General features: G+C 58.7%; 230 protein-coding genes, 3 tRNA genes and 1 riboswitch (1 of these 234 cut by a window edge). Of the genes, 120 read left to right on the top strand and 113 right to left on the bottom strand.

Annotated elements, in window-relative coordinates:
- The 8 genes in view from secF to ACFWW4_RS05260 are tightly spaced (at most 44 nt apart) and all read left to right on the top strand, a layout consistent with a single transcriptional unit that may run on beyond the window.
- Positions 1-347, top strand: the 3' portion of a protein-coding gene (gene secF, locus ACFWW4_RS05295; protein ID WP_411889895.1) for a protein translocase subunit SecF. Its footprint begins 622 nt before the window's first position; only the last 347 of its 969 coding nucleotides appear in the window; its start codon lies beyond the left edge, outside the window; its stop codon occupies positions 345-347.
- 12 nt (positions 348-359) lie between these two features.
- Positions 360-713: an Mth938-like domain-containing protein gene (locus ACFWW4_RS05290; protein ID WP_411889894.1), complete on the top strand. Its 354-nt coding sequence runs from the start codon at positions 360-362 to the stop codon at positions 711-713.
- Between the two features lies 1 nt (position 714).
- On the top strand, positions 715-1335 hold the full coding sequence (ccmA, locus tag ACFWW4_RS05285) for a heme ABC exporter ATP-binding protein CcmA (protein WP_411889893.1): 621 nt from the start codon (positions 715-717) through the stop codon (positions 1333-1335).
- Positions 1332-1988, top strand: a complete 657-nt coding sequence (ccmB, locus tag ACFWW4_RS05280; RefSeq protein WP_411889892.1) for a heme exporter protein CcmB — start codon at positions 1332-1334, stop codon at positions 1986-1988. Before ccmA ends, ccmB begins: the two co-directional genes overlap by 4 nt.
- 42 nt (positions 1989-2030) lie before the next feature.
- The gene (locus ACFWW4_RS05275; RefSeq protein ID WP_393926400.1) at positions 2031-2759 is read left to right on the top strand and encodes a heme ABC transporter permease; all 729 of its coding nucleotides are present in this window, start codon (positions 2031-2033) and stop codon (positions 2757-2759) included.
- Positions 2752-2895, top strand: coding sequence for a heme exporter protein CcmD (gene ccmD / locus ACFWW4_RS05270; protein WP_411889891.1), 144 nt, complete (start codon positions 2752-2754; stop codon positions 2893-2895). Before ACFWW4_RS05275 ends, ccmD begins: the two co-directional genes overlap by 8 nt.
- Positions 2888-3424, top strand: a complete 537-nt coding sequence (locus ACFWW4_RS05265; RefSeq protein ID WP_411889890.1) for a DsbE family thiol:disulfide interchange protein — start codon at positions 2888-2890, stop codon at positions 3422-3424. Before ccmD ends, ACFWW4_RS05265 begins: the two co-directional genes overlap by 8 nt.
- Positions 3425-3468: 44 nt before the next feature.
- Complete coding sequence (locus ACFWW4_RS05260) at positions 3469-4044, top strand: DsbE family thiol:disulfide interchange protein (protein WP_411889889.1); 576 nt, start codon at positions 3469-3471, stop codon at positions 4042-4044.
- A 56-nt stretch (positions 4045-4100) separates the two neighbouring features.
- On the opposite strand, the gene ACFWW4_RS05255 is transcribed toward ACFWW4_RS05260, so the two are convergent.
- Positions 4101-4670, bottom strand: a complete 570-nt coding sequence (locus tag ACFWW4_RS05255) for a DUF4274 domain-containing protein (protein ID WP_411889888.1) — start codon at positions 4668-4670, stop codon at positions 4101-4103.
- A gap of 82 nt (positions 4671-4752) precedes the next feature.
- A complete protein-coding gene (gene acnA / locus ACFWW4_RS05250) occupies positions 4753-7524 on the bottom strand; it encodes an aconitate hydratase AcnA (RefSeq protein ID WP_411889887.1) in 2772 nt (923 codons plus the stop codon).
- A 208-nt stretch (positions 7525-7732) separates the two neighbouring features.
- Between acnA and ACFWW4_RS05245 the strand changes: the two genes are divergently transcribed.
- Positions 7733-8422 carry a DUF1223 domain-containing protein gene (locus tag ACFWW4_RS05245; protein ID WP_411889886.1) on the top strand — a complete coding sequence of 230 codons (690 nt, stop codon included), beginning with the start codon at positions 7733-7735 and terminating at the stop codon, positions 8420-8422.
- On the opposite strand, the gene ACFWW4_RS05240 is transcribed toward ACFWW4_RS05245, so the two are convergent.
- From ACFWW4_RS05240 to ACFWW4_RS05215, 6 genes are all read right to left on the bottom strand, one after another.
- Positions 8419-9306: a lysophospholipid acyltransferase family protein gene (locus ACFWW4_RS05240; protein ID WP_411889885.1), complete on the bottom strand. Its 888-nt coding sequence runs from the start codon at positions 9304-9306 to the stop codon at positions 8419-8421. The two genes, ACFWW4_RS05245 and ACFWW4_RS05240, sit on opposite strands and share 4 nt — an antisense overlap.
- A gap of 20 nt (positions 9307-9326) precedes the next feature.
- Positions 9327-9974 (bottom strand): nitrile hydratase subunit alpha, encoded by a 648-nt coding sequence (gene nthA / locus ACFWW4_RS05235; protein WP_411889884.1) that lies wholly within the window; start codon positions 9972-9974, stop codon positions 9327-9329.
- Positions 9964-10266 (bottom strand): SH3-like domain-containing protein, encoded by a 303-nt coding sequence (locus ACFWW4_RS05230; protein WP_411889883.1) that lies wholly within the window; start codon positions 10264-10266, stop codon positions 9964-9966. The genes nthA and ACFWW4_RS05230 overlap by 11 nt, the downstream gene beginning before the upstream one ends.
- Positions 10244-10594: a ScnB-like protein gene (locus ACFWW4_RS05225; RefSeq protein WP_411889882.1), complete on the bottom strand. Its 351-nt coding sequence runs from the start codon at positions 10592-10594 to the stop codon at positions 10244-10246. The genes ACFWW4_RS05230 and ACFWW4_RS05225 overlap by 23 nt, the downstream gene beginning before the upstream one ends.
- A 67-nt stretch (positions 10595-10661) precedes the next feature.
- Positions 10662-11714: a FliG C-terminal domain-containing protein gene (locus ACFWW4_RS05220; RefSeq protein ID WP_411889881.1), complete on the bottom strand. Its 1053-nt coding sequence runs from the start codon at positions 11712-11714 to the stop codon at positions 10662-10664.
- Positions 11715-11765: 51 nt separating this feature from the next.
- Positions 11766-12164: an autoinducer binding domain-containing protein gene (locus tag ACFWW4_RS05215; protein WP_393926574.1), complete on the bottom strand. Its 399-nt coding sequence runs from the start codon at positions 12162-12164 to the stop codon at positions 11766-11768.
- A gap of 246 nt (positions 12165-12410) precedes the next feature.
- Between ACFWW4_RS05215 and ACFWW4_RS05210 the strand changes: the two genes are divergently transcribed.
- Together ACFWW4_RS05210 and ACFWW4_RS05205 are read left to right on the top strand one after the other, a co-directional pair.
- Complete coding sequence (locus ACFWW4_RS05210; RefSeq protein WP_393926380.1) at positions 12411-13019, top strand: helix-turn-helix transcriptional regulator; 609 nt, start codon at positions 12411-12413, stop codon at positions 13017-13019.
- A 167-nt stretch (positions 13020-13186) separates the two neighbouring features.
- Entirely contained in the window at positions 13187-13879 is a 693-nt protein-coding gene (locus tag ACFWW4_RS05205; RefSeq protein WP_393926378.1) for an acyl-homoserine-lactone synthase, read from the top strand.
- A gap of 45 nt (positions 13880-13924) precedes the next feature.
- Here the strand turns inward: ACFWW4_RS05205 and purB are convergent, their stop codons facing one another.
- Positions 13925-15238, bottom strand: a complete 1314-nt coding sequence (purB, locus tag ACFWW4_RS05200) for an adenylosuccinate lyase (protein WP_393926376.1) — start codon at positions 15236-15238, stop codon at positions 13925-13927.
- A gap of 135 nt (positions 15239-15373) precedes the next feature.
- On the opposite strand from purB, the gene ACFWW4_RS05195 reads away from it, so the two are divergent.
- Complete coding sequence (locus ACFWW4_RS05195; RefSeq protein WP_411889880.1) at positions 15374-15787, top strand: DUF6314 family protein; 414 nt, start codon at positions 15374-15376, stop codon at positions 15785-15787.
- Positions 15788-15900: 113 nt separating this feature from the next.
- On the top strand, positions 15901-16506 hold the full coding sequence (locus ACFWW4_RS05190) for a biotin transporter BioY (protein ID WP_411889879.1): 606 nt from the start codon (positions 15901-15903) through the stop codon (positions 16504-16506).
- A 73-nt stretch (positions 16507-16579) separates the two neighbouring features.
- On the opposite strand, the gene ACFWW4_RS05185 is transcribed toward ACFWW4_RS05190, so the two are convergent.
- A complete protein-coding gene (locus ACFWW4_RS05185) occupies positions 16580-16741 on the bottom strand; it encodes a DUF1328 domain-containing protein (RefSeq protein WP_393926371.1) in 162 nt (53 codons plus the stop codon).
- A 97-nt stretch (positions 16742-16838) separates the two neighbouring features.
- A complete protein-coding gene (locus ACFWW4_RS05180; protein WP_411889878.1) occupies positions 16839-18044 on the bottom strand; it encodes an alpha/beta fold hydrolase in 1206 nt (401 codons plus the stop codon).
- A 102-nt stretch (positions 18045-18146) separates the two neighbouring features.
- Between ACFWW4_RS05180 and ACFWW4_RS05175 the strand changes: the two genes are divergently transcribed.
- Complete coding sequence (locus ACFWW4_RS05175; RefSeq protein WP_411889877.1) at positions 18147-19007, top strand: endonuclease/exonuclease/phosphatase family protein; 861 nt, start codon at positions 18147-18149, stop codon at positions 19005-19007.
- Positions 19008-19026: 19 nt separating this feature from the next.
- Here the strand turns inward: ACFWW4_RS05175 and dddP are convergent, their stop codons facing one another.
- The gene (gene dddP / locus ACFWW4_RS05170) at positions 19027-20367 is read right to left on the bottom strand and encodes a dimethylsulfonioproprionate lyase DddP (RefSeq protein WP_411889876.1); all 1341 of its coding nucleotides are present in this window, start codon (positions 20365-20367) and stop codon (positions 19027-19029) included.
- Positions 20368-20550: 183 nt separating this feature from the next.
- Between dddP and ACFWW4_RS05165 the strand changes: the two genes are divergently transcribed.
- Positions 20551-21510, top strand: a complete 960-nt coding sequence (locus ACFWW4_RS05165) for a hypothetical protein (RefSeq protein WP_411889875.1) — start codon at positions 20551-20553, stop codon at positions 21508-21510.
- 52 nt (positions 21511-21562) lie between these two features.
- Here the strand turns inward: ACFWW4_RS05165 and ACFWW4_RS05160 are convergent, their stop codons facing one another.
- The 3 genes from ACFWW4_RS05160 to ACFWW4_RS05150 all read right to left on the bottom strand — a co-directional run bounded on the left by ACFWW4_RS05160 (position 21563) and on the right by ACFWW4_RS05150 (position 23866).
- On the bottom strand, positions 21563-21880 hold the full coding sequence (locus ACFWW4_RS05160) for a hypothetical protein (RefSeq protein WP_411889874.1): 318 nt from the start codon (positions 21878-21880) through the stop codon (positions 21563-21565).
- A gap of 207 nt (positions 21881-22087) precedes the next feature.
- Positions 22088-23494 carry a type I glutamate--ammonia ligase gene (gene glnA, locus ACFWW4_RS05155; RefSeq protein ID WP_393926359.1) on the bottom strand — a complete coding sequence of 469 codons (1407 nt, stop codon included), beginning with the start codon at positions 23492-23494 and terminating at the stop codon, positions 22088-22090.
- Positions 23495-23527: 33 nt separating this feature from the next.
- Positions 23528-23866: a P-II family nitrogen regulator gene (locus tag ACFWW4_RS05150; protein ID WP_393926357.1), complete on the bottom strand. Its 339-nt coding sequence runs from the start codon at positions 23864-23866 to the stop codon at positions 23528-23530.
- A gap of 173 nt (positions 23867-24039) precedes the next feature.
- Between ACFWW4_RS05150 and ACFWW4_RS05145 the strand changes: the two genes are divergently transcribed.
- The gene (locus tag ACFWW4_RS05145; protein ID WP_411889873.1) at positions 24040-25713 is read left to right on the top strand and encodes an NAD(P)H-hydrate dehydratase; all 1674 of its coding nucleotides are present in this window, start codon (positions 24040-24042) and stop codon (positions 25711-25713) included.
- 50 nt (positions 25714-25763) lie between these two features.
- On the opposite strand, the gene ACFWW4_RS05140 is transcribed toward ACFWW4_RS05145, so the two are convergent.
- Positions 25764-26231: a Hint domain-containing protein gene (locus ACFWW4_RS05140; RefSeq protein ID WP_393926353.1), complete on the bottom strand. Its 468-nt coding sequence runs from the start codon at positions 26229-26231 to the stop codon at positions 25764-25766.
- 169 nt (positions 26232-26400) lie between these two features.
- Between ACFWW4_RS05140 and ACFWW4_RS05135 the strand changes: the two genes are divergently transcribed.
- The 4 genes from ACFWW4_RS05135 (at position 26401) to ACFWW4_RS05120 (ending at position 29561) form a co-directional block, all read left to right on the top strand.
- Positions 26401-26485: transfer RNA gene (locus ACFWW4_RS05135), tRNA-Leu, on the top strand.
- 24 nt (positions 26486-26509) lie between these two features.
- Entirely contained in the window at positions 26510-27841 is a 1332-nt protein-coding gene (gene tig / locus ACFWW4_RS05130; RefSeq protein WP_393926351.1) for a trigger factor, read from the top strand.
- Between the two features lie 178 nt (positions 27842-28019).
- On the top strand, positions 28020-28997 hold the full coding sequence (locus tag ACFWW4_RS05125) for a hypothetical protein (protein ID WP_411889872.1): 978 nt from the start codon (positions 28020-28022) through the stop codon (positions 28995-28997).
- An 87-nt stretch (positions 28998-29084) separates the two neighbouring features.
- Positions 29085-29561, top strand: coding sequence for a hypothetical protein (locus ACFWW4_RS05120; RefSeq protein ID WP_393926347.1), 477 nt, complete (start codon positions 29085-29087; stop codon positions 29559-29561).
- On the opposite strand, the gene ACFWW4_RS05115 is transcribed toward ACFWW4_RS05120, so the two are convergent.
- The 3 genes from ACFWW4_RS05115 to ACFWW4_RS05105 form a co-directional block, all read right to left on the bottom strand.
- The gene (locus ACFWW4_RS05115; protein WP_411889871.1) at positions 29558-30217 is read right to left on the bottom strand and encodes a hypothetical protein; all 660 of its coding nucleotides are present in this window, start codon (positions 30215-30217) and stop codon (positions 29558-29560) included. The two genes, ACFWW4_RS05120 and ACFWW4_RS05115, sit on opposite strands and share 4 nt — an antisense overlap.
- 3 nt (positions 30218-30220) lie before the next feature.
- On the bottom strand, positions 30221-31621 hold the full coding sequence (locus ACFWW4_RS05110; RefSeq protein WP_411889870.1) for a selenium-binding protein SBP56-related protein: 1401 nt from the start codon (positions 31619-31621) through the stop codon (positions 30221-30223).
- 402 nt (positions 31622-32023) lie between these two features.
- Positions 32024-33979, bottom strand: coding sequence for a bifunctional 2',3'-cyclic-nucleotide 2'-phosphodiesterase/3'-nucleotidase (locus tag ACFWW4_RS05105; RefSeq protein WP_411889869.1), 1956 nt, complete (start codon positions 33977-33979; stop codon positions 32024-32026).
- Between the two features lie 243 nt (positions 33980-34222).
- Between ACFWW4_RS05105 and ACFWW4_RS05100 the strand changes: the two genes are divergently transcribed.
- Positions 34223-34606: a hypothetical protein gene (locus tag ACFWW4_RS05100; RefSeq protein WP_411889868.1), complete on the top strand. Its 384-nt coding sequence runs from the start codon at positions 34223-34225 to the stop codon at positions 34604-34606.
- A 33-nt stretch (positions 34607-34639) separates the two neighbouring features.
- Here the strand turns inward: ACFWW4_RS05100 and ACFWW4_RS05095 are convergent, their stop codons facing one another.
- The 4 genes from ACFWW4_RS05095 to rpsF form a co-directional block, all read right to left on the bottom strand.
- Positions 34640-35698 (bottom strand): transferrin-binding protein-like solute binding protein, encoded by a 1059-nt coding sequence (locus tag ACFWW4_RS05095; protein WP_411889867.1) that lies wholly within the window; start codon positions 35696-35698, stop codon positions 34640-34642.
- A gap of 286 nt (positions 35699-35984) precedes the next feature.
- Entirely contained in the window at positions 35985-36617 is a 633-nt protein-coding gene (gene rplI / locus ACFWW4_RS05090; protein ID WP_411889866.1) for a 50S ribosomal protein L9, read from the bottom strand.
- A gap of 10 nt (positions 36618-36627) precedes the next feature.
- Complete coding sequence (gene rpsR, locus ACFWW4_RS05085; protein ID WP_393926335.1) at positions 36628-36855, bottom strand: 30S ribosomal protein S18; 228 nt, start codon at positions 36853-36855, stop codon at positions 36628-36630.
- A gap of 20 nt (positions 36856-36875) precedes the next feature.
- Complete coding sequence (rpsF, locus tag ACFWW4_RS05080; protein ID WP_108387027.1) at positions 36876-37229, bottom strand: 30S ribosomal protein S6; 354 nt, start codon at positions 37227-37229, stop codon at positions 36876-36878.
- A gap of 259 nt (positions 37230-37488) precedes the next feature.
- Here rpsF and ACFWW4_RS05075 point away from each other — a divergent pair, with 259 nt between their 5' ends.
- Positions 37489-38079 carry a hypothetical protein gene (locus ACFWW4_RS05075; protein WP_411889865.1) on the top strand — a complete coding sequence of 197 codons (591 nt, stop codon included), beginning with the start codon at positions 37489-37491 and terminating at the stop codon, positions 38077-38079.
- Between the two features lie 99 nt (positions 38080-38178).
- Entirely contained in the window at positions 38179-38757 is a 579-nt protein-coding gene (locus ACFWW4_RS05070) for a YceI family protein (RefSeq protein WP_411889864.1), read from the top strand.
- A 55-nt stretch (positions 38758-38812) separates the two neighbouring features.
- Here the strand turns inward: ACFWW4_RS05070 and ACFWW4_RS05065 are convergent, their stop codons facing one another.
- The gene (locus ACFWW4_RS05065) at positions 38813-40009 is read right to left on the bottom strand and encodes a cytochrome b/b6 domain-containing protein (protein WP_411889863.1); all 1197 of its coding nucleotides are present in this window, start codon (positions 40007-40009) and stop codon (positions 38813-38815) included.
- 169 nt (positions 40010-40178) lie between these two features.
- Between ACFWW4_RS05065 and fabD the strand changes: the two genes are divergently transcribed.
- From fabD to ACFWW4_RS05050, 3 genes are all read left to right on the top strand, one after another.
- Positions 40179-41117: an ACP S-malonyltransferase gene (gene fabD, locus ACFWW4_RS05060; RefSeq protein WP_411889862.1), complete on the top strand. Its 939-nt coding sequence runs from the start codon at positions 40179-40181 to the stop codon at positions 41115-41117.
- A 14-nt stretch (positions 41118-41131) separates the two neighbouring features.
- Positions 41132-41869 (top strand): 3-oxoacyl-[acyl-carrier-protein] reductase, encoded by a 738-nt coding sequence (fabG, locus tag ACFWW4_RS05055; RefSeq protein WP_411889861.1) that lies wholly within the window; start codon positions 41132-41134, stop codon positions 41867-41869.
- Between the two features lie 190 nt (positions 41870-42059).
- Positions 42060-42293, top strand: a complete 234-nt coding sequence (locus ACFWW4_RS05050) for an acyl carrier protein (protein ID WP_393926324.1) — start codon at positions 42060-42062, stop codon at positions 42291-42293.
- A gap of 3 nt (positions 42294-42296) precedes the next feature.
- Here ACFWW4_RS05050 and ACFWW4_RS05045 read toward each other — a convergent pair whose 3' ends face one another.
- The gene (locus ACFWW4_RS05045) at positions 42297-43220 is read right to left on the bottom strand and encodes a hypothetical protein (protein WP_411889860.1); all 924 of its coding nucleotides are present in this window, start codon (positions 43218-43220) and stop codon (positions 42297-42299) included.
- A gap of 164 nt (positions 43221-43384) precedes the next feature.
- Between ACFWW4_RS05045 and fabF the strand changes: the two genes are divergently transcribed.
- The 19 genes from fabF (at position 43385) to cysE (ending at position 61015) form a co-directional block, all read left to right on the top strand.
- Positions 43385-44647, top strand: coding sequence for a beta-ketoacyl-ACP synthase II (fabF, locus tag ACFWW4_RS05040; protein ID WP_411889859.1), 1263 nt, complete (start codon positions 43385-43387; stop codon positions 44645-44647).
- On the top strand, positions 44647-45804 hold the full coding sequence (gene mltG, locus ACFWW4_RS05035; RefSeq protein ID WP_411889858.1) for an endolytic transglycosylase MltG: 1158 nt from the start codon (positions 44647-44649) through the stop codon (positions 45802-45804). Before fabF ends, mltG begins: the two co-directional genes overlap by 1 nt.
- 173 nt (positions 45805-45977) lie before the next feature.
- Entirely contained in the window at positions 45978-46328 is a 351-nt protein-coding gene (locus ACFWW4_RS05030) for a hypothetical protein (RefSeq protein WP_411889857.1), read from the top strand.
- A complete protein-coding gene (locus tag ACFWW4_RS05025; RefSeq protein ID WP_411890003.1) occupies positions 46225-47595 on the top strand; it encodes a DNA-packaging protein in 1371 nt (456 codons plus the stop codon). Before ACFWW4_RS05030 ends, ACFWW4_RS05025 begins: the two co-directional genes overlap by 104 nt.
- A gap of 126 nt (positions 47596-47721) precedes the next feature.
- On the top strand, positions 47722-48900 hold the full coding sequence (locus tag ACFWW4_RS05020) for a phage portal protein (RefSeq protein ID WP_411889856.1): 1179 nt from the start codon (positions 47722-47724) through the stop codon (positions 48898-48900).
- 201 nt (positions 48901-49101) lie between these two features.
- On the top strand, positions 49102-49632 hold the full coding sequence (locus ACFWW4_RS05015) for an HK97 family phage prohead protease (protein WP_393926310.1): 531 nt from the start codon (positions 49102-49104) through the stop codon (positions 49630-49632).
- Positions 49633-49663: 31 nt separating this feature from the next.
- A complete protein-coding gene (locus ACFWW4_RS05010; RefSeq protein WP_393926308.1) occupies positions 49664-50845 on the top strand; it encodes a phage major capsid protein in 1182 nt (393 codons plus the stop codon).
- Between the two features lie 157 nt (positions 50846-51002).
- Positions 51003-51602, top strand: coding sequence for a head-tail connector protein (locus ACFWW4_RS05005; protein ID WP_411889855.1), 600 nt, complete (start codon positions 51003-51005; stop codon positions 51600-51602).
- The gene (locus tag ACFWW4_RS05000) at positions 51599-51937 is read left to right on the top strand and encodes a phage head closure protein (protein WP_411889854.1); all 339 of its coding nucleotides are present in this window, start codon (positions 51599-51601) and stop codon (positions 51935-51937) included. The genes ACFWW4_RS05005 and ACFWW4_RS05000 overlap by 4 nt, the downstream gene beginning before the upstream one ends.
- On the top strand, positions 51934-52347 hold the full coding sequence (locus ACFWW4_RS04995) for a DUF3168 domain-containing protein (protein WP_411889853.1): 414 nt from the start codon (positions 51934-51936) through the stop codon (positions 52345-52347). The genes ACFWW4_RS05000 and ACFWW4_RS04995 overlap by 4 nt, the downstream gene beginning before the upstream one ends.
- Positions 52348-52373: 26 nt before the next feature.
- The gene (locus tag ACFWW4_RS04990) at positions 52374-52790 is read left to right on the top strand and encodes a phage major tail protein, TP901-1 family (protein ID WP_393926300.1); all 417 of its coding nucleotides are present in this window, start codon (positions 52374-52376) and stop codon (positions 52788-52790) included.
- Positions 52790-53104 carry a gene transfer agent family protein gene (locus ACFWW4_RS04985; RefSeq protein ID WP_411889852.1) on the top strand — a complete coding sequence of 105 codons (315 nt, stop codon included), beginning with the start codon at positions 52790-52792 and terminating at the stop codon, positions 53102-53104. The genes ACFWW4_RS04990 and ACFWW4_RS04985 overlap by 1 nt, the downstream gene beginning before the upstream one ends.
- A complete protein-coding gene (locus tag ACFWW4_RS04980) occupies positions 53101-53304 on the top strand; it encodes a rcc01693 family protein (protein WP_393926297.1) in 204 nt (67 codons plus the stop codon). The genes ACFWW4_RS04985 and ACFWW4_RS04980 overlap by 4 nt, the downstream gene beginning before the upstream one ends.
- Entirely contained in the window at positions 53297-53956 is a 660-nt protein-coding gene (locus ACFWW4_RS04975) for a phage tail tape measure protein (RefSeq protein ID WP_411889851.1), read from the top strand. Before ACFWW4_RS04980 ends, ACFWW4_RS04975 begins: the two co-directional genes overlap by 8 nt.
- An 11-nt stretch (positions 53957-53967) precedes the next feature.
- The gene (locus tag ACFWW4_RS04970) at positions 53968-54600 is read left to right on the top strand and encodes a TIGR02217 family protein (RefSeq protein ID WP_411889850.1); all 633 of its coding nucleotides are present in this window, start codon (positions 53968-53970) and stop codon (positions 54598-54600) included.
- On the top strand, positions 54597-55481 hold the full coding sequence (locus tag ACFWW4_RS04965; RefSeq protein ID WP_411889849.1) for a DUF2163 domain-containing protein: 885 nt from the start codon (positions 54597-54599) through the stop codon (positions 55479-55481). The genes ACFWW4_RS04970 and ACFWW4_RS04965 overlap by 4 nt, the downstream gene beginning before the upstream one ends.
- A complete protein-coding gene (locus ACFWW4_RS04960) occupies positions 55478-55906 on the top strand; it encodes an NlpC/P60 family protein (RefSeq protein ID WP_411889848.1) in 429 nt (142 codons plus the stop codon). The genes ACFWW4_RS04965 and ACFWW4_RS04960 overlap by 4 nt, the downstream gene beginning before the upstream one ends.
- A 5-nt stretch (positions 55907-55911) precedes the next feature.
- Positions 55912-59829 carry a glycoside hydrolase TIM-barrel-like domain-containing protein gene (locus tag ACFWW4_RS04955; RefSeq protein ID WP_411889847.1) on the top strand — a complete coding sequence of 1306 codons (3918 nt, stop codon included), beginning with the start codon at positions 55912-55914 and terminating at the stop codon, positions 59827-59829.
- 376 nt (positions 59830-60205) lie between these two features.
- A complete protein-coding gene (cysE, locus tag ACFWW4_RS04950) occupies positions 60206-61015 on the top strand; it encodes a serine O-acetyltransferase (RefSeq protein ID WP_393929399.1) in 810 nt (269 codons plus the stop codon).
- 53 nt (positions 61016-61068) lie between these two features.
- Here the strand turns inward: cysE and ACFWW4_RS04945 are convergent, their stop codons facing one another.
- The 8 genes from ACFWW4_RS04945 to ACFWW4_RS04910 form a co-directional block, all read right to left on the bottom strand.
- Positions 61069-62400 carry a pyruvate dehydrogenase complex dihydrolipoamide acetyltransferase gene (locus ACFWW4_RS04945; protein ID WP_411889846.1) on the bottom strand — a complete coding sequence of 444 codons (1332 nt, stop codon included), beginning with the start codon at positions 62398-62400 and terminating at the stop codon, positions 61069-61071.
- Positions 62400-62645, bottom strand: a complete 246-nt coding sequence (locus tag ACFWW4_RS04940; RefSeq protein ID WP_411889845.1) for a hypothetical protein — start codon at positions 62643-62645, stop codon at positions 62400-62402. Before ACFWW4_RS04940 ends, ACFWW4_RS04945 begins: the two co-directional genes overlap by 1 nt.
- 8 nt (positions 62646-62653) lie before the next feature.
- A complete protein-coding gene (locus tag ACFWW4_RS04935; RefSeq protein WP_411889844.1) occupies positions 62654-64033 on the bottom strand; it encodes a pyruvate dehydrogenase complex E1 component subunit beta in 1380 nt (459 codons plus the stop codon).
- Between the two features lie 3 nt (positions 64034-64036).
- Positions 64037-65050 carry a pyruvate dehydrogenase (acetyl-transferring) E1 component subunit alpha gene (gene pdhA, locus ACFWW4_RS04930; RefSeq protein ID WP_393929391.1) on the bottom strand — a complete coding sequence of 338 codons (1014 nt, stop codon included), beginning with the start codon at positions 65048-65050 and terminating at the stop codon, positions 64037-64039.
- 124 nt (positions 65051-65174) lie between these two features.
- A complete protein-coding gene (locus ACFWW4_RS04925; RefSeq protein ID WP_393929389.1) occupies positions 65175-65474 on the bottom strand; it encodes an FtsB family cell division protein in 300 nt (99 codons plus the stop codon).
- A 118-nt stretch (positions 65475-65592) separates the two neighbouring features.
- Positions 65593-66486 carry a fructose bisphosphate aldolase gene (locus ACFWW4_RS04920; protein WP_411889843.1) on the bottom strand — a complete coding sequence of 298 codons (894 nt, stop codon included), beginning with the start codon at positions 66484-66486 and terminating at the stop codon, positions 65593-65595.
- A gap of 313 nt (positions 66487-66799) precedes the next feature.
- Positions 66800-68407: a hypothetical protein gene (locus tag ACFWW4_RS04915; protein ID WP_411889842.1), complete on the bottom strand. Its 1608-nt coding sequence runs from the start codon at positions 68405-68407 to the stop codon at positions 66800-66802.
- Between the two features lie 85 nt (positions 68408-68492).
- Complete coding sequence (locus ACFWW4_RS04910) at positions 68493-69668, bottom strand: phosphoglycerate kinase (RefSeq protein ID WP_411889841.1); 1176 nt, start codon at positions 69666-69668, stop codon at positions 68493-68495.
- Positions 69669-69799: 131 nt separating this feature from the next.
- On the opposite strand from ACFWW4_RS04910, the gene ACFWW4_RS04905 reads away from it, so the two are divergent.
- The 4 genes from ACFWW4_RS04905 to ACFWW4_RS04890 all read left to right on the top strand — a co-directional run bounded on the left by ACFWW4_RS04905 (position 69800) and on the right by ACFWW4_RS04890 (position 72843).
- Positions 69800-70306: a peptidylprolyl isomerase gene (locus tag ACFWW4_RS04905; RefSeq protein ID WP_411889840.1), complete on the top strand. Its 507-nt coding sequence runs from the start codon at positions 69800-69802 to the stop codon at positions 70304-70306.
- Positions 70299-70844 (top strand): peptidylprolyl isomerase, encoded by a 546-nt coding sequence (locus ACFWW4_RS04900; protein ID WP_411889839.1) that lies wholly within the window; start codon positions 70299-70301, stop codon positions 70842-70844. Before ACFWW4_RS04905 ends, ACFWW4_RS04900 begins: the two co-directional genes overlap by 8 nt.
- Before the next feature lie 91 nt (positions 70845-70935).
- The gene (locus ACFWW4_RS04895; protein WP_411889838.1) at positions 70936-71901 is read left to right on the top strand and encodes a DUF3179 domain-containing protein; all 966 of its coding nucleotides are present in this window, start codon (positions 70936-70938) and stop codon (positions 71899-71901) included.
- A gap of 42 nt (positions 71902-71943) precedes the next feature.
- Entirely contained in the window at positions 71944-72843 is a 900-nt protein-coding gene (locus ACFWW4_RS04890; RefSeq protein ID WP_411889837.1) for a DMT family transporter, read from the top strand.
- On the opposite strand, the gene ACFWW4_RS04885 is transcribed toward ACFWW4_RS04890, so the two are convergent.
- The 3 genes from ACFWW4_RS04885 to ACFWW4_RS04875 form a co-directional block, all read right to left on the bottom strand.
- Positions 72818-74224, bottom strand: coding sequence for a protein adenylyltransferase SelO (locus ACFWW4_RS04885; protein ID WP_411890002.1), 1407 nt, complete (start codon positions 74222-74224; stop codon positions 72818-72820). The two genes, ACFWW4_RS04890 and ACFWW4_RS04885, sit on opposite strands and share 26 nt — an antisense overlap.
- Positions 74225-74254: 30 nt before the next feature.
- Entirely contained in the window at positions 74255-75655 is a 1401-nt protein-coding gene (locus tag ACFWW4_RS04880; protein WP_411889836.1) for a hypothetical protein, read from the bottom strand.
- Between the two features lie 339 nt (positions 75656-75994).
- On the bottom strand, positions 75995-76936 hold the full coding sequence (locus ACFWW4_RS04875; protein WP_411889835.1) for a nucleoside hydrolase: 942 nt from the start codon (positions 76934-76936) through the stop codon (positions 75995-75997).
- Between the two features lie 335 nt (positions 76937-77271).
- Between ACFWW4_RS04875 and ACFWW4_RS04870 the strand changes: the two genes are divergently transcribed.
- Entirely contained in the window at positions 77272-77514 is a 243-nt protein-coding gene (locus ACFWW4_RS04870; protein ID WP_411889834.1) for a hypothetical protein, read from the top strand.
- Positions 77515-77640: 126 nt separating this feature from the next.
- Here the strand turns inward: ACFWW4_RS04870 and ilvN are convergent, their stop codons facing one another.
- From ilvN to yghU, 6 genes are all read right to left on the bottom strand, one after another.
- Positions 77641-78207 (bottom strand): acetolactate synthase small subunit, encoded by a 567-nt coding sequence (ilvN, locus tag ACFWW4_RS04865; protein WP_393929363.1) that lies wholly within the window; start codon positions 78205-78207, stop codon positions 77641-77643.
- An 85-nt stretch (positions 78208-78292) separates the two neighbouring features.
- Entirely contained in the window at positions 78293-78712 is a 420-nt protein-coding gene (locus ACFWW4_RS04860; protein ID WP_411889833.1) for a hypothetical protein, read from the bottom strand.
- Between the two features lie 75 nt (positions 78713-78787).
- Complete coding sequence (locus ACFWW4_RS04855; protein WP_411889832.1) at positions 78788-80542, bottom strand: acetolactate synthase 3 large subunit; 1755 nt, start codon at positions 80540-80542, stop codon at positions 78788-78790.
- Between the two features lie 253 nt (positions 80543-80795).
- Entirely contained in the window at positions 80796-81431 is a 636-nt protein-coding gene (locus tag ACFWW4_RS04850; RefSeq protein ID WP_411889831.1) for a hypothetical protein, read from the bottom strand.
- A 169-nt stretch (positions 81432-81600) separates the two neighbouring features.
- Positions 81601-82500 carry a fatty acid desaturase gene (locus ACFWW4_RS04845; RefSeq protein WP_411889830.1) on the bottom strand — a complete coding sequence of 300 codons (900 nt, stop codon included), beginning with the start codon at positions 82498-82500 and terminating at the stop codon, positions 81601-81603.
- Between the two features lie 106 nt (positions 82501-82606).
- Positions 82607-83470 (bottom strand): glutathione-dependent disulfide-bond oxidoreductase, encoded by an 864-nt coding sequence (gene yghU / locus ACFWW4_RS04840; RefSeq protein ID WP_411889829.1) that lies wholly within the window; start codon positions 83468-83470, stop codon positions 82607-82609.
- Between the two features lie 310 nt (positions 83471-83780).
- Between yghU and ACFWW4_RS04835 the strand changes: the two genes are divergently transcribed.
- The gene (locus ACFWW4_RS04835) at positions 83781-84797 is read left to right on the top strand and encodes a LysM peptidoglycan-binding domain-containing protein (RefSeq protein ID WP_411889828.1); all 1017 of its coding nucleotides are present in this window, start codon (positions 83781-83783) and stop codon (positions 84795-84797) included.
- A gap of 51 nt (positions 84798-84848) precedes the next feature.
- On the opposite strand, the gene ACFWW4_RS04830 is transcribed toward ACFWW4_RS04835, so the two are convergent.
- The 3 genes from ACFWW4_RS04830 to ACFWW4_RS04820 all read right to left on the bottom strand — a co-directional run bounded on the left by ACFWW4_RS04830 (position 84849) and on the right by ACFWW4_RS04820 (position 88805).
- A complete protein-coding gene (locus ACFWW4_RS04830) occupies positions 84849-86600 on the bottom strand; it encodes a substrate-binding domain-containing protein (protein WP_411889827.1) in 1752 nt (583 codons plus the stop codon).
- A 151-nt stretch (positions 86601-86751) separates the two neighbouring features.
- On the bottom strand, positions 86752-87384 hold the full coding sequence (locus ACFWW4_RS04825; RefSeq protein WP_393929347.1) for a response regulator transcription factor: 633 nt from the start codon (positions 87382-87384) through the stop codon (positions 86752-86754).
- On the bottom strand, positions 87381-88805 hold the full coding sequence (locus ACFWW4_RS04820) for a cache domain-containing protein (protein WP_411889826.1): 1425 nt from the start codon (positions 88803-88805) through the stop codon (positions 87381-87383). Before ACFWW4_RS04820 ends, ACFWW4_RS04825 begins: the two co-directional genes overlap by 4 nt.
- A 248-nt stretch (positions 88806-89053) precedes the next feature.
- Here ACFWW4_RS04820 and ACFWW4_RS04815 point away from each other — a divergent pair, with 248 nt between their 5' ends.
- From ACFWW4_RS04815 to ACFWW4_RS04790, 6 genes are all read left to right on the top strand, one after another.
- A complete protein-coding gene (locus ACFWW4_RS04815) occupies positions 89054-90136 on the top strand; it encodes a TRAP transporter substrate-binding protein (RefSeq protein WP_393929343.1) in 1083 nt (360 codons plus the stop codon).
- Positions 90137-90253: 117 nt separating this feature from the next.
- Complete coding sequence (locus ACFWW4_RS04810) at positions 90254-91264, top strand: TRAP transporter small permease subunit (RefSeq protein WP_393929341.1); 1011 nt, start codon at positions 90254-90256, stop codon at positions 91262-91264.
- Positions 91265-91282: 18 nt separating this feature from the next.
- Positions 91283-93637 carry a TRAP transporter large permease gene (locus ACFWW4_RS04805; protein WP_411889825.1) on the top strand — a complete coding sequence of 785 codons (2355 nt, stop codon included), beginning with the start codon at positions 91283-91285 and terminating at the stop codon, positions 93635-93637.
- 138 nt (positions 93638-93775) lie between these two features.
- The gene (locus ACFWW4_RS04800; protein ID WP_411889824.1) at positions 93776-94468 is read left to right on the top strand and encodes a phosphatidylserine decarboxylase; all 693 of its coding nucleotides are present in this window, start codon (positions 93776-93778) and stop codon (positions 94466-94468) included.
- A gap of 4 nt (positions 94469-94472) precedes the next feature.
- A complete protein-coding gene (locus ACFWW4_RS04795; protein ID WP_393929335.1) occupies positions 94473-95210 on the top strand; it encodes a CDP-alcohol phosphatidyltransferase family protein in 738 nt (245 codons plus the stop codon).
- Positions 95211-95212: 2 nt separating this feature from the next.
- Complete coding sequence (locus ACFWW4_RS04790) at positions 95213-95833, top strand: class I SAM-dependent methyltransferase (RefSeq protein WP_411889823.1); 621 nt, start codon at positions 95213-95215, stop codon at positions 95831-95833.
- A gap of 109 nt (positions 95834-95942) precedes the next feature.
- Here the strand turns inward: ACFWW4_RS04790 and ACFWW4_RS04785 are convergent, their stop codons facing one another.
- From ACFWW4_RS04785 to ACFWW4_RS04770, 4 genes are all read right to left on the bottom strand, one after another.
- A complete protein-coding gene (locus ACFWW4_RS04785; protein ID WP_393929329.1) occupies positions 95943-96749 on the bottom strand; it encodes an arginyltransferase in 807 nt (268 codons plus the stop codon).
- Positions 96750-96857: 108 nt separating this feature from the next.
- On the bottom strand, positions 96858-97322 hold the full coding sequence (locus tag ACFWW4_RS04780) for a DUF2852 domain-containing protein (RefSeq protein ID WP_411889822.1): 465 nt from the start codon (positions 97320-97322) through the stop codon (positions 96858-96860).
- Between the two features lie 55 nt (positions 97323-97377).
- Positions 97378-97821 (bottom strand): DUF2852 domain-containing protein, encoded by a 444-nt coding sequence (locus ACFWW4_RS04775; RefSeq protein WP_393929325.1) that lies wholly within the window; start codon positions 97819-97821, stop codon positions 97378-97380.
- Between the two features lie 112 nt (positions 97822-97933).
- Entirely contained in the window at positions 97934-98407 is a 474-nt protein-coding gene (locus tag ACFWW4_RS04770) for a YbaK/EbsC family protein (protein WP_411889821.1), read from the bottom strand.
- A 78-nt stretch (positions 98408-98485) separates the two neighbouring features.
- Between ACFWW4_RS04770 and ACFWW4_RS04765 the strand changes: the two genes are divergently transcribed.
- Together ACFWW4_RS04765 and ACFWW4_RS04760 are read left to right on the top strand one after the other, a co-directional pair.
- Positions 98486-101263: a glutamine-synthetase adenylyltransferase gene (locus ACFWW4_RS04765; protein WP_411889820.1), complete on the top strand. Its 2778-nt coding sequence runs from the start codon at positions 98486-98488 to the stop codon at positions 101261-101263.
- Positions 101244-101522, top strand: a complete 279-nt coding sequence (locus tag ACFWW4_RS04760; protein ID WP_411889819.1) for a hypothetical protein — start codon at positions 101244-101246, stop codon at positions 101520-101522. The genes ACFWW4_RS04765 and ACFWW4_RS04760 overlap by 20 nt, the downstream gene beginning before the upstream one ends.
- Positions 101523-101537: 15 nt before the next feature.
- On the opposite strand, the gene eda is transcribed toward ACFWW4_RS04760, so the two are convergent.
- Both eda and edd read right to left on the bottom strand, forming a co-directional pair.
- Positions 101538-102179: a bifunctional 4-hydroxy-2-oxoglutarate aldolase/2-dehydro-3-deoxy-phosphogluconate aldolase gene (gene eda, locus ACFWW4_RS04755; protein WP_411889818.1), complete on the bottom strand. Its 642-nt coding sequence runs from the start codon at positions 102177-102179 to the stop codon at positions 101538-101540.
- 51 nt (positions 102180-102230) lie between these two features.
- On the bottom strand, positions 102231-104036 hold the full coding sequence (gene edd, locus ACFWW4_RS04750; protein ID WP_411889817.1) for a phosphogluconate dehydratase: 1806 nt from the start codon (positions 104034-104036) through the stop codon (positions 102231-102233).
- Positions 104037-104209: 173 nt separating this feature from the next.
- Between edd and ACFWW4_RS04745 the strand changes: the two genes are divergently transcribed.
- From ACFWW4_RS04745 to ACFWW4_RS04735, 3 genes are read left to right on the top strand one after another with little or no spacing between them, the layout of a single operon-like run.
- On the top strand, positions 104210-104764 hold the full coding sequence (locus ACFWW4_RS04745) for a DUF6778 family protein (protein WP_411889816.1): 555 nt from the start codon (positions 104210-104212) through the stop codon (positions 104762-104764).
- Between the two features lie 43 nt (positions 104765-104807).
- A complete protein-coding gene (locus ACFWW4_RS04740; protein ID WP_411889815.1) occupies positions 104808-106007 on the top strand; it encodes an RSP_2647 family RNA methyltransferase in 1200 nt (399 codons plus the stop codon).
- Positions 106004-106546, top strand: a complete 543-nt coding sequence (locus ACFWW4_RS04735; RefSeq protein WP_411889814.1) for an RSP_2648 family PIN domain-containing protein — start codon at positions 106004-106006, stop codon at positions 106544-106546. The genes ACFWW4_RS04740 and ACFWW4_RS04735 overlap by 4 nt, the downstream gene beginning before the upstream one ends.
- 5 nt (positions 106547-106551) lie before the next feature.
- On the opposite strand, the gene ACFWW4_RS04730 is transcribed toward ACFWW4_RS04735, so the two are convergent.
- Positions 106552-107238 carry a M48 family metallopeptidase gene (locus ACFWW4_RS04730; protein WP_411889813.1) on the bottom strand — a complete coding sequence of 229 codons (687 nt, stop codon included), beginning with the start codon at positions 107236-107238 and terminating at the stop codon, positions 106552-106554.
- A 103-nt stretch (positions 107239-107341) separates the two neighbouring features.
- Between ACFWW4_RS04730 and ACFWW4_RS04725 the strand changes: the two genes are divergently transcribed.
- Positions 107342-107584 carry a hypothetical protein gene (locus ACFWW4_RS04725; RefSeq protein ID WP_411889812.1) on the top strand — a complete coding sequence of 81 codons (243 nt, stop codon included), beginning with the start codon at positions 107342-107344 and terminating at the stop codon, positions 107582-107584.
- On the opposite strand, the gene ACFWW4_RS04720 is transcribed toward ACFWW4_RS04725, so the two are convergent.
- Genes ACFWW4_RS04720 through ACFWW4_RS04705 form a run of 4 tightly spaced genes read right to left on the bottom strand, consistent with a single transcriptional unit; the run spans position 107581 to position 110759 of the window.
- A complete protein-coding gene (locus ACFWW4_RS04720; RefSeq protein WP_411889811.1) occupies positions 107581-108768 on the bottom strand; it encodes a vWA domain-containing protein in 1188 nt (395 codons plus the stop codon). The two genes, ACFWW4_RS04725 and ACFWW4_RS04720, sit on opposite strands and share 4 nt — an antisense overlap.
- A 5-nt stretch (positions 108769-108773) precedes the next feature.
- Complete coding sequence (locus ACFWW4_RS04715; RefSeq protein ID WP_393929301.1) at positions 108774-108944, bottom strand: hypothetical protein; 171 nt, start codon at positions 108942-108944, stop codon at positions 108774-108776.
- Between the two features lie 13 nt (positions 108945-108957).
- Complete coding sequence (locus ACFWW4_RS04710) at positions 108958-110304, bottom strand: DUF2927 domain-containing protein (RefSeq protein WP_411889810.1); 1347 nt, start codon at positions 110302-110304, stop codon at positions 108958-108960.
- Complete coding sequence (locus tag ACFWW4_RS04705) at positions 110301-110759, bottom strand: N-acetyltransferase family protein (protein WP_411889809.1); 459 nt, start codon at positions 110757-110759, stop codon at positions 110301-110303. The genes ACFWW4_RS04710 and ACFWW4_RS04705 overlap by 4 nt, the downstream gene beginning before the upstream one ends.
- Positions 110760-110856: 97 nt before the next feature.
- Here ACFWW4_RS04705 and ACFWW4_RS04700 point away from each other — a divergent pair, with 97 nt between their 5' ends.
- Positions 110857-111183 carry a hypothetical protein gene (locus ACFWW4_RS04700; RefSeq protein ID WP_411889808.1) on the top strand — a complete coding sequence of 109 codons (327 nt, stop codon included), beginning with the start codon at positions 110857-110859 and terminating at the stop codon, positions 111181-111183.
- On the opposite strand, the gene ACFWW4_RS04695 is transcribed toward ACFWW4_RS04700, so the two are convergent.
- Positions 111180-112019: an AAA family ATPase gene (locus ACFWW4_RS04695; protein ID WP_411889807.1), complete on the bottom strand. Its 840-nt coding sequence runs from the start codon at positions 112017-112019 to the stop codon at positions 111180-111182. The genes ACFWW4_RS04700 and ACFWW4_RS04695 overlap by 4 nt on opposite strands.
- A 180-nt stretch (positions 112020-112199) precedes the next feature.
- Between ACFWW4_RS04695 and dksA the strand changes: the two genes are divergently transcribed.
- The 3 genes from dksA to ACFWW4_RS04680 all read left to right on the top strand — a co-directional run bounded on the left by dksA (position 112200) and on the right by ACFWW4_RS04680 (position 114028).
- The gene (dksA, locus tag ACFWW4_RS04690) at positions 112200-112622 is read left to right on the top strand and encodes an RNA polymerase-binding protein DksA (RefSeq protein WP_393929292.1); all 423 of its coding nucleotides are present in this window, start codon (positions 112200-112202) and stop codon (positions 112620-112622) included.
- A complete protein-coding gene (locus ACFWW4_RS04685; protein ID WP_411889806.1) occupies positions 112588-113772 on the top strand; it encodes an FAD-dependent monooxygenase in 1185 nt (394 codons plus the stop codon). Before dksA ends, ACFWW4_RS04685 begins: the two co-directional genes overlap by 35 nt.
- A gap of 91 nt (positions 113773-113863) precedes the next feature.
- Positions 113864-114028 (top strand): hypothetical protein, encoded by a 165-nt coding sequence (locus tag ACFWW4_RS04680; protein ID WP_411889805.1) that lies wholly within the window; start codon positions 113864-113866, stop codon positions 114026-114028.
- Between the two features lie 12 nt (positions 114029-114040).
- On the opposite strand, the gene ACFWW4_RS04675 is transcribed toward ACFWW4_RS04680, so the two are convergent.
- From ACFWW4_RS04675 to ACFWW4_RS04655, 5 genes are all read right to left on the bottom strand, one after another.
- Positions 114041-114361: a hypothetical protein gene (locus ACFWW4_RS04675; RefSeq protein WP_411889804.1), complete on the bottom strand. Its 321-nt coding sequence runs from the start codon at positions 114359-114361 to the stop codon at positions 114041-114043.
- Between the two features lie 65 nt (positions 114362-114426).
- A complete protein-coding gene (gene xth, locus ACFWW4_RS04670) occupies positions 114427-115227 on the bottom strand; it encodes an exodeoxyribonuclease III (protein WP_411889803.1) in 801 nt (266 codons plus the stop codon).
- 61 nt (positions 115228-115288) lie between these two features.
- The gene (locus ACFWW4_RS04665; protein ID WP_411889802.1) at positions 115289-115477 is read right to left on the bottom strand and encodes a hypothetical protein; all 189 of its coding nucleotides are present in this window, start codon (positions 115475-115477) and stop codon (positions 115289-115291) included.
- A 62-nt stretch (positions 115478-115539) separates the two neighbouring features.
- A complete protein-coding gene (locus ACFWW4_RS04660) occupies positions 115540-116043 on the bottom strand; it encodes a hypothetical protein (protein ID WP_411889801.1) in 504 nt (167 codons plus the stop codon).
- On the bottom strand, positions 116043-116369 hold the full coding sequence (locus ACFWW4_RS04655; RefSeq protein ID WP_411889800.1) for a HesB/IscA family protein: 327 nt from the start codon (positions 116367-116369) through the stop codon (positions 116043-116045). Before ACFWW4_RS04655 ends, ACFWW4_RS04660 begins: the two co-directional genes overlap by 1 nt.
- Positions 116370-116444: 75 nt before the next feature.
- On the opposite strand from ACFWW4_RS04655, the gene ACFWW4_RS04650 reads away from it, so the two are divergent.
- Together ACFWW4_RS04650 and ACFWW4_RS04645 are read left to right on the top strand one after the other, a co-directional pair.
- The gene (locus ACFWW4_RS04650; protein ID WP_411889799.1) at positions 116445-117617 is read left to right on the top strand and encodes a deoxyguanosinetriphosphate triphosphohydrolase; all 1173 of its coding nucleotides are present in this window, start codon (positions 116445-116447) and stop codon (positions 117615-117617) included.
- Complete coding sequence (locus tag ACFWW4_RS04645; protein WP_411889798.1) at positions 117607-119457, top strand: cation:proton antiporter; 1851 nt, start codon at positions 117607-117609, stop codon at positions 119455-119457. Before ACFWW4_RS04650 ends, ACFWW4_RS04645 begins: the two co-directional genes overlap by 11 nt.
- Here ACFWW4_RS04645 and ACFWW4_RS04640 read toward each other — a convergent pair.
- Positions 119454-120005, bottom strand: coding sequence for a ClbS/DfsB family four-helix bundle protein (locus tag ACFWW4_RS04640; RefSeq protein WP_411889797.1), 552 nt, complete (start codon positions 120003-120005; stop codon positions 119454-119456). The two genes, ACFWW4_RS04645 and ACFWW4_RS04640, sit on opposite strands and share 4 nt — an antisense overlap.
- An 81-nt stretch (positions 120006-120086) precedes the next feature.
- On the opposite strand from ACFWW4_RS04640, the gene argS reads away from it, so the two are divergent.
- The 5 genes from argS (at position 120087) to scpB (ending at position 125246) form a co-directional block, all read left to right on the top strand.
- Complete coding sequence (gene argS / locus ACFWW4_RS04635; RefSeq protein ID WP_411889796.1) at positions 120087-121826, top strand: arginine--tRNA ligase; 1740 nt, start codon at positions 120087-120089, stop codon at positions 121824-121826.
- A 74-nt stretch (positions 121827-121900) separates the two neighbouring features.
- A complete protein-coding gene (locus tag ACFWW4_RS04630) occupies positions 121901-122821 on the top strand; it encodes an SPOR domain-containing protein (protein ID WP_411889795.1) in 921 nt (306 codons plus the stop codon).
- The gene (locus ACFWW4_RS04625) at positions 122822-123811 is read left to right on the top strand and encodes a glycoside hydrolase family 3 N-terminal domain-containing protein (protein ID WP_411889794.1); all 990 of its coding nucleotides are present in this window, start codon (positions 122822-122824) and stop codon (positions 123809-123811) included.
- 6 nt (positions 123812-123817) lie between these two features.
- Positions 123818-124612 carry a segregation and condensation protein A gene (locus tag ACFWW4_RS04620; RefSeq protein WP_411889793.1) on the top strand — a complete coding sequence of 265 codons (795 nt, stop codon included), beginning with the start codon at positions 123818-123820 and terminating at the stop codon, positions 124610-124612.
- Complete coding sequence (scpB, locus tag ACFWW4_RS04615; RefSeq protein ID WP_411889792.1) at positions 124605-125246, top strand: SMC-Scp complex subunit ScpB; 642 nt, start codon at positions 124605-124607, stop codon at positions 125244-125246. The genes ACFWW4_RS04620 and scpB overlap by 8 nt, the downstream gene beginning before the upstream one ends.
- A gap of 40 nt (positions 125247-125286) precedes the next feature.
- Here scpB and ACFWW4_RS04610 read toward each other — a convergent pair whose 3' ends face one another.
- The gene (locus tag ACFWW4_RS04610; protein WP_411889791.1) at positions 125287-126186 is read right to left on the bottom strand and encodes a hypothetical protein; all 900 of its coding nucleotides are present in this window, start codon (positions 126184-126186) and stop codon (positions 125287-125289) included.
- Positions 126187-126481: 295 nt separating this feature from the next.
- On the opposite strand from ACFWW4_RS04610, the gene ACFWW4_RS04605 reads away from it, so the two are divergent.
- Entirely contained in the window at positions 126482-127876 is a 1395-nt protein-coding gene (locus tag ACFWW4_RS04605) for a GGDEF domain-containing protein (RefSeq protein WP_411889790.1), read from the top strand.
- Between the two features lie 119 nt (positions 127877-127995).
- The gene (locus ACFWW4_RS04600; protein ID WP_393929263.1) at positions 127996-128163 is read left to right on the top strand and encodes a hypothetical protein; all 168 of its coding nucleotides are present in this window, start codon (positions 127996-127998) and stop codon (positions 128161-128163) included.
- A 25-nt stretch (positions 128164-128188) separates the two neighbouring features.
- Here ACFWW4_RS04600 and ACFWW4_RS04595 read toward each other — a convergent pair whose 3' ends face one another.
- From ACFWW4_RS04595 to ACFWW4_RS04560, 8 genes are all read right to left on the bottom strand, one after another.
- Positions 128189-129268, bottom strand: a complete 1080-nt coding sequence (locus tag ACFWW4_RS04595) for a 2'-deoxycytidine 5'-triphosphate deaminase (RefSeq protein WP_411889789.1) — start codon at positions 129266-129268, stop codon at positions 128189-128191.
- A 62-nt stretch (positions 129269-129330) separates the two neighbouring features.
- Positions 129331-129407, bottom strand: a tRNA-Pro gene (locus ACFWW4_RS04590).
- 51 nt (positions 129408-129458) lie between these two features.
- Positions 129459-130109, bottom strand: coding sequence for a MerR family transcriptional regulator (locus tag ACFWW4_RS04585; protein WP_411889788.1), 651 nt, complete (start codon positions 130107-130109; stop codon positions 129459-129461).
- 3 nt (positions 130110-130112) lie between these two features.
- On the bottom strand, positions 130113-130415 hold the full coding sequence (gene ihfA / locus ACFWW4_RS04580; protein ID WP_393929257.1) for an integration host factor subunit alpha: 303 nt from the start codon (positions 130413-130415) through the stop codon (positions 130113-130115).
- Between the two features lie 96 nt (positions 130416-130511).
- Positions 130512-131483 (bottom strand): beta-ketoacyl-ACP synthase III, encoded by a 972-nt coding sequence (locus ACFWW4_RS04575; RefSeq protein ID WP_393929255.1) that lies wholly within the window; start codon positions 131481-131483, stop codon positions 130512-130514.
- Positions 131480-132610, bottom strand: a complete 1131-nt coding sequence (gene plsX / locus ACFWW4_RS04570; protein ID WP_411889787.1) for a phosphate acyltransferase PlsX — start codon at positions 132608-132610, stop codon at positions 131480-131482. Before plsX ends, ACFWW4_RS04575 begins: the two co-directional genes overlap by 4 nt.
- 23 nt (positions 132611-132633) lie before the next feature.
- On the bottom strand, positions 132634-132840 hold the full coding sequence (gene rpmF, locus ACFWW4_RS04565) for a 50S ribosomal protein L32 (protein ID WP_411889786.1): 207 nt from the start codon (positions 132838-132840) through the stop codon (positions 132634-132636).
- A gap of 164 nt (positions 132841-133004) precedes the next feature.
- Positions 133005-133550: a YceD family protein gene (locus tag ACFWW4_RS04560; RefSeq protein WP_411889785.1), complete on the bottom strand. Its 546-nt coding sequence runs from the start codon at positions 133548-133550 to the stop codon at positions 133005-133007.
- A gap of 82 nt (positions 133551-133632) precedes the next feature.
- On the opposite strand from ACFWW4_RS04560, the gene ACFWW4_RS04555 reads away from it, so the two are divergent.
- The gene (locus tag ACFWW4_RS04555) at positions 133633-134118 is read left to right on the top strand and encodes an outer membrane protein assembly factor BamE (protein WP_393929247.1); all 486 of its coding nucleotides are present in this window, start codon (positions 133633-133635) and stop codon (positions 134116-134118) included.
- A gap of 219 nt (positions 134119-134337) precedes the next feature.
- Here ACFWW4_RS04555 and ACFWW4_RS04550 read toward each other — a convergent pair whose 3' ends face one another.
- The 3 genes from ACFWW4_RS04550 to ACFWW4_RS04540 all read right to left on the bottom strand — a co-directional run bounded on the left by ACFWW4_RS04550 (position 134338) and on the right by ACFWW4_RS04540 (position 136734).
- Positions 134338-135510, bottom strand: a complete 1173-nt coding sequence (locus ACFWW4_RS04550) for a Hint domain-containing protein (RefSeq protein WP_411889784.1) — start codon at positions 135508-135510, stop codon at positions 134338-134340.
- Between the two features lie 244 nt (positions 135511-135754).
- Positions 135755-136210 carry a carboxymuconolactone decarboxylase family protein gene (locus ACFWW4_RS04545; protein WP_411889783.1) on the bottom strand — a complete coding sequence of 152 codons (456 nt, stop codon included), beginning with the start codon at positions 136208-136210 and terminating at the stop codon, positions 135755-135757.
- Between the two features lie 17 nt (positions 136211-136227).
- Positions 136228-136734, bottom strand: coding sequence for an Rrf2 family transcriptional regulator (locus ACFWW4_RS04540; RefSeq protein ID WP_411889782.1), 507 nt, complete (start codon positions 136732-136734; stop codon positions 136228-136230).
- A 129-nt stretch (positions 136735-136863) separates the two neighbouring features.
- A riboswitch (FMN riboswitch) is annotated at positions 136864-137009 on the top strand.
- Between the two features lie 73 nt (positions 137010-137082).
- Between ACFWW4_RS04540 and ACFWW4_RS04535 the strand changes: the two genes are divergently transcribed.
- Entirely contained in the window at positions 137083-137940 is an 858-nt protein-coding gene (locus ACFWW4_RS04535; protein WP_411889781.1) for a DMT family transporter, read from the top strand.
- A 71-nt stretch (positions 137941-138011) separates the two neighbouring features.
- On the top strand, positions 138012-138875 hold the full coding sequence (locus ACFWW4_RS04530; RefSeq protein WP_411889780.1) for a hypothetical protein: 864 nt from the start codon (positions 138012-138014) through the stop codon (positions 138873-138875).
- Positions 138876-138882: 7 nt separating this feature from the next.
- Here the strand turns inward: ACFWW4_RS04530 and msrB are convergent, their stop codons facing one another.
- Positions 138883-139281, bottom strand: a complete 399-nt coding sequence (msrB, locus tag ACFWW4_RS04525) for a peptide-methionine (R)-S-oxide reductase MsrB (protein ID WP_411889779.1) — start codon at positions 139279-139281, stop codon at positions 138883-138885.
- Positions 139282-139355: 74 nt separating this feature from the next.
- Between msrB and ACFWW4_RS04520 the strand changes: the two genes are divergently transcribed.
- The 3 genes from ACFWW4_RS04520 (at position 139356) to ACFWW4_RS04510 (ending at position 142954) form a co-directional block, all read left to right on the top strand.
- Positions 139356-140060, top strand: coding sequence for a GNAT family N-acetyltransferase (locus ACFWW4_RS04520; protein WP_411889778.1), 705 nt, complete (start codon positions 139356-139358; stop codon positions 140058-140060).
- Positions 140061-140069: 9 nt separating this feature from the next.
- Complete coding sequence (locus ACFWW4_RS04515; protein WP_411889777.1) at positions 140070-141878, top strand: ABC-F family ATP-binding cassette domain-containing protein; 1809 nt, start codon at positions 140070-140072, stop codon at positions 141876-141878.
- Positions 141879-142096: 218 nt separating this feature from the next.
- On the top strand, positions 142097-142954 hold the full coding sequence (locus ACFWW4_RS04510; RefSeq protein WP_411889776.1) for an aminoglycoside phosphotransferase family protein: 858 nt from the start codon (positions 142097-142099) through the stop codon (positions 142952-142954).
- A 158-nt stretch (positions 142955-143112) separates the two neighbouring features.
- On the opposite strand, the gene ACFWW4_RS04505 is transcribed toward ACFWW4_RS04510, so the two are convergent.
- From ACFWW4_RS04505 to mazG, 6 genes are all read right to left on the bottom strand, one after another.
- Entirely contained in the window at positions 143113-143841 is a 729-nt protein-coding gene (locus tag ACFWW4_RS04505) for an SDR family NAD(P)-dependent oxidoreductase (protein WP_411889775.1), read from the bottom strand.
- 58 nt (positions 143842-143899) lie between these two features.
- Complete coding sequence (locus ACFWW4_RS04500; protein WP_411889774.1) at positions 143900-144814, bottom strand: transferrin-binding protein-like solute binding protein; 915 nt, start codon at positions 144812-144814, stop codon at positions 143900-143902.
- A gap of 103 nt (positions 144815-144917) precedes the next feature.
- Positions 144918-145907, bottom strand: coding sequence for an autotransporter domain-containing protein (locus tag ACFWW4_RS04495; RefSeq protein ID WP_411889773.1), 990 nt, complete (start codon positions 145905-145907; stop codon positions 144918-144920).
- 155 nt (positions 145908-146062) lie between these two features.
- Complete coding sequence (locus ACFWW4_RS04490) at positions 146063-147055, bottom strand: autotransporter outer membrane beta-barrel domain-containing protein (RefSeq protein ID WP_411889772.1); 993 nt, start codon at positions 147053-147055, stop codon at positions 146063-146065.
- A 107-nt stretch (positions 147056-147162) separates the two neighbouring features.
- Positions 147163-148167 (bottom strand): Fe(3+) ABC transporter substrate-binding protein, encoded by a 1005-nt coding sequence (locus tag ACFWW4_RS04485; protein WP_411889771.1) that lies wholly within the window; start codon positions 148165-148167, stop codon positions 147163-147165.
- 80 nt (positions 148168-148247) lie between these two features.
- Positions 148248-149069, bottom strand: a complete 822-nt coding sequence (mazG, locus tag ACFWW4_RS04480; protein WP_411889770.1) for a nucleoside triphosphate pyrophosphohydrolase — start codon at positions 149067-149069, stop codon at positions 148248-148250.
- Positions 149070-149311: 242 nt separating this feature from the next.
- Here mazG and ACFWW4_RS04475 point away from each other — a divergent pair, with 242 nt between their 5' ends.
- From ACFWW4_RS04475 to ACFWW4_RS04460, 4 genes are all read left to right on the top strand, one after another.
- Positions 149312-150469 (top strand): M20 aminoacylase family protein, encoded by a 1158-nt coding sequence (locus tag ACFWW4_RS04475; protein ID WP_411889769.1) that lies wholly within the window; start codon positions 149312-149314, stop codon positions 150467-150469.
- A 62-nt stretch (positions 150470-150531) separates the two neighbouring features.
- Complete coding sequence (speB, locus tag ACFWW4_RS04470) at positions 150532-151500, top strand: agmatinase (RefSeq protein ID WP_411889768.1); 969 nt, start codon at positions 150532-150534, stop codon at positions 151498-151500.
- Positions 151500-152441: an agmatinase gene (gene speB / locus ACFWW4_RS04465; RefSeq protein ID WP_411889767.1), complete on the top strand. Its 942-nt coding sequence runs from the start codon at positions 151500-151502 to the stop codon at positions 152439-152441. Before speB (ACFWW4_RS04470) ends, speB (ACFWW4_RS04465) begins: the two co-directional genes overlap by 1 nt.
- Before the next feature lie 69 nt (positions 152442-152510).
- Positions 152511-153329, top strand: coding sequence for a DUF2189 domain-containing protein (locus ACFWW4_RS04460; protein ID WP_411889766.1), 819 nt, complete (start codon positions 152511-152513; stop codon positions 153327-153329).
- Positions 153330-153356: 27 nt separating this feature from the next.
- Here the strand turns inward: ACFWW4_RS04460 and ACFWW4_RS04455 are convergent, their stop codons facing one another.
- Positions 153357-153641 carry an SH3 domain-containing protein gene (locus ACFWW4_RS04455; RefSeq protein ID WP_411889765.1) on the bottom strand — a complete coding sequence of 95 codons (285 nt, stop codon included), beginning with the start codon at positions 153639-153641 and terminating at the stop codon, positions 153357-153359.
- 158 nt (positions 153642-153799) lie between these two features.
- Between ACFWW4_RS04455 and ACFWW4_RS04450 the strand changes: the two genes are divergently transcribed.
- The 5 genes from ACFWW4_RS04450 (at position 153800) to ACFWW4_RS04430 (ending at position 157459) form a co-directional block, all read left to right on the top strand.
- Positions 153800-154231, top strand: coding sequence for a DUF1499 domain-containing protein (locus ACFWW4_RS04450; RefSeq protein ID WP_411889764.1), 432 nt, complete (start codon positions 153800-153802; stop codon positions 154229-154231).
- Between the two features lie 18 nt (positions 154232-154249).
- The gene (gene prfA / locus ACFWW4_RS04445) at positions 154250-155305 is read left to right on the top strand and encodes a peptide chain release factor 1 (RefSeq protein ID WP_411889763.1); all 1056 of its coding nucleotides are present in this window, start codon (positions 154250-154252) and stop codon (positions 155303-155305) included.
- Complete coding sequence (gene prmC, locus ACFWW4_RS04440) at positions 155302-156168, top strand: peptide chain release factor N(5)-glutamine methyltransferase (protein WP_411889762.1); 867 nt, start codon at positions 155302-155304, stop codon at positions 156166-156168. The genes prfA and prmC overlap by 4 nt, the downstream gene beginning before the upstream one ends.
- 203 nt (positions 156169-156371) lie before the next feature.
- A complete protein-coding gene (locus ACFWW4_RS04435) occupies positions 156372-156911 on the top strand; it encodes a DUF4167 domain-containing protein (RefSeq protein ID WP_411889761.1) in 540 nt (179 codons plus the stop codon).
- A gap of 140 nt (positions 156912-157051) precedes the next feature.
- Positions 157052-157459, top strand: coding sequence for a hypothetical protein (locus tag ACFWW4_RS04430; RefSeq protein ID WP_411889760.1), 408 nt, complete (start codon positions 157052-157054; stop codon positions 157457-157459).
- A 32-nt stretch (positions 157460-157491) separates the two neighbouring features.
- Here ACFWW4_RS04430 and rsmA read toward each other — a convergent pair whose 3' ends face one another.
- From rsmA to lptF, 6 genes are read right to left on the bottom strand one after another with little or no spacing between them, the layout of a single operon-like run.
- Complete coding sequence (gene rsmA / locus ACFWW4_RS04425) at positions 157492-158328, bottom strand: 16S rRNA (adenine(1518)-N(6)/adenine(1519)-N(6))-dimethyltransferase RsmA (RefSeq protein WP_411889759.1); 837 nt, start codon at positions 158326-158328, stop codon at positions 157492-157494.
- Positions 158325-159290: a 4-hydroxythreonine-4-phosphate dehydrogenase PdxA gene (gene pdxA / locus ACFWW4_RS04420; protein ID WP_411889758.1), complete on the bottom strand. Its 966-nt coding sequence runs from the start codon at positions 159288-159290 to the stop codon at positions 158325-158327. Before pdxA ends, rsmA begins: the two co-directional genes overlap by 4 nt.
- Positions 159287-160522, bottom strand: coding sequence for a peptidylprolyl isomerase (locus tag ACFWW4_RS04415; protein WP_393929190.1), 1236 nt, complete (start codon positions 160520-160522; stop codon positions 159287-159289). The genes pdxA and ACFWW4_RS04415 overlap by 4 nt, the downstream gene beginning before the upstream one ends.
- 9 nt (positions 160523-160531) lie before the next feature.
- A complete protein-coding gene (locus ACFWW4_RS04410; protein ID WP_411889757.1) occupies positions 160532-162628 on the bottom strand; it encodes an LPS-assembly protein LptD in 2097 nt (698 codons plus the stop codon).
- Complete coding sequence (lptG, locus tag ACFWW4_RS04405) at positions 162628-163719, bottom strand: LPS export ABC transporter permease LptG (protein ID WP_411889756.1); 1092 nt, start codon at positions 163717-163719, stop codon at positions 162628-162630. Before lptG ends, ACFWW4_RS04410 begins: the two co-directional genes overlap by 1 nt.
- On the bottom strand, positions 163716-164825 hold the full coding sequence (gene lptF, locus ACFWW4_RS04400) for an LPS export ABC transporter permease LptF (protein ID WP_411890001.1): 1110 nt from the start codon (positions 164823-164825) through the stop codon (positions 163716-163718). Before lptF ends, lptG begins: the two co-directional genes overlap by 4 nt.
- 157 nt (positions 164826-164982) lie before the next feature.
- On the opposite strand from lptF, the gene ACFWW4_RS04395 reads away from it, so the two are divergent.
- From ACFWW4_RS04395 to ACFWW4_RS04385, 3 genes are all read left to right on the top strand, one after another.
- Positions 164983-166446: a leucyl aminopeptidase gene (locus ACFWW4_RS04395; RefSeq protein ID WP_411889755.1), complete on the top strand. Its 1464-nt coding sequence runs from the start codon at positions 164983-164985 to the stop codon at positions 166444-166446.
- A complete protein-coding gene (locus tag ACFWW4_RS04390) occupies positions 166447-166905 on the top strand; it encodes a DNA polymerase III subunit chi (protein WP_411889754.1) in 459 nt (152 codons plus the stop codon).
- 216 nt (positions 166906-167121) lie between these two features.
- Positions 167122-168372, top strand: a complete 1251-nt coding sequence (locus ACFWW4_RS04385; protein ID WP_411889753.1) for a PQQ-dependent sugar dehydrogenase — start codon at positions 167122-167124, stop codon at positions 168370-168372.
- Positions 168373-168408: 36 nt separating this feature from the next.
- Here ACFWW4_RS04385 and ACFWW4_RS04380 read toward each other — a convergent pair whose 3' ends face one another.
- Complete coding sequence (locus tag ACFWW4_RS04380; protein ID WP_411889752.1) at positions 168409-168960, bottom strand: TetR/AcrR family transcriptional regulator; 552 nt, start codon at positions 168958-168960, stop codon at positions 168409-168411.
- A 75-nt stretch (positions 168961-169035) separates the two neighbouring features.
- On the opposite strand from ACFWW4_RS04380, the gene ACFWW4_RS04375 reads away from it, so the two are divergent.
- Positions 169036-169893, top strand: a complete 858-nt coding sequence (locus tag ACFWW4_RS04375) for an alpha/beta fold hydrolase (protein ID WP_411889751.1) — start codon at positions 169036-169038, stop codon at positions 169891-169893.
- On the opposite strand, the gene ACFWW4_RS04370 is transcribed toward ACFWW4_RS04375, so the two are convergent.
- The 4 genes from ACFWW4_RS04370 to ACFWW4_RS04355 form a co-directional block, all read right to left on the bottom strand.
- A complete protein-coding gene (locus ACFWW4_RS04370) occupies positions 169890-170006 on the bottom strand; it encodes a DNA polymerase III subunit chi (protein ID WP_411889750.1) in 117 nt (38 codons plus the stop codon). The genes ACFWW4_RS04375 and ACFWW4_RS04370 overlap by 4 nt on opposite strands.
- Positions 170003-170581, bottom strand: a complete 579-nt coding sequence (locus ACFWW4_RS04365; RefSeq protein ID WP_411889749.1) for a TIGR02281 family clan AA aspartic protease — start codon at positions 170579-170581, stop codon at positions 170003-170005. Before ACFWW4_RS04365 ends, ACFWW4_RS04370 begins: the two co-directional genes overlap by 4 nt.
- Before the next feature lie 16 nt (positions 170582-170597).
- A complete protein-coding gene (locus ACFWW4_RS04360; RefSeq protein ID WP_393929168.1) occupies positions 170598-171227 on the bottom strand; it encodes a MarC family protein in 630 nt (209 codons plus the stop codon).
- A gap of 87 nt (positions 171228-171314) precedes the next feature.
- On the bottom strand, positions 171315-173168 hold the full coding sequence (locus ACFWW4_RS04355; RefSeq protein ID WP_411889748.1) for an ABC-F family ATP-binding cassette domain-containing protein: 1854 nt from the start codon (positions 173166-173168) through the stop codon (positions 171315-171317).
- 120 nt (positions 173169-173288) lie between these two features.
- Between ACFWW4_RS04355 and ACFWW4_RS04350 the strand changes: the two genes are divergently transcribed.
- A complete protein-coding gene (locus tag ACFWW4_RS04350; protein ID WP_411889747.1) occupies positions 173289-173639 on the top strand; it encodes a DUF6614 family protein in 351 nt (116 codons plus the stop codon).
- A 118-nt stretch (positions 173640-173757) separates the two neighbouring features.
- On the opposite strand, the gene ACFWW4_RS04345 is transcribed toward ACFWW4_RS04350, so the two are convergent.
- Positions 173758-175068: an MFS transporter gene (locus ACFWW4_RS04345; RefSeq protein ID WP_411889746.1), complete on the bottom strand. Its 1311-nt coding sequence runs from the start codon at positions 175066-175068 to the stop codon at positions 173758-173760.
- Between the two features lie 130 nt (positions 175069-175198).
- On the opposite strand from ACFWW4_RS04345, the gene ndk reads away from it, so the two are divergent.
- Positions 175199-175621: a nucleoside-diphosphate kinase gene (ndk, locus tag ACFWW4_RS04340; RefSeq protein ID WP_393929161.1), complete on the top strand. Its 423-nt coding sequence runs from the start codon at positions 175199-175201 to the stop codon at positions 175619-175621.
- A gap of 14 nt (positions 175622-175635) precedes the next feature.
- On the opposite strand, the gene ACFWW4_RS04335 is transcribed toward ndk, so the two are convergent.
- The 3 genes from ACFWW4_RS04335 to ACFWW4_RS04325 all read right to left on the bottom strand — a co-directional run bounded on the left by ACFWW4_RS04335 (position 175636) and on the right by ACFWW4_RS04325 (position 176641).
- Entirely contained in the window at positions 175636-176007 is a 372-nt protein-coding gene (locus tag ACFWW4_RS04335; protein ID WP_411889745.1) for a DUF4112 domain-containing protein, read from the bottom strand.
- The gene (locus ACFWW4_RS04330) at positions 176000-176173 is read right to left on the bottom strand and encodes a YqaE/Pmp3 family membrane protein (protein WP_411889744.1); all 174 of its coding nucleotides are present in this window, start codon (positions 176171-176173) and stop codon (positions 176000-176002) included. The genes ACFWW4_RS04335 and ACFWW4_RS04330 overlap by 8 nt, the downstream gene beginning before the upstream one ends.
- A 63-nt stretch (positions 176174-176236) precedes the next feature.
- Positions 176237-176641 carry a DUF4112 domain-containing protein gene (locus tag ACFWW4_RS04325; protein WP_411889743.1) on the bottom strand — a complete coding sequence of 135 codons (405 nt, stop codon included), beginning with the start codon at positions 176639-176641 and terminating at the stop codon, positions 176237-176239.
- Between the two features lie 128 nt (positions 176642-176769).
- Between ACFWW4_RS04325 and ACFWW4_RS04320 the strand changes: the two genes are divergently transcribed.
- A complete protein-coding gene (locus ACFWW4_RS04320; protein ID WP_411889742.1) occupies positions 176770-177192 on the top strand; it encodes a hypothetical protein in 423 nt (140 codons plus the stop codon).
- A 10-nt stretch (positions 177193-177202) separates the two neighbouring features.
- On the opposite strand, the gene ACFWW4_RS04315 is transcribed toward ACFWW4_RS04320, so the two are convergent.
- The 6 genes from ACFWW4_RS04315 to ACFWW4_RS04290 form a co-directional block, all read right to left on the bottom strand.
- Positions 177203-177529 (bottom strand): TfoX/Sxy family protein, encoded by a 327-nt coding sequence (locus ACFWW4_RS04315; RefSeq protein ID WP_411889741.1) that lies wholly within the window; start codon positions 177527-177529, stop codon positions 177203-177205.
- Positions 177530-177912: 383 nt separating this feature from the next.
- Positions 177913-179931: a DEAD/DEAH box helicase gene (locus tag ACFWW4_RS04310; protein ID WP_411889740.1), complete on the bottom strand. Its 2019-nt coding sequence runs from the start codon at positions 179929-179931 to the stop codon at positions 177913-177915.
- 314 nt (positions 179932-180245) lie between these two features.
- On the bottom strand, positions 180246-180683 hold the full coding sequence (locus tag ACFWW4_RS04305) for a hypothetical protein (protein ID WP_411889739.1): 438 nt from the start codon (positions 180681-180683) through the stop codon (positions 180246-180248).
- Positions 180684-180790: 107 nt separating this feature from the next.
- Complete coding sequence (locus ACFWW4_RS04300) at positions 180791-181372, bottom strand: HD domain-containing protein (RefSeq protein WP_411890000.1); 582 nt, start codon at positions 181370-181372, stop codon at positions 180791-180793.
- A gap of 584 nt (positions 181373-181956) precedes the next feature.
- On the bottom strand, positions 181957-182625 hold the full coding sequence (locus ACFWW4_RS04295; protein ID WP_411889738.1) for a hypothetical protein: 669 nt from the start codon (positions 182623-182625) through the stop codon (positions 181957-181959).
- Positions 182626-182627: 2 nt separating this feature from the next.
- Positions 182628-183281: an alpha/beta hydrolase gene (locus tag ACFWW4_RS04290; protein ID WP_393929141.1), complete on the bottom strand. Its 654-nt coding sequence runs from the start codon at positions 183279-183281 to the stop codon at positions 182628-182630.
- 167 nt (positions 183282-183448) lie between these two features.
- Between ACFWW4_RS04290 and ACFWW4_RS04285 the strand changes: the two genes are divergently transcribed.
- The 9 genes from ACFWW4_RS04285 to ACFWW4_RS04245 all read left to right on the top strand — a co-directional run bounded on the left by ACFWW4_RS04285 (position 183449) and on the right by ACFWW4_RS04245 (position 191634).
- Complete coding sequence (locus ACFWW4_RS04285) at positions 183449-183910, top strand: Rrf2 family transcriptional regulator (RefSeq protein ID WP_393929139.1); 462 nt, start codon at positions 183449-183451, stop codon at positions 183908-183910.
- Positions 183911-183991: 81 nt separating this feature from the next.
- A complete protein-coding gene (locus tag ACFWW4_RS04280; protein WP_411889737.1) occupies positions 183992-185023 on the top strand; it encodes a cysteine desulfurase family protein in 1032 nt (343 codons plus the stop codon).
- 11 nt (positions 185024-185034) lie between these two features.
- Entirely contained in the window at positions 185035-186558 is a 1524-nt protein-coding gene (gene sufB / locus ACFWW4_RS04275; protein ID WP_411889999.1) for a Fe-S cluster assembly protein SufB, read from the top strand.
- Between the two features lie 112 nt (positions 186559-186670).
- Positions 186671-187183, top strand: coding sequence for a hypothetical protein (locus ACFWW4_RS04270; RefSeq protein WP_411889736.1), 513 nt, complete (start codon positions 186671-186673; stop codon positions 187181-187183).
- A gap of 93 nt (positions 187184-187276) precedes the next feature.
- The gene (sufC, locus tag ACFWW4_RS04265) at positions 187277-188032 is read left to right on the top strand and encodes a Fe-S cluster assembly ATPase SufC (RefSeq protein WP_411889735.1); all 756 of its coding nucleotides are present in this window, start codon (positions 187277-187279) and stop codon (positions 188030-188032) included.
- Positions 188032-189318, top strand: coding sequence for a SufB/SufD family protein (locus tag ACFWW4_RS04260; protein WP_411889734.1), 1287 nt, complete (start codon positions 188032-188034; stop codon positions 189316-189318). The genes sufC and ACFWW4_RS04260 overlap by 1 nt, the downstream gene beginning before the upstream one ends.
- Entirely contained in the window at positions 189318-189821 is a 504-nt protein-coding gene (locus tag ACFWW4_RS04255; protein WP_411889733.1) for a YIP1 family protein, read from the top strand. Before ACFWW4_RS04260 ends, ACFWW4_RS04255 begins: the two co-directional genes overlap by 1 nt.
- Complete coding sequence (locus ACFWW4_RS04250; RefSeq protein WP_411889732.1) at positions 189818-190414, top strand: YIP1 family protein; 597 nt, start codon at positions 189818-189820, stop codon at positions 190412-190414. The genes ACFWW4_RS04255 and ACFWW4_RS04250 overlap by 4 nt, the downstream gene beginning before the upstream one ends.
- Positions 190411-191634, top strand: coding sequence for a cysteine desulfurase (locus ACFWW4_RS04245; RefSeq protein WP_411889731.1), 1224 nt, complete (start codon positions 190411-190413; stop codon positions 191632-191634). Before ACFWW4_RS04250 ends, ACFWW4_RS04245 begins: the two co-directional genes overlap by 4 nt.
- An 8-nt stretch (positions 191635-191642) precedes the next feature.
- Here ACFWW4_RS04245 and ACFWW4_RS04240 read toward each other — a convergent pair whose 3' ends face one another.
- Together ACFWW4_RS04240 and ACFWW4_RS04235 are read right to left on the bottom strand one after the other, a co-directional pair.
- Positions 191643-192059 (bottom strand): VOC family protein, encoded by a 417-nt coding sequence (locus tag ACFWW4_RS04240; protein ID WP_411889730.1) that lies wholly within the window; start codon positions 192057-192059, stop codon positions 191643-191645.
- A gap of 208 nt (positions 192060-192267) precedes the next feature.
- A complete protein-coding gene (locus ACFWW4_RS04235) occupies positions 192268-193752 on the bottom strand; it encodes a peroxidase family protein (protein WP_411889729.1) in 1485 nt (494 codons plus the stop codon).
- Between the two features lie 166 nt (positions 193753-193918).
- On the opposite strand from ACFWW4_RS04235, the gene ACFWW4_RS04230 reads away from it, so the two are divergent.
- A tRNA-Arg gene (locus ACFWW4_RS04230) sits at positions 193919-193995 on the top strand.
- Positions 193996-194296: 301 nt separating this feature from the next.
- Here ACFWW4_RS04230 and ACFWW4_RS04225 read toward each other — a convergent pair.
- Complete coding sequence (locus tag ACFWW4_RS04225; RefSeq protein WP_411889728.1) at positions 194297-195508, bottom strand: ROK family transcriptional regulator; 1212 nt, start codon at positions 195506-195508, stop codon at positions 194297-194299.
- A 169-nt stretch (positions 195509-195677) separates the two neighbouring features.
- Between ACFWW4_RS04225 and ACFWW4_RS04220 the strand changes: the two genes are divergently transcribed.
- The 3 genes from ACFWW4_RS04220 (at position 195678) to ACFWW4_RS04210 (ending at position 198711) form a co-directional block, all read left to right on the top strand.
- Positions 195678-196697 (top strand): sugar ABC transporter substrate-binding protein, encoded by a 1020-nt coding sequence (locus tag ACFWW4_RS04220; RefSeq protein ID WP_411889727.1) that lies wholly within the window; start codon positions 195678-195680, stop codon positions 196695-196697.
- A gap of 95 nt (positions 196698-196792) precedes the next feature.
- Positions 196793-197947, top strand: a complete 1155-nt coding sequence (locus tag ACFWW4_RS04215; protein WP_411889726.1) for an ABC transporter permease — start codon at positions 196793-196795, stop codon at positions 197945-197947.
- Positions 197947-198711, top strand: a complete 765-nt coding sequence (locus tag ACFWW4_RS04210) for an ATP-binding cassette domain-containing protein (protein ID WP_411889725.1) — start codon at positions 197947-197949, stop codon at positions 198709-198711. Before ACFWW4_RS04215 ends, ACFWW4_RS04210 begins: the two co-directional genes overlap by 1 nt.
- A 93-nt stretch (positions 198712-198804) precedes the next feature.
- Here the strand turns inward: ACFWW4_RS04210 and ACFWW4_RS04205 are convergent, their stop codons facing one another.
- Positions 198805-199221 (bottom strand): hypothetical protein, encoded by a 417-nt coding sequence (locus ACFWW4_RS04205; protein ID WP_411889724.1) that lies wholly within the window; start codon positions 199219-199221, stop codon positions 198805-198807.
- Positions 199222-199223: 2 nt separating this feature from the next.
- Here ACFWW4_RS04205 and ACFWW4_RS04200 point away from each other — a divergent pair, with 2 nt between their 5' ends.
- Positions 199224-199781 carry an STAS domain-containing protein gene (locus ACFWW4_RS04200; RefSeq protein WP_411889723.1) on the top strand — a complete coding sequence of 186 codons (558 nt, stop codon included), beginning with the start codon at positions 199224-199226 and terminating at the stop codon, positions 199779-199781.
- A 100-nt stretch (positions 199782-199881) separates the two neighbouring features.
- Positions 199882-200610, top strand: a complete 729-nt coding sequence (locus ACFWW4_RS04195) for a DUF5765 domain-containing protein (RefSeq protein ID WP_411889722.1) — start codon at positions 199882-199884, stop codon at positions 200608-200610.
- Here ACFWW4_RS04195 and ACFWW4_RS04190 read toward each other — a convergent pair.
- Entirely contained in the window at positions 200575-200925 is a 351-nt protein-coding gene (locus ACFWW4_RS04190) for a hypothetical protein (protein ID WP_411889721.1), read from the bottom strand. The genes ACFWW4_RS04195 and ACFWW4_RS04190 overlap by 36 nt on opposite strands.
- 62 nt (positions 200926-200987) lie before the next feature.
- On the opposite strand from ACFWW4_RS04190, the gene ACFWW4_RS04185 reads away from it, so the two are divergent.
- Positions 200988-201233, top strand: coding sequence for a hypothetical protein (locus ACFWW4_RS04185; protein ID WP_411889720.1), 246 nt, complete (start codon positions 200988-200990; stop codon positions 201231-201233).
- A gap of 18 nt (positions 201234-201251) precedes the next feature.
- Here the strand turns inward: ACFWW4_RS04185 and ACFWW4_RS04180 are convergent, their stop codons facing one another.
- Complete coding sequence (locus ACFWW4_RS04180; RefSeq protein WP_411889719.1) at positions 201252-201521, bottom strand: helix-hairpin-helix domain-containing protein; 270 nt, start codon at positions 201519-201521, stop codon at positions 201252-201254.
- A gap of 184 nt (positions 201522-201705) precedes the next feature.
- Between ACFWW4_RS04180 and ftsH the strand changes: the two genes are divergently transcribed.
- On the top strand, positions 201706-203604 hold the full coding sequence (gene ftsH, locus ACFWW4_RS04175) for an ATP-dependent zinc metalloprotease FtsH (protein ID WP_411889718.1): 1899 nt from the start codon (positions 201706-201708) through the stop codon (positions 203602-203604).
- On the top strand, positions 203567-204145 hold the full coding sequence (locus ACFWW4_RS04170; protein WP_393931423.1) for an HPF/RaiA family ribosome-associated protein: 579 nt from the start codon (positions 203567-203569) through the stop codon (positions 204143-204145). The genes ftsH and ACFWW4_RS04170 overlap by 38 nt, the downstream gene beginning before the upstream one ends.
- Positions 204146-204209: 64 nt before the next feature.
- On the opposite strand, the gene ACFWW4_RS04165 is transcribed toward ACFWW4_RS04170, so the two are convergent.
- Positions 204210-205046, bottom strand: coding sequence for a class II glutamine amidotransferase (locus ACFWW4_RS04165; RefSeq protein WP_411889717.1), 837 nt, complete (start codon positions 205044-205046; stop codon positions 204210-204212).
- Positions 205047-205147: 101 nt separating this feature from the next.
- Here ACFWW4_RS04165 and ACFWW4_RS04160 point away from each other — a divergent pair, with 101 nt between their 5' ends.
- The 3 genes from ACFWW4_RS04160 (at position 205148) to ACFWW4_RS04150 (ending at position 208368) form a co-directional block, all read left to right on the top strand.
- The gene (locus tag ACFWW4_RS04160; protein WP_411889716.1) at positions 205148-206560 is read left to right on the top strand and encodes a hypothetical protein; all 1413 of its coding nucleotides are present in this window, start codon (positions 205148-205150) and stop codon (positions 206558-206560) included.
- 80 nt (positions 206561-206640) lie between these two features.
- Complete coding sequence (locus ACFWW4_RS04155; RefSeq protein ID WP_411889715.1) at positions 206641-207033, top strand: phosphoribosyltransferase family protein; 393 nt, start codon at positions 206641-206643, stop codon at positions 207031-207033.
- 438 nt (positions 207034-207471) lie between these two features.
- Complete coding sequence (locus ACFWW4_RS04150; RefSeq protein ID WP_411889714.1) at positions 207472-208368, top strand: UTP--glucose-1-phosphate uridylyltransferase; 897 nt, start codon at positions 207472-207474, stop codon at positions 208366-208368.
- 18 nt (positions 208369-208386) lie between these two features.
- Here the strand turns inward: ACFWW4_RS04150 and ACFWW4_RS04145 are convergent, their stop codons facing one another.
- Positions 208387-216822 carry a GH36-type glycosyl hydrolase domain-containing protein gene (locus ACFWW4_RS04145; protein WP_411889713.1) on the bottom strand — a complete coding sequence of 2812 codons (8436 nt, stop codon included), beginning with the start codon at positions 216820-216822 and terminating at the stop codon, positions 208387-208389.
- The gene (locus tag ACFWW4_RS04140; protein ID WP_411889712.1) at positions 216819-217847 is read right to left on the bottom strand and encodes a universal stress protein; all 1029 of its coding nucleotides are present in this window, start codon (positions 217845-217847) and stop codon (positions 216819-216821) included. Before ACFWW4_RS04140 ends, ACFWW4_RS04145 begins: the two co-directional genes overlap by 4 nt.
- A gap of 854 nt (positions 217848-218701) precedes the next feature.
- On the opposite strand from ACFWW4_RS04140, the gene ACFWW4_RS04135 reads away from it, so the two are divergent.
- A complete protein-coding gene (locus tag ACFWW4_RS04135; RefSeq protein ID WP_411889711.1) occupies positions 218702-221326 on the top strand; it encodes a PAS domain S-box protein in 2625 nt (874 codons plus the stop codon).
- The last annotated feature ends 99 nt before the right edge of the window (positions 221327-221425 follow it).

Genomic DNA, 221425 nt, shown 5'->3' with positions numbered 1-221425 from the left:
TCGGCTATTCAATCAACGATACGGTGATCGTGTTTGACCGCGTCCGCGAGAACCTGCGCAAATACAAGAAAAAGGACCTCAAGGAAGTTCTGAACCTGTCGATCAACGAAACCCTGTCGCGGACGATCATGACCTCTGTCACCACGCTGCTGGCGCTGATTTCGTTGTTCGTGCTGGGTGGCGACGTGATCCGCGGCTTCGTCTTTGCCATGATCTGGGGTGTGCTGATCGGGACTTATTCTTCGATCTTTGTCGCTTCCGCCTTGCTATTGGTGCTGGGGGTCAAGCGTGACTGGTCCAAGAAAGACCCTGCCGCAGGGACACGTTACGGCCATATCGACACGTAAAAGGGGCAGGGCATGCGCCTGAACGAGATCGACTATAACGACAGCGTTCCGATTGACGGCTACGGCCCCGGGTTTTTCCGGATCGGGGGTAAGGTTGTCGAAGGCGCGGTTGTTGTGTCACCGGCAGGGGTCGCCAGCTGGGGCCAGTTTGACGACACCGAAACGCTGGTCAAACTGGCCGAGGTCATCGACGTGATCTTTGTCGGCACCGGTGCCGAAATCGCCCATCCGCCCGCCGCCTTTCGCAAGGTGCTTGAGGATGCCGGGATCGGGGTTGAACCGATGGCATCCCCCGCCGCCTGCCGCACCTATAATGTGCTTTTGTCCGAAGGGCGCCGCGTGGCTGTTGCCCTGATCCCTGTCTGACATGCTGCACGTCGCGGGCCTAACTTGCGCCCGAGGCGGTATGCCGGTGCTGACCGGCGTCAGCTTTGATGTGGCGGCTGGGCAGGTCCTGATCCTGCGCGGGCCAAATGGCGTTGGCAAGACGACACTGCTGCGGACGTTGGCGGGGTTGCAGCCTGAACAGGACGGGATCGTTGAATATCCAGAGGAGCAGGGGGCCTATGCCAGCCATGCTGACGGGATCAAGGCCGCGCTGAGTGTGACCGAGAACCTGACATTCTGGGCGGATGTGTATGGGCGGCGGGACGGGTCGCTTGCCGAGGTTCTTCAGACATTCGACCTGACCGATTTGCGCGACCGGATGGGGGGTACCCTGTCTGCCGGGCAAAAGCGCCGCCTTGGTCTGGCCCGGCTGGCGGTGATCGGGCGCAAGGTGCTGTTTCTGGACGAACCGACCGTGTCGCTGGATGGTGCTTCGGTTAGGTTTTTCGCAGGCTGGCTGCAGAGCCAGCATCTGGCGCAGGGCGGCTGTGCCGTCATCGCGACCCATATCGATCTGGGCCTTGATGCGCCGGAACTGGACCTGACCCCGTTCAAGGCCGATCTGGCCGCCGGTGGCGGCAGTGATGAGGCGTTCCTGTGATCGCGCTGTTGCGCCGCGACCTGAAGCTGGCCGTCAGGGCCGGGGGCGGCTTTGGCCTTGGCCTTGCTTTTTTCCTGATCGTGGTTGTGCTGGTCCCGTTTGGGGTCGGGCCGGAAACCGAACTGCTCAGCCGGATTGCCCCTGGTATCCTGTGGGTGGCGTCACTTCTGGCGGCCCTCTTGTCGCTCGACCGGATATTCGCGCTGGACTACGAGGACGGATCGCTGGCGCTGTTGGCGACGTCGCCCTTGCCGCTGGAAGGGGTCGGCCTGATCAAGGCGCTGGCCCATTGGATTACGACCGGCCTACCGCTGACCATCGCGGCCCCCGCCTTGGGGTTCCTGCTGAGCCTTGCGCCGGAGGCTTATGCCTATCTGCTGGTCTCGCTGCTGATCGGCACCCCTGCGCTTTCGATGATTGGCACATTCGGGGCCGCGCTGACCGTTGGGTTGCGGCGCGGCGGGCTATTGTTGTCGCTCCTGGTGCTGCCGCTTTACGTGCCGACCCTGATGTTCGGGGCAGAGGCGGTGCGGCGGGGCGCCGACGGGCTGGACCCGACCGGGGCGCTTTTGCTGCTGGGCGGGATCACGGCGGGCACCTTTGCCTTGCTGCCCTTCGCCACTGCGGCGACATTGCGCATCAACCTGCGGTGATCGGGGATTGAGAGCCATGAGAGGGCGGGATAGATAGCAAACATGTCGATGTGGGAATATGCCAATCCGAAACGGTTCATGGGCTGGACACGGCCGCTGCTGCCGTGGACCTTTGCGCTGGCGGGGGTCTGTCTGGTCGTCGGGCTGGTTTGGGGGTTTTTCTTTACCCCCGATGATTTCCGGCAGGGATCTACGGTCAAGATCATCTATCTGCATGTGCCTGCCGCCCTGATGGCGATCAATGCCTGGATCATGATGCTAGTCGCCTCGCTGATCTGGGTGGTGCGCCGGCATCATGTCTCGGCCCTTGCCGCGCGTGCGGCGGCCCCTGTGGGGGTCACCATGACGCTGATCGCACTTTTCACCGGGGCGATCTGGGGCCAGCCGATGTGGGGCACATATTGGGCCTGGGACCCGCGCCTGACATCCTTTCTGATCCTGTTTCTGTTCTATCTGGGCTATATCGCCCTGTGGGAAGCGATCGAGGATCCGGACACCGCCGCCGACCTGACCAGCGTGCTGTGCATGGTCGGGTCGATCTTTGCGATCCTGTCGCGCTATGCGGTGCTGTTCTGGAGCCAGGGGCTGCATCAGGGGGCGTCGCTGTCGCTGGATAAAGAGGAAAATGTGGCCGATGTGTTCTGGTTTCCGCTACTCGTCTGTATTGCGGGGTTTGTGCTCTTGTTCATCGCGCTGGTCCTGATGCGCACCCGCACCGAAATTCGCGCCCGCCGGATGCGCGCATTGGAAGCGAGGGTGCAACGTGCCTGATCTGGGACAATACGCGGTCGAGGTGCTGACGGCATATGCGGTCAGCGTGGCCTTGCTGCTGGCCATCGTGGGGCTGAGCTGGCGGCGCTACGTCCGTGTCCGCGCGGCGTTGGAAAGGGTGGAGAAGAATGGCTAGGGTGTCGCCCCTGATGATCCTGCCGCCGGTGATTTTCGCGGCCCTTGCGGGTTTGTTCGTGGCCGGGATGGTGACGGAAAACCGCGATGAGCTGCCATCGACTTTTGTGGGCCAGCAGGCCCCGGCTGTTCCGGTGGAGGCTGTGCAGGGCACCGTGCAACTGACCGATGATGATTTCCGGTCGGGCGAGGTGACGATCGTGAATTTCTGGGCCAGCTGGTGCCCGCCCTGCCGGGCAGAGCATCCGAACCTGCTGGATCTGGAGGCTGAAGGCTACCGCGTCGCGGGCATCAATTTCCGCGATACGCAGGATCAGGCGTCACGCTATCTGGCCGATTACGAGGACCCGTTTTTTGCCACCGGGTTCGATCTGCGGGGCAGGGTGGCCATCGACTGGGGCGTGACCGCCCCGCCCGAGACGTTCATCGTGGACGGGGACGGGACGGTATTGTTTCGCTATGTGGGGCCGTTGGTGGGGTCGGATTACGAGCAGCGGTTTCTGCCTGCCCTTGAAGAGGCGTTGCAGTAGCGGTTAATGAATACGTTAACGTTTTGGCGCGGAGGACGTATTTCATGGATGATCTGATGAGTCCCGGGCTGTTTGCCTGTGTTTGTCTGGCTGTTGTCGTGGGTATATTTTCAACCCGAGAGGCCAGGGAAAATCCTCCACCTTACAAGCCGCATCAAGCCGCCGCGCTAAGGGCGGAACCGGTTGGTGATACGCGCCTGCTGACCGACGCTGATCTGCGGGCTGGCGAAGTCACCATCGTGAATTTCTGGGCCAGTTGGTGCGGGCCGTGCCGCCGGGAACATCCGATCCTGTTGCAATTGCAGCAGGACGGCTACCGGGTTGCCGGAGTCAATATGCGCGATCATCAACGGGACGCGGTTACATATCTCGAAAAACACGGCAATCCGTTTTTCGCGACCGTGTCGGACCCGACGCGGGAGGTCGCGCGGCGCTGGGGATCTATCGCGATACCGGTGACCTATATCGTGGCGGGCGACGGAACGGTATTGAACAAACACTATGGCGGCCTCAGCCGCGACCGGCTGGAGGCGACGTTCCTGCCAGCCCTGCGCGCCGCCGAGGCCTATGGCAACTGGGACGACGCGACATTGCTGGAGGCGATTGTCCAGGGCAGGTAGGTCGCGCGAAGCGGTTTTTGCCGGAATTGGACCAAGCGATGGAGTAGAGTAGCAGTTTAACGCCGTTGTTCTTTGACCCAATCCCCAAACGCGATCATGAGAGTTTCGCCGTTCATAAGCTGATATGTGGGTCTTGGAACTCTCCCAGCTAGCGGTTCGAATGCGCGATCTGGCAGGTTCCAGATTATTGGGTCATCAGACTCACATTTCTTGTCGCGATATGCCTTTAGCTCAGACAGTGTGAAGTCTGGATCTATTGCGAATTGACCGACTTGGTATTGTCCGTTCTCAAATCCACGCATAACCGTGCTGAGTATTACGTATCCTTCGTCACTCTCATCAGTCGAGATTGAAGCCCTCTCATAAAACGAAGGGTCAGCAAGCGCGTAGATTGTCATTGCAGTGCCGCGATCACAATCTGGATGGCACAGTATTTCGACCAATAGATCGGTTCCGGCATCCCAATTCCAGTTTAGTGCGATTTCGTGAAGAGTATCTGGGTTCAGTTCTCGGACCCAATTCCGCAGACCATTTTCAAGATCACGTAGGTTTTCGATTTGGGTATCCGCTTCACCGTCTCGATACCATTGCGTCTCCAGCTGCCTGAGCTCTTCTGCTTGTTCCAAGTCTTATAGTCCTTCCAACTTCAACAACACGAAAAGCGAGGGCCGTAGACTGCGACCCTTGCTTGTTTTGACATTGCTCGTTTCAGGCAGCCTTCGCCAAATTCTGCAGCACATAGTGCAGCACGCCACCCGACTTGATGTAGTCGATCTCGACCGCTGTATCGATCCGGCATTTCAGGGTGATGTCTTTCGTCGACCCATCCGCGAAGGTGATATTCGCCGTCACCTCTTGCAGTGGTTTCACGTCTGCCAGCCCGGTGATGGTCACCGTTTCCTCGCCTGTCAAACCCAGCGATTTGCGGGTGTCGTCACCAGTGAATTCGAACGGGACGACCCCCATGCCCACGAGGTTGGAGCGGTGGATGCGTTCGAAATTCTCGGCGATCACGGCCTTGACGCCCAGCAGGGCCGTGCCCTTGGCCGCCCAGTCGCGTGAGGACCCGGCACCGTATTGTTCGCCAGCGAACACGACCAATGGCGTGCCTTCGGCCTGATGTGCCATCGCGGCCTCGAAGATCGAGGTCTGGTTGCCTTCCGGCCCTTTGGTGTAGCCGCCTTCGACGCCATCCAGCATCTCGTTCTTGATGCGGATATTGGCGAATGTGCCGCGCATCATGACCTCGTGATTGCCGCGCCGTGAACCGTAGCTGTTGAATTCGCGCACGGGCACCTGCCGCTCGATCAGGTATTTGCCGGCCGGCGTTGTATCCTTGAACGACCCGGCAGGGCTGATGTGGTCGGTGGTGACCATGTCGCCAAGAACGGCGAGGACCTTGGCATTGACCACATCGTTGATCTCGCCCGGGTCCTTGGACATGCCCTGGAAATAGGGCGGGTTCTGCACATAGGTTGAGGTTGGCGGCCAGTCATAGGTTTCGCCGGAGGATGTTTCGACCGCCTGCCATTTTTCGTCACCTTTAAAGACATCGGCATATTTGCTGATGAAGGCTTCGCGGGTCACGGTTTTTTCGACCAGTTCGTTGATCTCGGCAGATGTGGGCCAGATGTCTTTCAGGAAGACATCATTGCCGTCCTGATCCTGCCCCAGCGGATCCTTTGTGATGTCGATATTCATGTCACCGGCCAGCGCGTAGGCCACGACCAGCGGTGGCGAGGCCAGGTAGTTGGCGCGCACGTCTGGCGAAATCCGCCCTTCGAAGTTGCGATTGCCTGACAGGACAGATGTCGCAATCAGGTCACCCTTGGCGATGGCGTCTGACAGTTCCTTCTGGATCGGGCCGGAGTTGCCGATGCAGGTGGTGCAGCCATAGCCGACGAGGTTGAACCCGATCTTGTCGAGGTCTTCCTGCAGCCCTGCGGCCTCAAGATATTCGCTGACGACCTGGCTGCCGGGGGCAAGCGAGGTTTTCACCCAAGGCTTGCGGTTCAGACCCAGTGCGGCGGCCTTGCGGGCGACCAGACCGGCCCCGATCATCACGTAAGGGTTGGATGTGTTGGTGCAGGACGTGATCGAGGCGATCACGATGGACCCGTCATGCAGTTTGTAATCTTCGCCCTCGACCGCCTGGCTTTTATGATGCCCTTCGTCGCCGGGGATATGATGAGGCGCAACTGGACCGCCCTCGGCTGCCATTTCAGCCTTTTCATCCGCTGGTGCAGCTTTTTCTGGCCGCTGACCGGTAATGTATTTGCCGAACGCAGATGATGCATCGGTCAGCGCGATGTAATCCTGTGGCCGTTTCGGCCCGGAAATGGCAGGCACGATGGTGCCCATGTCCAGATGCAGGGTGTCGGTGTAGACGGGGGCGTAGTTCTCATCCCGCCAGAAGCCGTTTTCCTTGGCATAGGCTTCGACCAGCGCGATGCGGTCTTCGTCACGGCCTGTGTTGCGCAGGTAGCGCAGGGTCTCGCCGTCGATGGGGAAGAAGCCGCAGGTCGCGCCATATTCGGGCGCCATATTGGCGATGGTCGCCCGGTCGGCGAGCGGCAGCACGTCAAGACCAGCGCCGTAGAATTCCACGAATTTGCCCACAACACCCAGTTCGCGCAGCATTTCCACGACTTTCAGCACAAGGTCGGTGCCGGTGGTGCCTTCGACCATCTGGCCGGTCAGCTCAAACCCGACGACCTCGGGGATCAGCATGGAGACGGGCTGGCCCAGCATCGCGGCCTCGGCCTCAATCCCGCCGACGCCCCAGCCGAGCACGGCCAGACCGTTGACCATGGTGGTGTGGCTGTCAGTACCGACGAGCGTGTCGGGGTATGCAACCTCCTCACCATTCTGATCCTTGTCGGTCCAGACGGTCTGGGCCAGATATTCAAGGTTCACCTGATGGCAGATGCCTGTGCCGGGGGGGACGACGCGGAAATTGTTGAAGGCACCCTGACCCCATTTCAGGAACTGGTAGCGTTCCATATTGCGTTCATATTCGCGGTCCACATTCATCTGAAAGGCGCGGGGGTTTCCGAATTCGTCGATCATCACCGAATGATCGATGACCAGATCGACAGGGTTCAGCGGGTTGATCTGCTGGGCGTCACCACCAAGCGCCACGATCCCGTCACGCATCGCGGCAAGATCGACCACGGCAGGCACACCGGTGAAATCCTGCATCAGCACGCGGGCCGGGCGGTAGGCGATTTCGCGAGGGTTCTTGCCGCCGTTGGTGGCCCACTCGCCAAACGCCTTGATGTCATCCACGGAGACCGAAAACCCGTCATCCTCGAACCGCAAAAGGTTCTCCAGCACCACCTTCAGCGCAGCGGGCAGTTTCGTGAAATCGCCGAGGCCAGCGGCCTGCGCGGCAGGGATCGAATAATAGGCAACCGACTGGTCGCCAACGGTGAGGGTTTTGCGGGTTTTGGCAGTGTCTTTGCCGACAGTGATCGTCATTGCGATTCCCTTTCATGGCATGTGCTAGATGGGTTCTTGAGGGGCTTGTGCCTTAAGGGGCGCGCGCGATCAAGGGGGATTTGTATACCATTGCACACAATTGATCGAAACTCTGAAATATTGATGACGATTTTCTCGCAATTCGTTGATTGGCTATTTCAGTCGATCCTCAATACACCGGTGTCGCACTAAGTTTTCGGGACACCACATGCGCCAGTTTTTGACCGCCCTCGCTGTGACAGGCATTCTTTCCACGAACCCTGCCGCAGCGGATAACCCTGTGGTTGTGGAGCTGTTTACTTCGCAAGGCTGTTCGTCTTGCCCGCCTGCTGATGCATTCCTGCATGATCTGGCCAAACGGGACGACATCATCGCGCTGGCACTGCATGTGGATTACTGGGACTACATCGGTTGGAAAGACATTTTTGCCAGCCCGGAATATACCGCCCGTCAACATGCCTATGCGCAGGCGGCCAGTGCCACGACCGTCTATACTCCGCAGATGATCATCAATGGTCAAGACCATGTTGTCGGGTCGCGCCCGATGCAGGTGATGGATCTGGTGGCGGCGCATCGCAGCAAGGGATCGCCCTTTGATGTGACGCTGAGCCGCAGTGGCGATATCATCCAGATCAACGCCCAGGGCGACCAGCGCGGCGATTACGTGGTGCAACTGGTCCGCTATACGCCGCAGGAAACTGTGGCGATCCGCCGGGGCGAAAACGCAGGTCGCGAGCTGAGTTATGCTCATGTGGTCAACGCCTGGGATGTCATTGGCGACTGGGACGGGGCAGACCCGCTGCGGATGAACGTGGCCATTTCTGGCGGTGATCCTATTGTGGTGCTGATCCAAGAGGCCCGCAATGGCCCGATTGTGGGTGCGGCGGAGCTGCGCTAGCGCGCTTTCCAGCGGCGGTGAATCCAGAACCATTGCGCCGGATTGCGGGCGATCTGCGCCTCAAGCCGCCCGGTCAGTTCGGTCATCATCGCCTTGGGTGTCATGTGGGCCACCGGCGCTTCGACCTCGACCGCGAATGACAGGCCGTCGGGCTGCCTGATCCCGAAATAGGGGATCACCAGCGCATCCAGTCGTAGGGCGATATCTGCGGCAGAGGTCGCGGTGTGGGCGGGCTTTCCAAGAAATGGTATCTTCAGGCCCGTGGCCGACACGTCAAACAAAAGCGTGCCCATGCCGCCGGATTTTAGATGCCGGGCAAAACCCATCGTGCCGCGCCGTCCCTGTTCAAAAACCGGCCCGCCCCAAGACGTCATGGTTTTGGCGTAATGCGCGTTGAAATAGGCGTTCTGCATTGGGCGATATAGCCCGCCGATGGTATGCCCCATCCGGGTTAAAACCTGGCGGGGGGCCTCGTGATTGCCGAAATGCGCGGTGACAAAAATCACCGGTCGTTTGGCGGCTGCCGCTTCGGCAAGTGCTTCCAGCCCGGCGCCGGTCGGGGTCGTGTCGGCCAGACGTGTGCCGAACTCCTCCCATGAATAATTCTCGATCAAGGTGCGCCCGAAATTGTCACAACAGCTTTCGGCCAGATCGCGCCGGGCCGTCTCATCCATGTCGGGATAGATCAGGGCCAGGTTTTCTTCGGCCCGTTTACGATACCCCACCAGTGGCCCGATGGCCCGCCGCAGCGCTGATCCCATCATCGGCACCCGGGTTTCATATGGCAGGCGCAACACCGTGCTGATCAGGCCACGCAAGGCGCGATCCGCCAGCCAATCGGCGCGTGATCCCTGGGGGGGCGGTGTTTCCGCGATGTCAGCCATGAACCCGCCCTGGTCTCGCGTCAGGCATGATCGGCGGGTGATCGTGCCAGCCCGGTGCCGATCATGCTGTCGCGGGTGACAAGCCCGGCCAGATCATCGGCAGACCAGCCGTCGGTCCCGGCAGGGCGGGCAGGGATCACGATATAGCGCATATCGGCCGTGCTGTCGTGGACGCGGACCGTTGTCGTGTCGGGCAAGGTGACCCCGAATTCGGCCAGCACCTTGCGCGGTTCGCGCACAGTGCGCGACCGGTAAGCGCGGGATTTGTACCAGTCAGGCGGCAGGCCCAAAAGGTTGCGCGGATAGCAGGAACACAAGGTGCAGACGATGATGTTATGCACATCCGCGGTGTTTTCGACGGCGATCAGCTTCATCGGGCCGATGTCAAACCCCATGGCCGCACTCGCCGCACTGCCATCGGCCAACAAATCATCGCGAAACGCCGGATCAGTCCATGCCCTGGCGACGACGGCCGCCCCATTGGCCGGGCTGCGGGCATCCATCGCGTCAATCTGGGCGTTGATTTCAGCGGCGGTGGTGACACCTTTTTCGATCAAGATCTCACGCATGGCGATTTCCATCTGCTGCCAGTAGGTCAGCGGATGATCATCGTCCGGGCGATACGGATGACCCGACGGAGACAGATGGTCGTGATGATCATGAGGCATGGGGTGGGTCCGTTTCTTCCAGCCAGTGCGCGTAGATTTCCGCGTCAATCGTGTCGTCAGGCGTTTCGGCCCCTGCACCCCAGACCTCGGCCATAGTGAAGCGCACGCGCATCACTGGCAGCCGGTTGCCCTTATGGCCGTAGGCCAACTCTTCGGGGTTGGGGAAGGGCCCCAGCCTGCGTTCAACCCAGCCGGTTTTGCCGCGCAGATAGGCAGGGGTGCGCACATGGCCGGGGGGCATATCGGGCCGGACGCGCATATAGGTCCGTTCAGCCACCGCTTGCCTCGCCATAGGTGGGGCCGCGTGCGGCGACCTCGGTCATCCGCTGGGCAAGTTCGGCGGTGGTATAGACGCCCGCCTCGATCAGGTTCTGATTAACCGAGGCGATCCAGCGTTCGTAATAGTTCATCGTTTCGAATGCCTCGGGCCCCATGTCTTCGAGCACGCGGCGCAGACCATCAACGGTGAAATGCCCCTTGGCGGAGCAGATCACCATAAGGGCGTCCACACGTTTTTCCCATAGGGAAAAGTCATGCTGTTCGGTTGGCACGGCGCCGGCAGCGTCGCCGCCCATATCGTGCCAGCGTTTGCCGTCAAACGGATCAGGGTTTTGTGTCATGCCCAAAGGTTAGATCAGTTCATGCAGAACTGTCCATCGGTCAGATAGAGGGGCCGGTGCCGGTTTGTCAGGCGGCCTCGTCGTCCTGCTCCTCGTCAGGGTCGATCAGTTTGATGATCCCGCCATCGACCATCTCCCGAATGGCGGCGGTGATTTCGGCCATCGCCTTTTCGGCATCGTCTTTTTTCACCTTGCCCAGTTCAGCGGCATCCTCGCGTATCTGGGTCGCCATACGTTGCGACACGCTGCCCAGGATAAATTCGGCGGATTTGACCAGCGGTTCGTCGCCAGCAAGTCCGGCGGCAACGGCCGTTGTCAGAACCGCACCATCCACCGACCGGATGCAATTGGGAATATCCGTCGGTTTGACCCGGGGGGCGATATCCTTGAAGGTAAAGATCGCCTTGCGCACATCGCTGGCAAAATCCGGATCGGTGGCGCCCAACCCCTCCAAAACGTCCTCTCTTGTGTCGGTTGCGGTGGAGTTCAGAATCGCGCCCAGACGCTGCACCGGCGCCTTTTCAAAGGCCAGCTCGTTGATGCGGCCATAATCCTGCGCCAAGGCTGCCCCGATGCGCCGCACGGCATCGGGGGTGATATCGGCGGTCTGCGACATGGCAAAGGTAATGCGCCGGGCCCGTTCGCCCGGGGTTTTCTGCAGGACCTCGGCCGCCTTGGCCACCGGTAGCTTGGACAGCGCAACCGCGCAAACCTCAATGCTTTCGGCGGTCATGATGCTGACAATGCGTTCCACTGGCAGATTAACGATCGACGGCCAGTGATCCCCGTTGCGCACGGCGGCGGTTTGCGCGCGCAGACGTTGGGCCAGGGGCGGGCTGAGATGATCGGCAATGGCCATGATCGCGCCATCGCGATTGCCGGGGGCAGAAAGGCCAATAGCCTCAAGCTCACTCGCGAATTCCTCGGCCACGGCGGTGACGGTGTTCCGGTCAACAAGGCGGATCGCCCCCAATTCGCCGGCCAAAGCCTCTTGCAGTGATTCGGGGAGTTCAGATAACGACAGGCTGCCGCCATCGCTGATCATCATCTGAACGATCATCGCGGCCTTGCGGCGGCGGGTCAGTGTATCACCGCCGGATATACTTGGCTGAAATTCCATCACATTCCTTTACACCCGGGGCCGTAAAGGAATGGTTAGGACGCCTGTAGCTTATGACCCGGGATGAGTCACCATGATCGACATATTTTTCAGTTGCTGCACGGTCTCGGGCGACAATTGCGCCTGACCGTCCGTTGCCGCATGCAGCATATCAAACCGCGCGCTGATGGTGGCGACCTCCTGGTCGGTGAAATCGCGGTCTTCGCGGGCAAAGCTTCCGATGCTGCGAATCCCATCTTTTGCGCCTTCGGTTTCCTGTGCACAGGTGATGCCGTGTTTGATCCCATGCTCGTCTGCCAGTTTCATAACACCAGCGGGGTCGTTGTCTTTCAACGCGTCCCAACGGACAGCCCCGGTGTTCTCGAACCCCCATGCCAGCGTGGGGTCCAACATCAGCAAACCCCTTTGTGAATAGAAGTCTAACCATTCTTTGCTATATGTCTGAAACATGAATTTTGGGGTCGTGTATTGGATCTGAAGCCCGATCGCATAACCTGCCGGTGCCATCTGTCTCAACTCGCCCAGAACTTCACTAATCTCTACCTGTGTCGATGACATGTCCCTAACTCGCTTTCCGGTTGCCAAACGATCTACGTTCGAAATACTCTTTAGAAGGCATTGCGTATCGACATTGTAGGTATAACAGTGCAGAGGCAACAAGGCTTTTATAAAAAATGAGGGCCTCGAGGTAGGTGAATGTCGGCACTTTTGGGTCCAAAGGAGATTGAGCAGCTTGCTCCGGCGGGGCATTATATTGCCCTCCGTATCGGTTTTGCCTTTCCCATGGAAGAGATTAACGCGCTTCCGCCCGAATGGATCGAACACTACACCAACAACCGTTTTATGCTGTTTGATCCGGTCGTTAGATGGGCCTACAGCAATGTGGGGACCTGCCGATGGAGCGCGCTGCCGCTGGACGATCCCAAGCGGATCATCGCGCAGGCGCAGACATTCGGGCTGCGCTACGGGGTGACGATCTCCATCCTCGATAGCGGACCTGATGCGCAACGGTCATTTGCGTCCTTTGTTCGCTCTGACCGCGAGTATACTGACCTGGAGGTCAAGCTTCTCAAGGCATTCCTGACCCGCAGGCACAATGAAACGGCCCCGCCCACCAATCTGACCCGTGCCGAGCTAGAGGCGCTGGGCATGGTCAAGGACGGCAAGCGGCTCAAGGAAATCGCGCATGAGTTGAATGTCAGCGAAGGCGCGGTCAAGCAGCGCCTGAAGAACGCAAAGTTGAAACTGGGCGCAAAAACCGGCACGCAGGCGGCGACACTGGCCAGCCAATACGGGCTGATTTAACCTTTTCCTGGCCGCAAGGCTTTGAAGTTAGACAGTTTCCGCCCAAGGGCCATTTTTTCTCTCAATTCGGAACAATTCGAGTTAATTTGTCGTTGTTGCAGTACACGCAACGTCCGACCTGAGGTGGCACCACTCGTCACTCAACCTTAGTAGAGAGAAAGAAAGTTATGGAAAATGTTACCTTCAACCTTGCGCAGCTCCATCTGTACGGTGCCGCGTTTTACGAGTTTTTGGGCTTGCGCAAGCGTTTCTTCGTAGACCAGTTGGGATGGCAGATCCCGCATGATGATGACGTTGAGATGGACCAGTATGACAACCCAACCGCGTATTATTCGCTGGTGTTGCGTGACGGCAAAGTTGTGGGCGGGGCCCGCGTGATGGCCACCACAGCACAGTGGGGATCACACACCTATATGTTGCGTGACGCTGTCGCCGGAAAGTTGATCGGCATTCCTGCGGACATTATCCCACAGGCCGAAGCGACCAAAAATGTTTGGGAAGTGACACGCACTGTGATCGCTGATGAAGTGGACACACAGGCGGATCGGTCAAGTTGCCTATCGCTGATGTTGGATGGCGCGGTCGACATCGCCAAACAGCACGGTGCAACGGAACTGATGTCGCTATCTCCTCTGGCGATGGCGCGGACGTTGCGCAAACTGGGATATGATGCCCACCGGATCGGCGAACCCTACCGCAACGAAGAGGACGGACGTCGTTATGCCTGTATCAGCATGCCAACGATACGCAGCAAGGCTGCCGCAGGTGCTGAAAAGACCAAGACGATCCCTGCCGCGCATCTGCCGAAAGCGACCCATATGCCGCAGCCGCAGCCGGTTCATGCACCTTCGGTGATCTAATGAAAATGACGTGACCGGCCGGGGTGGGACATACGGCTGGTCACTTTACCCTTCATCCGCGCCAAAAACGCGGTTGAAAATCGTATCTACGTGCTTAGTGTGATACCCAAGATCGAATTTCTCCTCGATTTCATCTGCTGACAGGGCCTGTGTCACCTCATCATCGGCCAGCAACTCGGTTTTGAAATCCGCACCTTCCTCCCAGACTCTCATCGCATTGCGCTGTACCAGCCGGTAAGCATCCTCGCGGCTGACACCTGCCTGGGTCAATGCCAGCAACACGCGCTGTGACATGACAAGGCCGCGAAATTTGTTCATATTGGCCAGCATATTGTCGGGATAAATCACCAGTTTTTCGATCACCCCGGCCAGCCGGTTCAGGGCGAAGTCTAGGGTCACGGTCGTATCCGGCCCGATGGCGCGTTCGACCGATGAATGGCTGATATCGCGTTCGTGCCAGAGCGTGACATTTTCCATCGCGGGAACAACGGACATGCGCACCAGACGCGCCAGCCCGGTCAGGTTTTCGGTCAGCACCGGGTTACGTTTGTGGGGCATGGCAGAGCTGCCTTTTTGCCCCTTGGAAAAGAATTCCTCGGCTTCCAGCACCTCGGTCCGTTGCATGTGCCGGATTTCGGTGGCGATGTTTTCGATGCTGCTGGCGATGACGCCCAGCGTGGCAAAGAACATCGCGTGCCGGTCGCGGGGGATGACCTGTGTGCTGATCGGCTCTGGCGTCAGGCCAAGCTGTGCGCAGACATGTTCCTCGACCGATGGATCGATATTGGCAAATGTCCCGACTGCACCTGATATTGCCCCGGTCGCGATTTCAGCGCGCGCCGCAATCAGACGCGCACGCCCCCGGTCCATTTCCGCATAGAACCGCGCAAAGGTCAGGCCCATCGTGGTCGGTTCGGCGTGAATACCGTGGCTGCGCCCGATCCGTACATCCATCTTGTGTTCAAAGGCGCGGGCCTTCAGCGCGGCCAGTACCCGATCCATATCGGCAATCAGGATATCGGCGGCGCGAACCAGTTGCACATTCAAAGTGGTGTCCAGCACATCGGACGAGGTCATGCCCTGATGGACGAACCGGGCATCCTCGGCCCCGATATGTTCGGCCAGATGGGTCAGGAAGGCGATGACATCATGTTTCGTCACGGCTTCGATTTCGTCAATGCGGGCGACGTCGAATTCAACATCCTTGGCTTTCCAGACCGCTTCCGCGTTCTCTTTCGGGATCACACCAATTGCGGCCTGCGCGTCGCAGGCGTGGGCCTCGATCTCGTACCAGATGCGGAATTTTGTCGCTGGTTCCCAAATGGCGGTCATTTCCGGACGAGAGTAACGAGGGATCATATGGGCACCTTTGATATGGGGGTGGGCAGCAGTTTGCACCTGCGTCATAAAGAGGTGCCAGCGGAGCCTCAAGGGAGAGATGACATGAAGATCACGGTCAATATGTGCCGGGCAGACAGCGCGATGGTGAAATAGATGCTGGCACTGGCGGATTTCAAAGGCGAATGGCGCATCAGCCGCGAGATCACAGACAGGTTGACCGGCAACGCGGGGCGGCTGGAGGGGACCGCCACCTTCACTGATGATGCACCTGATACGCTGCTTTACGAAGAACGGGGGCGTTTGCGGCTGGGTGATGGGCCAGAGATGGAAGCGACGCGCCGCTACCGCTGGCATTTCGCTGATGGCCGGGTCGATATGACGTTTGACGACCGATCAGCCTTTCACAGTTTTGTACCGCACGGCTATGTGTCCGGCACGGATCATCAATGTGGCGATGATGCCTATGCGGTGCGTTATGATTTCATCCCTTGGCCGCGCTGGCGGGCGGTCTGGGTCGTGACCGGGCCGCGCAAGGATTACACATCCGTCACCGAATTCACCCGGTAGGATGGGTCAAGACCCATCTTACGCCGCCTGACCGTTATCGCTATCGCGCTTGCGCCCCGCGCGTGGCTGGGGCAATAAACCTGCAATGAAATCAAAACAGGGGAGAGCGGCACATGGCCCTCGCACTCAATGACAAAGTCCTGACCGAGGCGTTCGGTCCGTCCGAAGGCACATCCTTGCGCGTCAAACAGGCGGCGATGGTGATCCTGGGGATTGCGGCGCTGGCGATCTTTGCCAAGATCAAAATCCCCATGTGGCCTGTACCGATCACCATGGGCACTTTTGCGGTTCTGACGATCGGTGCGGCTTACGGCCCGCGTCTGGGGCTGGCCACGATCCTCGGCTATATGATCGTGGGTGCCCTTGGTTTTGACGTCTTCGCCAGTTCCTCGGCCGAAGCCTACGGCATCAGCTACATGATGGGCGGCACAGGCGGCTATCTGGTGGGTTACGTCCTTGCCACGCTGGCGCTGGGTTTGGCGGCGCGCGCAGGCTGCGACCGGTCGGTGCTGTTGATGGCGGTGGCCATGCTGGCAGGGACCGCCCTGATCTACGTATTTGGCCTTGCCTGGCTGAGCGTTCTTTACGCCGACAAGGGTGCGGCTTGGGTGATCGGCGTTGGTCTGACCCCGTTCCTGATCGGTGACGCGCTGAAACTGGGTCTGGCTGCACTGCTTCTGCCAGCCTTGTGGAAGCTGATCGGCGACGCTCGGAGCTGAGACCAAAGGGTCTGAAATGCAAAAAAAGGCGCTGCGTTTGCAGCGCCTTTTTTCATTTGATGTCGTCAGATATCTATCCGCGCACGGCCCGCATGATCAGCGAGGCGACGAACAGCACCAGGAAGATGAAGAAAATAATCTGTGCAATCCCGGCGGATGCACCAGCGATACCACCAAAGCCCAAAACAGCGGCAATCAGTGCAACAACAAGAAATGTAACGGCCCAACCCAACATGACATAACTCCTTTTTGTCATTTCCAATAATTGCCGCTTTCGCTGCAATCTCTGATTAACCAACGCGGATGGGCCCATTTGGTTCCCGCAAAAAAAATCAGGCCAAAACCGTCCTGACGGTCGATGACCGCTCAAGCGTCTTGTGAACCGGGCATTTGTCCGCAATTTCCAACAGCCGTGCGCGCTGTTCCTCGGACAAATCCCCTGTCAGCCGAATGGTGCGATCAAAGTGATCGACCTTGGCGCCCGGATCGGCGGCATCCTGTGCGTGTTCCTTGGCATGGGCGATATCGACGCTGACGCCATCCAGCGGCCAGCCCTTGCGCCGGGCATACATCCGGATCGTCATCGACGTGCAGGCACCAAGACCTGCCGATACAAAACCATAAGGCGTCAGTCCTTTGTTGGTGCCGCCATATTTGGCCGGTTCGTCGGCCAGCGCATGATGCGGGCCAGACTGCACATCCTGCAGAAACCCGTTGGGGTCGGCTTCGGTCACGCGCATGATACCTTCAGGCACATCGGCAGGCTTGGCCGGCGGGGCAAGGTCGAGATAGCGTTTGGACCATGCGGCGATCACATCTGCGGCGTATTCCGCATCGGCGGGGCGGGTGACCAGATGATCAGCATCGTCCAGCGTGACAAAGCTTTTGGGGTGTTTGGCCGCCAGGAAGATGTCAGAAGCGTTTTCGATCCCAACGGTCGCATCGCGCGGCGCGTGCAGGACCAGCAAGGCAGCCCCAAGTTTGGCCAGACTGCTGGACAAAGCGACTTCTGACACATCATCGACAAAGCTTTTGCCGATCCGGAAAGGACGCCCGCCCAGGTTCACCTCGGCCACGCCCAGGTCTACGATTTCGGGGATGGCATCGGCAAAGTTATGGGTGACATGGCCCGGATCAAACGGGGCACCAATGGTCACGACGGCTTTGATCGTTGGCATCTCGGGGGCGGCCTTGATCACCGCAGCCCCGCCCAGCGAATGGCCGATCAGCAGGGACGGCGCCATGCCCTTTTGCTCAAGCGCTGCACAAGCGGCGTGCAGATCCTGCACGTTGGATGTGAAATTTGTGTTCTCGAACTCACCCTCGGAATGGCCCAGCCCCGTGAAATCGAACCGCAGAACAGCAACACCCATGGCGGCAAGACGGGCCGCAATCCGCCGGGCGGCGGTAATATCCTTGGAGCAGGTAAAGCAATGTGCAAATAGGGCGGTGGCCAGATGCGGGCCGTTTGGCAGATCAAGCCGCGCCGCAAGCGTGTCGCCCGCATGGCCGGTAAAGGTGAGCTTTTCAGTCGGCATGTCAATTGGACCTTTCCTTCTTGGTGGGGCAGACATGCCCAGAGCAGGCCACGCAAACAAGCCCGGACAGGGCGCAGTCGCGGCAAGGTGAAAGATGTTACCATGATGAAATTGCTGGCATCAATCGTGGCGGCCCTGTTGTGTATCGGGGTTTTGCTGGGCTTTGCAGGGTGGCTGCATCCGGCGGGTGACAGCCTGTCGTTGCTGCGGATGCCGCTGGGCATTGCCTGTGTGATCTGGGCGCTGATCCGGATGCGCCGGGCGCTGCGGCTGGCGCTGCTGGCCTGCGGGACGGCGGCCGCGTTGACCACGGTGCCGCCGCTGGTGGCCGGGCCGGCGGGGGGAGAGTTCACGATCTACAGCAAGAACGTCTGGTTCGGAAATACGTCTGTGGCGGCTCTCGCCCGCGATATCCGCGACAGCGGTGCGGAGGTCGTGATGCTGCAGGAGGTATCGCGGCGCAACAACATGCTGCTGGGTTCACTTGCCGCTGCCCATCCTCATCAGCATCTTTGCACATTTTCCGGATGGAACGGCATTGCGGTTCTGTCCCGCCATCCATTCACGGGCGACACGATCTGTTCAGAGCAATTCGGGCTCGCCGCTGCGCAGATCATCCGCGAGGGGCAGGAGATCTGGGTTGGCTCGGTGCATTTCTACTGGCCATATCCTTACGGTCAGGAAAAATCACGCGATGCAGCACTTGAGGTTCTGGCGCGGCTGGACGGCCCCATCGTTTTAGCCGGTGATTTCAACATGTTCCCCTGGGCCGCCAGCGTGCAGCAACTGGGGCAGGCGGCGAACGCGAGACTGGCTGGGCCAACCCGCCCAACTTTCGTGATAAAGGGTGTGCCACTGCTGCTGGATCATGTTCTGGCGCCGGGTGGCGGCATGATCGAACGCAGACCCCTTTTGGGGTCGGATCATCGCGGTATCTATGGCCGGGTGCATCTGACCCCCTAGGGCGAAGTTCAAACCCACGCTAGGCCCCCATAAGAGCGGGATCATGCGGGTATTTCGTCAGGTTCTCGGACCCGTCCTCGGTAACCAGCACCTGATCTTCCAGCTTGATTGAAAAATCGCCGCCCTCGGGGCTGATCAACGCCTCGACACAGAACACCATGCCCGATTGCACCTCGTAATCGAACGCGCCTGCGACCCAGCGGTCGGGATAGGCGATCAGCGGCCATTCATCGCACAGGCCAACCCCATGCATCAGGCAACCGTATTTCAGTTTTTGATATTTGTCGGGCAACACATGGGTATTGTGTGTCAGGTCATGGAACGACACGCCGGGTTTCAGCATCTGCATATTCTGTTCGATATGCTCAACGCCGATCTGCATCGCCTCAATCATGTCGGGGCGGGGTTTTTGATCACCGATCCACCAGGTCCTACTGATGTCGATGCAAATGCCATAGGCACCCACCAGATCGGTATCGAACGCCACGATTTCATTATTCTGCACGATGCGCCCGCCACATTCCTGAAACCACGGGTTGGTGCGCGGGCCGGATGTGAGCAACCTTGTCTCGATCCACTCGCCCCCGCGGCGGATATTTTCGGCATGCAGGACGGCCCAGATATCATCCTCTGACATATGGCCCTGTGGCACACCGGCACGGGCGGCATCCTCCATTGCGTAACAGGCCGCCTCGCAGGAATGCGACGCGCAGCGCATCGCCAAAATCTCATCCGGGCCTTTGATGCTGCGCGCCTTTTCGGTCAATTCCTCACCGGGAAACACCTCGAAACCTACGGCTTCCAATGCCCGCAACCCGTGCAGCATCGGCTTGTCGACGCCAAGGCGCATATTACCGCCACTATGTTCCGCAATCAGGTCGCGCACCTCGATGGCAAAGCTGTTTGCGACATCACCCAGCTTGTCACCGCGATCAAAATAGAACAGGTCCGCCCCGGTGCGTTGTTCGGCAACCAGCGGATTGAACTTGGTCAAAAACATCCCGTTCTTGTAGTCCCAGACAACCATATAGCCGTCTGCACAGACCAGACAGGCACGAAAAGGATTATGCGTGTTCCATAGCTGCATATTGGTGCTGTCGGTGGCGTAGCGGATGTTGAGCGGATCAAACATCAAAATACCACCATAATCGCGGGCATTCACCGCATCGGTCAGGCGGCGATGACGCCAGGCGCGCAGGGCGGGCAGGTTGGGCAATTCCAGTCCGGCAGCCGCCCATTCCGCATAGGCCAGCTGGGTCGGCCCGATCTCGACCCGGTCCTGATCATTGGGGGTGCCGTCATCCAGTGTCGCGCCGCGCGTGGGGTCAATTTTGCGGGTGTCGCGATAATGGGTGTTCATGACAGCGATCCTTGTAACAACTCCTGCCATGGTGCCTGCGTTCCGGGCATGGGTCCGGTCAAAAATCGACAAAACCACTGCTCAAACGGGACATCCTTGGCGGAAATCGCCACATTGTACCATTTCACACTGCCAGCTGCCGCGGCTTCACTAAATTGACACCAGGTAAAGGAAAGGTATGGCATGGCCCTTGTTACATTCAAAGACACCGGTATTCAGTTTGATCCGGCCTTCATCAGCGCCGACGATATCGCGGAGTTACGCACCAGTTTCACCCCGGACACGCTTGGGGCGGATCAGGAGGAAGCAGCAGACACCTTTGGCCTGCCCATGGTGGACACCTACGATGAGGCCCGCGAACAGGTGAAACGGATGATGGAAACCGACGGCTTTCTGGCCGATATGCTGGCGGAAGCGCAGCAGGACGGCGAACCAATCGATATCGACGATGTTCTGGCCGACGTGGATGCACAACTCAAACCCGTGCTTGAGGGCGGTGAACTTCCTGCCGAGGCGATTCATTTTGCCGAGGAAGGCGTCAAGTTCGCCCAATTCATCGACACCGATACAGGCAGCACGCTGATCGTTGATAGTCAGGAGGTGCTGCGGATCGGTCGGCTTGGCGGCGCAAAAGACAAGAACGTGAAAGTCGCCGCTGCAACAGTTGTAGTTGTCATAGACCTGATTTTTGTGATTCTGGCCTTGTCTTCGGTCAAGGCCGCACGGACCCGCAAGGCTGATGAGGCCATGGGAAAAGCCGCCAAGAAAAGCATCAATCCAATGAAGAAACTGGCCAAGGAACTACTGAAACGGCTTGCGGGCGCAATGCGCAAGTTCCGTGACAAGGACAAGCCCAAGAAAACCGTGGTGCGTGACGTGATTAATGACATCGCCAAGGCTGTGGCACACGCGATGAAGCAGATGTGGAACGATATGTGGGGTGATATCAAGCGGATCGTCAAAGCGCTGCTGTCATCGATCAAGGCGATCGTGACGGCGGTTGCATCCCTGACCGCGACCATCTTGCTGGCAATCGGAACCGCTGGCGCGGCACTTGTCGCCTCGCTGATCAACCTGACGCTGGCGCTGGTCAAGCTGATCGACGACACGATCAGCCTCAAGGCGGCGATGGACAGCGCTTAGGGGTCTGAAACCGCTGGAAAAGGTGCGGCCGGGCCGCGATGGCCCGGTCAGATCAGCGCTGTGGTTCAGGCTCCATCGCGATGCTGGATCCATCCTTGGTCAGCATCGACGTCCTTGTGTCCTCCGGCGTCGTGCAAACCGGCGTCCCATCGCGGTTCAGGCGGGCAGCCATATACCCTTCCAGGCCATCGTCAATATACCAGTATTGGCAGCCATCCGGAGAGACCCAGATATTGGCCAGCCCATCGGCCAGCGCGCCGCCATCCAGCCCGCCATCCAGAATCTGATTGCTGTCGCCAGTCCGGCCTTCACAGGCGGCCAGCCCTGCGACCGCCGCAATCAAACCCGTGCATTTCAAAAACCTGTTCATCGACAGCCTCTTCCATTTCAAACCTGATACCACTTTGGCCGGTTGTAGATGAGTAAGGGGGCGCTTTCAACGATTTCGACCCTGAACAAAAGTCTAGGCGGATTTCCTTGCAATAGGGTGAAGAAGTTAGGGGCGTCAAAACGCAAATGGGCGCCCCAAAGGGACGCCCATGAATTTCATCAGGTGGCGGGCCGGACCCGCCCGACCTCAGCAGCTATAGTAAAGCTTGTATTCCACGGGGTGTGGTGTGTGCTCATAGGCGTACACTTCTTCCCATTTCAGCTCCATGTAGCCTTCCAACTGGTCCTTGGTGAACACGTCACCGGCCAACAGGAAGTCATGATCCGCTTCCAGCGATTCCAGCGCTTCACGCAAGGATGCGCAGACGGTCGGGATTTCGGCCAACTCTTCGGGCGGCAGATCGTAGAGGTCTTTGTCAGAGGACGGACCCGGATCGATCTTGTTCTTGATCCCGTCAAGGCCGGCCATCAACAGGGCCGAGAAGCACAGGTAAGGGTTCGCCGCCGGATCGGGGAAGCGGGCCTCGACACGCTTGGCCTTGGGGCTTTCGGCCCATGGGATACGCACACAGCCCGACCGGTTACGGGCGGAATAGGCGCGCAGCACGGGGGCTTCAAATCCGGGGATCAGGCGCTTGTAGCTGTTGGTCGACGGGTTGGTGAAGGCGTTCAGCGTCTTGGCGTGCTTGAGGATGCCGCCAATGAAATAAAGCGCTTCCTGCGACAGATCGGCGTATTTGTCACCTGCGAACAGTGGCTTGCCGTCTTTCCAGATCGACATGTTCACATGCATGCCGGTGCCGTTATCGCCTGCAATCGGCTTTGGCATGAAGGTGGCGGATTTCCCGTATGCCTGCGCCACGTTGTGGATCACATATTTGTACTTCTGAAGATCGTCTGCCTGAGAGGTCAGCGTACCAAAGATCAAACCCAACTCGTGCTGGCAGGATGCAACCTCGTGGTGATGCTTATCGACCTTCATGCCCATCCGCTTCATCGTGGACAGCATTTCAGAGCGCATTTCCTGCGCGTCATCAATCGGGTTCACCGGGAAATAGCCGCCTTTGATGCCAGGGCGATGGCCAGTATTGCCCATTTCGTATTCGGTGTCGGTGTTCCAGGCGCCGTCGATGGCATCAACCTGATAGGACACCTTGTTCATCGACACGCTGAAACGCACATCGTCAAAGACAAAGAATTCAGCCTCGGGGCCGAAATAGGCTGTGTCACCAATGCCGGATGCTTTCAGATAGGCCTCTGCCTTGACGGCGGTGCCGCGCGGGTCGCGGGAATAGGCCTCACCTGTGTCGGGCTCGACAATGTTGCAGTGAATGCAGAGTGTCTTTTCAGCGTAGAACGGATCCAGATAGGCACTTTCGGCCTGCGGCATCAGTTTCATGTCGGACTGATCAATGGATTTCCAGCCAGCAATGGAAGAGCCATCAAACATGAAGCCCTCTTCGAGGAAATCCTCATCCACCAGATCGGCCACCACGGTTACGTGTTGCAGCTTGCCGCGCGGATCGGTGAAGCGAATATCGACATAATCGACATCCTCGTCCTTGATCAGTTTCAGAACAGCTTTGTTGTCCATCTATGATGTCCCTTTTTGTAGCAGAATTTTGAATTAAAGCGCGTCGTCGCCGGTTTCACCGGTACGAATGCGAATGGCCTGTTCGATGGACGACACAAAGATCTTGCCGTCGCCGATCTTATCGGTCTTGGCGGCCCCGATGATCGCCTCGATGGCGCCATCGACTTGATCGTCGGCCAGGACGACCTCGATCTTCACTTTGGGCAGGAAATCGACCACATATTCGGCGCCACGATAGAGTTCGGTATGGCCTTTCTGGCGGCCAAAGCCCTTGACCTCAACGACCGAAAGACCCTGCACGCCAACCTCTTGCAGCGCCTCTTTCACCTCATCAAGCTTGAATGGTTTGATGATCGCTTCGATCTTTTTCATGGCCCGCGACTCCCGTTTGGTGTTTCAGTGGTGGTCAGACCATTTCTCTTGCAAAGGGACAATTCGTGGTCGAACCTTACCCCATGCTGGTCAGGGGAAAGCATATCGTTTGCCTGTTTTTTGTGCAACTCGCCTACTGATCGGGCGCTCTAAAAACTTGAGGTGCTGAAACCATGACCGAACTCTTAACCGCTGCCCAAATGCGCGCCATCGAGCAGGCCGCAATCGACAGCGGAGAGGTGACCGGGCTGGAACTGATGGAGAGGGCGGGCCGGGGTGTGGTGGATGCGATTTTTGCCGAATGGCCGGACCTTAGAAAGAAGAACCATCGCGCAGTGGTTCTATGCGGCCCGGGCAATAATGGCGGTGATGGGTTTGTGGTCGCACGGTTGCTGAAAGAAGCAGACTGGCAGGTGGAGGTTTTTCTGTATGGGGATGCCGAGAAGCTGCCGCCTGATGCAAAGGTGAATTTTCAAAGGTGGACCACGCTTGATGTGGTGTGCACCATGGCCGAAGCAAAGATTTCTCTGATGCCGCAAAAGGGCTCCTGCGCACCAATTCTCATCGATGCGCTGTTTGGCACGGGTCTTGTCAGACCACTTCCACCCCAAGTTGAGGCATGTCTGAAGCAGGCCCAATTTTTGAATGATGGTCGCCGCATCGTTTCGGTCGACCTGCCAAGCGGCATCTGCTCCGATAGCGGGCGTGTGTTAAGATATCCAAGTGCCGATCATCACCGGATGCCAACGTTGAGTGAGGCAGTTACACCGCATCTTACTGTATGCTTTGGCTGGAAAAAGCTTGGCTGCGTCCTGTCGCACGGCTCAATGGACTGCGGCAAAGTATACCTTAGCCCGCTTGGCATTGAGATATCCGAAACTACCAGTGAATATCTACTGAAACACTTCGATGGCGTTGTCAGGCTGATAAGCGGGCGGTCCCTTAGTGCACTAAGCAAACCCCATATTGATGCCCACAAATACTCCCACGGTCACGCGCTCATCCTCTCCGGCGGTGTTGGCAAGGGTGGCGCTGCCCGTCTCGCCGCACGCGGCGCAATTCGCATCGGGGCGGGGGCTGTGACCGTGGGGGGGCCGCCTGCGGCGCTGATAGAGAATGCGGCCCAACTCAACGCGATTATGTTGCGTGGGGTCAAGGATGCCGACAGCCTGACCGAAACCCTGCAGGACACGCGCATTAACGCGCTCTGCCTCGGGCCGGGACTGGGGACCGGCGCGCGGGAGGTCAAGCTGCTTGACGCCGCACTCGAGAAGGCCCGTCCCGGGCCTGACCCGGGACCTCAACCAGAGGTCAAGCCGAGAGGCCCCGGGTCAGGCCCGGGGCGGAGTCTTGTGCTGGATGCCGATGCGCTCACCTTGATCGCACAGGACGAAACCCTCTTCGCCAAACTCCACGAAAACTGCATCCTCACCCCGCATGCTGGCGAATTCGCCCGCCTCTTCCCTGACATCGCCGAAAAACTGAACGCCCCCGCCACCAAAGGCCCAGCATACTCCAAAGTCGACGCCACCCGCGAGGCGGCCAAGCGGGCGGGCTGCGTCGTGCTGTTCAAGGGGCCCGATACGGTCATCGCCGACCCGTCAGGGCGCTGCTCCATCAATGCGTCGGTCTACGAACGCTCCGCCCCATGGCTTGCGACAGCGGGTTCCGGCGACGTGCTGGCGGGGTTCATCACCGGCCTGCTCGCGCGCGGGTTTCAACCGATGCAGGCCGCCGAAACCGGGGCGTGGCTGCATACCGAATGCGCGCTCAGCTTCGGGCCGGGATTGATTGCCGAGGATCTGCCAGAGGAGTTGCCAAAGGTCTTTCGCGCCCTCGGATTATAGGTGGTTGCTTGCAATATAACCGCCCCGGACCTGATCCGGAGCCTCTACCGTCAGGCCGCCTGCACCACAATCTCGACCCCGTTGGCATAGATGATGTGATCACTGGCAAATTCCAGATCAAAGACCTGCATGACCTGCCATTTCTGCTGGGCGACGAATTCACCATCGGCAAGGCGGCTTGCTTCGACATCGGCGCTTTCGGCACCGAACAGAACCGGCGCGCGCCAGTCGCGGATATGAATGCGGGTGGCCGGTGTCACGACCATATCAAGACCGGGGCGGGTATGGCCCAGCGAACCGCCCTTGATCACCAACGGACGCACCTTGGCGCGGCGGGCGGTGACATTCTTCAGCACACAAACGCCGCCGTCACGGGTGACCACCCGGTCGCCGGGAACCAGATGTTCCACCGGCAACTCGCCATCCAGCGTCATGATCAACGTACCGGCACAGATCCCGATGTCGGATGATAGAACGGGCTGAAACGGATCGCTGTGATTTTGGGGCGTCGAACGCATCGTGATATCCTGGGCAGTGGTCGTGCCGCCATATGCGCCCCCAAACATGGCGAGAAAACGTTAAGGAACTGCTTTTTTCATGGTGATTTTTCCTCTCGCATCCGTCGCGGACCTTTGCTAGACAGCGCGCAAACATGGGGCAGGCGCAGGCTTGCCCCTTTTAGATCATGCGGGTGTGGCGAAATTGGTAGACGCACCAGATTTAGGTTCTGGCGCCGCAAGGCGTGGGGGTTCAAGTCCCTCCACCCGCACCATAGTTGAATGAAGAAGGATATATGATGCAGGTCACCGAGACCCTGAACGAAGGCCTCAAGCGCGGTTACGCGATCACGGTCACCGCAGCTGAACTTGACGCCAAAGTCGAGGAAAAGCTGAAAGAGGCACAGCCCTCTGTGGAAATGAAGGGGTTTCGCAAGGGCAAGGTGCCAATGGCGCTGCTGCGCAAGCAATTTGGCCAGCGCCTGATGGGCGAATCGATGCAGGAAAGCATTGATGGTGCCCTGACCAAGCATCTGGAAGAAACTGGTGACCGTCCCGCCGCCCAGCCCGAAATGAAGATGACCAACGAGGACTGGAAAGAAGGCGACGACGTCAATGTCGAGGTCTCTTATGAAAAGCTGCCCGAGATTGAAGAGGTCGATTTTTCCAAGATCAAGCTGGAACGTCTGGTGGTCAAGGCCGACAAGGATTCGGTGAAAGAGGCGCTCGACAACCTCGCCGAAAGCCCGCAGGCCGTGACCTATGAGGCCAAGAAAACCCAGGCCAAGAAAGACGATCAGGTCGTGCTGGATTTCGTGGGCAAGGTCGATGGCGAACCATTCGAAGGCGGCGCGGCAGAGGATTATCCGCTGGTTCTCGGCTCCAACTCCTTCATCCCCGGCTTTGAAGACGGGTTGCTGAAGGTCAAGGCTGGCGACGAAAAAGATGTCGAGGTGACCTTCCCTGAGGATTATCAGGCCGAAAACCTTGCCGGCAAGAAGGCGGTTTTCACCTGCACAATCAAAGAGGTGCGCGGTCCCAAGAAGCCCAAGATCGATGACGAACTGGCCAAGAAGTTCCAGGCCGAAGATCTCGACGCACTGAAAGCGCAGATCACCGAGCGGCTAGAGGCTGAATATACCGGTGCCTCCCGTGCTGTGGCCAAGCGTGCCCTGCTGGATGCGCTGGATAAGAAGGTCAAGTTCGACCTGCCCGCATCACTGGTCGAAGCCGAGGCAGGCCAGATCGCCCACCAGCTGTGGCATGAGGAAAATCCTGACGTTGAGGGCCATGATCACCCCGAAATCGAGCCAACCAAGGAGCATGTCAAACTGGCCGAGCGCCGGGTGAAACTGGGGCTGTTGCTCGCCGATATTGGTCAAAAGGCCGAGGTCAAGGTCACCGATCAGGAAATGACCCAGGCGATCATGAACCAGGCGCGTCAGTATCCCGGTCAGGAACGCCAGTTCTTTGAATTCGTGCAGCAGAACGCCCAGTTCCGCCAGCAATTGCAGGCACCATTGTTCGAGGACAAGGTCGTTGACCACATCTTTGAACAGGCCGCCGTGAAGGACAAAGAAGTCAGCAAGGACGACCTGCAAAAGGCCGTTGAAAAGCTGGAAGAAGAATAAACGCAGCTCTGATCAGAGTAGCGATAAGGGGCGCCCGGTGGGGTGCCCCTTTTTTGTGCTTGCTGTACATAATTGAACGACGTTCATTTTTGTTGACCGCTGGGCGGCTTTATGCAATATTTGAACATCGTTCAAGACTATCAGAATAGATACACCGCACAACAAAGGAGCTAATCCCATGTTCAGCAAACGGTCCATCACCCTGAAAGCGGTGACGATCCTAGCCCTGACCCTCGCCAGTCAGAACAACGCCCAGACGATTGAGATTGGCGATCAGACCACTAGTGTTGAGGAGAGCGGTATGACCCTGCAGGAAGCACAGGATGCCATGGACCCGATCCGCCTGATTGAGGCTTATCTGGTCGACAAGGAAGGTCCCCGCAACGCACGCGGCGGCTGGGGCACCCGCGACAGCAATACCTACCGGGTCGGCGAACAGATCGACGCGGTGATCTATCTGGCGAATGTGGGCAAGCACAATCCGGGCCAGCCCGACAACCCGCAAGAGATGGAGCTTTCCATCAACATCCGCGACAAGGCGGGCAATATCGTCTATCAGGCCCCGCTTGCTCACACATTCCGCGGTGTCAGGCGGCTGGATGATCCGCTGCAGGATGACTACTTCAGCGACCGCTTCACTGTCAGTGCGCGTGTGCCGGATGTGGGGGAGTATGACGTCGGCTTTGTTTTTCTGGACAGGACCCGCCCGGCTGAAAAGCAGGTCGCGCTTGAGGTGAAGCTGGATGTGGTGATCGTCGCGGCCGAGGCGACAGAGACCCTGACCGATCTGACCCAGATGATGATGAATGACGGTATGGATCAAAGCTATCTGTTGCGCCGGTGCGCCGCCTATTTCCGCAGTCAGATCGAGTTCTACGGGCCTGACAGGTTCAGCGAGGAAGACTTTGCAATCATCGACAGCAAGGTGCGCTATTTCATTTATGGTGACGCCGTCATCAATGCAGACGCACAGGGTATCACCATGGATGCAGCACTGGACGACACGTTTGCGGCCATGAAAGATATCTCATCCGCTTATTTGGACAGGATGGCGCGCAACTATACCGCCGGACAGCATCCATGGGCCGAAGATACCATGCTACGCCGGGATGAGGCGGCCTGCACCGTGATCTTTGATGGGCGCAGCACGCAATAGCGCCTGCGTACCGCCACAAAATCTTCATTCTTTGCGGGCAGGCTGGGCAGGCGGGTCGGGGTTGTTGTGTGTGTGAAAGGAATTGTCATGAAAACCCCCTGTCTTGCCGCCCTGGCGTTGTTTGGGCTGTCCACCGGGGCATTCGCCTGCCCGGATTACGATCTGTCCCCGGCAGAGGCGTATCGCGCGACCGGTCCGCAGCTTTACGCTGCGGCCAGTTTCGATGTGATCGCCGGGGGTGACAATTACATCTGGAATTGCCGGAATGTGCGCCCGGGGACCGATACCGGCGCCGGCTACTTTCCATCCGCGCCTGATTTTTCGTTTCAGCTGACCAAGATGAGTCCCTATCAACTGGTCATCAGTCTGGACAGCGAATGTGATGCCGCGCTGCTGATCAACACGGCCTCTACCAACTGGTATTATGATGATGACGACAACGGCAATCTGGACCCACGGATCGTTCTGACCCGGCCGATCGACGGGCGCATCGACATCTGGGTCGGCACCTATGATGGCGAATACTGTGATGCTACGTTGCAGATGGAAACGTTTGATCGCTAAAGCGCTGACCACACCCCGATCCCGCCGACAAGGATCAGGCTGAGCGCCCAGACCACATCGAGGTTGAACCAGGTTTTCCGCAGGAAATTCAGGCCCAGCCACAGATACATGCCTACCGCCAGCGCGCCGCCCGCCAGCGTCATCGCGGCGGTATGGGCGGTGGCCACGGCAAAGGCGGTGCCGATATTGCTGGCCATCAGCGCACCCGCCGCCTGATGGCCAGCATCCAGGTCCGACGGGGCACATAGCCCCAGATAGATCGGGACCAGCATCAGCCCGGCCCCATGGGCAATCGCCGCCAGAAACGACCAGAGCCCCAATTGCGTGGGCTTCACCCGCGCCAGAAACCGGGGATGACGGCGGGTGATCAGCAGATAAAGCCCCAGCGCGATGACCAGCAGGCCCGCGCCGATCCTGATCTCGCGTTCCCATGTCACAAGGGTGATCATCATCGAAAACGGCAACAGGATCGCGGTCATCGCCAGAAAATGCCCCAGCGCCAGCGCGCCCAAGGCAGGCCAAAGGGCGGCGCGTTTCTGTGCAAACAGCGCCGCCGAGACCGCCAGCGGCCAGCCCATGCCGGGATTTACCCCGTGATAAATGCCTGAAACGATAACGGCCCACCACAGGGCCGTTACCGATAGCGCCTCTTCCAAGGTCTAGACGTTGGGATAGCAGAAACTGTCGGTGGAACAGTCGCCCCCTTCCAGCCTGATCTGGTGACTGCGATACCCGTTCGGGAAATCGACCCAGAAATCGGTGTTCAGCGTCAGCCCCCCGTTTTCGCCCACATCGGCCATGACCATGGCGGCCCCGCGATCACCGGGATAGAACTGATCATCCCAGGTGGAATACAGCGAATTGGTCCAGTAGACCCGCTTGCCATCGCGGCTGATCTCGACCATTTGCGGGCCATAGCCGAACTCCTTGCCATTGGGGTGCTTGGTTTTCTTGACGATCCCGCCGATTTCCACCTTGCCCGCGAGCGTCGGATTCATCGGGTCGGACACATCGTACTGATGCATTTCACCCAAGCCCCAGCAGGCGACATAGAGGTATTTGTCGTCAAGGCTCAGGTCGATATCGGTGACCAGTGGCGGGCAGGCGCCAAAGCCTTTCAAAAGCTCGGGCAGATCATCCGCATCGGCAGGAACCGGATCAATCGTGATGGTCTTCTTGGCCTCGAACGTGCCGTCATCCTTGCGCCACCAGGTAAAGATCGCGCCTTGCAGATTGGTTGTATCCACCACCACCCCGCAGAACCCGTATTGCTTGGCCGGGTCATGGGCGGGTCGGATTTCCAGCGCCATCTGGTGGTTTTCGCCCAGATCGATGCTTTGCACGCATTTTCGGGCGCGCAGGTCCCAGAAATGAATGGTATGGCCGTATTTATTCGACAGCAGATCCTCTGCCACGATCCCGTTTTCGAATTGCGGCGGCAGGCCCCATTCGGAACTGACCATGTAGTCGCGGGGCAGGTTCCACCAGAAATCATAATGCTTGTCCTGAATGCCCCGGTCCATCTCGTACCGGCCCAGAATCTCGAAGGTCTCGCAATCCATGATGAAGATACCCGGCGGGCCGTCAGTGCCATCCTTGCCGCCGCCACCAAGGGTAGAGACATAGATGCCTTCTGGCCCGCAATGGATCGTGTGTGGGCGGGAATAGCCGGTTTTGGCGAACAGCTCCTCCGGTTCGATAATCTTATGAATCTTCGCCTTCAGCGGCTCTTTAACATCAATCACGTAAATCCGGCTGGACCGGATGCCGGGGATGATCAGATAGCGGCGTTCCAGAAACGCGTGGCCGGTCAGCGGTGACAGGGCCGACGAACAGGCGTTCCAGCCGAAATGGTGAAATTCATCGCCCTTGTTGGGCATGAAAAGGCTGTGCACGATCTGGCCATATGTCTTTGAATTCGGATCAACATCCACCACGGCAAGGCCGTCAGGCTGGCTGCCATCGGGGCTGAGCATCAGGGTGAAGGCCAGTGTTTCAACCGGTGCTTCCATGGCCATACGGGCCGTTGGATGGAACGTTGGATCGGGTCGTAAATTCATGCGATTTCCCCCCTCGCGTAAGTGCCGCCCGTGACGGGCGGAAAAACAGGCGCGCAACGTGTGACACAATCAACAACGGCAACGTCAAAAACAGTTGGGCGCATCAAAATGTACCACGGACCGGCGGCCTGATAATTCCCGGATACTGTCCGGGGCAGGGGTGACTTGGCAAGTCATTTGATCGGGGCGGGTTGCGGCGAACCCTTAACGGACGGTTCAGATTTCGACCGGGCGCTGTGTTAATCCTGGGGTTCGGCGTGTTGGGGTCCGACGCAAGTCCGACGTTTTGCCGACGCGATGCCGACCGGCCACTCTGGCAAAAACCCCTGTATTAACAGGTGATTCGCAAAAATGGAGTGCGGCGGGTGTTGCGTCCATGCGCAGCACCCACCGCGCGTTGCGTCACATCTCGATCCGGAACAGGGCAAAGCCTGTGTCAGACGTGCCAGCGGGCGCGATTTTCATGCCCGCCACATCATCGGCATAGGCCGCCCCTGCCGGGCCGGTTTCGAACATCAGCGTGGTGCCCGGCATCGGTTTGAACGACCAGTTGGCATCAGCCTTGGGATCGATCGTGCCCTGATCGACGATATAGCGCACGATCACATCGCGGTTGGTGTCGGGCCCTTCAAAGATGATCGTGTCGCCCGTGCCGGGGAAACTGCCCCCGCCAGAAGCGCGGTAATTGTTGGTGGCAATGATGAATTCCTGATCGGGATCAATGGGTTCGCCATTGAACTGCAGGTTCATGATCCGGTTGGCATCGGGGTTGATCACCGCCCCCTCGCGGTCGAATTTCGACGGCTGGGTCAGGTCGATCTGATAGGTCACCCCGTCCATCACATCGAAATTGTAGCTGGGGAAATCGGGGTTCAGCAGGACGGCATCCTGCGCGCCCGCATCCACCTGATTGAACATGCCCGCGCTGCGTTCCAGCCAATCCTTAACCTGCGCGCCCGTGACCTTAACCGCCCGTACAGTATTGGGATATAGATAAAGGTCCGCGACATTCTTGATCGCCACATCGCCGACGGGAACATCGGTGAAATATTCAGGCCCGCCGCGACCACCGGCCTTGAAGGGCGCGGCGGCAGACAGGATCGGCAGGCCCTCATAGGCGGTGCCGACCATCTGTTCCTCAATGTACCAGCGTTGGGCGTTGGACACGATCTGGACCGATGGATCATCGGCGACCAAAGCGAAGTAGGAATGCAGCGGGGCTGCGGTTTTGCCCACCGCAGTGCGCACGTAAGTCAATGTTTCTTCATGGATATCCTGGATCGAGTCCAGAACCGGCTGATAATCATCGACCAGCGCTGTGACGCTGCGATCCTCCTCGCGGCGGGAAATGGGCCGCGCCTCTGACGTGTGGGACAGGATGCGCCAGCTGTCGCCGTCGCGTTCCAGCAGCAGGTCGACCAGCCCCATATGGCTGCCCCAGAACCCGCCCATGACACCGGGTTTGCCGCCGATGGTCCCGGCGCCGACATCAACGCCAGCCCAGTCGTCATAGTTGGAGGACGGGAACACCAGATGGCTGTGCCCGGTCATGATCGCATCGATCCCGTCAACGGCGGCGAGCGGGATCGCGGCGTTTTCCATCCCGTCCTCGTGATCGGCAGCACCAATCCCCGAATGGGCCAAAGCGACAATGATATCAGCACCTTGCTCCTTCATCTGTGGCACATAGGCACGCGCGCTTTCGATGATATCGCGGGCCTGCACATTGCCTTCCAGATGCTTGCGGTCCCAGTTCATGATCTGCGGCGGGACGAACCCGATCAGGCCGATCTTGATCGGGTGGGTGTTGCCATCGCCATCCGTGATCTCGCGATCAAGGATCACGTAGGGCGGGACCAGCGTGGTGTCAGCGGTAGGTGACGCCCCCATCTCCTTGACAACATTGGCAGAAACGACGGGGAAGGCGGCGCCGGCCACGGATTTCATCAGGAACGAGATGCCATAGTTAAACTCATGGTTGCCAAGGGTCGAGGCATCGAACCCCAGCGTGTTCATCGCGGTGATGACAGGGTGCATATCGCCTTCCTTCATGCCCCGTTCATAGGCGATGTAATCGCCCATCGGATTGCCCTGCAGAAAGTCGCCATTGTCCAGCAGCATGGAGTTGGTCGACTCCGCGCGCACCCCTTCAATGATGCTCGCCGTGCGGCTCAGCCCGACAGTATCGACCTGCCGGTCGGCATAATAATCGTAAGGAAAAACATGGACATGCAGGTCGGTCGTTTCCATCAGACGCAGATGCGCCTGATTGGTTGCGGCGTTGACGGAAAACGGATGCATCGCGATCAGACCTGCCGATCCTGCGATGAAATGACGACGGTTTAGACGTAGCGACATGATAACCCCCAGAGTGTTGAATATGACATCAGTAGACATCTGTCTGGCCATTGTAACAAGCAGTTGGTGGTTGAAGATGTGGCGATCCGCCGTAAGCCATTGGTATGATTGATTTACCAGATATCGTGCTGTCGGCCCGGCAGCCGTGGGCCTAGGCCATTGTTGCCGGTTACAAGACCATTGAAAACAGGTCAGCCGGGTCAGTCAGGGCAGGGCGCATGACCAGCCGCCTGACCGCGATACATGCAAGCAACCGGCATGAAGCAAGCCGAATATGATTGGGCCGTATGGCGTCTGGAGCAACACGGTGTCAGCTGTCCCCGCCCCGAAATTCTGGTGCGCGGCGCCATCATCGGCGCTGTCTATTGGGTTGATATTGTTGCGAAAAGCGACAGCGAATGGTTCGAGGGGCAGATGGGGCTGGTGCTGAAAGATGCCGTGATGTGCGATCCGACCCCGGTCAACAACGAACGCGGATATTTTCAGTGGAAGCGAGCGGCGGCTCTTGCGCCCGTTAACCCTTGGATGGTGGAGTGGGGCAGCGATAAGGTAAGCTTGTTTGGGGATTTGGCGCCGTCCCGGAAAGGGGCACCAAAGGCGCCGTTTGGGGGTGGCAAGGCCAAGTAAGAAGGCCTTGCCAAATGTGAGTGTTTGAGCCGTTTATGGATCTGTTGCGTTGGCTGTTCCGCCGAAAACACCCAGCATCAAGACAGGTGCGCCAGCGCCCTCAACAATAAGATCACCTGATATCGCCCCGGCGATGTTTTCACCCTCTGCACCATAGAAATTACCGTCATAGGTGACGTCGCCGAATGTTACACCTTCTTCGAAGAACTGCTCATCGGATGTTAACGAGCCAGAGAAACCATTTCCCGTGATTGCGGTGTCTTCGAAGGTGACTGTTTCTGTCAGCAGGGGTTCATCGTCCAAAGGGTCATTTGTGAATGTTGCAAAACCTCCAATGCTGCTGTCGTCGAAGTCGGCAGTCAAATTGATGGTGCCTTCCAAACCGTCAAATCCTTCAGCAGGCGCATTGGGATCGGTATCCATGCCGTCATCTGGGCCGGAGTCGTTGATGTTTGTACCGAAGATAAATGCATTTCCGGTATAGGTCGCTGTTCCGGTCGTTGCCTGAATTAATGTCGGGTCAGTATCAAATCCAAAAACATCGAGAACGAAAGTATCGGTAGTGTTCGTTATCTCTGATGCCGCCACAATTGTAACCACCTCTTCAGTAGTCCCTAAATCAAAAAAGCTCGACAGGGCAGCGATATTCAATCCGACGAGGACGCTGTCACTTTCAAAACTGTAAAGCAGTGCTTCAGGTTCTTCCGGATCGATAACGCGTTCCAGCTGGTAGTCAGTTCCGTTAATTGTCAGCGTGACTTCAGTTTCATCATCATTGAACGCAATGGATACGTTTTGTGAACCAAGCTCAAAGCTATCCAATGTGAAAGGAATTTCTTCGCCGTCGGCATCTTCAAAGTCACCTCCGTTTGCAACGATCTGTGAGAAATCACCTTCTTGGTCATAGGACGGAGCGTTGCGGATTGTGAAAGTAACATTCCCTCGAGAAGTTTCACCAGCAACCGCAAATCCGCTGGAGGCCTGTGGTGTCACATTTGTTGGAGTTGGAGTGTCCGAATCTGATCCGGATGAGCCGCAGGCAACCAGCATGAGCAGGGCGGCAGTGCCCGCAAATAAATTCAGTCTTGTCATGTCTATCCTTTGTGTTGATGTGGTGCTTGATTTCAACAGCCAACACCTCGGCAATCCTCAGCTTGCCTTGTATACTCTTACGCACGCACAACGTTCGTTTAAGATACGTTAACTTTTGGGCAAACCGAAAAGGGATCGAGTGGGCAAGGTTTTGCCCAGCAAATTTCGTTTCTGAAACAATGATTTGGGTGCGAGCATTTTGTCGCGACTGCCTTGGTTTTCTAACGCCGAAACGAAAAAAGGCCGCCCAAAACAGAGCGGCCTTTTTAGTATATTTATTTGACGCTTAGTCTTCGTCTGTCTCTTCAGCCGGTGCTTCGGTCTCGACGCCCGCAGTTTCAGCCAGTTCTTCGTCGTCAGATGCTGCGGCACCGATATCGTCGAACAGTTCCTGAATTTCGAACTCGGCAGCGGCTTCTTCTTCGGCAGCGAGTTCCGCGATAGATTTGCCGGCTTCCTGCAGTTCGGCCTCTTCCGGGGACCGGGCCACGTTCAGAGTGATTGTCGCCTCGACTTCCGGGTGCAGGTGGACGACCACGTCATGCAGGCCCAGTTCCTTGATCGCACCGGACAGCACGACCTGTTTCTTGTCGATGCTGAAACCAGCCTCGGTCGCGGCTTCGGCGGCGTCACGGGTGGTGACAGAGCCGTAAAGCGAACCGGCGTCGGATGCGGAACGGATGACGATGAACTTCTGTCCGTCCAGCTTTGAGGCCAACGCATCGGCCTCTTTCTTGGTTTCGAGGTTGCGGGCTTCCATCTGGGCCTTTTCAGCCTCGAACCGGGCCATGTTGGCGGCATTCACGCGCAGCGCCTTGCCCTGCGGAAGAAGGTAGTTACGCGCATAGCCTTCCTTGACGGACACAACTTCGCCCATTTGGCCAAGCTTGGCGACGCGTTCAAGTAGAATGATTTCCATGATGCGTTCCTTACTTTACGGCGTAGGGCAGCAGGGCCAGGAAACGCGCACGCTTGATGGCTTGGGCCAAACGACGCTGGTTCTTGGCACCGACAGCGGTGATACGGGCGGGCACGATTTTGCCACGCTCAGAGATGTAGCGCTGCAGCAGGCGTGTGTCCTTGTAGTCGATCTTGGGGGCGTTATCGCCCTCGAACGGATCAGACTTGCGACGGCGGAAAAATGGTTTTGTTGCCATGATTTATGGTCCTTTCCTGATCAGCGGCGTTCGCGGCGGTCGCCACGTTCTTCGCGCTTTTGCATCTGTACCGAGGGGCCTTCTTCGTGGGCGTCGACCTTGATGGTCAGCACGCGCATGACGTCTTCATGCAGGCGCATCAGGCGTTCCATTTCCTGCACGGCAGGGGCAGGTGCATCAGTGCGCAGAAAGGCATAATGCCCCTTGCGGTTCTTATTGATCTTGTAGGCCATCGTCTTGACGCCCCAATATTCGTTTTCCAAGAGCTTGCCGCCGTTGTCGGCAAGAACGGTTCCGAAATGTTCGATGAGGCTTTCAGCTTGCGTGTTGGAAAGATCCTGACGCGCAATCATGACATGCTCGTATAGCGGCATGCTTACTCCAGTTCATATATCGGCGCATTTCAAAGAGAGGGGCGGTGACACCTTCTGCACCCCACCCACGAGAGACTGCGCAGTTCATAACGTTCGCAGAAGGATGCGGCCTTATACAGCCCATTTTCGGCCATGCAACCCTTGTGTTCGTGGCGTTGCGGTAACAATCGCAGATTTCTTAACGATGCCTTGACCTTGCCCATTTATGGCCGTGATTGCCGACCATCAAATAATCTGGAAGCGGGCAAGGAGCGCCGGGATGAGCAATACGAACGTCTCAGTACAGAAAAAGCACCAGCGGCTGGCAAGGCCGTCTACCTTCGAAGTCGAAGACACCTATTGGGGATATATCGTGCGATCCGGTCGTGGTCCGTCCCTGGGCGTGATGCTGTCGCAAGTCCTGTCGTTCTTTTTCGGTGCCTGTTTTCTGACGGCCGGTTTCGGTATTCTGATCATGCCAACCATGATGTTTGACGGCGACTTGGGCGTGTTCCGCGTCGGCACGGCGACCTTGTTTGGTGCTGTTGCCGCCTATCTTTTGTGGTTTGCCAGCCGTGGAACACGGACGGAACTGCATGTCGACAACAGCGTTGGTGAAATCCGCGAGATGATCTGCAACCGGGCGGGCAACCCGACGACCGTTGGATGCTATGGTTTTGACAGCATCGGCGGCGTGTTTCTGGACTACAACGAAGACACGGGCATGAGCAATCTGGTGCTGCGCTATCGTAACACCACCCAGACTGTCCCCGTGGCCGAAGGAAGCGAGGCGCAACTGATCGGCCTGCGCGACCGTTTGGGGCATGATCTGATGGTTGTACCGCAGACACTGCGCGAATTGGCAGCCTGATACGGTCTGCCGAACACAATTTGTTCGAAATTGCAGGATTGCCTTGTCGCAGGCAACGCTATCTCTAAGGGTCATAACGCTCACCTTTGGAGATATGCGATGAAAACGATGCTCACTGCCGCGACACTTTTTGCAACCAGCTTTGCCGCCCCGGCTTTTGCCTCTGCTGAGGATTATGTGCTGGATGCAAGCCACAGCCAGATCCTGTTCAGCTACAACCACCTGGGTTATTCAACGACCTGGGGCATGTTCTCGGGGTTTGAGGGTACCATTTCGTTCGATCAGGAAGACCCTGGCGCTTCTTCTGTTAGCGTGTCGTTCCCCGTGCGCAGCATGTTTACCGGCTGGGAAGCACGGTTTGACCATTTCATGGGCGAGGATTTCTTTGGCGCCGGTGAGGACGAGATGGTCACATTCACATCCACCAATATCGAAGTGACCGGCGATGACACTGCCATGATCACAGGTGACCTGACCCTGAACGGGATTACCAAATCAATCGTTCTGGATGCCAAGCTGAATCAGACAGGCATGCACCCGATGGCCGAAAAAGAATGGGCCGGTTTTGATGCAACTACCACGCTGGTCCGGTCCGATTTCGAGGTGGGAAGTTTCGCCCCATTTGTCAGCGACGAGGTCGAGGTGATGATTTCCGTTGAGGCGATGAAAGCCGAATAATCCCTGACGAATATAAGATGAGAGGCCCTGCAGTATCACCTGCGCGGCCTTTTTTTTATTCGGCACCCCGGGTGGCTGTCAGGTTGATATCGACGATCACCGGGAAGCCCAGATTGGTTTCATCATTCATGCTTTGCCCGATGCCGAAGTCACGCCGGTCGAGGGCGAGTTGGCCGGTCATCGTGGCGGTATCGTCAGCGATATCCAGCGTGAAGGGAAGGGTGACGGGTACAGTGTTGTCTTTTATTGTCAGCGTTCCATCGGCCACATAGTCCGTTTCGGCCGCTGTGATATCGGCCTGAAACGTTGCGGTCGGAAAGGTTTCCGCGTTAAAGAAGTCAGCCCCCATCGCCTGATTGGTGACCGAGCCGAGGGTCAGGGACGTAATTGCGACGGTTGTGGTTACATCGCCCAGAGCGCCGGTGCCGTTCGGATCAAAGCTGATGGCTGCGGTCCAGTCGCCGAAACTGCCCTGAACCGCGCTTCCCAGTTGCGTTACGGTGATTGCCAGGGTGCCGTCTGTCACGGTCCATTCAGAGGCAACCTCTGCCAGCTCGGGGCCGGTGCTGCCTTCCTCATGAGTGAATAGGCCAGCGGCGGCCCCTGCGCCTGTTGCGAGGCCAAAAATGACGATGGCGGTGATGGGCGCAAACAGGCTGCCCGCATGTGCCTGTACGGCTGGCGTTTCGCGTTGGCCGAACCACATGCGGCGCAGCGTGGCGTCCTTATCAACAATCTGGTGTTTGAGGGCGCCCGCTATATGCAGCAGGACCGCGGCGACCATGATCTTGCTCCAAATCCAGTGCAGTGATGCAAAGAGTTCCGACACGCTTTCGCTTTTCGGGACCAGCGGCAAATCCTGACCGATGGGCAGCAGGAGCGGGGCGAATCCGCTGGTCGCGGCGTGGTGTATCCAGCCGGTCAGCGGCACCGCCACCAGTGAGAGGTAGAGCAGCCAGTGGACCAGCTCGGCCAGCATTGTTTCGCCTTTGCGATCCGGATGCAGCCCGCCGGGTTTGGTTTGGGTCAGCGCCCAAAGGATCCGGCCAAGCGCCACAACGAAAATGATCACCCCAAGCGTTTTGTGAAAGGAAAAGAGCTGCGCCTTCAGCGCCAGCTGTTCGTTTGTTTCATAAGGTAGCCGGTTGGCAATCGCACCAAGCGGGATCACCGTCAGAACCAGCAAGGCTGTCAGCCAATGGAATATCTTGGTCACGGTTCCATAGGTTGTTTGGCTGTTTGTCGCTGGCATCGTTTTCTCCCGTACTGGTTGACCGGACGCTAACACTGTCGGTGTGGCGGGCCTAGTACCCTGTTTTGCGCATGGCCTGTGCGCGGCTGATCAGTTTGCAGTGCGCTTGTGCGGCGGTCGCGAGCAGGGTAAGCCAAGGACAAGAAACAAGAATGACAGGAGGGGGCCCATGCGGGCATTCGTATTTCCGGGCCAGGGAGCGCAGGCGATTGGCATGGGCAAGGCGCTGGCTGATGCCTATCCGGCCGCCAGGGCGGTGTTTGATGAAGTTGATGACGCGCTGGGCCAAGATTTGTCCGGCATGATCTGGGAAGGCGATATTGCCGACCTGACCCTGACGCGCAATGCCCAGCCCGCGTTGATGGCGACCTCGTTGGCAGTGATGCGCGCGCTGGATGCTGAGGGCGTTTCGAATACCGCAGCATCCTTTGTGGCCGGTCATTCGCTGGGTGAGTATTCCGCCCTTGCCGCTGCTGGCGCGTTGAGTGTGGCGGACACCGCCAAACTGTTGCGGACCCGCGGAACAGCCATGCAAGAGGCTGTTCCAGTGGGTGTCGGGGCTATGGCTGCTCTGCTGGGTCTGGATTTTGAGACAGCCCGCGCCGTGGCCGAAGAAGCGGCTGAGGGCGAGGTGTGTGAGGCGGCCAACGACAATGATCCCGCGCAGGTGGTTGTATCCGGCCACAAGGCGGCGGTGGAACGTGCCGTTGAGATTGCCAAGGAAAAAGGGGCTAGGCGCGCGGTTCTGCTGCCGGTCAGCGCACCTTTCCATTGTAGCTTGATGGCCCCGGCTGCTGACGTGATGTCGCATGCACTGGAAGACGTTCGGATCGTGGCCCCGCAGGTGCCGCTGGTGGCCAATGTATCCGCTGAAGCGGTGACCGATCCGGCAGAGATCCGGACGCTACTGATCAAACAGGTCACGGGTTCGGTGCGTTGGCGTGAAAGTGTGGCCTATATGGCTGCGGAAGGTGTGACCGAGGTTTACGAGATTGGAGCAGGCAAGGCGCTTTCCGGGATGGTAAAGCGGATTGATCGCGCCGTCACAGCAAGCGCGGTTGGCACGCCGGAAGACGTTGTTGCTGCAGTCGTCGCCATAAATGCATAAAGAAGGGGTCATATATGTTTGATTTGACGGGAAAGAATGCGCTAGTCACCGGTGCGTCGGGCGGTATCGGTGCAGCAATTGCGACAGGCCTGCACGCTGCTGGTGCCACGGTCGCGCTGTCTGGTACACGGGTTGATCCGCTGGAAGCGCTGGCCGCAGAATTGGGCGAGCGCGCCCATGTGTTGCCGTGCAACCTGAGCGATGCCGAAGCTGTAAATGCCCTGCCGAAGCAGGCCGCCGATGCGATGGGCTCCGTTGATATTCTGGTGAATAATGCTGGCATCACCCGCGACAATATCTTCATGCGGATGTCGGATGAGGAATGGGCATCGGTGCTGGAGGTCAACCTGACCTCGACCATGCGCCTATGCAAGGGCGTGATCCGCGGCATGATGAAGTCGCGTTGGGGCCGGATCGTGAATATATCGTCTGTCGTGGGTGCCACAGGCAATCCGGGGCAGGCGAATTATGCTGCGTCCAAGGCGGGTATGGTGGGAATGTCGAAATCCATCGCCTATGAGGTCGCCAGCCGAGGTATTACCGTCAATTGTGTGGCGCCGGGCTTTATTACAACGGCCATGACCGACAAGTTGACCGACGATCAGAAGTCCGGAATTCTTGCGCAAGTTCCCGCTGGACGGATGGGTGACGCCGACGAGATTGCGGCTGCCGTACTGTATCTTTCAAGCCCTGAAGCAGCTTATGTCACCGGTACCACCTTGCATGTGAACGGTGGCATGGCCATGTTCTGACCGGGCGGCGCGAAACCGTTTGCCTGAGCGGAATTCTCTGATATAGGCCACGCAGATTTGCCGAAAGGTGCATGTATCTCACGTCAGTCAGTGAATGCGCAGATTGGTGAAGCCCCTTGTGGGGCACGAAGACGGGCTGACGCCCAAAGGTAAAAACGGGTGCAAACCCAGAAAGACAAGAGGAATTGACATGAGCGACGTTGCTGACCGCGTGCGCAAGATCGTTGTAGAACATCTTGGTGTTGAAGAAGACAAAGTGACGGAATCTGCGTCCTTCATTGATGATCTTGGTGCTGACAGCCTGGACACAGTCGAACTGGTCATGGCCTTTGAAGAAGAATTCGGCATTGAAATCCCTGATGATGCTGCCGAGACCATCCAGACATTTGGTGATGCGGTGAAGTTCATCAACGGCGCCCAGTAAGCGCTAGACGATCGTTTCAGAGCGGCGTCCCCTGCGGGCGCCGTTTTTTTGTGTCTTGCCGGTTTCGCGCGCGGTGACATTCTTTGAGACCTTGCGCACGACGCCTTGCCGCAATGTGGTTTTGAAGTTGATACCGGAATAGTGTGAATTGCTCCACTGTACGGTTCCTGCAATCCATTCATCAAATATCAGAATGCTGATCGCGCTTTTTTCTGTAAGCGGTGTCGCGGTGTCTTGTGCAAGCTTGGCCCCATATCCGCTGATGTCGTGAAGCACGCCGTATTTTGTTTGATCGTTGATCATATACGTCGTTTCGAATTTCGCCGGATGCCGCTTGGTCCGGCGGCGTCGCAGCGCAATCCATGCCGAAATTACCTTGGTCCCCGCGATGCCAGCTATGATGATGGTTGAGACGACAAGGATATTGGTTGGGTCGAGAACCTCTTTGGCGGCGTTACGCAGAACCTCTGCCGCGCTATCATCGCTGTCTGGCCGTGCTGTTGCGGCATCGGCTGCGATCTGGCTTTCAGTGCAGCGCATATCGCCGAGGAATCTTCCGACCGCCTGTAAGTCCGCCTGGACCTCCGGGTTGTTGAAGAAGACCCGGACCTGCAATGGGTCATCAATGCTCGCGCGCTGCACCAGTGCCCGTGTGTTTCGCATGAATCGGGCGAATGTCGCTCCCTTGCCAGTCAGCGGACCCGACCCTATTGCGTTTTCGACCTGCCGGTCGGCAATCACACTGAGTTGGGCGCGCAAGAAGCGTATGTCAGACACGTACATTGGAGAGAGTGTATCGCGTGCAAGCCTGGTTTGGACTGCGTGTAGATTATCGACCGCATCAATGACGGCGCAGTTTGCCCGTGCCATGTTCGCCATGCTGCACAGGCATATCACAACAGTCAGAACGGCGGTTAGTGATCGCATCGTCGTCTCCGGGCCGGTATTGGTTTTCGAGTTAAACGCCAAGCGTTAATGGCCGGTGAAATGCTGCAGGCGGTGACTGGCTGGAATGATCCGCCCGCCCTTGCCCCTTAGCCGCAGGCTGGGGTATCAGTGGTGCCAAATACGCCAAGAGGTGAGGGCAGAATATGCGTCGCGTAGTAGTAACAGGCCTTGGACTGGTGACACCCCTTGCGGATGGGGTGGACCCAAGTTGGGAGCGGATACTGGACGGGCAGTCCGGGGCCGGGCGTATCACGGGATTCGATCCCAGCCGTCTGACAACACAATATGCCTGCGAGGTGCCTTTGGGCGACGGAACCGATGGCACCTTTAATGCTGATAAGTATCTGGAGCCCAAGGAGCAGCGGAAAGTTGATACCTTTATCCTGTTCGGCATGGCCGCCGCGGAGCAGGCGATTACCGATGCAGGCTGGGCCCCCGAAGACCGCGAGAGCCTTGAGCGGACAGGGGTCATGATCGGGTCGGGGATTGGTGGTTTGAATTCCATCGCCAATACCGCCGTGATGATGGCCGAAAAGGGCCCCCGCCGTGTTTCACCGTTCTTTGTGCCGGGCGCGCTGATCAACCTGATTTCCGGTCAGGTGTCGATCAAATACGGCTTCCGTGGCCCCAATCACGCTGTTGTCACCGCCTGTTCGACCGGTGCCCATGCGATTGGCGATGCGTCCCGGTTGATCCAGCATGGCGATGCAGATGTGATGATCGCCGGGGGTGCGGAAGCTGCCATTTGCGAGATCGGGATTGCCGGGTTCAACGCCTGCAAGGCGCTGAGCACGGAACATAACGATGATCCGACCAAGGCCAGCCGCCCATGGGACAAGGACCGTGACGGGTTTGTCATGGGTGAGGGTGCGGGTATTGTAGTGTTGGAGGAATATGAACACGCCAAGGCGCGCGGTGCCCGGATTTATGCCGAGGTGCTGGGTTACGGGCTGAGCGGTGATGCGTACCATATCACGGCACCGCCCCCCGATCATGAAGGCGCCGAGCGCGCTATGCGTGCCGCCTGCCGCAACGCCGGTATCGAGCCGAGCCAGATTGATTACGTGAATGCCCATGGCACATCGACCATGGCTGACACGATTGAGTTGGGGGCTGTCGAACGGCTGGTCGGACCCGAGGCCGCCGCAAAACTGACAATGTCTTCGACGAAATCCGCCACGGGCCACCTGTTGGGCGCTGCAGGCGCGATTGAGGCCATATTTTCGATCCTTGCTATTCGCGATCAGGTTGCCCCGCCAACGATCAATCTGGATAATCCTGATGTCGAGACCGAGGTTGATCTATGCGCCAATGCCAAGCATGAGCGCCGGATCGATGTCGCCTTGTCAAATTCCTTTGGCTTTGGTGGCACGAATGCCAGCGTCGTCTTTGGGAAAGTTGACTAATGTGGCGCCATATCGCGGCCAACGCGTTGACCTTTCTGATTGTCGCCCTGTTCCTGTTGGTGGGGGCCGTCAGCTGGGGCACAAGCCAGTATCGTAGCGCCGGGCCGTTGGAGCAGGCGATGTGCCTGCAGGTTCCATCCGGGTCGAATATGCGGTCGCTTGCCGCGCAATTGGAGGAAAAGGGCGCTGTTACCTCGCCCGTGATATTTCGGATGGGTGCGGATTATTCCGACAAATCCCGTTTGTTGAAGGCTGGGAGTTTTCGGGTTCCTGAAAATGCCTCCATGGAGGACATTGTTGATATCGTCACCAAGGGCGGTCGCAACACCTGCGGGACGGAAGTAATTTACCGGGTTGGTGTGAACCGGACGCTGGTGGATGTCCGCGAGTTGGATCCTGCCACGAACCGCTTTGTCGAGATCGTGAGTTTTAACGCGGAAGATCTGGAAGTGCCTGCTGAATATGCAGAAATACGCCAATCTGCTGATACGACATATCGTGTGACTGTCGCGGAAGGCGTGACGAGTTGGCAGGTGGCCTATGCCTTGGGCGAGTTGGATGTTCTGCGCACCGATGTCACCGAGACCCCGCCGGAAGGGTTCCTGGCCCCTGGCAGTTATGACCTGCGTGAGGGTGAAGCGGTTTCGTCAATCCTTGATCAGATGCAGTCCGCGCAGGAAGAGATACTGGCGGAAGCATGGGCATCTCGCGCCGATAATCTGCCAATTTCGACACCGGAAGAGGCGCTGATCCTAGCCAGTATTGTTGAAAAGGAAACCGGTGTGGCCGAGGAGCGCCGTCAGGTGGCGAGTGTCTTTGTGAACCGCCTGAACCGCGGGATGCGGCTGCAGACTGACCCAACGGTGATCTATGGCATTACCCAAGGCGAAGGTGTTCTGGGGCGCGGATTACGCCAGAGTGAGCTGCGCGCTGCGACGCCTTGGAACACCTATGTGATCGAAGGCTTGCCGCCAACGCCGATTGCCAACCCGGGCCGGGCCAGCATTGAGGCGGCCCTGAATCCCGACACGACGGATTACATTTTCTTTGTTGCTGACGGGACCGGTGGCCATGCGTTTGCGACCAATCTTGATGATCACAATCGCAATGTCGCCCGCTGGCGCGAGATCGAGGCCGAACGCGCAAGCGATGGTTAAGTTTTTGTAAAAGTTAATAGTTTCTGAAGTCACCGTCGCGCTCACAACCCCAGATTGATTGACTTTACACAAGGCGAAGTCGTAGTTTCGCCTGGCTAGAAGACGTGGTTTTGCAGGCTTTTGCGGCTACGGCTCTCGACTGTAACGGAAGCATCCTTACAGGCCACTAAATCATGAATGAATTGAACGTACGGGCCGTTGCAGGCCCAGATGAGACGCTTGAGCGTTTGACTGAGGTTTCCCGGTTGTTTGCCAGTATTCACGGTGCCCTTGATCAGGCGATTGGGACTTTTGAAGCTTCGGGCGGCGAGAATTCGCAGGCCGTTATTGCCAAATTGAATGAATTAGAGGCTGCGCATCGCAGGGTGGTGGCGATTGAGGAGGCAATTCATGCTTACCAAGGAAAACCTGTCGGCGTCGATGACACTGATTTCGAAGCAGTTCGCGCTGAGATCGGGGGCCAGCTTGATCGCCTCCGTGCTGCCATCGCGGCAGAAAAGCTTTCTGGCGACACTGACCTCTGAGCAACTTGCCGCGCTGCCATATCTGTTTGATTTCTGGGCAATGCCGCATCAGGTGCCACCAGATGGCGACTGGCGTACATGGGTGATCCTGGGTGGGCGTGGTGCTGGTAAGACCCGTGCCGGGGCCGAGTGGGTGCGGAGCATGGTTGAAGGACCCCGTCCGGAGGTCCCCGGTGCGGCGCACCGTGTTGCGCTTATCGCCGAGACGATTGAGCAGGCGCGCGAGGTCATGGTGTTTGGCGAAAGTGGCATCATGGCGGTGTCGCCACCGGATCGCCGGCCGGAATGGGTGCCGGGCCGCCGGATGTTGATCTGGCCGAATGGTGCGACCGCGCAGTTGTTTTCGGCGCATGAGCCGGAAAGCCTGCGTGGCCCGCAATTTGACGCCGCCTGGGTTGATGAGTTGGCCAAGTGGCGGCGTGGGGCAGAGACATGGGATATGCTGCAGTTTGGACTGCGGTTGGGGGATGATCCGCGTGCTTGCGTGACCACAACACCCCGCCGCAATGGGGCCTTGCGTGATGTGTTGGCGCGGCCATCCACGGTGGTGACCCATGCCCCGACTCAGGCCAATCGTGCCAATTTAGCAGAAAGCTTTCTGACAGAGATCGAGGCGCGTTACGGCGGCACCTCGCTTGGTCGTCAGGAGATTGAGGGTGCTTTGATTGAGGATGTCGAAGGTGCGTTGTGGCGGGCGCGACAATTGGCGGATTGTCAGTTGGCGGACTTTCCGACCCTTGATCGCGTGGTGGTCGCCATTGATCCACCCGGGACATCGCATGCGGGTTCCGATGATTGCGGTATCGTTGTGGCGGGGGTTACGATGGCGGGTCCTGTTCAGGACTGGCGCGCCTATGTTCTGGCAGATCTGACGCGTGGTGCGGCCAGCCCGACGGACTGGGCGCAAGCTGCCATTGATGCCATGGACCATTATGATGCCGACCGGTTGGTTGCCGAGGTGAACCAGGGTGGCGATATGGTGGAGGCTGTCGTCAGGCAGATTGATCCGCTGGTGTCCTATCGATCTGTTCATGCCTCAAAGGGGAAGTCGGCGCGGGCTGAACCCATTGCAGCCCTTTATGAACAAGGTCGCATATTCCATGCGCGTGGATTGGGCGCGCTGGAGGACCAGATGTGCCAGATGACCACCCGGGGATTCGATGGAAAAGGTTCACCAGACCGCGTCGATGCATTGGTCTGGGCGTTGCATGATCTGATGATTGAACCGGCTGTGAAATGGCGTAACCCCAGTATACGCGGGCTTTGACGGTGTTGCGGAGGGCACCGTGCGGTGCTGTTCCGGCTTCGTAATCATTTGGATGCAAATTGTTTTTCATGGATCGCAGACGGTCATGACCGACTGGCCCAAGCGACTGGCACCGAGGAGTTTTGGATGTTTGAATTTTTGAGCCGTGCGAAGCCGGACGAGGCGCCGACCGAGGTGAAAGCCTCGGCCACGGGTCGCGTGCTGGCGATGTCCGGTGCCGGTCGTGTGGCCTGGTCCCCGCGTGATGTGGTGTCACTGACCCGGGCCGGATTCATCGGCAATCCGATTGGGTTTCGCGCTGTTAAGTTGATTGCCGAGGCAGCCGCCGCTTTGCCGGTCGTGTTGCAGGATGCTGAGCGGCGCTATGACACTCATCCGGTGCAGGCTTTGTTGGCGCGCCCGAACGGAGGACAAGGCCGGGCGGAACTGCTGGAAGCCCTGTTCGGTCAGGTTCTGCTGACAGGCAATGGCTATGTTGAGGCCGTCGCCGATGATGCGCTGCCGGTCGAAATGCATGTTTTGCGGTCGGACCGGATGCAGGTTGTGCCCGGCCCCGATGGTTGGCCTGTGGGTTACGAATATCATGTCAATGGCCGCAAGCATCGCTTTGCCGTCACCGATGGGTTGAGCCCGATTTGCCATATCAAGAGTTTTCATCCGCAGGACGATCATTACGGGTTTTCGGCGTTGCAGGCGGCGGCAAGTGCGATTGACGTCCACAATGCCGCATCGCGGTGGTCAAAGGCGTTGCTGGATAACGCCGCCCGTCCGTCTGGTGCGATTGTCTATCGCGGAGCGGATGGTCAGGCATCTTTGAGTGCCGACCAGTATGACCGGCTGCTGGGCGAAATGGAGACCCAGCACCAAGGCGCCCGGAACGCTGGCCGCCCGATGTTGCTGGAAGGGGGATTGGATTGGAAGCCGATGGGTTTTTCACCCTCTGACATGGAGTTTCAGAAAACCAAAGAGGCGGCGGCGCGTGAGATTGCCATTGCTTTTGGCGTCCCGCCGATGCTGCTGGGTATTCCGGGTGATGCCACCTATGCAAATTATCAGGAGGCAAACCGTGCCTTCTATCGCCTGACTGTTTTGCCACTGGCCACACGGGTGATGAGTGCATTGGCCGACTGGCTGTCGGATTTCAGCGGTGAACGCATCGAGTTGCGGCCTGATCTGGATCAGATCCCTGCACTGTCGGCCGAACGGGATGCCCAATGGCGGCGCGTGAGTGAGGCGTCATTCCTGACTGATGCTGAGAAGCGCAGTTTGCTGGGCCTGCCCGCGCTGGAGGTTGGCGATGGATAACAAGGTTGTTGATTTGAAGGGCCAGCCGCGTCAACCGACGCAACCGCCGGTGTCTGATTTCTGGTTTGCCCAGGTGGATGTGCGATTAGGCCGGATTGAGTTCATGGTGTCGCGGTTGGAGTGGCAGATTTGGCTAATCGTTTGTGGCTGCGCCGGCCTGTTGGTTTTCGAGATTGTCAAAGCGCTAAGCGGGAGACCCCTATGAATTTGGAACACAAGTTTTGCCAGCTCGGCGCGGATGTCACAGTGACGGATGGCACGATTATCAGTGGTTATGCATCACTGTTCGGCAAGTCAGACCAAGGCGGCGATATCGTGGAGCCCGGTGCCTATGAGGCGTCGCTGGCCAAGGGCCGTCAGGTCAAAATGCTTTGGCAGCATGATCCGGCCCAACCGATTGGCGTCTGGGATGAGGTGCGTGAGGATGCCAAGGGCCTCTGGGTCAAGGGCCGGTTGCTGACCGATGTCGCCAAGGGCCGCGAGGCGGCATCGCTGATCGGGGCAGGGGCGATTGATGGCTTGTCCATTGGTTACCGCACGGTGAAGGCCCGCAAGGACGACAAGGGCGGACGCCTATTGTCAGAGCTGGAGCTTTGGGAAGTGTCGCTGGTGACGTTTCCGATGCTTCCTGATGCGCGCGTGGGGGCCAAGGGGGATGACCCGGCGGAGACCACGATGCGTGACCTGGCCGCTGCATTCGAGAATGCACGCCTGATGATGGCACGGGACTAACCCCGCCAAACCACAATCAAAGGATCGATTGATGACCAAGACTGAGACCAAGTCTCGGGCCGGGGAAGATGTGTCTCCTGCCCAGGAACTGAGCGCGGCGATTGCCGGGTTCATGAGTGAATTCAAAGACTTTTCCCACGGCGTGAATGCCAAACTTCAAAAACAGGATGACCGGATGAATAAGCTGGATCGAAAGACGATGATGAATGCCCGCCCTGCGCTGGCCGCTGCCGCCGCTGAGGACGCGCCACATCAGAAGGCCTTTGCTGCCTATCTGCGGTCAGGCGATGACGATGCGCTGCGTGGCCTTGATCTGGAAGGCAAGGCGCTGAGCACGGCTGTTGCCGCGGATGGCGGTTATCTGGTGGACCCGCAGACGGCGGACCGCATCCAGAGCACGCTGAGTTCGACCGCGTCGATCCGCGCGATTGCCAATGTGGTAAATGTTGATGCGACATCCTTTGACGTGTTGGTCGATCATTCCGAGCTGGGTGCTGGTTGGGCCACTGAGGCGAGTGCTGTTGCTGAAACAGATACCCCGCAGATCGAGCGGATTTCGATCCCGCTGCACGAGCTGTCGGCCCTGCCCAAAGCGTCGCAGCGGCTGCTGGATGACAGCGCCTTTGACATCGAGGGTTGGTTGGCTGGCCGGATCGCGGACAAGTTCGCGCGCTCTGAGGCCAATGCGTTTATCAATGGTGATGGCGTTGATAAGCCAACCGGTATTCTGACTTATCCCACCGTGGATGACGAAAGCTGGGCCTGGGGCAGCCTTGGGTATGTGCCGTCGGGGACCGCGGGGGGTATCACGCGCGCTGATGCGATTGTCGATCTGGTCTATGCGCTGGGTGCTGAATATCGCGCCAACGCCACGTTTGTGATGAATTCCAAGACCGCTGGTCATGTCCGCAAGCTGAAGGACAATGATGGTCGCTTTGTCTGGGTCGATGGTCTGGCTGTTGGTGAGCCGGCCCGTTTAATGGGCTATCGCGTTCTGATTTCCGAAGACATGCCGGATATCGACACCGATACGATGGGCATTGCCTTTGGTGATTTTACCGCCGGTTACACCGTTGCCGAGCGCCCTGATCTGCGCGTGCTGCGCGATCCGTTCTCGGCCAAGCCGCATGTGCTGTTCTATGCCACCAAACGTGTCGGCGGTGCGGTGAGCGATTTTGCTGCGATCAAGCTGTTGAAATTCGCAGTCAGCTAACCCTGACCGTGATGGGGCCACCTTGACCGGTGGTCCGACCCCGGGCGCATGTCAGGCAATCCCCGCATTGTCTAGCTGCTCCCTTCCGTCCGAGCAATGCGGGGGCGTTTTGCGCCCGGGGAACCCCAGGACGAACAGTGATTTTCGGAGTAGTTCCATGATGTTAGTCGAAGAGACCACCGTGCCGCAATTGGCGCTGCCGGTCGCACAATTCAAAGACCATATGCGCCTTGGTTCGGGCTTCGCCGATGATGGAGTGCAAGATCCGGTTCTGGAAAGCTATCTGCGCGCGAGCATGGCGGCGATCGAGGCCCGGACCGGGAAAATCCTGATCGAACGGGAGTTCAGTTGGACGCTGACCGCCTGGCGGGATGAGCGCAGACAACCGCTGCCGGTTGCGCCGGTGAATGCGATTACAGCGGTGATGCTGATCGACATGAATGGTGACGAGACCTTTGCGGATAGTGATGCGTGGTACTTGGAGCCAGACAGTCAGCGCCCCGCTGTCAAGGCAGCGTCAGCCTGTTTGCCAGCAGTGCCGGTGAATGGCTCGGTCCGTATCGGGATGCTGGCGGGGTTTGGCCCTGAATGGGGTGATCTGCCTGCAGATCTTGGCCAGGCTGTGATGATGCTGGCCGCCCACTATTATGAGTATCGTCATGATGTATCCCATGGCACCCCCGCTATGCCCTTTGGTGTTTCGTCGCTGATCGAGCGTTATCGTACGGTGCGGTTGTTCATGGGTGGCCGGGTATGAGCAGCCCGCATCTGAACAGATCGCTGGTTCTGGAGGCGCCGATGCGCATATCGGACGGCGCGGGCGGCTTTACACGCGATTGGCAGCCGCTTGGTGTGCTGTGGGCGCAGGTTAAGCCGGGATCGGGCAAGGAGGCAGCCGCCTTTGCCGCGACGGTTTCCCGCGTGCCGCTGAAGATCATCGTGAGGGCCGCACCCTATGGCACCCCGTCACGTCCGGTAGCTGGGCATCGGTTTCGCGAGGGCGACCGTCTGTATCATATCAATGCTGTTGCGGAGAAGGACGCGCATGCCCGCTATCTGACCTGCTTTGCTGAAGAGGAGGTGGCGTCATGAGCTATGGCGTTGCGGCGGCATTGCAGACCGCGATTTATCAAACGCTGTCCACTGATCCCGGTCTGGCGGCCTTGGTCGGAACATCGATCTTTGACGCCCTGCCATCCGGCACCCTGCCGCCCCTTTACATTGTATTGGGGTCCGAGGATGCGCGAGACGCATCAGACAAAACCGGCGGTGGTGCAGTGCATGAGTTCACCGTCACAATTGTGACCGAGAGTGCCGGTTTCGCCTCGGCCAAGGTGGCCGCTGCGGCGGTGTCTGACGCGCTTGTCAACGCCGATCTGGTGTTGTCGCGCGGCGCGTTGGTGTCCTTGAATTTCTACAAGGCGAAGGCCGCCCGTGTTGGCACGGGTGATGTCCGCCAGATCAACCTGATTTTTCGTGCCCGCGTGGCGGATGACACGTAACCGAGACCTTTGAAGGAGTAACGCCGATGGTGGCCCAGAACGGAAAAGACCTGCTGATCAAGATCGATATGACAGGTGACGGATTGTTTGAAACGGCGGCGGGGCTACGTGCGACCCGCATCAGTTTCAATGCCGAAAGCGTTGATGTGACCAGTCTCGAAAGCTCTGGCGGCTGGCGTGAATTGCTGGGTGGTGCCGGCGTCAAGACGGCCTCGATCTCGGGCTCTGGTGTGTTCAAGGACGAATCCACCGATGAGCGGGCGCGCCAGATATTCTTTGACGGTGAAGTGCCGGACTTTCAGGTCATCATCCCGGACTTCGGGACTGTTGAGGGGCCTTTTCAGATCACGTCGATTGAATATGCGGGTTCGCATAATGGCGAGGCCACGTATGAGCTGGCGCTGGCGTCGGCGGGTGCATTGACGTTCACGGCGTTGATCTGATGGCGAACCCCTGGACGGGCGAGGTGACGGTGCAGATTGATGGCAAGCCATGCGTCTGCAAGCTGACGTTGGGTGCGCTTGCCGAGTTGGAAGGCAGCCTTGGCGAAGGCTCTCTTGTTGAACTGATCCGTCGTTTTGAGGGGGGGGCATTTTCGGGGCGCGATGTAATGGCGGTCATAGTTGCCGGGTTGCGAGGTGGCGGCTGGATTGGGACGGCGTCGGATCTGATTGCCGCCGAGATCGAAGGCGGGCCTGTGGGCGCGGCCAAGGCCGCCGCAACCTTGCTGGCCCGTGCGTTTGCCCCGCCATCATGATCGGTTTGGATTGGCCGGGTCTGATGCGTGCCGGGTTGTATGGCCTGCGTCTGACCCCGGCCGAGTTCTGGGCGCTGACCCCTGCGGAGCTGCAACTGATGCTGGGCCTGAGTAAGGCGCAAGTCGCCATGGGCCGTAGCCGTCTTGATGAATTGCAGGCGCGATTCCCTGACACACCAAAGGATGTGAAAAATGGATGATTTGGACAAGCTTGATGCGCTGGAAAGCGATGTCAGCGCGTTGGAGCGGACGCTGGGAGATACGGCGACCATGACCGCTGCCTTCGACGATCAGTTGCGCGGGATGCAGGGCGCGCTGAATGAAACGACACGCGATCTGGGTAATCTGGAACGTGGATTTTCGAACGGCCTGCGTCGCGCCTTCGATGGTCTGGTGCTTGATGGCAAGAACCTGTCGGATGTGTTGAGTGGTCTGGCCACATCCATGATCGACACTGCTTACTCTGCCGCGACCCGACCCGTTATGGATCATTTTGGCGGTGTGCTGGCCGATGGTCTGAATGCGGCTGTGTCGAGCATGACGCCGTTTGCTGATGGTGCCCCATTTTCGCAAGGGCGTGTCATGCCCTTTGCCAAAGGCGGTGTTGTCAGCGGTCCGATGACTTTTCCAATGCAAGGCGGCACTGGACTGATGGGTGAGGCGGGGCCGGAAGCGATCATGCCATTGTCGCGCGGGGCCGACGGGCGTTTGGGTGTGCGCACCCAAGGCAGCGGATCGGTCACGGTCAACATGAACATATCAACCCCGGATGCCCACGGATTTCAGCGCAGTCAGGGGCAGATAGCCACACAGATGGCGCGCGCCTTGGGCCGCAGTCAGCGTAATCGGTAAGGGAGCGGTAGATGGCATTTCACGAGGTAAGATTTCCTGCTTCATTGAGCTTCGGCTCGGTCGGGGGACCGGAGCGGCGCACGGATATCGTGACGTTGGCGAACGGGTTTGAGGAGCGTAACACGCCCTGGGCGCACTCGCGCAGACGGTACGATGCCGGGTTTGGTTTGCGGTCACTGGATGATGTCGAAGCGCTGATCGCTTTCTTCGAGGCGCGCCAGGGCCAGTTGATCGGCTTTCGCTGGAAGGATTGGAGTGACTATAAATCCTGTCCGCCATCGCAGGACGTCGGCCCGTTGGATCAGCTGATTGCTGTTGGCGATGAGGTGACGGATCGTTTTCAGCTGATCAAGACCTATCGGTCCGGTGAGACAACGTATGATCGCCCTATATCGAAACCTGTTGTCGGGTCAGTGCGCGTCTCGGTTGGTGGCGATCCTTTGCAAGAGGGCGTGGACTACACCGTCGATCATGAGACAGGGGGCATTTCGTTTGATCATCCGCCTGATCTGGCGGCTGAAGTGCGGGCTGGTTTTGAGTTTGATGTGCCGGTGCGTTTCGATACCGATGCCATCCTGAGCTCGCTATCGAGCTTTCAGGCCGGTGAGGCACCGAATGTACCGGTCGTGGAGATCAGGGTATGAGCGCTGGTGATCTGCAGGCTCATCTGGCCACCGGCGCTACGCATGTCTGCCATTGCTGGGCATTGGTGCGGCGTGATGGCGTGACGTTTGGATTTACCGATCATGATCGGCCCATTCGGTTTGAGAGCCAGGAATTCATGCCTGAACGTGGGCTGTCCGCGCTTGCGCTGGCAAGCACAACCGGCCTTTCGGTTAACAATACCGAGGCATTGGGTGTGCTGCAGTCCGATGCGATCACAGAGGCGGATATTGAAGCGGGCCGGTATGACGGGGCGCAGGTCACGACATGGCTTGTTCAATGGGACAATCCGGATGCGCGACAGGTCCGGTTTGCCGGTACACTTGGTGAGATCACGCGCAATTCTGGCGGTTTTCAGGCCGAGCTTAGGGGTTTGACAGATGCGTTGAACCAGCCGCAGGGCCGTTCGTATCTGACCGGGTGTAGTGCAGTGTTGGGTGATGCGCGCTGTCGCTTTGATCTGACCGATCCTGCGTTTTCTGTTGAGATTGCTGTGGATGCGGTCGCTGAAGCGCAGGTGTTTCGGTTTGCCGGTCTCGGGGCTTTTAATGATCGCTGGTTCGAGGGTGGTCTGCTGGAGGTCCTGACTGGTGCCGGCAAGGGTCTTCAGGGTGTCATCAAGCTGGATCAGGTCGGGCAGGGAACGCGGGACATCACGCTTTGGCAGCCGGTCCGCGCCAGTATTTCTGTCGGTGATCAGGTGCGCCTGATCGCCGGGTGTGACAAACGTGCCGAAACCTGTCGAGAGAAGTTTTCCAACCTGATCAACTTTCAGGGTTTCCCTGACATTCCGGGCGATGACTGGCTGGTCAGCGTTCCACGTTCTGACGGTGGCAATTCTGGCGGAAGCCTGACCAGATGAGCGAAGTTTTCGTTCAATTAGCCAGATCATGGATTGGTACGCCCTATCTGCATCAGGCGTCGATGAAGGGCGTTGGTTGCGATTGCCTGGGGCTGATCTGCGGGGTGTGGCGCGAGGTCTTCGGTGAAGAGCCGGAGAAGGTGCCGGCCTACACCGCCGACTGGTCCGAGCCGCAGGGTGATGAGAGGCTGATGGCAGCGGCCTCGCGTCACATGCGCCGCGCTGAGGCTGAGATGGCGATTGGTCAAGTTCTGTTGTTTCGGATGCGGGACGATGGTGTGGCGAAGCATCTGGGCATTCTTTCACAGGTCTGCCCCGATCCGCATTTCATTCATGCCTATACCGGACACGGGGTGGTCGAAAGCCCGTTATCCGACCCATGGCGTCGGCGCATCGCCGCGCGTTTCACAGTTTCACAAGGATAAGACTTATGGCGACAATCGCTCTTTCCGCTGCGGGTATGGCTGTTGGTGGCTCCATTGGTGGCTCTGTTCTGGGGTTGTCGATGGCAACGATTGGTCGCGCGGCGGGTGCAGCCATCGGGCGCCGCATTGATCAGCAGCTTCTGGGTTCCGGTAGTGAACCGATTGAGACGGGCCGGGTTGACCGGTTTCGCCTCACGGCCGCCGGTGAGGGCGCGGACCTTCAGCAGATCTACGGGCGGATGCGGGTGTCTGGGCAGGTGATCTGGGCCACGCAGTTTCGCGAAACAAGCCAGACCAGCGGCGGAGGTGGTAAGGGGTCCTCACCCCAGCCCAAGACAACCAAGTATTCCTATTCAGTCAGCATGGCGGTTGCCCTTTGTGAGGGGGCCATTTCCCGTGTGGGGCGCATCTGGGCTGATGGTGTCGAAGTGTCGCGTGACGATCTGAATATGCGTCTGTATCGCGGCACGTCCGATCAATTGCCAGACCCAAAGATTGCTGCGGTCGAAGGTGTCGAGAATACGCCAGCGTATCGTGGGACGGCTTATGTCGTCTTTGAGGCTTTGCAGCTGGAGCAATTTGGTAATCGTATCCCCCAATTCTCATTCGAGGTCATGCGGCCTGGTCCGGCGGACGCGCCGGATGAATTGCACGATTTGCATGATCTGGTCGGGGGCGTTGCCCTGATCCCGGGCACGGGGGAATACGCTTTGGCAACGTCCCCGATCTATCTGTCGGCGGCTTATGGCCAGCAGCTTGCCATCAACACAAACTCACCATTGGGCGGTACCGACTTTTCGGTGTCCATGGATGGGCTGCAAGAGGAATTACCGTCGTGCAAATCCGTTGTTATGGTGGTGTCTTGGTTTGGCGATGACCTGCGTTGCGCTAATTGCAGCGTTCAGCCGAAGGTAGAACAAAAACAGGCTGATGCCGCTGCAATGCCTTGGCGTGTGGCCGGACAAACACGCAGCACTGCTGCTTGGGTTCCCCTGCTGGAAGGTGAGCCCGTTTACGGGGGTACACCGACCGATGCATCGGTTGTCGAAGCAATCAGGGACATGAAAGCGCGCGGATTGGAGCCGGTTTTCTATCCGTTTATCTTGATGGAACAACTGGCTGATAACAGTCTGCCGGATCCTTGGACCGGACAGGTCGGACAGCCCGCCTTGCCCTGGCGCGGCCGTATCACGACGTCGCTGGCCCCAACACAGACCGGCACACCCGATGGCACTGCCGCTGCCGATGCAGAGGTTGCCGCCTTTATGGGAACGGCAGCGGTTGGCGACTTTTCGATCTCCGGCACACAGGTCAACTATTCGGGCCCAGGCGCATGGGGCTATCGCAGGTTTATTCTGCATTACGCACATCTCTGCGCGGCGGCTGGTGGCGTTTCGGCCTTTTGTATTGGGTCAGAGATGCGCGGTCTGACACAGATCCGCGGGACAGCCAACAGTTTCCCTGCTGTTGAGGCATTGCGAATTCTGGCTGGTGAGGTTCGCGGAATTCTGGGGTCCGATTGCAAGATCAGCTATGCCGCTGACTGGTCGGAGTATCATGGCTATCAGCCTGTTGGAACGAATGATAAATTCTTTCATCTGGATGCTTTGTGGGCCGACCCGAATATCGATTTCATCGGGGTCGACAACTACATGCCGATCGCTGATTGGCGCGATGGTGATGATCATGCCGATGCGTCGGCCGAGTCGATCTATGATCTGGATTATCTTGGGGCCAATGTGGCCGGTGGAGAAGGCTACGACTGGTATTATCCGTCGCCTGAGGCGCGTGATGCGCAGCGCCGAGCACCGATCACAGACGGTGATGAAGAGCCGTGGGTCTGGCGCTATAAGGACTTCCTAGGGTGGTGGAGCCATCAGCACAACAACCGCATTGATGGCGTGCGGCAAGTAGAGCACACGCCTTGGGTCCCGATGAGCAAGCCGATTTGGTTTACGGAATTTGGTTGTGTAGCCATCGACAAGGGGGCCAATCAGCCCAACAAGTTCATCGACCCCAAATCGTCGGAATCGCAGTTGCCCTATTACTCAAACGGCAATCGCGATGACTTCATACAGATGCAGTATTTGCGCGCGGTCTATGCCCATTTTTCGGATGAGGCCAATAATCCAACTTCGAGCGAATATGACGGCCGGATGGTCGAAACCGACCGTATGCATGTCTGGGCCTGGGATGCGCGCCCATATCCGTTTTTCCCCGGCAATCGCAGCCTATGGTCGGATGGGGACAATTATGCGCGCGGGCATTGGTTGAACGGACGCGCAACCAACAGGTCGCTGGCGTCCGTTGTGGCCGAGATTTGTACCCGGTCGGGGGTGACATCATTTGACGTCTCACGCCTTTACGGTGTGGTGCGCGGCTATGGCGTCCGCGATACCGGATCGGCGCGTGCCGCTTTGCAACCGTTGATGATGGCATATGGTTTTGAGGTGATGGAACGGGACGGGGTGCTAGTTTTCCAGAATCGGGACGGCCGCGTTGATCATGTGGTGACCGACGACACCCTGGCGATTGATGCTGAGAAAGATCGATCCATCTCTTTGACAAGGGCACCGGCGACGGAAATTGCCGGTCGCGTGCAACTGTCCTATCTGAGTGCGGATGGCGACTATGAAGCGATTGCGACCGAGGCGGTTCATCCTGACGAGGTGAGTTTTGGTGTTGCCCGGACGGAAGTACCGCTGGCGCTGACCCGCAACGAAGGTCGCCATACGGTATCCCGTTGGCTGCAAGAGGCGCGGGTCGGCCGTGATACGGCTGAGTTTGCGTTGCCACCGTCACAGATCGCTGTGGGTGCTGGTGATGTTGTCTCTGTTGAAACGGTTGATCACCGGGGAACCTATCGTATTGACCGGGTGGACGAGGCCGGTTTGCGCCTGGTCGAAGCGACGCGGATTGATGCCGAAGTGTATCGCCAACAGACAACCGTGGACGAAGCAGTTGTATTGCAGCCCTTTGTTGGCCCGGTGCCGGTCGAGATGCTGTTTATGGATTTGCCTTTGCTGACCGGTGATGAACAGCCGACGGCGCCTTATGTTGCTGCATCGGGTCGGCCGTGGCCCGGGACCATTGCCCTTTATGGTGCGGCACAGGACAGTGATTATGTCCTGCAGGACCTGATATCGGATGCAGCGACCATCGGGATCACCCAATCCGATCTGGCGCGCGGTCCGGCAGGGATCTGGGATCGTCAGACGGGGCTGAATGTGGAGTTGGTGACAGGTGAGCTCAGCTCCACTGGTGTTGAGGCCTTGTTGGCGGGGGCAAACACGTTTGCGATTGGTGATGGAACCGCCGACTTCTGGGAAATTGTGCAGTTTCGCGATGCGATACCGCTGGCGGCGCGACAGTATGCCTTGCGTGGAATGCTAAGAGGCCAAGCCGGAACCCGCGGTTTGATGCCGGATGTCTGGCCAGCGGGCAGCCGCGTCGTGCTGTTGAATGGCGTGCCTGAGCAGATCGCCCAGCCAACCGCATCGCGCGGAAATACCCGGCATTTTCGGTATGGACCTGCGAAAAGCCCGATCAATGCGCCGAGCTTTAAGTATGAGACATATGTGTTTCAGGGCAATGGATTGCGCCCTTATCCGGTGGCCCATTTGCGCGCATCACCATCAGCAACCGGGCTTGAGGCAAAATGGATCAGGTGTAGCCGGATCGATGGCGACATCTGGGCGGATGGGGACATCCCCCTGGGTGAAGAAACAGAGAGCTATATCTTGCGTGTGGTTCAGAATGGGCTGGTGCGACGTCAGGAGGCCTTGACCGTGCCTCAGTGGACCTATGCCACCGCCGACATGGTGTCAGAGGTCGGGACATCCGCGTTTGCCATTGAGGTTGCACAGGTTTCTGCGCGCTATGGCGCTGGTCCCTTCACCACGCTTGTCATGCAAGCCTCATAGCCATGCGTCCCGTACAGTTGGCCGATATCGAGGTTGTCGCCCTTGCTTTACTGGCCGTTCGGCCTGAAGCAAGGCGCAGGACGGTTGCCGAGATATGCGAGGATTCAGATGCCGCAGACCGCTTTCGAAAGCGGTTGCGGCGGCCTCATCCGGTTTTTGGCACGGGGACTTTGATGTCTGCGGCCAGCCGCTATCCTAAAGGGCGCCGCCCCGACCGCTGCAACGCCGAATATCTTGACTGTATTGCTCTGATCGCAACGCATCTGTCTGACAAAACAAAGCATCACGCCGCCTGATCTAGCATATCACAGGATTGTTCTTGGCGAAGAGCCCAAGATTGGACTAAACCAGAAGTTCCAGAACAAGGAACTTCGCCATGGCGCATCTCAAACCATCCCTGACCGAGGTTGATCCTGTATGGCATCGGATCTGCGAAGAGGCTGAGCAGGCTATCGCTGACGAACCTTTGATGGGCGGCCTGATTCATGCGGGTGTGCTGCATCACAAGACCTTCGAGAATGCGCTGGCTTATCGGATTTCGATGAAACTGGCCTCGCCTGAGATGTCCGAGCAGATTTTGCGCGAAATTGCTGATGCAGCTTATGTGGCCGCACCTGAGTTGGCAGCCGCAGCGCGTGCCGACCTTGTGGCGATCTATGACCGTGACCCCGCCTGCCATCGTTTCATGCAGCCCCTGCTGTTCTTCAAAGGATTTCAGGCGGTTCAGTCCTACAGGCTGGGGCATTGGCTTTGGGAAACCAAGCGTCGCGATCTAGCCTATTTCGTGCAAATGCGTGTCAGTGAGATTTTCGGCGTCGATATTCATCCTGCTGCGCGCATCGGGAAAGGGATCATGATTGACCATGCCCATTCCATCGTGATCGGCGAAACCGCCGTTGTCGGCGACAATGTTTCGATGCTGCATTCGGTCACGTTGGGCGGCACTGGCAAAGAAGACGATGATCGTCATCCGAAGATTGGCAACGGTGTCTTGATCGGGGCGGGTGCGAAAGTGCTGGGCAATATCACAGTCGGCCATTGCAGCAGGATCGCGGCAGGTTCAGTCGTGCTGGCAGAGGTGCCGCCGATGAAAACCGTCGCCGGTGTGCCCGCCAAAATCGTCGGTGAAGCCGGGTGTTCACAACCTTCGATATCAATGGACCAGATTTTAGGTCAAATCGAATAACGCAAAACGCGGGCCCCATATGAGGTCCGCGTCTTTCATCTTGTAACCTGAGGTCAGGCCAACATGGTCATCGGGTTTTCAAGGTTATCCTTGATGGCCTGCAGCAGGTTCGCACCCAATGCGCCGTCGATCACCCGGTGGTCGACTGACAATGTCACCGACATGACGATCCCTACGGTCAATTCGCCATCATCACCCACAATTGGTTTCTTGACTCCGGCACCGACCGCCAGAATGGCGGCATGCGGTGGGTTGATGATGGCATCGAAGTTGTCGATGCCAAACATGCCAAGGTTTGAGATAGCGAAGCTGCCGCCCTGATATTCATGTGGCGCCAGCTTGCGATCGCGGGCGCGAGTGGCCAGATCCTTCATCTCGGCCGATAGTGCAGACAATGATTTCATGTCCGCATCTTTCAGCACAGGCGTGAACAGCCCACCTTCAATGGCGACAGCAACGGCCACGTCCGATTTCTCAAACTGCAGCGTGCGGTCGCCCGCCCAAACAGCGTTTGCCTCGGGCACTTGCTGCAGGGCCAGGGCGCAGGCCTTGATAATGAAGTCGTTGACCGACAGCTTTACGCCGCGCGGTTCGAGCTGCTTGTTCAACTGGCTTCGGAATTTCATCAGAGCATCAAGCTGGATATCGCGACGCAGATAGAAATGCGGCACCGATTGCTTGGCCTCGGTCAGGCGGGCGGCGATAGTCTTGCGCATCCCGTCCAGCTTGACCTCTTCAAACGGGCGGCCTTCGTAGGTTTTCAGCACCACATCGGTACTTGGTCCGGCAGCCATTGCAGCGGCAGGCGCTTCCGATTTGGCACCGGGTGTATCCGCCTTGGCCGGTTTCGCGCCGGGCTGAGCACTCTCAACATCTGCCTTGATGATCCGGCCATGCGGGCCAGAGCCTTTGATGTCTGCCAGATCAAGGCCCTTATCCGCTGCAATCCGCCGGGCGAGAGGGGTGGCGAAGATACGATTCCCATCGGCACCCTTGGTTGCGGCCGGTGCGGGTGTCGCATCGGTTTCGCCACGCCCGTCACCCTTTGCCGGGGCAGTCTTATCGCTTGCCTCTGCCGGGGCGGCGTTGGATGAACCGCTATCCGATTTGGCAGACACCGTGCCGATGTCATCAGCGTTTTCGCCTTCTTCCAGCAGGACGGCGATCACGTCGTTGACTTTCACGCCTTCGGTCCCTTCTGGAACGATGATCTTGCCGATCACGCCTTCATCCACGGCCTCGAATTCCATCGTGGCCTTGTCTGTCTCGATCTCGGCCATGACATCGCCGGACGATACGGTATCGCCTTCCTTGACGTGCCATTTCGCCAGCGTGCCTTCCTCCATGGTGGGTGACAGGGCGGGCATCAAGATTTCTGTGGGCATTAGGCTATCTCCTCGACGCGGACACGGTTGAATGGGGATTGAGTAGCCAGACCGGTGCGGACAGCTAGGATTTCGGAAAGATGGTTGTTTACCCAAGTCTTGCGCGCGACCTCAGTAGCCGCGTCGCCACATTCGTCATCAAGCAATTCACGCGGCACAATGAATTGATACTTGGTATCGCCGTCCTTGGCCGTAAACATGATTTCGGTCCCGCCGTCCCGGCTGCAAAGTGGGCTATGTTTCATCCGGGCACCTACCGGTAGGTCACTTGCTTGCAGGCATCGACCACTTCATCAGTCGTCACCAGTGCGTGTTTTTCAAGGTTGGCGGCATAAGGCATCGGGACATCCTTGCCCGTGCAGGTGATCACCGGTGCGTCGAGATAGTCAAACGCCTCTTGCATAATGACCGAGCTGATATAGCCGCCAACGCTGCCTTGCGGCCAACCTTCTTCGACCGTGACACAGCGGTTGGTCTTGCGGACCGATGCGAGGATCGTGTCAGTGTCCATCGGGCGTAGCGTGCGCAGGTTGATCACCTCGGCATTGATACCGTCTTCGGCCAGTTTCTCAGCCGCTTCCAGCGCGTAGGTCATCCCGATACCAAAGCTGACGATTGTCACGTCATCCCCGGCGCGTTCGATCTTGGCCTTGCCGAACGGGATTGTGAAATCATCCATCACAGGCACATCAAATGACTTGCCGTAAAGGATCTCATTCTCGAGGAAAATCACCGGGTTGGGATCGCGGATCGCGGTTTTCATCAACCCCTTTGCGTCAGCGGCAGAATACGGCATGCAGACCCGGAGGCCCGGCACCTGCATGTACCATGCGGCGTAGTCCTGTGAGTGCTGCGCGCCCACACGGGCGGCGGCACCGTTCGGGCCACGAAACACCATTGGTGCGCCCATCTGACCACCTGACATGTAAAGCGTCTTGGCGGCAGAGTTGATAATCTGGTCAATAGCTTGCATGGCGAAGTTGAACGTCATGAATTCAACGATGGGCTTCAGCCCGCCAAAGGCTGCACCCACGCCGATCCCGGCGAAACCATGTTCGGTGATCGGCGTGTCGATCACCCGTTTGGCGCCGAATTCATCGAGCAGGCCCTGGCTGATCTTATAGGCACCTTGATACTCGGCAACCTCTTCCCCCATCAGGAACACGTTGTCATCGCGGCGCATCTCTTCGGCCATGGCGTCGCGCAGTGCCTCGCGGACGGTCGTTTGCTTGACCTCTACGCTTTCATCCCAATCTGGCGTGGCATCCGGGGCCGGTGCGGCAGGTGTTGCAACGGCAGGCGCTTTTGCTGGCATTTCCTCAGGCGCTTCCGATTTCTGCTCTTCGGGTTTCGCGGCAGCGGGTGATGAGCCGGCTTCCGGTACGTCTTCACCTTCTTCCACCAGAATGGCGATGGGCGTATTCACTTTGACGTTCTCGGTACCTTCCTCGATCAGGATCTTGCCGACGACACCTTCGTCCACGGCCTCGAATTCCATCGTGGCCTTGTCGGTTTCAATCTCGGCCATGATGTCGCCTGACGACACGGTATCGCCTTCCTTGACCAGCCATTTGGCCAGCGTGCCTTCTTCCATGGTAGGGGACAGGGCGGGCATAAGAATTTCAGTTGCCATGGCTCAAGCCTCCTGCGGGATTTCTGTTGCGTAGATATCGGTCCAAAGCTCCTCCAGCGCGGGCTCCGGGCTTTCCTTGGAGAATTCGGCCGCTTCGTTCACGATGCCCTTGATCTCTTTGTCGATCGCCTTCAGGTCGTCTTCGGACGCATGTTTGCCTGTCAGCAGCATCTCGCGGACCTGTTCGATTGGGTCCCGCTCATCGCGCATCTTCTGGACTTCTTCGCGGGTCCGGTATTTGGCCGGATCGGACATGGAGTGGCCGCGATAACGATAGGTTTTCACTTCCAGAATGTATGGGCCTTTGCCTGCCCGGCAGTGGGCGACGGCGCGTTCACCCGCCTCTTTGACGGCCAAAACGTTCATGCCGTCTACCTCTTCGCCGGGAATGCCGTAAGCGGCACCGCGCTCCCACAGCGATGGTGACTTGGTTGAGCGTTTTACCGATGTCCCCATGGCGTACTGGTTGTTTTCAATGACAAAGACTACCGGCAGATCCCAGAGTTCGGCCATGTTGTAGGTCTCATAAACCTGACCCTGGTTCGCGGCCCCATCACCAAAATAAGTGAAAGTCACGCGATCATTGCCCTTGTATTTATCAGCAAAGGCCAAGCCAGCACCCAGCGGGACCTGCGCCGCGACAATCCCGTGCCCGCCATAAAAATCCTTCTCTTTCGAGAACATGTGCATGGAGCCGCCTTTACCTTTGGAAAAGCCGCCTTCGCGCCCGGTCAGTTCGGCCATGATCCCTTTGGGGTCCATGCCGCAGGCCAGCATATGGCCATGGTCGCGATAGGATGTGACACGCTTGTCGCCTTCCTCTGCTGCGGCTTCCAGGCCCACAACAACCGCTTCCTGTCCAATATAGAGGTGACAGAAGCCACCAATGAGGCCCATGCCGTAAAGTTGGCCCGCCTTTTCCTCGAACCTGCGGATCAGCAGCATTTCACGGTAATGTCCTAGCAATTCCTCGGCTGAGACGTTGGGTTTCGCGGCGGCCTTCTTTTTAGGCGGCATGTGCTATCCTCCGGCGCTTGTGCAATATAGTTTAGCGTTAAACTATCTTTTAGAGCATGTTCGGAAGAATTGCGAGGGGCAAAGTGACGTATCGTCACCAGCCACGATCATAGCCGGATTGCACCTAGCGAATGACGATTTCGTCCGCGCGGATCAGGCCCAGCACGTCGCGCGCCTGTTCGTCCAGCAGGTCCAGGTCAAGATAGGTATCAGACAGCCGGGTCGTCAGGTTTTCCATCCGGGCGACTTCGGCTTCAAGGCCGGCAAGTTCAACTTCCAAGGCTTGACCTTCGGCCTTGACTTCAATGCGTTTGAATAGACCGTAATCGCCCTGCACAGCGGCAAAGGTGAAATAGAGGCCCAGCATCAGCGCGCCCAGAAAATAGAAAACTGTGCCCAGCGGGGGACGGTTACGTCGTAACATCAGCTTGCCTCATCACATCGCCTCTGACGGGCGACTTTGGGCAAGAATCGCACAAACGCAACGCAATGTGAATCCCCTAAATGTCGGAAGTCACTCTTTTCGCTGATGTTTCCGCAAGTTAGCCGGCGACGGAGGCGGCGAAGATTTCGTCGATGGTTTGGCCGAGCGTTTCATTGAACACATCATCGCTTTGCTGGGCGGACAGACCTTCGGTCAGGGCGCGTGAGAAGCTGGCGACGACACCTTTGTTCTGGGACAGACGCGCGTTCGCTTCATCGCGGCTGTAGCCGCCGGACAAGGCCACGACCCGCATGACGTTGGGATGATCGACAAGGGGTTGGTAGATGTTTGGCTGCTCTGGCAGGGTCAGTTTCAGCATGACGTGCTGATCGGGTCCGAGTTTGTTCAGATGGACGAGGATTTCGTCGCGCAGGATTTCTTCGGCCTTGGCCTTGTCGGTCATCTTGATGTTGATCTCGGGTTCGAGGATCGGGACAAGGCCGTGGTCGAGTACCTGTTTGCCGACTTCGAATTGCTGGGCGACGTTGGCCGCGATCCCGCTGGCGGAGGCGGCGTTGATGACCGATCGCATTTTGGTGCCAAAGATGCCGGCGGCGGCGGCACGGGGCAGGAGCGTGTCGAGCTGATCCATCGGTTTCATGAGCTGCACGCCGTCGCTTTCAGCCTCTAAGCCCTTGTCGATCTTCAGAAAAGGAACGACATGGCGGTCTTGCCAAAGGTATTGGGCGGAGGGTTTGCCGCCGATCTTGCGGTCCATTGTCATCTCGAACAGGATGGCGCCGATGATCTTGTCGCCCGTAAAAGAAGGCGCGTTGACGATCCGGCTGCGCATGGCGTGGATCAGGTCGAACATTTCGGCGTCACTGGAATAGGCGTCCGCGTCGATGCCGTAGGCGGCGAGCGCCTTGGGGGTTGATCCGCCGCTTTGATCCAGTGCGGCGATGAAGCCGTCGGCGCTGCGGACTTGCGCTGCTTGTTCCTGATTTGACATGAGAAATTCACCTTAAACAATGAGACGAAGGGCAGGCTCGTGGCCCGTTAACAGCTGTTCTAAGCGACGGGTTTGGCTGTTGCAATTGTGGTGGCGCTAACAGATTGCAGGAAGATCGGCGGGCCGTGACAGGTGTTGCGTGACCCCCCCACCGAACGGTGATTTCGCGACAAAGCCGCGAATCAATGGTTAACGCCAATTTTTGCTGGGAAATGTGCTGTCGGCATCGCGTCGGATTTGCGTCGGCAAAGCGTATGGCAGTTTTGCAGGCACCGGGCGGGATAAATGCCCCGACCGGTGCCCATGCGGTTTGTTAGTTACTGGTCAGATATTGCGCTGGCAGGTCGCCGTTGATCCAGTCGGTGATCGCACGCTGCTGCATTTCGGCAGCGATACCACGCCAGACCTGTGCCACCTGTGGTCCGCGTGCGCCGAACCGTGCCTCGATCTCTTCGCGGAGCGAGGTTGCGGCGATATCGCCTGCGGCCTCGGCCAGAAGCGCATAGTAATAGGCGCGGGCATATGACCGAGCCTCGCCGGTTCCGGCGAAGTAATTGAGCGCCAGCGTCCGCAGATCGCGGGGGTTGTCGCCTGAGACAAGGGTGATGGCGGCAGGTGCCTGCGTGGTCGTCAGGTAGTCGGCCTGTGCGGCCAGCACCGCCTGCGTTGTCATCCGCGCCTCCAGCCGGTCAAGCTGCGCGACGGCGCCGGGCATGTTGTCTGCGGCAGCAATCAGTGCGTAGCCGTAGGCGGCGGGAATGTCGCTGTTTTCGGTGGCGCGGGCCAGTAGTGCGGCAGCGGGACCTGCATTGTCCGGGTCATCCAGCAATGGTGTTAGCAGGTCAGGCACCAGCGCGCCGCTGCGTGGTACGCCCGTGCCGTCGAGCAATGCATTCGCAAGGGTTATTCGCTGTGTTGCCGACAGGTTGTCAGGCGTTTGCAGGGCGGCCAGATCGGCGGTGGTCAGGATCTGGCTGCGCGCCAGCGGTGTGCTGCGTGCTTGCAAACCAAGGGCGGCGATCAGCGTTTGTGGCGTGTCGTAGAGATCGGGTTCAATCACGATGCCGCCGGGCGGCAGATCGGCCTGAATGGTGATTTCGCCAGGGTCGGTCACGAATGCTTCAACCTCTGTCATCAGTTCACCGATGAAATTCCGCTCCACCGCGCCAAGCGGGCGTAGCCCACCTTCGCTAAGTGCCTGCGAAACAAACTCGGTCCCCAGTTCGCGGATGGTCACGGGGTCGCGCAGGTTTTCGGGCAGCACGGCGGACATGGCTGCCCAGCCGCCATCATCCTTGAGCGTGACAACCGCGCGCGAGACACGGATCGCCGGGTCACCGGGATATCCGTAATCGCCGAGCCGCGGCAGGATGGTGCCGCTGGCCGAATAGTCCAGAATGCCAAAGCCGTTGATGGCGACAGTGCTGTCCAAGGCCGTTTCGCCGGTCGTGTATTCATAGCTGGCACGTATCTTGAATTGATCGAGTGGCACGTCCTTGTAGCCTGCGGTGCGTAAGGCCAAGGCGATATCGCGCTCCACACAGGCGAGGCTGGCGCGCGCGCCGATCAGGTTGAGGTTGATTTCTGCCGCAGTCTGGAAGGGTTGGGCGAAGTCGCTGCTAAGTGTGGCGCGTTCGATCGTGATTTCGCATTGGCGCGCCTGATCGTAGGGCAGAAGGGGCCGCGCGACGATGCCGGAGATCGAAACGATGCCGCGCATCGGGTCTGCTGACATGTGGTCGTATTGCAGTTCCATCCGGGTGCGGATGGCCGAGATGCCGGTATTGGCGATGGCCATGGCAATGCGGTCGGGAGAGAAGAATTCGCCCAAGGTGGCTTGGGGGTCGCGATCCTGGGCAAAGGTGGGTGTTGCGATCGTCAGGGCGATGGTCGCGCAGACGGTGAGGGATTTATAGGTCATGGTACACTCCTTGTGAACGCTGTTCATATTATGTGAACAGCGTTCATTATCAAGGGTGTTCTTTGTGACGCTACGTCAGGGGTGTTTACCCGAGGGCTGCGACACCCGGTAGGGTTTTCCCCTCCATCCATTCCAAGAAAGCCCCGCCAGCGGTGGAGATATATGTGAAATCATCCGCTGCACCCGCTTGGTTCAAGGCCGCGACCGTATCACCGCCACCGGCGACAGAGGTGAGCCGCCCGGCCTTGGACAATGCGGCGGCCTTGTTGGCGGCTGCATTTGTGGCGGCATCGAAGGGTTCGATTTCGAACGCCCCCAGCGGGCCGTTCCAGACCAGTGTTTTGGCCTGCTCCAACACCTCGCTGATATAGGCGACGGTTGCGGGCCCGGCATCAAGGATCATTGCATCGTCGGGGCAGGCGTCGGGGGCGAGGGTTTCATTGGCGGCACCGGCCCGGAATTCGCGGGCGACGACGATGTCGCGGGGCAGGATGATTTCGCATCCTGCGGCTTCGGCCTTTTTCAGGATGTCGCGGGCGGTGTCGGCCAGATCATGTTCGCAAAGCGATTTGCCGACGTTGATCCCTTGCGCGGCCAAGAAAGTATTGGCCATGCCACCCCCGATCACGAGATGATCGACCCTGCCCACCAGATTGCCAAGCAGGTCGAGTTTGGTCGATACCTTGGCCCCACCGACGACGGCGACGACAGGCCGTTCGGGATGGCCAAGCGCCTTTTCCAGCGCGCCGAGTTCTTCGGCCATCAGGCGCCCGGCACAGGCGGGCAGGAGCCGCGCAATCGCTTCGGTGCTGGCATGGGCGCGGTGGGCAGCGGAAAACGCATCGTTGACATAAATGTCCCCGAGCGAGGCGAGCCGTTTGGCGAAACCTTCGTCATTCTTTTCCTCGCCGGGGTTGAAGCGCAAGTTTTCCAGAAGCAGAACCTCATCCCCCTGCATTTCGGACACCGCATCAGCGTAGTCGGAATTGACCCATGTCACCGGCAGGCCCAGCACGTCGGCCACGGCGGGGGCGATGATTTCCAGCGACATCTCTGGCACGACCTTGCCTTTGGGCCGTCCGAAATGCGCCATCAGGATGACCTTGCCGCCTTTGTCCTGGATATCTTCGACCGTGGGCACGATCCTTTCAATCCTTGTGGTGTCGGTGACGGTCCCGTCTTCGACGGGGACGTTGATGTCGACCCGCACCAGCGCGCGCTTGCCTGCGAAATCCATATCGTCGAGTGTTTTCCAGCCCATCGTTCATTCCCCCATGATGCGGTTTCACGAGGCTTGTTGCGGCAATGCGCTGCCCGCGTCAACAGGGGCGGGTTGGCAATCACGTGCGCAAGCCATATGTCAGTGCGCAACGCAGAGGTAAGGAGTGACCCATGGCCGATATCAAAGACCCCGAAAACACGATCATCATGACCCTGAAGGGCGGCGATGTGACTATTGAACTGCTGCCCGATGTGGCCCCGCAGCATACCTCCCGGATGAAGGAACTGGCCCGTGCGGGTGCCTATGACAATGTGTGTTTTCACCGGGTGATTGACGGGTTCATGGCGCAGACCGGTGATGTGGCCAATGGCAACATGGAGAAGGATTTCAATATTGGCCGTGCGGGCACGGGTGGGTCTGATCTGCCTGATCTGCCGGCCGAGTTTTCGAAGATCCCGCATGCCCGCGGCAGCCTGGGCGCTGCCCGGTCGCAGAACCCCAATTCGGCCAACAGCCAGTTCTTTATCAACTTCAAGGACAATGATTTCCTGAACGGCCAGTATACCGTCTATGGTCAGGTCGTGTCCGGGATGGAGCATGTGGATGCCATCAACCGGGGCGAGCCGCCGATGAACCCCGACCGCATGATCAGCGTCAAGGTGGCTGCAGATGTATAAGCTGGCAGCCCTACTGGCCGTGATGGCCGCGCCTGCGTTCAGCGCAGGGCTGGAGATTGATATCGAAGGCGAGGCGAATGGCACGATTGTCATCGACCTGTTCGAGGATATCGCACCGCTGCATGCCGCGCAGATCACGGCGATTGCCGAGGCTGGCGATTACAACGGTGTCGTCTTTCACCGGGTGATCGACGGCTTCATGGCGCAGACGGGTGATGTGCAGAACGGTGTTATGGGCGGCGATCTGTCCCGTGCGGGCACGGGTGGGTCGCAGTTTGACGATATTCCGGCGGAGTTTTCGGATCGTCCGTTTGAACGTGGGATTATTGGTATGGCGCGGGCGCAGAACCCGAATTCGGCTAACAGCCAGTTCTTTATCATGTTCGAGCCCGGTTATTTCCTGAACGGGCAATATACCGTCGTGGGTGAGGTCACATCCGGCATGGAGATTGTCGACGCGATCAAGCGCGGGACCGGACCCAATGGTGCTGTCATCGGCAAACCGGACGTGATGACCGAGGTTCGCGTGACCGAGTAACGAAACAGGCCAGCCCCCTCACTTTGCTGCGAGGGGGCTATGCCACGTGATGCCCATCGGCCAGTCTGCATGAAACGATGCGGAGAGTGCCATGCGCCTGATTACCCTTGTCCTTTCATTTTGTCTTGCTGCCGGTATGGCCGTGGCCAGCCCGGAAGTCTGGTCGCGCGAATGGCCCAATACGGATTTTGCGAATACCAGTGTAGAGAACTGGATCGAAATCATGTCGGGCGGGCCGCCCAAGGATGGGATACCGGCGCTTGATGATCCGGCCTTTATTCCCGCGTCCGAAGAAAACCGGCTGACCCCCCGCGAACCTGTCATCACGCTTGAGATCGAAGGCGAGGTGCCGCGCGCCTATCCGATCCGCTATCTGACATGGCATGAGATCGTGAATGATGAGGTGGGCGGTATTCCTGTGGCCGTCACGTTCTGCCCGCTTTGCAATTCGGGTATCACCTTTGACCGGCGTACGGATGCAGGCGTGTTGATCTTTGGTGTGTCGGGCAAGCTGCGCAACTCCGATATGATCATGTATGACCGCGAGACCGAAAGCTGGTGGCAGCAAGCCATTGGTGAGGCAATTGTGGGCACGCTGACCGGCACGGAGCTGCAGAGCCTGCCAAGCTGGATGGAAAGCTGGGATGCCTTCATCAGCCGTAATCCCGACGGGTTGGTGATGGCGCAACCGGATTTCGCGCGGAATTACGGTGCCAATCCCTATGTGCGTTACGATAGTTCGGAGCGTCCGTTTCTGTATTCGGGTGAGTTGCCGCCCCATGACATCCCCGCCCTTGCCCGCGTGGTGCGTGTCGGTGACAGGGCCTGGCCGCTGACCCGCCTGGCCGATGCGGGCAGTGTGACCGAGGCGGGTGTGACGTTGCGCTGGGCCGAAGGGCAGGCATCTGCGCTGGATACCGGGCGCTTGGGCGCGGGCAAAGAGGTTGGCAATGTCCGGGTGATGGATGCGGCGGGCAATGACCTGGCTCATGACGTGATGTTTGCCTTTGCTTTCCATGCATTCTGGCCGGAGGGTGAATGGATGCTGGGCGACTGACAGCGGCTTGACTTCGTCCATATGCGCCCGTCTGGTGCGCGGATGGAACGGAAATCCCAGATCGATCTTTTTGGTGCGGTTGCACTGACTGGCTTTTCAATGCTGCTGGCGTTCAATCAGGTGGTGATCAAGGTCACCAATGATGGTTTGCAGCCAGTGTTTTTCGCCGGTGTCCGGTCGGCTGGTGCGGTTCTGTGCATCTGGCTGTGGATGAAGTGGCGGGGTATTCCGCTGCGTTTTGAAAAGGGTACGTTGCTTGCCGGTTGGGCGATCGGCCTGACCTTTGCGTTCGAATTTCTGTGCATGTTCATCGCACTTGATCTGACGACGGTCAGCCGATCCGCCGTGATCTTTTATTCGATGCCCGTGTGGCTGGCGATCATGACCCATTTCGTGATCCCCGATGACCGTTTGACCCCGACCAAGGCGGTTGGGTTGACGCTGGCCTTTGCCGGGGTTTGTCTGGCGATCCTGCGCCGCGCCGAGGGCGACGGTAATTTCTGGGGTGATCTGGCCGCACTTGCTGCGGCCTGGGGATGGGCATTGACCGCGTTGCTGGCCAAGGCGTCGCCGCTGGCGCGCGTCCGGCCTGAGATTCAGCTCTTCTGGCAAGTCGCTGTCTCTGCCCCAATCTTGCTGCTGGCGGCGTTCTTTTTTGGACCGTTTATTCGTGATCTGGCGCCGATCCACATTGTCGGTCTGGTCTTTCAGATCGTGATTGTCGTGAGTGCCGGGTTCATCTTCTGGCTTTGGTTGTTGTCAATCTATCCGGCCTCTGGCGTTGCCTCGTTCAGCTTTCTGACCCCGGTGCTGGCAGTCGCGCTGGGCTGGTTGTTGCTGGGCGAAGAGATTGGGCCGGACCTGATTGGCGCGCTGGTTCTGGTGGCGATTGGGCTGGTGTTGATCAACCGACCTGTCAGGTCCCGCAGAATGTCCGTGTGACCCGTTCATCCGTGGTGGGTGGCCGGGCGTAAGGGGCGGTATCGTCCGTCAGGTCTGAGAAAGGTTGGGTTACGGCGTCAAGCAAGGTGTGAAACGGGGCAAGATCCCCGTTGCGCCCGGCGCTGATCACCTCTTCCACCCGGTGATTGCGGGGAATGATTTTGGGGTTGCTGGCGGCCATCAGCGCGGGGTCCAGTGCGCGGTTTTGCCAGCGCTGCGCCCAGACGTCGAACGCGTCGCGGTCGAGGAACTGATCGCGTGCATTTTCCGAACCGAGGTTCGCGAATGTGTTGGTGAAGTCCGCGCTGTCCTTTGCCATCAGATCCAGCAGGTCTGTGATCAGTTGCGCATCGTCCGGCGTTGGGTCGGGCAGCCCCAGTTTGGCCCCGAAAGTGGACAGCCAGGCGGCTTCGTAAAGCGGGGGGAAGCGGTGGACGGCGGCGGTAAAATCCGTGATCGCCTTCTCCCTATCATCCATAAGCGGGATCAGGGCAGTGGCGAATTGCGCCATGTTCCAAGCCCCGATGCCGGGCTGGTTGGAATAGGCGTAGCGCCCAAACTGGTCGATAGCGCTGAAGACGGAATCCGGGTGGAAATCGTCGATAAAGGCACAGGGCCCATAGTCGATGGTTTCGCCGGCGATTGAGACATTGTCGGTGTTCATGACCCCGTGGATGAACCCCAGCCCCATCCATTTGGCGATCAGTTGGGCGTAGCGCCCGATGACCAGATCAAGGAGGTCTGCCGGTCCGGTCGCATCGGGGTAGTGCCGGGCGATCACGTGGTCGGTCAGCGCTTGCAGTGCGCCCATGTCGCCGCGAGCCGCAAAGAACTGGAACGTGCCGACGCGGATATGGCTTTGGGCGACGCGGGTGATGATGGCGCCGGGCAGGGCGTCTTCGCGGAAGACCGGCTCGCCTGTGCTGACGGCGGCCAATGCGCGGGTTGTGGGGACGCCCATGGCATGCATCGCCTCGCTCACCAGATATTCGCGCATTACTGGGCCGAGCCAAGCCCGTCCGTCGCCGTTGCGCGAATAGGGGGTGGGACCGGCCCCTTTCAGCTGGATATCACGGCGGATGCCGTCGCTGCCCACCACCTCGCCCAGCAGGATGGCGCGCCCGTCGCCCAGTTGCGGGTTCCAGTTCCCGAACTGGTGGCCGGCATAGGCCTGTGCCAGAGGGGCGGCACCGTCGGGAACGCTGTTACCCCCGAAGACTTCTGCGGCGTCCATGGCGTTTAGATCAATGCCCAGCATCGCCGCCAGATCGGCATTGGTCGCGATGATTTCGGGCGCTTTGACCGGGGTCGGCTGCAGGGACGTGAACATATGCCCGGGCAGGCGGGCATAGCTGTTATCGAAGGGGATTGGCTGGCTCATACCCATGGATATAGGCCATGCCGCCCAAGATCACACCCCCGATGGTTTTGTGTCCGGCGCTGCCTTTGGCCCCGGTTTGGTCATCGCCGTTTGGGTATCGTCCAGTGGCAGCTTGCGCCGTGCAAAGGCCAGCGTGCTATGGTCGGTGCGTTTGGTTGCATCGCGCACCGCCCGTTCAGAGAAGGCCACGAAACGGTCGAGCATGGCAAAGAAGATATCCAGACTGAACCCGAAGAGGAACGACACCACAAAGAGCGAGAAGCCCACGCTGGTCGCGGCCTGTTCGATGGCCGAGCCGGGGGCGTAGAACCAGCCCAGCACGATCCCGGCCAGTGAGGCGAGCACGACCCGGTGCAGCAGGCGGATCAGGGACGGGTGCGGCATCAGCGGGTCGAGCACATAACGCATGTGATACATCACCGCGCCCATGGCCCCGTAAAGCGCGGGCAGGATCCAGAGTGCGTAATAGCCCACATGCCAGCGCAACTGTTCGACATTCTTGGCAAACTGCACGCCCCTGAAATCGGTGGAGGCGATGACGCCGTTACAGGCGAGCGATTTCTTTTCCGCATCCAGCATCTCGCGCCAGCGGGTGAAGGCGGTTCCGTCTGGGTCTGCGGTGTCGGGCAAAAGCGCCTCTCTGCACGGCGCATCTGTTGCCAGTTGTTGCAATTGCTGGCTTTGCGCTACTGCGACAATGGAGGCATCCGGGCAGTGGCTGCGGTAGGACTGCGAGGCGTCGTAGAAGTATTGGCCGCTGAAGCAGTAAATCTCTTTCATGCCGATTAGTGGGAACACGGCCCTGACCGCGATGTAATTGCCGATCTCGCCGCGCAGGTTTGACATGCGACGCGTGATTTCGCCCAGTTCAGCCTCGTTCGCTTCGAGAAGTGACAGCGACACGGTGTCGTTGAGCGGCAGGCCGGTTGGATCGGTGGAGGCCCGTTCTTCCATCTGGAGGCGGGCCAGTACGTGTTCGCGCACCAGCCGGTCAATGGATTGCTGGGGTTTGTCGGCCATCAGCTCTTCGGCTTGCGCGATCAGCCCGGTGCCTTCGTTATGGACCAGGGTCAGCCGCGCGACGACGACCATCAGGATGATTGAAGCAATCACAAGGCCGAAGGTGATGCATTTGGTCAGAAGCGGTGCCCGCCCCGGTGTCCAGCCAGCCTTCAGCGCTGCTACCGTCGAAAACGGGATGTCGCGGGCCGTGTCGTTCAAAATCTGCTGCAATTCCACAACAAGCTGATGACTGATCGGCCGCTGTCGCAGGCTGGAGGCGATGGTTTGAAACAGCCTTTCGTCCTTGAACGATCCAGCGTAGCGCCCGTAGGTCGCATAAAGCCGGGCGTCGGTGATCAGGTCGTCGATGTATGCTTCATCGATTTCGCGGTTCGCGTCCAACGCTTCGATATCAATCCGCTTATCCATGGGTGCCCTCGATGTAGCCATCGGGGGTTCCGCAGCCGCATGGGGTGCCGACTGTGCCTTGATCCACGAAACACCAGCCCTTTGGGGTGATGCAGATCGTGCCGGGTGCGTGTGGGGGAAGCTCGCCTTCAGCGATCAGAAGGGATGCAAAAGAAACGATAAAAATGCCAAGAAGGCACACTGGTAAACGACGCATTTGAATGTCCGATCAATAAAAAGACTTGTTAATAATAACTTGAGTATACCCCAAAAGGCCTCTGGAGTCTAATCGGGTGCCAATGCCGCGCTCTCGGACTGGTTGATCGGTCGGATCTGATGCTCTGTTTAAGGGGTGCTGGTTTACAGTCTGGCGAGCCGTTCGGCCAGCAGCGCATAGAACCCTTCGGCATTGATATCTTTCATGAAAACGGCGTTTGCGGGCCTGTTCGTCACCCGCCACCAATCCGCAACGGTCATGCCAAGCGTCAGGTCGGAGCCGGTTTCAACCTCAACATTGATATGCCGACCCTGAAACAGATCAGGATTGATCAGATAAGCGATGGTGCAGGGATCATGCAGCGGGGCCCCTTCGGAGCCGTATTTTTCCATATCGAACCGTTCGAAAAAATCGGTCCAGGCGGCGACCATATCGCCCACTTTCGTGCCCATGGACCGGAAAGCGTCGACGCGCGGTCGTGTCGTCAGCGCCTGATGCGTGACGTCCAGCGGCATCATGGTTAGCGGCACACCGGCGCCGAACACAAGTTTGGCGGCTTCCGGGTCTACATAGATATTGAATTCGGCCGAAGGGGTGATGTTGCCAACCTCGAAATAAGCGCCGCCCATCAGGACGATTTCCTGCACACGTGCGATAACATCAGGCGCGCGCTGAAATGCGGTTGCGATGTTGGTCAAGGGGCCAATTGGGCAGATCGTGACGGTGCCTGCCGGTTCCTTGCGCAGTGTTTCGATAATGAAATCAACACCATGCTCATCCTGAAGCGGCATGGTCGGGTCATCCATCTGTGGCCCGTCCAGCCCGGTTTTGCCGTGAACATGCTCGGCGGTGACCAGTTTGCGTGCCAACGGGGCGTCGCACCCGGCGAATACCTTCGTATCGGTGTGTCCCGCCAGTTCGCAGACGATCCGCGCGTTTTTCTGGGTCAACGGCAGGGGAACGTTGCCTGCCACCGCTGTGATCCCCAGAAGATTAACATCTTCAGGCGAGGCGAGAGCCAGCAGAATAGCGACGGCATCGTCCTGTCCGGGGTCGGTATCAATGATGATCTTGCGCGGCGCCATGGCACTGTCCCTTGTGGTATCAGGCGCAGAGTGTCGCGTCCGTGCGGCAGGGGCAAGGGCCGTTAGGCGGTTGTGGGAAATCACGAAATGTCATCTGCAAAATGATCAATGGGTGCACCAGCGGCCAAACTTTGCCAATTGCAGATACAATCATAGGACACCTATTGCCTATCTGGAAACATCAGCGCCGTATTGCGCATTATTGTTTCTAATTTGGCGGCGCTGCGCCGCTTTTTTGCCATTTTTCAGGGACCTATGGTAAGTAGCGATCAGGACCGCCATGTCTCTTGGCGAAGGTACAAAGCCTTCTTATATGTCCTCAAAGGAGAACGAAAATGACCCGTACTATGAAGCTGCTGACACCTATTGCTGTACTTACTGCGCTGGCTGTTCCAGCTTTTGCACAGGACGCCGCGATCGACGTGAACGGCGATGGGATGTACAGCTTTCCTGAGTTGCAGGCAGTGATGCCTGAGATGACTGAAGATGAATTCACAGCGCTCGATTCAACAGGCGATGGCCTGCTGGATGCTGACGAGATTTCTGTAGGTGTTGAGGCCGGCCTGCTGCCGTCCTAACGAAAGGGTCCCGTCCGATCAGCCCTCTGATCGGCAACCCCGCGCCCCCCGCGCCATGCCCCAATCGGGCGCGGGGGGCTGCAGAAACGTTCGTTCGTCGCCTCCCCTCGGGCGGACGTTTTCCCGTCAGGTGTTGGCGCCGCGTGACAGCGCCGCAACGCCGGTTCGGGCGATTTCTTCTAAACCAAGCGGCTGCATGAGATCGGCGAAAGCGTCGATTTTCTCGGATGTGCCCGTAATCTCAAAAACGAATGATTCCAAGGTGCTATCGACCACATTTGCCCTGAAGATATCGGCAAGTCGAATGGCCTCGATCCGCTGATCGCCTGTTCCCACCACTTTGAACAGCGCCAGTTCCCGTTCGACTGATTTTCCTTCGACGGTCAGATCGTTGACCTTGTGCACGTCCACGATCCGGCCCAGCTGCGCCTTGATCTGGTTGATGATCTGCGGTGTTCCGGTGGTCACGATAGTGATCCGGGACCGGTGGCCCAGATGATCCACCTCGGCCACGGTCAGGCTGTCGATGTTGTAGCCGCGCCCGGAGAACAGCCCGATGACACGGGCCAGAACACCGGGTTCGTTTTCCACCAGAACCGCCAGCGTGTGCTGTTCTTCCTTGTCCGAGAATGTGGGTCGGAGGTCGTAGGCGGAGTGGCTGGTGGAGCCTTTTTTGATTTTGAGGGGGGACATGGGAAACCTTTGATTTTAGCTGTCGGATTTGCGTCGGACTTGCGTCGGCAAAACGTCGGACCCCAACGGGCGGGGTGTTGATTGATTATTCATAACCCAGAACGACATCTGTAATTCCATCTGCCGCGCTCAGAGTATCAAGGAGCGTTTGTTGTAGTGCCTGTGTTGTCGGCTCTGCATGATGCCGTCGAAAGCGTTTCCATGCATATTTGCCTTCAGGGAGTATCATGAGGAGATGCCCGTCGTCATAGTTTCCACAAAACATACCAAGATCGAACGGTTCCTGGTGTTCGATCGATAAGTATTCGCAGTTTTCGCCGTAGAGGCTCATGAGATCTGGGTTCATGGCGCGCGCTACATATCCGCGCGCGCCCAACTCAGATACCAGAAAGTCAGCCAGTCGCTTGGCAAAGACCGTGTTTTCGTAGCCCTCTTTGCGACCATACTCGATCTCCTCCTGCGTTGGAGGAAATCGATCAGATTTGAAGAAGATCGTGTCTGGCATCATAGCAACCTTTCGTTTCTTGCGAGGCGCAGGCTATCGTGTTCTGCTTGCACACTCTGACGGTTATCAATGTTGTCAGACCATCACCGCGCCGTCGGCCTTGATTGCGTTTGCGGTGTCCGCGTTTTCGCCGAGGATCATTTCGTTATGCGGTTTGCCGGATGGGATCATGGGGAAGCAGTTTTCGTGCTTTTCGACCAGACAGTCGAACAGCACCGGCCCGTCGTGGTTGAGCATTTCCATGATCGCGTCGTCCAGATCATCCGGGTTGTCGCAGAGGATGCCCTTGGCCCCGAAGGCCTCGGCCAGTTTTACGAAATCGGGCAGGGATTCAGACCAGCTGGATGAGTAGCGTTCCCCGTGCAGCAGTTCCTGCCATTGCCGTACCATGCCCAAGCGTTCGTTGTTCAGGATGAACTGTTTGACTGGCAGGCGGTATTGCATGGCCGTGCCCAGTTCCTGCATGTTCATCAGCCATGACGCTTCGCCCGCCACGTTGATCACGAGCGCATCGGGATGGGCCATCTGCACGCCGATGGAGGCGGGGAAGCCGTAGCCCATGGTCCCCAGTCCGCCGGAGGTCATCCAGCGGTTGGGATCCTCGAACCCCAGATATTGGGCGGCCCACATCTGGTGCTGGCCCACTTCGGTGCAGATGTAGCGGTCGTGCTTTTTGGTCAGTTCTTCAAGCCGGGACAGGGCGTATTGGGGTTTGATCACCTTGCCTTTTTGTTCGAATTTCAGGCAGTCGATCTTTTTCCATTCGTTGATCTGGTGCCACCATTTGCTGACATTTTCCTTGTCGGTCTTACGGCCGCGGGATTTCCAGACATTCAACAGATCCTCGAGCACATGGGCAACGTCGCCCAGGATCGGGATATCGACATGGATCACTTTGTTGATCGAGGATGGATCGATGTCGATATGCGCTTTGCGTGATTTGGGGCTGAAGGCGTCGATCCGCCCGGTGATCCGGTCGTCGAAGCGGGCGCCTATGTTGATCATCAGGTCGCAGTCATGCATGGCCATGTTGGCCTCGTAGAGCCCGTGCATGCCCAGCATACCGATCCAGTTTTCACCCGACGCCGGATAGCAGCCCAGCCCCATCAGGGTCGACGTGATGGGAAAGCCGGTGGCGGCGACCAGTTCGCGCAGCAGCTGGCTGGCGGCCGGGCCGGAGTTGATGACCCCGCCGCCGGTGTAGAAAATGGGCCGCTTGGCCGTTTCCATTGCCGTCGCCAGTTCGGTGATCATTTCCAGATCACCCTTGGTTTGCGGGTTGTAGTGCGTTTCGACCTGCCGCGCCTCGGTATAGGTGCCGGTGGCGAATTGCACATCTTTGGGGATGTCGACCACAACCGGGCCGGGACGGCCTGATGTGGCGATATGAAACGCCTCGTGCATGACGGCAGCCAGTTTGTCCGTCTCTTTCACCAGCCAGTTATGTTTGGTGCAGGGGCGGGTGATGCCGACGGTGTCTGCTTCCTGAAAGGCGTCGGAGCCGATCATGAAGGTGGGGACCTGACCAGTCAGCACAATGATCGGGATCGAGTCCATCAGGGCGTCGGTCAGGCCGGTCACAGCGTTTGTGGCACCGGGACCGGAGGTGACCAGTGCCACGCCGGGTTTGCCGGTGGCGCGCGCATAGCCTTCGGCGGCATGCACCGCGCCCTGTTCATGGCGCACCAGAACATGCTGGATGTGGTTTTGCTGAAAAATCTCGTCGTAAATCGGTAGGACGGCGCCACCGGGGTAACCAAAGACGACGTCCACGCCCTGATCTATCAGAGCTTGTACGACCATTTTTGCGCCCGTCATGGCTTTTGTCATTTTCCTCGCGTCCTTCGCGTTTTGGTTTCATCAGTCACAAAAAAACCCCCGAGGTTATTCGGGGGCGCATGGGATCGTTATGGGTTTACCGTTACCGGCCCATGCGCGCATTTCTCACCACTAGTACGACGATATTCATCGGGGTTCCTTTCGTGTGCGTGGACATTAGTGGCACCCGCAAAGGGGGTCAACAGCAGAAATTAGAGAAAGTGTCGCAAACCGGCAGTTTGTCGCAACTTTCTTTCTGGCCACGTCAGGCGCGCCGCAGTTTGCGGCTGATATGCGCCCGCGTCGATGTCGCCAGCAGGATAAAATGCGCGATCGTGAACACGCCGATCAGCACAATGGCGTAGACCCCGAGGATCTGGATCATGGGCACCTTGAAATTCAGGTGCGGCAGGTTCGCTATGATCAGCGGCCCGTACCACGATACAAATGACAAGATCCCACAGCTGACAAAGACATGCTGGCGCAGTTGTGTCGTGCCTTCCAGCATCGTGCCGCCCACCTGTTGCTGCAGGAAGGGCAGGATGGTCCGGTGGATATAGACCCCGTTGGCAGTCAGGATTGCCACGATCACCATCTTTGCCCAGATCTTTTCATTGCTCAGCTTGATTGGCTCGTAGGCCCAGTAGTAGATCAGGAAACCGATCCCTGTGACCCAGAGTAGTTTCAGCCCTACGGCCACGATATCGGCGCAGAATTCGAAGATGTCGCAGGATTGTTGTGTCAGCACCCGCCCCAGAAAGAACCGCAGGATCATCATGTCGAGCAGCATGGCCGCCCCAAGCCCGAGTGCGAGGCCGATGAAGTGGAAAATCCGCAACACGCTGCGCATCATTTGTTGGGGATCGCTGGAAAGCGCGAGGGCAACGTCAGTCAGGTTCATGTCAGTCTTTGCATGATGTCGGACCGCCCCCGCAATCCGACGATGTTAGTATTCGGCGCGCGGCATGTTTGGATGCCTCGCCTGACTATAAGTCCCGACCGGACTTGCATTTTCAACTGATCTGACAGTGCCCCCCGGTATTCGGCGGAAATGTGCCGCGTGTCGCGTTTCAGGGTTGTTGTCTGTCTCGTCCCGCGAACGGATGTTCAACCGGCTGCTTGACCGCAAAGGCGAACCGTTTGGCAATATCGCTGTAGCCGAGGAACAGCGTGTTTTCGTTGGCCGTCAGGTATTGCTGGCGCCGTTCGGTATAAAGCTTGGGCAGATCATACCATGCGGTGCGCGGGCTGGCGTGGTGGACGATATGCAGGTTGTTGTTGAGATAGAGCAGGGCCAGCACCGGGTGCGCCTCGACCACGGCCGACCGCGCGCCGACATTTTCGGCCGCCTGATGTTCGGCATAGGCGCGCATCGCAGTCAGTGACAGGGCGGGGTAGACCACGAAGATAAAATAGACCCAGAGCGGCATCTGAAAGACTGTCAGGATGATGGACCCCAGTGCGATCATACCCAGGGCATGCAGGCCCCAGGCCAGACGCACGCCGGGCTGGTTTTGCCGCAGCCGCCAAATCTCTGTCCGGGCGAAACCAATCATGGTCAGGGTCGGCCCGATGATCAGTCGCCCGACAAATGTGTTGTTGAGCGCGAAGATATGCCGCTGGAAATCATTCATCTGCCGCACATCGCTTTCGCACCAGAAATAGCTTTCGGGGTCTTCGAACGGGTCGGTCAGGTGCTCGTCCCGGTGGTGGTTCAGGTGCAGGTCCCGGTAGCGCTGATAGGGAAAGACGACGGCAAGGGGCAGGCTGACCAGTGCCTCGTTCACGCGTGGCCAGCGAGTGGGGTGCCCGTGGATGGTTTCGTGCTGCAGCGAGGTATGGAAGGCGGCGAGGACGGGCAGGGCGAAGAGCCCGAGGATCCAAAGCGGGGTTGTCCAGAGAAGCCCGGCGATGATCCAGAGCCCGTAGCATCCGATGATCAGGGCCAATGTGCCCCATTCTGTACGCAATGCACCCGTCTGCAAAACCGGCCTTTCCTCTTATGTCAGGGAATCGCGCGGGTTGTCCCGCTCACGACTGCGTGATGGTGAGCGGGAACGGGGTTTTGGTCAAGAATTATTCGTCGGCCGGTTTGATCTTGTCCCAGGTTTGGGTGTCGAAATCGGACGCGGCGTGCCGTTCGCGCAGTTGTTCGCTTTCTTCGCCCCAGGCTTTGTTGACCATCTTGCCGCGTTGGAAGGCGGGGCGGTTATAGATAGCATCCACCCAGCGGTTCACATGGCTGTAGGAGCCGGCATCGAGGAAGGTTGCGGCCTCTCCGTAGATGTCGCCGCGTACCAATGCGCCGTACCATGGTGCGATGGCCATGTCGGCGATGGTGTAGTCTGTCCCGGCGATGAAGGCGTGATCGGCCAGTTGCCGGTCCAGCACGTCGAGTTGCCGCTTGGCCTCCATCGCGAAGCGGTTGATGGGGTATTCCATGGGTTCGGGGGCATAGGCGTAGAAATGGCCGAACCCGCCGCCCAGATAAGGGGCGGAGCCTTGCAGCCAGAAGAGCCAGTTCAGCGTTTCGGTCCGTCCTTTGGTGTCGGATGGCAGGAAGGCCCCGAATTTATCAGCCAGATAAAGCAGGATATTCCCGCTTTCGAAGACGCGCGTATCGCTGCTGCGGTCGAGAAGGGCGGGGATTTTGGAGTTGGGGTTGATGCCCACAAAGCCGCTGCCGAACTGATCACCTTCCTGAATGTTGATCAGCCATGCATCGTATTCTGCATCATGGCCTGCGTCGAGCAGTTCTTCGAGCATGACGGTGACCTTGACCCCGTTGGGGGTTGCCAGTGAATGCAGTTGGAGCGGGTGCTTGCCGACCGGCAGGTCCTTGTCATGGGTGGCCCCGGCGATGGGCCGGTTGATACTGGCGAATTTGCCCCCGCTTTCGGCGTCCCATGTCCAGACTTTGGGGGGTGTGTATGCGGTCATTGCGGGCGCTCCTGATCAGTGTTTTGGCATGGATAAAGCGCCGATGTCAGGAGTGCCAGCGGGTTATGTGTTTGTGCATGCATGCTGATTGTGCGTGCTTGGTCACCTATCGTTTGATCATGGGCGCAGGATTTTTCCGAAATGTTCAACATTTTGCCTTATTCTGGGCGATAGTGTCGCAAGTGGAAACTTTAAGAAAAGGTAAATCATTATGACAGGGCACACGAACCATTCTCGTCATTCCGTGAAATGCGAGCAGAATCTGGTTGGTGTAACGAGTTTTGCAGCAGTTGCTGCTTTGACAGTTGGGATGTCGGCCATTGCCCCGACGCAGGCAGAAGCGCAATCGCTTTGTTCCGAATACACGATTGTCAGAGGCGACACGTTGAGCGGCATTGCCAAGACGGCGGGTGTTCAGGGTGGTTTTCAGTTGTTGTTCAGCGCAAATGCGGGTTTGTTGAGCAGCCCCAATATTCTTGAGGTGGGGCAGGTGATTGCCATTCCCTGTGCGGATGGGTCGCTGCCCGGTGCGGCGGAATCGGTTGTGTCGATTGCAACGCCGGTGACGACAACCGCGACCAACCGCCCGGCCACATTTGTTACCGCAAGCGGCTATGCCCCTTTTACTGATGAGGACCTGCCTGAGGGTGGGATGATCACGCAGATGATCACGCGGTCGATGGAACTGGGCAACCCCGATCAGGAATTTCGTGTTGTGTTCGTCAATGACTGGGGATCGCATCTGACCGAATTGCTGCCCAGCGGTGCGTTTGACATGGGGTTCCCGTGGTTCCTGCCTGATTGCACCAAGGTCGATCTGTTGTCGGAGCCGAATGCGCGACGCTGTACGTTCTTTGATGCCTCCGAGCCTTTTTATGAGGCGGCTGTGGGCTGGTACACGTTGAATGGCAGCCCGTTTGCCGCCATGACGGAATATGATCAGCTATTTGGTGCGACGCTGTGCCGGCCTGATGGCTGGTTTTCCTTTGACCTTGAAGGTGAGGGTCTGACACCACCGAATGTCGAGATGGTGTTCGCCAGGTCGGAAGAGGCGTGTTGGGAGATGCTGCAGGCGGGTGAGGTTGATGTGATCACCTATGACGCGCTGCCTGCCGAGGAGGATTACACCGAACTGGGCATTGCTGATCAGATCACGGACATACCGGCCCTTGCTTCCAGCGTGACCTTGCATGTGTTCACGCCCAAGGACAATCCGAACGGCAAGGCCTATCTGGAAACGGTCAATGCCGGGCTTGAGAAGTTGCGTCTGTCAGGTGAGTGGTTTGAGATCGTCCGCAGCCAGATTCAGGAAACCGTCGAAAACTGAACCTGTTGATGATGTGGGGCAGACTGTATCTGCCCCACATCAGTTATTGTCTTAGGGGCGCACCCAAACCTCGACCCGCCGGTTCACGCGCCGACCGCTGCTGAGTTCGTTGCAGGCGGCCGGTTCAAGTTCACCGTAGCCAGTGGATACGATCTGCACGCTGTTGCGCACTTCAGCAGGCAATTGTGCCAGCACCGTTTCGCGCACTGTGGCCGAGCGGTTTTGTGACAGCACATCATTGGAGCTGAACGACCCGATGGAGTCGGTGAAGCCTGCGAAGATGACCTCGCTTGGCCGTTCTTCGATGATGTAATCCACCACGCGCCGGATGTCGGCGATTGCCCGGACGTCAAGCCGGCTGGACCCCAGCGCAAAGCGGAAGTTCGTCGAAAGCCGCTGTGTTGTCTGCAGATCGCGCAGCAGATCACGCAACCGGCGCAGTTCGAACGGATCGTCGGTTTCGAACATCGCCTCTTGAATGCGCTGGGCATTCACGGTCTGCGGTTCGACAATCACGCCCAGGTCAATGAAACCGGCCTTGCGGACCAGATCATCAAGCCCGTCTTCATCAAGGAAGTCGAGAAATTCGCGCGCCTCTGTCGAAACGGAGGCCCGGTTATAGGCATAGAACCGGCGCTGCATGATGTATTCTTCGGTTTTGATCGAGAAGACGGAGGGCGTGTTGACGATCCCGCAGGTGGATTCGACCGGCACAGCCCGCGCGTCGCGCAAGTTGGCAAATGGCACCACACCGATGCCGAACGGGTCCGCCGTGATCTTGTTTGTCATCTCGCTCATGGTCTGGACGACGTTGATATCGTCGCCGAGTTCAGCATCAGCCGGTTCGAGCACAAGTTCGTCGACATAGTGGATGGCGGCGTTCGCCTCATCAAAGGAATAGACATTGATAGGGGCGTTCGGTCCGCCGATTTGTGACCAGTTGTCGATTTCGCCTGAGAAGATGCGCGGCACGTCAGCCACGTTGATTTTCGGCAGGTTGTTGCTAGGGGAGACCGCCACGACAAGCCCTTCGACTGCCAGAACACGTTCCTGGCCGGGATCGGTAATGATCCCGCCACCGCCTTCGGCGACTTCTTCGATGTCATCGTCTTCTGCCGGTTCGTCGAGGAAGATGATTTCAACCTCGCCTTCGGAGAGGGCTTCGATCGCTTCTTCCTCTTCCTCGATCACGACACCGTAGCGGCGTACATAATCGCCGTCATCCTGGCGCAGACGGATGTCGATCAGATCGATTGGACCGTCATCATCATCATCGTCGTCGTCATCGTCCCGGGCGTCGTCATCATCGTCGTCGTCATCGTCATCATCTTCTGGTCCACCCGGACGGGGCCGCCCGATATCATCGGGCAAGGGTTGGCCAAGCCCGTCCGTGGTGATCACAGTCGCGTCGAACCGTTCGGCAAGGCCCTGTGCGACGACCGGCAGAAGCTGGTCGGCGATGCCCGCAGAGGCGATCATTTCGAAGGTGAAATCAATCTCGGCGATGTCGTCATCGTCGTCATCATCATCGTCGTCATCTTCTAGCAATGCGCAGTCTTCGCCGACGCATCTGAATGCCCCCAATTGCAGCCTGAGTTGCCCCAGGTCGGTGTTGACGACGACGGTCTCTTCTTCGACCTCGACAATCTCACCGGTGATTTCGATGCTGCCGTCGTTGGAGGTCAGCGTGACCTCGTCCGCCATCGCGCCCGTGGCGACGGTTTGGAGCGCTAGAAATGTCGTTGTCAGGAAAGTTCCGTTTCGCAATACGCGTGATCGGGATGCAGCCTTGTGCAAAACCATAATTGTGTCCACTCGATAACGCCCCCGTAAACCTGTCGTTGCATGAAGTATTATGCCAACGCAATGTATTTATGTGGCACGTGTACTAAAGTCACTGATCGGAGCGTCCAGTATAACCTTGGTTTAGATGATCGCGACGCAATTGACGCGATTAGATGCTCGTGCCCTGCAGAACCCCATGTTCCAATGCGTAGCGGGTTAGCCCTGCGGTTGAACTGATTCCCAGTTTCCGCTTGATGTTGTTACGGTGGGTTTCGACGGTTCGGACAGAGATGTTGAGGCTGTTTGCCACCTCTTTGTTGGAGTGCCCCTGCGCCAATTCCAGCAGGATGGTCTGTTCCCGGCTTGTCAGCGTTTCGCGCCCGTCGCTGATCTTGGGTTGCAGGGACCCTTTGGCCCCGGTGCAGAGGTATTCCTCGCCGCGCATCACGGTGTCGATGGCGGTCCGGATTTCATCGGTCGGCACGTCCTTGAGGATATAGCCCTTGGCACCGTGGCTGAGCGCGGTTGAGATGTATTCGGGACTGTCATGCATCGACAGGATCAGGATACGGGTGTCGGGTCGTTCTTCGAGGATCATTTCGGTGGCGTTCAGCCCCGACAGGCCGGGCATGTTCAGGTCAAGCAGGATCACATCGGGTTGCAATTCGTTGACCCGGTTCACGGCTTCCTGTCCGTTGCCAAGCGTGCCAACGACGCTGATGTCGTCATAGGTTTCAAGAATGGCCTGGATGCCTTCGGTCACCATGGGGTGGTCGTCTACGATCAAGATGCGGATCGTCATGCGCTTTCCTTTGTGTCTTGGGTCTTTTTCTGTGGGCTGAGCATGTGGGTCAGGGGCACCTCGGCCTCGATCACGGTGCCAGAGTTGGATGAGAGCACGCGCAGAGTGCCGCCAAGCTGTTCGATGCGTTCCTGCATGTTGCGCATGCCCAGACCGCTGATTGCCCGACGGTTCGGTTGCGGCCATGTCATGCCCTTGCCGTTGTCGGTGATCCGCAGCAGCGCGCCCTTGCGATGCCCTTTGAGCGACATGTGCACGCGGGTCGCGCCGGCGTGCCGTTCGATATTTGTCAGCGCCTCTTGCGCAATGCGGTAAAGGGCGATCCGCGCCTCTTCGTCCAGCCGGTTGCGGAAGACGACGGTTTCGAATTCGGTTTCGGTGCCGGTGCGTTTGCTGAAATCATCTGTGAGTGCCTGCAGGGCGGGGCCGAGCCCCAGATCATCCAGCACGCCGGGTCGCAGGTCGCGGCTGATCCGCCGCACCTCTTGAATGGCCTGACCCAGCCCGTCGATCCCCTTGTTCAGGATTACGCCGTTTTCGCCCATCTTGCGCCGCGCCAGTTCGAGCGCGTAGCGGACGCCGACCAGCATCTGGCTGATCCCGTCATGGAGTTCGCGCGCGACCCGCCCGCGTTCTTCTTCCTGGGTGTCGATGATCCGCTGGGTGAGATCCTTGAGCTTGGCATCTGCCAGACGCCGTTCGCGGATGTTGAGGAACATGCCGGTCGTGAAAACGCCCATCAGCGCCGCCACTGTGATCGCCACGATGTAATAGGAGGTGCGGGTGATCCGCGCCTCGACATCGGCGCGGGCGGCGGCGACGTTTTCGAGCACATCGTCGATGAAGACGCCGGTGCCGATGGCCCAGCGCCAGTCCTGCAGGCCGTTGACATAGACGATCATGCGTTCGTTGGCACCGGTCGAGGGCTTGGGCCAGTCAAAGCTGTGATAGCCGCCACCGGTGCGGGCAATGCGGATCAACTCATCGGTGATGGGCGTGCCGTTGAGGTCTTCCAGACCACTCCAGTTCTTGCCGATCAGATAGGTTTGCCGGGGGGCGACAAGGTTATTGCCGTCATAGTCAAAGACAAAGAAATAACCGTCCTGCCCGTAAAGCATGGCGGCCAGTTCGCGGGTGACTGACAGTTTTGCGTCTTCATCGTCGGGCGCGGCGCGCCCGTAGGTGTTGACGAATGCGGTGCGCGCGATGGACAGGTAGTTTTTCAGTTCGGCCCGTTTGGTTTCAATCAGCTGGGTTTCAAGCGCCTGAATCTCACGCTCGGCCAGTTGCCGTGATTGCGATGTCACCACCAGAAAGATCAGGAAAACCGCCACGACAAGAGGCAGGGTTGCCAGAAGAAATACCTTCTGTCCGTAACTCATACTGACCATGTCGCGCAATCGCGCAAGAAACCCTGTCATGACAAATCCGATACGCGGGAATCAGTTGCGAATCAAACGCCAACCGCGTCTTGTGAGAGGGGGTTTAATGAGTGTTAGCGTATAAACACCCGTCGCAATTGGTAAAAAAATGTGACAAATTTGTGTTTTCTACGCAGTACTACGTATTTTCCGACATGGGTGCGCAGGCTAGTCTGCGCGAACGAAATCGATCTGTCTTCGCCCGGTTTTCTGCGGGGTGGGGGGACTAATAATTGGGAGGCTACTTAATGGATCGTCGTTCTTTTCTAAAAAATTCAGCACTTGGTGGTGGCGCGGCAGCGGCAACTGCACTGGCTGCGCCTGCATATGCGCAGGGCAACCGGACGCTGACACTTGTCACGACCTGGGGCCGCGGCCTTGCCGGTGTGCATGACGCAGCACAACGTGCCGCTGACACAATTACAGCGCTTTCTGGTGGATCGCTGACGATCGACCTGAAGGCGGCTGGTGAGCTTGTCGGTGCGTTCGAGGTGTTTGACGCTGTGACCTCTGGTCAGGCGGACATGTACCACGGTGCCGACTACTACTTTGTTGGTCAGCATCCGGGCTATGCGTTCTTTACGTCTGTCCCGTTCGGTATGACGCCGCAAGAGATCAGCAACTGGTATTATCAGGGTGAAGGTCAGGCCTTCCATGATGAACTGGGCAGCATCTTTGGTCTGAAGTCGTTCCTTGCCGGTAACACGGGCCCACAGGCCGGTGGCTGGTTCGCCAAGGAAATCGCAGGTCCGGAGGATTTCCAGGGTCTGAAGTTCCGTATGCCCGGTCTGGGTGGCGAAGCGCTGGGCAAGATGGGTGCATCGGTACAGAACCTGCCAGGTGCAGAAGTGTATCAGGCGCTGGCATCCGGTGCCATCGACGGCACCGAATGGATCGGTCCATGGGCCGACGAAAAGGCCGGTTTCCAGGAAATCACCAAGTTCTACTATACCGCCGGTATGCATGAGCCGGGTGCCGCCCTGTCACTGGCCACAAACCTCGACGTGTGGGAGAGCCTGAACCCTGAGCACCAGAAGATCATCGAGATCGCATCCGGTGAGGCCCACCAGTGGAACCTGGCCCAGTTCATGAACAACAACGGTGCAGCGCTGCAGCGTCTGCAGGCCGGTGGCGTCAAGGTTCTGGAATTCCCTGACAGCGTTTGGGATGCCATGGGTACCGCCGCCAAGGAGACGATGGACCAGTATAACGGTGATGAGCTGTATGACCGTATGCGCGCCAGCTATGAAGCGTCGATGCGGTCGTCGTCCGGCTGGATCACACAGTCCGAAGGTGCGTATCGCAACCAGCGTGACCGCGTGATGGGCTAAGCCCAGACGACTGAATGAATGGATCGGGCCCGCTGGTATTGCGGGCCCTTTCACAAGGATTTTCTGGCGCGGTGCGGACCCTTTGCGGTGGTCCCCGCGTGAGGTGGGGGAGCTTCGATGGAAGAAGAGATCGCTTGCACAGGGTTTTTCCGTGCGGAGGTTGAGGACACGATCAGTTGTCTGGATGCCTTTGAGGCGGGAGGACCGGTTCAGTTCTTTTTCGGCAACCTTTTGGAAGCCCCTTACAATCTGTTCGACGCGCTGCTGAACCCCAGTTCATGGCTGGGCTGGATCAGCCATATCTCATTACGTGATCGGATTTCCGATACTGAAGCCGGCCAGTCGCTGATGCGCTTTATCTACTACGGCGCCTCGGTTGAGTTGTTCTTTGTCGTGCTGTGGGTGTTTCTGGTCACGACCATCATCGGCCTGATCAGCAACCGCTTCATGTGGGGTTGCGTGCGCGGCCTTGAAGGCTTTGCCAATGTGGTGGGCCGGATTGCCGCCTGGGCCGGGCTTTTGATGGTGCTGCAGCAGATCATCATCATCTTCATGCAGCGTGTGTTCGCGGTGTCCGAGATTTCGCTGGGTCTGGGTGTCAGTTTCACCAAGGATGTCAGTTGGTGGTCTGAAGAGTTGAAGCTTTATAACGCGATCATTGTTTGTATGTGTGCCGCCTACACGTTTGTGCAGGGCGGCCATGTGCGCGTTGACCTGGTTTATTCCGGTGTCAGTTACCGCGCCAAACGGGTGATCGACATGTTTGGCAGCATTGTCTTCATGATCCCTGCTGCCGTGCTGACATGGTTGTTCGGCTGGTTCTTTATGTGGCGCAGTCTGGTGACGCCCCCGACATCGGCGTCGGATGGTTTGGACAGGTTGCTGAACAAGGCCCGTGCGTTGAAGTGGAATGTGGAGACCATCGGGTTTTCGCCCAACGGGTTTGACGCCTACATCCTGTTCAAGGTGCTGCTGATCATCTTCACGGCGATGGTCATGTTGCAGGCGGTCGCGTTCTTCTATCGCTCACTTCTGGAGTTCAGGGAAGGGCCCGCCAGCGAAGGCAAGTATCTTGACAAGGACCCCATCGGCGATCCGACCGCCGAACTGGTCGCAAAAATTCACTAGGATTGGGGCGGTAAGATCATGCTTTTTGGACTTGATGGCATTGAGATCGGCATCATCATCGTCTTTCTGACGTTGTTTGCCGGTATCCTGTCGGGCTTCCCCGTTGCGTTTGCGATCAGCGGTTCTGCCGTGATTTCGTTTGCGATTATCGCTGCTTTGGACAGTTCCGGCTTGCTGATCCACGCCGCTGTGGACCAGAATTCGCCGGAATATGCGGCCCTGATTGCTGAAGGCGTCAGGCCGGATGCGATATCGGTTTTCCGATACCCTGATTTGCCCCGATACGAGGATGCGTTGTTCCCGCAAGGCTGGGAAGTGGCGCTGGATCGTAACGTTGGCTTCCTTGTCAACCGGATGAACGAGCGTGTGCTGGCGGGCCAGTCGATTGAGACGCTGTTGGCCGTGCTGATGTTTGTGATGATGGGGATCATCCTTGAGCGGTCCCGCATCGCTGAGGAACTGCTGACCACGATGGCGAAGGTGTTCGGGCCGCTGCCCGGTGGTCTGGCCGTGTCCATTGTGCTTGTTGGTGCGTTCCTTGCAGCCTCGACAGGGATTGTCGGGGCGACGGTTGTGACGATGGGTCTGCTGGCGCTACCGACCATGTTGAAGAACGGCTATTCGCCGGAACTGTCGACAGGTGTGATTGCCGCGTCGGGCACGCTGGGCCAGATCATTCCGCCATCCATTGTCATCGTCCTGTTGGGCACGCTGGCGGGCGATCTGTATTCTGCCGCGCAAGAGGACCGCGCCCGTCTTGCTGGCTGTTCTGACGCGCTGACCTATCTGGGTGAGCCCGCGGTGGTATCGGTAGGGACCCTGTTCCAGGCGGCCCTGTTGCCAGGTATCCTGCTGGCGGTGCTCTATGCGGCCTATGCGTTTGGTTTTGCCCTGATCAATCCATCCAAGGCGCCTGCCGTTCAGTTTGAGGGCGGCAAGGACAAGCAGGCTGCACCTGGCGGCCACGCATTCACATGGTTCCTTGCGGTGCCTGTGGCCCTGATCGGCTTTACCATCGGTCTGGGGCAGGTGGGCCTTGTCGGCAATCAATCCGTGATCGTCGACAGCTTTACTGATGCGGGCCAGACGGCATCTTTGCGGACTAATGTGACTGCCGAATGTCAGGCGTCCATGATTGAGTTGCATGGCGAAGAGGCTTGGGCGGCTGCCGTGGCCCAGCAAACAGCGATTGATGAAGCTGGCGGCGTTGAGCAGGCGCGTGCCCTGTCCGAAGAAGAGCGTGCAGCGCTTGTGCTGGACCGTGTTGCGGCGGCGGCGCCGATTGGGACCGGTATTGCCATAACCGCCCTTCTTCTGGGTCTGATGCTGGTCATTGCGCGTGGTGTGGCACCGTTTGCGGATCGCACACCGCTGATCATCGGGGCTGTGGGGGTTGGACTGCTTTTGGCAGTCGATGTGTTGATTATCGGGCCGCTGACCACGCCGGGGGCGACCACGCTGATCATCGCGATCCCGTTGATCGTCGCCTATATCGGTTTGCGCCCCGCCGCGGCCTATCTGGCCAGCAACGAGATCCTGCGGGTGGTGTTCCCGCCGCTGGTTCTGATCGTGGCTGTGCTGGGGTCGATCCTGGGCGGTATCACCAATCCGACACCTGCAGCCGCATTGGGTGCAGGTGGTGCCATCTTGCTCGCGACATACCGGAAACTGCAGGAGCAGGGCCGGTCGGGTCGCATGGTCTTGCTGACCTCTGGTGCGATTATCCTGATGCTGATCATCGGCGTGAATTTCGACATGCGGTTGGGCCAAGAGGTTGTGCTGTTTGAAAACCGCGTGGCCTATGCCGTTGCATTCGCCTGTTTCCTGTTCTCGATGTTCGGGCTGATCTGGTCATGCGGGGTGCTGCTGTCGGGGGGTGTCCTTTCGCCTGCGGTGCGCGAGACGGCCAAGGTCACGTCGATGGTGTTTACGATCCTGATCGGGTCGCAGTTGCTGAACCTTGTCCTGATTTCGTTCGGGGGTGAGCATTACATCCAGCAATTCCTGCGGTCTTTTGACAGCGAGTTGCAGGTATTCCTGCTGGTCATGCTGGTGTTGTTCGTGCTGGGCTTTGTTCTTGATTTCCTTGAGATCATCTACATCGTGATCCCGATTGTGGGGCCGGTCATTTATGGCGGCACGTTTGACCCAAAATGGGTGACGATCATGATTGCCGTGAACCTGCAGACATCGTTCCTGACCCCGCCATTCGGCTTTGCGCTGTTCTATCTGCGCGGGGTCGCGCCAAAGTCGATTACCACCGGGCAGATCTATCGCGGGGTGATGCCATTCATCGGCATTCAGGTGGCTGGTTTGCTGCTGTTGTGGCTGTTCCCCGGCGTTGTCACGATCGTGCCGAACCTGTTGAACTGACACACGGAAGTTTCCTTTGAATGAGGGGCGGCGCGTCTTGCGCCGCCCTTTTTCCTCTGTCAGTAGTGTCGGAATGAGTGGGTAGAGTGTCGTTTTTGTTAACTGGTCAATCAATAAAAACGAAAGAAGCGATTTTACATGACGATGCTGGGCACTTTCATCAAACCAATGCATCCCGAGGGGCGCAGGTTTGTCGCCATCTTTGCGGCTATTTCGGTGGCTCTGTTTTTTCTGTCCACGATTCTGGGGTGGATCGGGATCGGTCTGACGGTCTGGTGCTACTACTTTTTCCGCGATCCCAAGCGCACCACGCCTGAGCGGGACGGGCTGATCATCAGCCCAGCGGATGGTATCGTGTCGCTGATCGAAAAAGCGGTGCCGCCCCCTGAGTTGGGTATGGCGGATGCGCCATTGACCCGTGTCAGCGTGTTCATGAACGTTTTCAACTGCCATGTGAACCGTGCGCCGATTGCTGGCCGGATCGCGGCGGTCGCCTATCGCCCAGGCAAGTTTTTCAATGCATCATTGGACAAGGCCAGCGTGGATAATGAGCGCAATTCGCTATGTATCGAGATGGCCGATGGTCGCCAGATTGCTGTGGTGCAGATTGCCGGGCTGGTCGCGCGCCGGATTGTCTGTTTTGTGGCGCCTGAAGCGACCCTGCAGACGGGCGAACGGTTTGGTCTAATCCGCTTTGGGTCGCGGGTGGATGTGTATCTGCCTGATGGTGTTGCGCCGCTGGTCGCGGTTGGCCAAGGCATGATCGCTGGCGAGACTGTGCTGGCAGACCTGACATCGAACGAAGCGCTGCGCACCGGGCGGACAGCGTAGGGGGATGGCGCGCGGTATTCCGACACGATCCGAATTGCCGGTGATCGCATTGTTGCCCAATGCGGTCACGCTGGCGGCGATTTGCGCTGGATTGACGGCGATCCGTTTCGGGTTTCATGGCGACTACGAACGTGCCGTTCTGTTGATCCTGCTGGCGGGGTTTCTGGATGCTGTGGATGGGCGACTGGCCCGTCTTTTGAAATCCGAAAGCAAGACCGGTGCCGAGCTGGATTCGCTTGCGGATTTTCTGAATTTCGGGGTCGCCGCCCCGCTGCTGCTATACCTTTTTGCATTGGACGAAATGCGCAGTGCCGGATGGATTGCCGTGCTGTTCTTTGCGATTTGCTGCGTGATGCGGCTGGCGCGTTTCAATGTGCAAAACAAGGCCGAGACCGTCGGCGGCGATAAACGGTATTTTGTGGGAGTGCCTGCACCGGCGGGGGCGCTGCTGGCGTTGTTGCCGATGTTCATTTCATTTCTGTTTTCGGATGCGCCGTTGATCCGGCCTGAGCTGGTGGCACTTTGGATGATCCTTGTCGGGTTGGCGATGATCAGCCGGGTGCCCACATATTCGTTCAAGATGCTGACCATTTCGCGTTCGAATGTGCCATTCTTTCTGCTGGGGGCGATGCTGTTATTGGCGGCACTGCTGACCTACGTTTGGGCCACGCTTGTGGTGCTTGATCTGCTTTATATTGCTGGTGTCTTTTGGGCCTGGCGTGCCGTGAAGACAAAGGAATAACCATGGATATCAATGCTGTCAGCACATCCTATGCCCGCTGGGCCCCGATCTATGACAAGACATTTGGGCTGATCACCAATGCCGGCCGCAAACGGACGGTGGCCTACATTAACCAGCAACAGGGCACCGTGCTGGAAGTGGGCGTTGGCACCGGCCTTGCCTTGCGGGAATATGATCCGCATTTGGCGGTGACTGGGATTGATTTCAGCGAAGAGATGCTGGCCAAGGCGCAGGCCAAGGTTGAGGCGGAGGGGCTGTCACATGTGAAGGCGTTGCGCCAGATGGATGCGCGAACCCTTGATTTTTCTGACAACAGTTTTGATACGGTGGCCGCGATGCATATCGTATCTGTCGTGCCTGAACCGGAGCGCGTAGTGGCCGAGATGGCGCGTGTCTGCAAACCGGGCGGGCGCATCGTGATCACCAATCATTTTGCCCGCGACAAAGGGTTTCTGGCGTTCTGGGAACGTATCACCGCCCCCTTTGCCAACCTGATCGGCTGGCATTCCGATTTCGAGATGGCACGTGTTCTTGGTGAAGACAGTCTGGCGCTGGCTGAACAGCGGGCGTTTCCGCCCATGGGCATGATGACATTTCTGGTGCTGGAAAAGCGGGGTGTCTAGAGCGTCGTCCGTGAAATCTGCAACGCAGATTTTCTCGGCGACAAGACAGGAGCAACAGTTGCATCTGTCTTGAAATCAAGAATCGGATTCAGATTTTTGGGATTTCGCTTTAGCTGCGCCCTTCGGGCAGGCTGATCCGCGCGACCTGTTCTGCGATCGGATCGTTGGAGAGCGGATGAACATCGGCACCGTATTGCGACGGGTCCTGTAGCAGTTCCCAGGTCCCGTTATTGTAGACCTCCAGCCCTTTGAATTTGGCTTTGTAACCCATCTTGGGGCTGCCCGGGACCCAGTAGCCCAGATAGACATATGGCAGGCCGAGATCCCGGGCGATGGCGATATGGTCGAGGATGACATAGGTGCCGAGTGACAGCCTGTCGAGCGCCGGATCAAAGAAGGAATAAACCATCGAAAGGCCGTCATCGAGGATGTCGGTCAGGCAGACCGCGCTGAGCGCTTCATCTGCTTCGTATTCGATGAGCCGCGATCGGATCGGTGTTTCCTCGACCATGGCCGCAAATTCAAAGATATCCATGTCGGCCATACCGCCGGTGGCGTGCCGCCCATCCAGATATTGGCGGAAAAGCGCGTATTGCTCTTCTGTGGCCCAGGGCGATGTCGCGCGCCGTTTCAGGTGGCTCGCGCGTTTTTGAACGCGCCTTTGGCTGCGGCTGGGCGAAAATAGTGAAACGTCGATCCGGGCCGACATACAGGCCGAGCATTCGGCGCAAGACGGCCGGTAAAGCACATTTTGCGAGCGCCGAAACCCTTGTTTTGAAAGAGAATCATTCAGTTTTGTTGCAGCATCGCCCTGCAATGCCGTGAACAGCTTGCGCTCCATCCGGCCCTCAAGATAGGGGCACGGCTGGGGGGCCGTCACATAGAATTGTGGTGCGATGGGCAGCGTATGGCGCATATGCGGGTCCGATTGATTTTGGAAACTTTAACAACCGATCCCGCTTACGCCAAGCCCCTTACTTAACAGGCGGTTAACGCCTCAGGCTTGTGCCATTTGAGCCCGGTCTTAGCCGTCTTTTTGCAGCCAATCCTGGCGATCATCCTCAATCCGGCGGGCGCGTTGATCCAGAAAATCGTCAAATTCGGATTTGTCCTTGGCCGCGCGCAGACGCCCCAGAAAATTCTCGAAACTGGTCTGTTCTTTCTCGAGCCGCTGCAGGGTGTCGGTCCGGTAGGCGTCAAAACTGGCATTGCCGCTGCTACGGTGCTGCGCCTCTGGCGCGAGCGACATCAGTGTTTCGGCTGAGGGGAGCGCCGGGCCATTGCCCCAATAGCCGGGCGCAAAGCCGCCGCGCCAGCCGATCACGACAGCCACGATGATCCCGCCCACAAGCGATGCGTTGAACGCAAAAATCACCGCAAGGATACCAAAAACACCAAAAAGCAGGGTGGAAAGCACCTGCACAGCGACCGGCATGTCGGTTTGCCTGGCGGTAGGTTGGTGCTGTGCGTTTATATCGATGCTGGTCATTTATGTGTCTCCTTGAAATAAGAAAAGGGCCCCGGTTTGCGGGGCCCTTTGTGGGTCAGGCTTGGGCGAGGCCGTCATCGTTTGCGTCTTTGGATTTGTCGGACGCTTGTGCCCGGTCATTCATGAACTGGTCGAACTCGGCCTTGTCCTTGGCTTCGCGCAGCCGTTTGAGGAAATCCTCGAACTTGTCCTGTTCTTCTTCAAGGCGACGCAGGGTTTCGGCCTTGTAGGCGTCGAATGCGCTGTTGCCGGAAGATTTGGTCATGTGACGGGCGCGGGTCCGGGTCATCCCGGTGCAGGATTTGTTGAACATGCGTTTGCTCCAGATCATGTAGGCAAGAAGGGCGAGGCCGATGGGCCAGAAGAAGATGAAGCCCAAGACCATCGCGGCAATCCAGGCGCCCTTGCCACGCTCATCAAGCCAGGCCTCGGCGCGGGCGAAAAACCCAGGGCGATGGTCATTCATAGCCATCGGGGAATGGGTGGTGGCGGTGTTCATGGGGTCAGCTCCTTGTCTGTTCGGGTTGATGTGAATGCCTTTCACATGAATAGATATCGGAAACCGGGTGCCCCTGTTCAAGTGTTAATGTGAATGTTTTTTACATAAACGGTTAAACAGTAGTGAAATCAGCAGGTTGCGCTGTCGAAATCTTGACCAGTTTTTCGGGATTGATAGGAAAGATGTGTCGTGGGGTGCCTGCGGCGGCGAAAATCTCTTTGAATTCCAGCAGGCGGGGGTCGATGAACGCCCTGATCGGGTTGAGATGGCCGACCGGGGCCACGCCGCCAATGGCAAAGCCGGTTTGTGCCCGGATCAGGGCCGCGTCGGCCTTGCCCAGTGGTTCGCCGGCGATGGCTGCCGCCTTGGCGTGATCGACCTGATTGCCGCCTGCGGTGATGAACAGGATCGCCTTGCCTGATGTCTGTCCGGCGAAGATGATCGATTTCGCGATCTGATCCAGATGGCAACCCGCGGCGTCGGCGGCTTGCTGGGCTGTCCGGGTTTCGGCGCCCATTTCAATGGGGGCTATATCGAGCCCGGCATCGCGCAGGGCTTGTGCCACCCGTTTCAGGCTCTTGCTCATGATCATGTTTCCTTTTTTGGGCATCCTAACGCGCCGCATGTGATTGACCAGAGTGCCTGACCGCCGCAGTGTTGGCGCATGTCGATTGCAGCCCGCCTGACCCGGTGTCCTGACCCTTATGAGCCCGACCGTGGTGCGGATGCGGTTGCGGCTGTGCCGGGGCTGGATGCCGCGTTGGCCCCGTTGATCGGCGGGACGGCGGGGTGCAGCCCGTATCTGGCAGGGCTGATCGCGTCAGAGGCGGAGTGGCTGCCTGGGGCGCTGGACGATCCTGAAGGTGCGGTTGCGATGCTATTGGCGGACATTCCGGGTATTGCGCTGGATCAGTTGCCGGTTGCTTTGCGGCAGGCCAAGCGCCGTATTGCCCTGATTGCCGCGCTGGCCGATCTGGCTGGTGCCTGGCCGTTGGAGACGGTCACGCAGGTGTTGACGGATTTTGCCGATGCGGCTGTGCATGCCTGTCTGGTGGCCCTTGTCGGGGCGGAGATTGCCCGGGGCAAGCTGCCGGGTGATCAGGATGCTGCGACGGCGGGGGGCATGACCGCGCTGGCCATGGGCAAGATGGGCGCGGGCGAGCTGAATTATTCGTCGGATATTGATCTGATCTGTCTGTTTGATGAAACCCGGTTTGACCCGGAGGATTACCATGATGCCCGCGCGGCGTTCATTCGCGCGACCCGCCGTATGGCGGCGATCCTGTCGGACGTCGCGGCGGGCGGCTATGTGTTCCGCACCGATTTGCGGTTGCGCCCGGATGCGTCCGTCACGCCGGTGTGTCTGTCGATGGAGGCGGCGGAGCGCTATTACGAAAGCGTGGGCCGAACATGGGAGCGTGCCGCCTATATCAAGGCGCGTCCCTGTGCCGGTGATATTGCGGCGGGCGAGGGGTTTTTGAAGACGCTGCGCCCGTTTGTGTGGCGCAAGCATCTGGATTTTGCGGCCATTCAGGATGCCCATGACATGCGGTTGCGCATTCGTGACCACAAGGGGCTGCATGGGCCGCTCGTTCTGGAAGGTCACAACATGAAGCTGGGGCGCGGGGGGATTCGCGAGATCGAGTTCTTTACCCAGACCCGTCAGTTGATTGCCGGTGGCCGTGATCCGTCATTGCGCGTGCGTGGCACGCGGGATGGGTTGCAGCGTTTGGCGGATGCGGATTGGGTGCCGCAGGACGCGGCTGATACGCTTTATGATCATTACCGTTTTCACCGCGAGGTGGAGCATCGTTTGCAGATGGTGGGCGATGCGCAGACCCATCATTTGCCCAATGATGCCGCCGGGTTTGACCGGCTGGCGGCCTTCATGGGCCGCGATGTCGCGGGGTTGCGGCAGGAACTGGCAGAGCGGCTGGAAGAGGTGCATGACCTGACCGAAGGGTTTTTTGCGCCGGAACCGGCGGCCCCTGTCACGTCCGATTGGGGGCGCGATGTGGTGGCGCGCTGGCATAGCTATCCGGCCTTGCGGTCGTCGCGGGCGACCGAGATATTCGAACGTCTGATCCCGACGATCATGGAGCGGTTGCAGGATGCGGCCCGCCCGGATGAAGCGCTGTCGCAGTTTGATGGGTTCTTGGCGGGGTTGCCTGCCGGTGTGCAGCTGTTTTCGTTGTTTGAGGCGAACCCGCAGCTGACCCAGCTAATCGTTGATATCGCGGCGACGGCCCCCGCACTGGCGCAATATCTGTCACGCAATTCCGGCGTGCTGGATGCGGTGATTGGCGGTGCGTTCTTTGATCCGTGGCCGGGTTTGCTGGGGCTGGCCGAGGGGTTGGCAGGGGTACTGGCGACATCGGATGATTACGAGACCCAACTGATCGCGGCCCGCCGCTGGGCCAAAGAGTGGCATTTCCGCATTGGCGTGCATCATCTGCGCGGGTTGATTGATGCCGATGTAAGCGGCCAGCAATATGCCGAATTGGCGGAGGCTGTTGTTGCGGGGCTTTGGCCGGTGATCGTGGCGGAGTTCGCGCGTAAGCATGGCGACCTGCCGGGTCGGGGGGCGGTGGTGCTGGGGATGGGATCGCTGGGGGCTGCGCGACTGAATGCGGTGTCTGACCTTGATCTGATCGTCATTTATGACGCGGATGGTGTGGAGGCTTCTGATGGCAGGCGTCCTTTGGCGACGCGTGCGTATTATTCCCGCCTGACGCAGGCATTGGTCACCGCATTGAGCGTGCCCATGGCCGAAGGGCGTCTTTACGAGGTGGATATGCGTTTGCGGCCTTCTGGCCGGCAAGGGCCGGTTGCGACATCGCTTGGGGCGTTTCGGGAGTATCAGCAGAATGAGGCCTGGACATGGGAGCATCTGGCATTGACCCGGGCCCGCGCGGTGGCGGGGAGCGCGGAAATTGCTGATGAGATCGAGGCGTTTCGCGTGCCGCTTTTGACGGGGAAAGGGCAGGGGGCGTCTGTTCTGTCGGATGTCGCCGAAATGCGGGCGCGGATTGCGGGAGCCAAGCCGCCACAGGGGGGCTGGGATGCCAAGATTGGCCCGGGCCGGTTGCAGGATACCGAACTGTTTTCACAAGCCTGCGCCCTGCGCACAGGCAGTGCCGCGCGTGACGCAGCTGCGCAACTGGCTGCCGGTGTCGCAGATGGTTGGTTGTCCGACGCTGATGCGCGCGCGGTTGGGCATGCCGCCGGGCTTTTGTGGCGTGTGCAGGCGGCGTCACGGTTGCTGACGGGCAGTTCGCTGGACCCGGATGCACTGGGTGAAGGTGGGCGACGGTTTATCCTGCGTGAGACGGGGTTTGAGGATATGGATGCCTTGAGTGATGCAATGGTTGCGGCAGCAACAGCGGCGGATGAGGTGATCAGCCGCAAGTTGGGGACAGGTGATGCAAAAGGATCCGCATGATCCCAAAGGGTTGATCCGCGAGGCCTATCGCATCGACGGCATCAGCAGCGGTGAATGCCGCACGATATTTCTTGATTGGGCGCTGGGTGTGCCTGGTGATCTGGACACGCGCGATCAGGTGCAGGGGTTGTTGGTGCAATATGCCGATCAGCCGATGGATCACCCCATGACACAGACGCTTTTGGCGGCGTTGAAGGATGCACCATCGCCGCGCAGGCGTGGTGGGCGTTCCGCCCGGGTGGACCCGACCCGGAGTTAATCCGGGACGGCGCGGTTATCGTGGCAAGGCTGCGGCCTCAGCCGCCAGTGCGGTGATCCCGGCCCAGTCTTTGGCCTCAACCTTGTCTTTCGGCGCAACCCACGACCCGCCGACACAAAGAGTGTTGCCGAGCGATAGGTAATCATTGGCATTTTTCAGGCTGACCCCGCCTGTGGGGCAAAATTTGACCTGGGGGATCGGTGCGCCGATGGCCTTGAGCGCAGGTGCGCCGCCATTCGCCTCTGCCGGAAAGAATTTTTGCACGGTATAGCCACGTTCCAGCAGGCGCATCGCCTCGGTCGCGGTGGCGGCACCGGGCAGGAGTGGCAGGTCGTTGGCCTCGCAGGCGTCGAGCAAGATGCCGGTTGCCCCTGGTGAGACGCCGAAGGTGGCGCCTGCCGCCTTGGCGGCTTCCACATCTTTGGGGGTGAGCAGTGTGCCCGCCCCCACAACGCCGCCCTTTACAGTGGCCATTTCGCGGATCGCGTCGAGCGCTGAGGGCGTCCGCAATGTGACTTCGAGGGCAGGGAGGCCACCGGCCACCAGTGCCTTGGCAAGATCTGCGGCTGTGTCTGCATCATCAATAACGAGTACGGGGATAACGGGGGCCAGCAGACAGACTTTGGCGGCTGCGGCGGAGGCGTCTTGTGGGGTCATGTTTAGGTCTTTCAAAATCGGTAGCTTTGCGGAGTAAAAAGGCTTTATCGCCTAGACGACAACACCCGCGCCATCGGCGGCAAGCCCCACATTTTTGCGGAATGCTTCGAACAGTTCGCGGCCCACGCCGGTGCCATTGCCGGTCAGATCGGCGGCGGCTGGTGTGCGCGTGCTGAGGTCGACATCAAGCACGTCGATGCTTCCTTTGGTGGCGTCGAGCCGCACGATATCGCCGTCGCGCAGCAGGCTGATAGGGCCGTCATCGGCTGCTTCGGGGCAGACATGGATCGCCGAAGGCACCTTGCCGGATGCGCCGGACATACGCCCATCGGTGACGAGCGCCACCTTGAGGCCGCGGTCCTGAAGCACGGCCAAGGTGGGCGTCAGCCCGTGCAGTTCGGGCATGCCGTTTGATTTGGGCCCCTGGTAGCGCACGACGATGACCGTATCCGAGGTGAATTCGCCTGCTTTGAAGGCCGCTTTGACATCGTCTTGTGAATGAAAGACCCGCGCGGGCGCTTCGATGATGTGCCGTTCAGGTGCGACAGCAGAGGTTTTGATCACGCCGCGTCCGAGATTGCCAGCCAGTTGGGTAAGGCCGCCGCTGGCATGGAAAGGGTCGCCGCAAGGGCGCAGGATTTTTTCATTATGGCTATGCTTGGGGCCTTCGCGGTATTGAAAGGCACCATCCTTTATCTGCGGTTCCTGAGTATAAAGGTCCAGACCATCACCGGCGACGGTCTTGACGTTCTCATGCAGAAGCCCGGCCTCGAGCAGGTTGCTGATCATGAATTGCAAACCGCCTGCCGCGTGGAAATGGTTCACGTCCGCCAGACCGTTTGGATAGACCTTGGCCATGAGCGGGGTGACCGCTGACAGGTCGCTGAAATCCTCCAGATCGAGGATGATCCCGGCGGCGCGGGCCATGGCGGGCAGGTGGATGACCAGATTGGTCGAGCCGCCGGTCGCCATCAGGCCGACAAGCCCGTTCACAAACGCCTTTTCATCGAGGATGTCACAGACCGGTGTGTACTGGTTGCCAAGGGCTGTGATCGCGAGCGCGCGTTTGGTCGCCTCGGTCGTCAGAGCCTCGCGCAGAGGGGTGCCTGGGTTGACGAAAGACGCGCCGGGCAAATGCAGCCCCATGAATTCCATCAGCATCTGGTTGGTGTTGGCGGTCCCGTAGAATGTGCAGGTGCCCGGACCGTGATAAGAGGCCATTTCAGCCTCCATCAGTTTGTCGCGACCGACTTCGCCGGTGGCAAATTGCTGGCGCACTTTGGATTTCTCATCGTTGGGCAGACCGGATGTCATTGGACCCGCAGGCACGAAGATGCCCGGAATGTAGCCGAATGTGGCTGCCGCGATAACCAGACCAGGGACGATCTTGTCGCAGACGCCAAGATAGATGGCCGCGTCAAAGACGTTGTGAGACAGCCCCACGCCAGCGGCGAGCGCGATGACATCGCGTGAGAAGAGTGACAATTCCATGCCTGTCTGGCCTTGTGTCACGCCATCACACATGGCGGGCACGCCGCCAGCCACTTGTGCTGTGCCGCCAGCGGCCCGGGCGGCGGCGCGGATCAGATCGGGGTAGCGTTCGAATGGCTGATGCGCCGACAGCATGTCGTTATAGGCGGTGATGATCCCCAGGTTCGGGTTGGGGCCATCGGTCAGCGCGGCCTTGTCATCGCCCATGGCCGCATAGGCGTGGGCCTGGTTCCCGCAGGTCAGATGCGCCCGGCGTGGGCCGTCGGCGGCAGCGCGGGCCATGGTGTCAAGATACTTGCGGCGCGGACCTTCTGAACGGGCGCGAATGCGGTCGGTAACCGCAGCGATTGTCGGTTTGATCGGCATGATTTCCTCTGGGAAGCTTTGGTGCCATTCTAACACATGCCGTTAGCGCTAACAAGTTGTGATATGGCGTCGTTCGTGCCGACCTCTCTATAAGAGGCCCTGCCATAATGATGCCATTGAGCTGTTTTAGCAGCCCGGTGACTGATCCTTATCGTTCGAGGTCTTGAATGTTGATGCGCAGACTGCTCAGTATTTTTCTGTTTCTCGTCACGCTGACGGCCTGTGCTGCTGGGCCTATTGGCGTCGCCCGGTCTGCGCCTGAAGGGATCGTACGATCCTATGCGATTGCCGATTTCAGGTTTTCCGCTGCATCCGATTTGTCGGTTTCTGAGAATGAAGGCTACTATCCGCTGGCGGATGTTGTCTGGCGCGGTGATCCCAGAGGGCCGCGTATACCGCAGATCGCGGCCATGTTCGAAACCGCTATGGAGCGTAACAAACCGGTTTTGCGTGGACGCCAGCCGGTAGCGGTTGATGTGCAACTGGTGCGATTTCATGGTGTGACAGACCGCACCCGTTTTTCAGTGGGGGGTGTTTACAACATCGTGTTCCTGATGACGGTCCGTGATGCGGCAACCGGGCAGGTGATTGAGCCGACCCGCCGGGTTGTCGCCAATCTGGATGCGCCCGGCGGGGCACAGGCAGCGCGGCTGGAGGTTTCTGGCCAGACACAGAAGGTCCGTGTCACTGACTTTCTGACAGCGGTGCTGCGGCGCGAATTGCTCTGACCGCTACTTCCCACGCAATGCGTTTGCGCGTAGGAGGGCGGTCATGAATACTACAAAAAACCGCCCCACTGTCCGTCTGACACCCAAGGCAGAGGTCCGTGCCATCCGGCATGGATTTCCCTGGGTCTATGCCAATGAACTGGTGACCGACCGCCGGACCCGTGGTCTTGCTGCCGGAACCGTGGCGGTGCTGGAGGATTCCGGGCGCAGTCCGTTGGGGGTCGTGGCGGTCAATCCGGCGTCCAAGATCATCTGCCGGATGTTGGACCGCAATCCGCATGCTGATATTGATGAGGCCTGGTTCGCGGTGCGGTTTGCGCGCGCTTTGGCCCATCGCGCGCGCCTTTATGATCAGCCGTTCTATCGGTTGATCCATGCAGAGGCGGATGGATTGCCCGGTGTCATTGTGGACCGTTTCGGTGACATCGCCGTGGTGCAGCCGAATGCGGCTTGGGCGGATGTTTTGATTACACCGCTGGTAGATGCGTTGATGTCTGTTACCGGAGTGACCTCGGTTATTCTTAATGGCACGGGCCGCGCGCGGGGGTTGGAGGGGTTGGAAGACCGGATGGAAGTCATGCGTGGCATCCCCCCGGAAGGCCCGGTTCCTGTGCCGATGAATGGTGCGATATATATGGCCGATCTGATGGGTGGCCAGAAGACAGGGTTGTTCTTTGATCAGCGGGCAAATCACGCGTTTGCGGCCGGTTTGGCCAAGGATGCCCGCGTGCTGGATGTGTTCAGCCATGTGGGCGGGTTTGGATTGGCCGCATTGGCGGCCGGGGCCAAGTCGGTTCTGGCGGTTGATGGTTCGGCCCCGGCGCTGGCTTTGGCGGAGGATGGCGCAACCCGGATGGGTGTGACGGACCGGTTCGAGACCCGCAAGGGGGATGCGTTTGATGTCCTGACCGCCCTTGCCGACGAAGGGGCGACGTTCGATGTAGTCATTTGTGATCCGCCAGCCTTTGCCCCGTCGCGGCAGGCGCTGGATGCGGGATTGCGGGCGTATGAGCGGGTGGCACGGCTGGCCGCGCCGCTGGTGGCGGACGGTGGGTATCTGGGGCTTTGTTCCTGTTCACATGCGGCTGATCTGACTAAGTTCCGCAATGCGTGTTCGCGCGGGATCGGGCGGGCCGGGCGGCGGGGCCAGATCATTCACACCGGGTTTGCCGGGCCGGATCATCCGCTGATGCCGCATCTGGCGGAAAGCGGATACCTCAAGGCGGTGTTTTATCGTCTATGAGGATGCTGATTGACGCCTGCGTCCTGTATCCCACCGTGATGCGTGAAGTCGTGTTGGGATGCGCCAAGGAAGGGTTGTTCGAGCCGCGCTGGTCAGAGCGGATCTTGGAGGAATGGGCGCTGGCGGCGGCCAAGCTGGGGCCGGAGCAGGGGGTGTTCGCCCGTGGTGAAGTGGCCGCGCTGAAGGCGAAGTTTCCGGATGCGATTGTGCCCCCACATGACGGGCTGATGCGCCGGTTGTGGTTGCCGGACGCGGATGATGTTCATGTGCTGGCAGCAGCGATTGCGGGGTCCTGCGATGGGATCCTGACGACCAATGCGAAGGATTTTCCGGGTAATATCCTGGCCGAGGAGGGGGTGTTTCGCGCTGATCCCGATGCGTTCCTGCGCGGGTTGCTGGAGGAGGCCCCGGATCAGGTCAGCGGTGTGGCTGAGGCGGTGCTGACGGAAGCGAACAGGTTATCGGGCAGTACTTTGGAGATGCGGCCGCTCATGAAAAAGGCGCGGTTGCCCCGGTTTGGTAAGGCGCTGGTGCGGTAAGCGGGTTAGCCTGCGGCCCATTTCGCCTCGTTCGCCTCAATTGCGGCGATGCGTTGCTGGGTTTTGGGGTGGCTCATCATCCAGGCGGGGACCGCCGCACCACGCGCGCCAGTCAACTTTTCCAGCTTCGTGAAGAGCGATTTCTGTGGGCCAGTCCCGATCCCGGCTTTGACCAGCAGGGCGGATGCGTATGCGTCAGCCTCAAATTCGTCGCTGCGCGAGAGGCGCGCGGCAAGCAGGCTCATCAGAACCCCCGCGATCCATGGACCGATAAATGGGATAAACCGACCGAGGATCATGGCGAGTGCGGTGCGCATGGCGTTCTGGCCGGAGAAATCGATCATGCGGCGGCGTGAATGGCCCAGGGCGACGTGCCCCAGTTCATGCGCGATGACGCTTGCCATTTCTTCGGATGTGACCTGACCCTGGCGGTATTTGTTGAAGAAACCGCGGGTGATGAATATCCGCCCGTCCGGGGCGGCAAGCCCGTTGACGGGTTCGATTTCGTAGATGTGGACCTTGATCCGGTCGATCTCCAACGCTTGGGCCATCCGGTCGGTGATGTGCTTGAGGATCGGGTCAGCCAGTTCGGTCGAGTTTGCATCAAGTTCGCGTGCCGTCCGCCAGACCGAAAAACGGTACATGGCAAGGCCGTAGAGGACAGCAAGCAGAATGGGCAAGAGTTTGATCATAAGCGTAATATGTGTCTGAAATCGCTGATTTCAAAGTGCGGATTGACGCATCACGCGCAATTGACGATCAAAGCACGGGGGCGTTGCCGTCAAGGAGCTGAAAGTGAAAAAAGCCGTTACATATCTCATTCTTGTTCTGCTGGTCCTGTTGGGTCCGTTCAGCTTTGTCTACTATCGCTACGTCACCAACATAGAGTCCCCATATGATGACATCGGGATCCGGTTGAACAGTTCAGTCCCTGGCTTTGTGCAGGATTGGGGTTGTGGGAAACTGAAAGAGAATTTTGCGGAGCAGTTGCCCCCATTGGGTTGTGCCGTGGAAGGTGACCCAACGACCTGGCGCTAGCGCCCCAAGGTTTTCATACCCGCCTCGATCCCTGACAGCGTCATCGGCACCATGCGGTCAGGGCCAAAGATCTGCTGGATCATCTGGATTGATTGCGTGTAGGGCCAATAGCGTTCTTCCAGCGGGTTGATCCATAGGTGGCTGGGCCACTGGTCACGGGCGCGGGTCAACCAGACCTCGCCTGATTCTTCGTTCCAGTGTTCGTTCGCCCCGCCCTTGAACGCGATTTCGTAGGGCGACATGCTGGCGTCACCGACAAAGATGCATTTGTAGTCGGGACCGTAGGTGCGCAGAACCTCCCATGTCGGGGTCTGGGCGTTCCAACGGCGCCGGTTGTCCTTCCAGACACCTTCGTAAAGGCAGTTGTGGAAATAGAAATGTTCGAAATGTTTGAATTCGGATTTCGCGGCGCTGAACAGTTCTTCGACCACTTTTACATGCGGGTCCATTGATCCGCCGATATCGAGGAAGAGCAGCACCTTGACCGCGTTGCGCCGTTCGGGCCGGGTCTGCACATCAAGATAGCCATGTTCGGCGGTGGCGCGGATCGTGCCGTTGAGGTCGAGTTCTTCGGCCGCACCATCACGCGCCCATTTGCGCAGCCGTTTCAGGGCGACCTTGATATTGCGGGTGCCCAGTTCGACGGTGTCGTCGAGGTTGCGGAATTCGCGCTTGTCCCAGACCTTGACCGCGCGCTGGTGGCGGCTTTCATTCTGGCCGATCCGCACGCCCTCGGGGTTGTAGCCATAAGCGCCGAAGGGCGACGTGCCAGCAGTGCCGACCCATTTGTTGCCGCCCTGATGGCGACCTTTTTGTTCTTCGAGCCGTTTCTTGAGTGTTTCCATCAGCTTGTCGAAGCCGCCGAGCGCTTCAATCTCGGCCTTTTCGGCGTCGGTCAGGTGCTTTTCGGCCAGCTTCTCCAGCCAGTCGGCGGGAATATCGACCGCGTTCAGCACCGCTTCGGCCGGGATCGCGTCAAGCCCCTCGAAAGTGGCAGCGAAGGCACGGTCGAATTTGTCGAGATGCCGTTCATCCTTGACCATGATGGTGCGGGCCAGAAAATAGAAGGCTTCGACATCGTAGGTGGCCAGCCCGGCCTTCATCCCTTCGAGGAAGGACAGAAATTCGCGCAACGAGACCGGAACCCCGGATTTGCGCAGATTGTCGAAGAAGGGCAGGAACATCGGATTCAGTAATAGCTGCGTTCGATGAAGATCAGCACGAACAGACCGACAACGCCAAAGATCATGGCGAATGCTGCACCCCATTGCAGCAGGTCGGCTGTTTTGCCGCCGCGTGCCTTGGCCCGGAAGGCCCCGAATAATGCCCCGAATATCAGTCCGGCGAGGGGATAGATCATGACATGTCCCTTGTCAGCTTGGTGGCGTCTGCGGCACCAGAGAGGCGATTTCGTTCAACCGGTCAATCACCTCGTCCCGGCTGCCGAACCCGTACTGTGCCCAACCCAGACTGTCCAGTCGCAGGGTCATGCCGGCCTCGGTATCGCCTTTCATATCCAGTGCTTCGGCTTTGAACATCATCAACAGCGACAGCAGCGCGGCGTTCTGGTGGCGACGGGCAACTGGGATCGCCTCATCCGTGATTGCGATGGTCGCATCCGGATCGCCGGAGATCAGCGTGAAGGCGGCCAGTTGGACCGAGATATGGGCGGAATGGATGTTGGTGACGGCACTTTGCCGATAGGCCCGCCCGGCGGTGTTGAAGGCCCCGAGGGCGAGGGTGCTGTCATTGCCCAGTTGCAGGCGGCCATAGGCGTAGTTGGCGAACCCTTCACGTGGGCCGGTCCAGCCCAGTTGCTGCCCGATACTAACCGCGCGCAGCGCCGCCCGCCTGCGTCTGATATCGGAATTGCCGCCGCTCAATGCGGTTTCGATGGAATCGATCCAGGCCCGTGACGTACCGCTGGGAATTTGCCCGCCTCTGCGTTCACCGCGTGGATTGATCCGGGCCAGAATGCGCGGCAGGCGTTCGGCGACTTGCCGTTCGGTCATCCCGTTTTGCAATTCCGGGGCGTAGTAGGCGCGCAGGATCAGCATATCAAACCCGGTAAGCACAGCGTGGATGTTGTCATCGTTGAAGATCGAATCCGGCAGGCGGTAGAGATCATTTAATGGACCAAGCGCCTGCGCCAGTTCCTCGTGCAGGCAGTCGCGGATTTCCTGTGGTGCGGCGTCGGCTGGCAAGAAGATGGCAGCACGGTCGCGCCGTTGCAGTGTGGCCCAGTCGATGGTCGCGGTGCCCCGCGCTGCGCGCAGTTCGCGCCAACTGCCCACGCGAGGGACGACAAAACAGGCAGCGTTGGGTGCGACACGTTGCAATGTGCGCGTCGGCACCGGTTCGATGATGATGTTGGCGTCCTCGGCATCGGTCATGCGGATATCGATGCGCGCTTCCTTGCGCAGCCGGTCCAGAACACCGGCGAGGTCTTGTGGAACGGAAGGACCGACGGGGCCGACGAGCCGAACGGTAATCGGCTCTTCGAACCGGGTGAATGTGGGCAGTTGGCGTCCGCTTTCCATGCGAAAGGCCAGATCCATGAAATCAAGGGCGATTTCGGAGTTTGGTCTGGTGGATGGGCCGGGGCTGGTTGCCGCAAAGCTGCGCATTTCCGGGAAGGTCAGCCGGATCGGGTCGGGGCCATCGGGCACCGGTGTGCAGGCCGTGCTCAAGGCCACGGCCGCTAGCGCCAACCACCTCATGCGGGCCTCTGATATTTGATGAAATTGGTCAGCTGGCCGACGCGGTCATACAATCGGCGTCCTGCAGCATTATCGTCTTGGGTCAGCCAATAGACGCTGGGCGCGTCAGCCTTGTCGGCGGCGTCATACACAGCCTCGATCAATTGACGCCCGACACCTGTGCCGCGCACCGACGGATCGGCGTAAAGATCCTGCAGATAGCAGACATTTTCGATCCGCCAGCAATGGCGGTGAAACAGGAAATGGACCAGCCCGACGGGCGTGCCGTTCTGTTCGGCGATCAAGGCGTTGAAATCATGATCATCATTGCCCAATAGGCGGGCGAACGTGCTTTCAAAGACATCTTGTCCGACGCTGGTGCGATAAAACGTCAGATACGCGCGCCAAAGGGTTTCCCAAGCCGCGCGGTCGCCTGCCGTCAACGGGCGGATGATGGTGTGCGAGGTCGTTGTCATTCTTGCTGCTCTATTCGGGTTTCTGTCGACCATAGACTGCTTTGCCTTGTTGACCAGTGCATTTGAGTGGGCGGACGATCACATGAATGCGTGATGGTTGCATCGGCGCGGTATATCAAAATATGTGATGTTAATTTGCAAAAACATTCGTTTTGAGAATGTGTTTAACGTGCTTATCACAATTGCAGTCACAAACCGAAAGATGGAGATGAGTATGCAAAATCACATGACGCTTGAGCGCTGCAATGTCGGTGAAGTGGATCGCCGTTGGCCGTTGACTGTGTTTTGGACTATCGCATTGTTGGGCATTGGCATCCTGATCGGCGCGGCAGGTGATACGGGCCAATCCACGGCACCGGCTCTGATGCCTGCGTCGGATAGGATAATTGAAGATTGGCACGGCAATGTGCGCAGGGGCGGTTAGCCACCTCTGCGCGCCATGAAGGCCAAGCGTTCAAACAGATGCACGTCCTGTTCGTTTTTCAACAGCGCCCCGTGGAGTTTGGGCAGGGCGTTGGCGCCGTTGCGTTTCAGGTCTTCGGGGTTCAGATCCTCGGCCAGAAGCAGTTTCAGCCAATCCAATACCTCTGAGGTGGATGGCTTTTTCTTCAGACCTGCGGTCTCGCGAATCTCGTAGAACTGGGTGAGGGCGGTTGTCAGCAGCGCCTCCTTGATGCCGGGGTGATGGACGGCGACAATCTGGCGCATCGTGTCCATATCCGGAAAGCGGATGTAGTGGAAAAAGCAGCGGCGCAGGAAGGCGTCTGGTAGTTCTTTTTCATTATTTGACGTGATGATGACGATTGGGCGGTGGACCGCCTTGATCGTTTCGCCGGTTTCGTAGACGTGAAATTCCATCCGATCGAGTTCTTGCAGCAGGTCATTTGGAAACTCGATATCGGCTTTGTCGACCTCATCAATCAGCAGCACGACCTTGCCATCGGCGGCGAAAGCCTGCCACAGCTTGCCCTTCTTGATATAGTTGGCCACATCCTGAACGCGAGCATCGCCAAGCTGGCTGTCACGCAGCCGGCTAACGGCGTCATATTCGTAAAGACCCTGCTGTGCCTTGGTCGTCGATTTGATATGCCATTCGATCATTGGCAGGCCAAGTGCCGTGCTGACCTGGCGAGCCAATTCGGTCTTGCCAGTCCCGGGCTCGCCTTTAACGAGCAATGGACGTTCCAGAGTCACCGCAGCGTTCACCGCCATGGTCAAATCATCAGTGGCGACGTAAGAGTCGGTGCCTGTAAAGAGCATATTTTTAACCTTCGTTGATTGCCGACAACCTAGCAGTTCATCACGGATCATCAACACCTTGCCGGTATGGGAAATGAGGGGGTGACAGCCGCCAAGCAAGGGAGTAAACCCGCCACAAATTATGGAACGTGGCACGGGATGGGTGGTCCGAAGCTGCGTAGGAGATGAAGGGTTATGACGATGAAAGCCGAAGTTTTTCTGCCAGAAGATTATCGCCCCGCAGAAAGCGAACCGTTCATGAACGAACGCCAGACAGAGTATTTTCGCCGCAAACTTCAAAATTGGAAAGCAGAAATTCTTGAAGACAGCCGCGACACCGTCGCTGGCATGAAAGATCAAACCCGCAATATTCCCGATGTGGCCGACCGCGCCTCTGAAGAAACGGATCGTGCGCTTGAACTCCGGACCCGCGACCGTCAGCGCAAACTTGTCAACAAAATCGACGCCGCCCTGCGCCGCATTGACGAAGGCGAATATGGGTATTGCGAAATCACAGGCGAACCGATCTCTTTGAAGCGTCTGGATGCACGTCCGATTGCGACCATGAGCCTTGAGGCGCAAGAGCGCCATGAGCGGCGCGAAAAAGTCCACCGCGACGACTGATGTGACCCACAACGCAGGCCGCGACATTGCAATCATCGGCGGCGGCATTGGTGGCCTCACAGCAGCACTTGCCTTTGCCCGCGTGGACGCGAATGTCACGGTTTACGAACAAGCCTCGGCCCTGACAGAGGTTGGGGCCGGTCTGCAGATTACCCCAAATGGTGCGCGCGCCTTGGCCAGTCTTGATCTGGCAGGGGCCATGGCGGCGATTGGTTTGCGAGCCAAGGCTGTGGTGCCTATGGATGGGGTGACGGGCCGGGAAATTGCCCGCTTTGATCTGGCCTCGCAAGATCCCCCATATCGTTTTTTTCATCGGGCCGCCCTGATTGATCTGTTGGCGCGGGCCTGTGCCGCGCAGGGTATCGTTGTCAGGCTGGGGGCCCGGATTGAGAACCTGAACGCTGACGGGTCGTTTGAGGTTGGCGATGATATCATTCGCCCTGATCTGACGGTGGGGGCCGATGGTCTGAAATCCGTGGTCCGTGGCCGGATTAACACGCCTGAAACACCGTTTTTCACCGGTCAGGTCGCGTGGCGCGCGATGATCCGGCAGCCGCAGGCAGAGCCGATTGCCCGCGTCTGGATGCTGCCAGGGCGTCACATGGTGACCTATCCGCTGACCAACGACCGGCTGAACATTGTCGCAGTGCAAGAGCGCAGCCAGTGGGCGGATGAAGGCTGGAACCATTTTGATGATCCGGGTAACCTGCGCGCCGCCTTTGCCGATGCCGGTTGGGAGATAAAGTCGATCCTTGGCGCGGTTGATGATGTGAAGCTTTGGGGCCTGTTCCGGCATTCCGTCGCGGCCAAATGGCATGCGGGCAACATTGCAATATTGGGGGATGCGGCCCATCCGACGCTGCCGTTTCTGGCGCAAGGGGCCAATCTTGCGATTGAGGATGCCTATGTTCTGGCGCGGTGTTGTGATGAAAGCGCGTCGCTGAATGCGGCCTTGCGTGCCTATCAGAACGCCCGGCGTGACCGTGTGGTGCGGGCGATTGGGGCCGCCAATACCAATGCGCGCAACTATCATCTGACAGGTATCAAACGGCGGGTGGCCCATGCTGCGCTGTCGACAATGGGCAAGGTCGCGCCGAACGCCTTTTTGGGCCGGCTGAGCTGGCTTTATGACCACGATGTCACGGCCTGATTGCGGAGCCGGTTAAAATACATGCCATAGAGGAGAATAAATCAGTGGCCTGAGCCGTTATCCTTTCGAACCCTATTGAAAGGATGGTCCATTGCGTACTCTTGTTGTTGTTATTCTGATCATTATCGCCGTTGCGTTTCTGGCCGCATGCGACACTACATCCACGCCGGAGGTGACAAGCGGGGCATTTGGTGCTGAATCTCAGGCCGTGCAGCGTACGATTGTCGAACGCCCGTCCACCGGTGTCTTTCGCTAGGCGATGTGGGTTTTACCAGTTGCGGCTGGCCATATGGGTGACCCGTTCCAGCACCTTGTGGCTAAGCCAATCCACGCGGTAAATCTCGTCCTCGATCCGCATGTAGACCCAGCCGTCACTGACCGTGGGCAGACCGTAATAGCGGGCATTCATCAGCATGGAGTACTGACCGCGTTCCAGTGTCTGACCAATCTCAACCGGTCCCGGTTTGGGGGTGAGGGGCTGCGGAATTGCAACGCAGGCCGTTCCTGCAACGGCGATGCGGCATTGTGCAGTTGCGATGGCGGGCAAAGCGGCGATAAGACATGTCGCAATGATCAGTCTTTTGAACATTGTCATACCTCCTTTTGTCGCTAACGTTCCCACGCGGAATATCGTTCCCGTCATTTTCCGCGATTTCACGCGGCGAGGTCAACCCAGACGGGGACATGATCAGACGGCTTTTCACGGCCGCGCACCTCTGCTTCGATCCAGCAACTGTTCAGCAGATCGGCGCATTGCGGGGTGAGCAGGAAATGATCGATACGGATGCCGTCGTTCTTGTCCCAGGCACCGGCCTGATAATCCCAGAATGAATAATGGCCCGCACCAGCCTCGCGTGTGCGGAAGGCTTCTGTAAACCCAAGGTTTTGGATCCGCCGGAATGCGGCACGGCTTTCGGGACGGAACAAGGCGTCATCGCGCCACGCATCGGGGCGCGCCGCGTCTTCGGCCTGTGGAATAACGTTGTAGTCGCCTGCCATCAGCGCGGGCTGTTCGGACGCCAGCAGTTCCTGCGCACGATCGTAAAGACGTTCCATCCAGAGCAGTTTATAATCATATTTCGGACCCGGCGCGGGGTTCCCATTGGGGAGGTAGAGCCCGCAGATGCGGACCGCCTTGTCGCCCACAACGGTTGCTTCGATATAGCGCGCCTCTTCGTCGTCAGCGCCTTCACGACCGGCACCTTTGGCGCCGGGCAAGCCGCGCGTCACGTCCTCGAGCGGGAGTTTGGACAGGATCGCGACGCCGTTGAACCCTTTTTGACCGTGGGTTTCGACGTTGTATCCCTTGTCTTCGAAAATATCGCGGGGGAAGCCGTCATCAACGGATTTGATTTCCTGCAGGATGGCCACATCCGGCTGGGCCTCATCGATCCAGTCGGTCAACGCACCGATCCGGGCCTTGACGCCATTGATGTTGAATGTCGCGATTTTCATGAAAGTCCCCTAACGTAGGGGAATAATTGCCGCACCAGGCAGCAATGCACAAGCGATCAGGTCAAGATTCTGGCGTTTTCCGCCCAGCGCGCCTGTGAACGTCAGACAATGCCCCGGACAGTCCCTGAAAGCCTTGCCGCGCCTCTGCCCGCGACAAATTCTTGCGCAAATTCATACAGATCACCGCACCATGGATCAGTGCCACAGTCGCCAATGCCAGCAATACCCATTCGGCCGATGTTATGATCATCACGTCTTGCATCTGACTTACCATTCTTTCTGACTGATCCCTACAGGCTCAGCATTAACATATTATTTTATGTCATGCAAAAGTCTGCGGAAGTTTTCATAATTTGTCCGCTCCACCCGCAGCGCGGATATCTTGCGGAATGTGCGCTTGCGATAATGGGTCACCGCCAGCGTGGCCGCCGCGAGTGCTCCGATCAACCCTGCTGAAGTGATCGGGTCGCTGGCCCCGTAGGCGAGGGTGACCAACGTACCCAGAACAAGGCCGACCATGCTGCCCAGTGCCAGTCTGCTTGGCAAAAGATCATTTTCCATCTCTGACACCTCCTCGCTCAGATCGCGAATTTCGTCTGACAGGCTTTGCGAAATCACGTCAATGATGTCGGTCAGCGTGACCTCATTGCTGTCGCGTGCCCCTTCGATCAACCGGTCGCGCAAATCCAGGCGCGATTGCCCGTCTTCCAGTGCGGTTTTCAGCAATCCGACGAATTCCGCCTCGTCGACGGCCATGTCGTGGTTGCCGTTGATCTGATCAAGGATCAGCGCGGCCAACCTTGCATTGTCATGCATTACATCGAGAACGATGTGCCACAGCCACAGGATGACGTCGCATTGGGGTTGTTGATGACGAAGCGTGCGCCGATCAGTTCCTCGCTGAAATCGATCACGGCATCGGCAAGGAAGGGCAGGGAGACGCTATCGATCACGACAGTTTCACCATGTTCGGACAGGACCAGATCATCGTCTTTTGGTTCATCGAGGTCGATTTCATACTGGAAACCGGAACATCCGCCGCCTTCCACCGCGACGCGCAGTGCCTTGCCCTGCGCGGAGGCGCCGATTTCGGCGAGGCGTTCAAAGGCCCGCGATGTCACTTTGGGTGGGATCGTCAGCATGGTTTGCGACCTATCAGTTTCTGATTGCTTCCAATATAAGGATTGCAGGCAAGACGAACAAGACAGGCAAATCACATGGCAGCGCCATATGCGACCGACCCGGCGAACCCGCGGGGGCGGCTATACGCAGAGGAAGAGAGCGCCTTTCGCTCGCCCTATCAGCGGGATCGTGACCGGATCATCCATTCCAGCGCGTTTCGGCGTCTGAAGCACAAGACGCAGGTGTTTATCGAACATGAGGGCGATTATTTCCGTACCCGTCTGACCCATTCGATCGAGGTGGCGCAGGTGGCGCGCACCGTGGCTGCAGCACTGGACCTGAATGTCGAACTGACCGAGGCTGTCGCCTTGGCCCATGATCTGGGGCACACGCCGTTTGGTCACACCGGAGAAGAGGCGCTGAATGCGCTGATGCAGCCTTATGGCGGTTTTGATCACAATGCGCAGGCCCTGCATATCGTCACCAATCTGGAACGGCATTATGCCGAATGGGATGGCCTGAACCTGACATGGGAAACGCTGGAAGGCATTGCCAAACATAACGGGCCTGTCACGGGCGATATTCCCTATGCACTGGCGGCCTACGACGCGCGTCACGATCTGGAACTGCATACTCATGCCAGTGCAGAGGCACAGGCAGCCGCACTGGCCGATGATATTGCCTATAATAACCATGACTTGCACGATGGTCTTCGCGCGGAATTGTTCAGTACGGATGATCTGGCTGCACTTCCGATCCTGTGTGACTGCTTTGCCCGTGTCGATGCGAAATACCCCGGTCTGAACTATTATCGCCGCCGTCACGAGGCGCTGCGCCGGTTCTTTGGCGTGCTGGTCGAGGATGTGATTACCGTCAGTCAACGCAATCTGGCGGAACTCTCACCAACCTCGGTTCACGATATTCGTCATGCCGGTCGGATGATGGTGCAATTTTCTCCGGAACTTTGGACCGACTTGAAAGTTATCCGTCAGTTCCTGTTCGAGCGCATGTACCGTGCCCCGGCAGTTGTGGAAATGCGCGGGGTGGTGACACAAATGATCAATGATCTGTTTCCGTTCTTTCTGGAAAATGCCGATGAATTGCCAAAGCAGTGGCGCAAGGACGTGGCCGATGCGCCGGATGAAACCACATTGGCCCGGATCGTCGCGGACTACATCGCGGGCATGACGGACCGGTTTGCGATACAAGAACATAAACGCCTGATTGGCGGTGAAGTAATTCCAGCGGGGGTGATCGATGGCAATTGAAGGTGCAAGCGGGTTGCCCGCAGATGCGATGGCGCCGGTGGTGGCGTTTGCCCTTGTCGGCGCGTTAGGGGTCGGGTCGCAGTGGCTGGCCTGGCGGCTGCGGATGCCTGCCATTGTCCTTATGCTGGTCGCGGGCATCCTGATTGGTCCGGTGGCCGGTGTGTTTGATCCCGCCCGCGATTTCGGGCCGCTATTGCAGCCGATCATTGCCATCGCGGTTGCCATCATCCTGTTCGAGGGCGGTCTGACCCTGAATTTTCACAAGCTTCAAGATGCGGCTATTGGCGTCAAAAGACTGGTCTTTATCGGCGCGCCCTTGGGCTGGCTGACATCCACGCTGGCCTTGCATTATGCGGCCGGGCTGAGTTGGGAAAGCGCCGCTGTTTTTGGTGGCATCATGATCGTGACGGGGCCAACGGTTATTGCGCCGCTGCTTCGAACGGCCCGGCTGGCGAAGCGCCCTGCGGCACTGCTGCAATGGGAGGCGATCGTCAATGATCCCATCGGTGCATTGGCAGCGGTGCTGGCTTTTGAGGTCGTGCTGGTTTTGAACACGGCCACCACAGTTAACGAGGCGATCATCGCGCTGCTCACAGGGATCACGGTCGCCACAGTGCTGGGTGTGGCCGGTGGCGTCGGGCTAGCCCGGGCGTTCAAACGGGGCTGGGTGCCCGAATATATGAAAGTGCCGGTTCTGTTTGCGCTTTTGCTCGCAGTCTTTGGTCTGTCGGATTCCGTTCTGCATGAAAGTGGTCTGTTGGCCGTGACAATCATGGGGATCGTCATCGCCAATTCTAATCTGCCAAGTTACGAGGAACTGCGCCGGTTCAAGGAACATGCAACCGTTCTGTTGGTGTCCGGTGTATTTATCCTGCTAGCTGCCGGTCTGGATTTCGCCGCCTTGGGCAAACTGGACTGGTGGGCGCTGGGGTTTGTCTTGCTGGTTGTGCTGGTGGCAAGGCCATTGACGGTTTTGGTGTCGCTGCTGGGCTCGGGCGTGCCCTACAAGGAGCAGCTTCTTGTGGCGCTGACGGGGCCACGCGGTGTCGTTCTGGTCGCTGTCGCAGGCCTCTTTGGTGATCGGTTGCTCAATCTGGGTTTTGAAGATGCCGCGCTGATTGGGCCGCTGGCTTTTGTGTTGGTTTCCGTCACCGTTGTCGTGCACGGCTTTACGCTGGCGCCCTTTGCCCGCTGGTTGGGCCTGACTGGGGCAGATACGCCGGGCGTCGTCATCATCGGCGGATCACCGTGGACAACGGCATTTGCCGAAGCATTGAAAAAGGCCGAGATACCGGTGCTGATGACCGATCCAAATTTCGGTCATCTGCGTTCGGCGCGCGCTGCAGGCATCGACACGTTTTCCGGCGATATCCTGTCAGAGGCGGCGGAGCAGCGGTTGGAACTGGTCAGTTATGCCACCTTGGTGGCTGCGACGGATAATGATGCTTACAACACGCTGGTCACAACCGACCTTGCCCCGGAATTCGGGCGCGATAACGTCTTTCAGATCAAGCGCGAAAAGACCGAAAGCATGCGCCACCAGCTGCCGCGCACATTGGGCGGACGCAAGTTTGGTCCTGAAGAAACCCATGCCGGGCTTGAGCGTCTGATCCGCGATGGCTGGACCTTCCGCGTGACCCGCCTGACCGAGGAATACAGGTTCGAGGATTGGCGCGCGAAACGTCCTGACGCGCATCTAGTTGCGCGCATTTCGGCGAGCGGGACGATCACGCTGATCCGCAAGGACGAAGAGGTTAACGGTGCGCCTGACGTGCGGATCATTACGCTGCGCCCGCCAGGTGTTGACGACGGCGATCAGCCGCCCGCCGACGCCAGCTAAGGCTTTTGACGCAATATGCCGCGGATGTACTTGGCGGCAGAGCGGTAGTGGCTGGGTCCTGCGGCCTCGGCCCAGCGGCCTGTCGTCCAGTTGTTGTTCGCGCCCTTCATGGGGCCGCCATAGAGTTCATCATCGCTGTGATCCTGCATGAATTGCAGCAAGGCTATTGCATTCTTGTCCAGCAACGCCTTGGCATCGTCCCAGCCAAGATCGGCCTGACGCGCCCTCAGATCAGCGTTGTACCGGTTGAGTTCATTCCATTTGTAACCTTCAGCCGGAAAATGCACCTGCGTATCCGCCTGACCATCCCGATACCATCCTAGAAACAGGTCGATCCAATGGGCGCGATGACCGACCACATCTTTTATCGACGTATCATTTGTCTTTTCAGTTGCTGTGTCCGGATCGACGGTATCGAGCAATTTGGTTAGTTTGGCGTATTCTTTTTCGGTGACGGCGATCAGGTCTGATTTATTGGTGGCGGCGGGCATCGGCTTCTCCGGGTTCGGTTCTTCCTTGGACTTAATCCCAGATGCGGTGAAGCGCATTGATCACCGTCAATGATTGACGCCTGCGCCCCCGGTGATACATGGAACCAACCCATCAGATGGCCAATTTGGAATAGTGTTATGAACCTCTTCGCCGATATCCGCAGCCGGGTGATTGCCTGCCTCGACCAGTTGGTCGCGGACGGAACCTTGCCTGATGGTCTGTCAACTGCCGCTGTGGCCGTTGAACCCCCGCGCGATGCGGCCCATGGCGACATGGCGACCAACGCGGCCATGGTGCTGGCCAAGACTGCCAAGATGAACCCGCGCGCGATTGCCGAGGCGTTGGCGGCCAAACTGCTGGAAGACCCGATGATCGCGGTGGCCGAGGTTGCCGGACCGGGTTTTTTGAACATGCGGTTGGTGCTGGATGTTTGGCAAGATGTGGTCAAGGCCGCGCTGCGCGACCCGGCTTACGGCAAGTCCGAAATGGGCAAGGGACAAAAAGTTTTGGTCGAGTTTGTGTCGACCAACCCCACGGGTCCTGTCCATGTCGGCCACACACGGGGGGCTGTCTTTGGTGACACGCTGGCGTCATTGCTCGACTATGCCGGCTATAATGTGACGCGGGAATATTACATCAACGATGGTGGTGCGCAGGTCGATGTGCTCGCCCGGTCGGTCTATCTGCGGTATCAGGAAGCCCATGATCTGAGCGTGGACTGGCCCGAGGGGACGTATCCCGGTGATTACCTGATTGAAGTGGGCGAGGCGCTGAAGGCCAAGGTTGGGGACAAGTTCCTTGATAAGGGTGAGCAGTTCTGGCTGCAGGAGGTTCGCGAATTCGCCACAGATGCCATGATGGATCTGATCCGGGATGATCTGTCCCGGCTGGGCGTCGAGATGGATAATTTCTTTTCCGAGAAATCACTTTATGGCACTGGGTTGATCGAAAAGGCGATTTCCAAACTTGATGCCAAGGGGCTGATTTATCGCGGCACGCTTGAACCGCCCAAGGGCAAGGTCCCGGAAGATTGGGAGCCGCGGGAACAGACGCTGTTCAAATCGACCGATTTCGGGGACGACGTGGATCGGCCGGTGAAGAAATCGGACGGATCCTGGACCTATTTCGCCCCGGATATCGCGTATCACTACGACAAGATACAGCGCGGCTTCGATCAACTGATCGATGTGTTTGGCGCCGATCATGGTGGCTATGTCAAACGGATGAAGGCCGCTGTTTCGGCCCTGTCGGATGGGCAGGTGCCGCTGGATGTGAAACTGACCCAGCTGGTGAAGCTTTACAAGAACGGCGAGCCGTTCAAGATGTCCAAGCGGGCAGGGACGTTTGTCACCCTGCGCGATGTGGTGGATCAGGTTGGCCCGGACGTGACCCGGTTTCACATGCTGACGCGCAAGAACGATGCGCCGCTGGATTTCGATTTCGACAAGGTGCTGGAGCAGTCCAAGGACAACCCGGTGTTCTACGTCAATTATGCCTATGCGCGGGTCAATTCTGCAGTAGCGAAGGCGGCGGCTTTTGCCACTGTCGATGATGCCACGCTTGCAGAGGTCGATATCAGCGGGCTGACTGACCCGGCAGAGCTGACCATGATCAAAAAACTGGCTGAATGGCCGCGTTTGGTCGAGATTGCGGCGCGTGGGCATGAGCCGCACCGGATCGCGTTTTATCTTTACGATCTCGCCTCTGATTTCCACGGTCTTTACAACAAAGGCCATGATGATCCGTCATTGCGGTTTGTCCAAGAGGGTGACTCAGAAACAACACAGGCGAAAATTGCCCTGATCCGGGCCGTGGCGATTGTTATTTCGCACGGTTTGGGTATTCTTGGGATCACCCCGGCGGAAGAGATGCGATAACGCACAGCACTACCGGGAACCGAGCAGTTCCAAGTGACCCATAAGCCGAAAACGGCACGGGCAGTGAGGCAAAGATGGCAATCTATGATGAGGGGTTCGCCCCGCATGAAAGCGCATCGCGCACAGGTTTATTGGTAAATTATGCCGGGGCCGCCATGTCGTTGGCCCTGATCATCGGCGTCAGTTTCTGGGGCTACAAGCTGATCATGCGCGATGTCAGCGGTATTCCCGTGGTCCGCGCGATGGAAGGCGAAATGCGTGTTCTGCCGGATAACCCCGGCGGGGCTGTTGCCGCCCATACCGGCCTTGCCGTCAACGAAGTCGCCGCTGTGGGCGAAGCGGGCGGGCCTGAGGACCGACTGGTTCTTGCCCCGACCACAACGGGCCTTGCCGAAGCGGATATTGCCGTACAGCCGATGGCCGAAGCGAGCGAGGTCGTGCCCGCCGAGACTGAGGAAGTATCACCCGCCGTCATGAGCGACGCGACCTCCATCAGGCCCACGGCAGAGCCGCTGGATGCCGATGACATTCTTGCGCTGGCCGATCAGATCGCCTCTGGTGTTGCTGCGACGGATAATGCGGACAGCGCGCCGCAGATCATCTCTGCCAGTGTTCCTGGCGTGACCCAGTCATTGCGTCCAGTGGTGCGTCCGGTTGCGCTGCAGCGCGTGTCAGCACCTGCACCTGCCGCAGCACCCGCCACGAATAGTGATGAAGTTGCCGTCAGCACAGCGGCATTTCCATCAGGCACCCCGTTGGTGCAGCTTGGCGCATTCCAATCGCCAACGCTTGCCGCGACCGAATGGCAACGCCTGCAAGGCCGGTTTGGCGAGTTGCTGTCATCGCGCGAACGCATCATTCAGGTCAGCAACCAAAGCAGCGGCACATGGTACCGGTTGCGGACCCACGGATTTGACGACCTTGCTGCAGCTCGCCGGTTCTGCGCGGCACTGGTGGCCGAAGGCGCCAACTGCAACGCGCTTCTGGTCAACTAGGTGACGCTGAACGCGACGATTTTCGGGCCTGAAGGCCTGACAATTACCGATTGGGAGCGCGGGTTTTTCCGCGATACTCAGCCGCTTGGGTTTATCGTTTTTGCCCGGAATATCGACACACCTGATCAACTGCGCCGCCTGACCGGTGATTTGCGCGACACTGTGGGTCGCGATGCCCCGATCCTGATTGATCAGGAAGGCGGCCGCGTGCAGCGGATGCGTGCCCCTCATTGGCGGGAGTATTTGCCAGCCCTTGATCAGATGCAGCGCGCCAGCGACCCGATGCGTGCGCAATGGATCAGGAACCGCCTGATCGCGGCGGAGTTGCGTGATGTGGGCATCGACGTGAATTGCGCACCCTTGGCGGATCTGGTCGAGGATGACACCCATCCGGTACTGCGCAACAGGCTTTATGGTGTGGATGTGCCGACTGTGGTCGCGGCGGCCCGTCAATGTGCCGATGCATTTCTTGCAGGTGGTGTGCTGCCGGTGTTGAAGCATATTCCGGGCTATGGGCGGGCATCAGTGGACAGCCACAAGGATTTGCCGACCGTTCATGCGCCGCGTGCCGAGCTGGACGCGCATGATTTTGCACCGTTTCGCGCGCTGAACGATCTGGCGATGGGCATGACCGCGCATATCGTCTTTTCGGATATTGATGCGGATGCCACTGCCACGACATCGCCGGTGATGATGCAACTGATCCGCGAGGATATCGGGTTTGACGGACTGATCATGACCGATGATCTGTCGATGGAGGCGTTGTCGGGGACCATTGCCGAACGTGCCACGGCGTCGATCAAGGCGGGTTGTGATATCATCCTGCATTGCAATGGCGACCCTGTTGAGATGGCTGCTGTGGCCGCTGCTGCCGGTGAGATGACCCCGGCGGCGCAGACCCGCGCAAATCGCGCTTTGGCGCAGCGGAAATCCCCTGAAAACATTGACATCCCGGCGCTGGAAGCGGAGTTTGAAGCGCTGTTGGCGTGAGGATCGATGCAGGGCGACGAGTTTCAGGAAGACACCATGAGTGTCAGCGAGCGTGTGGCCGCAGAGGCGCTGATTGTGGATGTCGGCGCCTATGAAGGTCCGCTTGATCTGCTGTTAACGCTGTCGCGCACGCAGAAGGTCGATCTGCGCCAGATTTCCATTCTGGCACTGGCCGAGCAATATTTGGCCTTTGTCGAGCAGGCCAAACAATTGCGCCTTGAACTCGCTGCCGACTATCTGGTCATGGCGGCCTGGCTGGCGTTTCTGAAATCGCGACTATTGCTGCCGCCTGATCCATCGGAAGAGGGGCCATCTGGCGAAGAACTGGCCGCACATCTGGCGTTCCAGTTGGAGCGGCTTCAGGCGATGCGCGAGGCGGCGGCGAAACTGATGGCGCGCGATCAGCTGGGCCGCGACTTTTTTGCCCGAGGGATCACCGAGGATGTGCAGCGGGTCCGCCGGGTGAGCTATACCGCCACGCTGCTGGACCTGATGCAGGGCTATGCCCGCATCCGCACCCGCGATGATTTCCGCCCCTTTGTCATGGACCGCCAGCATGTCATGACGATGGAGCAGGCGCTGGAACGCATGCGCAATCTGATCGGCTTTGCGGGTGACTGGACCGATATCTCCAGCTATTTGCCTGACGGTTGGGATGCCGACCCGCGACGCCGCCGGTCGACCACCGCCGCGACTTTTGCCGCCTCTCTGGAACTGGCCAAGGAAGGCAAAATCGAGATCAGACAGGGCGAAACCTTTGCCCCCATTCAAATCCGCAAGAAGGCCCCGCGTGATGAGTAAACCGCAGAATGACAGCCTGTTTGAAGCACCTCCAATGGGGGAACAGGAACGGATGGTCGAGGCCATTCTGTTTGCCACTGCCGACCCGGTGACGGTCAAGGAACTGACCGGGCGCATGCCCCATGGCTGCGACCCCGCCGAGGCGATTGTGCATCTGCGCAAGCGTTATGAAGGGCGGGGGGTCAATGTGGTGAAGGTTGATGACGCCTGGGCGATCCGCACATCACCCGACCTTGGGTTCCTGATGCAAACGGAAACGGTTGAGACGCGCAAACTGTCGCGTGCGGCGATCGAGACGCTGGCCATTGTGGCCTATCATCAGCCGGTGACCCGTGCCGAGATCGAGGAAATCCGCGGCGTCAGCGTCAGCCGCGGCACGGTGGATCAGTTGATCGAAATGGAATGGATTCGTTTTGGTCGGCGCAAGATGACCCCGGGACGCCCTGTGACATTTGTTGTGACGCAGGGGTTTCTCGACCATTTCGGGCTGGAGAACGCTCGCGATCTGCCCGGGCTCAAGGAACTCCGCTCTGCCGGGTTGCTGGAAAATCGTCCACCGCCGGGCGCTGTTGCTCTTGGCGAAAAGGACGACGACGAAGAGGACGACGACCAGACAGAGCTTTTCGAGGATTGAGGCGTGGCTGTGCGTCAGTTGCGCACAGCCACAGGGCGCATCAACCGAAATCGCCGCGATCTTCGCCAAGCACTGTGACATCGATGATGGCCGTGCTGCCACCTTCGATTTCATAGGTGAAGTTGGTCACCTCAGTCTGGCCACGGTTCAGCGCATCGAAATCGCCATTGGCCGAGAAATCGACGGTTCCGTCAGCATAGACGATCAACAGTCCGCCATTGTCGCCGTCAACGATCTGCGCGACGGCACCCGCATCGCTGTTCACGGCTGTCACGTTTTCGTTGTAAATGAAGGTGTCAGTCCCATCAAAGCTGGTGTCATTCTCAAGCACTGACATCGCGCCGCCCGACAGCGCATCGGTGCTGCCATCGGTTTCAAAGGTTTCGCGTTCCGACACGAAGAGACTGTCCGCATTCGCCGTATTCACCAAGCCAGGCTCTGGCGGCTGGTCGGGTGTATCAGGGGCGGTCCCACCGATTTTCAGGGAATCCTCGCGTGGCCCATCAATCTCTCCAACTGATGTCAACCTGACGCCGAAGTCCTGTGCCAGAATGTCGTCGAGGGTCAGCGCAACGCTGTCATGGCTCAGTACAAAACTTGTGCTTTGGATATCGTCGGTCGCGATGCCTTGGGTGCCAAACTGAATTCCGCCGTCGAACTTGCCGTATTCATTGACAATTTCACCATTCATATTCGTGTGGGAGTCGATTTTGGTCACTTTGTTGGCAGCAAAATTTTCGTCGGTGACATCGGCACCCATCACAGTCAAGCCATTGACCAGGCTGTCATCAGCAAGATCGAAATACAGGGCATTGATATCGGCGGTTTGGCCCGCAGTTTCATCCACGGTCACGGTGAAATGAAGTGTACCGTCATCCATTTCGGTTACCGCAATGATGATGCCAAGGCTGTCAGCCAATTCGAACGTCACACTCGTCATAGTTGCTCCTTCAGGGTCAATTGATCTTGGAGTTGACATGTCGGGTCGGTGCGACTTTTTCGGGTTTCGATTGCGGCAGAACGGCGACCTGAGCTTTCCTTTTGATGTATATTCGCAAAAAATTCGCAGCGTTCCCGAGAGAAGAAAGCCAGAAATAATTGCAAATGCGCAGTTGCTAGTGAGGACGGCGGCGAGCGGATCTGGCATGAGCCGGACCTTCGGATCGCTCTCAATCTCCTCTTAATTGTCATCGCTTAAACTTCCGTTTCAATTATCCAGATTGGACGACCGAGCTTTGAACGATCCGCTGCAAATCACTCATGCGCACCAGCGGCGCTATCGGCACGTAAGGTCCGCCCATCTCTTACGCGTGCCGCTGGCGATGATGTCGTTGGCCGCCGGGATTGTTGGGCTGGTCGTCAATGCGCTCGACCTCACGATCACCGTCGGGCCGGGTGGAGCGGCGCTGGGTACACATCCGATGACGGCCCTGTTGATCATTATGCTGTCTGTCGGGCTTTTGCATTTTCGCTTGGCGCGACCGACGCCCATTTGGCGGTATTGGATCGGGATTGGTGCCCTTTGCATGGTGCTGATGAACCTCATCCGCCCTGATGTGATCCACGATGCGTTTCTGAGCCTTGCGGCCACTGCTGACAGTCGCATGGGGCAGGATACATCGGTCATTCTGGGCGTTCTGTTCGGATCGGTGGTGATCCGTCGGACAAGTCGGCGATTGGGGCTGGCGCTGGTGTTATTGGCGACGACGCTGATTGTGTTCAGTTTCATGGGTCACAGTTATGATGTGCATTATCTGGACGGGCAGATGGCCCTGACAACGCTGGTCGCCCTGGTGCCTGCGACCTTTGCCGTTCTAACGATCTATGCCCATCACCCAATCTTGCGCCTGATGCTGGCGTCGGATGAAAACGGGACGCGAACGCGCACAATGGTGCTGATCGGGTTCATCGTGCCATGGTTTGGCGGTCTGGTGCTATATCTGGGCTACGGCGTGCCAGACCGCGCATATCCGGTCGAGGCGATGGTTCTGAGTGTCATTGCCTGCAGCATGATTGCCATTTCGCTGTATTCCGGCCTGATGCAGGAGCGGGCCGACAGATCACGGCGCGAGGTTGAGCGGCAACTGGCCTTTGCCGCAGTCCATGATCGGCTAACCGGAACACTCAACCGGGCTGGTCTGAATAATGTCCTCAAGCAGCGCTGGGACCGGTTTCGCAGTACGGGCCGTGCTGTTGGCGTCGTGTTGATGGATCTGGATCATTTCAAGTCCGTCAACGACACTTATGGGCATCCGGCTGGTGACAGTTTGCTTGCCGCAGTTGGTGCCGCCTTGTCGCCGATCCTGCGCAGCACCGATATCATCGGTCGCTGGGGCGGTGAAGAATTTGTTATCGTGCTGAACTCTGTCGATCAGCCAAAACTGGAAACAATTGCCGAACGGATGCGTCTTGCCGTCAAAGACTTGCCGCATGTGATTTCGGAGCAGAATGACGGCACTGTCGTCCCGTTTCAGGTCTCTGCTTCATTCGGTATCGGGGTTTTCAGACCCGAGGACGAGAGCGAGGCGGATGCACTGAAGCGGGCAGATATTGCGCTTTATCGCGCCAAGGCCGGCGGACGTGATCGGGTCATGTTTCAGGATAGCGATGATCAGCCATCTGCCGCATGACGATCCCTTAATGGAGGGCGGATTAACGAGTCGTCAGCGCGAAACTTCACAAGCAGCTTGGACATATGCGCCGATTTCGTTATCAAGCGGGCAAGCGTGAACCCATGGAGGGAGACACAATGAACCTCAATCAGATTATCAACATGGCCATCCGCATGATCATGCGGCGCGGCATCAATGCCGGTATCAACCGTGGACTTGATGTGGCATCCCGTCGGGGCAAACCGACCCGTGACGCCGCAAACGACGAGCGCGAGCGCATTGATGATGGGCGCGGCGGCTCTTGAACCTGTGTGCTGACTGACCTGGCTATCAGGCCTTGAAATGTTTGGACAGTTTCAGGCCCTGTCCCTGATAGTTTGATTTGATCTCGCGTCCATAAAGCGCGTCAGGAAGTGCGGCCATGTTTTCATAAACCAGGCGGCCAACGACCTGCCCATGTTCCAACACAAACGGAGCCTCGTGGCACCGGACCTCAAGCACGCCGCGCGACCCTGATCCGCCTGCGTCTGCATAGCCAAAGCCGGGGTCAAAGAAGCCAGCGTAGTGCACGCGGAATTCACCGACCATGGCCAAATAGGGGGCCATTTCGGCCGCCTGCATCGGGGGGATGACAATCGCCTCGCGGCTGACGAGGATATAGAACGCGCCGGGGTCGAGGATGATCCAGCCGTCTTCAGTATGCACCGGTTCCCAGAACTCTGCCGGATCGTAATGGTTCAGTTTTGACAGGTCGATCACCCCGGTATGCGGTTTGGCCCGGTAGCCGACCAGATTGCCCTTGTCCGGTTTGAGGTCGACCGAAAACCCCAACCCTTCCGAGATGACCGGATCGCCGGAGACGATGGGCGTTTTCGCGTGCAGCGCGCGCAGATCACTATCGGACATGCGTGTTTTGCCCTGGCGAAAAATGATCTGGTTCAGCATCTGGCCCGGCTGCGCCACCACGGAAAAGGAGCGCGGGCAGATTTCGACGTAAAGTGGCCCGTCATAGCCTTCGGGCACACGGTCAAATTCAACGCCATGATCGGTGATGATCCGGGTCAGAAGGTCCAGCCGCCCGATGGACGATTTTGCGCTGGCCGCCGCCGTCATATCGTTTGGTAGCGACAGCCGTTCCATCAGTGGGACAACATAGACGCAGCCCTTTTCCAGCACGGCACCGCCATCCAGATCGACCGCGTGCATTTTAAAATCTTTCAGCCGCTCAGCCACGGTACGGTTGCGACCGGCCAGAAAAGATGCGCGGACACGGTAAGCGGTTTGCCCTAGGCGCAGATCAAGAGAGGCGGGTTGAATCTGATCGGCTCCGATATCGGCCGTTGCAGAGATGCCCCCCGATGCGATCATCGCGCGGATCTGGTGGTCTGCCAAAACGCCGGATGCTGTCATGTCCGCTTCCTTTCGGATACCAAAACGCCCGCTGCGCGGAAACGCAAACGGGCGGTTGTGATTGGTCGGGCTAGCAGGACTTGAACCTGCGACCTTCCGTCCCCCAGACGGACGCGCTACCAGGCTGCGCCATAGCCCGACTGAGCGCTTTCATAACGCAAATGGATGTGGGGGCAAGCCCGAAAACACGTCAGTGACTTTGCATCCGGTCGCGCAGTTGGGCAAGCCGTTGCACAAGCGGGGCGATCTGTTTTGCATGGGCGCGGATGCTTTCGGGTGCCGCCGCAATCAGGCCAAAACTGCGCGCTGGCAGGTCAGGCAGATCATCGGGCAAGGCGGGCAGGGTGATTTCGAACGGTGCGTCGGGCTTAGTCTCTGCCTCCGCAGTTTGGATCGCTGGTGCCGGGATATCGTCGAATGGGAAGGCATCCTGCACTGGGCCATCTTCAACGGCGGCGGGCGGTTCGGCCGTAGAGGCGACCGTGCTTTCATCCTTTTCCGGCGGCATTTCAGGTTCTTTTACTGGCGGGGCTGGCTTCGCAGCCGCCTCGGCCGGTTCAGTCGCCGTCATCGACAGCCCCAGCGTGGCCACGTGTTTGACACCCTTTTCGCGCAGCAGTTTTTGGGTGCCCTTGATGGTCATCCCTTCTTCGTGCAGCAAGTGCTTGATCCCGCCCAACAAATCCATGTCGGTCGGGCGGTAATAGCGACGGCCACCAGCGCCCTTGACGGGCTTGATCTGGCTGAACTTGCTTTCCCAGAACCGCAGCACATGCGTGGGCGTATCAAGCCATTCGGCGACTTCGCTGATGGTTCGAAAGGCGTCTTTGGCTTTTGCCATGGCTCAGGATTTGTTCCCTGCGGCCACCCGGTCCTTCATCAGATGCGACGGGCGGAAGGTCAGCACACGGCGCGGATGAATGGGAACTTCTTCTCCAGTTTTGGGGTTGCGGCCTACGCGGGCGGCCTTTTCACGTACTGAAAATGTACCAAAAGAAGAAATTTTGACAGTTTCGCCGGCCACCAGCGCATCGGAAATATGCGACAGGACACTTTCGACCAGATCTGCACTGTCGTTGCGTGACAATCCAACTTCGTTATGTACGGCGTCTGCGAGGTCCATGCGTGTTAATGTTTTGTCGGCCATAAAAGTCCCCCTGAATATTGCGATGACCATACGCGCGGCGCAATTTCAGAGTCAATAACAAGGACTTGGCATTCGGCGTTGACAGTGCGTTTCTGCCTACCAGCGGATCACCACGGCGCCCCAAGCCAATCCGCCGCCAATCGCCTCTGTCACAACCAGATCGCCCTGTTTGATCTGGCCATTGGCCACGCCCACAGAAAGCGCGAGTGGAATAGAGGCCGCAGAGGTGTTGCCATGGTCCTGAACTGTCACCACAACCCGGTCCATATCAACGCCGAGCTTCTTGGCGGTCGACTGAATGATGCGGATGTTTGCCTGATGCGGCACCACCCACGTCACGTCATCGGCGGTCAGCCCGACCTTATCCAGCGCTGTATGGGCTGTCTGTGCCAGTTTTTCGACTGCGTGCCGGAATACTTCCTTGCCTTGCATACGCAGGACACCGGTGTTTTGGGTTGAAACCCCGCCATCAACATAAAGCAGGTCCTTGTAGCGCCCGTCCGAATTCAAATCCGTGGACAGGATGCCGCGATCAGCGCTGGTGCCATTGCCGTCCTCAGCTGCAAGGATCACCGCGCCAGCCCCGTCACCGAATAGGACGCAGGTGGATCTGTCAGTCCAGTCCATGATCCGGCTAAATGTTTCGGAGCCGATCACCAGCACCCGGTCGGCTTGACCGGAGGCAATCAGCGCATTTGCGTTGGACAAGGCATAGACAAAACCCGCGCAAACCGCTTGCACATCAAAGGCATAGCCGGTGGTGTTGCCAATGGCCTGCTGCACCATGGTCGCGGCAGAGGGGAATGTCAGATCGGCGGTCGAGGTGGCAAGGATGATGGCATCGATGTCGTTGCCGTCCATCCCGGCCATGTCCAGGGCGGCCTTTGCGGCGTGGGTGGCGAGATCTGATGTGGTCTGATCGGGGGCGGCGAAATGACGGCGTTCGATGCCAGAGCGCGCCTTGATCCATTCATCGGTTGTATCGAGTGTCTTTTCGAATTCCGCGTTTGGCACAACCCGTTCCGGCAGGTAATGCCCGACCCCTTTTACGACTGCACGACGTATCATACTGATGAGCCTGTATTGGTGTCGGGATTGTCCGTTCCACCTTCTTGGATCGCATCTTGGGCAAGTGATGCTGCAGATGCAACCCGCGCGGCGAGTTTATCCGAAAATCCGCTTTGCGCCAGTTGATAGGCCAGTTGCAGCGCCGCTGCGACACCGGTGGCATCCGCCGATCCGTGGCTTTTGATGACGGTTTGGTTCAGTCCAAGGAAGACGCCGCCGTTGACGCGGCGCGGGTCGATCCGTTTGCGCAAACGCTTCAGAGAGCCGCGGGCGAGCAGGGCGGCAAACATCGACAGCGGCGTTTTCATCAGAGACGCGCGCAGCAGTTCCGAGATCAGGGTTGCGGTGCCTTCGCCGGTTTTAAGGGCGACATTTCCGGTGAACCCGTCGGTGACAATCACATCGACCTTGTCGGATGGCAGATCGCCACCTTCGATGAAGCCCACATACTCGAACTCACCTTTTTTCGCAGCACTTCCAATCAGTTCATGGGCGACCTTCAACTCGGCGCGCCCCTTGTGTTCTTCGGTGCCGACATTCAGCAGTCCAACGCGGGGGCGTTTCAGATCAAGCCCATTGCGCGCGTAAGAGGCGCCCATCAGCGCGTAGGTGAGCAGGTCATCCTGATCGGCGCGGATATCGGCGCCTGCATCCAGCATCACGTTGAAACCGGACGGATTGCGCGATGGCCAGAGGCAGGCAATAGCAGGGCGGTTCACGCCCTCGGCCTTGCGCAGGCGCAGCATCGACATGGCCATCAGGGCGCCTGTGTTGCCGCAGCTGATACAGACCGCCGCCTTGCCGTCGCGCACAGCCTCGATCGCGGACCACATGGATGTTTTCTTGCCCTGGCGCAGCGCATTGCTGGGCTTGTCGGTCATTTTCACAACGTCACTGGCGTCGTGAATAGTGACCCGGTCAGCAATTTTATTCTTGGAAAGCAGAGGCTTAAGTTCTGCCTTCGGCCCGTGGACGATGGCATGTGCGTCAGGTGCCGAACTCATAAATACCGAAAGGCCCGCAATGACAATTGCAGGCCCCTGATCGCCGCCCATGGCGTCAACGGAAAGCACATTTGATGCTGCAACAGCCGGCGTCGGAGCGGTGTCCGTCAGGCTTTCAGTCATCGGTTTGTGCCCGTTCGCGCAGCTTAAGCTGCGTCGTCGTCCAGATCGATTTCGGTCGTGTCGGCGATCACTTCGCGGGTCGCGTAGTGGCCGCAGGACGGGCAGACATGGTGGGGGCGCTTGAGCTCACCACAATTGTCGCATTCATTGGGGTTTGCCGCCCCGAGAGCGTCATGCGCACGCCGGTTGTTGCGGCGGGATTTGGATACTTTGTTCTGCTGGACAGCCATGTCTCAACCCTATCATAGTTGGGCCGCTGGCCCTGATTTCCTTGCGTCTGTCGGGGGTCCTACGCCATTGCGGCAGCCCTGTCGAGACGCGATGTAAAAGAGGCCGCGAACATACTGCGATTCCGCATTTGTGCAAGCCTTTTTCCGCCCCGTGTCACGCGGCGTTATTCGTCCTTGTTTTCAAGGCGATCACGCAATGCGCCGAGCCCCGCAAATGGCTTTGCATCATCATCCGTCAACGGTGCGGTTCCGGGTTCGGTAAAGACGGCCTCGCCCAGATCGGCGTCAGGTGCGCGGGGGTAGAGCGGCAGGGCCAGCGCCAGGGCTTCGATCATCACCTGCGCGAGGTCGAGAGTGGCGGGCAATGGCTCGATCGTGTCGTCCTCTGGCATTTCGATTTCCGTGGCCTCGACCTCTGGCAGATTGGCCATGTAGTTGCGGCGTACGGCTTCGTCGATCCGGGTGGTGACCGGCGCCAGCGTGACCACGCAGTCCTGTACCACTGTTGCACCCAGATCTGCGGTCAGCGTCCAGTCCGATTTTCCAACGGGTTCTAACTGCCCGGAAAATTTCAGTTTTTTGATGCCGTTGATTTCAAGGGCGTCGGCCACTGCGCGCCGTTCGTCCGCCGTTGGCACCAGATCAAACGATGTGTCTTGCCGGGTTGTCAGATCGGACAAACGCAACTGTGATTGGGGCAAATTAGCCACGGGTGCTTCCATTCTTGAACAGGGGGCGGGTTGTCATGTAGGGGAGATAAAAGGCATAAGATGCCAAAGCAAGAGGGCCGTGATGAGCAGCAAGACAGGCAAATCCATGACCGGGCTACGCGCCACGGGCCTTACCGTTGTGCTGGCGCTTGCCGTGGGCTGTACCCCGATCAACCGCTATCATGGGTTCGCGCCGTCCGCAGACGAGCTATCAGCTGTGCAGGTTGGCCAGACGACAAGGGACAGCGTTGTCGCGACATTCGGTCCGCCGACCACAAATGGTGTCGTTCGAAACGATGCTTTTTACTATGTTTCCAGTCAGTTCCGCCATTTCGGTGCCTTCGCCCCGGATGAGGTGGACCGGCAGGTTGTTGCGATCAGTTTTTCGCCTGACGGCGTTGTTCGCAATGTGGAGCGGTTCACGCTGGAGGATGGCCGCGTTGTCGTGCTTGACCGCCGCGTGACCGAGGATGGTATCAACGATGTGACCTTCCTGGGTCAGTTGCTGGGCAGCTTTGGCCGGATCGATGCCGGTGCGCTTTTGGGTGAGAGTCCAGAAGAGTTCTAAGCAACGTTCGGTGGTCGGGTAGGGCCCGCGCAACACTCGGTTTTCCGCGAATTGCCGAATCATTCGTAAACATTGGTGTTTTGTCCAATTCGGGCGGTCGGCATCGCGTCGGCCAAGCGTCGGACTTGCGTCGGACCCCAAACGGGTATTTTGCCCGGTTAATGGTGCGCGCGGTTTAATTGTAAACGTGGCGTTCATAATTGGCCGCGCCTGCAGAGCTTAGGTGGAGCTGACCATAGGCTTGCTGTTCTGGATGTGCCGCGCCACCAGATGGCGCGCCCGTTTTCCACGCGACAGCAGGTGGGGTGATGCAGCGGTCGCCAGATTGTCGACCGTTCCTGCGAAGATATCGGGAAAGATTGCCGCGATTTCGGCGCGACCTTCTGCCGTCAGCCCCTTGAGGGCCTGAGGCCCCAGAAGCAGCGATTCTGTCGGTGTGCCGTTGGCCAGCATGATGCAATGATCGTCCAGCAGAATGTGGAAATAGACCACATCCGCCGCACCATCGGTTTGCGTGACCCCATCAAGATCAATCAGGTCCTTTGCAGGTATCAGGCAATTGTCGGTCGCGAACATCCGGGCGACGATGGGTGACGACACGTTGATGCGGTGCTGTGGTGATATGGTCAGTGTTTTGTCGGGCACGCCGCTGCCGAGAGCCCCCAACGCGATACTGATGGGGCGGAGTTTGGTTTCTTTTGCCAGCCTGTCGCTTGTAATGATTTGCCGCCCGATCCAGCGGATGGGTCGGGCACCGCGATCAAGCGTCTCGACCACATCGCCGATCTTCAATTCCTCAATTCGCCTGTCCTGACCTTCCGCCATGCGAATAAACGTGCCCGCGCAGAAACAGATGGGCACACTGCCATCGTCCAGCATGTCCACATCATTGTCGTAGGCCTGCCCAGGGCCGAGATTATAGTTGGCTTCCTGAACGAAGGATTCCCAGCCCGGCAGGTCGGACACGGTATCGGGATTGACGACTTCCAGCGTTGTTCCCGGCACATAAAGGTCGGCGAGCGCATCGGTTCCGCTGTCAAACCCGCGCGAGATTGAAGCGCCCACATATGTGTTGTCGATGCTGATATGGGAGATGCGGAAATAGATGTCAGTCCCAGGTATGCCCGCAACGAAACTGTAATCGGTTTCGACACGCGCCCCGGCCGGATAGGTGATGCCATCAATGGTGACTGCCTGAGAGAGTGATGCGGCCGGATCGTCTGTCAGAAAATCCTCTTCAATCTCGACGCCGACATCGCCATTGGTGCCAAAGGTGATGGGTGATCCCAGCCCGGCTGAACCGGCGTTCGTTTCGCCGCCAAAAGCCACATCGAGGGCTTCATTGGGGTCAGTGATGTTTGACGCTGAAACAATCCCAAATCTAAATGGCACTGTGATCTATCCTCTTATCTTGGCGTTTTGCCGTTGGTTCAGGCAATTCCGCCGCTTTTGACTTTATCACGTGCGCCTGAGCGTCGTGGTATCGTGACTTTGCCATATCTCATGAAATGTGCCCAGAAAAATGCGCGTGCTGTCCCGGGTTGACTGCTACACCACCTGTTGTCGGGCATCAGTGTGGGCGACGCCGGATCGCCGACGTTGCCCGCTGCAGGATTGGATTGGTACGCTCGTGATCTTAGGCAGCCGCGTCAATGGCGTGGGGCGTGCGGAAACCGACCGCGAGCCGGTTCCAGATGTTGATGACCCCGATCGCGACGCTGAGTTTCGCGATTTCGTTATCCGAGAAATGCGCCTGCATCGCGGCATAATCGGCATCGGGCGCGCCTGAAGTACTGATCCGCGTCAGCGCCTCTGTCCAGCCGAGCAGAGCGCGTTCGCGGTCGTCGAATATACTGGCTTCGCGCCACACGCTGACAAGGGCGATCCATTGTTCGCTCAGCCCGTCCTTGCGTGCTTCCTTGGTGTGCATGTCCACGCAATAGGCGCAGCCGTTGATCTGGGAGGCGCGCAGTTTGAGCAGGTGGATCAACCGGGGTTCAAGGCCGGATTGCGTGGCCAGATATTGTTCCAGCGCCAGGACGGCCTGAAACGCATCGGGGGCAGCTTTGATGTAATCGAGGCGAGCAGTCATGATTGAGTCCTTTCGGGTTAGGGTTTGGTTTTGGCGCGGCGCATGTATTGATCAAAAAACGCACAGCCGCGGGTGGCGATTGATCCGTCATCCGCCTCGGTCAGGTCGCGCATCAGGTCTGCGATGCTGACGGCTGCCAATTCGCGCCTATAGGCCCGTTCGGCCCGCAGCATGGCCGCATTGATCTGACAGGGGGCGGTGAAGCTTTCAGGCGGAAGCGGGTCGAAACCCTGCTGCCGAATTTCCTTGCACCGGAAGGCGGGTTCGGGCCCTTCGACCGCAAGCACGATGTCGAGGAGTGTGATTTGGGACGGGGGGCGGCCCAGTTCGTAGCCGCCATTGGGACCGGGCGTGGTTTTCACGAGGCCAGCCCCTGACAGCGCCTGCAGATGTTTGAGAAGATAGCTGGTTGAGACCCCGTGAAACCCGGCCAATGCCTGCGCTGACAAGAGCCCGTCGGGCGGCAGCCCTGCGAGGAGGGTGACCGAATGGATCGCCTGTTCTACGCCGTCACCAAGTTTCATTTCTGTCTCCGGATCGAATCATGGATAAAGTTTATCTATGATTATGTTGCTGTCAAATGGTGAAATTGATTTACTATTGATGCATTTCTGATCCCGTCCTATGGTCGACCTGTTTCCCCGTTTGGGGAGGCACGTTCTCAGGGCGGGGTGGAACTCCCCACCGGCGGTATGGGTCTTGGGCCCGAGCCCGCGAGCGCCTTTGGTTTTCCGAAGGGTCAGCAGATCAGGTGCGATGCCTGAGCCGACGGTCATAGTCCGGATGAAAGAGAGCGGGGTAATCGGGTGCGTTTGCGCCCGGTCTGTCCTGTTTTGCCTTGGGTCACGCAAAGGTAAGAAAGGACAGATGCGATGATCCAGATGAATTTGATGATGCGGGGGGCCGTTGCAGGCCCGCTTTGTTTTGTACTTGCCGGGGCGCTGTTTGCCGGGGCTAACACGGCGGTGCAGGGGGCGGGAATGGTGTACGGTGTGCCGTCCCCCACCATTGCGTTCTGGCAATATGCGATTGCCTGTGTCGTGGTCTTGCCGCTGGTCTGGCGGTCGGCCTGGCGCACCTGCCGTCCGGTTTTGCATGGCGTCCGCGTGGTGCTGGCGGCGATTGGGGTGCAGTTATGGGTCGCGGGACTGGCCCATGTGCCGATCTGGCAGGCGGTGGCGCTGATCCTGACCTCGCCTTTGTTTGTCACGTTGGGGGCAGGGGTTTTGCTGGGGGAGCGGCTGACAGGGTCGCGCGTGCTGGCGGTGTTGATGGGGGCGTTTGGCGGCGTGCTGATCCTGGCGCCGTGGCAGGAGGCGTTTACCTGGGCCGCGCTGCTGCCGGTGGGGGCGGCGGCGTTCTGGGCCGCGTCATCGCTGGTGACAAAGCATCTGGCGACCACCGAGGATGCAGGCACGCTGACGCTGTTGCTGCTGGTGTTGCTGGTGCCGGTGAACGGGCTGGCGGCGATCGGGTCAGGCTTTGCACTGGTTGATGGGCTGTGGCTGGTGGCGCTGGCGGGCCTGCTGGTGGCGGGGGCGCAGTATCTGCTGGCGCTGGCGTATCGGCTGGCGGATGCGGCGTATCTGCAGCCTTTCGATCACCTGAAGCTACCCCTGAATGTGGGGCTGGGGCTGGTGTTTTTCGGCTTTGCCCCGCCGGGTCTGATGTGGGTCGGGGCGGCGGTGATTATCGCGGCGAGCGCCTGGGTGATGCGGGAGGAGGTCTAACAACTCTGCCGCACTACCTTGAAATAATAGTGCTGCTGACATAATTCCATAATGGGCATAGAGGAAATTTTATGAAGCATTTGCAGAGTGTTATGTCAGCATTAGGGATGATTTGCCTCGCAGCCGGGGCATCAGCAGACCAGATTTCCGAAGGTATAATCAATGCCTATTTCACCAACTATTCGGTTTTGGACGACCATCCCAGATGCAATGGCTTTGGTGAGACGGCATACGAGGTACTTTTTGAGGCAAATGACGTTCGTTTCGGCGTTGTTCATCAACCGACAGGAGAGAGCGTTCAATCGAAAACCCTGCGCGTTCAAATACGAGATGGAGAGCCAATCTTAGAAGAGAGGCCGCGTTGCTACCGAACCGAACGACGCGGCACCGAAGTAATGCAGTTGGAAATTAGTTGTTCGGGCGAGCGGACCAGCGAAGACCCCTTTTCCCGACTCGCATTGCAGAATACGTCGCTCTCGTTTTCTGCCCGTGTCGAAGTCTGCTTTTCGTTCGCGCGGTTTGAATTGCTTGATGGGGCGTGGGATGCTCAATTTCAAACTGGTCTACAAAACTCCCAGCATCAAGGTACGTTCTTGACGCGACCGGAAGCGATCTGCGATCAACCCGTGCCTGCGCAGCTTCCATTTGCGACACTGGACTATGCCCTGTCAGGCGCATGGGCCCATCCCGGCGATTATGAACAGTGGTGGCGTGTCCGCGATTACAGCGAGGCTTCTGCCCCGTCCGTTTTTCGATTGGTTCTGAGAGGCCTTCCACTACCATCGGATGAAGACATCTCTAGCCCATTTGCCGTTGATGCTGCGGCATTCTTTTTCCTAACGGACGAAGATGGCTCAAATTGTCCCGGCGGTGTGTGTGAGCTTCCAAAGCGCGTGCCACGGGCCGTTGGCAATGAAACAACGGTTTGCCCCTAGGCCAAGCCTAAGTGTCATCCTCCGGCTCAAACTCCAGCGCCACCCCGTTGATGCAGTAGCGAAGCCCGGTCGGTTGCGGTCCGTCTGGGAACACATGCCCCAGATGGGCGTCGCAGCGGTTGCAGTGCACCTCTGTTCGTTTCATGAAAAAGCTGCGATCCGTGGTTTCGCCGACCATGTCGGGGTCGAGCGGTTGGTAGAATGACGGCCAGCCCGTGCCGCTGTCGAATTTATGCGCCTGGTCAAAGACCGGGGCGCCGCAGCACACGCACATATAGGTGCCGGGCTCTTTGGGGAAATCCTCGTGCGTGCCGGCCCGTTCGGTGCCGTGTTTACGGGTGACTTTGTAGGCCAGATCAGAGAGTTGCGCGCGCCATTCGGCGTCGGATTTGACAACTTTGTCCATGAGCGTTTGACGTCCTTTCCTCGTGTTGCCGACTAACGTAGGGTGCGGGGGTGGCTTCGCCAAGGTGATCAGTGATGACAATTCCGTTTCAGACAGGCCGGTATCGGGTCCGCTTTGCTGCGGGCCAGGAGGATATGCAAGCCTGTCAGCGGTTGCGGCATCTGTGTTTCTTTGACGGTGCCGGTGTTGACGCGGATGGGTTCGATGATCGGGCGCGGCACGTGATGGTCGAGGACCCGGTGGGTCGGTTGGTCGCGACCTTGCGCTTGCTGGAGGGGGCAGATGGCTATGCGGCACAGTTCTATGATTTGACCGGGCTCGCCGCATTGGGCGTGCCGATGCTTGAGGTGGGCCGGTTCTGCGTGGCCCCTGATGTGCTGGATGCGGATATCCTGCGGGTCGTCTGGGGCGCGCTGACCGCTTATGTGGATGCCGCCGGGTTCGCGGTGCTGTTTGGTTGCGCCAGTTTTGCGGGGACGGACCCGGTGGTTTACGGTCGTGCGCTGGCACGGCTCGGGCGGTTTGCCGGGCCGGATGGTCTGCGCCCTGTTGCGCGATGTGATGCCGTGCCTTTGGCGGATTGCGCGCCTGCGGGCAACGGGCCGTTGCCGCCGCTTTTGCGCACGTACCTGGCGATGGGCGGCTGGGTGGGTGATGAATTGATCATCGATCCGGTGATGCGGACCATGCATGTCTTTACCTGTCTGGAGGTGGCGAAGGTTCCTGCCGCCCGTGCCCGCGCGCTGCGTGCTCTTGCGCAGGAGCCCGTGCTGTCATAGCAGGCGGGCATGGCACGTGCTCCTTTACTTCAACTGTCCGATATCGCGCTCACTTTCGGGGGTGATCCTGTGTTTGAGGACCTGTCTTTGGTGGTTCAACCGGGGGATCGCGTGGCGTTGGTGGGGCGCAACGGGTCGGGCAAATCGACCTTGATGAAGGTGATGGCCGGGCTGGTGGAAGCCGATGGCGGCGCGCGCGTTTTGTCGCCAGGCGTGACGGCTGGCTATATGGAGCAGGACCCGACCATGGCGGGGTTTGCGACGCTGGGCGACTATGCGGCGAGCGGGCTGGAACCTGACGAGGCCTACAAGGTCGATATGGTGGCCGAAGGGCTGAAATTTGATCCTGCGGGCCCGGTTGAGACCGCTTCGGGCGGCGAGCGTCGCCGCGCGGCACTGGCCAAGCTGATGGCCGAGGCCCCGGAACTGATGCTGCTGGATGAGCCGACCAACCATCTGGATATCGAGGCGATTGCCTGGCTGGAGAATGAGTTGAAACAGACCCGCGCGGCGTTTGTGCTGATCTCGCACGACCGGGCGTTCTTGCGGGCCTTGACGCGCGCGACGCTATGGATTGATCGTGGGCAGGTCCGCCGGGCCGAACAGGGGTTCGACCGGTTCGAGGAATGGCGCGACAAGATCTGGGAGGAAGAGGACCAGCAGCGCCACAAGCTGAACCGCAAGATCAAAGCTGAGGCGAGGTGGGCGGTCGAGGGGATTTCTGCCCGGCGCAAGCGCAATCAGGGCCGGGTGCGCGCCTTGCAGGAGTTGCGTGCGGAGCGGGCGAGCCAGATCAAGCGGCAGGGTACGGCGGCCATGTCGTTTGAGGGCGGGCAAGTGTCCGGGCGCAAGGTGATGGAGGCGTTTGGGCTGACGAAAGCCTTCGAAGGCAAGCAGATCGTGCGCGACTTTGATCTGACAGTGCAGCGCGGTGATCGGATTGCCTTTGTCGGGCCGAACGGTGTTGGAAAAACAACGCTGATCAAGATGTTGCTGGGGCAGGTTGAACCGGATGAAGGGCGGGTCAAGCTGGGCACCAATCTGGATATCGCGGTGTTCGATCAGAACCGCGCGGCGCTAAACCCGGAAATGTCGTTGTGGGAGAATCTTGCCACCGATCCTGAACTGGGTGTGTCCGGCAAGTCCGATCAGATCATGGTGCGCGGGCAGCCGAAACATGTGGTGGGTTATCTGAAGGAATTTCTGTTTGACGAGGCGCAGGCGCGCGCGCCGGTCCGGTCACTGTCAGGGGGCGAAAAGGCCCGGTTGCTGCTGGCGCGTCTGATGGCGCGGGAAAGCAACCTGCTAGTGCTCGATGAGCCGACCAACGATCTGGATATCGAAACGCTGGATTTGCTACAGGATATCCTTGGTGAGTATGACGGGACGGTCCTGCTGGTCAGCCACGACCGGGATTTCCTGGACCGGGTGGCGACGACCACGATTGCGATGGAAGGCAACGGGCAGGCGGTGGTCTATGCAGGCGGCTGGTCGGATTATCGTGCACAGCGGGGTGGAGACTTTGCGGAGGCAGCTGTGGCGACCAAGCCGCTGGCGAAGAAGGAAAAACCGGCGGAAAAGAAGCAGGTGGCGCCGGGGTTGTCGTTTACCGAAAGGCACCGTTTGGAGGAGCTGCCCGGTGTGATCGACCGGTTGGGGGCGGAGATTGCGAAGCTGGAAGCGTTGCTGGCGGACCCGGAGTTGTTCACCCGCGAACCGGTGAAGTTTCAGAAGGCCACAGATGCGCTGGTACAGCGGCAAGAGGCGCTGGCGGCGGCAGAGGATGAATGGCTGATGCTGGAGGAGAAGGCCGGATGAGAGCCGTATGAAAAGCTACTGGGGTGCGGCACCTGCATCATGGCGCAAGGAGCGTTTTTTCAGCCAGTATAGAGCAAGTAATAGAGCTACGGTCTCTCACGGTGTAGATCCATGCGAGCAATGCGAAAGCCGGAAATTCGGGTTCCTTTTTGCTCTTTTTGCTGGAACCAAGTAGATGCGCATTGAGTAGCAATTGATATGCTATTGGGAACCACTCAATGAAATTTGTGATCGAGACACGAAAAAACGCGGCACAGATTGTGGCTGCCCGCTGGAACCTGACGCTGCAGCACCGTGTTGCAGATACGAAGCGGGCCATTGTGTATAAGGCGACGGGATCAGAGGGACCGGTCGCGCTCAAATTGTATAAGCAACTTGGGGCTTCAGGCGAGGGCGCAGCAAACACGTTTCTGCGCAGCCTTGAACCAAACGTTGGTGTCCGGATCCACCGGGTCAGCACCTTCCGAACGGCCGTCTTGATGGAGTGGCTGGAAGGTCCCTCACTTGATGAAATCGTGGCCGATGGTGCGGACAAACAGGCAACGGCGTATCTGGCTGAAGTTGCAGGGGCTGTGAGGCGAACCAACTTCAAGTGGCCCATCATCTACACGCGTGTTGTGTACAAGCTGGAGCGAGATCTGAAATCACTCTTCAAGCGATATCCTGACCCTGAGAAAGACGGAGACCTGCAGCGCGTATTGGCACTTCAAAGAAGGTTGATTAGCTCAACAAAAACTGAGTGCGTCATCCATGGCGACCTTTTGTACCAGAATGTCATCCTCAGCCCAAATGGCCCACGTCTGATAGATCCCAAAGGATTGCGCGGAGACCCTACATTTGAGTTCTCCAGATCATTGGCGCCTTCTGTCGAGAACGTGGCGGTTCAAGATTTCATTGCTTGTATCGAGCATCGCGCGTCAGTCATGGCCGCATCAATCGACGCCAGTCCAGAACGTGTCATTCAGTGGGGTGCCGTGATGTTTTCGTTGGCACTTTTTCGTCGCGAGCGCAACGCAGAGCGAATACAGCACATGAGGCCCTACATCAGGGCCATTTTGGATTTGTCAGACAAGTAGCAATAATGACGGGGCAACGGTTGCCGTGAATAACCGAGCACGAGAACGAACCATAGCGGCCGTCACGCACCCGCTTTGGCCGTGGCTGGAGAGGCGTGGTTTGTCTGCAAACCGGGCCGTGGTGGCGTGTATCCGACGGAAATGCCTGAAGGTCGCTATTACGGCATCCGCAGTGCTCCATCCAGCCGGATTGTCGTGCCGTTCAGGTAGTCGCATTGGATGATGAACAGGGCGAGGGCGGCGAATTCGGATGGGTCGCCGAGCCTGGCGGGGTAGATGACGTCGGCGGCGAGGGTGTCCATGACCTCTTGCCCCAGACCTTCGAGCATGGGGGTCCGGAAGATGCCGGGGGCGATGGCCGTGACCCGGATCTTGTTGCGCGCAAGGTCGCGCGCCATGGGCAGCGACAACCCGGCGATGCCAGCCTTTGAGGCGGCGTAGGCGCTTTGCCCTTTTTGCCCGTCGAATGCAGCGACAGAGGCGGTGTTGATGATAACGCCGCCGTCGGTCATGCGCGCGGCCGCGAGGCGGGCCACGTTGAACGTGCCGTTCAGGTTGATGTTGATGGTCCGGTTGAAGCTGGCCTGGGTGTGTGGGCCGTCGCGGCCAAGTGTCTTTTCGGCGGTGGCGATGCCGGCGCAGTTGATGGCTGCGTTCAGCCCGCCCATCGCGCCGACGGCGTTGTCGAGACCCTTTTGCACGCTGTCTTCATCGGTCACGTCGACCTGCGCGAAATAGGCGCCGATTTCATTGGCATAGCTTGCCCCACCGGGGTTCTGGTCGAAGATTGTGACAAGTGCGCCCGCCTCCATCAGCCCTTTGGCGGTGGCGGCCCCGAGGCCGGAGGCGCCACCGGTGACGATGGCGCGGGTTTGTGTGATGTCCATGCTGGCCCCTCCTGTTTGGGGCAAGGTGCCTGAGCATGAGGGGAAAGTGAAGTTGCGATCAGTCGAGCCCCGCCACAAAACCACCCGCACCGACAACGGCGATGCCGTTTCCGTTGGCGTTCTGTTTGGTGATGTCAAACCCGACAATGCCGCCGATATTGTCGGCCTGTGGCCCGTAGAAAACGCCGCCGATTTCCGATGCGGACGTACAGGTGAAACCGGCCCCGCAATTGGCCACTGTCAGATCGCCGGCAAAGCCGTTTCCGATGATTGCGGTGGGTGCCAGTTCAAGTTCAAACACCTCTCGGGATACTGACGTCTCGTCTTCGAGATCGATGGTGTAGGATCCGGTGATGTTGCCGCTACCGAAATCGGCTTCGAAGAAAGCGCTGGTGCTGCCGCGAAAGCCGTCGTCTAGAACGTTGCCATCAAGATCGGATACGGTGCCTGCATAGAATGACGTGCCGGTGTAGAACACGCGACCGGTGGTACCGGCAATCTCGGCCGGGTCGGTTTCAAATCCGACGATGGTATAGCCGACGGTTTCCTCATTCACCGGATTGACGGAAGCGCCGCTGTTAAATTCCAAGACCTGGGCGAAGTTGCCGTCAAGTGTTCGGCTGCGGATTGATGATCCGTCCGCCCGAAATGCCTCTCGCTCCACGAAGGTGATCGTTTCATCGGCAAAGCTGACAGTGAAATTTTCGCTGTCGATCTGTTCAAGCACGTCGTCGGTGGTCAGAAACCGGGCGGCACCCGTATTGGGGTCGCGCACATAGCGTACCATGCGGAGCTTGCTGGTTTGCCCGTCAAGTTCGTTGAGTTGGCTGGCATCATCTGCGTAGCCTAGCCCGTTGCCGCCGGTGTCCGGATCGTTGCTGCCGAAGAAGAAACCTGGTGGTTGAGTTACGTCTCCGCCACTACAGGCGGCGAGTGTCAGGAGTGCGCCGGTGAGCGTCAGTGATCTGGTCATGCGTTTACCCTTTCGATGATCTTGCGGCGGAAGGCCGGGTTGTCATCAGGGTTACGCGCGAGTGGGCGGCTTTATTCTGTAGCCTCTTTTGGGATTGCTTTGATCAGAACCAGAGGGTTACGCCCAGATCCAGCCCGGTGGCTTCGTATTCTTCCAGTCCGACACCATCGAAAAAGACCCCGGCCGAGGCCTGCCATACGTCCGCATTATAGAATTCAACCCCGAGGTCGAGGCGGGCCCGCACGCCTTCGGGAACCTCCTCACCGGCGGATGGCCCGAACCCGTAGATGGTGCTTGCTGCAAGAATGACATCGCCCTGTGTCGCCCCGAGCGAGATCGGAATGAAGGCACGGCTACCGAAATTTGCCTGGCCATAGCGGATCGTTTCTTCTTCGACCGGTGTGGCGCCGATGGTATAGGCCTCCATCCGGTCTTCGAACCAGCTGAAACCGCCATTGGGCACCAGAAGAACGCCATTTGGCAGCTCCTCTGTGCTGAGTACCTGGAATGCAGCAAGCCAGCGTTCGCTTTTTACATCGTCGACACGGGCACCGAAATTGCTGATGTCGTTGCTGGTTTCGCCTGCCGACAAGCGCAGATCAAACGTGACGCTGCCGAGTTGGCTGATCCCGTAAAAGCCAGCCATATAGCCCGTTGCATCGAAGCTGCCGCCATCGGTGGCATCCTGGGTCGAAACATCGCCCTGAAACATGACACCGAAAATACCATCCGGTGCGCTGATCACATCGCCACCGACGGTAACGATGTCCAGGTCCATATCGTCACCTCGTAGTGTCGACCGGCGCGCGCTGAGAGAAACCCAGATGGGCCCGGAATAACCTTCGAGATCGGCCACCCCGGCGCCTTGTGTTGTCTGAATGTCATCGCCGAAATCTTCCGGGCGCGTTAGCCGATCTGACTGGCTGAACAGGATGTTTGAAATCCGCGAACCCAGAAATGTCCCGGTTGATTTTTCCTGAGAGATTTGTTGCTGGGACTTCGGCTCTACTTCCTGAGCCATGGCCGGTGCGCCGACCCCGATGGAAACGAACAAGACAAGTGTCGAATGTAGCAGAATGCTGGAAAGCTTCATAAAGGGGACCCCACCCGAAAATATACTTTCCACTGCTATCTATGATTGTGCTGGCGGTGCAATGTCCATGCTCTATTTGAGCGGATTTTTGCCAGTATTGTCTGAGGACCCCGCGCGGCGGCGCGGGGTGTGCTGTTGCGACGGGGTTTCGTGGATCAGAACCAGAGCATAACGCCGAAATCTGCGCCGAATGCCTCATATTCGTCCTGGCCCAGCCCGTCGGCGAAGATCTTGCCGGATACGGACCAGGCATCGGCCCGGAAGAGTTCCAGCCCAAGGTCGACGCGTCCGCGCAGGTCATCGGGAATCTGGTCGTCGCCATCGGCCCCGAACCCTTTGATCCCGCTGGCGGCCAGAAGCAGATTGCCATCTGTAGCGCCCAGCGTGACCGGGATCAGCAGGGTGCCCCCGATATCAGCCTGACCATAGCTGACCTTTTCCTCTGCCACATTCGTGAAGCCGAGTGTGTAGGCGTCCATCTCGTCCTCGAACCAGCCAACGCTGATATGGGGCACTAGAAAGTTGCCATTGTCGAACTGGTTTTGTCCGGACATCTGAACGGTGGCGAGCCAACGTGTGCTTTCGACATCATCTGCCCGGTTACCGCCGCCGCTGACATCGGTTTTGGACTGCCCCGCCAGCAATCGCGCGTCGAAATTCAGCGGTCCGCTTTGTACGATGCCATAGACGCCGAGCATGTAACCCGTGGCGTCATAGCTGTTGCCGGTTGGACCGTCCTGAAATGAGAAATCGTTCTGCAGCATGACGCCGAGGATCGTCGTTTCCCCCACGAAGATGTCACTGCCGATGGTGGCGATCCCCAGATCGAGGTCAGCATCGTCGCGTGTTGACCAGCGCCCGCTCAGCGTGGCCCACAGCGGTCCGGAATAACCGCCAAGGTCCGCATCTGTGTTCTGTGTTGCTTCGATGCCGAAATTCTGCGCTGCGCGGCGGGCCAGCACATCGGGCTGTTCGCTGATAATGGCGACCGCCCGGCTGCCGGTGTAGCAACTCGATGCCTCAATATCCGGTTCGTTTTCCTCTCCGCGGATGAGGTCGGTACATTGCGCGACCGCAGAGGTGGCGCCGCCAAACCAAAGGGCGGCCATAAGTGCAGTTGATGAAAATGTCTTAAACAAGCGGGTCATGATTTTACCCCTCCATTTACTAGAATGCGGCGATTGTCCGCGAAATGGGGGGTAAAATCAATTCTTTAGGCGGTTTTGTTTCCGCTATGTGACTTATGGGGCCGTCGTTAGCCGTCGAAGTTCACTTCTTCCATGATCCGCAAGGCGGTTGGCCGGTTGGCCGCCAGTTCACTGAGGCTGGTGTCATCGGGTGTGAAACCACCCCAGCCTGCGACCAGATCAGAGACTGGCGCGCCTTCGAGGACCGGGTATTCATAGTTGAGCTCTGCATAGATCGACTGGGCCTCTGGCGAGACCAGGAATTCCATCAGTTGCAGTGCTTCATCCCGGTTAGGGGCCGCGTTGGTCATGGCCACGCCGGAGACGTTCACATGGGTACCCCCATCGGCAAATGTCGGGAAGACAATGCGCACGGAATTGGCCCATTCGGTCTGTTCGGAGTCTTCCAGCATCTTGCCCATGTAGTAGGTGTTGCCCAGGCTGATATCGCATTCGCCGGCCCAGATTGCCTTGACCTGCGCCCGGTCATTGCCTTCGGGTTTGCGCGCCAGGTTGCTTTGTACGCCAGCCGCCCAATCCTTGGCGGCGTCTTCCCCGGCATGGCTGATCACGGCGGACATCAGTGCGAGGTTGTAGTTATGCAGGCCCGAGCGGGTGCAAATCCGGCCTTCCCATTTGTTGGAGGCGAGGTCTTCGTAAGTTGTCACTTCGCCTTCGGCCACGCGGTCATTGGAGGCATAGACGATCCGCGCGCGTGTGGTCAGACCAAACCACAGGTTTTCGTCGCTGCGCAGGGCAGCGGGGATGGCGTTGGTCAGAACCTCGCTTTCGACAGGCTGAATAACACCCGCATCGACGATCTGTTTGAGGTTGGCGATATCGACCGTCATCACCAGATCGGCGGGGGACCGTGCGCCTTCGGCGCGCAGCCGTTCAACGAGGCCGTCATCAACAAAGGCAAGATTGACGGCGATTCCGGTTTCGGCGGTGAACGCATCCATCACCGGCTGGATCAGCTCTGGCTGGCGGGTTGTGTAGACATTGACATCGGCCAGCGCGGGGGTGGCGACGGCAGCGCATGTAGTGGCAAGAAGAAGAGTACGCAAAGACATTTTCCAAGCTCCGGTTAATGATGCTTGCTATAAATCCGACTCTTTTGGTCAGGTCAATACCTGAATAAATTAGTCGGGCATTATTCCGCGGCTTTTTCCTGTGCCTTCACCGCGTCCCAGAGCGCATCCATCTCGGCCAAATCACTTTGCGCCGGGCTGCGCCCCTTGTCGGCCAGCGCGTCTTCAACGGCGGCGAAACGCCTTGTGAATTTGGCATTTGCGCTGCGCAGGGCCGCCTCTGGGTCGATATCCAGATGCCGCGCCAGATTGGCCACGACAAAGAGAAGATCGCCGAATTCTTCCTCAATTTCCTGCTGTGACAGGGTGTTGCGGGCTTCGACCAGTTCACCTGCTTCTTCGACGATCTTGTCGATCACATGGGTTGTGTCGGGCCAGTCGAACCCGACCCGTGCTGCCCGCTTCTGCAGTTTGACCGCCCGGGTCAGGGCGGGCAGGCCGATCGCAACCCCGTCCAATGTGCGCGTCTGTTTTTTGCCGGCCCGTTCGGTGGCCTTGATCTTTTCCCAGTCGGCGGTTTGCTGTTCAGCGGATTTGTCCCGGCTTTCGTCACCAAAGACATGCGGGTGGCGGGCGACCATCTTGTCGCTGATCGCCTTGACCACGGTGTCAAAGGTGAAATGCCCGGCCTCTTCGCCCATCTGAGTGTGGTAGACCGTTTGCAGCAGCAGATCGCCAAGCTCGCCTTCGAGTTCGGTCCAGTCGCTGCGGGCGATGGCGTCGGCGACCTCGTAAGCCTCTTCGATCGTGTAGGGGGCGATGGTGTTGAAATCCTGCTCGATATCCCAGGGGCAGCCAGTGTCAGGGTTGCGCAGGCGGCGCATGATCTCCAGCAGGCGCGGCATGCCGCCATCGGTATCGTGGATCAGGCTGTCGTTCGTCATGGTCCCTCGCTTTCGTGAGGCGACGCTAACGAAATGGCCGGACCGCGCCAAGGGTCGGGGCAGGTTTGGGTGCTGTAATGGGTTCCGAAAATTGAAGGAGGCCTTTGGCGACAGGGGGGCGAAATCAGAAGTGTTGAGCATGTCGCCTTCGCGGTCGTGCTACTGATTTCGCGGTTGCTGTTGGATCGCAGACCGGCCATGGTTTGGCTACTGAACTGTTGCTTTCTGGACGGGACCTGCTGATGCCCATCATCAACCGAATCGCTGATTTTGCTGACGATATGACCGCCTGGCGCAGGCATTTGCATGCCCATCCCGAGTTGCGGTTTGAGTGTCATCAGACCGCGGCATTCGTGGTGGACCGTCTGCGTGAGTTTGGTGTGGACGAGATCCATGAGGGTATTGCCACATCCGGTGTTATTGCCATCATCGAAGGGACAGGCGGGGGTCCGACCATCGGGTTGCGCGCCGATATGGATGCCCTGCCGATGGATGAGGTGACGGGTCTGGATTATGCCTCGACCGTGCCAGGCCGGATGCATGCCTGTGGGCATGACGGCCACACGACCATGCTGCTGGGGGCCGCCCGTTATCTGACCGAGACCCGTAATTTTGCGGGCCGCGTCGCGCTGATTTTCCAGCCGGCTGAGGAGGGCGGCGGCGGGGCTGAGGTGATGGTGAATGAGGGGGTTCTGGACCGGTTCGAAATTGCCGAGGTCTATGCTCTGCACAATGCGCCCGGCACGCCGGTGGGTACGTTTTACACCACGCCGGGGCCGATCATGGCGGCGGTCGATACGTTTCATATCAATATCAGCGGCCGGGGCGGTCATGGCGCGATGCCGCATGAGACCGCCGATCCGATTGTGGCGGCTGTGGGCATGGTGAACGCGATCCAGACCATCGTCAGTCGCAATCATTATGCGCAGGATGATCTGGTCGTGTCGGTGACCCAGATACATACCGGGTCGGCCGACAATATCGTGCCGGAAACGGCCTATATCAATGGCACCGTTCGCACCTGCAAACGCGGGGTGCAGGGCATGGTCATGGCTCGGCTGGATCAGATCGTGGCCGGGCAGGCGGCGGCCTATGGTGTTCAGGCGGAGCTGGATTATGAGGTCGGCTATCCCGCGACGATTAATGACTCCGACCGCACGGCGTTTGCCGCCGACGTGGCCCGCGAGGTTGCCGCCGAGGTGATTGATGATGCGGGCCGGGAGATGGGGGCGGAGGATTTCGCCTATATGCTGGAGAAGCGTCCGGGGGCCTATCTGTTTGTTGGCAATGGGGACACGGCGGGCCTGCATCATCCGGCCTATGATTTTGATGATGCGGCGGCCCCGGCCGGTGCGTCGTTTTTTGCCCGGCTGGTGGAGCGGGCGTTGCCGCTGGGATAATCAAATTTCTAGAAATTTGATCCCTCCGGGGGGAGTATTTTGGGAAGAAAGAAGAGGGTCGCATGGCGCTTGAGGATGCAAAGGGGCAGGTTGATCTGGCGTTTACGCGGACTGACCGGCGGGGGCGGGCCTATGAGAATGCCTTTGGCGGGGCGGTGTCGTTTCTGCGCCGGGCATATAGCAAGGATCTGACCGGCGTGGATCTGGTGGTGACCGGTGTGCCGTTCGATCAGGCGGTGACCCATCGCCCAGGGACGCGGTTTGGCCCTCGTGCGATCCGCGAGGCGTCGTGCCTGCAACCTTATGATCCTCCCTATGGCTGGGACGGGTTTGATCCGCTATCGGAATTTGCCATCATCGATTATGGCGATGTGGCGTTTGATTATGCCCATGTCCCGGGTGTGCCCGCGCTGGTCGAGGCGCATGTGGCGGGGATACTGGCGGCGGGGCCGGGGACCGTGACCTTGGGTGGCGATCATTTCATCACCTTGCCTATCCTGCGCGCCTATGCCGCCAAGTACGGGCCGATGTCGGTGATCCAGTTCGATGCCCATTCGGACCTGTGGCCTGATGATGATATGGATCGGATCGATCATGGGACGTTCATGTACAAGGCCGTCAAGGCCGGGTTGGTGGATGTGTCCCGGTCCGTGCAGATCGGGATACGCACGGAATGCGCCGATTATCTGGGGATGCCTTATATTGATGCCCGGACCTGTCATGAATTGGGCAGCGCTTATGTCGTGGATCGTGTGAAGGCGATTGTGGGCGATCATCCGACTTATGTGACGTTTGATATCGATGCGCTTGACCCAGCCTTTGCCCCCGGTACCGGCACCCCGGTCTGGGGTGGGCTGGCAAGCTGGCAGGCAGCGGCGATCCTGCGCGATCTGGCTGGGGTGAATGTGGTGGGTGGTGATGTGGTTGAGGTGTCGCCGCCTTATGACACGACAGGGGCGACGGCGATTGCGGGGGCGCAGGTGGCGATGGAGCTTTGCTGCCTTGCGCTTTGGAACAAAAGGAAAAAGTGATGCCGAACCAGCCGATTAGCGGGAATGATCTGGCGCGGTTTTCGGGGCCGCAGACATTCATGCGCCTTCCGGAGGCCGCGTCGGCTGCGGGCCTTGATGTGGGATTTATCGGGATTCCGATGGATATCGGCACATCCTGGCGGTCGGGCACCCGGATGGGGCCGAAGCAGCTGCGCGAGCAATCTGCGATGATCCGTCCCTATAATATCCAGACCGGCGCGGCACCGTTTGATGCGCTCCAATGTGCCGATCTGGGTGATGTACCGATCAATACGTTTTCGTTGAGTGAGAGTATTCGTATTGCTACAGAGGCTTATGCGGCGTATTTAAAGCATGATTTCGTGCCGATGACATTGGGTGGCGATCATACCCTGACGCTGCCGGTGTTGCGGGCGGTCGCGGCGAAGCATGGCCCGCTGGCGCTCGTGCATGTGGATGCCCATGCGGATGTGAATGACGAGATGTTCGGCGAGCGCGAGACCCATGGTACGGTGTTTCGGCGGGCCTATGAGGAGGGTCTGATCACGCCGGACCGGGTGTTTCAGATCGGGTTGCGCGGCACCGGGTACACGGTGGATGATTTTACCGAGGCTGCCGGGTGGGGGTTCAACCAGTATCTGGCGCCGCAGTTGTGGCATAAGTCGCTGACCCCGCTGGCCGCTGAAATCAAGGCAAAGATTGGCGATCAGAAGACCTATGTCACCTATGATATCGACAGTCTTGATCCGGCCTATGCCCCTGGGACGGGGACGCCGGAGATTGGCGGACTGACCACGCCGCAGGCGATGGAACTGATCCGGGGGCTGCGCGGGCTGAATATCGTCGGTTGTGATCTGGTGGAGGTTTCGCCGCCTTATGATCCGTCGGGGAATACTGCGCTGACCGGGGCGAACCTGATGTTCGAGATGCTGTCGATCCTCCCGGGTGTGCCGTATCGGTAGCTGTGCAAAGCGCCACCTTGCCCCAATACCGCACCTGATGCAGACTGATACGCGGGGGAGGTATGTGTGATGACATCCAAGACCGCAGGTTCCAAACCACAAGGCAATCTGACGCCGCAGCAGCCGGGCAGGCCCGCCGTCAACAAGGTGACGGCAAATGATATCGCGGAGGCACTGAAGGCCGGATTTTCCGACTTTCTGGCACGCCCGGTCATGAGCGGCTTTTTCGGTCTGTTCTATGCGCTGTTCGGCATTCTGTTTGTTTGGGTCCTATTCTGGCTTGGCGAGGTCTGGATGGTCATTCCCGCCGCGATCGCCTTTCCGCTGGTGGCCCCGTTTGCGGCCGCCGGGCTTTATGAAATGTCTCGCCGGTTGCAGAAGGGGGAGAGCTTTGGCTGGTCGGACATCCTTTCCGTCATGGCCCGGCAACGCAAGCGCGAGATGGGCTGGATGGCCTTTGTCACGCTGTTCATCTTATGGGTGTGGTTTTACCAGTTTCGAACCGTGTTGGTGATCGTGCTGCAGAATGCGTCCTTTTCGGATTTGGACGGGTTTGTGAACACCGTGTTCTTCACATCCGAAGGCTGGACTTTCCTTGCCATTGGCACCTGTGTTGGTGCGTTTCTGTCCGCTGTGCTTTTTTCGTTGACGGTAGTGGCCATGCCTATGTTGCTGGACCGGGACATCGATTTCATTTCTGCGATGCTGACGTCGCTCCGTGTTGTTCAGGAAAATCCGGCGGTCATGCTGGGATGGGCGGCGATTATCACGGTCACCATGCTGTTGTCGTTGGTTCCGGCATTTCTGGGCCTGATTTTCACGCTGCCGATCCTTGGGCACACCACATGGCATCTTTATCAGCGGGCTGTGACCCCGGCGGAGGGATGATCCTTGTAGCGGGTCTTCAGCCCGACACTACCTGCCGGTCAGATAATCGGCCGAGACGTAGCCGCTGACCTCTGGCGCGTCGGCGAGGGAGACCTCGCACCAGAGTTGGCCGACTTCGGTCACGCAGGTTCGCCGGTTGAGTTCGGTGCCCTCTGGCAGGCCCATGATGATGTTGAAGCCAAGGCTGGGGCCGGATCGCAGTTTCAGCAATTCATCGCCAGTGCCGGTGACAACGACCCTGTCTGTGCCAAGCGTGGCGCAGCCAGCGGACAGAGTGAGGGCAAAGAGTGTGCTAAGGGTTTGGCGCTGCATGATATGACCTTTTTTGTTTTGCCTTCGATAGCGCGGCCATTGCCCAAAGCCCAGTCTGTTCTTGCGGCATGGTTTGGGCTGGCAGCCCGCGCGCAGAATGCGTACACAGCGCATAGACCTGTTTTACATGCACCGAGCTGAAGGAGCGATGCCGATCCATGCGTATTCTAGCCTTTCTGTTGGTATTGGTGCTTGTGGTTGTGGCCTATATCCGGCTTGCGCCGACCAACGCGGCACGCTGGCACAAATTGCCGGATATGGCGGAGCCGGGCGATACGTCTGAGGAAGGTGGGTTTTTGTCGGTCCGCCGCATCACGGCCCCCGCCGATGAAGTGTTGAAGGCGGTGGAGCAGCGTGCGCTGGCCACGCCGCGCACCCGGCTGATCAAGGGCAGTGTGGATGAGGGTATGATGACATTTCAGAGCCGTTCGCTGGTCATGGGTTTTCCCGATCATACGACGGTGACGGTGCAGGGGGACCTTTTGGTGATCTATGGTCGCCTGCGCTTTGGCCGGTCGGATCTGGGGGTCAACCGCGCCCGGATCGCGGGCTGGCTGGAAACGCTTGGCCCCTTGACCGAGCCGCTGTGATGCGCCAATCGGTGCCCTATGATAGCGCCTGAAAAAATCGAACAGATCATTGACCGTTTCCAGTTTCTGGAGGCGAAGATGGCTGATGGCGCGGCAGGGTCCGAGATTGCCGCGTTGGGCCGCGAATATGCTGAATTGCGCCCCGTGGTGGAGACCGTGACGGCCTACAAGGATCTGGTCAGCCAGATCGCTGATGCCGAGGCGATGCTGGCCGACCCGGAGATGAAGGAACTGGCCGAGGCGGAACTGCCGGAGTTGAAGGCGCAACTGGAAGCGTCCGAGCATGATGTGCAGCTGGCGCTGTTGCCTAAGGACGCGGCCGATGCCCGTCCGGCGCTGCTGGAAATCCGACCTGGTACGGGCGGTGATGAGGCATCGCTATTCGCGGCTGATCTGCTGCGGATGTATCAGCGCTATGCCGAAAAGCAGGGCTGGCGTTTCGAGATTCTGGAAGAAAGTCAGACAGAGTTGGGCGGTATCAAGGAAGTTGTCGCGCGGATTGCGGGCGATGGTGTCTTTGCCAGGATGAAATACGAGAGCGGTGTGCATCGCGTCCAACGTGTGCCGGAGACGGAAAGCGGGGGCCGTATTCACACATCCGCCGCGACCGTTGCGGTGCTGCCGGAGGCAGAGGATGTGGATATCGAAATCAACCCGGCTGACATCCGGATTGATACGATGCGGGCGTCCGGGTCGGGTGGCCAGCATGTCAACACGACCGATTCAGCGGTGCGTATCCTGCATGAGCCGACGGGGATCATCGTGGTGAGCTCCGAAAAATCGCAGCATCGTAACCGCGAGATTGCGATGCAGGTCTTGAAAACTCGGCTGTTTGATCTGGAACGTCAGCGGGTCGATAGCGAGCGCTCTGCCGATCGGAAATCGCAGGTGGGGTCTGGTGACCGGTCGGAGCGCATTCGCACCTACAACTTTCCGCAGGGCAGGATGACGGATCACCGGATCAACCTGACGCTTTATTCGCTGGGACAGGTGATGCAGGGCGATCTGGATGAGGTTATCAACGCATTGCAAGCCGATGCGCAGGCCACGCTGTTGGCCGAGATGGGCGCGTGACCCGCCCGCTGACAGGCAGCCAGATGCTGCTTGCAGCGACCAAAACCCTGAGTGATGCCGGTGTGCCGGATGCGGCGCGCGATGCCCGCAAGCTGTTTGCCTATGCGTCAGGGGTTGAGGCGTGGCGGCTGACCCTGACCTTGCCCGAACCTGTGACCGACGAGGTGCGAGACCGGTTTTATCTGCTGATTTCGCGCCGTGCGGCCCGCGAGCCTGTGTCCCACCTGATCGGCACGCGAGAGTTTTATGGTCGCAGTTTTGAGGTCACAGCAGATGTGCTTGATCCGCGTCCTGAAACCGAAACACTGATCGACGCGGCGTTGCGCAATAACTTTGCTCGGGTTCTCGATCTTGGCACTGGGTCGGGCTGCATTCTGGTAACGCTTCTGGCCGAGATGCCGCATGCGATTGGTGTCGGGGGTGATGTCTCTGCCGCCGCGCTGGCGGTCGCCGAGCGGAATGCCCGCCGTCATGGTGTCGATGATCGTGCCACATTTGTGCAAAGCGACTGGATGGCGTCCATTCCGCAGCCCTTTGACCTGATCGTATCGAACCCGCCTTACATTGCGGCGGATGAAATGGCCGACCTGTCGCCCGAAGTGCGCGGGTTTGAGCCGCGCATGGCGCTGACGGATGAGGGTGATGGGTTGTCGGCCTATCGGGCGATCATCGCGCAGGCAATCCCGGCCTTGATGCCGGGCGCATCGCTTTTGCTTGAAATCGGCCCGACACAGGGACATGCGGTGGGGCAACTGATGCGGGATGCCGATTTGCGGAACGTGACGGTCATTCCCGATCTGGACGGGCGGGACCGGGTGGTCGCGGGCCAAATGGTGGGATTTGACGCGGCAACCCGCCGATAAGTGGCAAAAACCTGCATTTCGACCAATTTATGCTTGTCTTGCGTGGCCTGCCATGCTTATTCAATGGCATCAGCAGGAACGAGGGCCGTTCGGACCTCTCCGCCGATTTGCCGCCAAAACATCGCAAGGCCATATTTTTGAGACACGCATAAGGCGTGATGCACGGTCAGCGAAACGACAGCCAAAGGCTTGAAAGCATATCAATGAGATCATCGAAGTCACGGTCGCGGAATAAGAACCGCAACAACCGGCCCTCGGGCGGGAATATCATCAACCGGGTGTTTGACAGCTCGGGTCCTGATGGCAAGGTGCGCGGCACCCCGCAGCAGATCATCGAGAAGTATAATCAGTTGCACCGCGATGCGTTTTTGTCGGGTGACCGGGTGGATGCCGAAAACTTTGCTCAGCATGCCGAGCACTACACAAGGATGCTGGCCGAGGCGCAGCGCGAGGTGGATGCCAAGCGCGAAGAGCAGGAAGAACAGAACCGTCAGCGTCAGGCCGAACGTGATCGCGAACGCAATGAACGCCTGAAAGTACAGGAAGCCGCGGCCAATGACCCGGCCACGATGGATCAGCCAGCGGTTGATATCCCCGAGCAGGATAGCGGTCTGGTGGAAACGCCGGAAGAAAAACCCAAGCCGCAGCGGGCCCGCAAACCCCGCCCGCCACGCAAGCCGCGTCCGAACCCCGATGAGGGGGACAACCCGGGGGGTGACAGCGCCCCAGAAGCCGCAGAGTGATAGATCAGCCCTCCGATTTCGGGGGGCTTTCTTTTTGCAGGGTGGTGGTTGTGGGTGCGAATGGTGCGGGAAAGACCTGGTTTGCGCGGCAGCTGTCGGATCGTATGGGCGCGCCGGCGATTTGTAAGGATGCTTTGGCCTTGAAGACTGGTTGGGTCCAGCGCCCCCGTGCCGAGGTGCGGGCTGATATTGTTGATCGCATTTCGGCGGAGCGTTGGGTGCTAGGGGGCGGGCCATCGGTGTTAATTCCAGAGGTTCTGGCGCGTGCCGATCTGGTGATCTGGCTGGATATGTCGGCCGGTTTGCGATTCTGGCGGATTATACGCCGTAGCCTGCGCTATGCCGGACGTGTGCGCCCGGAACATCCGCCGGGTAATCGTGATTGGCCCGGTTTACGGCAGTGGCGGTTTGCCTGGCGCGCGTTGACAGGCGGTGACCGGTTTCGCGGGGCGATTGAAGCGGGGTTGGATGGGGTGGTTATCCCGGTGGTGCGGCTCAGGACGCGGGTGGAGGTTGTCGACTGGCTCAACGCTCATCCCGGCGGCTGAGTATGAGGTCCCGGATCAGGTCCGGGACGGTGTCACGCGAGACTGCGGGCGAGGGCGCAAAATTCCTCAAGCCCGACCTGTTCCGCCCGTTCGGTGGGTTTGATCCCCACGGCGGTCAGGTGATCCTCGATCTCCGGGCTCACGGATTTGAGTGCCGAGCGCAGCATCTTGCGCCGCTGGTTGAAGGCGGCGGCCACAACTGTGTTCAGTATTCCGGGGTCAGCCGGATAACGAGGCGCGGGCAGGGCGGTCAGGTGGACCACGGCAGAGCTGACCTTGGGCGGGGGGGTGAACGCCTCTGGCGGGAGTTCCATGACGATCTGCGCGTCGGCGCGCCATTGCGCCAGCAGCGCGAGCCGCCCGAAGGCCTTGCTGCCGGGCTGGGCGACGATGCGATGTGCCACCTCGCGCTGGAACATCAGTGTCAGGCTGTCCCAGAAGGGGGGCCAAGCCGGTGGGGTCAGCCAGCGCACGAGGAGTTCGGTGCCGACGTTGTAGGGCAGGTTGGCCGCGATCTTGATCGGTTTGGTCAGATGGTCGAGCGGGTTGACGGTGAGCGCGTCGCCGTTGATGACCTGCAGCCGCCCCGGATAGGCGTCGGCGATTTCGGCAAGGGCCGGCATGCAGCGCGGATCCTTTTCGATAGCCAGCACCTTGCGCGCCCCCTCGGCCAGAAGCCCACGCGTCAGCCCGCCGGGACCGGGGCCGATTTCGAGGATGTCCGCTTGCGTCAGATCCCCCGCCAATCGCGCGATCTTGGCTGTCAGATTGAGGTCGAGCAGGAAATTCTGCCCCAGCGATTTCTTGGCGGCCAGATCGTGTTTCGCAATTACCTCGCGCAGGGGAGGCAGCGTGTCGATCCGGCTCATCCGCGTGCTTGTGCCATTTCGGCGGCCATGCGCAGCGCTGCGATCATTGAGGTCGGATCAGCAACCCCCTTGCCCGCGATGTCGAAAGCCGTGCCGTGATCGGGCGAGGTGCGGATAAACGGCAGCCCAAGCGTGACATTGACCCCGCCTGAAAAATCCAGAGTCTTGATCGGGATCAGCGCCTGATCGTGATACATGCAGACGGCCACATCATAGGTTTCGCGCGCGCTTGCGTGAAACATAGTGTCGGCGGAAAGCGGGCCAGTGATATCCATCCCCTTGGCCCGTAGCGTCGTCAGGAGTGGCGAGATCAGGTCAATCTCTTCGCTGCCCATCTTGCCGCTTTCGCCAGCATGGGGGTTGAGACCGGCCACCGCAATGCGCGGGTTGGCGATGCCGAAATCCTTTTGCAGCGCCTGATGTGTGATCTGAAGCGTGTCGGACAGCAGCGCTTCGGTCAGTTCGGTCGCAACGGCGGATAGCGGGATATGAATGGTTGCCGGAACCACCTTCAAAGCATCGCATGCCAGCATCATGACCACCCGGTCGGTTTCAGCGAGTGCCGCCAGATATTCGGTGTGGCCGGGGTAGGAAAACCCAACCCCGTCAATGAGCGCGGCCTTGTGAATGGGGGCGGTGCATAAAGCGCTGGCCTGATTGTTCACGACAAGTTCGACACCGGTCCGGATGGCGTCGATCACTCCTTGGGCATGTGCCGGATTGGCCACGCCGGGTGTGGCGGCAGAGCCGAAGTTTTGCACAAGAACGGGCAAGGCGTGACGTACGATTGCCTTGGCGTCCGCTGCCTTGCCCACGGGCTGAAACGGTGTACCGGATGGCAGGTGCGATGGATCGCCGATCCAGACAAGCGGCAGATTATCCTTGAGCGCCTGCCATGCGGCGACGGCGATTTCGGGCCCGATCCCGGCGGGTTCCCCGCAGCTGATTGCGACAGGTTTCATCGGAACGTGATCACGGCAGAGGAGCGTAGGTCTTCGAGCAGGGCATCTGCAAAACCGGCAAGCCGCTGGCCGCGGATCTGGTTGCGCACCGCATCCGGATCAGCTTCGCCCTGACCGGCGGCGGTGCGTCCACATAACATGAGGAAAACCAGTGTTTGCCCGTTATTGCGGGTCAGGTTGTAGGACGCTTCGCCGGGATCAAGCCGGGCAAGCTCAAGCGCCACATCCTGCGGGATTTCGGATGGGGCCACATCGCTGCGGTCCAGCACCTCTGCCGGTTGGTTCCGAGCGATTCCGTAGAGGTCATCGCAGGTATCCACGCTGGCGGCAATCTGGGCGGCGGTGCGTAAGCCGGCGTCTGACTGGCCGCCGGGGATGTAGTAGGCCGCATAGTCAATGCTGGCAGGTGAGGCGACGGTCTGTGCGACCTCGCGTACCCCACGCATCTGAAACAGTGCTACGCCATTGGTGATGTTGATCGGATCGGTGACTTCGCCAGGCCGCAGGTCCAGCAACAGGCCCCGCAATTGTGGCGGGTAGTTGGTGATTGGCAACCAGCCGAGCCGTCCACCCTGATCGCGCGATGGCAGGGCAGAAACTTCGCGTGCTGCAGCTTCGAACGCGCCGAAGGAGCGCAGTCGCGAAATCCGTTCAGCGGCGGCTTGCGCCTGTCGTGCCCGGTTTGGCGGGGCCGGAATTATGATTTCGGACAAGAGTACTTCGATCGCAGTGGTGCTGTTGCCGCGCCCTGCGATAGCCCGTTCCACATCAGCATCGGTGATGGTGACCTGCCTGCTGAAGCGGCTGCGGATGTAGTCGCGCCAGCTAATCCCGATCTCGACAAAGTCGCGCAAGGTTTGGAAATCTATGCCGTTTTGCTGCAGGACCCGTGTGAATTGATCGAGATCCTGATTGGCCCGCCCGGCGAATTCCTCAAGTGCTGTATTCAGCGCCTCTTCGGTCAGGACCAGCCCGACACGGTCAAGCTCCTGCTGTTTCAGCCGATCCTCGATCAACCCATCGCGTGCCTGTTGGTCGAGGTCACCGGGCGTGCGGAACAACTCCAGCAAACGCTTGCGTTGGTCGATCTCGTATTGGCTGATCGCCCGTTCATTGACCGTGATTGCCGGGGCGAATTGCCCTTGGGCGCCAGCAGTGCCTGCAAGGGCAAAACCCAGCATCAGGGCCAAAAGCGTGGCAAGTGACAAACGTGCGCGCATGCGGTTCCTCATCTTCTTCGTTCAGTTCGTGCAACGGGCTGCGGGGCGGCCCCCGGACCGGCCTGCGGAGAACCCGCTGATCGACCCGCTGAGCCCGAATGATGTTGTCGGGTCTACCGTAGTGGAAGACGTGTACCTGCGCGAGGCGGAAACGTCGATGGTAATGCATTCGTTGCGCCATTCCAGCCCGATCCCGCCGCGTACTGGCCGGTCGGCAGCCACGTCATAGCGGGCGTCGAGGCTGAGAGACCACGCCTGACTGAGTTCGAAAGCTGCATCAAGCGTCCATTCCGATACGGTATCAGGTCGGTTTTCCGCGGCATCCTTGGCCTGCCAGATATAGGCGGCGGAGAGCGAAACCGTTTCGTTCTGCCAGCGGATCAGGCTGGCGGCCCGTGTGGGTTCCAGATTGTCGTCGAACAGCGTGCGGGCGTCGAACGCGAACCCGTCGGGGATCTGCAATTGCCCGACCACGACCCAATCGGATTGGTTGTTGGCCAGCCCTGATGACCGGGTGAAATCGGGGTTGTCTTCGGTGCGTGAGACTCGCCCGAATGTTAGAGTTGAGATTGTGCCCGCAGAACCGGTACGTGTCCATGTCACGCCCGCTGCGACCTGTCCGCCGGTCTCAACCGCGTCCTCACCAGCGAAGCGCGAGATCGAGAACAGGTTGGCCTGATCGAATTCGCTGCGCGTGCTGTCCTCATTCGGGGGGATGTCGCCGAACTGATCCGATCCGGCGATCAATACAGTTGGTTCGATCAGATGCGAAGTGCCGGTATCGGTGGTCATCGCCCAGGGCCAGCGCAAGGTCACGCCGACATGTGGCACGATCCGCAGGTTGGTGTCTTCGAATGCCGTGTCATCCTGCACGTCGTAGATATCGGCCCGGACGCCTGTTTGCCATTCGCCGACGATCCCGTAGCCCAGCAGTCGGCCCTGTTGCCACACCGCGCGCGCGCCAGCACGGGTGACATCCCGACCTGCATCCCCATTGGTGTCGCTATAGCGATATGCGGCGTCAAGGCTGGCCCCAAGCGTCAGCGTGCCGCCGAATGTGGGGCGGGTCCGCGTTTCATAGCTAAGGTCGGCCACGATGGGGGGCAGGGACGAATTGTCTTCGTCGTCGCGCAGCGTCTGGTAATAGGTCAGATTGACCTGGGTCAGCGTGCTGTCGCTGACCCGCAGCAGCCCGATGGCGCTGTCCAGCCGGTCCTTGCCCGAATAGCCGTAATCCAGCAGATAGGCCCGGTCGCTGACCGCTTCGATATCAAAACTCAGCTGGTAGTCGCCAGACAGCCTGAATGCCCCTTCGGCGAAGACATAGGACCGGTTTTCATCTTCCAACGTGTCATCGCTGACCGCCCCTTCCGCCCGGAAAGTCCCGTTCACAAAGGCCTGCCGATAGATCAGTTCCAGTGTCCGGGTTTCGGGTGAGAGATACGGTGTGACGGTGATATCCCGGTGATCCCCAAGCGTGATGAAATAGGGGACTTTGATCCCTGTTCCGAGTTGCGTCGTGTTGGCCTGTTCGGGGATCAGTAGACCCGTGGCCCGTTCCAGATTTGGGTCCGGCAGGCGCATGCGCGGGATCCATGCCACAGGCACGTCGCGGATCAGGAAGGTCGCGTTTTCGAAATAGAGCTGTTGCTCGGTTTGATCATGGATGACCCGTTCGGCGCGGATGCTCCAGATGGGCGGCCGGTTGCCGCAAACAGCGCAGGATGATGCGACTGTACGATAAAGCTGCGAGTATCGCCCATTGCGCCGGTCGAGTTGGTTGGCCGCGACCTGCAGTTGCTGATCCAGCACCAGTCGTGCCCCTTGCAGAACGCCGTTTTCAAGCTGGGGATCAAGGCTGGCCTGATCAGCCGTCAAAAGCGTGCCGTCAGCGGCCTGAAGAACAATCGGCCCTTCGATTGTGAGTTGGTCGGTGGTCTGGTCATAGATGATCCGGCTGGCGCTCAGCCGGTTGCCTTCGTACAGCACCTCGATATTGCCGCTGGCAATCAGCTGATCCTGACCGTTCAGGGTCACGTTGTCGGCCACCAAGGTCGCAGCCCCTTGTGACAGCGCCGCGGCGGGCAGCAGCATCAGCAGAAGAGCGATGATGCGCATTACCCGTCCTCGTTATGCAGAAGAAAGCCGAGTGACAGGGCGATGGCGGCAAGCGGCGGTGCCCAGGCGGCGAGCACGGCGGGCAGTTGGCCGTTTTCCCCTAAGATTTGCGCGAAGTTGCGGATAAAATAGATCACGAAGGCCAGAATGATCGCAAAAAGCACCATCAGCCCGGTGCGCCCGCCGCGCTGGTGGCGCAGGGTGAAGCTTGCCCCGATCATGACCATCGATACCAGAAAGGCGGGCAGTGCCAGTTCGGTGTGAAACCAGACCAGATGTCGCTGGGCCGAGAAGCCCGCCGTGCGCAGCCGGTCGATAAAGGCTGGCAGTTCCCAGATTGGAATGGATGCGGGTGTACCGAAACTGTCCCTGATCTGATCGGGGGTCAGGCTGGAGGGGATTGTGAGCGTGTCGTGCAACGTGGCGGAGGCTTCGGGTGTTTGTTCCCCATCCAGTTCCCAAAGTTTGGCGCTGGCCAATGTCCAAGCGCCGTCATTCAGGATGGCGCTGGTTGCGTCGACCCGCTGCACCAGCCCGCCCTCTGGCGTGAATTTGATGAAGGTGACTTCGTTCAGGACGGTGCCATCGAGATTTGCGCTTTGCGCCCGGATCACTGTCTGACCCTCCCGGTTGCCCTGCCGCAGCCAAAGGCCGGAGGAGCCGATTGACAGGACCGAGCTTTCGCCCTTCAGGGCACCGCTGCGCGCCTCAAACTGTTTGAGTGTACCAGCGACGATGGGGTTGAAGATGGCCACCGATACAAGCCCGATCATCAATGCCACCAGCAACGGCGCCCATAGGGCCCGCAGCGCCGAACGCCCCGCTGCCCGTGTCACAACCATTTCCGACGATCGGGCAAGGCTGAGAAAGAGCGCGATGGCTGTCAGAATCATGATCAGCGGCATGATCCGGTAGATCCCTTGCGGGACATTGAGCAGGGTCAGTGCAAAAACCTCGACGAAGCTGGCGTCATTTGCATAGCGTCGCAATTGTTCGACAAGGTCGATGAATACCAGCATCAGAAGAAATACAGCGAAGATACCCAGAAAGGTCATCAGGAAGCGTCGGGCAAAGTAACGGTGCAGGATCATGATGGTACGCTGTCCCTGATCCGGCGTTTGAACAAAGACGGCCTGCTGGCGGCAAAAAGCAGGCACCAGACGATAAAGAATCCCGCAATACTTGGCAGATAAGTTGCAAACCACAGGTTTTCATTGGCCCGCGCCGCGTTGAGGCCGGCGGTTTCGATGCCCTTGACCACGATGATCAGGAATATCGCCGCTACGATCTGCCGCCAGACGCCAAAGCGGCTGAAGCCCCCGATAAGCAGCGTGGCAAAGCCAAGCAGGGCTGCGACCGTGCCAAGGATCGACTGGCTGAACCGATCATGCCCGCGCGACAACAGTCGTGCAGCACTGTTCCCCGTCTCTTCCTCTAGCGCGGGCGTCGGGTTCAGCAACTCCCATGTGGGAACCTGCGAGGCCCGCCGCCCGCGGCTGGTGCCGGTAGTGATCAGGCTGCCGATATTGTAGGCGAAATCGTCGAATGAGGTTGTGAACAACCGCTGGTCGGCAGTCCGCAGCGTCTGTGCCATGCCGTCCACCATCACCAATTGGGTGTCGTCCCCGTCGCGGACCAGATAGGCCTGAGCCGCCGTATAGGTCACTTCCTCATCAGGGTTGCGCGTGTCGGACAGAAAGATGTTCAACAACTCACCCGCCGGTGTGATTTCACGGACATAGAAGGTCACATTCTGGATCGGTTCAATGAATTGACCCTCGGTCAGGAGTCGTGCTGTCGCGTTCTGGGCGATGTCGTTTTGCCGCTCTGCCAGCCGGGCGGTGCTGATAGGCACAAGGAAATGCATGAGAATGGACATCAGCAGCGCCACGATCAGTCCGAAGTAAAGGACCGGCCGTGCCAACCGGAAGGCGGAATAGCCGGTGGCCTGTACGACGACCAGTTCGGATTCGGTTGTCATCCGGTTGGTCACGTAAATTGCCGCTGCAAAGGCTGCCAGCGGCAGGGCCAGCCGGATCACGGCAGGTAGTGTCAGCGCGGTGAATTCCAGGAACACCCATGCGGATTGCCCGTCAGCGATCAGCTGGTCAAACAGGACGACGGCCCGATTGATCCAGTAGATCAGCACGAGGACAAGGCTGAAGAAGCCAAACAGCACCATCAGTTGCGACAGCATATACCTGTCAAATCGTCCCAATGCTGCATCCTTTGCCGATATGCCTGCCTGATTTGCGGCAAACTAGCCCATCCGCCAGATGGATTGAACAGCTATCTGGTCATTGCGCCGGGTGCGGGCTACCTATTGCGGCAACCACTCAGAAACAGGAGCTGCCATGACCACGCCCATCGAAATTCAGTTCAAAGATGTCGATCTTGATGCCGTGGCCACCGCCGATGGTCTGGTGGCGGTATTTGTGGATGGCGATGGCAAGCTGGATGCGGGCGCGCGGAAGGTGAACACGCTGACCCGCAAGTCGCTGGCCCGTTTTGTGGAAAGCGAAGCCTTTGAAAAGGCATCACCGGGTGATGTGTCGCTGCTGTCCTATCCGGTGGGCATGGCCGCGACCGGTGTGTTGGTGGTCAAGCTGGGGCGTCGCCCGTCATCGCAGGAGGCCCGCAAGGCCGGTGCGCAGATCGCCAAGCGGTTGGGCGACAAATCGCTGCTGGTTCTGGCCGGGTCGATTGGCCGGGCGGATGAAATTGCGCTGGGTCTGATGCTGCGCGCCTATGATTTCGATACGCACAAGACCGGTGACAAGCCCGGTCGCGGCGAGGTGACATGCATGGTTTCCAAGCCTGATGAACTGCGCAAGGCGCCGCTGAACGCCATTGCCGAAGGTGTGTTTTTTACCCGTGATCTGACCAATGAGCCTGCCAATATCCTGACCACCACGGATTTCGCCGACCGTCTGGCGGCCATGCGCGATCTGGGGCTTGAGGTCGAGGTGCTTGAAGAAAAGGACCTTGCCAAGCTGGGCATGCGCACCTTGCTGAGTGTCGGGCAGGGGTCGGTCAGCCCGTCTAAAGTTGTCGTCATGTCCTGGAATGGCGGCAAGAAGAAAGACGCGCCCTTTGCGCTGGTGGGCAAGGGCGTGGTGTTCGATACCGGGGGTATCAGCATCAAACCTGCCGCCGGCATGGAAGACATGACAATGGATATGGGTGGTGCCGGTGTTGTGGCTGGTGTGATGCGCACGCTCGCCTTGCGCAAGGCCAAGGCCAATGTGGTGGGCCTTGTGGGGATCGTGGAAAATATGCCCTCTGGTTCGGCCACCCGCCCGGGCGATGTCGTCACCTCGATGAAGGGCGATACGGTCGAGATCATCAATACCGATGCAGAGGGGCGTTTGGTACTGGCTGATGTGCTTTGGTACGCGCAGGACCGGTTCAAGCCTGCGGGGATGATCAATCTGGCGACGCTGACTGGCGCCATTCTGGTGGCTTTGGGCAATGAAAATGCCGGCGTGTTTTCCAACTCTGACGAATTGAGCGGTGATTTCATCAAGGCGGCGAAGGCCGAGGGCGAAGGCGCATGGCGTATGCCCATGGCCAAAGCTTATGACGCCCTGCTGAAATCGCGGATCGCGGATATGAAGAATGTGGGTGGCCGCAATGCGGGGTCGATCACAGCGGCCCAGTTCCTGCAGCGGTTCGTGAAAGATGACGTGCCTTGGTGCCATCTGGATATCGCAGGGGTGGCCAGTGTGAAATCCGAAACGGCGCTTGCCCCTGCGGGTGCGACAGGCTGGGGTGTGATGGCGCTGAACCGTCTGGTGGCAGATATGTACGAGGGCTAGATGGGCGCGGCCTATTTCTATCATCTGACCGATAGCCCGCTTGAGGCGACCCTGCCCATGCTGATCAGCAAGGCCCGTGGTGCGGGCTGGCGGGTGTTGGTGCGCGGGTCTGATCCCGCGTTGCTCAAACGCTTGGATGATGTGCTGTGGCAGGGGCCGGATGACGGGTTTCTGCCACATGGCATGGCTGGTGGTCCGCATGATGCTGACCAGCCTGTGCTGCTGGGCGATGTGCCGAGCGACGGTTTTGCATGTGTAATGAGCGTTGGTGGCGCGGATGTCAGCGCGGACGAAGTGACGGCAGTCGAACGTGTCTGCATCCTGTTCGACGGCCATGACGGGACGGCGCTGGAGCATGCGCGGGGGCAGTGGAAAGCCCTGACCGATGCCGGATGCGCGGCCCAGTATTGGGCGCAGGACGGCGGGCGCTGGATCAAAAAGGCCGAGAAGGCCAGCTAAGGCGCAAATCAATTTGTCCCTTGTTTGCAAGGCCGCTTGGCCGCGCCAACCCAATCAAAATACTTGATGTTTTCCGGTTCGGGTTTATCGTTCGACTGTTATCAGTTGACGTAGGGGAAATATGCGCCTCGGCCTTTTGGGCCGATTGAACATTCTTTTGGGGAGGAAGTTATGCACGACCGATCAATCCAAAGACCTGCCGTATGGCTTATGCCAATGGCCGCTGCCGCCGTCCTGACGGCTGCGCCCGTGCTTGTCGAAGCCGGGCCGAATACGACGAGTCTTCAGCATACTTATGTGCTGTCCGATCTCGAAAATCCGTGGGATATGGCGTTTCTTGACGATGGCACCATGTTCTTTACCGAAAAGTGCAAGGGGCTTTCCGTGCTGATGCCATCGGGTGAGGTCAATGCCCTGTTGGGCATGGATGGTAGCGAGGGTTACGGGACAACGGCAGATGATCTGTTCTGCGACGGGCAGGCCGGAATGAATGGTGTGGCCGTTGATCCGGATTTTGCCGACAATCGCCGGATCTACGTATATTCGACCTCCAACCTGTCTGATCCGCAGACCAACAGGCTGATGCGGCTGGTCGTGAACGAGGACTTCACCAATGTTTCGGATCGCACTGATATCGTCGATGATGTGCCTTACAAGACGGCGGCGACCGATCACCCGTTTGGTGACACCGGTGCCCATAATGGCGGTCGGGTGCGGTTCAATCCGGCGGATGGCTTCCTCTATCTGACCACGGGCGATACGCATAACGGCGAAGTGCCGCAAAGCCCGACGCTGATGGGCAGCAAGGTGCTGCGCATCGACACCGACGGCAATGCGGCCCCCGACAACGCGCCGCCCGACGGGTTTGATCCGCGCACCTACACCTATGGACACCGCAACATTCAGGGCATCGCGTTCCACCCGGAAACCGGCACCCCGATTGTGGCGGAGCACGGTCCTTGGCATTCGGATGAAATCACCGTGCTGCAAAATGGGGGCAATGCTGGATGGGACCCGCGCCCGAACATGGCCGGACGCGGTGACTGTCCGGACAATTACTGCGGCTACATGCCAAACCAAATGGACGGGATGAATCGCTACCAGCGCGCATCGTTCATGCCGATGACCGATCTGGCCACTTATCCCGATGCCATGCCGCCAATCTGGGACAATAATGGCTGGTCCCAAGGCACATCGTCGGCCGCGTTCCTGGTTGGTGACCAGTGGGGCGATTGGGATGGCAGTATGGTGGTTGGGATCATGGGGATCGGCTTTGGCGGTACCCCGATTGGTCAGCGGATTGATGTGATCGAACTGTCGGACGATGGACAGTCCGTCATCGACGTCACCGAGATGACCCTGCCGATGGAGGCCGGGCGGTTTCGGTCGGTCGTGCTGGGGCCGGATGGCAGTCTTTATGCCGCAGTGGATGAAGGTGAAATCCACAAGCTGACACCTGGCGGCTGATAACACGTGCCCACGCCGCGCTGCGCGGCGTGGGTGCTAGGCCGCTGAGAGGATCAGCGCAGGCAGACCGCGCAACACATCGGAATTGCGGGTCGCACGGGCGAGGGTCCAGCCGCCCTGAATAGCCAGAAAGAGCCGCTGCGCGTCGGCGTCCGCCTGCGCGGGCGTTTCGCCCAGCCGGATGGCGTGGTCGCGGATGCGGGCCATCCAGGCATTGAAAATCTCTTTCAATGCCAGTTGAAAGGTCGCGTTTTCCGGGCCTTCCAGCAAGGTGGCCGAGACCGGGCATCCGATCTTGCCCTCTTGAATGTCAAAGAATTTAGCCAGCTTGTAGCACAGCGTCGTGGCTCCGTTTGCGTAATCCGTTGCCGGGCTGAACGAGTCGTCAATGATCCGCAGCATCTCGGTCGAGGCGATGTCAGCGGCGGCCAGTGCCAGGTCAGCCTTGCCGTTTGGGAAGTGATGATAAAGCGATCCTTTCGGTACACCGGCCTCTTGCAGGATCTCGGCCACGCCGACACCGTGATATCCCTTTTGCTGGAACAGCAGCCCCGCCTTGAGGGCCAGTTTGGTACGCGTGTCTTTCATGAAGAAAGGGTATTGCACGATTAGACCGATCGGTCTACCGTCACAATTAGACCAAACGGTCTAGGAGTGATGACGATGAATATGCATGTCGATATCGGCCCGGAGCCACAGCGGTTCTATTCCGGCGGGCACAAACTGCAGGGTCAGCTTTTCCTGCCCCCGGCGCGCCCGCTGGCGGTGGCGGTTCTGAACCCGGCCACAGGTGTGCCGCAAAGCTATTACGCCGCATTTGCCCAATGGCTGGCTGCTGAAAAAGGGATTGCCTGTCTGACGTATGACTATCGCGACTTCGGGGCGTCGGCCCGCCGGGCGGCCCGCCAAAGCCGGGCCACGATGGTCGATTGGGGTGTGCATGATCAGCAGGCCGCCCGCGATCATCTGGCAGAGCTGTTTCCGGGCGCACCGCTTTGGGTGATTGGCCATTCGCTAGGCGGGTTGTTGTTATCATTTCAGCAGGGTCTGGACCGGATCGACCGGGTGATCACCGTGGCGAGCGGTCCTGTGCATTTCTCGGACCATCCGTTTCCGTATCGGGTTGAGGTGGGGGCCTTCTGGCACTTGATCGGCCCGCCGCTCACGAAACTTATGGGTTACGTGCCCGGGCGCCGATTGGGTTATGGGTTCGATCTGCCTGCGGGCGTATTCTGGCAATGGCGCCGGTGGTGCACATCGCGTGGGTTCTTTGCTGCCGATATTGGCCACCGGATGCCGATGCCGGACTGGAACGGGTTGAAGGCCGAGATGAAGGTGGTGGCGATCAAGGATGATGTCATGGTGCCGCCTGCAGCGGTGTGGCGGCTGATGCAGTTCTATCCGTGGGCCCGCAAGAAGCAGCTGGTTGTTGATCCGGCGGCGCATGGATTGCAGAAGATCGGCCATATCGGCCCGTTTGCCACCCGTAACAAGGTGATCTGGGACGCGCTGATTGCCTAGGCGGGCGCGATGAAGAAGGCGAAGGTGGGATCGAACCCCTCGGGCAATTCCGGCGGGGTGGGGGTACAAGCTGCCAGCAGGATCAAAGCGCAAAGGAGGCTGGCACGTCTCATCGTGTCAGCACCAGTCGGCCATTGGTGATTTCAATCCGGTCATAAAGCCCCAGATAGGTCATGCCCAAAAGCGAGCCTTCCATTTCGCCTTCATTGACAACGGCAGGCAGGTTGCGGTCGAGGATATCGCCCATCGCCACGGTTTCGAGCTGCACTGGGGCGGTGCGCACGACACCATTAGCGGTGCTGGCAGAGCCGAAATAGTTGAGCGTGTCGGGATCAAGCCCGATCCGCGCGGCATCTCGCCGGGTGAGCACCACCTGGCTCGCCCCCGTATCAACCACGAAATCGACGGGGACGTCGTTGATATCGAGGGTCAGGTAATAATGGCCATCACGGCTGCGTGGTACTTCGACCCGGGCATCGCCGATGAAGGTCTGGCGACCGGTCACGTCATTGCTGATCTCATCCCACAGCCCGTAGGCCCCCACGACACCGACAAAGATCAAAAGCCAGATCAGCGCCTGCTGGGCCATCTTGCCCAGATCATTGCGATTGGCGGCGATATAGGACCCGGCAATGGCCAGTCCCAAAAGGCCCAGATAGATGGCTTGCATGATCTGATCAGTGGTCATGAGAGTGATATAGGACCTATCCGCCGATCCCAAAACCCCGCAATCCGTCGAGAACGAATTGCACGGCCAAGGCGGCAAGCAACATGCCAAGCACGCGGGTGACAATGTTCAGCCCGGTCTTTCCCAAGGCACGCTCGATGGCGGGTGCGGCGAGAAAGGCCAGGAAAGTGATCAGCAAAACGGCCATCAGAACCCCGGCAATGGCCCCGAAATCAGCCGCGCCCTCGGCTTGACCCGCCAGCAGGATGATGGTCGTGATCGCCCCGGGCCCGACGATCAGCGGCAGGGCGAGGGGGAAGACGGACGGATCGTCATGATGTTCGGCCTGACCTTCGGCGGCGCTATCCTCGCGCCGGGCCTGCCGCCGCTGAAACAGCATGTCGAGGGCGGTGAGGAACAGCAGGATACCGCCCGCGATCCGGAACGCATCCATCGAGATGCCGATGAAGCCCAAAACTGTTTCGCCAAGGAACAGGAACAGAATCATCAACACCGCCGATACGAGGCAGGCGCGGACCGCGATGGCGCGCCGTTGGGCGGCGGTCATGCCTTGTGTCAGCGCGATGAAGACGGGGGCCAACCCAGGCGGGTCCAGGATGATGAACATCGTGGTAAAGGCGGCGATGAGGGCAGGGAGTTCGGTCATGCGGTTCTGTCTGACAGGGGGTGGATCAAAATTCTAGAATTTTGATGCCTCCGGCGGGAGTATTTTTGGAAGAAAGAAGAGTGTAGATCAGGCTTTTTCCGCCTTCTCCAGTTTTTCCAGCGCGGCCATCCACATGGCCTCGGCCCGTTCCAGACCGTCCATGATTTCGGCGTATTTCTTGTTCCACGTCGCCAGTTCACCTGCCTTGCCGTCCTCGTAAAGCGCAGGGTCGGCGAGTTTCTTGGCGAGTTTGTTGCGCATCTCGTTGATTTTGTTGACCCGTTCTTCGTTTTTGCGCACGTCTGCCCGCAGGCTGAGGATCTGGTCGCGGCCTGGTTTTGCCGCCTTGGTTGGTTGCGGCTTATCTTTTTCGGCGGGCTTGTCCGCGGTCAGCAGTAATTTGCGATAGGTTTGCAGGTCTTCAGCGTAAGGTTTCACATGCCCGTCTTTGACCAGCCAGAGCCGGTCGGCGACCATCGACAGCAGGTGCATGTCGTGGCTGACGAGGATGACGGCGCCGGAATAGGCGGTGAGTGCTTCGACCAGCGCTTCGCGGCTTTCGATGTCGAGGTGATTTGTAGGTTCGTCGAGGATCAAGAGATGCGGTGCGGGCAGGGTGGCCAGCAGCAGCGAGAGCCGCGCCTTTTGTCCGCCGGAGAGCCGCCCGACGGCGGTTTCTGCCTGATCTGCACCAAGCCCAAAGCCGGCCAGCCGCGCGCGAAGTTTGGCCTGCCCTTCGTTCGGTCGTTCGCGGAAGAGATGGTCGAGCGGGGTTTCTTCGACGCGCAATTCCTCGACCTGATGCTGGGCGAAGAAGCCGATGCGGAGCTTGTTGGAGCGAACCATTTTACCGCGTGCGACGGGCAGGCGGTCGGATAGCATTTTCGACAGTGTCGATTTGCCTTCGCCGTTGCGCCCAAGGAGCGCGATCCGGTCGTCCTGATCGATCCGCAGGTTCAGATCGTGCAGCACGATATGGTTGCCATAGCCGACAGCTGCGCCCTCTGTGGCGATGATCGGGGGTGAGAGTTCTTCGGGTTCGGGGAAGGTGAAGACCGTGCGCGCGGCGTCTTCTGGTGCACGGATCGTTTCCATCTTTTCCAGCATCTTGACGCGCGATTGGGCCTGTTTGGCCTTGGATGCCTTGGCTTTGAACCGGTCCACGAAGGATTGCAGGTGCGCGCGTTGGGCATCCTGTTTCTTGGCCGCGGCCGCCTGGACTGCGCGTTTCGCCGCCCGCTGTTTGGCGAAGCTGTCATAGGGGCCGGTGTAGTAGGTCAGACCCTTGTCTTCGAGATGCAGGATGCCGCCGACAGAGCGATTGAGCAGTTCCCGGTCGTGGCTGACGATCAGGACAGTGTGGGGGTATTTGACGAGGTAAGCCTCCAACCACAGCGCGCCTTCGAGGTCGAGATAGTTGGTGGGTTCGTCGAGCAGCAAGAGGTCGGGTTCGGAGAACAGGACGGCGGCAAGCGCCACGCGCATCCGCCAGCCGCCGGAAAAGGCCGAGCAGGGCATTTTCTGTTCGTCATTGGTAAAGCCCAGACCGCGCAGGATGGTGGCCGCCCGCGCCTCTGCCGACCAGGCGTCGATATCGGCGAGCCGGGTCTGGACCTCTGCGATGCGGGTGGGGTCGGTGGCGGTGTCCGCCTCGGCCAGCAGCGCCTCACGCTCTTTATCGGCGCGTAGGACGGTGTTGATCAGCGACACCTCGTTGCCCGGGACTTCCTGGCTGACGCCGCCGATTTTCCAGCCTTTGGGAATGCTGACCGAGCCGGTGTCGAGCACCATTTCCCCCCGGATCACCCGGAACAGCGTCGTCTTGCCGGACCCGTTGCGGCCCACAAGGCCGACCTTGTGGCCGGTGGGGATGGTGACGGTCGCGTGTTCGACCAGGGTGCGGCCTTCGACGGAGTAAGTGATGTCTGAAATCTTGAGCATGAGGAGCGCTATGCTTGAGGAATGCTGCGGGGTCAATCGCTGCACCTTGTGACGGTGCTAACCTTTTTGAAACTCTGATTTGCGACGGTGTTGCCAGCGGGCTTTTTGCAGGGTGCCATCATGAATCTTTATCACTGTTCGATCGATCTGGCTGACAATGCCAAGGCGGTTGCCTTTGCGGTCGCGGTTGCGGCGTGGATGGATCATCTGCAGCAAAACGGGGTGATACAATCATGGCGGCTGTGTCGGCGGAAACTTGGGTTTGGTGCGCCAAGGGCCAGGGATTTCCTTCTGGAGATCGAGCTGCGCGACATGACCCAGCTGGATCAGGCGTTTCGTTTCACCGGCACCGGAGATGAAACGGTGGAGCGTCTTTACACCACTGTCCATCAGATGGTGGGGGAGGTGGATACCGGGCTTTATCGGTCGTTTCCCGATCCGGAGCGGGCGGAGCGGATGGCGCTGATCTGACGTTGGAGGTTGTGACGCCGTGGGGCAAGAGCGATGGCCCAGCATCGGTCCGGGTGCGATTATGGTCAGGGCACGCCCGCTGGGGGATGCAGGTCTTGCTGCATTGAGGGTTGGCCTGTCAGCCGTTGGTTGGCCAGGCGTGGTGTTCATCGTCGATGATCAGCGCGTGCGCGTGCTGTTGCCCGCCGCCTTGCAGATGCGGGTGATCCGGTGGCAGGTCGGGATGGGTGTGGGGCACGATGATCGGGTCGCCTTCGGGCCAGAGGATGGATGCGGCCGCAACACCGATTGCACCAAGAATGGCGAGGATACCCAATGTGGGACCGGCGCCATAGGCGGTCATCGCGCTGCCTGCGAGCGGGTAGGTGACCAGCCAGCAGGCATGTGACAGGGCGAATTGCGCGGTAAAAACCGCGGGCCGGTCGTCGCTGTGGGCTGACCGCCGCAGAAGCCGCCCTTGCGGTGTCAGCGTGGTTGAATAGCCGATCCCGGTCAGGCACCAGAGGACCAGGAAGGTGGTCCAGTTGGGCGCGAGGAAGGCCTGCGCGCCCATCAGCGCGGTCAGCAGCAGAGCGCCGCTGATCATGACCGGCCGGTCGCTGAGCCGTTTCAGCAGGCCGGGCAGGGCGAGCGCGGCGAGCATGGAGCCGCCGCCGAACGCCGCAAGGGCAAGGGCGACATCGCCGTCCGTCCCGCCATAGCCATCGCGCACGACGACGACGGTGTTGACGATGACAAAGGCGCTGGCGGCTGCGGCGGTGAGGGTGAGCGCAAGCAGGCCCCGCAACCGAGGTGTTGCCAGATAGATGCGCATCCCGCGCGTCAGCCTTTCACGAAATGGGCGGTCCTTACCGGGTTTGCGCAAGGGCAGTGTTGTGACCCATACCAGCAAGGCGGACAAGGCAAAGCCGATGACGGTACCGCCGAAAAGCCAGTGATAGCTCATCATCAGCAGCAGAATGCCAGCGAGTGCCGGACTGATCAGGTTTTCAGTGTCATAGGCCAGACGTGAGAGCGAGAGGGCTTTGGAATAGTCGTCTTCATCCTCCAGCACATCAGGGATGGTCGCCTGAAAGGTGGGTGTGAATGTAGCCGAAGCGGTTTGCAGTAGGAATATCGCAACGTAGATCTGCCAGATTTCGGTGATGAATGGCAGGGCAAGTGCGACCCCGGCTCGGATCAGATCAGCACCGATCAGAACGGGCTTGCGCGGCAGGTTGGCTACCAGCGCGCCAGCGATCGGCGACAGGCCGACATAGGCCACCATCTTGATCGCGTAGGCAGTGCCGAGGACCGCCCCTGCCGCAGCCCCGGCCAGATCGTAGGCCAGAAGGCCCAACGCTACGGTCAAAAGCCCCGTGCCCAGAAGCGCGACGACCTGTGCTGCGAAAAGCCTGCCAAAGACCGGATGGACGATAAGCTGCCACATGCATCGACGCTAACGCGTGGGGCTGATGCACGCAAATAGTGGTGTTTGCCGCAGGCCCCTTTTCATGGGCATTGCTGCGTGTTAGGGGACCGCCAAAGCAAACCAATCTAGCAATGAAAGACAGTAAAACATGGCTATCCAGCGCACGTTTTCCATCATCAAACCTGACGCCACCAAGCGGAACCTGACCGGTCAGATCATCGCGAAATTCGAAGAGGCAGGCCTGCGGGTCATCGCGTCAAAGCGGATCCATCTTACACTGGCGCAAGCGCAGCAGTTTTATGGTGTTCACAAGGACCGTCCGTTCTTTGACGAATTGTGTGAGTTCATGATTTCGGAACCGATTGTCGTGCAGGTTCTGGAAGGCGAAGATGCCATTGCCAAGAACCGCGAAGTGATGGGGGCCACTAATCCCGAAGATGCCGCACCGGGCACAATCCGTAAGGAATTTGCGCTGTCGATTGGCGAAAACTCGGTCCATGGTTCTGATGCGCCGGAGACGGCTGCCGAAGAGATTGCGTTCTTCTTTTCCGGGCTAGAATTGGTGGGGTAAAACCGCACCCTACATCATGCTGCAACGGGGGCGTCCAATAGGACGCCCTTTTTCGTTTCCATGTGGCGGCGCAGCAAGGCGACGTTTTTCTTGTTGGCCTTGTTGCCGATGTCGAAAATATCACCGACGAGGGGTATTGATCCGATGATAGCGTCGATGGCGGTGTTGACGGCCATGCGGACTATTACAGGTTTCGGTGCGCCCATTTGGCGAGCGCGGTAGATGATGTATCCGGCGGGTCCGAGAGCGGCGATATCGCCGATGCCCGGTATCAGGCCGAGGATGGAATCGAGTCCCACCCGCACCCCGACAATAGGCAAGCGGACCAGATTATCCATCCGGTCCGCGATCCGGTCGAGCCGGTCTATTTCAGTTATCTCAAACACGCGCCGGTTCGTCGCGGGCGATGATGTAGACGGCGTGCACGATGCCCGGAATATAGCCCAGAATTGTCAGCAGGATGTTGAGCCAGAAATGCTTGCCCAAACCAACCTGCAGGAAGACCCCCAGGGGAGGCAAAAGAATGGCGAAGATGATGCGGATGAGGTCCATGACGTTTCCTTTCCTGTTACATTGATTGACAACATAATGCGCGGACCGTCATTTGGTTCCCCATCAGATCATGCTGACCATCAATGGCTCGCGTTCGCGGACAGGTTTGGCATTCTGCGCGCGTTTTTCAAGATTGCGCTCTAACGCTTTGTAATTGCAGATATTCGCGTTGTAGAGCGCGTCAAAAACATCGCCGACAAAGGGTATCGCGCCGATGGCGGTATCAAGCGTGACGTTCATGGCCATATAGGCAAGCGCACCGGGGGTTGCTCCCAGCTTATGCGCCCGGTGGATCATCCACAGACCCGGCAGCGCCGCCAGAAGGTCACCCACAACGGGGATCAGACCGACAATGTTGTCCAGACCGATCGAAATATTCGTACCGGGGATGAAGAAAATTGCGTCCATCCGGAAGGCCAGCTTGCGCAGGCGAGCGAGTTCGAAATCGATATCTTGTTCTATGTTCATACCATTAACATACCCGATTCTGAGGGTTATGTGAAGGGTATTTACTTTATGTCAGGTAGATCGGACCGTTTTTGCCAAGGAAGTGCGCTTTGTCGCCGTCATAGCTGATACAAATAGGGGATACTGACATGCACTTTGCTTTCGTTTTATGTATGTCTTTTGCGGTTTCGATCCCGCAGACGGCATTGGCCTTGCGCTGTCAGATGTCGTCTTTCGATGATTTCGCGGTTCTGCCAAACACTGATGATCGGATGATGGTTGTTGGAAAAGTGGACGCGGATTTCGTATTTGACGGGGTGATCATTGGCCCAGATTTGCCGGACAAGCCCCTTCGCGTGCGTATCGCGCCGCAGTTCCGGGAGCCGCCGCACCCGGTTTGGGGCGGTCCGATACTGTCGACGGATTTTCCTTTGTTGGCACCGCTGGTGCGTGGCGATGATGGCGTGCTCCACTTTGTCGGGAATATGTGCCAGTTATTGACAAGGTCCGCGAATGAAGAGGCAATTGCGCGGGTGAGGGCATGCCAGCGTACAGGTATTTGTTCGCCCTAGGGCCCTGACCCTAGCGTCGCTTGCCGACCCCGATACTGTCCAGAATGCGCTCCATCTCGGACAGATCCTGATCAAAGCTTTGTGCTTTGATTCTGTCGAATTGTTTGCGCAGGGCTTTTTTCTCTTCGCCTTTGCAATCGTTCCATGGGCGTCCCTGCAGCGCCATGTGCAGCACGTAATAACCGATAAAATGAGGTTTAGAGCCGTTTTCCAATAACTTGGTATAGGCAGCGTCCGCACCCAACTCGTGCAGTTGTTCTGCGGTGGTGATCCCAACCTCTTTCAATGCTTTTTCGAAGGCCGGGCCAATGTTGCGGATGGTGGTCAGGGCTGCCATGGCGGCAATCTAGCCAATGGTCAAAAAAAGGGCCAGAGGGGTGAGGCGAGATCGGGGAGGACGATCTGGCGGCAGCATACCCCGCTGGCCGAATACTTCGTTTTATCGGCGCAAGCCTAGATGCTTGCGTAATCGGTAAAGACTGGTGCCGACGGTTTGCCGTTTGACTGAAGTGCAGCTGCACTTGGCGTCTTGGGCTGTGGTGTCGGCGACTGCTTCTCGCCTTTTGGTTTTGAACTGGCCATGTCTCTGGTCCTTTTCTCAACTGAATAATAAGTCACTAACTATGTAGGTAGTGTAGTCAGCTTACCTCGGATCAGACTAGGACATTTGGCACATAGCGTGCTTGTGACGTGACAAAAATGTGACCAGTCCCCTTGTTTTTACGATTTTCCGCGTCTGGGTGCGGCAGCGCCACCCTTGCCTAACCCCTTGCGAGGCTTGGGTTTTCCGCCGGGCGGTGTGAACCGTTTTGAGGTGTCATTGGCGTTACCAGAAAATTTGCCGCCTGGTTTGCCTGCTCTCGCTTTTGGCGCTTTTGTTTCGGAATTGTAACCGGATTTCCCCTTTTGTGACGGCTTCTTGCCGACGGATTTGCCAGTGTTCGACGGTTTGGCGCGTTTTTCAACCAATGCATCACCGTGGTCGCGCCGGGCTGGTTTGGCGCGAGGTTTCCGTGCCGCCTTGTCATCTGCAGCACCGGGAACGGGTTTGACCGCAGGCAGGTCGTCCTGTTTCGAGGGTGGCGGTGCGGACCGGTCGCGTGGCCGCTTATCGTAATCCCGCTTGGTCTTGCGCGGTCCGCGTTCGCCCAGTTGCGGTGGCCCGTCAAGCGCGCGCAGCTTGGCCTGGTTTTCCAGTGACATGTCAGGGCCCACGGATTTGAGGAAACCCTGCACCGCTGGTTCTGAAATTTCGATGAATGTCTCGTTCGGCTGGATGCGGATCGCGCCGATTTCCTTCTTGGTGATCCCGCCTGCCTTGCAAAGCATCGGCATCAGCCAGCGCGCCTCTGCCTTGCCTTCGCGCCCGATGTCGATGGCAAACCATTTGGACGGGCCGAAGGATTTGTGTTCGCGCGGCGGGCGATCGTCGCGGGCGATGTCCTTGATCTCGCTGAGGTCTTCTGGGGCGGATTGCTTGCCCGCATAAAGCCGGAAATAGGCGGCGGCGATTTTTTCGGCTCCGTGCTGATCAAGCAGGCGGGCGGCGAAGGCCTGTTCGGCTTCGCTGAAATCATCAGACCAGATCGGATCGGTCAGTAGCCGTTCTTCGTCCTTCGCGGTGATTTCGTCCGCACTGGGTGGTTTGCCCCAACTGGCTGTCAATTTGCCCCATTTCAGCAGGTTTTGCGCACGTTTATACATCTTCGCGGGCACGATCATGGCCGAGATGCCCTTGCGCCCCGCGCGCCCGGTGCGCCCTGACCTGTGCAGTAGCGTTTCGGCATTTGTGGGCAGTTCGGCGTGGATCACGAGTTCCAGATTGGGCAGGTCGATGCCGCGTGCGGCCACATCGGTTGCCACGCAGACGCGCGCGCGCCCGTCGCGCATGGCTTGCAGAGCGTTGGAGCGTTCAGATTGCGTCAGTTCGCCGGAGAGGGCGACAACGGAGAAGCCCCGGTTTGACAGCCGCGTGGTGAGGCGCGTGACCATGGCGCGGGTGTTGCAGAACACGATGGCGTTGGGCGCGTCGTAATAGCGTAAGGTATTGATAATGGCTGCATCTGTGTCGTGATTGGCGACGCTGAGCGCGCGGTATTCGATATCGGCGTGCTGGGTTTCCTTGGTTGTCGTTGCGATCCGCACCGCGTTTTTCTGATAGGATTTTGCCAGTGTCGCGATCATTGGCGGGACTGTGGCGGAAAACAGGAGAGTGCGCCGCGTTTCGGGCGCCTGATCGAGGATAAATTCGAGGTCTTCGCGAAAGCCGAGGTCGAGCATTTCGTCGGCTTCGTCGAGCACCACGGCCTTGATATCGCTGAGGTTTATCGTGCTGCGCATGATGTGATCGCGCAGGCGGCCGGGCGTGGCCACGACGATATGGGCGCCGCGGTCGAGCGCCCGCCGTTCGTCGCGGAAATCCATGCCGCCGACGCAGGAGGCCAGCGTCGCACCGGCCCCGGCATAGAGCCATTGCAGCTCGCGTTTGACCTGAAGCGCCAGTTCACGGGTGGGGGCGATGATCAGGGCGAGCGGATGACTTGCGGGGTCTAACGCACCGTTTTCATTGAGAATTGTAGGACCGATTGCGAGGCCGAAGCCGACTGTTTTGCCAGAGCCTGTCTGGGCAGAGACAAGCAGATCTTGCCCCTCAAGTTCCGCGTCGGTGACGGCGGTCTGGACAGGGGTCAGATCGGTATAGCCCTGTTTGGCAAGGGCATCGGCGAGGGTCGGGATCATGGCTGCGGCTTTCTTCGGCGTAAGCCCCGCGCAGTACGCCTGTCGGCGACGTTTGTATAGGGGGCAGACGCAACGTTCGGTGGGGTGTGCTGTGTCGTGATGGTCGGGTGGTGAAAGAATCATCCGTTAACGCTGATCTATATGGGGTTTGGGGCGGTCGGCATCGCGTCGGCGATGCGTCGGCAAAACGTCGGACCCCACCGCGCGGTGGGGGTGGGTTAACGGGGCGGACGGTGGATGTGTGAATGGGGCGTTAAGGTTTTGGGTTGGTGGGGTGGAACCCCACCCTACGGGTTATCTGACCGCGTGTAGCGTCAGTTGATGGAACGGTTGATGAATTCGTCTTCTATTCCGTCACAGTCGGAAGCGGTAAAGGTTCCCATTTCCGTCACGATCGCGCCGTCTGCAAAGGCCCATTGCCGCAGTTCCTCGAACTGGTCGCCATCGACCGAAACGGTGCTGGTTCCTGTCAGGAACGCGCCATCAAGAACGCCCGTAAAGGTCACCAGGAATCCCCAGCTTTCGCCTTCAGCCGTCGTGACATTGCCATAGCTGCTGACGTCGATGGCCTCGCCTTCGATTTCTTCGAGAAGCACGGCGGCCGAGAGTGTATCAGTCTCGGTACGATAACATGTCGGCGGCAAGGGGCGGTCGGGTGCCGTGATGATCGGGTTGCCGAGGTGGCCGTCTGCCCAGGCTGGGCCAAGCCCGAGGAGCGTGGCAAGGAGGAGCGCCGCGGCTTTGGTCGACATGCTGACTATCCTTCGAGACGCGCTGGTGCGCATTGTTTTGCATCTGCGGAATTATGCGTGAGCCGGTCTTTTTCCACAAGACGTGCGGCAGACATAGGTGCTGATCCTTAGGCCTGACTGGAAAACCAGATGTCTATGCGCGTTCTCAGGGCACCCCAGATGGCGGAGGCGCCGCGTTGGACCTTGGCGCCGACGCGGGTTTCGACCTGTTCGCGGGTGACGTTGTAGTCGATCCAGCTTGTCCCGCCGCTTTCGAGGTTGGAGACCACGGGCTGCACCCTGTCGATGGATTTGGCGAAGATCGCGTCGTCGGTTTCTGCCGCTTCGAATTCGTCCCAGAGGGCGCGGAAGGCACTGGCCTGATCGGAGGGCAGCAGGCCGAAGATGCGGGTTGCGGCGGCCTGTTCGATGGCTTCGGTTTCCGCCGGGTCGTGGTTGCCGTGGATGGGATTGTCGCCTGCGTCGATTTCCACGATGTCGTGGATCAGAAGCATCCTGATGACGCGGTCGATATTGATGGGGCGATTGGCGTGTTCGGCCATGACCATGGCATAGAGCGCGATGTGCCAGCTATGTTCGCCGGAGTTTTCGCGCCGGGATCCGTCGCACAGGGTGGTGCCGCGCAGGACGGATTTGAGTTTGCAGGCTTCGGTCAGGAAGGTCAGTTGGGCGGTGATGCGGTCAGTCAAAGGCATGACATCCTTTTTCATGGGTTTGGGCGAAGGGTGCCGCTGTTAAGCCAAATGAAACGATGCGAGTCTATGGTGATCGAAGGTTATATGGACCGACTGCAATATGATGAATGTGTATGGCGGGATGGAGAGAGAGGACGAGACAGAGCATATATGGGGCGAAGCGACTGGCATCATCGTCTTCGTTTGTGATCGACGGGGTTTGGGCGCGAGGCCAGGCGCAGACAAGGATGTGGAGTGACCATGGTCTGTGCAGGGTGCGCCATAACCGGAATGTTTCTTCGCTTCCACTGCGATTGCGTGCATCGCTGATGCTTGCGACGTTCGATTGTGGGGCAACCAAAGGAAAGAAAGAACAGCATCACCAGAGGAAGGAGTAGGACGGCACGACCAAAGGACGGAATAGGGTGGCATGCCCGGAGGAAGGAATAGGATGGCACCACTAAAGGGCATCTCAGGACTGCAGCATTAGAGGGCGGAATAGGACTGCGCCATCAAGGTGCGGAACAGGATGGTACCGCAAAAGCAAGGAATAAAACGGGACAACCAGATGAATGCCGGCCCGTGAACTGGATCGTCGATTAGCGTGTTACACGCCTCGGCATGGCTGGGGATTTGTCGGCCTGCTCGCTTTTGGCAGGGGCAGGAGCTGGGGCTGAGGGCGCGGGTGCCGATGCGGCGTCGTCTTCCAGATCCCAGGGGCCGACAACGGGTTTTGCGGCTTCGGCTGCCTTCTTTTCCGCTTCGGCCTTGGCGGCTTTTTCAGCTTCTGCCTTGCGTGCGGCGGCGGCTTTGCGGGCTTCTTCCTCGGCGGCTTTTTTCGCTGCCTCTTCTTCGGCTTTGCGGGCCGCGACTGCTGCGATCTCGGCCTCGATTTCGGCGGCTTCGCGTGCGGCTTCTTCCGCGGCTGCCTTGGCGCTGTCGACCGGTGTTGTCTCTGTGGCTTTCCGTTCGATTTCGGCCTCTGCGGCTTTCTTGTCTTCTTCGGACAGGCCTTGCAGCGGTGCCGCCTTGGGCGGTGGCGCGTTTTTGAACCCGTTGGCCTGCCGCCGCTCCAGCAGTTCGCGCGCACGTGCCTCGGCCCGACGGACGCGCACGGCGGTCAGATAGGTCTCTTGTAGTGTTTGCGAGGATGCCCCAAGCAGTTTGCCGATTTCTTCCACGATCCCGACATCACCCGATGCTGCCTGATCCGCGAGGGCGAGATCGGCAAGTTCATTGGCAACTCTGTCGACATAGGATTCGGCCATGACTACCTCGTGTTTTCGGTCAATCGCCGCCGGACATAGGCCTTAACTGTGTCAATCATTGGGTCCATATAGGGATCTTCGAAGAAATGTCCGGCCCCTTCCATTTCATCATGGGTGATCGTGATCCCCTTTTGCTCGTGCAGTTTGTTGACAAGGCTGACTGTGTCGCGCGGCGGGGCGACCCGGTCGTTTGAGCCGTTGATGATCAGACCCGAGGACGGGCAGGGGGCCAAGAAGCTGAAATCATACATGTTGGCTGGTGGTGATACCGAGATGAACCCGGTGATTTCCGGCCGCCGCATCAAGAGCTGCATGCCGATCCATGCGCCAAATGAAAAGCCCGCCACCCAGCAATGTTTGGCGTTGTTATTCATCGACTGCAGATAGTCGAGCGCGCTGGCGGCATCGCTGAGCTCACCAACCCCCTGATCATATTCGCCTTGGCTGCGCCCCACACCGCGGAAGTTGAACCGCAGGACCGTAAAGCCCATGTTATAAAAGGCGTAGTGCAGGTTGTAGACGACCCGGTTGTTCATCGTCCCCCCAAACTGTGGATGCGGGTGCAGCACGATGGCAATCGGTGCATCGCGATCTTTTTGCGGGTGGTAGCGCCCTTCGAGGCGCCCTTCGGGTCCGGGGAAGATGACTTCGGGCATTCTTGATCCGTCACTGCTATGGCCCAAGTGCATTGTTGACGAAAATGCTCAGGCACTTTAGAAAGATTCTAAATTCGGGGATGACCCCAAATCTTGCGTTCACGGTGAAGTAATGACGCGAGGCTGCGGCGTCAATGAAATTGCGTGTCGCGCGCGAGGGGGCTGGCATGAAATTAAGTACAAAGGGCCGCTATGCGATGGTGGCGCTGGCTGATCTGGCCTTGCAGGAGGGCGACGGCCTGGTGAATCTGACGGAGATTTCCAAGCGGCAGGATATCTCACTTCCTTATCTCGAGCAGTTGTTTGTGAAGCTGCGCCGCGCCGGGCTGGTTGAATCCGTGCGCGGCCCCGGTGGCGGTTATCGTCTGGCCCGTTCGGCGGCAGATATTCGGGTGTCAGAGATCCTGGGTGCCGTGGATGAAACCGTATCCGCCATGCACAAGGGGGCAGGGGCGTCGGGAGCGACATCTGGCAGCCGCGCCCAATCCATGACCAACCGGTTGTGGGAGGGGTTAAGCGCCCATGTCTATGTGTTTTTGCATCAGGCCCGCCTGTCGGATGTGGTGGGCAATGAATTGGCCCCCTGTCCGGCCGTTCCTGCGCTGTTCGAGGTCGTTGATGAGGCGTGATCCAAAGGTGCGGCTGCGCCGCGAGACATGTTTGGCCGGGGCCAGCCCCGGACCCCGGGATATTTCTGCTCGGAAGAAGGGATGAGGGTGTATCTGGATCATAACGCCACGACGCCCTTGCGGGCAGAGGCGAGGGCGGTGATGCTGGCGGCGATGGATGTGGTTGGTAACCCGTCATCTGTGCATGCCGAAGGGCGCGCGGCGAAGGGGCTGGTTGAGAAGGCCCGCGCGCAGGTAGCGGAGGCTGTGGGTGCTTCGGGCGCGGATGTGGTGTTTACCTCTGGTGCGACCGAGGCCGCAGCGCTGGCGCTGGCGGGGCGTGGGCTGAAGGCTGCACCGATTGAACATGATGCCGTGCATGCCTGGGTTGATCCGGTTTTGCCGGTTGTGGACGGGGCCGTGCGGGTGGATGATCCGGGCGCGTCGGTGCTGCAACTGGCCAATTCGGAGACCGGGATCGTGCAGGACCTGCCGCAGGGATTGGCCGTGTCTGATATCACCCAGGGGTTTGGTCGCATTCCCTTTGCCTTTAATTGGTCTGGCGTGCGGATGGTGTTTTTGTCGGCCCATAAATTTGGTGGACCGAAAGGTGTGGGCGCGCTGATCTTTCCGCAAGGAACGGATCTGGCCGCGCAGATCAAGGGTGGCGGGCAGGAGATGGGGCGCCGGTCGGGCACCGAGAATGTGGTCGCCGTTTCCGGTATGGGCGCTGCTGCACAGGCCGCGCAGGCCGATCTGGCAGGTGGAAAATGGGACCGGATCGAGAAACTTAGAAATATTCTAGAAAGTGCTATTGAGGCTGCCGAAAACAGGACTATTTTTGTCGGGAAAGGGTGTCGCCGTCTTCCCAACACGAGTTGTTTTGCCACCCCTGGGTGGAAGGGTGAAACGCAAGTCATGGCGATGGATCTGGCGGGGTTTGCGGTTTCGGCAGGATCGGCCTGTTCATCAGGCAAGGTGAAGGTGAGCCGGGTTTTGAAGGCCATGGGATTGGATGATGAAGCTGCCGCGAGTGCGCTGCGCGTGTCGCTGGGGCTAGAGACAACAGAGGATGAGGTCATGCGCTTTGTGCAGGCCTGGACAGAGAAACGCGCCCGCAGGCGGGCAGCTTGAGAGAGGTCGAGATGAACGCGATGGATGCAGTTGAAGTCAAAGAGGGCGTTGATCAGGAGACGGTTGATGCGGTCAAGGAACTCTCGGGTGCGTATAAGCATGGCTGGGAAACCGAGATCGAGATGGAGTATGCGCCCAAGGGCGTGAACACCGATATCGTGCGTCTGATCTCAAACAAGAATAATGAGCCGGAATGGATGACCGATTGGCGTCTGTCGGCCTTTGCCCGCTGGGAGCAGATCGAGGAACCCACATGGGCCATGGTCAGCTATCCCGAGATCGATTTTCAGGACATTTACTACTATGCCCGCCCCAAGAGCATGGAAGTGAAGCCCAAGTCGCTGGATGACGTTGACCCCAAGCTGCTGGCGACCTATGCCAAGCTGGGTATCCCGTTGAAAGAACAGGCTATTCTGGCCGGTGTTGAAGGCGCTGAGGACATTCCTGCAGAAGGCCGCAAGGTGGCTGTGGATGCGGTGTTTGACTCTGTGTCCGTTGGCACGACTTTTCAGGCGGAGCTTGAGAAAGCGGGCGTCATCTTCTGTTCGATTTCCGAGGCGATTGAGAAGCATCCGGAATTGGTGAAGAAATATCTGGGGTCCGTTGTGCCGCCATCGGACAATTTCTATGCCACGCTGAACTCTGCCGTGTTTTCGGACGGGTCGTTTGTGTATGTGCCCCCCGGGGTCCGCTGCCCGATGGAATTGTCGACCTATTTCCGCATCAATGCCGAGAATACCGGCCAGTTTGAACGGACGCTGATTATCGCCGACAAAGGGTCTTATGTGTCCTATCTGGAAGGCTGTACTGCGCCCAAGCGTGATGTGGCCCAGCTGCATGCTGCGGTTGTCGAGATCATCGTCGAGGAAGATGCGGAGGTGAAATACTCCACTGTCCAGAACTGGTATCCGGGCGATGAGAACGGGGTTGGCGGGATCTATAATTTTGTGACGAAGCGCGCCGATTGTCGGGGTGCCCGTTCAAAGGTGATGTGGACGCAGGTGGAAACCGGATCGGCGATTACCTGGAAATATCCAAGCTGCATTCTGCGCGGCGATGACAGTCAGGGCGAGTTTTATTCCATCGCTATCGCCAACAACATGCAGCAGGCAGATACCGGCACGAAAATGGTGCATCTGGGCAAGAACACCAAGTCGCGGATCGTTTCGAAAGGGATCAGCGCGGGTAAGGCGCAGAATACGTATCGGGGGCTGGTGTCGATGCATCCGAAGGCGAAGGATTCGCGGAATTATACCCAGTGTGACTCACTGCTGATCGGCGACAAATGTGGTGCGCATACGGTGCCTTACATCGAGGTGAAGAATAACTCGTCTCGGGTGGAGCACGAGGCGACCACATCCAAGGTGGATGATGATCAGCTGTTCTATTGCCGTCAGCGCGGAATGGATGAAGAGGAAGCTGTCGCGCTGGTCGTGAACGGGTTCTGCAAGGAAGTGCTGCAGGCGCTGCCGATGGAGTTCGCCATGGAAGCGCAGGCCTTGGTGGCGATTTCGCTGGAAGGCTCTGTCGGCTAGGTCATGCGCACGATTTCGCACCGATATCGTCGCGGGTCCGTCACCGCGCGGCCCCGTTTCCGCCCCGATTGGGTGGGACACTGCACCCTGAGTAGGGATGGCGGACCGATAGATGGCGCGAAAATACGACATCAACGATTTCAATGCGCGAGTGAAGCGCATCAACAATCCGCGCAACAACGCCTATTACGATCCCGAACTGAAGATGCATGTGCCCAAGCACACGTCGCAAAAAGAGATCCGGCAGACCGTCAAGCGCAGCAAGATCAATATCTCCAAAATTCTGGTGTCGTTGATCATTGGTGGCGCCGCCATGATGGCCGGTCAGGCACTGCGCATTCGTTATCTGGGTATGACCGAGGTGACCGATGCCTCGATCTTTACCGACATACTTCTCAGTCTGCTTGTTATGCTGACGCTGGCGGCGCTGATGCATCATCGCAAGATGGTGTTGCGCGTGGCACAAGTGGCCGGCGCAGGGCTGATGTTTGTGGCAGGTCACAACCTTATGTGGGCCTATCCGGACAAACTGGCGATTGTCTATTCGCCGGAATATGTCGAGACCGTGCGCGCGCAGACAGTGCCGATGTCGCTGGTCTTTCGGGACGTAACCATCAGTCTCTGAGCCCTGAAAATTCATTCCACGCAGCCTTTGCGGGACCCGTCCGCGCGAAGGTTTTTGCCGTGGCCGAAACATATACGTATTGAGGAGAAAAGAATGCTGGAAATCAAAGGCCTGAAGGTCAAACTGGAAGAAGAAGACAAGCAGATCCTCAAGGGTGTGGATCTGAAGATCGAGCCTGGATCGGTTCATGCGATCATGGGGCCGAACGGGTCTGGCAAATCCACCTTGTCCTATGTGCTGTCGGGCAAGGACGGGTATGAGGTGACGGATGGGTCGGCCCAGCTGGAAGGTGCTGATCTGCTGGATATGGAGCCGGAAGAGCGCGCCGCGGCCGGTCTGTTTCTGGCGTTTCAATATCCCGTCGAGATCCCCGGTGTGGGCAACATGACGTTTCTGCGCACGGCCGTGAATGCGCAGCGGAAATCGCGTGGTGAGGAAGAATTGAGCGCCGGTGATTTTCTGAAAGAGGTGCGGGCCAAGGCCAAAAGCCTGAGCATTGATGCGGATATGCTGAAGCGTCCGGTCAATGTCGGCTTTTCCGGCGGTGAGAAAAAGCGCAACGAAATTCTGCAGATGGCGATGCTGGAACCCAAGATGTGCATTCTGGACGAGACCGATTCAGGTCTGGATGTCGATGCGATGAAGCTGGTGGCCGAGGGTGTAAACGCCCTGCGGTCCGAAGGCCGGTCGTTTCTGGTGATCACTCATTATCAGCGTCTGCTGGACCATATTCAGCCGGATGTGGTGCATATCATGGCCGATGGCCGGATTGTGAAAACGGGCGGTCCTGAGCTGGCGCTTGAGGTCGAGAACAACGGTTATGCCGATATTCTGGCAGAGGTGGCCTGATGGCGCTGGCGAAGCTGAAAGCGGATGTGACAGAGGCCCGGCTGGCGCGATTGACCATGCCGGACGGGGCGGGCTGGGCCAATGCTGCCCGTGCCGATGCGCTAGCCCGGTTGCAGGCGATGGGCCTGCCGAGCAAGCGCGATGAGTATTGGAAATATACCGATCCAACGTCGCTGAACGCACCGGAAGCGCCCGAGGCCGCGCTGTTTCACAGTGATGAAAGCCCGCTGTTTGACGCCGTGGACCGTGTGCGGATCGTGTTTGTCGATGGTGTGTTCGATGCGGATGCGTCCGATGATCTAAGCGCCGAGGGTGTCGAGATCGAGCGTCTGGCCGATGCCATGGCTGCCGATATTCATTGGGTGAAGGATGTCTATGGTGTGCTTGAGGCGCGGGGCCAGACCCCGGTGAACCGCCCCTTTGCCGCGATGAATACCGCCTTTGCCAGTGATGGTGTGGTGATCCGCGCGACGGCGAAAGTATCCAAGCCGATCAACCTGATTTATCTGCATCAGGATGTGGCGTCGGATGCGATCCTGCATAATGTGGTCAAGGTGGAAGCAGGGGCCGAAGTGACCTTGCTGGAGACCGGTCCCGCCGCTGCCCGCTTTTCCAAGCAGCTGGAGGTTGAAGTGGCGGATGGGGGGACGTTCCATCATGTCCGCGCGCAAGGTCGTGATCATGAACGTCGCGCTGTAACCCATTGTTTTGCAAGGATTGGTGCGGGGTCGACCTTTAAATCCTTTACGCTGACCTTCAACGGTGTGCTGACCCGTAACGATTGCATTATCGAGATTGTCGGGGATGAGGCTGTGGCCCATGTGGCTGGCGCCTGTGTCGGCGATGGCCGCGATTTTCATCATGATGATACCGTGTTTATCACCCATGACGCGGTGAATTGCGAAAGCCGTCAGGTGTTCAAGAAGGTGCTGCGCAACGGGGCGACGGGTGTGTTTCAGGGCAAGATCCTGGTGAAGGCCGGTGCCCAAAAGACCGATGGCTATCAGATCAGCCAGTCGCTGCTTCTGGATGATGACAGCCAGTTTCTGGCCAAGCCGGAACTGGAGATCTATGCCGATGATGTGGCCTGTTCGCATGGCTCCACCTCTGGCGCGATTGACGAGGAGGCGCTGTTTTATCTGCGCTCGCGTGGTTTGCCCGAGAAGGATGCGCAGAGCCTGTTGACCCTTGCCTTTGTTGCCGAGGCGCTGGAGGAGATCGAGGACGAGGCGCTGGCGGATGACCTGCGGGACCGGCTGGAAGGCTGGCTGGCGCGTCATACCTGATGCCTGTCACAAGTGACATCGTGCGCACCTGGCGCGCGCCGCGTGCTGTGATCCGCAGCATTCTGGATCAGGGCAGGCGGGAGGATCGGGCGATTGCCTATCTGATGATCGCCTGTTTCCTGATCTTTGTGGCCCAGTGGCCGCGTTTGTCACGTACGGCGGCCGGTTTCGACCTGCCGCCAGGGGCAGAGGCGCCTGACCTGACCCGGCTGATGGCCTATGAATTTCTGGCCTGGATCATGATCTGGCCGCTGTTTTTATACTTCCTTGCGGCGATCACCCATGTGATTGCCAAGGCACTTGGCGGGCAGGGTGACTGGTATGGTGCGCGCATTGCCCTGTTCTGGAGTATGTTGGCGACGGTCCCTGTTCTGTTGTTGCACGGGCTGACCGCCGGGTTTATTGGCCCCGGACAACAGACCAATATTGTCGGGGCGATCTGGGTGATCGGGTTCCTGGTGATTTGGTTCCAATCCTTGCGCGAGGCGGAAAGCAGACCATGAGCGTTGATTTCCAAAGCTGGATGCGGGCCGTCTGGATGAGCCTGCTGGAACCGGCTCACATGGCCCGCAAGGCCATTGATTTGCGCATCGACATGCGCAGCCTGTGGATGGGTCTTGCGCTGATCGTGATCCTCAATGTGCTTTTGCTGGCGCTGATGCAGGTGATCTCGCCTGTTCCTGACAATGCGCCGCCAAGTCCACTGACGCTGAGCCCGTGGGCCTTGACCGGCGTTCTGGGGCTTTTCATGGTTCTGATGGTGTATGGCACCTATTTCGCCGGACAGATCATGGATGGCATCGGTGATTTGCACGCGACCCTGACGATCATTGTCTGGTTTCATGCGATCAATCTGACACTTGAGGTCATCCAGATCGGTCTGATCCTGATCAGTCCTCAGATAGGATTGCTGTTCGGGATGGTCGCGCTAGGTGCCTTGTTGTGGTGTTTTCTGAATTTCATCAACGTCCTGCATGAGTTCAACAGTCTGGGCAAATCCTTTGTCGCGTTTGTGTTGTCCCTTTTTGGCGTTGGCGTGGTCGCCCTGATTATACTGGCAATGGTGGGCGTATCGCTGTCCGGAGGAACGATATGACCTATGATGTGGCCAAGATCCGCGCTGATTTCCCGATCCTGTCACGCGAGGTGAATGGCAAGCCGCTGGTTTATCTCGACAATGGTGCCTCTGCCCAGAAACCGCAGGTTGTCATTGATGCGGTCACCCGTGGCTATTCCGAGGAATATGCGAATGTGCACCGCGGCCTGCATTACCTGAGCAACCTGTCCACCGAACGCTACGAAGGTGTGCGGGGGATCATTGCCCGGTTCCTGAATGCCGGGTCCGAGGATGAGATCATCATGAATTCGGGCACGACCGAGGGCATCAATATGGTCGCCTACGGTTGGGCCATGCCCCGGTTTGAACCCGGTGATGAGATTGTTCTGTCGATCATGGAACATCACGCCAATATCGTGCCCTGGCATTTCCTGCGTGAACGGCAGGGTGCCGTGATCAAGTGGGTCGATGTGGATGCGAATGGCGATCTGGACCCGCAAAAGGTGATTGATGCCATTGGCCCGCGCACAAAACTTGTGGGGGTCACCCATATGTCAAACGTGCTGGGTACGGTTGTCGATGTGAAGGCGATCACGGCTGGCGCCCATGCCAAGGGTGTTCCGGTGCTGGTCGATGGCAGCCAATCAGCGGTGCATATGCCGGTTGATGTGCAGGATATCGGCTGCGATTTTTTCGCAATCACCGGTCACAAGCTTTATGGACCGTCCGGGTCCGGTGCGATCTACGTCCGCAAAGAGCGGATGGCCGAGATGCGCCCATTCATGGGCGGTGGTGACATGATCCGCGATGTGACGCGGGATGAGGTGACATGGAGCGACCCGCCGATGAAGTTCGAGGCGGGCACACCGGGGATCGTCCAGACTATCGGGCTGGGCGCGGCACTCGAATACATGATGGATGCGGGCATGGATCAGATCGCCGCGCATGAACGGGGCCTGCGCGATTATGCCCGTGACCGGTTGGACGGATTGAACTGGCTGAATGTGCAGGGTGTGTCGGCGACCAAGGGCGCGATATTCTCCTTCACCTTGGAGGGGGCCGCACATGCCCATGACATCTCGACCGTGCTGGACAAAAAGGGCGTCGCAGTGCGCGCCGGGACCCATTGCGCGATGCCATTGATGGAACATATGGGGGTCGGGGCGACCTGCCGGGCGTCGTTCGGGATGTATAACACCACCGATGAGGTGGACGTGCTGATCGACGCGCTTGAGCTGTGCCACGAGTTATTCGGGTAGGGGCGGCGCTACCCGTCGCGTCCCGGTTCGTCGGGATTGCTGGAGAATAGGGCGATCTTGTTGCCATGCGGGTCACGCAGGTATCCCACATAGAATTGCGGGCCGTATGAGGCACGAAAACCCGGCTGCCCCTCATCAATTCCCCCGGCGGCAAGTGCTGCTGCGTGAAGGTCGCGCACCTGTTGTTGGCTTGATGCCTCGAACGCGATCATCGTTCCGTTCCCGGCCGTGGCGGGGCGTCCGTTGAAGGGTGATTTGACGTAGAAATCCGGCGGGGCCGCAGACTGACCGGGCTGGCGGGGTAAAATGTAACTCAGGTCGCCGTGATATTTTTCCAGTTGGTAGCCGAGTTCTGGCAGGAAGGCGGAGTAGAACCGTTCCGCGCGCGCGATGTCGTCAGCACCGACAGTGACATAAGCGATCATGTTGGGCGTCCCTCTCTGGACAGGCGGTGGTCGGTTTGCGTTTAACGCGATTTTGCAGCGCCAACATGTTGTCCGCTGCTTGAATGGCCCATTGAATATATTGAGAACGGGGGCTTTGCCATAGTCAGCGGGATCAGTCCCGAGAGAGTGGAAAAATCCGGCAGATCAGGCCGGTTTGGATGCGCGCCGGAACGCGCATCCGTTTTTTTTAGTATTGCTCTGGACCGCAGTAGAGGTCTTCGCGGTTCTTGACGTGATCGCGGTGCTTTTCGACGAATTTCATGACATTCGCCATTGTGCATTTGTCGCCAAAGCCGGACCAGGGTTCGAATCCGTGCAGGTTCAGGATGCTTTCCGGGTCTTGCCGAAGCAGACGCACAATGACAGAGGCCACGATCTTGCCACCGACACCTGTCAGGCGACCGTTGCCCTTTTCCTGCGCCTCTTGCAGGCAGTAGAACCAGAGCGGGGTCTTGTCGATGTGATGGTCTTTCAGCACTTTGGGCGTTTTCAGGACATGCAGCCCCAGCTTATGCGCCATTTGCTGACCTGACGGGATTTGCATCGCTGTCCGGTCACGCAGGATGTTGCGCAAGGCAAGCTTTTTGGCCTGTGCGACCGGGATGTCATGATCGCCCCATTTCAGGCCGGAGCCGACGATATTATCGGGCAACTCGAACAGGGTTTCGGCCATCTTGGTGCCGACGGGCAGCGCCTTTTGCTCATGAGCGCCAAAGAATTGATCCATTTCGATCGTTGCACCAGGATCACGCGGGCCAAAGCCGCGCAGGGCAAATAGATCAAGTGCTGCCTCGCCTTTGCGCAGCACATATTCCGGCTGCACGGTGGCATGACCAAACCGGTAGGCCGCCACCGAAAACTCGGCAGGCATCATCGGCCCGTCAGGGAAGATATCATGGTCGAGCGCATGGTCGATATCGTCCTGATCCACGAAGGATGGCAGGAATTCATGCAGCACGAGCCACTGATAATGCAACCGGATGAACCGGCGGACCTGTTCGAAGTCCTGCAGTTTTGGCGGCAGGATGTCATGCCAGACATCGCGGCGCACGCCCATCTGGGCGCAGTTGGCGATGTCATGCGCTTCATCCTTGCCTTCGTGGATATGCGTCATCAGGATGTTGTGCAGGCAGACGAACGCCCCCTGGATCTGGCTGACGAGGATGTTTTCGTCATTGCGGAAATCGCCGATCAGGGCGGTGCCTTTGCAGTTCCGCGCCAGATCGTAAGGGTTATCCTTGCGGCCAAAGAGCAGGAAGTTTTCTGTCCCTTCGGCGTGGGAATAAAGATAGTTCGAGGCCTCGGGCCCGTCGCCATAGACGCAATCCAGGTCGAGGTTCGGTGTGCGCACATTGCGGATCGACCGCGGATCAATCGCCGTACCAATGGCGCTGGTTGTATCAAGCGTGATGTCGTGGTCGATGAACTGACCGAAAAAGGTCATGCCGGCAGCGGCATCGCCATCGTCAACCTTCGCCGTTCGCATCGTTTCGACAAGGCAGTCGAACGCATTGACAATATGTTCCTTGGTCAGGTTGCCCGTCACCGGGTTGGGATGGCCGAGATACCCAAAAACCTGCGGTAGTGGGCTTGGGTCATTGGTTGCGTGGTGCTTGAGGCATTCGTTTAAAAACAGATCGTAACGGGACATCCCGTGGGCTGTCTTACTCATATCATTGCTCCAAAAATTGGTACTCAAAATGGTCTGTCTTGTGCATCTAGAAATAGAGAGATGCATACCGCGATTATGGCCCGGCGGCGTCACAGCGCAAGTCAGGTTATGCCTACCCCCGTTTGGGCATTGCAGCAGGGCCGCGACGATGCTAGTTGGGCGACAGGCACCCGTAGCTCAGCTGGATAGAGCGCTGCCCTCCGAAGGCAGAGGCCAGAGGTTCGAATCCTCTCGGGTGCGCCATTTCATATTTCTCACTTTCATACGCACCTATAGCTTGAATGGGCTGGGTATTGCCGGGGTTCGAGCTCCTTGATTCCGCATGCGCGCATGCTATGCCGTCGGTGAGGGCTAGTATTGACACCGTGCGGCGCCGTTCGATCCGACCAGAAGCCATACATTACAGGGGCTTCCAGAAATTTCTCCTCGCGCTTGGCGGCCTTGGCGGTGTCTGTGGAGTGCACCAGACGCTTATCCCAGAGAGGTCAAAGTATACGATGACCTAGAAGGCAATTGGTGTAGCTGTTACCCGGCATCGCGCGCCTTACGCGACTGCCAGCCCGGCGTTCGTATTCAGGAAATACTGCGAAAAGACCGGTCCGCAGGCCGCGCCTATGGCCCGTGCATTGCCGCCGATATTGCCGCTTTCGATGGCGGGCAGGATCAGGCCGCGCGTGTCCTGATCCCTGATGTGATGCCGGACCCGTTCAACCAGATCGCCGCGTACCGCACTTGGAAAGGCCCCGTCGATCAGGATCGCCTCAAAGTCAATTACAGCGCAGGTCGACAGGCTGGCCTTGGCCAGTTCCAACCCGGTCTGGTCCAGCCAAGGATCGACGTGATCGGCGAATGCGCCCCAGTCCTGCGGCGATTGCCAAAGAAGGGCGGGGTCAATTGATGCCGCTTTCAATCGCGCCTCAAGCAGATGAAGTGAGGCCGTATCGACCAGTTGCCGGTTTTTCCCGTCTGGTCCAATGCTGCGCAGGGACCCCAGGGCACCGGCATTGCCTTGGCGCCCTTCAAAGACAGAATGGTTCAGCACGATGCCCCCGCCGACAAACGCCCCAACGAAGAAATACGCGTAGTCGCGGAAGGCCTTTCCCCGGCCATAGACATGTTCGGCCTGACAAGCGGCGGTGGCATCATTGACGATTAGAACGGGCAGACTGGTGATCTGTGCGATCCGGCTACGGATGTCTATGTTTTTCCATGACAAAAAGGTTTCGGCGGCGCGCCCTGTCAGGTCGCTCCAGTTCCACATCTCGAACGGGGCGGCGACACCGATGCCGCAAATACGGGCTGCGGCCTGCGCGCCAAGCAGGGTAGTGATGTCTGCCACACTGTCAGCGACGAACCCAAAGACATCCTCTGGCATGGGGTATGGATAGGTGGTCTGGCGCTGGTGCCTGATACGGCCTGCGAAATCCATCACCAGCAGATCCGCAGAGCGTCGCCCGATTTTGAGTCCGAACGACAGAACCCCGCTGGGGGACAATTTCATCGGGACAGACGGCTTGCCGACCTTGCCGCGTTGCGGTTCGCCGCGTTCAAGAAGCCCGTCATTTTCCAGCCGTTTGAGGATCGCCGACACCGTAGGCGGTGATAGCCCGGCCCGTCGCGCCAGATCGCTGCCGGGCATGTCGCCGTGGCGCTGGAGCAGGGACAACAACAGCCGTTCGTTATGATCACGCACGCCCTTCTGGCTCAGCCCTGCGCTGATTGACCTTATGTCGGGAATGTCATGGCCGCGTGTCATCGGGCATCCTCCAACCGTTACATTACATGGTTTCAATTAATAAGGAAAGTTAACTAATTAATTGACAGGTTCGTGAGAATCGCGTTGGGTAGGGGCATTCGCCCGATCAATCCGGGCGTGTCGGGGAGGGGGCTTCCCTCACCAAAAACCGCGTTTCTGGGAGGAAATTATGAAAAGACTGCTAATTGGAACTGCGCTTGTTGGCATGACAACTGCCGGATCGGCCATGGCCGATGCTCATGGCACATCGGCCTGTTTAATCACCAAGACTGATACCAACCCGTTTTTCGTCAAAATGCGTGAAGGGGCCGAGGCCACGGCCGCCGAGTTGGGCATCACGCTGAATTCCTATGCTGGTCAGATCGACGGCGATAATGAGGCGCAGGTGGCGGCCATTGAAACCTGCATCGCCAATGGCGCATCCGGTATTCTGATTACCGCATCTGATACGGCGGCCATTGTTCCATCGGTCGAGGCGGCCCGCGAGGCCGGTTTGCTGGTGATAGCGCTGGACACACCGCTCGACCCGATTGATGCCGCTGACGCGACGTTTGCCACTGACAATTTCCTTGCCGGTGAATTGATCGGTCAGTGGGCGGCAGGTGCCTTGGGCGATGCGGCCGCCGATGCCAAGATCGCGATGCTTGATCTGGCAATCAGCCAGCCAACGGTCGGCGTGCTGCGTGACCAGGGTTTCCTGCAAGGGTTCGGCATTGATCTGGGCGATCCGTCGCGCTGGGGCGATGAAACCGATGAGCGGATCATCTGCAATGAGGTGACGGCGGGCAACGAAGAAGGCGGGCGCACGGCGATGGAAAACTGCCTGGCGATCGATCCCGATATCAACGTCGTCTACACGATCAACGAACCTGCGGCGTCCGGTGCTTATGAGGCGCTGGTGGCGGTTGGTCGTCAGGAAGATGTGCTGATCGTGTCGGTTGATGGCGGTTGCCCGGGTGTGGCCGACGTGGCCGATGGTGTGATCGGTGCCACATCACAGCAATATCCGCTGCTGATGGCATCGCTGGGGATCGAGGCGATTGCGGCCTATGCCGCCGATGGCACGCTGCCTGAGAACACGGAAGGCAAGGAATTCTTTGACACCGGAGTAGCGCTTGTCACCGATCAGCCGGTTGACGGGGTCGAGTCGATCTCGGTCGAGGAAGGCACGGATCTTTGCTGGGGGTGATCTAACCCCTGCAAGCTAGCCAATCCTTGGGGGCGGACCGCTGGCCCGCCCCTGACACATGACTGCAGAACCAGACGCTCAGGGGAGAGTTGCAGATGACTGACAAGAGCGACAATTACGAAGCTGTTCTGGAAGGTGCTGAACAATCGGTGGCGGCGTTCGCGCAGGAGCGCAAGACGCCGCTGATGATGCTGCAATCCACCTTGCATCGTACGCCGTCGCTGGTGCCGCTGATCGTGCTGCTGGTCGCGATTATCATCTTTACCGGATGGCTTGGCCCCCGGTTCCTGCCACAGATGGCGCTGGTGTTTCAGCAAATTCAGATTGTCGGCATCCTCGCTCTGGCCCAGTCACTGATCATCCTGACTGCTGGTATCGACTTGTCGGTTGGGGCGATTGCCGTCTTCTGCTCTGTCATCATGGGGCAGTTTACCTTTCGCTATGGGCTGCCACCGTCCGTCGCTATTTTATGTGGTTTCATCGTGGGTACCGGGCTGGGTGCCGTGTCCGGTTGGCTGGTCAGCCGCGTCAAGATCCCGCCTTTTATTGCCACGCTCGGCATCTGGCAGATCGTGCTGGCCACGAATTACATCTATTCGCGTAATGAGACGATCAGACCCCGCGAAATCCGCGACGATGCGCCGGTTCTGCAATGGCTGGGATACAAGCCGAACGAGCAACTCGTCATCTGGATCGAAAACGCCCGCGGCATCACGTATGAACGTCTTCGCCCCAATGAGACGGACCAATTTCTGCTCGACCTGCTGTGGCAGACCAAGATCACTTATGGCGTGTTGGTGTTGATCCTGTTGGCGATCATTCTGGCCTATATGCTGCGATCGACCGCCTGGGGGCGCCATGTCTATGCCGTGGGCGATGATCCGGAGGCGGCGGAACTGGCCGGTGTCAACGTCAAGGGAACGCTGATGTCGGTTTACATGTTGTCCGGATTTATCTGTGCCATTGCGGCTTGGGTCATGATCGGGCGGCTGGGATCGGTATCGCCGTCAGCCTCGACCGGAGTCGTGGGGAATATTCAGTCGATCACCGCTGTCGTGATTGGTGGCATATCGCTGTTCGGCGGGCGCGGATCAATCTGGGGTGCGTTTTTTGGCGCACTGATTGTCGGCGTGTTCGAACTGGGCCTGCGGATGGCCGGGGCGAATGCGCAATGGACCTATCTTATCATCGGCGCGCTGATCATCGGTGCGGTGGCGGTGGATCAGTGGATCAGAAAGGTATCGGCGTGATGGAACCTATCCTGAAGGGAACGAACCTGACCAAGAAGTACGGCAAGGTTGTCGCACTCGACCAATGCGATTTTGAGCTTTATCCCGGTGAGATACTTGCCGTGATCGGGGATAACGGGGCAGGAAAGTCAACGCTGATCAAGGCGCTTTCAGGGGCGGTTGCCCCTGACAATGGTGAGATTTATCTGGAGGGTCAGCGCACCCATTTTCATTCACCAACTGACGCGCGCGATGCCGGGATTGAAACGGTTTATCAGACACTGGCGGTCAGCCCGGCCCTGTCAATCGCCGACAACATGTTCATGGGCCGCGAATTGCGCAAGCCGGGGATCGTGGGTAAGTGGTTTCGAAAGCTGGACAAGCAGGCGATGGAGGCATTTGCCCGCGACAAGCTGACCGAGTTGGGGTTGATGACTATCCAGAATATCAATCAGGCCGTGGAAACTTTGTCAGGCGGACAGCGGCAGGGTGTTGCCGTGGCCAGGGCCGCAGCCTTCGGATCGAAGGTGATTATCCTGGATGAGCCGACCGCTGCTTTGGGGGTTAAGGAGTCCCGGCGTGTGCTGGAGCTGATCCTTGATGTACGGTCCCGCGGCATCCCGATTATCCTGATCAGCCACAACATGCCGCATGTCTTTGAAGTGGCCGACAGGATCCACGTTCACAGGCTTGGCAAGCGGCTCTGCGTGATCGATCCCAAGGACTACACCATGTCCGACGCCGTCGCTTTCATGACCGGGGCGAAGGACCCGCCTGTGCATTGAGGGGGGTTGCAGCGCTTCTAATGCGCTGTAGCTTTGAGCTGTAACGTACTGCTTTTCATTGAAATGGTGCTCACACGGACCCACAGCCGATGCTCAAAATACTGATTTAGAATGTTTTTCTTTTTCGGTGTTGTTTGGATACAGTAGTTCGAAAGCAAGTCGCTGCTTTGTCCCGACGGGCCAAAACGTCCTGTAGGCGGCGAAGTCATCACGTGACCATGCCATATGCCCATCGGTCTTAGGCGTCTTTCGTGGCGCAACCAGTCGGGCGACGTTGGTTTCAATCAGCCCAACCTGATCCCAATATGCGCACAACGAACGCCAGACCTTTAAACGGTTATTCGCTGCGTGGCCATCAAAGAACGCCAAGTCCTTTTTAATGTGAGGGGCCGAAAGGCCATCCAGCTTCGCCACCCCATACTTTAGGCGAATATCGTCACAGCGACTGCGCTGGCCGCGATCATCGTGATGGCGGTGGCCAATCTGATCGATCTGAAAACCCTGCGCCACGCGTGGGTCTACAACAAGGCCGATGCCGCCTCGCTGATCGCGACATTCCTCGCCGCGCTGACCCTTGGGGTCGAGATTGGCATCGTGGCGGGGGGCTGTCCATTGCGCTTTATCTGTGGCGGACCAGCCGCCCGCATATGGCCGAAGTGGGCCGTGTGGCCGGGACCGAACATTTCCGCAACGTCCTGCGGCACGAGGTGCAGACACACCCCGATGTGCTGGCCGTGCGTGTCGACGAAAGCCTCTATTTCGCCAACACCGCCTTTCTGGAAGACGAGCTTTTGGCCCGTGTCGCCGACCAGCCCAGGATCAATCACCTTGTTCTGATCATGAGTGCGGTCAGCTTCATTGATGCCAGCGCGCTCGAGACGCTCGAAACCCTGGCCGGACGCCTGCACGACGCAGGTGTAACCATGCACCTGGCCGAGGTGAAAGGGCCAGTGATGGACCGGCTGGAGCGGGTTTCATTCCCTCATATGCTGGGTGACTGCAGGATCTATCTCAGCACCCACGCGGCGATGCGCGACCTGGCATCGCAACCAGGCGCGCAAGCAGCCTGACGACAGCCAGCAAGATCTTTCCGCTCGCCGGAACCCCAACTGACAATTATCAAATCAACCTACACTGACCCTCCTATCGTAGGCGTGAAGGGGTTGATGAATGTGTTGGAGCATTGAAGCATCCGCGGCGATGACCTGTGTCGGCGGCGTCGGCACCGCAGTCTCCTACAGCCGAAAGAACCCGCCCGCCATCTGGCTGACAATTGGCTATTTCACCGTGATGGAGGCCCTGCAGGTCGCAGGTTACGTGGTTCTGGACCAATGCGGAACGCGGGCGAATGTGGCTGTTACACTTGCCTCTTACCTACACATTGCCTTTCAGCCGTTCTTCATCAATGCCTTCGCGATGGAACTGGTGCCCGCGCCCGTCAAGGCGCGCGTGTGGCGTTGGGTGATGCTGCTTTGTGCTGCTGCTACCGCGATCCTGTTGATCCAGCTTGTTCCACTTGGTGCATTTGGGCGTTGCACTGCGGGTGCGCCGCTTTGTGGTCCGGAATTCTGTACCGTTTCGGGCGAATGGCACATCGCTTGGAACATTCCCTACAACGGCCTTTTCGTCCCGTTTGAGGCCGCGACCGGGATCGCATCTGGGTTTCCGGCCTATATGATTGTGGCCTTTGTGCTGCCCTTGGCCTATGGCGCATGGCGGTTCGTCGTGTTCCACGTCTTGTCGGGGCCGATCCTGGCCTCTGCACTGACAAACAATCCCAACGAAATGCCTGCCATTTGGTGCCTGTTTTCCATACTCATCCTGCTTGTCGGTGTGAGTGTACGGGCACGGCAAAGCGTTACCTCAGACAGGTGGTGGGGGCGGAGGGTTATGGAATGACGTGTCCACCGCCCAGTCCGCCCGATAGTGCTGCATACCGGCGGCTTCAAGCCCGCGCACAACCCGCAAGACGCTCAGTGTTCCGTGGTGTTCGGTCACAACCGTGCATTGTCCCTCATCTTGTCCGTCCTGGTCAGAAAAGACCACAACCCAATCCTTTGTGCGACCCAGCCGGCGGGCGCGGGATGTATTGGAATAAGGCGCGGTAAATTGCCACGGTCCGCGTTCGGTATGCAGAACGGGAACCCGAGCGCTGCCTTGCGGGTTGAAACGCCTTGGCGGGATCGTCGGCAAGGTGCCCGCATCGGCCTCCACCCGGTATTCCTAATCGACATCGAGTATTTCGGCGATTGTTGGCGGTGTAGCGTGACAGGTCCATGGCGTGGACGGCGGCGCGCCAAAATCTCCGCCAGTGCCATCCGGATCCCGTTAACCCGACGCGGCCCCAAGCCTTTCAGACCAACAAAGCTGCCATCATGTGCGGCCGCTTCGAGGTCTTCAAGCGTTTCGATCTCCAGTTCTTCATGGATGAGATGCGCCAGATTTGGGCCAATCATCGGGACAAACTGAAAGAGTCTTTCGGGGTCAATCGCGCCGCGCAGCCGGTCGATCATCGTCAATGATCCGGTGTCAAGCAGCTCTTAAATGGCCCGCGCAATCGATGTGCCGATATTAGGCAGGCCTTCCAGGTCCTTGCGACCGTCCTTGATCACGATATCGCGCAGATGTGGCCCCATCCGCAGAATGTAAGAGGCCGCATCCCGACAAGCATTGACCCGAAAGCCGTTGGCATTCTGTTGCTGCAACAGATCCGCAACCTCAATCAGCTTTTGCGCGATGAAGCGCTTCTCGCTTGTATCGTCAGCTTGCGCCGCTGCAGTTGCCCTAGTGGCCCTTGATGTGGTGGGCAACGGTCTGGCGCCCTGCGCTAGGGGTATCCCGCTCCCTCGGTTCTGGTTTGACATAGCTCAATCCTGAAAGGTGGAAATCTGAAAGACTTTCGATTGTGCAACGCAGATCGCGTCAGGGGGTAGCCGCAGCGTGGCAGATAGGCCTGATCCAAATCCAAACGGACAGCTTTCCTTAGGGCTTCGGGTGATCCTTATCACCGTTCTGACCGTGTTCATCTTGGCCCCACTGTTTCAAGGCACGATGACCTCGACCCAGACTGTGTCTTACTCCGAAGTCAAGCGACAGATCGCAGATGGTCGGGTGCAAAGCGTCGTCTTAACCGAAACACATCTGATAGCAGAGCCCTACAACGATGATGTCCCGTCACGGGCTGTCGTGCCGGTTCAAGGCGATCCTGAGTTGTTACCGCTTCTGAACGCACACGACGTTGAGGTTTTTGCAGAGGCCCCCAGTGGCGGCTCGATCATTGGGGCGCTGCTGCCGTGGATCTTCCTTGCGGGGTTTTTCTATTTCTTGACGCGGCGCACATCCATGGGCGGTGCGGGTTTTCCGGGGCAAGGCTTGGGCGATCTGATGGCGGGGCGGTTCTCTTCGCCTGTCAGTCACGGGCGCAAGGTGACATTTGCCGATGTGGCCGGGCAGGAAAGTGCCAAACAAGAGGTGGCCGAACTGGTCGATTTCTTGCGCGAGCCGGACCGGTTTTCACGCGTTGGAGCCCAGGTGCCCCATGGGGTTTTGCTAATGGGGCCGCCAGGAACGGGCAAAACACTGCTGGCGCGTGCGCTTGCGGGTGAGGCTGACGTTCCGTTCTTTTCCACGACCGGATCGGAATTCATTGAGGTTTTTGTGGGTGTCGGCGCCGGTCGGGTCCGCAAGATGTTCGAAGCGGCACGCAAACAGGCCCCTTCCATCATCTTCATTGATGAACTGGACAGCATTGGCCGGACGCGCGGCGCCGGGCTGGGTGGCGGGCACGATGAACGTGAACAGACGCTCAACCAGATCCTGGCCGAGATGGACGGGTTTTCAGGCAAGCATGCGGTGGTTGTTCTGGCCGCAACAAACCGGCCTGATGTGCTGGATCCCGCGCTTTTGCGTCCGGGTCGTTTTGACAGACATGTGACCTTGTCATTACCTGACAAACAGGCACGGCGCGCCATTCTGGACATCCACGCCCGGGGACTGCCGCTTGATGCATCCGTCGATCTTGATCAGATCGCAGCGGGCACGCCGGGGTTTTCCGGCGCTGACCTGAAAAACCTGTTGAATGAGGCTGCGATCTCTGCTGCGCGCAAGGGGAATGTCGAAATCGGCTTGCCCGACACCGAAGAGGCACGCGACAAAATTATGATGGGCACAGTACGCACACTTGCGATCCAGCCTGACGAGAAACGCCGACTGGCGGTGCATGAGGCCGGGCATACGGCGGTTGCGTTCCATACGCCGGTTGCTGATCCGATCTACAAGGTCACGATCATTCCGCGCGGCCGCGCGCTTGGCGGCACCCATGCGCTGCCGGAAAATGAGCGCCATGTACTCCCCGAGGACTATCTGCGCGCTCAGTTGAGCGTTCTGCTGGCCGGGCGGGCTGCAGAAAAGCACTTTCTCGGCACAGTCAGCTCTGGCGCCGAAGATGACATTCGCCGCGCCACAGACCTTGCCCGATCCATGATTGCACGTTGGGGCATGGATAACGACATCGGGCCGGTTGACCTGAGCAATGCCGAGGAAAGCCCGTTTCTTGGCCGGAAGATTGCGCAGCCGGTGACATTTGCCGACGAAACAGCCGGAAAAGTGGATGAGGCCATGATGGCAGTTCTACAGCAGGCCGAGGCGCGCGCGGAGGCACTGATCAAACAACATGGCGACCGTATTGCGACGTTGATTGCACGGCTGGAAACCGAAGAAACGCTGGGTGCGGCCGCCATTCGGGAATGCCTCGATCCCGGCATTATAACACCCGTGCATGATCGTGCAGGCAAGGCGGGCCGCGGCCTTTGCGTATCAGCTCAGGCCCCCCAAGACAGCAAGAAAGGAGTGAACAGTGACAGAGGCTATGAACCTTACCTTTCAGGGGATTGACCCCTCGGATGCGATCGAAGCCAAAATAGGAGAAAGGGTCGCGCGACTTGAAGCCATGTGCCCGGACTTGCACAGATGCAACGTCTGGGTGCGGGCGCCGCACAAGAAACACAAAGCAACGCAATACATCATCGACATCTCTGCCGAACTGCCCGGTCAGACGCTGGCCATCACCAGACATCCGGGCGATGACAAGGCACACACCGATGTCCATATCGCGATACGGGATGCCTTCAGCGCGATGGAGCGCCAGCTGAAGAAATGGAGCGATACCCACAAGGGCAGGCCAGAGACACATGCACAGCAGCTTCAGGGCAGGATCGCGATGCTGAATGGGCACACCGGTTACGGTCATATCGAAACGACGGATGGCCGCCTGATCTATTTTCATCGCAACGCGGTGGGTGGTGACGGTTTTGATGCCCTCAATGAGGGCGACCCGGTCGAGTTGTCCCTCGACAACAAGGGCTCCGAAAAAGGGCCGCACGCCTCCTTTGTCCGCCCGGTTGGCGCTATGCGCTTCACCGATACACCGCGCTAGCGTTCTTGCGTTGGCTGGTCGAAACCGGTGAACGCCGCTCAGGCCAAGCCCAATCACAGCCCTGCTATTGCTGGTCTGACAGCGCGCGCCCCAATGGCTGCATATCAAGGCGATAGTCCTCTGCCACCTGAAAAATGGTGCGGTCGGGGACTTCATACCAGTCATCGACAAAGGTCACCGGTTCGGACGCGATCTCGATCGCCTGATAGCCGGTTTGCGGGTCGTGATGCACATGCGGCTGGTCGCAGATCGGGCAGTGAAAGACATGGTCGCGTTGCAGATAGACAAGCGAACGGTTGTAGCGCGAACCGATCATGTGGTCGCCATCGGTCAGGATGATGTTCAGGCCGGGCCGCGCCGTCGGGTCAACGTCGGCGCACCAGCGGATCACATGCTCCAGCCCCTCTTGGACGACAGCGCAAAGGCCGCGCTCGGGGTGGCGCAGAAAAAGGCTGAGAAGGTAGCGAAACAGATGTTCGCTGTCTGTTGTTCCCCGAATTTCAGCGCGGTGTAGCGGATCCATCTCTTCCAGCATCTTGATGCGGACCTCGTCAAAGCTGGTGACGGTGCCGTTGTGGGCAAATATCCAGCGGCCATGATGAAAAGGATGAGTATTCTCGATGCTTGTGCCGCCCACGGTTGCGCGGCGCACATGGGCCACGACTGTTCTGGCATAGACCCGTGCGGCCTTGCGGCTGAAATGCTCGCCATGAAAGGCCGCCCAGACCTGTTTTTCGATCATGGGTACGCCGTCGTTGTAATCTGCAACGCCCCAGCCGTGGCCATGCGCATAGCCCTGCATGTCACTTTTGCTTTGTGCCATCAGCGCGTTCTGTGACTTGACCAACCCACATTCGACCTTGGTCGGTTCGTTGGCATGCATGGCGTAAAGACGGCACATCGGCGGATCCCTTTGCTTTACCGCCGCATGCTAGCAGCTTGAGGCAAAGCAAAATGACTTTGGTCAATTCCGTTGCGCAACCCGGATCGTAAATTTGGTGCATGACCAATCTGTCGTCTGTGTCCCAGCCGTACGAAAACGACATCGTTCATCATTTGCTTGCTGATGAACCTGCATTGCTGTCGTCATTGGATTTTGGGCCATGTGTGCAGCAGGGCAAAGGGGCCGGTGCCTCACTGCTGATCGGTGATCAGTCCGAGATTAGCCTTCTTGGCAATGCCGCACAGATGCAGCTTGATTTTCGCATGGCCCTTCTGGCGCAACCTGGTGATCTGATGCTGGTGCGGCGACCTGACAAGGCTTTTGAAGACTATCTGGCGGATTACCTTGGCCTGTCCGGGATGGTGTTTCTGGGTGGCGACGCCAAGGACATCGGCCCCCTGGCAAAACAGGCCCGCAGGTCTGACACTGCGGTTGCGGCCTGCGTCAGCGCAGCGGCAAAGGCTGGTGGCCTGACGATCCAATCCTACCTGACAACCGGTCATGTCTGGCGGTTGGCGCGGGTGATCGGGCAACGCGCGCAGTGCCGGGTTCATGTCAGCGGCCCGTCCCCCCGGATCATGCGCCGAGCCAATGACAAGCTGTGGTTTGCACAACTGGCTCGGCAGATCATCGGTCGTGATGCGACGCCGCCGACCATGGCCGCCTATGGTCCAGCGGCGGCGACAGGTCTTGTCAAACGACTGAGCAGGACAAGCGCGCATGTGGTGGTGAAAGTGCCTGACAGCGCGGGTTCGGTGGGCAATATCCGCCTGCAAAGCGCGGCAATCAGAACCACGCCGCCCGCGGTGTTGCGTCAGTTTCTGCGACAGCGCCTGCATGCGGTCGGTTGGCGCGATACCTATCCCATCCTCGTCGGTGTCTGGGACGCGCAGGTGACATGCAGCCCGTCCGTCCAACTCTGGATACCGCTGGCCGCCGAAGGGCCGCCGGTTGTCGACGGGGTTTTTGAACAACATGTTCGCGGCACCATTGGAAGTTTTGTCGGCGGCGCACCTTCGCGTTTGCCGCAGGGTATCCAGACCCAACTGGGTCATGAGGCGATGCAGATCGCGCGGGTGTTGCAAAAGGTCGGCTACTATGGGCGGTGCAGCATGGATGCAGTCATCTGTCAAAATGCACAGCCGGGTCGCGCGATCCACTGGATCGAATGCAATGGACGCTGGGGCGGTGTTTCGATCCCCATGACGGTCGCCCAGCGTCTGACAGGCGGCCATCCGGCGCTAAGCATCATGCAGGACGTGCTGCCAAAGGTGCACCTGGACACCAGCGGGTTGATCAACTGCACTCAGGACCTGCTGTTGCAGGTGGGCCATCGGCGCAGTGGTCTCGTCATCCTGTCCCCGCCCGATGCGCCGCGCGGCGCGTCACTGAACCTTCTGGCCATTGCGCAACAACAGGACGATGCAGATCGGCTCATCGAGGAGGCGTTGGCGCGTGTCCGGGCACTTTGACACGGACGGCGTGCGGGCGTTGAGATTGATCAATCCCGGCAGGGTGTCGGCCCGCTACGCTCATCTCCATGGCAGACATCATGCAGAGATTTGCGGGGCGTGAAGAAGCCGGGCGGCTATTGGCTGATCGGCTTGCTGCCATGGGGTTGATGCAACCACTTGTCTTTGCCCTGCCGCGCGGTGGCGTTCCTGTCGCGGTTGAGCTAGCCGCGAAGCTGAACGGACCGCTTGATCTGGTGCTGGTGCGCAAGATCGGAGCGGCCGGCAATCCCGAGGTCGCTCTTGGTGCGATCGTCGAAGGCGTGAACGCGCAGGTCGTGATCAACGATGACGTCATGCGCCGGCCTAAGTGGCACAGTTTGCCAACATCTGAGATGTTAGAATTCGATTACCTGTCTCCGCCAAAGTCATTGTCGGCTGGAGCAGTCCCGTCCGGGTACCAGTGCCAGGAGCCGAACGTAGTACCAAAGTAGATCCCGGAGGAATTTCCCGGTTTGGTATCACCGGCGTACTTCGGAGCTCCTATGTGTTCCGGGCGTCGAGCGGGCATCCCATCGTTATGATCATCGGTTTACGTCACAACGAACGACAAACTTCTCGGGTAGTACCTTGCTCAAAGCGTTGGCTTGAGGACGGCGCTAATACTTGGCGGAGCTAATTTGGACTCATTCGATGGCGCAGTGATCCAGAAGCCAATTTGTGGTGGCGACCGGCCGGCGTTACATGGCAGGCGTCTGATGAGGCCGCATTGAGAAAAATCAACGCGCATGCCTTCTTCTTAGGCCAATGAGAAAGGGGGGAAGGAGACAATCGACCGCCTTTCAGCCGTGATGCGATGTATACCCGGTTGGGCTCCAAGCCCGAGCCTTTTCAGATTGCAGCGTGAATTCTAGCAGAAAGGGAGTTCGGCAATGACCCATAAACGTGTCCGTACCGCAATTTTTCCCGTGGCCGGGCTTGGCACACGGTTCTTGCCTGCAACAAAGGGAACACCAAAGGAACTGCTTCCTGTGATCGACACACCGCTGATCCAATACGCGATAGATGAGGCGCGCGAGGTTGGCGTGGAGCGGATGATCTTTGTCAGCCATCCGTCAAAGGCCGCCATTGAACACTACGTGATGGACGATGCACGACTGCGCGCCACGCTTGTGGACCATGGCAAATCGGACCTAGCGCATGAGTTGGAAGAGGCCGCGCTGGACACCCGCGACTGCGAGGTCATCTTTGTCACGCAGCCAGAGCCGCGCGGCTTGGGTGACGCCGTGGCGTGCGCGCGGCCGCATGTGTTGGACGGCCCCGTTGCCGTTATTCTGCCTGACGATCTGATAATTGGAACGCCGGGTTGCCTGCGCGAAATGGTCGATGCGTATGACCGTGGCAAGGCGGGGCATCTGGTGGCCGTGATGGAAGTGCCAAAGGCGCTGACCGGCCGGTACGGTATTCTTTCCGTAACCGCGGAGGACGGCCGCTTTGTGCAGGCCAGCGGTATCGTTGAAAAGCCTGAACCAGACAAGGCGCTATCACAGATGGCTGTTGTGGGCCGTTATATTCTTGATCCTGTGGTTTTTGATGCCCTTGCGCAGCAAGCCCCGGGTGCCGGTGGCGAGGTCCAGCTGACAGATGCGATCACGATCAGCTCGGTAAAGACCGGGGTAGCGGGTTTTCGGTTCTCCGGACGCCGGTTCGACTGCGGCTCAAAACAGGGGATGTTAGCGGCAACGTTGTTTCTGGCCCGTGATGATCCTGCTTATGCGGAGGTTTTCGAAGAGTATCTGGCACCAGAGGATATCGTGCCTGTGGGGTAGATCAGCAGCCGGTTCGGCCTATACCTGCGCTACTTCGGATACTGCTGCCAGCTTAACGACGACCTGACGTGTCTTCCCCTTACCGGGATATTGCACTGTGTCGTCCGACACCGGTTGGCCATCAACTGTCACATGCGCGTTGGGCTCGTCTACACTATCATCACGCTCGATCGTTATGTCGATGCGCCCGCGATAGCCATCAAGTGTGATCTGCGCGCATCTCCATGCAGTCGGTAGGCATGGCGCGATGCGAATTCCTCCAGCCTCTGGCTTAATCCCCAAGATTCCTTCAAGCCCAAGCTGCCAAGCCCAACCAGCCGCCCCAGTGTACCAAGACCAGCCACCCTGGCCGACCCGGTCACTTGCACCGGAAACATCACCAGCCAGGACAAAGGGCTCTCTTTTGTAGTGGTCGGCACCTTGCGTGTCGGCAGCGCGTCGGATCGGGTTGATGATGTCAAAGACCTCGTACGCCCGATCACCATCGCCCAATGCAACATAAGCCACACCTAGCCAAGTCGCGGCATGGGTATACTGCGCTCCGTTTTCACGTATCTCAGGCGGGTAGGCCTGAATATAGCCCGGATCGCGATCTGTCTGATCAAAGGGCGGGGTCAGCAGACGGATCAGGCGGGCATCCGTATCCACCAGCCGTTCACGGGCTGACTGCAATGCCTTGCGCGCACGATCACTGGGGTTGGGGTCGGACAGCACCGACCATGCCTGCGCGATCAGGTCGATCTGGCATTCATCATTCGCCTTGACTCCCCATGGCAATCCCTCGTCATCAAAGGCGCGGACATACCAATCGCCGTCCCATGCATGTTCTGATACCGCGCGGCGCAGATCAGCGGCATAGCTTTCCCAGCGCGTCGCATCCTCTGAATGGCCGGTGCTGCGGGCTAGCGGTGCAAATAGTGACACTGTTGCGATTTGAAACCAAGCGAGCCATACGCTTTCGCCGCGCCCCTTTTCGCCAATGCGGTCCATACCATCGTTCCAATCGCCCGCACCCATAAGCGGAAGGCCATGTGCCCCTGTTGCCATCATCCGGTCAAGGGCCCGCGCGCAGTGGTCATAAAGCGGTAAGATCTCGCCCCCGTCAAACAAGGCATAGCGATCATGTTCGTCGGGGCGAAGTTCGGGGGCGGTCAAGAATGGCAGCCTCACATCAAGTATTCCGCTTTCGCCTGTCGCAGCGATATAGCGGGCCGTCACGAAAGCAAGCCACAGATAATCGTCCGAGCAATGGGTGCGAACGCCCCGCCCTGCAGGCGGATGCCACCAGTGGAGAACATCGCCTGCTTCGAACTGATAGCATGCGGCAAGAAGGATGTGTTCACGCGCCCTTTCAGGATCAGTGTGAAGCAGGGCCAGAACGTCCTGCAGTTGATCCCGGAATCCGTAAGCACCGCCAGCCTGATAGAACCCTGCGCGCGCCATGATCCGACATGACCGGTTCTGATAGGGCAGCCACCGATTGACCATCAAATCAAGGGCCGGATCGGGGGTTTGGACCTGCACCGCGCCAAGCCGCTTTTGCCACGTTTCGCGCAACGCGTGAAGGGCGCGGTCTGCCTCTGCGGGGTCTTTCCATTTCCGGATATCCATTGCCAGACTACTTTCATTCGCGGCCTCACCCAGTGCAAAGATCACCTCGACAGTTTCGTCTGCCGCAATGTCGAGATGGACCTGGTACGCCGCACAAGTATCGCCGCCGGAAGTGAAGCGTCCGCCAAGGTCCCAGCGCCGCAGCCCATCCGGGTCATGCACGCTTCCATCCCGCCCGAGGAAGTCGTGCCTGTCACCCGTCACACTGTGCGGCTCTGCCGAGGCGGTCAGAAACGCAACTCCGTCCCCAAACTCGGGGTTCCATTTGTTGCGCGCGATGATTGCCTTCAGAAAATCATCGTAGTGCGATGTGATATGCGGGCGTGCAACGCTGCCCAACGCGCCAAGTAACCATTCGGCATAATAGGTGGCCGATATACGCCTGTGCAGCCCGGACCGGTTTGTCACTCTTAGCCGCACAAGCTTGACCGACGCATCTAGGGGCACAAACGTCAGGATTTCCTGCTCGAGCCCATAGCTATTCTGTCGCCATGATGTTTCGCCTGCGCCGTGACGGACTTGACAGGTCGCATCATCGCCAATGGGCGCGGGCGTTGTGGTCCAGATATCGCCACTGGCCTCATCACGCAGATACACGGCCTCTCCGGGCGCATTGGCGACCGGATCATTGGACCAGGGGGTCAGACGGTGTTCGCCAGCGTTGATGGACCAGCTTGTGCCAAACCCGGCTTCGCTGACCAGACACCCGAAATCATCATTGGCCAGCACATTGCACCATGGGGCGGGCGTATGCATGCCGGGTGCTAGATGGATCAGATAGTCGCCAGTCTGCTGATCAAAGCCGCCATAGCCATTGTCAAACAGCAGATCCGATGGCCGATCCAGTTCCGGAGCGGGATCGTAAGCAGGAGCCGAGCCCGGATCAAATCGAGGCGGCGGCAGACGGGTTTCGAGCGCCTGATCAAGCATCTCGCGCAAGGTCAGGTGATCGTCGCTAAGGACCACATGCGCCGCCGCCTCGATCCCGCGCCGCAATCGTGCGTCCATCTGATCAGCGGCCAGTAAATGGATCCCGCCACGCTTGCCGAGAACACTGTCGGATTGGGTGTCACGCAGGATCGAAAGCACCTGTTCGCGCAAGGGTTCTTCGTAACCCGACACTGCATCGCGCAGCACGACCAGATCCACATCAAGCCCTGATCGATGCCACAATCGTTGCGCGCGCACCAGCACGTCCAGCAGGGAAGGATCGCCAACCTTTGCGACCTTGAGCAACAGAATGGGTAAATCGCCCGAAATACCAAACCGCCACAGGTCAGGCTGGCCGATGCGCGCGCTTGGATCATCTGATGGCGCCCCGCGAAGTGTGTGGTTAAAATGGGTCAGAAGCGATGAAAGCACCTGCAGTTCCGGCAAATGAACGGGATCGATTTCAAGCTGCTGTATGACCCGACCGCTTTCAAAATGGGCATCGCGGAACGCGCGTTCGATCCTAAGAGCGGGATAGCGATTTGCGGCACCAACAACGTCCTCGCGCGAATTGCCAGCGACGGTCAGGAAAGTCAGTTCCTTGGTCTCCATCGGTTTCAGGTGCACCCTGACCTGCAGCGCCATGACAGGATCAAGTGTCCATCCTGCGGTTTCCGTCAGACCATCAAACAGGGCCTTGGGTGACCGATCACTTCGGTTACGCCCCATAAAGCACCCGCGATCGGTGTCCCACGCGCGTATCTGGATCGTTGGGTCTTGTGCCGCGACTTTATGCAAAAGAACCGGTGGGCGGATTTCTGGCCTGCGCGGACGGCGTTGATATAGCAGGGCCTGATGCTGCTCCAAATAGCTACTTTGCACAAAGAGCTTGCTGAAGGCCGGGTGGCGCTCATCATCCAGCGGCGGGGCCAGCACGACTTCGGCATAGCTGGTCAGGTCAATGGTTCGCTCCTCATCACTTTCATTGACCAGCGTCACACGACGAATTTCAACATCGTCGAACGGGGCAACTGTGATGTCCATCCGCGCGACAATACCGGCATTTCGGCGCAACAATTCGACCATGTGCTGGTGAAAAACACAACTGCTTTGACCGGGATCGCGCCCGGTTGGTGCAGCGCCAAGCGACCATATCTCACCGCTTTGGGTATCGCGCAGGTAAAGCCATAAACCATGGGCAGTGCGTGTTGGGTCCGGTTGCCACCGCGTCAGCGCGCTCTGCCGCTCTTTCAGCCCACCGCCGCCGGTTTCAGTGATCAGTGAAGACATGCGACCATTGCCCAGTAGATGGACCTGCGGCACCGCGAGATCGGATGATGGGGCCCACGGTGCCAAAGCAGAGGCGGGCGCTGGGGCATGATGCTCCCATGCTTCGTCGGCACGGCCGCGCTCCAGCGGCACATCCCACGGAACCCGCTCCTGCAGAAGCAGATCCATGGCATGCACGGATTTGTCGCGCAGAAAGCGGCGTACCATTACATCGTCAGCAGTGGCGTTAACAATGGCGGCCATGATCATGCCTTGATGGTGCGCCATGTAATTCTGAACTGGGATGAAATCGCGATTAGGCGCCAGGCGGTCCGGCGTGAAATCAAGCGCGTCGAAGAATCCATAGCGGGTCATCGCGCCAAGGCCAGCGAGCTTTTTCAGGTTTTCGACCGCGGCTTCAGGCCAGCCACAAAGGGCCAGTGCCGATCCGTAAGGAGCGATCACGATATCCTCGGTCAATCCGCGGCGAATGCCCAGCCCGGGTACTCCGAAAGCGCGGTATTGGTACGTGCCTTGCGCATCGGTGACACCAAATGCGGATTCCGATATGCCCCATGGTACACCGCGTTCACGGGCATAGGCACGCTGGAACTCGACCGCCGTCAGCTCGCTCTCACCCAGCAATGTGTCGCGGTAGCTGGGCAGAAATAGCGGCGGCATGAGGTATTCGAACATCGACCCGTTCCAAGACAGGATTGACGGCTTGCCTTGCAAGCGCGTGATGGGACGACTTAAAGAAAACCAGTGTTCCGCCGGTGCATCGTGTTTGGCGATTGCAAAATAGCTGGCCAACCGGGCCTCTGTCGCGAGAAGGTCGTAGTGGCTGTTGTCCATCTGACCGAGGCTATGGTTATAGCCGATCGTAAACAGGCGCACCGTGGAGTCATAGAGAAACGCAAAATCCATGCCATAGGCGATCGTCTCGGCCTGATCGGCAAGCGCGATCAGCCCGTCACGCAGCGCGGCTTGCCTTGCGAAACCATCTTGCAAGGCCTGCTGCATCTCGGTCAGAAATGCCTTCAATGGTTCGTCATTAGCATCGCAGCTTTCGAGTCGCGCCTTGATCTTTTCAAAAACAGCCGTTTTCGACTTGGGATTTGCGGGTTGGAGCTCTTTGAGAATATCCTCGGCCAGAGGTATTCTTTCGGGCGGCGCGGCGGCAATAACCGATAGCCACGGCATGAAGCCGTCGATATCGCGTCCAATCGCGTGCAGGTCGTGTTGATAGCGGTCCAGCCAGGTAGTAATTTCGGCAATCTGGCTGTCGAGCGCGTCCGGCGTATTCTGGATTGCATCGCGCACCAGCGTTTCGAGATCAAGCAAGCAGCTGCCATTGAGTTCGGCAATAATTGATTTCCACGCAAGAGGTGCACCCTTTGCCTGATCGATCAAAGTACGGATCGCCCATTCAATACGGTTCAACTCGCCTTCATCAAAGTCCTGCAGCTCGTGAATCGCGATCACCAGCAGGTCAAATGTGGTGCTCAGACAGCCAAAACATGCGCCCCCGATTGCTGGCTGATCGGCCAGTTCCAGACAACCATGTTTAAGTGCGATCAGCGACACCGCGAGATTGCCGCTGTCAACGGTCGAAACATATTGCGGCTCCAACGGCTCAAGCGTCCGGGTTTCGTACCAGTTCAGAATGTGCCCGCGATACATCGTCATTCGACCAAGCGTGTCGACGGCGTTGCGGCTTCGGGTCAGAAAGTCGTTAGTGGTAATGAAGCCCATATCCCTTGCAGCAAGGGCAGAGACCAGGAACATTCCTATATTGGTCGGTGAGGTGCGGTGCGCGATCTCTTCGTGGTGGTTGTGTTGATAGTTGTCGGGTGGCAGCCAATTATCGTCCGGGCCGACAAAGGTCTCAAAGAAATGCCAGGTCCGCCGGGCGACTTGGATCAGAAAGCGGCGTTGCCCATCATCCAGCGATTGGCTGCTGAACAGGCGCGATCGCGCGCTCCACACCGCGATTTCAGGTGCAAGGAACCAAAGCAATAGAACAGGCAGTGCCGACAAGAACCCGTGGGCCTCATAGAATGCGAGCTCAGCTGACAACAGAAGCGCCAACGCTGATGATGGCCACATCAACCGCCATGACGCGCTACGGATGCTGCCGCCCCGGAATTCTGCGGCCGCGCTCGCCGCCGAGGTCCACTTCAAAAGGTTTCTGCCGCTGATGCGCTGACGCCAAAGCGTGCGCGTAATTGCGTCAGTGGCGATGACCGTGTCGCTTACCAAAAAGACGACTGAGAAAAACCAGCGTCCGCCCTTCGTTTTGATCTGATGAATTGCAGTGCCCAGTGCCCCACGACGAATGCTCCCCGTCGCGATGGCAAACACCTCGCCCGCCAGATAGCTGCCCGGTGCCGCGACGGCCAATAACGTCCAGACCCAGGCGCTGCCCGGCAAGGCCATCCATGCACCAACAAAGAAAAGCAGCAGCGTCGGCGGCACGAGGCTGCGGCGCAGGTTGTCCAGAATTTTCCAACGATCCAGTGCTGAAAGGGGGTTTGGGACCTTTCCTCCATCAGCAGAGGGTACACGGCGCCACAACCACGGGACCAATTGCCAGTCGCCGCGGATCCACCGATGCTGACGCAAAGCGAATTCCGGGTAATTGGCAGGAAGGTCTTCGTAGAGAACCAAGTTGCTGGCCAGCGCAGACCGCCCATGTAGCCCCTCGAACAGATCATGGCTGAGAATGCGGTTTTCAGGAACTCGGCCAGCCATGCTACGATGCAGGGCAGCAATGTCATAGATACCTTTGCCGACAAAAATGCCGGTGCCAAACAGATCCTGATAAACATCCGAGACCGCGCGACTGTAGATATCGACCGCCGTATCGCCGCCATAAAGATGGGAAAAATGCGTGTCTTTGCCAAGTTTCGGCAGGATTTCGATGCGGGGCTGCAGGATCGCATATCCGGAAACGACCCGCCCGCTTTCAGAATCAAACTCAGCCCTGTTCAACGGATGCGCCAAGATCCCGATCAGTCGTGTCGCCACACCAGGTGGAAGTTGGGTGTCCGCATCCAGCGTGATCGCGTATCGCAGCTTGGACAGTTCCTTGATATCGCCCTCCACCACCGAGAAGGCGTCGGTTTTTTCACCCAAGATCAGTTGGTTAAACTCTTCCAGCTTGCCGCGTTTGCGTTCCCACGCCATCCAGCAACCTTCGGCGGCGTTGAACTGACGACCACGGTGCAGCACGACAAAGGGTGCACTCCCATTTTTACTGTACCGTGCATTCAGTGAGGCAATTCCGTTTTTGAAACCGGATTGGATCGGCTCATCCTCTGGCACCGTCTGCGTCGGAGCATCTACCGGATCGGATAAAAGCACAAACCGCAAGGCGGGATCGGGATTGGCCAGATGCAAGATCTCAAGCTTTTCAATGATCCCTTCAACATCGACCTCAGATCCGACAATCACTGGCACGATAACTGCCGTCGCGCAGTTGCCCGGAATGGATTTCGAAAAATCGAGTTCTGGTAGTGTCTCTGGGCGAGTGATCTTGGTAATGATCCAATGCACGACCCAGACGCTCAGAATGGTCGCGGGTAGGACCGAAATAGTGGTTCCTAGCAACCATTGAAGAAAGTTGGCGTTCTGCATCCACAGGTAGGCCAGCGGTACGATCAGGGCAATCAAGACACCGGCGACCAAACCGGCTGCATAAAGGGTACCAGCATATCGCGCCAACCGACGACGCAAGGCAAGCGCGCGTGGCGCCCGGTAGCCCAATTCAGTTTCAAAGGCGGCAAGACCGTCGCCGATCAGCCAGTATCCGACATGCGATCTGGAAATATCGCCGCTTGTCGGATGACAGGCCGCGATAGCCTTGTGCGCAACGGCGACTTCTGAAAAATCACATCGGCGTGCCAGCCGCTCGACCGCTGATCGATACCTGTCGCGGGTTTCGAATGTCATATCGGCATACACGCCTGCGGGATCACTGGCCAGGACGGCCTCTATCCGGCTTGCCAGATCAACGAAGTCGGTCCACTTGATGCCATGGATCGCGATAAGATTGGAGATGGCCTGTGCAATTAGCTCCGTCTGAACTTCGTCACTGATGCGTTGCTGTTCAGGCCGATGCGCCGCTTTCGGCCGCAGTTTATCATTCATGGATCCAAACGCATCGATCAGTCGTTCAATGCAGACAAGCCTGAGCATTGACGGCAATGCCCAAAGCTCGGCATTGGTAAGATCTGCATGCTCTTGGTAGGTGCGGATGAACGCGATCAGGCTGGGCAGAGTGATCTGCGGGCGCACGTCATCAAAGATCGCCTCCGCCAAAGCGTAAATACGGGGAACCCGTCCCTGTGCTGCGTCAAGAGCGACAAGTTGGCGGTAAAAGTCTGGTGGCAGATCCTCGCGGACACGGCGCAAGGCGCGTGCGATGTGATAGTCGTTATCCAGCAGCCAATCCGCCGCGCGGGCATGTTCAGATGCCGGATGGGCGCAGTATTTGCGCACATCCGCGAGCCAGTCGTCTAGCACCGGCAAAGCTCGATAGATGTCAATAATGGCTGGCCGGCCCTGAGCGATGTTATGGCCCACGGCCAATGCGGCTGGGTCCCCTTGGATGATTGCATCCTTTTCGGGGTCGGCGGTCATTTATCGGTCCCGGCGGGTTGTCTGATACCCTTGGAAACGACGCGACCAAACGCGTGGTCTCTGGATTGGTTCATCTTGCTACGCACCATCAGAACCGGGATGTCAGCACGATCCAGAATGAAACTGGCGACATCACCTGCAGGCACATCGCGATGACCGCTTTGCCCATGTGTGGCCATCACCACAAAGTCGACTGCTTCTTTTTCAATAGTGTCAATCAGAGCGCGCCGCGCATCGCCGCCGGGCAAAATCAGTGTCGAAATGTTCAGTTTGTGATGTGCGAGGCTGTTCTTGACCTTCGTCAGATGGATTTGCCCTAGCTGCGTGTTCCGCTTTGTTACCTGAGAGCTGAGCCTGGCAGCCTCCTGATCCATCACGCCAAACTCGGTCACTCCGGGCTGGGGTGCCACATGGCACAGCAATAGTTCGGCGTCTTCTGCGAGCGCCAGCTTGGCCGCGGTAGGGAGCGCGCTTTCTGCACGAGACGAACCATCAAGCGGAACAAAGATTTTCTGGTAGGTGCCGTTTTTCGGCTCTCGTGCCGTTACGGGGATCATCAAAAGCGCGGCACTGCCCGATGCCAAGACGCCCAATACCGTGTCACTTAGCCGTTTACCTTCCTCGCCACGCACTCGCAGGGCGGCGGCAATATCGCCTTGCCTGACGGCCATATGGGACGCAATCTGTTTGATGTACTGCCCTTCGAGAAGCAGCGCCTCGGTCTTGCTTCCCTTTGAGCTATGTGCACGCGCGACCCCCGACAGCCAATTTCGGGTTTTCTGTTTCCTGATGTCCCAATCGACCGGATCAACCGGTTTGGATCCGTCATGCGGGGGCACCATGACGTGGCACAACGTCACGTGTCCACCCAAGGCAGCAGCGACTCTATCGGCGTGTTTTACCGGCTCCAGATCTTTTTGTGCCTCTTCAAGGAAAACGATTACGTTGCAGTTGGGGCCACTTCCCTCCGGCCTTTGTTTCTTGGTGTTCATACTTTGCTTTGGATCGCGGGATGTTGTTGGCATCGCTTTCGGCTCCTGGGGATCAAAGACCTGGTGGGCTCGATCGGACCGATCCGGCCATTCCAACCCTCCAGTACTGTATCTCTGCCAGGCGCACTTCACCTTTGCATTGAGACAAGACCTTTGAATGAATACCGGTTCAGCCTATCCCCATGCACGTCGAACAAATTGACGAAGATCAAGACCACCTATTCACCGCGTTCGGTTCGAACGCCCTCATTCGATCCTTTGACCTTTGCGTAATCGCGCTTCGTCAAGAGAGATTGGAACCTTGCGCCCTTATTGGGGCGGGATGCATGGTCGCAAGCCACTGTCTTGTAGGGCTTCTCTCAGCCAATCGGCGTCGTTACCACGATCCCTGAGCAACCATTCAAAGTTTGGCAAGCTGCTCAGCAACGCCCGCGTTCCAATGTAATCGCTGACCTGTCCAGAGGGGACTGTTGCATTAATCGGGGATCTTGGGGAGGTTGTGGTTTTGGAGGTTGAGCATGCCGCGCAAATCGCCACCAGTGACGTCATACAGATAGCAAGGTATTTCCATGTTGCGCCAGTTGGTAGCTGAACCAGATAGAAACCCAAGACAACGATGACCGTTTGATGAAGCAGGTATGACGGCAAGACAGGTTCGGACAAACGCCGTGATATCGATAAACGTGATATCGATCTGCTATTGGCTGCTCTTACTGATCGTCAGATTGCGGAAACGTTCGGATGGAGCGAGGCTGAAGTAACGCAGTTGCGCCTGTCCAGACGAGACGCACCTCCGCAAACAAACGCTGAGTAAGGGCGAACTTGTCTGGGCCTTAAATTGCGGGCAAGGTGCGCAGACTGCTCCGATCTCTTGAAAGGTCGACAATTTGCCCAATACTATCGATGCAGAAGCCCTTCTAAACTCCATCCTGGACGCTCTACCTGACGCCGTTATCACAATCACCGAAGAAGGTCTGATAGCGTCATACAGCCATGCAGCCGAGCGGATGCTTGGATATGCGGCCAGCGAGGTCATTGGCCAGAACGTCAAGATGCTGATGCCTGCTCCATATCGCGATGAACATGACGGCTATATGGACCACTACAAAGCCACGCATCAGAAGAAGATCATTGGTATCGGGCGAGAGGTGGAGGCGCAGCGCAAAGACGGAACAGTGTTCCCAATTCATCTGGCCGTTAGCGAGATGTTTGTGCAGGGCCGTCGCATGTTCACGGGCGTCATACGGGACCAAAGCAAGCTTAAGCAGGCGGAAAGCAGAACCCGTCAGTTTGCTCAAATTGTCGAAGACTCCGTTAATGAAATCTATATTTCGGACGCGGAGACCTATCAGATCGTACACGCCAACCGCGCGGCGCGACTTAATCTTGGATACTCGACCGAAGAAGTGTCCAGTCTGAAGCCTTGGGATTTTGTCCACGGACTCGACCGGGCAAACATCGAAACCCTGCTCGATCCATTAACAGACGAGAGCAAAGAATGGCAGGAATTCGAAACAGTTCAAATTCGCAAGGATGGCTCTACTTATCCCGTCCGAACACAATTGCAGCTACTGAAGACGAAACATCAACCTGTTTTTGTTGCCGTTGTTCAAGACTTGACCGAACTAAGAGCGGAGCGCTCACGTAGCGATCAGTTGGGCGCAATATTGGATCGCTCACTCAACGAGATTTACATGTTTGACGCTGACAGCCTGAGATTTGTACAGGCTAACTTTGGAGCGCAAAAAAACATCGGTTACTCCAGTGAAGAATTGCTGGATATCACACCAGTCGACATCAAACCGGAGATGTCAAAAGACCAGTTTGAACAAGTAATTGCCCCTCTCAGGGATGGGAGCAAAAACCTGCTTACGTTCAGCACCATCCATCAGCGGAAAGACGGCACCACCTACCCTGTAGATGTAACGCTTCAGCTGATGCGTTTTGATGAACACTCCCTGTTTGTGGCGATCATCCGGGATGTGACCGAACAGCTCAAGTTGACCGAGGACTTACGACTACGCGAACGGGCAATTGCAGAAATCGACACCGGGGTTCTCATTACCGATGCCAGGCGCGGGGAAAACGCCATCATATACGCAAATGCCGCTATGGCAAAAATGACAGGGTATGAGGCCGAAGAATTGCTTGGCCGAAACCCTCGTTTTCTGCAAGGTGACGACCGTGATCAGCGAGCGTTGGACAATATCCGTTCGGCCATTTCACAGGCAGTGCCGGTACATGAGACACTGCGCAACTACCGCAAAGACGGTTCTCTCTTTTACGTTGAGGTCACGATATCGCCGATCCGCGATGATGCAGGCGAGGTAACGCATTTCATAGGCGTTCAATCCGACGTCACTGCGAAATTAGACATGGAAGAGCGACTTCGCCATTCGCAAAAGATGGATGCAATTGGTCAACTAACGGGTGGTATTGCGCATGATTTCAACAATTTGCTCACAGTGGTCATCGGCAATAATGAACTGCTTGCTGACCGTCTCAGCGATGATGAGTTTGCCGCGTCGTTGCTGGAAGACGCCACAAGCGCCGCTGAAAGCGGGGCGCAGCTAACAGGTCAGCTCCTATCGTTCGCCCGCCAACAGCCGCTTGCATCGGAAGAAATCGATCTCAATGAGCTCGTACGCAACCTTCAAGATATGCTTGACCGTACGCTTGGTGAGACAATCACACTGAATATCAAGCTAGCAGATGAGCTTGGAAAATCCTTCGCTGACCCGACGCAAGTCCACAACGCGTTGCTCAATCTTGCGATAAACGCGCGTGATGCCATGCCCGATGGCGGCGACCTCACAATCGAAACCAGCAATATAGATTTTGATGCGGAAACGGCGCGCGAACGTGATGAACTTGCACCCGGACGATATACTCGATTGTCCGTCAGCGATACCGGCATTGGTATGCCTCCGGAAGTCCAGTCCCGCGTTCTTGAGCCATTCTTCACTACCAAAGAAGTAGGCAAGGGTACAGGTTTGGGACTGAGCATGGTGCATGGCTTTGCCAAGCAGTCCGAAGGTCACCTTGAAATCTACAGTGAACTTGGTCACGGCACGTCCGTAAGCCTGTATCTTCCTGATGCGGCCAAACTGAAAGATGGTACTGCCGAACATGCTCGGGGTGCTCCGCCTGTTGAAAAGGGCGGTGAGACCATTTTGGTGGTGGAAGATGACCCACGCGTCCGAAAGTTGACAATCAACCGGCTAGATAGTCTGGGATACACCGTACGGGAAGCTGAAACCGGGCATCAAGCACTAGAAGTCTTAGCCGAGACCACTGATGTTGATCTTGTCTTCACAGACATGGTGATGCCAGGCGGCATGTCCGGTGCCGATCTGATTTTAGAAGTGCAGAGATTATACCCACATATCAAATGCATCATTACCTCAGGCTATGCGGAAAAGGGCACCTTGCCCAACGACGGAACTTTGTGGTTGCGTAAACCATATCGGCTTCAGGAACTATCTCAGCTGCTTCGTCAACGGTTGGATTGAACTGTGGCCTGCTGCCGGTTTTGTGGACGGCAACTTAAGCTTTCATTGCTCGCTCCTCGAATGTCATAGGGCTTAGATAGCCGATGGTCGAGTGGCGGC

Origin of the sequence: Yoonia sp. SDW83-1 (genome assembly GCF_046762885.1) — a bacterium.
Classification (GTDB): Bacteria; Pseudomonadota; Alphaproteobacteria; order Rhodobacterales; family Rhodobacteraceae; genus Yoonia.
The sequence above is the reverse complement of the archived record's forward strand: the minus strand, read 5'-3'. Positions and strand labels throughout refer to the sequence as shown.

What these genes read in the sequence shown, in the direction of transcription:
- ACFWW4_RS05290 (WP_411889894.1), top strand. Translation starts at nt 360, where the DNA reads ATGCGCCTGAACGAGATCGACTATAACGACAGCGTTCCGATTGACGGC.
- ccmA (WP_411889893.1), top strand. Translation starts at nt 715, where the DNA reads ATGCTGCACGTCGCGGGCCTAACTTGCGCCCGAGGCGGTATGCCGGTG.
- ACFWW4_RS05275 (WP_393926400.1), top strand. Translation starts at nt 2,031, where the DNA reads ATGTCGATGTGGGAATATGCCAATCCGAAACGGTTCATGGGCTGGACA.
- ACFWW4_RS05265 (WP_411889890.1), top strand. Translation starts at nt 2,888, where the DNA reads ATGGCTAGGGTGTCGCCCCTGATGATCCTGCCGCCGGTGATTTTCGCG.
- ACFWW4_RS05260 (WP_411889889.1), top strand. Translation starts at nt 3,469, where the DNA reads ATGGATGATCTGATGAGTCCCGGGCTGTTTGCCTGTGTTTGTCTGGCT.
- acnA (WP_411889887.1), bottom strand. Translation starts at nt 7,524, where the DNA reads ATGACGATCACTGTCGGCAAAGACACTGCCAAAACCCGCAAAACCCTC.
- ACFWW4_RS05245 (WP_411889886.1), top strand. Translation starts at nt 7,733, where the DNA reads ATGCGCCAGTTTTTGACCGCCCTCGCTGTGACAGGCATTCTTTCCACG.
- ACFWW4_RS05240 (WP_411889885.1), bottom strand. Translation starts at nt 9,306, where the DNA reads ATGGCTGACATCGCGGAAACACCGCCCCCCCAGGGATCACGCGCCGAT.
- nthA (WP_411889884.1), bottom strand. Translation starts at nt 9,974, where the DNA reads ATGCCTCATGATCATCACGACCATCTGTCTCCGTCGGGTCATCCGTAT.
- ACFWW4_RS05230 (WP_411889883.1), bottom strand. Translation starts at nt 10,266, where the DNA reads ATGGCGAGGCAAGCGGTGGCTGAACGGACCTATATGCGCGTCCGGCCC.
- ACFWW4_RS05225 (WP_411889882.1), bottom strand. Translation starts at nt 10,594, where the DNA reads ATGACACAAAACCCTGATCCGTTTGACGGCAAACGCTGGCACGATATG.
- ACFWW4_RS05220 (WP_411889881.1), bottom strand. Translation starts at nt 11,714, where the DNA reads ATGGAATTTCAGCCAAGTATATCCGGCGGTGATACACTGACCCGCCGC.
- ACFWW4_RS05215 (WP_393926574.1), bottom strand. Translation starts at nt 12,164, where the DNA reads ATGTTTCAGACATATAGCAAAGAATGGTTAGACTTCTATTCACAAAGG.
- ACFWW4_RS05210 (WP_393926380.1), top strand. Translation starts at nt 12,411, where the DNA reads ATGTCGGCACTTTTGGGTCCAAAGGAGATTGAGCAGCTTGCTCCGGCG.
- ACFWW4_RS05205 (WP_393926378.1), top strand. Translation starts at nt 13,187, where the DNA reads ATGGAAAATGTTACCTTCAACCTTGCGCAGCTCCATCTGTACGGTGCC.
- purB (WP_393926376.1), bottom strand. Translation starts at nt 15,238, where the DNA reads ATGATCCCTCGTTACTCTCGTCCGGAAATGACCGCCATTTGGGAACCA.
- ACFWW4_RS05195 (WP_411889880.1), top strand. Translation starts at nt 15,374, where the DNA reads ATGCTGGCACTGGCGGATTTCAAAGGCGAATGGCGCATCAGCCGCGAG.
- ACFWW4_RS05190 (WP_411889879.1), top strand. Translation starts at nt 15,901, where the DNA reads ATGGCCCTCGCACTCAATGACAAAGTCCTGACCGAGGCGTTCGGTCCG.
- ACFWW4_RS05185 (WP_393926371.1), bottom strand. Translation starts at nt 16,741, where the DNA reads ATGTTGGGTTGGGCCGTTACATTTCTTGTTGTTGCACTGATTGCCGCT.
- ACFWW4_RS05180 (WP_411889878.1), bottom strand. Translation starts at nt 18,044, where the DNA reads ATGCCGACTGAAAAGCTCACCTTTACCGGCCATGCGGGCGACACGCTT.
- ACFWW4_RS05175 (WP_411889877.1), top strand. Translation starts at nt 18,147, where the DNA reads ATGATGAAATTGCTGGCATCAATCGTGGCGGCCCTGTTGTGTATCGGG.
- dddP (WP_411889876.1), bottom strand. Translation starts at nt 20,367, where the DNA reads ATGAACACCCATTATCGCGACACCCGCAAAATTGACCCCACGCGCGGC.
- ACFWW4_RS05165 (WP_411889875.1), top strand. Translation starts at nt 20,551, where the DNA reads ATGGCCCTTGTTACATTCAAAGACACCGGTATTCAGTTTGATCCGGCC.
- ACFWW4_RS05160 (WP_411889874.1), bottom strand. Translation starts at nt 21,880, where the DNA reads ATGAACAGGTTTTTGAAATGCACGGGTTTGATTGCGGCGGTCGCAGGG.
- glnA (WP_393926359.1), bottom strand. Translation starts at nt 23,494, where the DNA reads ATGGACAACAAAGCTGTTCTGAAACTGATCAAGGACGAGGATGTCGAT.
- ACFWW4_RS05150 (WP_393926357.1), bottom strand. Translation starts at nt 23,866, where the DNA reads ATGAAAAAGATCGAAGCGATCATCAAACCATTCAAGCTTGATGAGGTG.
- ACFWW4_RS05145 (WP_411889873.1), top strand. Translation starts at nt 24,040, where the DNA reads ATGACCGAACTCTTAACCGCTGCCCAAATGCGCGCCATCGAGCAGGCC.
- ACFWW4_RS05140 (WP_393926353.1), bottom strand. Translation starts at nt 26,231, where the DNA reads ATGCGTTCGACGCCCCAAAATCACAGCGATCCGTTTCAGCCCGTTCTA.
- tig (WP_393926351.1), top strand. Translation starts at nt 26,510, where the DNA reads ATGCAGGTCACCGAGACCCTGAACGAAGGCCTCAAGCGCGGTTACGCG.
- ACFWW4_RS05125 (WP_411889872.1), top strand. Translation starts at nt 28,020, where the DNA reads ATGTTCAGCAAACGGTCCATCACCCTGAAAGCGGTGACGATCCTAGCC.
- ACFWW4_RS05120 (WP_393926347.1), top strand. Translation starts at nt 29,085, where the DNA reads ATGAAAACCCCCTGTCTTGCCGCCCTGGCGTTGTTTGGGCTGTCCACC.
- ACFWW4_RS05110 (WP_411889870.1), bottom strand. Translation starts at nt 31,621, where the DNA reads ATGAATTTACGACCCGATCCAACGTTCCATCCAACGGCCCGTATGGCC.
- ACFWW4_RS05105 (WP_411889869.1), bottom strand. Translation starts at nt 33,979, where the DNA reads ATGTCGCTACGTCTAAACCGTCGTCATTTCATCGCAGGATCGGCAGGT.
- ACFWW4_RS05100 (WP_411889868.1), top strand. Translation starts at nt 34,223, where the DNA reads ATGCAAGCAACCGGCATGAAGCAAGCCGAATATGATTGGGCCGTATGG.
- ACFWW4_RS05095 (WP_411889867.1), bottom strand. Translation starts at nt 35,698, where the DNA reads ATGACAAGACTGAATTTATTTGCGGGCACTGCCGCCCTGCTCATGCTG.
- rplI (WP_411889866.1), bottom strand. Translation starts at nt 36,617, where the DNA reads ATGGAAATCATTCTACTTGAACGCGTCGCCAAGCTTGGCCAAATGGGC.
- rpsR (WP_393926335.1), bottom strand. Translation starts at nt 36,855, where the DNA reads ATGGCAACAAAACCATTTTTCCGCCGTCGCAAGTCTGATCCGTTCGAG.
- rpsF (WP_108387027.1), bottom strand. Translation starts at nt 37,229, where the DNA reads ATGCCGCTATACGAGCATGTCATGATTGCGCGTCAGGATCTTTCCAAC.
- ACFWW4_RS05075 (WP_411889865.1), top strand. Translation starts at nt 37,489, where the DNA reads ATGAGCAATACGAACGTCTCAGTACAGAAAAAGCACCAGCGGCTGGCA.
- ACFWW4_RS05070 (WP_411889864.1), top strand. Translation starts at nt 38,179, where the DNA reads ATGAAAACGATGCTCACTGCCGCGACACTTTTTGCAACCAGCTTTGCC.
- ACFWW4_RS05065 (WP_411889863.1), bottom strand. Translation starts at nt 40,009, where the DNA reads ATGCCAGCGACAAACAGCCAAACAACCTATGGAACCGTGACCAAGATA.
- fabD (WP_411889862.1), top strand. Translation starts at nt 40,179, where the DNA reads ATGCGGGCATTCGTATTTCCGGGCCAGGGAGCGCAGGCGATTGGCATG.
- fabG (WP_411889861.1), top strand. Translation starts at nt 41,132, where the DNA reads ATGTTTGATTTGACGGGAAAGAATGCGCTAGTCACCGGTGCGTCGGGC.
- ACFWW4_RS05050 (WP_393926324.1), top strand. Translation starts at nt 42,060, where the DNA reads ATGAGCGACGTTGCTGACCGCGTGCGCAAGATCGTTGTAGAACATCTT.
- ACFWW4_RS05045 (WP_411889860.1), bottom strand. Translation starts at nt 43,220, where the DNA reads ATGCGATCACTAACCGCCGTTCTGACTGTTGTGATATGCCTGTGCAGC.
- fabF (WP_411889859.1), top strand. Translation starts at nt 43,385, where the DNA reads ATGCGTCGCGTAGTAGTAACAGGCCTTGGACTGGTGACACCCCTTGCG.
- mltG (WP_411889858.1), top strand. Translation starts at nt 44,647, where the DNA reads ATGTGGCGCCATATCGCGGCCAACGCGTTGACCTTTCTGATTGTCGCC.
- ACFWW4_RS05030 (WP_411889857.1), top strand. Translation starts at nt 45,978, where the DNA reads ATGAATGAATTGAACGTACGGGCCGTTGCAGGCCCAGATGAGACGCTT.
- ACFWW4_RS05025 (WP_411890003.1), top strand. Translation starts at nt 46,225, where the DNA reads ATGACACTGATTTCGAAGCAGTTCGCGCTGAGATCGGGGGCCAGCTTG.
- ACFWW4_RS05020 (WP_411889856.1), top strand. Translation starts at nt 47,722, where the DNA reads ATGTTTGAATTTTTGAGCCGTGCGAAGCCGGACGAGGCGCCGACCGAG.
- ACFWW4_RS05015 (WP_393926310.1), top strand. Translation starts at nt 49,102, where the DNA reads ATGAATTTGGAACACAAGTTTTGCCAGCTCGGCGCGGATGTCACAGTG.
- ACFWW4_RS05010 (WP_393926308.1), top strand. Translation starts at nt 49,664, where the DNA reads ATGACCAAGACTGAGACCAAGTCTCGGGCCGGGGAAGATGTGTCTCCT.
- ACFWW4_RS05005 (WP_411889855.1), top strand. Translation starts at nt 51,003, where the DNA reads ATGATGTTAGTCGAAGAGACCACCGTGCCGCAATTGGCGCTGCCGGTC.
- ACFWW4_RS05000 (WP_411889854.1), top strand. Translation starts at nt 51,599, where the DNA reads ATGAGCAGCCCGCATCTGAACAGATCGCTGGTTCTGGAGGCGCCGATG.
- ACFWW4_RS04995 (WP_411889853.1), top strand. Translation starts at nt 51,934, where the DNA reads ATGAGCTATGGCGTTGCGGCGGCATTGCAGACCGCGATTTATCAAACG.
- ACFWW4_RS04990 (WP_393926300.1), top strand. Translation starts at nt 52,374, where the DNA reads ATGGTGGCCCAGAACGGAAAAGACCTGCTGATCAAGATCGATATGACA.
- ACFWW4_RS04985 (WP_411889852.1), top strand. Translation starts at nt 52,790, where the DNA reads ATGGCGAACCCCTGGACGGGCGAGGTGACGGTGCAGATTGATGGCAAG.
- ACFWW4_RS04980 (WP_393926297.1), top strand. Translation starts at nt 53,101, where the DNA reads ATGATCGGTTTGGATTGGCCGGGTCTGATGCGTGCCGGGTTGTATGGC.
- ACFWW4_RS04975 (WP_411889851.1), top strand. Translation starts at nt 53,297, where the DNA reads ATGGATGATTTGGACAAGCTTGATGCGCTGGAAAGCGATGTCAGCGCG.
- ACFWW4_RS04970 (WP_411889850.1), top strand. Translation starts at nt 53,968, where the DNA reads ATGGCATTTCACGAGGTAAGATTTCCTGCTTCATTGAGCTTCGGCTCG.
- ACFWW4_RS04965 (WP_411889849.1), top strand. Translation starts at nt 54,597, where the DNA reads ATGAGCGCTGGTGATCTGCAGGCTCATCTGGCCACCGGCGCTACGCAT.
- ACFWW4_RS04960 (WP_411889848.1), top strand. Translation starts at nt 55,478, where the DNA reads ATGAGCGAAGTTTTCGTTCAATTAGCCAGATCATGGATTGGTACGCCC.
- ACFWW4_RS04955 (WP_411889847.1), top strand. Translation starts at nt 55,912, where the DNA reads ATGGCGACAATCGCTCTTTCCGCTGCGGGTATGGCTGTTGGTGGCTCC.
- cysE (WP_393929399.1), top strand. Translation starts at nt 60,206, where the DNA reads ATGGCGCATCTCAAACCATCCCTGACCGAGGTTGATCCTGTATGGCAT.
- ACFWW4_RS04945 (WP_411889846.1), bottom strand. Translation starts at nt 62,400, where the DNA reads ATGCCCACAGAAATCTTGATGCCCGCCCTGTCACCCACCATGGAGGAA.
- ACFWW4_RS04940 (WP_411889845.1), bottom strand. Translation starts at nt 62,645, where the DNA reads ATGAAACATAGCCCACTTTGCAGCCGGGACGGCGGGACCGAAATCATG.
- ACFWW4_RS04935 (WP_411889844.1), bottom strand. Translation starts at nt 64,033, where the DNA reads ATGGCAACTGAAATTCTTATGCCCGCCCTGTCCCCTACCATGGAAGAA.
- pdhA (WP_393929391.1), bottom strand. Translation starts at nt 65,050, where the DNA reads ATGCCGCCTAAAAAGAAGGCCGCCGCGAAACCCAACGTCTCAGCCGAG.
- ACFWW4_RS04925 (WP_393929389.1), bottom strand. Translation starts at nt 65,474, where the DNA reads ATGTTACGACGTAACCGTCCCCCGCTGGGCACAGTTTTCTATTTTCTG.
- ACFWW4_RS04920 (WP_411889843.1), bottom strand. Translation starts at nt 66,486, where the DNA reads ATGTCAAATCAGGAACAAGCAGCGCAAGTCCGCAGCGCCGACGGCTTC.
- ACFWW4_RS04915 (WP_411889842.1), bottom strand. Translation starts at nt 68,407, where the DNA reads ATGACCTATAAATCCCTCACCGTCTGCGCGACCATCGCCCTGACGATC.
- ACFWW4_RS04910 (WP_411889841.1), bottom strand. Translation starts at nt 69,668, where the DNA reads ATGGGCTGGAAAACACTCGACGATATGGATTTCGCAGGCAAGCGCGCG.
- ACFWW4_RS04905 (WP_411889840.1), top strand. Translation starts at nt 69,800, where the DNA reads ATGGCCGATATCAAAGACCCCGAAAACACGATCATCATGACCCTGAAG.
- ACFWW4_RS04900 (WP_411889839.1), top strand. Translation starts at nt 70,299, where the DNA reads ATGTATAAGCTGGCAGCCCTACTGGCCGTGATGGCCGCGCCTGCGTTC.
- ACFWW4_RS04895 (WP_411889838.1), top strand. Translation starts at nt 70,936, where the DNA reads ATGCGCCTGATTACCCTTGTCCTTTCATTTTGTCTTGCTGCCGGTATG.
- ACFWW4_RS04890 (WP_411889837.1), top strand. Translation starts at nt 71,944, where the DNA reads ATGGAACGGAAATCCCAGATCGATCTTTTTGGTGCGGTTGCACTGACT.
- ACFWW4_RS04885 (WP_411890002.1), bottom strand. Translation starts at nt 74,224, where the DNA reads ATGAGCCAGCCAATCCCCTTCGATAACAGCTATGCCCGCCTGCCCGGG.
- ACFWW4_RS04880 (WP_411889836.1), bottom strand. Translation starts at nt 75,655, where the DNA reads ATGGATAAGCGGATTGATATCGAAGCGTTGGACGCGAACCGCGAAATC.
- ACFWW4_RS04875 (WP_411889835.1), bottom strand. Translation starts at nt 76,936, where the DNA reads ATGGCGCCGCGCAAGATCATCATTGATACCGACCCCGGACAGGACGAT.
- ACFWW4_RS04870 (WP_411889834.1), top strand. Translation starts at nt 77,272, where the DNA reads ATGACCCGTACTATGAAGCTGCTGACACCTATTGCTGTACTTACTGCG.
- ilvN (WP_393929363.1), bottom strand. Translation starts at nt 78,207, where the DNA reads ATGTCCCCCCTCAAAATCAAAAAAGGCTCCACCAGCCACTCCGCCTAC.
- ACFWW4_RS04860 (WP_411889833.1), bottom strand. Translation starts at nt 78,712, where the DNA reads ATGCCAGACACGATCTTCTTCAAATCTGATCGATTTCCTCCAACGCAG.
- ACFWW4_RS04855 (WP_411889832.1), bottom strand. Translation starts at nt 80,542, where the DNA reads ATGACAAAAGCCATGACGGGCGCAAAAATGGTCGTACAAGCTCTGATA.
- ACFWW4_RS04850 (WP_411889831.1), bottom strand. Translation starts at nt 81,431, where the DNA reads ATGAACCTGACTGACGTTGCCCTCGCGCTTTCCAGCGATCCCCAACAA.
- yghU (WP_411889829.1), bottom strand. Translation starts at nt 83,470, where the DNA reads ATGACCGCATACACACCCCCCAAAGTCTGGACATGGGACGCCGAAAGC.
- ACFWW4_RS04835 (WP_411889828.1), top strand. Translation starts at nt 83,781, where the DNA reads ATGTCGGCCATTGCCCCGACGCAGGCAGAAGCGCAATCGCTTTGTTCC.
- ACFWW4_RS04830 (WP_411889827.1), bottom strand. Translation starts at nt 86,600, where the DNA reads ATGGTTTTGCACAAGGCTGCATCCCGATCACGCGTATTGCGAAACGGA.
- ACFWW4_RS04825 (WP_393929347.1), bottom strand. Translation starts at nt 87,384, where the DNA reads ATGACGATCCGCATCTTGATCGTAGACGACCACCCCATGGTGACCGAA.
- ACFWW4_RS04820 (WP_411889826.1), bottom strand. Translation starts at nt 88,805, where the DNA reads ATGACAGGGTTTCTTGCGCGATTGCGCGACATGGTCAGTATGAGTTAC.
- ACFWW4_RS04815 (WP_393929343.1), top strand. Translation starts at nt 89,054, where the DNA reads ATGGATCGTCGTTCTTTTCTAAAAAATTCAGCACTTGGTGGTGGCGCG.
- ACFWW4_RS04810 (WP_393929341.1), top strand. Translation starts at nt 90,254, where the DNA reads ATGGAAGAAGAGATCGCTTGCACAGGGTTTTTCCGTGCGGAGGTTGAG.
- ACFWW4_RS04805 (WP_411889825.1), top strand. Translation starts at nt 91,283, where the DNA reads ATGCTTTTTGGACTTGATGGCATTGAGATCGGCATCATCATCGTCTTT.
- ACFWW4_RS04800 (WP_411889824.1), top strand. Translation starts at nt 93,776, where the DNA reads ATGACGATGCTGGGCACTTTCATCAAACCAATGCATCCCGAGGGGCGC.
- ACFWW4_RS04795 (WP_393929335.1), top strand. Translation starts at nt 94,473, where the DNA reads ATGGCGCGCGGTATTCCGACACGATCCGAATTGCCGGTGATCGCATTG.
- ACFWW4_RS04790 (WP_411889823.1), top strand. Translation starts at nt 95,213, where the DNA reads ATGGATATCAATGCTGTCAGCACATCCTATGCCCGCTGGGCCCCGATC.
- ACFWW4_RS04785 (WP_393929329.1), bottom strand. Translation starts at nt 96,749, where the DNA reads ATGCGCCATACGCTGCCCATCGCACCACAATTCTATGTGACGGCCCCC.
- ACFWW4_RS04780 (WP_411889822.1), bottom strand. Translation starts at nt 97,322, where the DNA reads ATGACCAGCATCGATATAAACGCACAGCACCAACCTACCGCCAGGCAA.
- ACFWW4_RS04775 (WP_393929325.1), bottom strand. Translation starts at nt 97,821, where the DNA reads ATGAACACCGCCACCACCCATTCCCCGATGGCTATGAATGACCATCGC.
- ACFWW4_RS04770 (WP_411889821.1), bottom strand. Translation starts at nt 98,407, where the DNA reads ATGAGCAAGAGCCTGAAACGGGTGGCACAAGCCCTGCGCGATGCCGGG.
- ACFWW4_RS04765 (WP_411889820.1), top strand. Translation starts at nt 98,486, where the DNA reads ATGTCGATTGCAGCCCGCCTGACCCGGTGTCCTGACCCTTATGAGCCC.
- ACFWW4_RS04760 (WP_411889819.1), top strand. Translation starts at nt 101,244, where the DNA reads ATGCAAAAGGATCCGCATGATCCCAAAGGGTTGATCCGCGAGGCCTAT.
- eda (WP_411889818.1), bottom strand. Translation starts at nt 102,179, where the DNA reads ATGACCCCACAAGACGCCTCCGCCGCAGCCGCCAAAGTCTGTCTGCTG.
- edd (WP_411889817.1), bottom strand. Translation starts at nt 104,036, where the DNA reads ATGCCGATCAAACCGACAATCGCTGCGGTTACCGACCGCATTCGCGCC.
- ACFWW4_RS04745 (WP_411889816.1), top strand. Translation starts at nt 104,210, where the DNA reads ATGCGCAGACTGCTCAGTATTTTTCTGTTTCTCGTCACGCTGACGGCC.
- ACFWW4_RS04740 (WP_411889815.1), top strand. Translation starts at nt 104,808, where the DNA reads ATGAATACTACAAAAAACCGCCCCACTGTCCGTCTGACACCCAAGGCA.
- ACFWW4_RS04735 (WP_411889814.1), top strand. Translation starts at nt 106,004, where the DNA reads ATGAGGATGCTGATTGACGCCTGCGTCCTGTATCCCACCGTGATGCGT.
- ACFWW4_RS04730 (WP_411889813.1), bottom strand. Translation starts at nt 107,238, where the DNA reads ATGATCAAACTCTTGCCCATTCTGCTTGCTGTCCTCTACGGCCTTGCC.
- ACFWW4_RS04720 (WP_411889811.1), bottom strand. Translation starts at nt 108,768, where the DNA reads ATGTTCCTGCCCTTCTTCGACAATCTGCGCAAATCCGGGGTTCCGGTC.
- ACFWW4_RS04715 (WP_393929301.1), bottom strand. Translation starts at nt 108,944, where the DNA reads ATGATCTATCCCCTCGCCGGACTGATATTCGGGGCATTATTCGGGGCC.
- ACFWW4_RS04710 (WP_411889810.1), bottom strand. Translation starts at nt 110,304, where the DNA reads ATGAGGTGGTTGGCGCTAGCGGCCGTGGCCTTGAGCACGGCCTGCACA.
- ACFWW4_RS04705 (WP_411889809.1), bottom strand. Translation starts at nt 110,759, where the DNA reads ATGACAACGACCTCGCACACCATCATCCGCCCGTTGACGGCAGGCGAC.
- ACFWW4_RS04695 (WP_411889807.1), bottom strand. Translation starts at nt 112,019, where the DNA reads ATGCTCTTTACAGGCACCGACTCTTACGTCGCCACTGATGATTTGACC.
- dksA (WP_393929292.1), top strand. Translation starts at nt 112,200, where the DNA reads ATGAAAGCCGAAGTTTTTCTGCCAGAAGATTATCGCCCCGCAGAAAGC.
- ACFWW4_RS04685 (WP_411889806.1), top strand. Translation starts at nt 112,588, where the DNA reads ATGAGCGGCGCGAAAAAGTCCACCGCGACGACTGATGTGACCCACAAC.
- ACFWW4_RS04675 (WP_411889804.1), bottom strand. Translation starts at nt 114,361, where the DNA reads ATGTTCAAAAGACTGATCATTGCGACATGTCTTATCGCCGCTTTGCCC.
- xth (WP_411889803.1), bottom strand. Translation starts at nt 115,227, where the DNA reads ATGAAAATCGCGACATTCAACATCAATGGCGTCAAGGCCCGGATCGGT.
- ACFWW4_RS04665 (WP_411889802.1), bottom strand. Translation starts at nt 115,477, where the DNA reads ATGATCATAACATCGGCCGAATGGGTATTGCTGGCATTGGCGACTGTG.
- ACFWW4_RS04660 (WP_411889801.1), bottom strand. Translation starts at nt 116,043, where the DNA reads ATGCATGACAATGCAAGGTTGGCCGCGCTGATCCTTGATCAGATCAAC.
- ACFWW4_RS04655 (WP_411889800.1), bottom strand. Translation starts at nt 116,369, where the DNA reads ATGCTGACGATCCCACCCAAAGTGACATCGCGGGCCTTTGAACGCCTC.
- ACFWW4_RS04650 (WP_411889799.1), top strand. Translation starts at nt 116,445, where the DNA reads ATGGCAGCGCCATATGCGACCGACCCGGCGAACCCGCGGGGGCGGCTA.
- ACFWW4_RS04645 (WP_411889798.1), top strand. Translation starts at nt 117,607, where the DNA reads ATGGCAATTGAAGGTGCAAGCGGGTTGCCCGCAGATGCGATGGCGCCG.
- ACFWW4_RS04640 (WP_411889797.1), bottom strand. Translation starts at nt 120,005, where the DNA reads ATGCGCTTCACCGCATCTGGGATTAAGTCCAAGGAAGAACCGAACCCG.
- argS (WP_411889796.1), top strand. Translation starts at nt 120,087, where the DNA reads ATGAACCTCTTCGCCGATATCCGCAGCCGGGTGATTGCCTGCCTCGAC.
- ACFWW4_RS04630 (WP_411889795.1), top strand. Translation starts at nt 121,901, where the DNA reads ATGGCAATCTATGATGAGGGGTTCGCCCCGCATGAAAGCGCATCGCGC.
- ACFWW4_RS04620 (WP_411889793.1), top strand. Translation starts at nt 123,818, where the DNA reads ATGCAGGGCGACGAGTTTCAGGAAGACACCATGAGTGTCAGCGAGCGT.
- scpB (WP_411889792.1), top strand. Translation starts at nt 124,605, where the DNA reads ATGAGTAAACCGCAGAATGACAGCCTGTTTGAAGCACCTCCAATGGGG.
- ACFWW4_RS04610 (WP_411889791.1), bottom strand. Translation starts at nt 126,186, where the DNA reads ATGACGAGTGTGACGTTCGAATTGGCTGACAGCCTTGGCATCATCATT.
- ACFWW4_RS04600 (WP_393929263.1), top strand. Translation starts at nt 127,996, where the DNA reads ATGAACCTCAATCAGATTATCAACATGGCCATCCGCATGATCATGCGG.
- ACFWW4_RS04595 (WP_411889789.1), bottom strand. Translation starts at nt 129,268, where the DNA reads ATGACAGCATCCGGCGTTTTGGCAGACCACCAGATCCGCGCGATGATC.
- ACFWW4_RS04585 (WP_411889788.1), bottom strand. Translation starts at nt 130,109, where the DNA reads ATGGCAAAAGCCAAAGACGCCTTTCGAACCATCAGCGAAGTCGCCGAA.
- ihfA (WP_393929257.1), bottom strand. Translation starts at nt 130,415, where the DNA reads ATGGCCGACAAAACATTAACACGCATGGACCTCGCAGACGCCGTACAT.
- ACFWW4_RS04575 (WP_393929255.1), bottom strand. Translation starts at nt 131,483, where the DNA reads ATGATACGTCGTGCAGTCGTAAAAGGGGTCGGGCATTACCTGCCGGAA.
- plsX (WP_411889787.1), bottom strand. Translation starts at nt 132,610, where the DNA reads ATGACTGAAAGCCTGACGGACACCGCTCCGACGCCGGCTGTTGCAGCA.
- rpmF (WP_411889786.1), bottom strand. Translation starts at nt 132,840, where the DNA reads ATGGCTGTCCAGCAGAACAAAGTATCCAAATCCCGCCGCAACAACCGG.
- ACFWW4_RS04555 (WP_393929247.1), top strand. Translation starts at nt 133,633, where the DNA reads ATGAGCAGCAAGACAGGCAAATCCATGACCGGGCTACGCGCCACGGGC.
- ACFWW4_RS04545 (WP_411889783.1), bottom strand. Translation starts at nt 136,210, where the DNA reads ATGACTGCTCGCCTCGATTACATCAAAGCTGCCCCCGATGCGTTTCAG.
- ACFWW4_RS04540 (WP_411889782.1), bottom strand. Translation starts at nt 136,734, where the DNA reads ATGAAACTTGGTGACGGCGTAGAACAGGCGATCCATTCGGTCACCCTC.
- ACFWW4_RS04535 (WP_411889781.1), top strand. Translation starts at nt 137,083, where the DNA reads ATGATCCAGATGAATTTGATGATGCGGGGGGCCGTTGCAGGCCCGCTT.
- ACFWW4_RS04530 (WP_411889780.1), top strand. Translation starts at nt 138,012, where the DNA reads ATGAAGCATTTGCAGAGTGTTATGTCAGCATTAGGGATGATTTGCCTC.
- msrB (WP_411889779.1), bottom strand. Translation starts at nt 139,281, where the DNA reads ATGGACAAAGTTGTCAAATCCGACGCCGAATGGCGCGCGCAACTCTCT.
- ACFWW4_RS04520 (WP_411889778.1), top strand. Translation starts at nt 139,356, where the DNA reads ATGACAATTCCGTTTCAGACAGGCCGGTATCGGGTCCGCTTTGCTGCG.
- ACFWW4_RS04515 (WP_411889777.1), top strand. Translation starts at nt 140,070, where the DNA reads ATGGCACGTGCTCCTTTACTTCAACTGTCCGATATCGCGCTCACTTTC.
- ACFWW4_RS04510 (WP_411889776.1), top strand. Translation starts at nt 142,097, where the DNA reads ATGAAATTTGTGATCGAGACACGAAAAAACGCGGCACAGATTGTGGCT.
- ACFWW4_RS04505 (WP_411889775.1), bottom strand. Translation starts at nt 143,841, where the DNA reads ATGGACATCACACAAACCCGCGCCATCGTCACCGGTGGCGCCTCCGGC.
- ACFWW4_RS04500 (WP_411889774.1), bottom strand. Translation starts at nt 144,814, where the DNA reads ATGACCAGATCACTGACGCTCACCGGCGCACTCCTGACACTCGCCGCC.
- ACFWW4_RS04495 (WP_411889773.1), bottom strand. Translation starts at nt 145,907, where the DNA reads ATGAAGCTTTCCAGCATTCTGCTACATTCGACACTTGTCTTGTTCGTT.
- ACFWW4_RS04490 (WP_411889772.1), bottom strand. Translation starts at nt 147,055, where the DNA reads ATGACCCGCTTGTTTAAGACATTTTCATCAACTGCACTTATGGCCGCC.
- ACFWW4_RS04485 (WP_411889771.1), bottom strand. Translation starts at nt 148,167, where the DNA reads ATGTCTTTGCGTACTCTTCTTCTTGCCACTACATGCGCTGCCGTCGCC.
- mazG (WP_411889770.1), bottom strand. Translation starts at nt 149,069, where the DNA reads ATGACGAACGACAGCCTGATCCACGATACCGATGGCGGCATGCCGCGC.
- ACFWW4_RS04475 (WP_411889769.1), top strand. Translation starts at nt 149,312, where the DNA reads ATGCCCATCATCAACCGAATCGCTGATTTTGCTGACGATATGACCGCC.
- speB (WP_411889768.1), top strand. Translation starts at nt 150,532, where the DNA reads ATGGCGCTTGAGGATGCAAAGGGGCAGGTTGATCTGGCGTTTACGCGG.
- speB (WP_411889767.1), top strand. Translation starts at nt 151,500, where the DNA reads ATGCCGAACCAGCCGATTAGCGGGAATGATCTGGCGCGGTTTTCGGGG.
- ACFWW4_RS04460 (WP_411889766.1), top strand. Translation starts at nt 152,511, where the DNA reads ATGACATCCAAGACCGCAGGTTCCAAACCACAAGGCAATCTGACGCCG.
- ACFWW4_RS04455 (WP_411889765.1), bottom strand. Translation starts at nt 153,641, where the DNA reads ATGCAGCGCCAAACCCTTAGCACACTCTTTGCCCTCACTCTGTCCGCT.
- ACFWW4_RS04450 (WP_411889764.1), top strand. Translation starts at nt 153,800, where the DNA reads ATGCGTATTCTAGCCTTTCTGTTGGTATTGGTGCTTGTGGTTGTGGCC.
- prfA (WP_411889763.1), top strand. Translation starts at nt 154,250, where the DNA reads ATGATAGCGCCTGAAAAAATCGAACAGATCATTGACCGTTTCCAGTTT.
- ACFWW4_RS04435 (WP_411889761.1), top strand. Translation starts at nt 156,372, where the DNA reads ATGAGATCATCGAAGTCACGGTCGCGGAATAAGAACCGCAACAACCGG.
- rsmA (WP_411889759.1), bottom strand. Translation starts at nt 158,328, where the DNA reads ATGAGCCGGATCGACACGCTGCCTCCCCTGCGCGAGGTAATTGCGAAA.
- pdxA (WP_411889758.1), bottom strand. Translation starts at nt 159,290, where the DNA reads ATGAAACCTGTCGCAATCAGCTGCGGGGAACCCGCCGGGATCGGGCCC.
- ACFWW4_RS04415 (WP_393929190.1), bottom strand. Translation starts at nt 160,522, where the DNA reads ATGAGGAACCGCATGCGCGCACGTTTGTCACTTGCCACGCTTTTGGCC.
- ACFWW4_RS04410 (WP_411889757.1), bottom strand. Translation starts at nt 162,628, where the DNA reads ATGCGCATCATCGCTCTTCTGCTGATGCTGCTGCCCGCCGCGGCGCTG.
- lptG (WP_411889756.1), bottom strand. Translation starts at nt 163,719, where the DNA reads ATGATCCTGCACCGTTACTTTGCCCGACGCTTCCTGATGACCTTTCTG.
- lptF (WP_411890001.1), bottom strand. Translation starts at nt 164,825, where the DNA reads ATGCTGTCGCAACTGATGGTGCTGTTTGGCTTCTTCAGCCTTGTCCTC.
- ACFWW4_RS04395 (WP_411889755.1), top strand. Translation starts at nt 164,983, where the DNA reads ATGACCACGCCCATCGAAATTCAGTTCAAAGATGTCGATCTTGATGCC.
- ACFWW4_RS04390 (WP_411889754.1), top strand. Translation starts at nt 166,447, where the DNA reads ATGGGCGCGGCCTATTTCTATCATCTGACCGATAGCCCGCTTGAGGCG.
- ACFWW4_RS04385 (WP_411889753.1), top strand. Translation starts at nt 167,122, where the DNA reads ATGGCCGCTGCCGCCGTCCTGACGGCTGCGCCCGTGCTTGTCGAAGCC.
- ACFWW4_RS04380 (WP_411889752.1), bottom strand. Translation starts at nt 168,960, where the DNA reads ATGAAAGACACGCGTACCAAACTGGCCCTCAAGGCGGGGCTGCTGTTC.
- ACFWW4_RS04375 (WP_411889751.1), top strand. Translation starts at nt 169,036, where the DNA reads ATGAATATGCATGTCGATATCGGCCCGGAGCCACAGCGGTTCTATTCC.
- ACFWW4_RS04370 (WP_411889750.1), bottom strand. Translation starts at nt 170,006, where the DNA reads ATGAGACGTGCCAGCCTCCTTTGCGCTTTGATCCTGCTGGCAGCTTGT.
- ACFWW4_RS04365 (WP_411889749.1), bottom strand. Translation starts at nt 170,581, where the DNA reads ATGACCACTGATCAGATCATGCAAGCCATCTATCTGGGCCTTTTGGGA.
- ACFWW4_RS04360 (WP_393929168.1), bottom strand. Translation starts at nt 171,227, where the DNA reads ATGACCGAACTCCCTGCCCTCATCGCCGCCTTTACCACGATGTTCATC.
- ACFWW4_RS04355 (WP_411889748.1), bottom strand. Translation starts at nt 173,168, where the DNA reads ATGCTCAAGATTTCAGACATCACTTACTCCGTCGAAGGCCGCACCCTG.
- ACFWW4_RS04350 (WP_411889747.1), top strand. Translation starts at nt 173,289, where the DNA reads ATGAATCTTTATCACTGTTCGATCGATCTGGCTGACAATGCCAAGGCG.
- ACFWW4_RS04345 (WP_411889746.1), bottom strand. Translation starts at nt 175,068, where the DNA reads ATGTGGCAGCTTATCGTCCATCCGGTCTTTGGCAGGCTTTTCGCAGCA.
- ndk (WP_393929161.1), top strand. Translation starts at nt 175,199, where the DNA reads ATGGCTATCCAGCGCACGTTTTCCATCATCAAACCTGACGCCACCAAG.
- ACFWW4_RS04330 (WP_411889744.1), bottom strand. Translation starts at nt 176,173, where the DNA reads ATGGACCTCATCCGCATCATCTTCGCCATTCTTTTGCCTCCCCTGGGG.
- ACFWW4_RS04325 (WP_411889743.1), bottom strand. Translation starts at nt 176,641, where the DNA reads ATGAACATAGAACAAGATATCGATTTCGAACTCGCTCGCCTGCGCAAG.
- ACFWW4_RS04320 (WP_411889742.1), top strand. Translation starts at nt 176,770, where the DNA reads ATGCACTTTGCTTTCGTTTTATGTATGTCTTTTGCGGTTTCGATCCCG.
- ACFWW4_RS04315 (WP_411889741.1), bottom strand. Translation starts at nt 177,529, where the DNA reads ATGGCAGCCCTGACCACCATCCGCAACATTGGCCCGGCCTTCGAAAAA.
- ACFWW4_RS04310 (WP_411889740.1), bottom strand. Translation starts at nt 179,931, where the DNA reads ATGATCCCGACCCTCGCCGATGCCCTTGCCAAACAGGGCTATACCGAT.
- ACFWW4_RS04305 (WP_411889739.1), bottom strand. Translation starts at nt 180,683, where the DNA reads ATGTCGACCAAAGCCGCGGCGCTCCTCCTTGCCACGCTCCTCGGGCTT.
- ACFWW4_RS04295 (WP_411889738.1), bottom strand. Translation starts at nt 182,625, where the DNA reads ATGGCCGAATCCTATGTCGACAGAGTTGCCAATGAACTTGCCGATCTC.
- ACFWW4_RS04290 (WP_393929141.1), bottom strand. Translation starts at nt 183,281, where the DNA reads ATGCCCGAAGTCATCTTCCCCGGACCCGAAGGGCGCCTCGAAGGGCGC.
- ACFWW4_RS04285 (WP_393929139.1), top strand. Translation starts at nt 183,449, where the DNA reads ATGAAATTAAGTACAAAGGGCCGCTATGCGATGGTGGCGCTGGCTGAT.
- ACFWW4_RS04280 (WP_411889737.1), top strand. Translation starts at nt 183,992, where the DNA reads ATGAGGGTGTATCTGGATCATAACGCCACGACGCCCTTGCGGGCAGAG.
- sufB (WP_411889999.1), top strand. Translation starts at nt 185,035, where the DNA reads ATGAACGCGATGGATGCAGTTGAAGTCAAAGAGGGCGTTGATCAGGAG.
- ACFWW4_RS04270 (WP_411889736.1), top strand. Translation starts at nt 186,671, where the DNA reads ATGGCGCGAAAATACGACATCAACGATTTCAATGCGCGAGTGAAGCGC.
- sufC (WP_411889735.1), top strand. Translation starts at nt 187,277, where the DNA reads ATGCTGGAAATCAAAGGCCTGAAGGTCAAACTGGAAGAAGAAGACAAG.
- ACFWW4_RS04260 (WP_411889734.1), top strand. Translation starts at nt 188,032, where the DNA reads ATGGCGCTGGCGAAGCTGAAAGCGGATGTGACAGAGGCCCGGCTGGCG.
- ACFWW4_RS04255 (WP_411889733.1), top strand. Translation starts at nt 189,318, where the DNA reads ATGCCTGTCACAAGTGACATCGTGCGCACCTGGCGCGCGCCGCGTGCT.
- ACFWW4_RS04250 (WP_411889732.1), top strand. Translation starts at nt 189,818, where the DNA reads ATGAGCGTTGATTTCCAAAGCTGGATGCGGGCCGTCTGGATGAGCCTG.
- ACFWW4_RS04245 (WP_411889731.1), top strand. Translation starts at nt 190,411, where the DNA reads ATGACCTATGATGTGGCCAAGATCCGCGCTGATTTCCCGATCCTGTCA.
- ACFWW4_RS04240 (WP_411889730.1), bottom strand. Translation starts at nt 192,059, where the DNA reads ATGATCGCTTATGTCACTGTCGGTGCTGACGACATCGCGCGCGCGGAA.
- ACFWW4_RS04235 (WP_411889729.1), bottom strand. Translation starts at nt 193,752, where the DNA reads ATGAGTAAGACAGCCCACGGGATGTCCCGTTACGATCTGTTTTTAAAC.
- ACFWW4_RS04225 (WP_411889728.1), bottom strand. Translation starts at nt 195,508, where the DNA reads ATGACACGCGGCCATGACATTCCCGACATAAGGTCAATCAGCGCAGGG.
- ACFWW4_RS04220 (WP_411889727.1), top strand. Translation starts at nt 195,678, where the DNA reads ATGAAAAGACTGCTAATTGGAACTGCGCTTGTTGGCATGACAACTGCC.
- ACFWW4_RS04215 (WP_411889726.1), top strand. Translation starts at nt 196,793, where the DNA reads ATGACTGACAAGAGCGACAATTACGAAGCTGTTCTGGAAGGTGCTGAA.
- ACFWW4_RS04210 (WP_411889725.1), top strand. Translation starts at nt 197,947, where the DNA reads ATGGAACCTATCCTGAAGGGAACGAACCTGACCAAGAAGTACGGCAAG.
- ACFWW4_RS04195 (WP_411889722.1), top strand. Translation starts at nt 199,882, where the DNA reads ATGTGTTGGAGCATTGAAGCATCCGCGGCGATGACCTGTGTCGGCGGC.
- ACFWW4_RS04185 (WP_411889720.1), top strand. Translation starts at nt 200,988, where the DNA reads ATGGCGTGGACGGCGGCGCGCCAAAATCTCCGCCAGTGCCATCCGGAT.
- ACFWW4_RS04165 (WP_411889717.1), bottom strand. Translation starts at nt 205,046, where the DNA reads ATGTGCCGTCTTTACGCCATGCATGCCAACGAACCGACCAAGGTCGAA.
- ACFWW4_RS04160 (WP_411889716.1), top strand. Translation starts at nt 205,148, where the DNA reads ATGACCAATCTGTCGTCTGTGTCCCAGCCGTACGAAAACGACATCGTT.
- ACFWW4_RS04155 (WP_411889715.1), top strand. Translation starts at nt 206,641, where the DNA reads ATGCAGAGATTTGCGGGGCGTGAAGAAGCCGGGCGGCTATTGGCTGAT.
- ACFWW4_RS04150 (WP_411889714.1), top strand. Translation starts at nt 207,472, where the DNA reads ATGACCCATAAACGTGTCCGTACCGCAATTTTTCCCGTGGCCGGGCTT.
- ACFWW4_RS04145 (WP_411889713.1), bottom strand. Translation starts at nt 216,822, where the DNA reads ATGACCGCCGACCCCGAAAAGGATGCAATCATCCAAGGGGACCCAGCC.
- ACFWW4_RS04140 (WP_411889712.1), bottom strand. Translation starts at nt 217,847, where the DNA reads ATGCCAACAACATCCCGCGATCCAAAGCAAAGTATGAACACCAAGAAA.